Below are 223,141 nucleotides of genomic sequence, written 5' to 3' on the forward strand. Positions count from 1 at the left end.
GCAGCAGCAAGCCGCAGCGATAACGAAGCCCAGCGCGGCGAGCGCCTGCGTCAGAGCAACGCGATTTCCGCCGAACTTGCCGACTCCCGTACCTCCGCTGCCCAGGAAGCCCGCGCTGCTGTCGCTGGCATTCAGGCGCAACTGGACCTGGCCAAGCTGAACCTGAGCTTCACCCGCGTCACCTCGCCCATCAGCGGCCGTGTCAGCCGTGCCGACATCACTGCCGGCAACCTGGTGACCGCTGATGTCACTTCGCTTACCAGCGTGGTGTCTACCGATAAGGTCTACGCCTACTTCGACGCCGATGAACGCGTGTACCTCAAGTACACCGAGCTGGCCCGCCAGGGCCGCCGTGGCGCCACCACCCCGGTATACCTGGGCCTGTCCAATGAAGACGGCAACCCGCATCTGGGCCAGATGAATTTTGTCGACAACCAGGTCAACCCGGCGACCGGCACCATTCGGGGTCGAGCAGTCTTTGATAACACCGACGGGCGCTTCACCCCAGGCCTGTACGCACGCCTGAAACTGGTAGGCAGCGGCACCTACTCTGCCGTACTGATCAACGACGAAGCAGTCGGTACCGACCTTGGCAAGAAGTTCGTGCTGGTGATGGATGCCGACAACAAGTCGTCGTACCGCGCCGTGGAATTGGGTCCGAAGATCGAAGGCTTGCGCATCGTGCGCAGCGGCCTGAACAAGGACGACACCATTATCGTCAAGGGCCTGCAGCGGGTTCGCCCGGGATCGCCGGTCGCCCCGGAAACCATCCCGATGGCCAGCAAGGAAACCCTCGCCGCATTGGCACAACAACGACAAGCGCTTGAAGCCAGCAACCTGGAGCAAGTGACGCCGGATAAATCCGCGCCCAAGCTCGCAAGCGTCGCGACTCCACGCGGTTAAGGGATAACACTCAAGATGAATTTTTCCCAGTTCTTCATTTCGCGGCCGATCTTCGCAGCGGTGCTCTCGCTGTTGATCCTGATCGCCGGGTCGATTTCATTGTTCCAATTGCCGATCAGTGAATACCCGGAAGTGGTGCCGCCGACCGTAGTGGTACGCGCCAACTTCCCGGGCGCCAACCCGAAAGTCATCGGTGAAACCGTTGCCGCGCCGCTGGAACAAGCCATTACCGGCGTCGAGAACATGCTGTACATGTCCTCGCAGTCGACGGCCGACGGCAAGATTACCCTGACCATCACCTTCGCCCTCGGCACCGACCTGGATAATGCCCAGGTCCAGGTCCAGAACCGCGTCACCCGGACCCAGCCCAAGCTGCCCGAAGAAGTGACCCGGATCGGTATCACCGTGGACAAGGCTTCCCCCGACCTGACCATGGTTGTGCACTTGACCTCGCCGGACAAGCGCTACGACATGCTCTACCTGTCCAACTACGCCTTGCTCAATATCAAGGATGAGTTGGCGCGCCTGGGCGGTGTCGGTGACGTGCAATTGTTCGGCATGGGCGACTACTCCCTGCGGGTATGGCTCGATCCGAACAAGACCGCTTCGCGTAATTTGACGGCCACCGATGTGGTCACCGCGATCCGCGAGCAGAACCGTCAAGTGGCCGCCGGTGCCCTCGGCACGCCGCCTGCGCCGAATGCCACCAGCTTCCAGTTGTCGGTCAACACTCAGGGCCGCCTGGTTACTGAGGAAGAGTTCGAGAACATCATCATTCGCGCAGGCGATAACGGTGAAATCACCCGTTTGAAAGACATCGCACGTGTGGAGCTGGGTTCCAGCCAATACGCTCTGCGTTCGTTGCTCAATAACCAACCGGCGGTGGCGATCCCGATCTTCCAGCGACCGGGCTCCAACGCTATCGAGATCTCCAACGAAGTGCGCGACAAGATGGCGCAGCTTAAACAAAGCTTCCCCGAAGGCATGGACTTCAGCATCGTTTATGACCCAACCATCTTCGTGCGTGGCTCCATCGAGGCTGTGGTACACACCCTGTTCGAAGCGCTGATCCTTGTGGTGCTGGTGGTGATCCTGTTTCTGCAGACCTGGCGCGCCTCGATCATCCCGCTGGTCGCGGTGCCGGTATCCTTGATCGGTACCTTTGCGGTCATGCACCTGTTTGGCTTCTCCCTCAACGCGCTGTCGCTGTTCGGGTTGGTATTGGCCATCGGTATCGTGGTGGACGACGCCATCGTGGTGGTGGAGAACGTCGAGCGAAACATCGGCCTGGGGCTTAGCCCAGTGGAGGCCACCAAGCGCGCCATGCGTGAAGTGACCGGCCCGATTATCGCCACGGCACTGGTGCTGTGTGCGGTGTTTATCCCGGCGGCCTTTATCAGCGGTTTGACCGGGCAGTTCTATAAGCAGTTCGCCTTGACCATTGCCATCTCGACAGTGATCTCGGCCTTCAACTCGCTGACCTTGTCCCCTGCCCTGGCCGCCGTGTTGCTGCGCAGCCATGACGCACCGAAAGATCGCTTCTCGAAAATCCTCGACGGGATCTTCGGTAGCTGGCTATTCCGTCCTTTCAACCGCTTCTTCGACCGCGCAAGCGGTGGCTACGTCCGCACCGTGGGCCGGGTTATCCGTGGCAGCGGTATTGCGTTGTTCCTGTATGCCGGTCTCATGGTGCTGACCTGGTTCGGTTTTGCCCACACCCCGACTGGCTTCGTCCCGGCTCAGGACAAGCAATACTTGGTGGCCTTCGCTCAGTTGCCGGACGCCTCCAGCCTGGACCGCACCGAAGACGTGATCAAGCGCATGTCTGACATCGCCCTGAAACAGCCTGGCGTGGAAAGCGCCGTGGCGTTCCCTGGCCTGTCGATCAATGGCTTCACCAACAGCTCCAACAGCGGCATCGTCTTCGTGACCTTGAAGCCGTTCGATGAGCGCAAGGATGCGAGCATGTCAGCCGGTGCAATTGCTGGCGCGTTGAACGGCAAGTACAGCGACATCCAGGAAGCCTACATGGCGATCTTCCCACCGCCGCCGGTACAGGGCCTGGGCACCATCGGTGGGTTCCGCCTGCAAGTCGAAGACCGTGGCAACCTGGGCTATGAAGAACTGTACAAAGAAGTGCAGAACATCATCACCAAGAGCCAGACCACACCGGAACTGGCCGGGCTGTTCACCAGCTACACCGTCAACGTGCCGCAAGTCGATGCCGCTATCGACCGGGAGAAGGCCAAGACCCACGGCGTGGCAATCAGCGACATCTTCGACACCCTGCAGATCTACTTGGGTTCGCTGTATGCCAACGACTTCAACCGCTTTGGCCGGACCTATCAGGTCAACGTACAGGCTGAGCAGCAGTTCCGCCTCAACGAAGAGCAGATCGGCCAACTGAAAGTGCGCAATAACAACGGCGAGATGATTCCCCTGGCGACCTTTATCAAGGTCAGCGACACCTCGGGCCCGGACCGCGTGATGCACTACAACGGCTTCATCACGGCTGAAATCAACGGCAACGCCGCACCCGGCTACAGCTCTGGCCAGGCCCAGATCGCGATTGAGAAACTGTTGAACGAGGAACTGCCCAACGGCATGACCTACGAGTGGACGGACCTGACGTATCAGCAAATTCTCTCGGGCAATACCGCGCTGTTCGTGTTCCCGCTCTGCGTACTGCTGGCGTTCCTGGTACTGGCCGCTCAATACGAAAGCTGGAGCCTGCCACTGGCGGTGATTCTGATCGTACCGATGACCCTGCTGTCGGCCATCACCGGGGTGATTCTCTCTGGCGGCGACAACAACATCTTTACCCAGATCGGCTTGATCGTACTGGTGGGGCTTGCCTGTAAAAACGCGATTCTGATCGTCGAATTTGCCAAGGATAAACAGGAGGAAGGCCTCGATCCGCTCGCTGCGGTGCTGGAAGCTTGCCGCCTGCGTCTGCGGCCGATCCTGATGACCTCGTTCGCCTTCATCATGGGCGTGGTGCCCCTGGTGTTCTCCAGCGGTGCCGGTGCCGAGATGCGTCATGCCATGGGTGTGGCGGTGTTCTCCGGGATGATCGGCGTGACCTTCTTCGGCCTGTTGCTGACGCCCGTGTTCTACGTATTGATCCGGCGCTTTGTCGAGCGCGGCGAAGCCCGCAAAGCGGCCAAGGCCTTGAAGCTGGAGACACAGCAATGAGCGTGAAAGTCTTCCTGCCGAGCTTGCTGGTACTGGCGCTGAGCGCCTGTGCCGTGGGCCCGGACTATAAAACCCAGAGCCTGGAGGCGGCCAATATCACGGCCGCCACCGACGCTAAACAATACGACCACGCACGTTTCGAAGGGATCTGGTGGCAGCAGTTCGAGGACCCGACCCTCAACCTACTGGTGACCCAGTCCCTGAGCGGCAACCGTGATCTGCGCGTAGCGTTTGCCCGTCTGCGGGCAGCCCGTGCGATTCGTGATGACGCCAGCAACGACGCCATGCCGACGATCACCAGCCGCGTCAGCAGCGATTTGGCCAAGGGGCAGATTCCTGGCCAAACCACCCAGCGCGTCAACAGTGAACGCTACGACCTGGGCCTGGACATGGCCTGGGAACTGGACCTGTTCGGCCGCATCCAGCGCAACCTGCAAGCCAGCGATGCCGACCAGCAGGCCGCCGAAGCCGACCTCTATCAACTGCAAGTCACCATGATTGTCGAACTAGTGGACGCCTACGGTCAACTGCGGGGCGCGCAACTGCGCGAGAAAATCGCCCTGGCCAACCTGAAGAACCAGCAGGATTCGCGCACCATCACCGAAAGCCTGCGGGACGCCGGTGTCGGCGATCAGCTCGACGTGGTGCGTGCCGATGCGCGCTTGGCCGCCGTTGAAGCCAGCGTGCCGCAACTGCAGGCCGAACAAGTGCGCGAGCGGAACCGCATCGCCACCCTCCTCGGCCAGCGTCCAGACAAACTGAGCGTAGACCTGAGTCCGGCCAGCCTGCCGGCGATTGCCAAGGCCTTGCCGATTGGCGATCCGGGGCAACTGCTGCAGCGGCGCCCGGACATTCTCAGCGCTGAACGTAAACTGGCCGCCGCCACCGCGCGGATCGGCGTGGCCAAGGCCGACTTATTCCCTCGGGTCAGCCTCAGCGGCTTCCTGGGCTTTACCGCCGGCCGTGGATCGCAGATCGGCTCGTCAGCGGCCAATGCCTGGGCGCTGGGCCCGAGCATTACCTGGGCGGCCTTTGACCTGGGCAGCGTGCGCGCCCGTTTGCGCGGGGCGGGTGCTGAAGCCGATGGCGCCCTGGCGACCTACGAGCAGCAAGTGCTGCTGGCCCTGGAAGAGTCGGAAAACGCCTTCAGCGATTACGGCAAGCGCCAGCAGCGCCTGGTTTCGTTGATTCGTCAGAGTGAGTCCAGCCGCGCCGCCGCGGATCTTGCCGAAATTCGCTACCGCGAAGGCACCGTGGACTTCCTGGTGCTGCTGGACGCCCAGCGTGAACGCCTGGCCGCCGAAGACTCCCAGGCCCAAGCCGAAGTCGACCTGTATCGCGGCATCGTCGCGATCTACAAAGCGCTGGGCGGTGGTTGGCAGCCGGACACCACGGTCGCCAGCATTCGCTGAGTAAAGAGCTCCTTTGGTTGGTCGCATCCAGCCAATTTTTAGCCCCGTGCCCCATTCGGTCACGGGGCTTTTTTTGCGCCCAAAGTAAGCACCTGCACCGGCGTTTCATCGGCGAGGATCAGCGTGCACGAAAGCCGTGGCAGCAAGGCATCGACGTTTTGGGTCCTTCTAACGTCATCTTCATACATCCCCCTCTGATCTTCGAGAAAGTCCGGGCACCGTACCGATTACTCATTAACAAGACCTTGCACGGCATCGGCCGCATTGAAGATAGCGCCCGTTGCATTCACGGTTGTCCGATAAGTGTCCGCCAGGTCCAGTGGCAAATAGCGACGTTCCATGCAGGCCAGCTTTTCTTCAGCGGCCCAGGCCTTTTGCAGTGAAGCATTGGGAGCATGCCCCGGCTTATGCCCGAAGCTGGCACTGATCACCTGCACAAGAAAACCCTTGAGTTTCTGTGGGGTGCCCCGCGTATCCTCATATGAAGATGAAGTGTTGTCTTGTAAAGGATCCAGTGGCATTGCGGCACTCTTCAATATGGAAAAAGTGCAGCCAGCTTAAGGATGGCGCCGTTGGCCCCTATAGAGGGAAAATCTCAAGCAAGCCCCCGCTTGACGATCAGCGTATGTACGAAAACTCTTCAACTGACCTCGTTGAGGATCAGGCTGCGGTAATGCCCAGGATTGGAGCCCGACCACTTGCGAAAGGCCTTGTAGAACGAACTGGTATCGGCAAAGCCCAGGCGGCTGGCAATCTCGGCGAAGCTGATATGAGGCTCGGCCAACCAGATAACGGCCAGCTCCTTGCGCACACTGTCCTTGAGCCCTTGGTAGGTCAGGCCTTCTTCCGCCAGGCGACGGCGCAGTGTCGAGGCCGACATGCACAAGGTGTTGGCCAGGCTCTCGGTCTCCGGCCAGTCCTGGGGCGGCATCTGGCGCAGGTCATTCTTGATCCGGGTAGCGAGGCTGTCGGGGTCTCGGTACTTGACCAGGATGTTGGCTGGCGCCTGCGCCAGGAACCGCTTGAGTTCTTCCAGGCTGCGTTTGATCGGCAGGTCGAGGCAATCGGCGGAAAAAATCATCCGGGTGCGTGGCCGGTCAAAGCGCAGGTTGTCGGAAAACATCACCTGATAGTCGCCACAAAAGGCCGGTTGCGAGCAGCGCAGCTCAATGGCAAGAATCGGAATACGCCGACCGGCAAGCCAGCAGGCGACGCCGTGGACGATCATCCAGTAGGCGAAATAGGTAAACGCCCGCTTGGGCTCAGGTTCGGGCTCCAGCAGGACTATTTCTGCCAGGCTTTGCTGGCGCACCAATTGCGCAGGCATGTGCTCAAGCATCAATGAGAGAAAGCCCAGGCCGGTTTCCAGGCCGGCGGCCAGGGTCGGTTGTGCCATGGAGGCACGACAGAAAAACGCCAGGCTGCCGGACCTGAGCTTGCGCGGGTCCATACCGAAAAACTCGTCATCCCGTCGCCGCGCCAGCAAACGCCACAGCCGCGCATAAGCCGTCGCCGGAACGCGGGCACCCGGTTGTGCCAGCAGCGCCGGGGCAATCCCGACCTTGTTCAGCACTTCATGGGTAGCGGCACCCGGCGCGCAGCTCTGCAACAACGCTTCGCGGACCAGATGGATGGAGATGGTGTCTTTTTCCGACATGGGAAGTGTGATGACCGGTTGTGCAGAAGATGTCGCGCATCATAGTGGGGGTTGCGCTTCGTCACCACCGTTCAGCTGCCGTTCAGCAAATGGCAATTTTTCCTGTTTAGCAATGAGTATCATTATGTTACAACTTAGCATCCTATCTAATTACGCTTCGGTGCTAAATGCTCGTTCCATTTCTAATCATGCTGCGCGAAGGGATTGAAGCGGCATTGATCGTTGGCATCATCGCCAGTTACCTGAAACAGACCGGCCGCGGCCAATGGATGCCTGCGGTGTGGATCGGTGTATTTCTCGCCGCAGCCTTGGCGCTGCTGGTAGGCGGTGGCCTGGAACTGGTCAGCGCGGAATTCCCGCAAAAACAGCAAGAGCTGTTCGAAGGCATTGTCGGCCTGGTGGCCGTTGGCATTCTCAGTTCCATGGTGTTCTGGATGCGCAAGGTAGCGCGCTCCATCAAGCACTCCCTGCACCAATCCCTGGATCACGCCCTGGCCGGTTCCAAACACCAGGTCACGGCGCTGATCGCCATGGTGTTTTTCGCCGTGGCCCGTGAAGGCCTGGAAACTGTGTTCTTCCTGCTGGCGGTGTTCCAACAAAGCGAAGGCCCGGCGGCGCCCATGGGTGCCCTGCTCGGCCTGATCCTGGCGATCATCGTCGGATTCCTGATCTATTCGGGCAGCATGCGCCTGAATCTCGGCGCGTTCTTTCGCTGGACCGGCCTATTCATCCTGGTGGTGGCCGCCGGCATCCTGGCCAACTCGGTACAAGCCCTGCACGAAGCTGGCGCCTGGAACCGCCTGCAAACCGTGCTGTTCGATTTCAGCGCCACGCTGCCGATGGATGGCCCGCTGGGTTCGGTACTGGCGGGGATGTTTGGCTATCAGGATGCCCCCACCATCAGCACCTTCGGCGCCTACCTGATTTACCTGGTGGTGGCCTTGGTGATGTTCTTCCTGCCGGCGGCTCCCAGCAAACCGATCGCCCGCAATACCTCTTCCGTTTCCAGCCAATAAGGACCGCCTCTTGTCCAGCCAATCCCCTCAACCGGCTTCGCCTCCCCGTGTCCTGCGCTGGGCGGTGGCCGGCTCGGTGATCGTGATGATCGCCGCCGGCGGCCTGTTCTACTACGCCTCGAAAATGGCCGCCGCCAAGCGCCAGACCAACCACGATGAAATCGCCGTGACCATTCACGCCCACAGTTGCGAGCCCAATGCCCTGACCGTACCGGCGGGCCACGCCAGTTTTCGCATCATCAACCGCTCGGACCGGGCGGTGGAATGGGAAATTCTCGACGGCGTGCTGGTGGTCGAAGAACGCGAAAATATCGCTCCCGGCCTGAGCCAGGTGATCAACGCTAACCTGGCGCCCGGCGACTACGTCATCACCTGCGGTCTGCTGAGCAACCCACGCGGCACCCTGCATGTGACGCCGACCGCCGAGTCGGACGCACAAGCCAAGGCCAAGCCATCAATGGTGGCGTTTATTGGCCCACTGTCGGAATTTCGCGTGTACCTGAGCAGCCAGGGCGGCGCGCTGATCAAGGCGGTCACCGCACTTGAGCAGGCCATCGCAGCCGGCGACCTGAGCCAGGCCCGGGCGCTTTACGTGCCGGCACGTGAGGCTTATCAGCGTCTCGCCCCGGCCTCGCAACGCCTGGCGGAGCTGGATAACGTCATCAACGCCCGCGCCGATTACTTTGAAAAACGTGAGCAGGACCCGGCCTTTAGCGGCTTCCACCGCCTTGAGTACGGCCTGTTCCAGCAGCGCAACCTCGACGGCCTGACACCGATTGCCCAGCGCCTGCTGACCGATGTCACCCGCCTCAAGCAACAGTTGCTCGCCCAATCGCTGCCACCGGAACAACTGGTGAGCATCCTGGTGCGCAACCTCAATAGTCTGGCGGATGTGCGTGCAGCCAGCGGTGAGGAAGAGCGCTACAGCCATATCGACCTCAATGGTTTTGCCGCCAACCTGGAGGTCACGCGCAAGGTAGTGGACCTGATGCGTCCACTGCTGACCAAGTCGGCTGCCAACCTGCTGCCGGGCATCGACAGCGCCATCAACGCCCTCGACGCCCAGCTCAGTAGTTTGAAAGTCGGTAATAGCTACAGCACATACGACAGCGTCACCGTCGATCAGCGCAAGCAGATCGCCGATAAGGCCAAGGCTCTGGCCGTTGCACTCGATGGAATCGACCCCGCCCTTGGCCTTTCTGGCCTGCAGTGAGATGACTGAAAGCATGAGTGATTCAGAACAATTTTCAGCCCAGCGTCGTCGTGTCTTGCTAGGCATGGCTGCCACAGGCGCGGCAATTGCCGGCAGCAGCCTCAGTTGCACGGCGATGGCCGCCAGCGCGGCACAAGTCACCACCGCGCCGAGCAGTGAAAAGACCCAGGACCGTCACGATTTTCATGGCCAGCATCAAACAGGCATCGTCACCCCGCGCCCGGCCTGCGGCATGCTGGTGTCCTTTGATGTACTGGCCAGCGATCGTGAAGATCTGGAACGGCTGCTGCGCACGCTGAACGAGCGCATCAGCTTCCTGATGACCGGCGGCACCGTGCCGCAAGTCGACCCGAAACTGCCGCCCACCGATTCCGGAATTCTCGGCCCCGTGGTAACGCCGGACAACCTGACCATCACCGTGTCCGTCGGCGAGTCGCTGTTTGATGAGCGCTTCGCACTGGCCAGCGCCAAGCCCAAGCGCCTGAGCCGCATGGTCGGGTTCCCCAACGACGCCCTGGAACCCGCCCAGTGCCACGGTGACCTGAGCCTACAGTTCAGCTCCAACACCCCCGACACCAATATTCACGCCCTGCGTGACATCGTGAAAAACCTGCCGGACCTGCTGCTAGTGCGCTGGAAGCAGGAAGGCAGCGTGCCGCCCCAGGCCCCTGCCCACCCAGGCGAGCCGGCGCAAAGTGCGCGCAACTTCCTCGGCTTTCGTGATGGTTCGGCCAACCCCGACTCCAACGACAACACGACCATGGACCAGATTGTCTGGGTCCAACCGGGCAGTGACGAACCAGCCTGGGCCGCCAATGGCAGCTACCAGGCGGTGCGGATCATTCGCAACTTCGTCGAGCGCTGGGACCGCACGCCCCTGCAGGAGCAAGAAAGCATCATCGGCCGGATCAAGCCCAGCGGCGCGCCCATGGACGGCCACACCGAAACCCAGGTGCCCAATTACACCAAGGACCCCGAAGGCAAGTTGACCAAGCTCGATGCCCATATCCGCCTGGCCAACCCGCGCACCCACAAGACTCAGGCCAACCTGATCCTGCGTCGGCCGTTCAACTACTCCAACGGCGTCAACAAAAATGGTCAGTTGGACATGGGTCTGTTGTTTATCTGCTACCAGGCTGACCTGGAGAAAGGCTTTATCAGCGTGCAAACAAGGCTTAACGGCGAGCCTCTGGAGGAATACCTGAAACCGGTAGGTGGCGGTTATTTCTTCACCTTGCCGGGGGCCACCGGGCCGCAGGATTTCATCGGTCGCACGCTGCTGGCTGCCACGCATCCTCAAACCACTGCCAACACTTGAAACCAACCCCACAGCGGAAAATCTTCCCATGAAAAAGTCGTCCCTGGCATTGTCGTTGTTGTTGACCCTCTCTGTGCCGGCGGCCTTTGCCGCTACGGCACCGCTGGACCTGGTGGGCCCGGTCTCGGACTACAAAATCTACGTCACTGACAAGATCGATGAGCTGGTCACCCAGACCCAGGCGTTCACCGACGCCGTCAAGAAAGGCGACCTGGCCACGGCCAAGAAGCTCTATGCACCAACCCGTGTTCACTATGAGTCCATCGAGCCGATCGCAGAACTGTTCAGCGACCTCGACGCTGCCATCGATTCGCGGGTCGACGACCACGAAAAAGGCGTAAAGGCCGATGACTTCACCGGTTTCCATCGCATCGAATACACACTGTTCTCCGAGAACACCACCCAAGGCCTGGATGCGCTGACTGACGGCTTGAACAAGGACGTCAAAGACCTGCAGACCCGCGTCGCCGGCCTGACCTTCCCTCCGGAAAAAGTCGTCGGCGGCGCCGCCGCACTGCTCGAAGAAGTCGCCGCCACCAAGATCTCCGGTGAAGAGGACCGCTACAGCCACACCGACCTGTATGACTTCCAGGGCAACATCGACGGCGCGAAAAAAATCGTTGACCTATTCCGTGGGCAGATCGAGAAACAGGACAAGGCCTTCATGGCCAAGGTCGACAAGAACTTCGCCACCGTCGACAAGATCCTGGCCAAATACAAAACCGCCGATGGCGGCTTTGAGACCTACGACAAGGTCAAGGAAAACGACCGCAAGGCGCTGGTGGGACCGGTCAATACCCTGGCGGAAGACCTGTCGACCTTGCGGGGCAAGCTGGGCTTGAACTGACTTCAACTCACTGCTTGCTGGCCGGCTGCACGGCAATCGGCCTGAGCCCTACAGTATCCGATACAACAATCGCTCAATCCGTATCCGGCTGACCCGACGCAGAAACTTGCTGACAGCCTCCGGGTACTCCACCAGGGTTTGCAGTTGCTGGTAGCGCTCGATTCGCGAGGTGTGCCGGAAAATTTCCGTCAACTCAGTACGACGTGGCACCAGCCATTCGCCCAGTGGATCATCGATCAGCAAGGCATTTTCCAGATCCAGACGGAATGCCCGCGGATTGAGGTTATTGCCAGTGAGCAAGGTGTAGCGCTGGTCGATCCACATGCCCTTGAGGTGATAGGTGTTATCACCGTCATGCCACAGGTGCAGATTCAGCTGGCCAGTATCGATCATCCGCTGATGGCGCTTGGCAAAACGCCGCAGGCTGATTTCATAGAGGTACGGCAGCGCGGCAATCACCTTAAACGGCTCGCTCGGCGGGATGTAGAAGTCGTTGGCGGTTTTGTCGCCAACGATGATGTCGATTTTTACCCCACGGGCCAGGGCGCGGTTGATTTCCCGAGTTACCGCCAGGGGCAGGTTGAAATACGGGGTGCAAATGGTCAGTTGATGCTGGGCACTGGCAATCAGCTCGCAGATCACCCGGCTCAGGGGGTTGTTCTTGCCAACGCCAAGCAGAGGGCTGACTGACAGGTTGCCGTTTGGCACTGCGCCGGTAGTGGTGTCATAGGTCGCGTGTTTCAAGCGGCTGCGCAAGTCGCCAATGTCATTGCGCAAGCTGCGGGTGCTGGGCAAGTCCGGCAGGTCCAGGCGGTGCACAGCTTTTGACGCAATCAGCCCGTGCTCTACCAGGTGCTGCATCGAATCGGCCAGGGCCTTGTTGTGAATCAGGTGATAGCGATCGAAGCGGTACTTGTCGAACTTGTGCAGGTACACATTGTTGAGGCTAGCACCGCTGTACAGCACGCTGTCATCGATCACAAAACCCTTGAGGTGCAACACGCCAAACAGTTCACGGGTTTGCACCGGTACGCCGTATACCGGCACCTGACTTTCGTGGGACTGGGTCACGGCCTGGTACCAGGCGCTGTTGCCCGGCTGCTTGCCAGCACCGATCAGGCCGCGCTGCGCCCGTAACCAGTCGACCACCAACACGATATCCAGCTCGGGCCGGGCAGCCTTGGCGGCATGCAGGGCGTCGAATACTTCCTGGCCGGCCTCATCCTGTTGCAGGTACAACGCGACGATGTAGATGCGCTGGGTGGCCTGGGCGATTTTTCCCAGCAGGCACCGACGAAACTCGGCGGCACCGGACAGCACCTCGATGGCGTCGGTAGTGAGGGGGAAACCGCGCAGCTTGGGCAACAGGGAGCGTTTGAAGAACGACGGCATAGGGCTCGCAATGGGTCGAATCCGAATAGCCCACGAGCTTACACCATGGGGGGGCTCAGGTCTGCCCATCCACGGGCATGGAACTTCTGGTGAAAACCGCCGGCGTATCCAGGAAAAGTATCTATCGCTACTTTGCCAACAAGGATGAGTGGGCCAGCGCCGCGATGAACGCTGGATTGCGGAGCGACAAGCTTGCAGCTTGCGGCTCAATCCTGGTTCAGTCCAACCCGATACAGCACACCGTCATCCTCATCCGTAAGGACATACAAAAAACCATCCGGCCCCTGCCGCACGTCCCGTATGCGCGCTTTCAAATCCCCCAGCAAGCGTTCTTCATGCACCACCTTGTCGCCATCGAACTGCAAGCGAATCAACTCCTGGCTGGCCAATGTGCCGATAAACAGATTGTGCTGCCAAGCCTTGAAGCGGTCGGCGTCATAGAACGCCATGCCGCTGATGGCCGGTGATTTCTCCCACACATGATGAGGCGCGACGGTGCCCTCGGCTGTCTTGCCCTTGGCTTCGGGAATGGGCAGCAAGGAATAGTTGATGCCATGGGTCGCCAACGGCCAACCGTAGTTCTTGCCCCGCTCGATAATGTTGATTTCATCACCACCGCGAGGGCCGTGCTCGTTTTCCCACAGCGTGCCGCTCCACGGATTAAGGGCGGCACCTTGAGGATTACGCTGCCCATAGGACCAGATTTCGGGCCTGGCACCTTCCTGGCCAACAAACGGGTTATCGTCCGGCACACGCCCGTCGGGGAAGATTCGTACGACCTTGCCCTGCAACTTGTCCAGGTCCTGGGCCGTAGGACGGTCGTTGTTTTCCCCAAGGGTTACGAACAGATAGCCATCGCGATCAAACACTAGCCGCGAACCGAAGTGATTGCCGGTGGACAGCTTGGGTTCCTGGCGAAGGATGACCTGGAAGTCCTTCAACCCACTCAGGTCGTCGGCCAGACGCCCGCGCCCTACAGCAGTGCCAGCGGTGCCACCCTTGCCGCCGCCTTCGGCATAGGACAGGTAGACCATCCGATCCTGCTTGAAGTCCGGCGACAGCACCACATCCAGCAAGCCGCCCTGCCCTTTGGCCCATACTTGCGGTACACCACTCAAGGGCGCCGACAACTTGCCGTCTGGGCTGATAAAACGCAGGTGACCGGGCCGTTCGGTGACCAGGAAGCCCTGCTTATCTGGCAGGAACGCCACCGCCCACGGATGGTCCAGGCCTTTGACAATAGGGGTGGCCGTGACACTGCCCTGCTCGCTGGGAAACTGCTGGGTATCGGCAGCGAAAACAGGAAACATCAGAGGCAGCAAGGCACTGGCGCAGAACGTCGCTAAAAGGGTTTTGCGTAGAAACATACCGTGGGTTTCCTTGTTCGGTTCACACACTCAAGGCTGGCGATTGCCATTGGCGTCACGGGTCGGCGCCTGCGGTTGGGTTGCAGGACGAGTGGGCGCGGCATCGCGCTGCGGGTAACGGTTACCGATCCCGCCATTTTCCAGGGTCGGGGGCCGAGGCACCGGAGTGACGTTGGTTCCACGAATGGCGGGGGAATTGGGCTGGGTGCCCTGCATGCTGTTGGGATTGGCCCGATGAATGGGGCTGTTGTAGGGATTGTTGTTGCCAGGCAGATTTTGCGCCTGTACCAGCGAGGTCAGCGCGAGGCCCAACGCCAGTACTGCAAGGTTGCGCACATGGGTGTTCATGACAAAGCCTCTCTGTGGCAAGGAATACCTGCTTTCGATAACACGCTACGCCCAGGGTTCGGCTTTGGTAACTAAATAGTTTCTCTTCAGGTGTAACACGACTTTTCCGACACTCGATCTCAGACCAGAAGAAAAATCGCTGCCAGACCGACAAAGATCGCCCACTTTTCCAGGTAATAGCGAGTGCGATTACGCTTTTTCAGCTCTTTGCCCCGCAAGCGGATCTTGTACAGTCGAGTAAAGGCACGGTTCAAACCACCGGTCTTGTCACCGGCTTCATTGGGCGAACCGGCCGCCGCCATGACATTGCTACTGAACCAACGGTTGAACGCCGCGGCCCAGCGGTATTTCATCGGCCGTTCGATATCGCAGAACAAAATGATGCGGTTCTGTTGCGTGGTGTTTTGCGCATAGTGGATGTAGGTCTCGTCGAACATCACCGGCTCACCGTCACGCCAGTAGTAGCTTTCACCGTCAACGTCGATGTAGCAGCCCGGGTCGTTGGGCGTATCGAGGCCTAAATGGTAGCGATAGGAACCCGCATACGGGTCTCGATGGCGCACCAGCTTGGAGCCCGGTGGTAACTCGGCAAACATCGCGGCCTTGATCGAACTGATGCCTTGCACCAACTCGGTAGTGCGCGGGCACAACTTCATGGCCGACGGATGACTGTCGCCGTACCACTTCAGGTAGAAACGTTTCCAGCCCGACTTGAAGAACGAGTTGAAACCCACGTCGTCGTATTGGTCCGAGCGCTTGATCTCCCCTGCCCGCATCAGGTTCTGGCCTTCCTGGCGAATTTCTTCCCAATGCTCCTGAAGCGGGCTCAGGTCAGGAAAATCACTGGGCGACAGATAGGGTCGGCTGGGCAATTTGGAGAACAGGTAGAGAAAGCAATTAATCGGAGCCAGGAAGGTCGAGTGATCGCTTAATTGGCGGCCCAGCGTATGTCGCACCCGGCCACGCAGGTGTACATACGCAATGGAGACAACGTAGAGAGCAACAATGATGAGTTTCAAGGGAATTCGTCACAAGTCAGAAGAGAACCGGCTGCTCCTGCGTGCCCACGACGGCCGAGGATTAAATAAGCAGCTCCTGAAATCACAATTCGGTAAACAGGCAATACGGCAGGCTCGGTGACAATCCTGACCATGGCCATTGGCTGTTATTTTAGCCATAGACTGTAACCAAAGGTTAACTAAGAATTGTGAAAAGGTGCCCAGCAACTGTGATCGAAGGTAGCTCGAAGGTGAGCTAGCCGGTATCGCGCCGGGCTGCGAGGCAGCCCGGGATCTTCACGCCGACTCAGTGGGCGGCGAGAGTTGATCAGCTCAGAGGCTCATCATCCTTGCGCTCACGGCGGGAAAAACGATGATCATCCAACGGCGAGTACGGTACCGCTTCCCGGCGCATCAGGATGAAATGACGAATCAGTGCAACCATGATCCCCAGCACCAAACCGGCCATCAGGCTCAGGGCCACCACCAGGATTTTCTTCGGTTTGATCGGGCTTAGCGGCTCTTGGGCGCGACGGTCGATCGTCACCAGTTTCAAGCTGCTCATATCGATGTTCAGGCTTCGCAAGCGCGCCACTTCGGCACGCAAGGGCTCAACATCCTGCAGGAAGATATCTTCATTCCCACGTTTCTTCAGCACCTCAACCTGGCGGTTGACCTCCAGCAATTGCAACTCCTTGCCAATTTCGGCAACGCGGCTGTTGGTGAAGTCGTCGCTGGTGCGTTGTTGCAACGCGGTGCGTTCGGCCTCAAGGGCATCGGTACCCATGAAGTACAGCAGAATCCGCTGATTGTTGACCTCGGTACGCATGACCTGACTTGAGCCACTGCGCCCCGCATCAGCCATGGACGACGGCGTCGTTGGGCTTTTGATGCTCATGGACTTGGCAATCGAGATCGCCTCGGCCAGCTCCGCCAGGCGATTGGAGCGTTCCATTTTCATCTGCAGACGCAATGCGCCGAGTTCGTCTTCCAACTGCGCCCGCTTGAGCTTGTCGCCCTCCAGCAGCTTGGCGATTTTCGACGCCTTGTCGGTTTCGTAATTGGAGCGAGCGGCGTCAATCTTGCCTTTGAGTTCAGTGAGGCGATTGTTGACGATCACTTTAAGATCGGCGCCAACTTGCTCACGCTGAGCGGCAACTGCGTAGTCGACAAACCCGTTGAGAATCGCTACCCCGTCAATATCAGTGGGGTACTGCAACTCCAGGCGGATATAGCTGCTCAGGGAGTCGGATTTTTTCGGATCGGGCAAAATCAGCTTGATAGAGTCGCGATTAAACGCCTCGAAACTCTGCTCAAGGCTCTGCCCCGGCCGCTGAAATTCCTTGAACAAGGCTTGGTTAGCCTTGAAAAAGCTCAAGCGAGCCTCGTAGGAATCCAGTTGCGTACCTACTTTGGCCAGCGCATCCGCAGGCGGCAACTTATAGACTTCAGAACGGTTTAGCGCGTCCAGTTCGTTGATCGCCGCCGGGCGCAGAACGCTGCTGACCTGATATTCCCGTGGCGCCAAGAATGCGTAGCCAACTCCCACAAACCCCGCGAAAAGCGTACAGCCAATAACCAGTTTCTTTTGCCGCCAGATAGAGTGAAACAATTCAAACAAATCAATTTCGTCCGATGCAGCATGAGTTTGGAGCTGGGGAGTTTTATTCAAAATCATTACACCCTAAAAAGTGGACACGCAACGCCCAAAACACGCTAGATCTTTATAACCGACTGAAAACACAGGGACAACGCCCTGAACACCGGACATACGCAGTCGCGCCGACGGGTCATCCGACCCTCCCTTCATAGAAAAAATTCCAGGCCCGTGAAGGTTTTTTCCTTTTAGACATACAAATGTCATACCCGAGATTCATGAGCGTAGACGACAAGCAACGGAGCATTTTGCTTAACGTATGTCAAAATCGTGTCAAATGTCCGCCAATAAAGGAAAAAATCCCATCCAACACTCATTTTTGAGCGCTTTCTCAAAAAGCTGCTTCATCGCTGTTGAATTCCCCCGCAACTAACGGCTCATAAAAAAGGAATTTTGCATGTCATCCCCCTCAAACCAGCCTTCCCACGGCGCCAGCCACCATGACCAATTGGCTCTCCAGGGAGAATGGGAACAGACCGCACTGGAAGACAGCGGCGTGATCAACCCGGTAGATGAACACAGCGCTCCCGGCGCCCTGACTACCATCAGTGGCGATCAATTTCGGGTCGTTACCCTTGGCGGCGAGGTGTTACTGGCAGGCAGCTTTACCCTCGACGCCAGTACGACGCCCAAGACCATCATCTGGGTGGACTCAATGGGCGCCGATGCGGGCAAGCAATTGCTGGCGAGTTATCGATTGGAGGGGGATCACTTTGTGTTTATTGCCGCCGATGAGGGCATGCCAAGGCCGACGTATTTCAGCACCGAGCGGGGGCAAACCATGCGCACCTTCGTACGTAAATAGTGAGGGGATCGGGCATCCGTTCTTGCGACATCGTTTTCACAAACTCTTCACCTTTGCCGCTATAGGGTGAAACCTACTCCTCAAGTGAATCCCTTGGCCCGCCCCCCAGCGGGCTTTTTTTGTGTTTCGATTGCACCTCAAACCGGGCGTTTGATGGCCGTCAGGGTGAAGCACATTGGCAACTGCGCAGGCTGATGCTCATATTGGTCGTAGAGTTCTTCGCGATTGGAGTGCGGGTACTCCCTCATATCGCTGATCTGCAAGCCCGCCTTGATAGCGCCGCTGGCGATGTCACCCATCGAATGCACAAACCAGTAGGAAGTCGCTTGGGCACTTTCGGCGTTCCCTTCATAGACGATGGCTTCCTGGGACACAAAAGGCTCACGGCGAAAGTACGAGCTGACCGGCAGCATCGGGTTATCAGCCTTGGGGTCAAACATTTCCAGAAAGGGGTGAGTCTCGTAAATCACCAGGGTGCCGCCCGTCTTCAGTGTGCTGGCGACATGGGACATGAACAGTGCAACGTTCGGCATCCAGCCCAGCACACCAATGGTGATCAGGGCGACATCAAAGCGCTCCTGCAACTGTTCTGGCAGATGATGGATATCGGACTCGATAAATTCAGGGGCATGAGGCGATGCACTCGCCAGCTCCCGAGCCTGCTGAAGAAAGGCCTCGGATTGATCCACACCTGTCACGGCACGAGCCCCAAGGCCAAACAGTGACAGGCTTTCACGCCCGTTATTGCAGCCCAATTGCACCACGTCCTTACCCTTGACGCCGACCTGAAGCATTAGTGCAGTAAGCGTTGGGTCCAGGCACGAAAAATCGGGTTTACCAACAGAAGCGCGCAGAGCCTGCCAGTTGTCGGTGCCCCTGTGGTGTTTGGCGGATTCGTTCCAGGCGTCCTTGTTGCTGGAGATTGCCTGTTGAGCTGAAAGCATTTCCATTGCACCTGCACCTGACGCTTATAGGGTGTTTTCTGTCATTGCGACATGAAGAGGTTCGCCCTACACCGAAAGCCTCGCCATCCCTGAACCGGTAAAGAGCCATCACTGTAGGGCGAACAAGCGCAAAATAAGCGAGGCCCTTGAGATGTTCAACTGTCATCAATACGAAACTGAAAAAAATCTGACCATCCGACATCTCTTGATGCAGTTACGCTGATTTTGTAGGAGTCTTCGTCGAACTTGGTGAGATATCTATCCGCAAGCTCCGCTGTTTTGCCTTCAAGGACCAGACCACACAGGATTGACCTTCGCTGCATTCGCCTGACAGGGCAAAACGCCTAGTAAGAGAACTGCCCTCAACATCCACTCCACCCCGCCATACAACTCGCGCCCCACATATGCGACAATGCGCGCCAAATTCCAACATGCACCCATATATTCTGCTCAGCGACTGGGCTTCACGCCTTGATGTCGCTGTCGACGTATGCCCGCTGGCCCAAGCTCATGCTCAGACTGGTCCAGTCCCGGAATGCCCCAGGAATGGTCCAGGCGCCATCAGCGCTGTCGCAACCCATTGATAGGTAAAGTAATTGATCTCCACAGCTAACATCACCATGCAGTTCGGCGCCAAGCCGCTCTTCGAGAACGTTTCGGTCAAGTTCGCCGCTGGCAACCGTTATGGTCTGATCGGGGCCAACGGTTGCGGCAAGTCGACCTTCATGAAAATTCTCGGTGACGATCTGGAGCCGTCGGGTGGCCAGGTCATGCTGGAGCCGAACGTGCGCCTGGGTAAACTGCGCCAGGACCAGTTCGCCTATGAAGAATTCACCGTGCTCGACACCGTGATCATGGGGCACGAGGAGCTGTGGAAGGTCAAGGCTGAGCGCGACCGAATCTATTCGCTGCCGGAAATGACCGAGGCAGACGGCATGGCCGTCGCCGAGCTGGAAACCGAGTTCGCCGAGATGGACGGCTACACCGCCGAATCCCGCGCTGGTGAACTGCTGCTGGGCCTGGGTATCGGCATCGAGCAGCACAACGGCCCGATGAGCGAAGTCTCTCCAGGCTGGAAATTGCGCGTTCTGTTGGCCCAGGCACTGTTTTCCGATCCGGAAGTACTGCTGCTCGACGAGCCCACCAACCACCTGGACATCAACACCATCCGCTGGCTGGAAAATATCCTGACCCAACGTTCGAGCCTGATGATCATCATCTCTCACGACCGTCACTTCCTGAACAGTGTCTGCACCCACATGGCCGACCTGGACTACGGTGAGCTGCGCCTGTTCCCGGGCAACTACGACGAGTACATGACCGTGGCGACCCAGTCCCGCGAGCAACTGCTGTCGGACAACGCCAAGAAGAAAGCTCAGATCAACGAGCTGCAATCATTTGTTAGCCGCTTCTCGGCCAACGCCTCGAAATCCAAGCAAGCCAGCTCCCGTGCCAAGCAGATCGACAAGATCCACCTGGCCGAAGTCAAGCCGTCGAGCCGGGTCAGTCCATTCATCCGCTTCGAGCAGACCAAAAAGCTCCATCGCCAGGCGGTCATCGTCGAACGCATGGCCAAGGGCTTTGATGGCAAGCCACTGTTCAAAGACTTCAGCTTCAACGTTGAAGCCGGCGAGCGCGTGGCGATCATTGGCCCGAACGGTATCGGCAAGACCACTCTGCTGCGTACCCTGGTCAATGAGCTGAGCCCGGATGCCGGTAGCGTGAAGTGGACCGATGCGGCAGAAATCGGCTACTACGCCCAGGACCACGCTTCGGACTTCGAAGATGAATCCAACCTGTTCGACTGGATGGGCCGCTGGACCAAGGAAGGCGAACAAGTAGTTCGCGGCACCCTGGGCCGCATGCTGTTCTCCAACGACGATATCCTCAAGTCGGTCAAGGTCATCTCCGGTGGTGAACAAGGTCGCATGCTGTTCGGCAAGCTGATCCTGCAAAAGCCTAACGTGCTGATCATGGACGAACCGACCAACCACTTGGACATGGAATCCATTGAAGCGCTGAACCTGGCGCTGGAAAACTATCCGGGCACGCTGATCTTCGTCAGCCACGACCGTGAGTTCGTTTCGTCCCTGGCCACCCGCATCATCGAGCTGAGCCCAAGTGGCGTGATCGACTTCAGCGGCACCTATGACGATTACCTGCGCAGCCAGGGTGTAGTGTTTTAAGGGCAGCCATTAGCTCTTAGCTGCAAGCTGCAAGCAAAAAGCCCTGTCCATTGTGACGGGGCTTTTGCATTTCTGTCCGGGCTGCGTCGAGGCCCTCAGGTACAGCACAAATTAGTTAGCCAGCTTCCTTTTCTCCTACACCCACGCCATGATGCGCTCACCGCCTGCACGCGAACGAGCTCCCATGCCCGCCTCCCCCAGTTCACTGTCGATCACCCTGCAGATCGTCTCCATTGTGTTCTACACCTTCATCGCCTTCATCTGCATCGGCCTGCCTATTGCAGTGATCCCCGGTTATGTTCACGAGCAACTGGGCTTCAGCGCCGTGATCGCCGGAGTGACCATCGGTTCGCAATACTTGGCGACGCTGCTCAGTCGGCCCATGGCCGGGCGCATGTCAGACACTGTCGGAACCAAACGGGCGATTGTGCTGGGCTTGAGCGGCATTCTGATCAGCGGTGTGCTGACGTGGATCGCCACGCTACTGGACGGCACACCCCTGTTGAGCCTGAGCATCCTGATCGTCGGTCGACTGTTGTTGGGTGTGGCCCAAGGCTTGATCGGTGTTGGTACCATCAGTTGGTGCATGGGCCAGGTCGGCGCCGAACACACTGCACGCTCGATTTCTTGGAACGGGATCGCTTCCTACGGCGCCATTGCCATTGGCGCACCGCTGGGGGTGGTGATGGTTGCCCAATACGGCTACACCAGCCTGGGACCGGCCCTGTTCGTATTGGCGGCATTGGGCCTGCTGCTGATCCGCAGCAAACCGTCGGTACCGGTGGTCCGCGGGGAGCGCTTGCCGTTCTGGGCAGTGTTTGGGCGCATTGCCCCTTTCGGCGCCAGCCTATGCCTGGCATCGATTGGCTACGGCACCCTGACCACGTTTATCACCCTGTACTACCTGAACCGTGGCTGGACCGGCGCCGCGTGGTGCCTGACGGTATTTGGCATTTGCTTCATCGTTTCCCGGCTGCTGTTCATCTCCAGCATCAACCGCTTCGGCGGGTTTACCGCAGCGATTGCGTGCATGACCCTCGAAACCGTGGGCCTGGTGTTGCTCTGGCTGGCACCGTCCACCGGCGTCGCGCTGATTGGCGCGGGGCTGACCGGTTTTGGCCTGTCACTGGTGTATCCGGCGCTGGGTGTCGAGGCGATCAAGCAGGTGCCCAGCAGCAGTCGCGGCGCAGGCTTGAGTGCCTATGCAGTGTTCTTCGATCTGGCGCTGGCTATTGCCGGGCCGCTGATGGGCGCGGTGGCGTTGAACCTGGGGTATTCGTGGATTTTCTTCTTTGCCGCCCTGCTTTCGGTCACCGGCCTGGGCCTGACCTTGCTGCTCAAGCGCCGAGCCTACTGATCCGCCGTCTGCATGCCGGCACGGCTGGATTGCCCGAGAGCGTGGCTGAAAAAGCGTCCGGCCTCGGAGATCAGGTTGCGGTGAATGCCTTCACGGTCGACACCATCGGCATCGGTGCACACGGTTGGCATGGCCGCCAGTTGATCGTCATCACAGGGCGCCATGAAGATGAAGTGCCCTGCCCCGGCCAGCAACTTGAAGTCCGGCGGTGCCGGCAGCTTGCGCGCCAGGGCGGCTGCATTCTTGTCCACCGCCACCAGCTTATCGCCGTCGCCGCTGTAGAGCAGCACCGGGACATGTACATCGGCCAGGGTATGACGGCCGAACATCAAGCTCAGCGGCGCCATCAGCATCAAAGCGTGGATCCGTGAGTCGGCCTGGGGCTGCAAGTCATCGCGATCAACAATCAGCTCGCCCTTGGTGGTGCAGGCGTCACGGTCTTCGGGACGTTGCTGGCAATAGCGCCGCAGCCGGTCTAAATCAGGTTTGGCACCCGCCAGGATCAGCGCTGTCTCACCACCTGCCGAATAGCCGATTACTCCCACTTGGTCGACGTTGACGAAGGGCGACAGCATCGAATCGCCCAGGGTTGCGGTGATCGCTTCGGAAATCTGGATCGGCCGTCCATACAGATTGCTCAAGGTGCCCAGGCGGCTGTGATCCTTGTAGTTGTCACCGGGGTGCAACACCGCCACCACCACAAAGCCCTGGCGCGCCAGGGACGTGGCCAAATCATGCAGGGCCAGCGGTGTGCCGGTGTTGCCATGGGAAAGCATCAGCATCGGGAAACGGCCAATGGCAATCCTGGAGTCTTGCGTGGCGGCGATGCGATAGGCGCCCACTTGGCTGGTCTGTTCCTGGCCGGTGGACGGGTAAAAGGCTATAGCGCTCATCGGCTGTAAATCCAGCGGATCGAGAAAGCTCATGCGGTGATAGCCCACACTCCAGTGGGGGTGCGGCGCTGGAGCGGCCTGCACTGAAACGAGGCTGGCGAACAAAGAAAGAAGCAAGACTGCACAAAGACGCATCATGGGGATGTCCACCTTTGTTGCGTGACGCCTGCGTGTCGATTGAAAAAAACCATGATCATGGCACTCAGGCTCGGGTGATATGACCTTGGATTGCATAACCTGAGCCAAATCCGCCCGAATAAAACAAAAAACTCCGTACTCCGGCCGCTTTCAGGCCACCAGAATACAGAGTTTAGACGGCTCGATTCAGATTGATATCGAGCCTCGGTGAAATTTACACAAGTCTTACGCAGCGACGAACAATTGCTCGCTGATCAGCATATTGGCATCGTTCAGCGCCTTGCCACGCACTTCGTCACCGTAAGCCAGGCCGTGGGCACGGACGAACTCGACGTCGGTGATACCGAGGAAGCCCAGCAGCACTTTCAGGTAGTCTTCGTGAGCCACGCCAGTAGGCTGGCCGGCGTGCAGGCCGCCTGCGGTGGAAACGATGATCACCTTCTTGTTACCGCACAGGCCTTCAGGGCCGGCTTCGGTGTAGCGGAAGGTCTGGCCGGCAACGGCGATACGGTCGATCCAGGCTTTCAACTGAGTCGGGATGGTGAAGTTGTACATCGGTGCAGCCAATACCACGGCGTCGGCGGCGAGAAATTCAGCCAAGGTCGATGCGCTCAGGTCGGCTTCGTGTTTTTGCACGGCATCACGCAATTCAGCGGCGGTGCCCAGTGCGCCTAGGGTGACGCCGGAGAAATGGCTGATGGCATCGCTGGCCAGGTCACGGTAGGTCACTTCAATAGCTGGCTCGGCGGCTTGCCAGGCCTTGACCACGCCAGCGCTCAACTGACGGGACACCGAGTTGTCGCCCAGGATGCTGGAATCGATATGCAAGAGTTTCATGTGGGATCTCCAAGTGAGGATCGCACGGGGCGATCAAGTGCTGACAATCCTACAGATGAATCCAATAGCCGATTAGCGGGTTAAAATGCGATAGTTCGTCCTACTGACAGGACAATAGGTGCGCCATGCAAGATCTCAATGACCTCTACTATTTCGCCAAGGTGGTGGAAGCCGGTGGCTTCGCGGCCGCAGGGCGCTTGCTGGGCATCCCGAAATCACGGCTGTCCCGGCGCATTGCCGAGCTGGAAGAACGCCTTGGCGCACGCTTATTGCAACGCACCACCCGCCAGTTGACCCTGACCGCCGTCGGCGAACGCTACCTGGTGCACTGCCAGGCGATGCTGCAGGAAGCGGAAATGGCCGACGAAGCCGTCGCCAGCATGTCCATTGAGCCTCGGGGCCGCCTGCGGGTGAGTTGCCCGGTAGGCCTGGCCCACGAAATCCTGCCCACGGTCGTGGCCGAATTCCTCGCGACGTATCCGCTGGTGCAGCTGGAAATGATGCTGATCAATCGCCGCGTCGACCTGGTGGCCGAAGGTATCGACGTCGCCCTGCGAGTACGGGAGTTGGGGGATGAAGACCCGTTGCTGGTAACCCGCCGTCTGCGCCAGGCACAGACCGCGATGGTCGCCAGCCCCGACTTTGTGCGCAACCGCCAAATCAATACCCTGGAAGACCTCAAGCAACTGCCGGTGCTCGGCGCACTGGAAGCCGACCGCATGGTCCACCTGCGCATGCTCGATCCCGACGGCAACAGTTGCGATTTGGTGATGGAAGCGCGGCTAGGCATCGATGACTTTGTCGTACGCAAGGCCAGCACCCTCGCCGGCCTGGGTTTTACCGTGCTACCCATGATGTATTGCGAGCAGGAACTGGAAAGCGGCCAGCTTGTGCAACTGTTGCCGCAATGGTCACTTCCCGGCGGCTGGCTGCAAGCTGTTTACCCGCATCGGCGCGGTGTGTCACCGGCGGTACGCGCCTGGATCGACTACTTGGATCATGCCTTCAAAGGTTGTGGAGAGCGACAGCTATGAGCGCGAAGAAAATGACTGAAGAAGATGTCGCACGCTTTTGCCTGGGTTTGCCCGGTGCGCGAGAGGATTACAAGTGGGGCGGCGTGCGGGTGTTTTCGATTGCCGGAAACAAGATGTTTGCGTTGCAGAACCTGCGGGGCGAGTCCCTCGCGTTCAAGGTCGACAAGGAGCTATTTCTCGGCCATGTGGACCGCCCAGGGATTCACCCGGCGCCTTACCTGGCTCGGGCGCAATGGATCATCATGGAAGCGCCCTACCCGTTGGGCGGCGAGGAGCTGCGTGGCTTGTTGCAACGCTCCCACCAACTGGTGGTCAGCAAGCTGCCCAAGCGCACGCAGGTCGGGCTTTTACTAGAACACTGACCGCAGCATGCCACCCAGGAACAGTTGATCGATCCAGAACACTTGGTGCAGCAAGACGATCAGCCAGAACACCACCTGATAAGACACCTTGCGCGTCTTGTGGCGAAACACCTGCTGGGCAATCAGCGCACCCGGCCAACCGCCAGCCAGTTCCAGGGTATGGAGGATTTTTTCCGGGGTACGCCAGCTGTCGCTGCGGGCCTGGCGTTTGTCGCTCCAGTACAGGAAAAACGTGACCACGCTGACCGCGCCATAGGCCACCAGCGGGATCAGCGAAACACCGCGATACCCAAGCGATGCCGAGCCAAACAGCGGCACGGCACACAACAGCACAAACACCAGGGCCTTGAAGCGTGGATGCTGGATGTTCATGCTATTCACGCCTTGGCTGCAGCCCAATCAATCCAGCCGAACTGCCAGGTCGCCAGGATCAACAGGCCGAAGGCAATGCGATACCAGGCAAACGCCGCGTAGCTGTGGCTGGCGATGAACTTGAGCAAACCCTTGACCGCGATCATCGCGAAGATGAACGAGGTGACAAAACCAATAGCGAACACCGGCAGGTCATCCGGCTGGAACAGGTCACGGTACTTGTAGCCCGAGTACACCGCCGCGCCAACCATGGTCGGCATTGCCAGGAAGAACGAGAACTCGGTGGCGGTCTTGCGTGACAGGCCAAACAGCAGGCCGCCAATGATGGTCGAGCCGGAACGTGAAGTTCCCGGAATCATCGCCAGGCACTGGGCAAGACCGACTTTCAAAGCATCTTTCCAGGTGATGTCGTCGACACTTTCGGCGTGGATTTCATGCTGCCGGCGTTCAGCCCATAACATGATGATGCCGCCCACCACCAGCGCGGTGGCCACGGTGATCGGATTGAACAGATACTCGTGGATCATATCGGCAAAAATCACCCCCAATACCACTGCCGGCATAAAGGCGATCAACAGGTTGATGGTAAAACGCTGGGCATTGCGCTGGGTCGGCAAACCGATGACCACATCGAGGATCTTGCGTCGGAACTCCCAGACCACCGCGAGTATGGCGCCGAGCTGGATGATGATGTTGAACGCCATGGCCCGTTCGCCACCGAAGTTGAGCAAGTCGGCGACGATGATCTGGTGACCAGTACTGGAGATAGGCAAAAACTCCGTCAGCCCTTCGACAACTCCAAGTATCAATGCCTGTACGGCAGTCCAAAGATCCATTATTCCCCCATAAGGTCATGCGACCGCATGCCTCGTTGATATTTTCTAGACGTTCACTAACGATGAGCACGCTAAAATCGCAGCGCGCAGGATCAAGGCCGAACTGCAAAAATTCTGTGAAAAATCAGCAGGACTCAGGTTTTTTGATTCCGGGCCGAAAGCCTATCAGACAAGCCCGAATTTCGCTTCGCGTTATCGCTTGGGCAGTCGATTACTGCGCCAACAATTATAAGAGCACGGAGTGAGATGACTATGAACAGCTTGCGCAATATGTCGATCAGCCGGCGCCTCTGGCTGATCCTGATAGTCGCCGTGTTAATGCTGCTGACCCTGGGCTTGCTGATGCTCAAGCAGATCCATGACGATCTGTATCAGGCCAAGAGCCAACAGACCCAGCATGTGGTGGAAACCGCCAACGGGATACTGACGTATTACCACACCCTCGAAACCGCCGGCGTCTTGACCCGAGACGCGGCGCAAAAACAAGCCTTGAGCGTGGTACGTGGCCTGCGTTACGACCATGACGACTATTTCTGGATCAACGACCTGTCGCCAATGATGGTGATGCACCCAGCCAACCCGAAGCTGGATGGCCAGAACCTATCGGCTATTCGTGATCCGGACGGCTTTGCCGTGTTCAACGAGTTTGTCAGCCTGGCCAAGGCCAAGGGCGCCGGCATGGTCAACTACCGCTGGCCAAAACCCGGCGCGGCTGACCCAGTGGCAAAAACCTCCTATATCCAGTTGTTCCAGCCGTGGGGCTGGATCATCGGTTCAGGCGTCTACGTGGATGACGTGCAAGCCCAGTTTCAGGGCCAGGTGTGGAAGACCTCGATCATCGGCCTGGGCATTGCCATGATCATGGCCCTGCTGGTGTCGCTGATCGCCCGCAGCATCGTAAGGCCGCTCCAGGAAGCAGTGAACGCCATGGCCAATATCGCCAGCGGCGAAAGCGACCTGACCCGCAGCCTGGACACCCACGGCCAGGACGAAGTCACCCAACTGTCCCGGCACTTCAATAGCTTCACCACCAAGCTACGCCAGGTGGTCAGCCAATTGCAGACCTGCGCCAACGCCCTGGGCCAGTCGTCCTCAGAGCTGGGCAGCAATGCCAGCGCCGCCCATGACCGCAGCCAGCAACAGTCCCAGCAAATGGAACTGGTGGCCACTGCCATCAATGAAGTGACCTATGGCGTGCAGGACGTGGCCAAGAATGCCGAGCATGCCGCCAGCGAAATGCGCGACGCCCAGGTCCAGGCCGAGCAAGGCCAAGTCAATATCGACGGCAGCCTGCAGCAGATTGATGCACTGTCCAACACCATCAGCCAGGCGGTCGAGGTGATCCGTACCCTGTCCTCGGAAAGCACCCAGATTGGCGGCGTACTGGAGGTGATCCGCTCCATCGCCGACCAGACCAACCTGCTGGCCCTCAACGCCGCCATCGAAGCGGCCCGCGCGGGTGAACAAGGCCGTGGTTTTGCCGTGGTCGCCGACGAAGTGCGCCTGCTGGCCCAGCGCACACAAAAATCCACAGCAGAAATCCAGAGCATGATCGAGCGCCTGCAAGGCCATTCCGAAGCGGCGGTCCAGGTGATCAGCGACAGCCACCAGGCATCACAACTGACCATCGAACAAGCCGGCCAGGCCGGCGCCAGCCTGACTGCCATCGGCCAGGCCCTGCGCAACCTCAATGGCCTGAACGCCTCGATTGCCAGCGCCACCCTGCAACAGGCCCATGTGGTGGAAGACATCAACCAGAACGTCACCCAGGCCGCTGGGCTTTCTCACAGTACGGCACTGGCGGCGCAGCAATCGAGTGTTGCCAGTACGCACTTGAAGGGCTTGAGCGAGGAGTTAAACGGGTTGCTGCGCCAGTTCAAGGTCTAGCGCCAGCCCCCTGTGGCGAGCGGGGTTGCCCGCTCGCCACAACAAGCACGCTTTGCCGCAACGAGCACCTCTCTACATACCTTTGCGCCAAGCCCTCCTGTGGTTACAATCGCCCCCCTCTTCGAATATCCCAAGGAATCTTCATGTCCGGGCTTGAACTGTTTGCCGCCGCCCTGGGGGTGATCGCCGTCTGGTTGACAGTCAAGCAGAACCCCTGGTGCTGGCCCATCGGCCTGGTGATGGTATTGCTCTACACCTGGGTTTTTTTCGAGGTAAAGCTGTATTCGGACATGTTGCTGCAGGTGATCTACGCCGGGCTGCAACTCTACGGCTGGTGGCAATGGACACGAGCCGGCGAGGTTAAACAGGGTCGTCAGGTGACCAGCCTTGGTGCCCAACCGATCCTCCTGCACCTGACGATTGGCGCGGTAGGCAGCCTGTTGCTGGGCGCCGCCATGGTGCATTGGACCGATGCCGCACAACCCTGGCTGGACGCAGCCTTGACCGGTTTCAGCCTGGTGGCGCAAATGTGGATGGCGCAGAAGCGCGTGCAATGCTGGCCGTTGTGGATTGCCGTCGATGTGATTTTTGTCGGGTTGTTTCTCTATAAGGGCCTGTACCTCACGGCGGCCCTTTACGCCTTGTTCACCGTGATCGCCGTGCAGGGTTGGCGGGAATGGCGGGCTGATCCGGCGTTGCGCGCATGAAAGTGGTGGTCATGGCAGGTCCCGAATCCAGCGGTAAAAGCTGGCTGGCCGAGCAGTTGCAGACGCATTTCGGCGGAGTATTGGTGGGAGAATTTGTTCGGTATTTCATCGATCACTTTCAGCGCGATACCACCTTGGCGGATATCCCTGAAATCGCCCGCGGCCAGTTGGCCTGGGAAGATACGGCCCGCGCTGAACAGCCAGCGTTATTGATCCTCGACACCCACCTGTTGACCAACAAACTGTGGAGCCAGACGCTGTTCGGCGACTACCCTGAATGGCTCGACCGCGAGCTGCTGGCTCGCCACTATGACTTGCATTTGCTGCTGTCCCCGGAAGATGTCGGCTGGGCCGATGACGGGCAGCGCTGCCAACCGAAACTGGCAGATCGCCAGGCTTTCTTCCAGGCCAGCCAGCGGTGGCTGGAACTGCATCAACAGCCATTTGCGGTGATTCGCGGCGATTGGGATGAACGTCGCAACAAGGCTTTCGCGGCAGTGGCGCAACTGCTTCAAGAGTGAATACCCCTTGTATGATCACTCCGCGGTACGCTCTATCTATCGCCCGGCCCCATCCTTCTCGCTGATCACCCGCACCTGATACTGCGGGTCCGCTGCAATCTGCTGCTCGGTAAAGGGCAACGGGCTGAGTTTCTTCTCGGAAAACGCCTGGGTCTGGTCCTTCGAATACGTTGAGGCCGGGTCGCTGGACAACGAGAACGCCAGCACGCCCTGGGCCTGCGGCCCCTTGTCGTCGAAGGTGACGACCTGCAAGTAACTGCTGCCGCTGACCACCTCACGCTTGCCGTCGTCCCTGGGTACGCTCTGCATCGCGTTATATACCCCCAATTCTTGCGGCCCACCGTGGATCGGCGTGGTGCCAGACACCTGGATATCGCCCCAGCGACTGCTCTCGCTCAGCCCCTGCCTGGCAACTTCAGCGACCGATGCCAGCATCGCTTCACGCAACGCCTTGGCCACCGGCGCCCGCTCAATGGCCAGGCCGCGCGGCGTAGCTTGCGGTTGCTGCGGGTCAAAATCGACGCGCCACCGTTCAGGCACTTGCTGCATCTGGTCCATCACATTGATGAAATGTACCAGCCCCAGCCCACTTTCAAGATTGGCGCGCTGGTCCCAGTTTTTCAGGCTTGCGCAGACCGGTTTCAGGGCTGGCGCATCTACGCCCAGGCTTTCGCCACAGAATTTCAGCAGGTCGGGCATCACTTGGCTGGCTAGGTAGACCTGATTGTCCATCACCATGTTTTCCAGGGAAGCTGCGCTAATCGGGTGTGTGTCCAACGCCTGCAAACGCTGCAAGGCAAAGCGCGAGCGCGGCCCCAGGGCAATCTGCTCCTGGCTGATCACCGGCGAAAAACCGGTCAGCGGGGCCTTGGGGTTGGCCATCCACGCCGAATCATTGGAGTGCTGCACATAGTCTCTACGCTCCAGCTGCGGCAACTGATCCGCCGGAAAAATACCGGCCTGGGCGGCACGCGGATCGATGTCCCAGGCACAAGCACTGTGGGCGCCATCAAGCACGATCAACTGCAAACCGGCGCGGGGATCGCTGCATTGCGCCAGCTTTTGCGCACTCACGTTGGGCACCACCGACAGGTTCATGTACAGGCTCTGTCCCTGATCATCCGCCGCCAGGGTGTTGACCCACGGGATGCCTTGCAAGGTGTGCACTGAGGCTTGCAGTTCCTTGAGGCTACCGGCGCGGTTCATCGCGTACCACTGCGCCAGCACGCGGTCGTTGCCCAGGTTGGCATCCCTCAGGCTGAAGGCGTATTGCCCGTCCCAGTCCAGTTTCCCCGGCCATTGCACCACCGGACCGAATTGCGAGCTGTAGACCGTGTGGGATTGCGCCTTGGTGCTGCCATCCGCTTCCTTGACCTGCACCGTCACCCTGGTTTTCTCCATCGGCACCGACTTGCCGTCCAGCAGGTAGCGGGTCGAATCCTTCGGGTCCAGGGTCAAGCGGTAGAGGGTGAAATGCTTGGATGTGTCGACGGTGTGAGTCCAGGCCACATGCTGGTTGAAGCCGATATTGATCACCGGTAACCCCGGCAAGGCGGCGCCCATCACGTCCAACTGACCGGGAATGGTCAGGTGCATTTGATAGAAGCGCATACCACCGATCCACGGGAAATGCGGATTGGCCAGCAACATGCCGCGACCATTGAATGAACGCTCCCCGCCGACCGCCACGGCGTTGCTGCCGCGATCCAGCGTAAAGCGCTGCTGGTTCGCCGCAGCGATCTCAAACGCACGAGTGTCGTTCTGCACACCGGCGTGGCTCTGGGGCGGTGCGGCACCCACCAGGGCTTCGGCGAATTGCCCAACGCCGCCTTCTACCAACAGGCGACGGGTCAGCTTGACCAGATCCTGCGGGGTAATCGACCGTACCCAAGCGCCCTGGCACTGCGCCGGCAAACCCTCGGTGCGACGTTCTTGCAGGTAACGGTTGTATCCCGCCACATAGCCTTCGATGCGCTGCTGCATCTGCGGGGGCTGCACTTTCCAGAATGCTGCGACCGCCTGGGGTGTATTGAGCCAGGTGAAAAACACGTCGCTGGTAAGGTTGTTGCGCTCTTCCAGGGTGGACTTTTCGGCGCCGAAATATTTGGCGCGTTCACCGTTCACCGTTACCACTTCGTTGGCCAACAGGCACAGGTTGTCCTGGGCGTACGCGTAACCAATACCGTATCCCAACCCGCGCTCATCGCTGGCGCGGATATGGGGGATACCAGAACTGGTACGGCGGATATCGGCCGTTGCCTCGCCTGCCTGCACCTCGCCCACCTGCCGGGCTGATACCGAAAGGCTCAAGCCAAGAAACACACCCGCCACGCACACCTTGGACAACCCGTTGGAAATAATCACGCAGACTCCATATTCAACCCAAATTAACCGTCCCGGGCAGGACAATCTCGCCAATACCGGCCCACCCATAAAGACGTAATAGCGGGGAATAATTTAACGAGCGCAGGCGTTAATTCGTTGGCGTGGAAATGTGACAGAACTGATACCGACGAAATTTACACATCGCCCGCTTCATGATTTGCGCATCTCATACGTCTTATTACTAAGAGCGCCATCATTTTCCTGATCAGGCTCTGATAAGGAGTTTTTGCATGTACAACTCGCAACTGCCCACGGACGGACATTCAATGGCACACGACGCGGCTTTCGGCTCGGATACCCAAGTATTCGGCAAGTCACCCGAACATCAAGGCAACCAACGCATCCGACATTTGCTCAAGTGTTTTGGCCTGCGCACGAGTCTGATTCGCCTGAAGGTCATCGACGCCCTGCTCACGGCCGCCGATAACGGCCGCTCGCTGGGTGTACGAGGTGTCCACAGCCACTTGCTGGAACTGGGCATCCCGTTGTCCTTTCTCAGTGTGCGCGAAGTGCTCAAGCGTCTATGCAGCGAGGGCGTGATCGCCCTCAACGCCGACAAGAGCTACAGCCTGCATGAACAGGCTGCCAAAGTGCTGGCTGCCAATAACGCCTGAATCAGGCGTTGGGCTTGACCTTGCGGCGCATCACTCCATTGACCACCACCACGATCACTGCCACGGCAATGGCGATGTACTGGAACGTTTTTTCGCTGATGGTCCCGTTGTTCTGCAAATAGGACAGGCCAAACATCGTCCCGAGGACGACCAGGGAAATCAGAATCGAGTATTTCAAGCGTTGCTTTTGGGTCATGACGGGTTCCTAAACCTGAAAATATGTATCCACTTTGTATCGCCAGCCATGCCAAGTACATACCCGGTTGCGAGGATGGACCCAGGCTGGCGGGGTCTCATGTTACAGGCGATGAAAAACTTTGGCTTGCCTTGCGCCTGATTGAACCTGTGAGAGCCAGGCTCATTCCCGGGTCTTGGCCTGACTCCTTTTTACCCTCATGCACCACGACTCAAGGGTAACGCTGTAACCCGCTGCCCGGACGGGCGCAAAGCTCTACCAGCCAGTCGACAAACACCCGCACCCGCGGGGATAACTGGCGATGTGGTGGATAGAGCGCCGTCAGCGGGAGCCTGGGTGGCAACACATCGGCCAGTACCTCTACGAGCGTGCCCTGCTCCAACTGCCGGGCGACGTGATAGTACGGCGCCTGAACCAGGCCATAACCGGCCTCGCAGGCGGCCAGGTAGCCATCGGCGCTGTTGACCGCCAGTTTCTTGGGCAAGTCCACCAGGCGAATATCGTCCCCGCACTGGAACTCCAGACCATAACGTTTACCGGTGGTGCTGGAGAAATATTCAATCATTTGGTGGTTGGCCAAATCATTGAGGTCTTGCGGTACTCCCATCCTCTGCAGGTAGCCAGCGCTGGCGCAGGTCAACTGGTCCATCATCGTCAGCGGCCTTGCCACCAGTGAATCGTCCAAAGACCGGCCACCGCGCAGCACGCAATCCACACCTTCGCGAATCAAGTCCACGGGGCGATCGTTCAAACCGATCTCCAGGTCGATCAGCGGGTAGCGTGCGGTGAACTCCGGCAAGGCCGGAATCACGATAGAGCGTCCCACCGCTGCGGGCATGTCGATACGCAGCGTGCCTCGCGGATTTTTCCGGCGGGTGGAAAACACCGCCTCAGCCTCTTCAAGATCCGCCAACAAACGCACGCAACGCTGGTAATAGGCCGCGCCATCCAGGGTCGGATGAACCTGACGCGTGGTGCGTTGCAGCAATTGCACGCCCAAATGGGCTTCCAACTGCTTGATCAAGATCGTCACCGAAGCGCGAGACAGGTGCAGGCTGTCGGCCGCCTTGGCGAACCCACCTAATTCAACGATCCGCGTGAACACCCGCATGGCATTAAAACGGTCCAAATCCTGACTCCCTTCACGGATTATTTAGAATTTACCAATAGTGATAATGCTTTTAGCCGGTTTATCTTGTTTTTGTCGAGGACAACAATAGGCGTCTTAGCCATTAAAGGAGCCTTACCCATGCTTACGCGTCAACTCGGCAAAAACGGCCCACACGTCAGCGCTATTGGCCTCGGCTGCATGGGCATGACGGATTTCTACACCACCGGTATCGATAGCCGGGAGGCCACCGCCACACTGCATCGCGCCCTGGAACTGGGCATCAACCTGCTGGACACCGCCGATATGTATGGCCCACATACCAATGAAGCGCTGATTGGCAAGGCCATCGCCGGCAAGCGCGACCAGGTCTTTTTGGCCAGCAAATTCGGCATCGTCCGCGACCCGGCGAACCCGACGTTGCGTGGGGTCAATGGCCGACCGCAGTACATTCGCGACTCGATCGAAGGCACCTTGAAACGCCTGGGCGTCGAGACGTTGGATTTGTATTACCAACATCGCATCGACCCCGATGTCGCTATCGAAGAAACCGTCGGCGCCATGGCTGAACTGGTGCATCAGGGCAAGGTGCGTTACCTGGGCTTGAGTGAAGCGTCTGCCGCCACGCTGGAGCGGGCCCACAAGGTCCATCCCATCAGCGCCCTGCAAAGCGAATATTCGCTGTGGAGCCGGGATCAGGAACACAACGGGTGCCTGGCGGCTTGCCAGCGATTGGGAGTTGCATTTGTACCCTATAGCCCACTGGGGCGTGGCTTTCTCACCGGAGCACTGAAGAGCGCGAATGATTTTGCGACGGATGATTACCGTCGGTTCAGCCCACGATTCCAGGGTGAGAACTTTGCGAAAAACCTGCTGTTGGTGGAACAGGTACAGGCACTGGCGCAGGACAAAGGCGTCACTGCCGGACAGCTGGCGTTGGCTTGGGTGTTGGCGCAGGGGGATTATCTGATTCCGATTCCAGGGACCAAGCAGCGTAAATACCTGGAAGAAAATGTCGCCGCGCTGGAAGTCAAACTCAGCCCCGCCGAGTTGGCGGCGCTGGAAGCGATATTTCCAGCCAATGCCATGGCTGGGTTGCGCTATCCGCAAGAGGTGATGCAGATGCTGAATAAGTAGGCACTTGCTCGCGATGTTTTTTTGATTGTTCCCACACCCGTGGGAACAATCAATAAGCGACCGTTACTTATCCTTGAACTCAGGCGCGCGCTTGGCCACAAACGCCGCCATCCCTTCCTTCTGATCCTGAGTGGCAAACGCGGCATGGAATACCCGCCGCTCAAAACGCACGCCTTCCGACAAACTGACCTCAAACGCGCGGTTGACGCTTTCCTTGACCATCATGCTGATGGGCAGCGATTTACTGGCGATCAGCGCGGCGACTTTGAGCGCCTCCTCCAGCAACTCATCCGCCGGTACGATCCGCGCAACGATGCCGCAACGCTCCGCTTCCACCGCATCGATGAAACGCCCGGTCAGGCACATTTCCATGGCCTTGGCCTTGCCCACCGCACGGGTCAGGCGCTGGGTGCCGCCCATACCCGGCAGCACGCCGAGGTTGACTTCCGGCTGGCCGAACCTGGCGTTGTCACCGGCCAGGATGAAGTCGCACATCAGCGCCAGTTCGCAGCCGCCACCCAAGGCAAAACCGTTGACTGCGGCAATGATCGGCTTGCGACGATTGGCCACTCGGTCGCTGTCGCTGAACAGGTCGTCCAGGTAGATCTGCGGGTAGGTCAGCTCAGCCATTTCCTTGATATCGGCGCCGGCGGCAAAGGCTTTTTTCGAGCCGGTCAGCACGATGCAACCGATCTCGGGGTTGGCTTCCAGACTGTCCAGCGCCTGGTTCACCTCACTGACCAGTTGTGCGTTCAAGGCGTTCAGCGCTTGCGGGCGATTAAGGGTAATCAGCCCAACGCGGCCCTGAACCTCCAGCAAAATGGTTTCGTAGCTCATCCGTCAGTTCCTCTTCAAAGGTTGCGTGAAATGACCATGCGTTGAATATCGCTGGTGCCTTCATAAATCTGGCAGACCCGCACATCGCGGTAGATCCGCTCCAGGGGGAAGTCGCTCAGATAACCGTAACCGCCCAGGGTTTGCAAGGCCGCCGAACAGACCTTCTCAGCCATTTCCGAAGCAAACAGCTTGGCCATGGATGCCTCCACCAGTGCAGGCCGGCCGCTGTCGCGCAGGGCCGCGGCGTAATGCACCATCTGCCGTGCGACGGCGATCTGGGTGGCCATGTCCGCCAGGCGGAAGGCCACCGCCTGATGCTCGATCAAGGTTTTGCCAAAACTCTCGCGTTCACGAGCGTAGTCACGGGCTGCCTCAAACGCAGCACGGGCCATGCCCACCGATTGCGAGGCAATACCGACACGGCCACCTTCCAGGTTGGCCAGGGCAATCTTGTAGCCTTCGCCCTCCTCACCCAGACGGTTGGCCACCGGCACTTTGACGTCCTCAAAGAGGATCTGGCAGGTGTCGGATGCATGCTGGCCAAGCTTGTCTTCGACCCGCGCCACTTTATAGCCGGGCGAATCGGTGGGCACGATAAAGGCGCTGATGCCGCGCTTGCCGGCCGTGGGATCGGTGACCGCAAATACAATCACGATCCCGGCGTTTTGCCCCGACGTGATGAACTGTTTGCAACCGTTGAGTACGTAGTGATCACCCTCAAGGCGGGCACGGGTTTTCAGGCTGCTGGCGTCGGAGCCGGCCTGGGGCTCGGTCAGGGCAAAGGCGCCGAGCATGGCGCCGCTGGCCAGGGGCGTGAGGAATTGCTCTTTCTGCTGATCGTTGCCGAACTTGAGGATCGGCACGCAGCCCACAGAGTTATGCACGCTCATGATGGTCGAGCAGGCACCATCGCCGGCGGCGACTTCTTCCAGGGCCATGGCGTAGGCCAGGTAGCCGGTGTCGCAACCGCCCCACTGTTCCGGGACCAGCATGCCGAAAAAGCCCAGTTCGGCCATTTCAGCGATAGCCTCCCTGGGAAAGCGATGCTCGCGGTCCCACTCGGCGGCGAACGGTTTCAGCCGTTCCTGGGCAAATTGCCGGGCGGCTTCGCTGATTTGCAGTTGTTCGTCATTGGGGAGCATAAACAGCCTCTAAAATAAAAAGCTTAATACAGGCATTCAACGGCCATGGCCGTGGCTTCACCACCGCCGATGCAGATCGCGGCAACGCCGCGCTTGAGGCCCTTCTGGCGCAACGCCGAGAGCAACGTCACCAGAATCCTCGCGCCGGACGCACCAATCGGATGCCCCAGTGCGCAGGCGCCGCCGTGGATATTGACCTTGTCGTGGGGGATTTCCAGTTTGCTCATGGTCACCAGGCTGACCACGGCAAAGGCTTCGTTGATTTCAAACAAATCCACGTCACCCAGGTTCCAGCCGGTCTTGCTCATCAGTTTGCGAATCGCGCCCACTGGCGCCACCGGAAACAGACCGGGCTCATCGGCGAACGCCGCGTGACCGTGGATCACGGCCAAGGGCTTAAGCCCGCGCTTTTGCGCTTCGGATTGACGCATCAGCAGCAGTGCAGCGGCACCGTCGGAAATCGAACTGGAGTTGGCTGCCGTCACCGTACCGCCTTCGCGGAACGCCGGCTTCAGGGTGGCGATCTTGTCCGGCCTGGCCTTGGGCGGCTGTTCGTCGTCAGTGATAGTTTTCTGTTCCTTGCCGACGGTGACCTGCACCGGGACGATTTCGGCGGCAAAGCTACCGGTGCTGATCGCCTGCTGGGCACGGGTCAGGGAGGCAATGGCAAAGGCGTCCTGGGCTTCACGGGTAAAGCCGTGGTGCTCGGCGCAGTCTTCGGCAAAGGTGCCCATCAGGCGGCCCTTGTCGTAGGCGTCTTCCAGGCCGTCGAGGAACATGTGGTCGAGCACACGGCCGTGGCCCATGCGGTAACCGCTACGGGCGCGGTCCAGCAGGTACGGGGCGTTGGACATGCTTTCCATGCCGCCGGCGATAATCACATCGACGCTGCCTGCCAGCAGCGAATCATGGGCGAGGATGGTCGCTTCCATGCCCGAGCCGCACATCTTGTTGAGGGTGGTGCAGCGGGTCGATTTATCCAGGCCCGCGCCCAGGGCCGCCTGGCGTGCCGGGGCCTGGCCCAAACCCGCAGGGAGCACGCAACCGAACAGCACTTCATCTACGCCATCGCTGGCGATACCGGCGCGCTCGACAGCGGCGCGAATCGCGGCAGCGCCCAGTTGTGGCGCGGTCAAGCCCTTGAGGTCACCCTGGAAGCCGCCCATTGGGGTGCGCACGGCACTGACTATAACGATTGGATCGTGATTCTGAGTCATGACAAATCCTCCTTACTTGGCCGCCATGCGCAAGGCCCCGTCAAGACGGATCACCTCGCCGTTGAGCATGCTGTTTTCAATAATATGCCGCACCAACGCGGCGTACTCGCAGGGCTTGCCCAGGCGTGGCGGGAACGGTACGCCGGCCGCCAACGAGTCGCGCACTTCAGGCGTCATGCCAGCCATCATCGGGGTTTCGAAGATGCCCGGTGCAATCGTCATTACCCGAATGCCAAAGCGCGCCAACTCCCGTGCGGCAGGTAGGGTCAGGCTGGCAATCGCCCCCTTGGACGCAGCATAGGCCGCTTGGCCGACCTGGCCGTCAAAGGCCGCCACCGAAGCGGTGTTGATGATCACCCCGCGTTCGCCGTCAGCATTGGCCTCGGTTTCAGCAATGGCCGCTGCCGCGAGGCGCAACAGGTTGAAGCTGCCGATCAGGTTAACGTTGATCACCTGGGCAAAACTGGCCAAGGCATGCGGCCCGTTCTTGCCAAGGATTTTCTCACCGCGCACCACGCCCGCGCAGTTGACCAGCCCGTGCAAGCCGCCAAATGCCGCAACAGTGGCCTGCACCGCCGCGTCGGCAGCCGCTTCCTGGCTGATATCGGCCACCACGCTGCGGGCCTGATCGCCCAGTTTGCTGGCCTGAGCCGCCACGGCCTCTGCGTTCAAATCTACCAGCATCACCTTGGCACCCGCCGCCACCAACATTTCAGCGGTGGCCGCGCCGAGGCCCGAAGCCCCGCCGCTGACCAGAAAAACCTTGTTCTCAATCTGCATCATTGTTTCCTTGAAAATGGGATTACGCCGTGGTCACGGTCGCTTGTGACGCCTGGACCTTGGCGATTTCCTGGTTACGCAAAATAAAGCGCTGCAGCTTGCCGCTTGGCGTCTTCGGCAGTTCGCTGACAAATTCGATTTCCCGTGGGTACGAGTGCGCCGCCAGGCGCTTGCGCACATGTTGGCGCAGCTCTTCGGCCAACTCGGGGTCGGGGCGGTACTGGGCACTGATCACCACGAAGGCCTTGACCAGTTCGGTGCGTTGCGCATCCGGCTTGCCGACCACTGCGGCTTCGATCACTGCCGGGTGTTCGATCAGCGCGCTTTCCACGTCAAACGGGCCGACCCGGTAGCCGGAGGTGGTGATCACGTCATCGCTGCGCCCGACAAAGCTGATGCTGCCATCGGGGTTCAATTCCACGGTGTCGCCGCTGAGGTAGTACTGGCCAACAAACGCCTTGGTCTTGCCCCCTTCATAGCCGGCAAACCAGCACATCGGCGACTGATCGCGGTCGATGGCCAGAATCCCCGGCTGGCCGGCCGCCAGCTCCTGATGGTTGTCATCGAGCACCACGATACGGTGGCCCGGCGAGGCAAAACCGGCGGAGCCGACGTGCACCGGGTGATCCAGTCCGTGGTGGTTGCACAGCACCATGCCCAACTCGGTCTGGCCGTAGTGGTCATGAATGGTGACGCCCAGATTGTCGGCAAACCAGCGGATCACTTCCGGGTTTAGCGGCTCGCCGGCACTGCTGACAATACGCAGCTTGCCCTTGATCGAACGGGCGAACTGCTCGCCGCCAGCAATCAGCAGACGATAGGCCGTGGGCGACCCGGTGAGGTTGGTAATGCCATATTTGTTGATGACCCGGCAGGTGCTTTCCAGGGTGAACGGGCCGTCGTAGAAAGTGATCGGATGGCCCATGGACAACGGCCCGGTAACGCCAAAATAGATGCCGTAGGCCCAGCCCGGATCGGCGACGTTCCAGAACGCATCTTCGGGGCGCAAGTCCACCGCGTCGCGGGTGTAGCTCTGGAACGCGACAATCGCCTTGAGCGGCACTGCCAACGCTTTCGACGGGCCGGTGGTGCCAGAGGTGAACATCAGCAGAAACGGATCATCGGCGCCCAACAGTACCGGCTCGCAGACATTGGAGTAGTTGGGCAGCTCTGCCCAGAAGCTGAAATCACCACGAACAATGCCCTCACCCTTGGCACCCGTCACAGTGACGATGATCGGGCAATTCTCTACCTCGTTGAGTTTGGGACGGTTGACTGCGTCGGTGACTACCAGCGCCGCGCCGGAACTGCTTAGGCGGTGCTCGATGGCCTTGGGGCCGAAAGCGGTGAACAGCGGCTGATAGACCGCGCCAATGCGCCAGGTGGCGAGCACCGTCACCAGCAATTCAGCGGTGCGTGGCAAGAGCCCGGCGACCTTGTCACCGCGCTTGACGCCCTGGGCCAGCAGGAAGTTGGCGAAACGTGCCGCCTGGTCCTGCAGTTCGGTAAAGGTCGACGTGGCGCTGCGGCCGTCCTTGCCCTCCCAAAACAACGCAATACGGCCCGGCAGCGCGTGCCGATCGCAACATTCGATACAGGCATTAAGCCCTTGCAGGTGACCGGCCAGCGCGGCCTCGACGGTTTGCTGGTAGTTGAACTCGGTGGTAGCAGCCAAATAATCGCGCATCGTGGCAAATCCCTGTGTCTTTTGTTTTTTTGAGGGGGCGTGCTTTTGAGGGGTTAGACCGGGGAAATAGTCGCTCCAGAGCACTCAATGGACAATGGTCAAAGCTTTCAACATGGCTGACTGGTTTGGCCAATGGCGTCGTTCATAGAGCGCGCTGATCACCCGGTCGGCATAAGCGATTGGACGCCCTGCCCATCAGCTTTTAGTCTGAGGGCCTGCGCCACCCAGAGCCCCTCGATGATCGTTCGCCTCAAACCCAACCTGCTCGGCATTCTGTTTTCCCTCAAGGGCTCGGTTGCCAAGCGCATCGCCTTGCGCAGCCTGCTGGTGACGCTGCTGGCGTCAGTGATCGTACTGGTGGAGACGCTGCACCCGGCGTATTTCTCCAAGGTCAACGCCACGCCATTCACCCTGCTGGGGCTGTCCCTGTCGATTTTCATGAGTTTTCGCAATAACGCCTGTTACGACCGCTGGTGGGAAGGCCGCAAGCAATTGGGGCAAATGATCATCGAGGTGCGTTCGCTGATCCGGGAAACCCAGGTCTTCAATAACTGCGCCGAACACGAAGGGATACTTCGCGGTCTGTGCGGCTTTGCCCACGGACTGGTTGCCCGCTTGCGCCTGGAAGACGAGGCATGCGCTATCAAACCGTGGATCGCCATTGACTCAAACCACCCCAATCTGCCCGACAGCGTTCTGCAAGCCCTCGGTGCCCGCTGCTCAAGCTTGGCTGAACAGGGCTGTATCAGCGATTGGCGCTACACCCAGTTGGAAACCCGCCTAGTGGGCCTCAGCCAAGTCCAGGCCGCGTGCGAGCGGATCAAAAGTACACCGCTGCCGTTTCCCTACACCCTATTGCTGCATCGCACCATCTACCTGTTCTGCATTCTGCTGCCGTTTGCCATGGCCGAACCCCTGGGCTGGCTGACGCCGATTTTCACCGCCATCGTCAGCTACACCTTCTTTGGCCTGGACGAAATCGGCGACGATCTGGAAGACCCGTTCGGCTTCGACGAAAACGACCTGCCCTGCAATGCGATCGTACGCACCCTGGAACGGGAGATCCTCGCAGCCCTTGGCGAAACGTCACTGCCCCCAGCCATGGAGCCGGTGGACTACGTGCTGACGTGACGCCGGTTTGACACCCGTCGGTGTCTGGCCGAAGCTGATAGCTTTGTAATAGCTGCCCAGCTCTTGGACGCCTGCATGTCAAAGTCACGCCGTTACTCGATCATCGGTCTGTGCGCCCTGTTGTTTATTGTGCTGATCACCTGGTATTTCTCCCGCAGCACCACCGTAGCCGTCCCCGCGGCCATCGCCCATGGTTATTCCAAGGCCCTCAAGCAAGCCCATAACGGCGAGCCGGGGGCTGCGCGGGTGTTGTATCAACAGTTGGGCCGGGCGGACTTGACCGATGTGCGCCGCGCCGCCCTGCATGCCGAACTCGCCAACTACCCCAGCCCCCAGGCCCTGAAACTGGCGGACAAAGACCTGGCCAACGAGTCGCCACTGGTGCGCCAAGCGGCGATCAGCAGCATTGTCGGCCTGGTGCCCAGCGGCCAACGCACGCTGCTGCTCGGCCCGCTGCTTGATGATCAGGAGCAGAGCGTGCGCTTTGCCGCCGCCAACGCCTTGCTGGGCCTTTCACCGGACGCCTTGGGCCTTTACTTCGGACCCTTGCAGCAGGTGCTGGATGAATATGTAAAAGCACTAAAGAGCCAACCCGAAACGCCTGAAGGCTGGATTCAGCTGGCGCTCCTGTACATTCACAGCGCCCTGCTGCCCGACGCGCAAAATGCGCTGGAACAGGCCCTGCGCCTGGAACCGGACAACCTGCCGGCAGTGGTCGCACAAATCGAGCTGTTGGATAAGCAGGGCAAGGTCGACGACTCCCGCCAACTGTTGGCCAAACAACTGCAGGCCCACCCCGAATCGCCCTATCTGCAACACGCCTTGGGCATGTGGTTATTGCGCCACGGCGAGCGCGAGTACGCCCTGCTCGGCCTGTCCAAAGCGGTGGAGCTGGAACCAGACCATCAGGATTATCGCTATGACCTGGCCACCACCCTGCATGCCCAGCAGGAACTGGAAGCCGCCCAGCGCCAATTGGAAGAGATCGTCCAACGCCATCCCGCCAACCGCAAGGCGCGGGTGCTGCTGGTCAAATACTGGAAGGAAAGTGGCCAGTTGCAGAACGTCCAGGTGTTGCTGGCACAGCTTGAACAACAGAATCCGGACGACCCTGCATTGGCGCAAGGCCTGTAGGCCTCACGCCAACAAGTTGCAATTGGCACAAAACGTTGAACTGCCACACGGCGCCACGGTCAAGTGATTATGGCGCACCCAAACGGGCGTGTACTCCACTTGTACGTGGCCCGAGGGCACGCCTTGTCTACATCCAAAGAGCTGTTCACAGTAAAAGCGGCAACTGGCATTGAAGGCCTTGATGACATCCTTGCCGGCGGGCTATCGCGCAGCCACCTGTTCCTGCTCGAAGGTGAGCCGGGCACCGGCAACCCCTTGCTCAAGAATGAGCGCTCGTGAGTTATCTGCCAGCCATCTCCGAGCGCGCGATCATCCTCGCGGCGTTGGGACGCGATAGCTCGCTGGCGCTGAAGATGCTCAACGAAGCGGGGTTCAGCGGCGTCATCGTCGCCCATTTACAGGTGCTTTGCGACGAACTGGAGCAGGGTGCCGGATTGTTGGTCATCGCCGCCGAAGCCTTGCGAGGCGTTGACCTGGAGCCATTGCTCAACTACTTGCACCAACAGCCAGCCTGGTCCGACCTGCCCATTGTGTTGTTGACCCGTCACCGGGGCACCGAGCAAAACGCTTCGTCACACCTGAGTACCCGGCTGGGCAACATCACCCTGCTGGAGCGGCCCTTTCATACGGTCACGTTGATCAGCCTGGTGACCACCGCCCTGCGCAGTCGGCGCCGCCAGTATGAAGCCCGCGACCGCCTGATCGACCTGGGCCAGAGTGAGCTACGCCTGCAGCGCACCCTGGAGACCCTCGAACAACAGGTCGAGGACCGCACGGCGCAGTTGCGCAACAACGAAGAAGCCCTTCGCCAATCACAAAAAATGGAAGCCGTCGGCCAATTGACCGGCGGCATCGCCCACGACTTCAACAACCTGCTCACCGGGATCATCGGCAGCCTGGAGCTACTGCGAAGGCGGCTGGCTCGGGGCCGCACTGAAGATCTCAACAGCCTGATCGACCTGGGTGTTACCTCCGCCAACCGTGCCGCAGGCCTGACCCACCGCCTGCTGGCGTTTTCCCGTCGCCAGTCGCTGGATTCCAAACCGGTGGCGATCAACCACCTGGTGACGTCCATGGGCGAGTTGCTGCAACGTAGTCTCAACGAAAGCATCGCCCTCGACATGCGCTTGAGCGAGCAGCCATGGATCGCCGAAGCCGACCCCAATCAATTGGAAAGCGCCCTGCTCAACCTGGTCATCAACGCCCGGGATGCCATGCCCGACGGTGGACAGTTGGTAGTGGAAACCAGCAATCGGCACCTCGACAACGTCTTTACTGCCGCTTATGGCACGCTCACGCCTGGTGATTATGTGGAGCTGAGCGTCAGCGACACCGGCTGCGGCATGCCCGAAAGCGTGATCAGCCGGGCGTTTGATCCTTTCTTCACCACCAAGCCCATCGGCCAGGGCACCGGGTTGGGGCTATCGATGATCTATGGCTTTGCGCGGCAGTCCCACGGCCATGTGATGATCCACAGCACCGTGGGCGAAGGCACCACGGTCAGCCTGTTCCTGCCGCGTTTTGTCGGCGAAACGACCGTTGAAAAACCGATTAATCCCGCCTTGCTGCCTTTCGCCAACGCCGGCGAGACGGTGCTGATCGTCGAAGACGACCCGGCCGTGCGGGTGCTGGTCAGCGCCGTGCTGAGTGAACTGGGCTATGCCTTTGTAGAAGCTGGCGATGCCGACAGTGCCATGCCGATTATCGAATCCAGCCAACGGATTGACCTACTGATCAGCGACGTTGGCCTGCCGGGCATGAACGGCCGGCAACTGGCGGAAATCGGGCGGCAGATCAGACCGGACTTGAAGGTGTTATTTATCACGGGATATGCCGAACATGCGGCGGTGCGTGGTGGGTTCCTGGGCCCGGGGATGCAGTTGATCACCAAGCCGTTTACGTTTGATTTGTTGACAGCAAAGGTGCGGGAGATGATTCGGGCATGATTTTGATCGGGGCTTCGCTGCCCATGGGTGACAAAACCCTCCTCGCCTCCAGGCAGGATTAGCCAACTTTAAGCCAGTAACCGCTGGATATGTTCCTGCAACGTATCCAGATCAAACGGTTTGGCCAGGATCGGCGCATTGCGGGTGATCGGACTGTTGCAATCCAGGATTTCCTGCGGATAACCACTGATAAAGATGACTTTCAATTCCGGCCGCAACTTCATGGCAGGTTCAGCGATTTGCACCCCGGAAATGCCGCCAGGAAGGCGATAGTCGGTGACCATCAAGTCCAGGTGCGGCTTGCTGGCGAGGATTTCGAAGGCCTGCTCGCCATCGACCGCCTTTAAAACCCGATACCCCTGCCCCGACAGGTACTCGCCCAATACGAACATTATTGACTCGTCATCTTCGACGATCAGTACAACGTCTTGTGCATCTTCACTCATGGGAAGCCTTTGTCCGGTCAATTGCTGCTGATACGACCATAGGGTCACGCGGAGGTTGCGTTGGATATGCGATTGATTTCACGTACTGGCCTCAAGGGGCAGGCACACGCGAAACAATGCACCCTCACCTATCCGGCTCTCGACTTCAATCGTCCCACCATGAGCCGCGACGATCTGCTCGGAAATAAACAGCCCCAGACCCAGTCCTGCCGCCGCATGATTAACGGAGACCCGCTCGAACTGCTGAAAAATTCGCTTCTGATTGTCTTCGCTGATGCCTATCCCGCGATCACGAACTTCGACCCGGGCTTCGCCATGCGCGGTGTACACCCTTACGTCCACCGGACTCTTGGCGCCGTAACGCAGCGCGTTGGTCAACAGGTTAGACACTACCTGCTCGATGCGAAACTCATCCCAGTTGCCTTCCACCGGCAGCGGCGCATCCAATTGCACCGAGGACTCGGCTGCCGTCACTTGCGGGGCAAAGTTCTCCAGCAGGTTGCGCACCAGTTGCGCGAGGTCAAAGCGCCCGGGGCGAATCGACAGCTTGCCGGTACGAATACGCGACACATCAAGCATGTCTTCGATCAAGCGGATAAGGCTCTGAATCTGTCGCTCATCGCGATCGACCATGGCGTGCATCTTGTCCAGCGTAAAGGCCGCAGCGTTGTCCCGGGCCAGGTGCATCTTGCGCAACTGGGTTTCCAGAATCAGCCCATTGAGGGGCGTGCGTACTTCGTGGGCGACGATCGACATAAAGTCATCGCGCATGCGCACCGCCTGCTCAAGCTGCGCCTGGGTGGCCTGCAAGCGCATAAGCAAGGCTTCCTGCTCGCGGCGGCTCTGCTCCAGGGCTTCGACCTGCTGCTTCATGGCCTTACTCTGGCGATACAGGTCGACGAAGACATTGACCTTGCTCTTGACCGCATGGATATCCAGCGGCTTGTGCAGGAAGTCCACCGCACCGCTCTCATAGCCCTTGAAGGCATAGTTCAACTCGCGACCTGCGGCACTGACAAATACGATAGGGATGTTCTTGGTCTTTTCCGTGCCGCGCATCAGTTCGGCCAGTTCGAAGCCGTTCATGCCGGGCATCTGCACGTCGAGAATGGCCATGGCGAACTCGTGTTCGAGCAACAGCGACAAGGCCTCGTCGGCGCTCAGCGCCTTGTAGACCTGACGATCCTCACGCTTGATCAGCGCTTCAAGGGCCAGCAGGTTTTCCGGCAGATCATCGACGATCAGCAGTTTGGCCTGGATAGTACTTAGCATGGGGATGATTCCAGGGAAGCCAACAAGGCGCCGATACGGCTCAAGGTAAGAACATGGTCGGGAATATGCAACGCCAGGGCCGCTCGGGGCATGACCGTCGCCTGCGCCTCCGCCGGGTCCTGGACCACAGTGGTGCCGCCGTATTGCTTGACGTGGGCCAGGCCTTGGGCGCCGTCCTGGTTGGCGCCGGTGAGCAGTATCGCCAACAGGCCTGTGCCATAGGTATCGGCGGCCGACTCAAACAAGTAATCAATGGCTGGGCGCGAGTAGTGCACACGGTCCTCCTGGCTCAATGACAGACTGCGGTCATGTTCCACCGACAAATGATAACCGGGACCGGCAAAATACAAAGTGCCGGCCTCGATCAGCTCCTTGTCGCGCGCTTCCCTGACCGGTATCGGCAGGCGGCGGGCAAAGACTTCAGCCAGTAGGCTGCAACGCTCATCGGGCAAATGCAGGACGGTAATGATTGGCAGGCCGAAGCCCTTGGGCAAGGCGCCGAAAATGTTCAGCAACGCCTCGACACCACCTGCGGATGCCCCTATGACAATGGCTTCGATACCAGGCGCGTACAACTGGCCTGTAGCGGCTTCATTCATGATTTTCGGTAGATCCGCTCTTGCTTGACCAGGGGTTCGAACTGTTTGCTGTAGCTGGAAAAATCCAGGGTTTCCTTGCTGCCCAGCACCAGGAAGCCACGATGGCACAGCGACTCATGAAACAATCCAAACGCCCTATCCTGCAACTTTTTATTGAAATAAATCAGCACGTTACGACATGAAATTAACTGCGTTTCAGAAAATACGCTATCGGTCGCCAGGCTGTGATCGGCGAAGGTAACGTTCTCTCGCAGGCTTTTGTCGAAGATCGCGTAATCGTAAGCCGCCGTGTAATAGTCGGCAAACGAACGCTTTCCACCGGCCTGCTGATAGTTATGGGTGTAGGCACGGATATTTTCCAGGGAGAAAATTCCTTGCTTGGCTTTTTCCAGGGAGCTGGGGTTGATATCGGTGGCGTAGATAATCGTGCGTTCCAGCAAACCCTCTTCCCGCAGAAGAATGGCCATGGAGTACACCTCTTCGCCGGTGCTGCAACCGGCGATCCAGATCTTGATCGACGGGTAGGTCTTGAGCAGCGGCACCACTTCCTGGCGTATCGCCAGAAAGTGCGAGGGGTCGCGAAACATCTCGCTGACGGGAATGGTCAGAAATTGCAGCAACTGCATGAACGCCGTAGGGTCGTGCAACACCCGTTCCTGCAGGGCCGAAATGGTCTTGCAGTCGAACTGGCGCAAGGCATGGGCGACGCGGCGCTTGACCGACGCGCCGGAGTAGTCGCGAAAGTCATAGCTGTACTTGAGGTAAATCGCCTCAATCAACAGACGCAGTTCGATGTCAGTGTTTCGTTCCAATTAAATACGTTCCATCTTTGGTAGCCACACACGGATCAACGAAAACAGTCGATCAAGGTCGATGGGCTTGGCCAGGTAATCGTTGGAGCCTGCCGCCAGGCAGCGCTCCTGATCATCCTTCATGGCCTTGGCCGTCACCGCGATGATCGGCAGCTTGCGCCAGCGCGGGTCCTGGCGGATCAGCGCGGTGGCTTCGTAGCCGTCCATCTCCGGCATCATCACGTCCATCAGAACCAGGTCAATGTCATCGATTTCATTGAGTTTTTCGATCGCCTCACGGCCGTTACGGCCAATGACCACAATCGCGCCCTTATGTTCCAGGGCGCTGGTGAGGGCGAAGATATTGCGTACATCGTCGTCCACCAACAGCACCTTGCGTCCCTCGAAAACCTTGTCGCGGCTGCGGGCGGTCTTGAGCATCTTCTGGCGTTCATGGGACAACTGGGATTCGACTTTGTGCAGAAAAAGTGTCACCTCGTCCAGCAAACGTTCAGGTGAGCGAGCGCCTTTGATGATGATCGAGCGTGAATACTTGCGCAGTTCCGCCTCTTCATCACGGGTCAGGTTGCGCCCGGTGTAAACAATCACCGGCGGGAACGAACAGATATCCTCGGTAGACATGCGTTTGAGCAGCTCGTTGCCGAGCATATCCGGTAGCTTCAAATCGATGATCATGCAGTCGTAGATGTTAGTGCGCAGCAGGTCCAGGGCTTCCTGGGCGAAGCCTACGGCAGTGATCTCGATGTCATCGTCGCCGATCAGGCGGGCAATACTGTCGCGCTGCAGGTCGTCGTCTTCCACCAGCAGGATACGTTTGACCTTCTGGGTCAGCTTGGCTTCCAGGCGGGCGAACACATCCTTGAGTTCTTCGCGGGTGGTCGGTTTGACCGCATAACCGATGGCGCCCATGTGCATCGCGGCTTCCACCCGGTCTTCCACGGAAATCACGTGCACCGGAATGTGCCGGGTCCCTGCGTGCTCCTTGAGACGTTGCAGCACAGTTAGCCCGGAATGGTCCGGCAGGCGCATGTCCAGCAGGATCGCGTCGGGAATGAATTGTTCGGCCAGGTTGTAACCTTCGTCCGCGCCGTGGGCTACCAGGCACTGGTAACCCAACTCATGGGCCAGGTCGAAGAGGATGCCCGCAAAGTTCGGCTCATCTTCCACCACCAGGATGCAGCGGGTAGCAAAGGGGGCCTTGTCGCGGTCATCGGCAAAGCGTGGAATCAACACCTCTTGGGCTATCGGCAGCGGCGAGACCTTGATGCTTGCCGGCGCGGGGGCGGCAACAGCCCGAGGCTGCTCGACGACCGGAGAGTCTTCGTCGCGCTCAACATACTGTTCCGGCAGCACCAGAGTAAAGATACTGCCCTGGCCCAGCTCGCTGGTGACGCTGATATACCCGCCCAGCAAGGTCGCCAGGTCCCGGGAAATCGACAGCCCCAGCCCAGTGCCGCCGTAGCGGCGATTGGTGGTGCCGTCGGCCTGGCGGAAGGCTTCGAAGATGCTTTCCTGCTGATCCGGGGCGATGCCGATCCCCGAGTCGCGCACGGTGAAGGCTATGCCCTCCCCTGGCGCACGCGACGCCGTCAAGCTGACCTGACCGTGCTCGGTGAACTTGACCGCATTGGACAGCAGGTTCTTGAGAATTTGCTCCAGTCGCTGGCAATCGGTGAACAGCATCAGCGGTGCGCCTTCCTGCACCTCCACCTGGAAGGCCAGCTTGCGGTCGGCCGCCAGCGGTTCGAACATCCCGCGCAAGCCGTCCACCAGGCGCGCCACACTGGTGTTTTCCGGGCGCATTTCCAGCTTGCCGGCCTCCACCTTGGAGATATCGAGGATGTCGTTGATCAGGTTGAGCAAGTCATTACCGGCCGAATAAATCGACTCGGCAAACTTGACCTGCTCGGCGCTGAGGTTTTCCTGGGGGTTCTCGGCCAGCAATTTGGCCAGGATCAACGAACTGTTGAGCGGTGTGCGCAACTCGTGGGACATGTTGGCGAGGAATTCGGACTTGTACTTGCTGGAGCGCTGCAACTCGTCGGCGCGATCTTGCAATTCAGTCTGGGCCAGTTTGAGTTCACCGTTTTTGCGGTCCATGGCATCGCGCTGGTCGGCCAGGGTCTCGGTCTGCTCGGCCAGTTGTTCATTGGTCTGTTCAAGCTCGGCCTGCTGGGTTTCCAGGTGAGTCTGGGACTCCTTGAGGATGCGCGACTGCTCTTCCAGCTCTTCGTTCGCCGTCTTGAGTTCTTCCTGTTGCACTTGCAGCTCTTCGTTGAGCTGCTGGGTCTCGGCCAGCACTTCCTGCAAGCGCTGGCGATAACGCGCGGCTTCGATGGAGGTGCCGATGTTGCCGGCAATCAGCTCCAGCAACTCGACATCGCGCTCGTCGAGGGGACGCAGAAAGCCCAGCTCGATCACACCGTTAACACGATCATCGTCGCTGGTAGGCACCACCAGCACACTACGCGTCACGCCCTCCCCCAGGCCCGAACTGACCTTGAAGTAGTCCACCGGCACGTCATCCAGACGAATCAACCGGCCCTGTTGGGCAGATTGGCCGACGATGCCCTCATTACTGTAGATCGACTGTTCCTGCTGTTCCTGTTCACGGGAGAAGCCATAGGTGGCCACTCGCTTCAGACCGCCGTGCTCTTCACGTACATACAGTGCAGCGACCACCGTGCCCATGTATTGGGCAAAGAACTGCAGGATGTTGCGGCCCAGCAGGTCCAGGGTCAGTTGCCCCAGCACCTGTTCTGCCAGTTCGGTCTGGCCGCTGCGTAGCCAGGCTTGCTGTTCCAGGCGTTTGGCTATCTTCTGTTGTGACGCGAGACTTGTGCTGTAACTCTCTGAAAGTGCTAAGAGATTTTTTCTACCAATGTACGCCAGGAAACCACTGAGCCCGATCACGAGCAGCAGATAAAGGGTGACGCTCATCACCGTGGTGCGGGTGACATCTTCATTACGGTTGATCCGCAGCTGTTGCTCCATGGCCACCGCTTGGTCGTATTCCTTGCGCATTTCGTCAGTCAGGCGCTTGCCCCGGCCGGCCTGGACCGCCGCCCGGTAATCACCGCTCTCGCGACGCAGGCTGATCATTGCCTGGGCGTAGCCGTTCCATTCCATCTGCAAGGACTCCAGGCGCTTGAGACGGTCAACCTGTTGCGGATTGTCGGCCACCAATTCCTGCAACCCGCGCAGGTCAGAAATGATCCGCGGCTTGGCGACCTCATAAGGGTCGAGGAAATGCTCGTCGCCGGTGATCAGGAAGCCGCGCATTCCGGTTTCCAGGTCGATGGTCTGCTTCGACGTCTCATTGAGATTGTTGATCACCCGGTCCGTGTGCCCGACCCATTGAATCACCGACAACAAGTAAGAGATCAAGCAAACGAAAAATACCGCACTAAGCACGCCAACGCTCAGTGGCAGGGCCACGTTACGGCTCAGAAGCTTGCGGAAACTTTTCTCATCGACTGACGACGCAGGAATCATGGGCATGCCTTGGCCAAAGTACGGAAAAACAAGGAGTTTGCCCCAAAGTCGCGCTTGAACGCTATTTTTCTGCCAACCATGGCCACCGTGATTACGTAACTCATTGAGAAATCAACGAGAGATGGCGACGCTCACATCCAGTCACTGTCCCGGCTCAACAATATTCCCAGTCGATAACGCCTTCCCCCTCCGCAGATCAAATACCCGTCCAATTGAACAATCCGCCACTGGTCATTGCGCCAGGCTCATCGCAACAGCCGGACAATCCTTCAGCCGTATGGCGCAAACCGTGCCAATCCGGAATACAAATTTGCGGAGTCCAACGAATTGGAGCTGATGAACACCACTGGGAAACTCGATAGCCTCACTAGTTTTTTTGCCAACGCTATATAAATACAGCGGGCCTGGCAGGCATCCTCTGGATGGCTGCCAGGTATTCTGCGGCCACCCCGTTGGGCGACACGCCCGAGCGAGAAAATCCTTTGCAATGCCCTCACAATGCCGTCACTGTTTCGGGAGCTTACCGGTCCTGGCATGATTCATTGGAAGATGGTCTTTCAACCCATCAAGACCTGTACCTCCACTTCTTGGGAACCTTCACTATGTCCGCCGCTGCCTCCACCATCCTTGTAGTCGAAGACGACGCCATCGTGCGCATGTTGATCGTCGATGTCCTCGAAGAGCTGGGGTACCTGGTGCTTGAAGCCGCAGATGCCGCAGCTGCCCTGATGATCATCAAAAAGTCCGAACAGGTGATCGACCTGATGATGACCGACGTCGGCTTGCCGGATATGAATGGCCAGGAACTGGCCGGCAAGGCCCGTGAATTGCGTCCCACCCTGCCCATATTGTTTGCCAGCGGCTATGCCGAAAGCATTGATGTGCCAGCAGGCATGCAGGTGATTGGCAAGCCATTTTCCATCGACCAGTTGCGGGACAAGGTAAAGTCCATCCTGGCTTGAACCCCTTTCCCCTCACCGGCGGCAATATTTTCAACGCTTTCGTCAAACCCCAGTGGACCGTTGCCCGCAAAGGCGATGGCTTGCCACAGTTCACCCTGTTTGCCGGGATCAACGTGACCTTCGGAAAATAAGGACGTGATATGCATGCCTTGATTCGCAATGCCGGATTCAGCCTGTTGGCCCTGTCGGCCAGTTGTGGTGTGGGTGTACAGGCCCAGGGGCTCGACACCCGCATCGCAAAAGACTTCCAGAACAACTGGGTGCAAACTCTGCCGGGCAAGCCCTGGTTCAGCTATTTACGACTGTCTGCGCCCACCCAGGTCTACCTCGATAACAGCTGGAAACCCGACGACATCACCCCGGCTCTCTAATAAAGAGCCTAGTAAGGACGCAACAACATGATTGGAAAACCGACCCGCCTGCTGCTGGCGAGCCTCTCGATACTCATGAGCACCAGCGCCTGGGCCGATTTCACGGCCACACCCAGCGAAGCCCGGGCCATCGCCAAGGAAGCGTATCTGTACGGCTTCCCGGTGGTAGAAATGTACAAAACCCTCTACACCCAAGCGGTGGACAAGAGTGGTGCCAACTTCAAGGCGTCGTTCAACCACATCGGCAACACTGCCCAGGTTTTCACGCCCAAGGACACCGCGTTCGTCACCCCCAATTCGGACACGCCCTACTCCTTCGTCTGGCTGGATTTGCGCCGTGAGCCCGTGGTGCTGACCCTGCCGAAAATCGATGAAAGCCGCTATTACTCGGTGCAGTTGATCGACCTCTACACGCAAAACTTCGCCTACCTGGGCACCCGCAGTACCGGCAACAACGGCGGGCACTACATGATTGCCGGCCCGAGCTGGAAAGGTCAGCAGCCGGTGAACATCGACCGGGTGGTGTATAGCGAAAGCAACATCGCCTACGCGCTGTACCGCACTCAGCTGTTCGACGACAAGGACCTGGGCAAGGTCAAGCAGATCCAGGCCGGTTACAAGGTCCAGTCCCTGAGCAGCTACGTGAAACAACCGGCCCCGGCCAATACGGCGAAAATCCAATGGCCCAAACCCACCCCCAACATGAGCGACAGCCCGCAGCTGTTTCGCTACCTCAACTTCATGCTGGCCTTCGCCGCGCCCCAGGACAGTGAAAAAGACACCCTGGTGCGCTTCGCCAAAATCGGCATCGCCCCTGGGGCACCGTTCAAGGTCGCCCAACTGAGCGCCGAACAGCGCAAGGCCCTGGAAGACGGGATCGCCGACGGCAAGGCTGAGTTCGCCACCTTCAAGAAAGACAAGGTCGACAGCCACCAAGTGTCCAGCGGTGATCTGTTCGGCAGCCGCGACCACCTGAAAAACAATTACCTGTACCGCTACGCCGGTGCCGACATGGGGATTTTCGGTAACTCCACCGATGAAGCGGCATACATGGGCTACTTCGTCGACAGCGAAGGCAAACCCGCCAACGGTGCCAAGCGCAGCTACACCCTGCACTTTGCCAAGGACCAATTGCCGCCGACCGATGCCTTCTGGTCGCTGACGATGTACGACGGCAAGAGCAAACTGCTGGTGCCCAACCACAAGAAGCGCTACCTGATCAATTCGCGGATGTTGCCCGGCCTCAAGCTTGATGCCGACGGCGGCCTGACGCTGATGGTGCAACATCACGAGCCGCCGAAAGCCGAACAAAGCAACTGGTTGCCCGCACCACCCGGTCCATTTTACACCGTGCTGCGCATTTACCTGCCCAAGCCTGAGGTGGGTAGCGGCCAGTGGAAGCTGCCACTGCTGACCCCGATGAAGTAACACCCGCACATCCCTGACGTCAGGCCGAAGCAAGGAGTAGAGCCATGGTTTTACCGGCGATTGACCAACTTCTGCCTGGCCTACTGTGGCGAGCGGGCTTGCCCCCCTCTGGGGCTGCAGGCATAGGCTGGGCTGGGTACATATCCGCTATTTTGGTCAGGGCTGCATAGGGTTACACCCTTACCGCAACAACGGATATGTACTCAGAACCGAACCTGCCCCCTCAGCTATCAGCAACCTCAAGAGATGTGTAGCTAGCGATCACTTGCCCTTGAGTTTGAGATACGACTGGTGCATATCCGACGCCCAGCCATCAATCACATTCTTCACATCTTCGGGCTTCATCACTTGGGCATCATTTTCCAATTCCTTACCGGTGCCTTTGCGCACCACTTGCGCCACCACCTGGTTGGTATCGCCATCAAGGAACACCGCTTCGGTGCCCAGGGTGGTTTCCTCGTCGCGCCCGCCTGATGCCGTGTTCACCGCCGCTGCCACCAACGCGATAGGGATCAGTTCGTAGGGCTTGAGGCCTTCGGCCTTGCTGCTGACGGCGGTGATCGCCGCGCGCACTACAATGATTGCAGGGCCGGGGCCGTTGGCCAGCGGCAATGATTTACTCAGTTCACGCCTGAGGGCCTCGTTATAGTAAGCATTGATGCCGTTCAGGGTTGCCTGGGGAATCTTGGTGGTAGCCTGGGGTTGCGGGTAAAACTGGGTGGGTTCGATATACACGGCGGTGTAGCGGCGCAGATTCAACTTGGGATCGACCCAGCGCATCACCTCCACACCCGACGGTGACTTGGCTTCTTGCAGCTTGCCGTAGTCCTTGAGAAATCCGGAGTACTCGTCCGGTTGCGTGACCTTGCTGGCACAACCCACCACCCCGATCGAGGCGATGCATAGTGTACTGATCATTAGCCCTAGCTTCATGGCACAACTCCTTGACAGTCATCGTCTGAACACTGAGCTGTAGGTATAGCCAACTCTGGCGAAATAACCCGTTTTCCATTCACGACTACGGGATACTCCACAGCGCTGATTTGACAGACCGATGGCCTGCGTCAGGGCTGCATACCGCCCAGGTCAAGGACTGACAAGGTTCGCGCCATCAATTGGCGATGCAGGAGGCCACGTCCAAGACGGTGCTGGCCGACTTCAAGGTGGCCTGCACCTTCGGCATAGCACCGTTGCATCAATAAACCGCAATGCCCGGTTGTCGTTGATCCAGTACTACCTGGAAAACGGTCAGGAGCCCAAGGCCCAGCTGGCGACCGGCAAGCAGGTCAAGGCGGTGGTACCGCAAGAAGCGAAACCAGGCTGGGGCAATGTCGAGCTTTAGATTTTTGTAGGAGCGAGGTGACGCCTGGTGCTTGCTCGCTCCTGCACGATCAACCGCGCTCGCGGGGGATCAGGCTCTGCAACTGCAAGGCCAGGAAGTTGGCATCGAAGGCGAAGGTGTCCGGGTCTTTCAGGCCGTTGGTTTTCTTCCACAGCCAGTCGTTTTTACCCGGCAGCAGCACCAGGGAAATGCTGCCGTATCGAGCGGCGGTCAAGCCCATCACTGATAGGGAAATCAGGCCGCCAGCGCCCATCACATCCGGCACGAACTCCACCGGTTTGCCGGCGATGTGGATGGTCAGCTTCTCGGTCTTGAAGGTCGAGACTTCGGCGAGAACGGCCGGGCTGAACGCCACATACGCTTCACGCTGCACTTCCAGCAAACCGACGGTTTTCACTGGCTCCAGCCACTGCTGGATCTGGTCGAACAATTCGCCGATCTTTTGCGTCCAATGGGCCGATTGCACCTCAAATTGCTGCTGCTTGTGCGCTTCGCTATCGGCGTAATGACGGAGCATTTCGCCCAGTTGCTGTACATCGTCCATTGCGGTGTTCCTTGGGTGACCCATGTTGCGAGCCTGAATCATGGCAGATGCCGGCAGAGGGCGTATGACTAAAGCGTAGCCATTGGGTAAGGTGGGTAACTCGCCCACCTGTTTCAGGAGCTTTGCATGCGTACCATTGGCCTAATCGGCGGCATGAGCTGGGAGTCCAGCGCCGAGTATTACCGGATCATCAACCAGCGCGTGCGTGATCAACTCGGCCCGCTGCGCTCGGCGCAACTGTTGATGTACAGCGTCGATTTCGGCCCCGTGGAGCAGGCCCAGCACGCCGGGCGCTGGGATGACGCCGCACTGATCCTGGAAGATGCGGCCCGCCGTCTACAGGCCGGTGGCGCCGAGTGCATCGTGCTGTGTACCAACACCATGCATAGGGTGGCGCCGCGAATTGAGGCGGCGGTATCGATACCGTTTCTGCATATTGCCGACGCCGCCGGTGCCGCGGCGGTGCAAGCAAACACCCTGACCGTCGGCCTGCTGGGCACCGCGTTTACCATGGAGCAAGACTTTCTCAAGGCACGCCTGACTGCCCAAGGCTTGACCGTGCTAGTGCCAGACGCGCAAGACCGACAGGCAGTGCACCGGATCATCTATGAGGAGTTGTGTGTCGGGGTGATCAGCGAGGCGTCACGCCAGGTCTATCAACAGGTGATCAAATCCCTGGCGGCTCGCGGCGCCCAGGCCATCATTCTCGGTTGCACGGAAATCGGCCTGCTGATCAAGCCCGAGCATTGCGGCCTGCCGCTACTGGACACCACCGAGCTGCATGCGCAGGCTGCGGTGGCGTTTGCCTTGGAGGACTAGGCTGACTTGCGCAGCCGCGCCATGGTCAGGGCATCGACAAAAACGCCGTCACGCAGGGCGTAATCGCGCAACCGGCCTTCGGTCTCGAAGCCGAACTTGTGATACAGGCGCTGGGCGGCTTCGTTGTCGGCGTACACCGTCAGTTCCACCCGGTGCAGGTTCATCCAGTTGTCGGCCACCTCCAGCGCTGCGCCCAGTAGCTTGGAGCCTACGCCCTTGCCTTGCCAGGCCAGCGCAACGCCCATGCCGAGTGAGCCAACATGGCTTTGGCGAACGCGCAAGTACTGTTCCATCCCAAGTTGGCCGATCACCTCACCGGCATGCAGCGCCACCAACTGTAGTCGCCGCTCGTTATCCATCACCAGGCGTTTGCGCCAGGCCTCGACGGACTGGTAAGGCATTTGCAGCACCTGACGGCATACGGCCGGGTCGTTGTAGAGCGCGGCGACGCCTTCAAGATGGGCTTCGGTAAAGCGCTGAATGACGATCTGGGGTTCAGGTGCGTGCATTGTGTTTCATCCTTTGAAAAACAAGTGGTGGGCCAGTGTAGAGGGCATGCACACAGGAAGGCGAGCCCAACGCTGCCGTCAGTTGGAACGCTGGGCCGCCAGGCGCCACACCCGCGCAATATCCGCCGCGCGCTCACGCAACAGTCGCGGCGCGTCGCTGCAGGCTTGTTCCAGGGTCATCGGCGCGGACGGCAAGGCAAACGCCGCATCCACACCGTGGGCGTACATCTGCTCGTAACCATCGCCCAGGGTGCCTGCGATGACGATCACAGGGACGTTGTGCTGCTGGGCGATGCGGGCCACACCAAACGGCGTTTTACCGCGCAGGGTCTGTGCGTCGAAACGACCTTCGCCGGTGATCACCAGGTCGGCGCCGCGCACGGCAGCTTCCAGGCCTACCAGTTCGGCGACCACTTCAACGCCTGCACGAAACTGCGCGCCGAGGAAGGCCTTGGCAGCGAAACCCAGGCCGCCTGCTGCGCCGCTGCCGGGTTCGTCGCGTACATCCTTGGGCAGGACCTGGGCGCAGTGATCGGCAAAGTGGCCGAGGGCTTTGTCCAACTGTTCGACTTGCTGGGGATTGGCGCCTTTTTGCGGGCCGAAAATTGCCGAAGCGCCGTGAGGACCGCACAGGGGATTGTTGACGTCGGCGGCGATTTCGAAGCGTACCTGGGCCAGGCGCGGGTCCAGTTGCTCCAGGTCGATATGCGCCAACTTCGCCAGCGCCAGGCCGCCACGGGCCAGAAGCTCGCCGCTGGCATCACGCAGTTGCACACCGAGCGCCTGCATCGCCCCGGCGCCACCATCATTGGTGGCGCTGCCGCCAATCGCCAGAATGATGCGTTGGGCTCCGGCATCCAGGGCGGCACGGATCAATTCGCCGGTGCCAAAGGTGCTGCTGGAACAGGCATCGCGCTTGCCCGGGGCTACCAGTTGCAAGCCGCTGGCCTCGGCCATTTCGATAATTGCGGTGTGGCTTGCGGCCAACCAGCCCCAACGTGCCTCTACCGTGCCACCCAACGGACCTTGCACCCGATTGCTACGCAACTCACCCTCGCAGGCCGCAAGCACCGACTCCACTGTGCCTTCACCGCCATCCGCCATCGGGCATTTGATCAACTGCGCGTCAGGCCAGACCTGTGCCAGACCTTGGGCAATGGCCTCGGCAACGCCTTCGGCACTCAAGCTGTCCTTGAATGAGTCGGGGGCGATGATGATCTTCATGGGCTTTCTCCGGTGTGTATGACGCCCATGCTGCCAGTTGACACCGGCAATAACGCCGGTCCTTTGCACAAGTTCCGGTGAGGTTTGTTGTTCATTTCTACAAAACCGCGCCTACACAGGCTGGGGGAGCAGCTGTACGCCCAGGTACAACGCCAGCATTCCATCCAGAGTCAACGGATCGACGCCACTCAGCTCGGCGATGCGCTCCATGCGGTAGCGCAGGCTGTTGCGGTGAATGCCCAGGGCATCGGCGCAGGCCTGGCTCTGGCCATCGTGTTCGCACCAACTGCGCAGCGTCGCCAGTAATTGGCCGTTGTTGTCCTTGGCCAGCACCTTGCGCAGGGGGTTGAGCAGTTCGTCGAGGGCATCATCGTTGCGATGGCGCCAGAGCATTACTGGCAATCGGTAGCGCGTGAGGGTCAGCAGCCTCGACTGAGGCAGCACATCACGCCCGTAGGCGAGTAGATCGCCCACCCGTCTATAACAGCGGCGCAATCCAGACAGCCCATCAGCCTGTCCGCCCACAGCAACCCGCAGGATGTTCCAGCCCAGACCTTCAAGTTTTTCCAGCAGGCGCGGGTTGTCCACCAGCACTGACGCCGGCCGGCACCACAGCAAAGAGAACTGCGCTGAGCTGACGCACCAGCTGTCCGGGTAGCGCGACGCCAGCCAGGCGCTCAAGGCATCGGCCGTCTGCCCAGGGCCCAGCTCAAACAAATACGGCGTGCGGGCCAGTTGCGGCTTGAGACCCAGTTGCTGCGCTTCGTCCACCAGGCGCGGCGAGTCGCCGCGCTCGGCCAGCAACAGGGCGAGCAAATCATCACAACGCTGGCGCCGCCATTGCTGCTCGGCCTGCTGGTGGCGCTGGCTGACCAGCATTTCAGCGGTCATGCGCACCAGTTCGGCGTAGGTGCGCAACAGCTCCGGTTCGCCGGTGATGCCCAGCACGCCGATCAAGCGCTGATCGTGCAGCAGCGGCAGGTTGATCCCCGGCTGCACGCCCTTGAGGTGCTTGGCGGTCTGCCCGTCGATCTCCACCACCCGACCGTTGGCCAGCACCAGTTGTGCGCCTTCATGGCGGGTATTGATGCGCTCCGGTTCGCCGCTGCCGAGGATCAGGCCCTGGTTGTCCATGACGTTGACGTTATAGGGCAAAATGGCCATCGTCCGATCGACAATATCTTGCGCCAGGTCATGATCCAGTTCGAACATGGGGCTAAATTCCTTGGAAAGCGGTTTCTTTGAGCGGTTGTTCAAAGGCACAGCGCAAACGATTAATTGCTGTGCGCGGGCACAAAGACACCCACGGTGGGGTGGCCGACACTCTGGGGGCGATCAACGTTACCCCCGCATTGCAAAAAATCATAATAAAGAGAGAACGCCATGTCACAGAGCGCCACCGTTACCCTGGCCAACGATGACGACAAAAACGCCGTCTACAAGCGCATCACCCTGCGCCTGATCCCCTTCATTTTCATCTGCTACCTGTTCAATTACCTGGACCGAGTCAACGTCGGCTTTGCCAAGCTGCAGATGCTCGACGCCTTGAAGTTCAGCGAGACGGTATACGGCCTCGGCGCCGGGATCTTCTTTATCGGCTACGTGCTGTGCGGCGTGCCGAGCAACCTGGCGTTGACCAAGTTTGGTCCACGGCGCTGGATTGCGCTGATGATGATCGTCTGGGGTACCCTGTCGACGTGCCTGCTGTTCGTCACGACACCCACTCACTTCTACACCCTGCGCCTGTTTACTGGTGCCGCCGAAGCCGGGTTCTTCCCAGGCGTGGTGCTGTACCTCTCGCAGTGGTTCCCGACCTTCCGCCGTGGGCGGATCATGGCGCTGTTCATGTCGGCGATCCCCGTCTCCGGCCTGCTGGGCGGCCCGTTTTCCGGCTGGATCCTCAACCACTTCGCCGTCGGCCAAGGCGGGCTTGCCGGCTGGCAGTGGATGTTCCTGCTGCAAGGTATTCCAACGATCATCCTCGGCGCCCTGGCCTATTTCCTACTCAGCGACAGCTTTGCCAACGCCAAGTGGCTCACCCCACATGAGCGCTCGGTGCTGGAAGCCGACCACGCTACGGACTTGGCCAACAAACCGAAAACCACCAGCGACTCCCTACTGGAAGTATTCAAGAACCCAGCGATCTGGGCGTTTGGCCTGATTTACTTCTGCATCCAGAGCGGCGTATACGCCATCAACTTCTGGCTGCCGTCGATCATCAAGAACATGGGGTTCTCGGATAACCTGGTGATTGGCTGGCTCAGTGCGATCCCTTACCTGCTGGCCGCCGTCTTCATGTTGCTGGTAGGCCGTTCCGCCGACCTGCGCAAAGAGCGGCGCTGGCATCTTGTAGTACCGATGCTGATGGGTGCCATCGGCCTGATAATCGCGGTGAACTTCGCCACCACGCCGGCCATCGCCATCCTCGGCCTGACCATCGCCACCATGGGCGCCCTCACCGGCTTGCCGATGTTCTGGCCGGTACCGACGGCCATGCTCAGTGCTGGCGCCGCAGCCGGTGGTTTGGCGTTGATCAACTCCATGGGGCAGATGGCGGGCTTCCTCAGCCCGTATTTGGTCGGGTTTGTGAAGGACGCCACCGGGTCTACCGATATGGCGCTGTATCTGCTGGCGGCGGTGATCGTGGCAGGTAGTGTGTTGGCGTTGCGGATGACGCGCACGCTGAAGGTGTAACGCGCTCGGTGCGGACTTGCTCGCAAATGAAGGTTTACGTGGACACAGGCGCTGGGCTTGTTCCAGAGCCTCGCTCTCTGGTATTGCATAGCCCACGTCATCCCTTATGAGGAGTTCACCATGATTTACCGCACACTGGGCCAGTCCGGGCTCAAGGTCAGCGCGCTGACCCTGGGCAGTATGATGTTTGGCGAGCAGACCAGCGCCGAGGACTCCTTGCGCATCATCGACAAGGCCTGGGATCAGGGTATCAATTTCATCGACACCGCCGACGTCTATACCGGTGGGCGTTCCGAAGAAATCGTCGGTGAAGCCATTGCCCGTCATCGCCAGGATTGGGTGGTGGCGTCCAAGGTTGGCTTCGGCCCGGCTGACGGCCCGCCCAACCGCAGCGGCTTGAGCCGCAAGCGAATGTTCAATGCCCTGGAGGCCAGCCTCAACCGCCTCGACACTGATTACCTGGACATCTACTACCTGCACCGCGAAGACCACAACACCCCACTGGAGGTAACGGTGTCAGCCATTGGCGACTTGATCCGCGAGGGCAAGATCCGCTATTGGGGCCTGTCCAACTATCGGGGCTGGCGTATCGCCGAGGTGATCCGCGTGGCCGAGCGCCTGGGGGTGGACAAGCCTGTCATCAGCCAGCCGCTGTACAACATCGTCAATCGCCAGGCCGAGGTGGAACAGATTACTGCTGCGCAAGCCTACGGCCTTGGCGTTGTTCCCTACAGCCCATTGGCTCGTGGCGTGCTGAGCGGCAAGTACGCGCCGGATGTCACACCCGACGTCGGCAGCCGTGCCGGGCGCCAGGACAAGCGCATCCTGGAAACCGAATGGCGGGTCGAGTCCCTGCGCATTGCTCAGCAGATCCAGCAGTACACCCAGGGGCGGGGTGTCGGGATTGTCGAGTTTGCGATTGCCTGGGTACTGAACAACACGGCGGTCAGCTCGGCCATTGTTGGGCCGCGCACCGAGGCGCAGTGGGATGCCTATACCCAGGCGCTGGCGGTGAAGATCAGTGCCGAGGATGAGGCGTTCATTGATTCGCTGGTGACGCCAGGGCATGCCTCGACGCCAGGGTTCAATGATGTGGGGCATTTTGTGTCGGGGCGGATTGCTCATCCTTGATGAGCCCCCTAAACCCCGTGGGAGCTGTCGAGCCTTGGCGAGGCTGCGATAGCTCCCACATTTTGATTTGTATTGTCAGTTAATCGAGCGGCACGTCCAGGCTCACCTTCACCCGGTCCATCACCACGATGCTGCGAAACCATTTGATGTTGCGGTTCTCATAGAACAACTGTCGCGCCAGGGTTTCGTAGGCCTTCATGGTCTCCACCACAACCACCAGCATGAAGTCGGCGTCGCCAGTGACGTAATAGCACTGCTGCACTTGAGGGATCGACATCTGCGCCTTGAGCACGTCGAGGTCTTCGATGTGGGTTCGTTCGGCATGCACCTCCACCAGAATGGTGATGGGCTTGCCCGCCGCCTCCTGATTCACCACTGCCGTATTGGCAGTGATCGCCCCGCTCTGCTCCATGCGTTTGATCCGCCGTTGCACCGCAGCGGTAGACAGGCTGACCTGCTCGCCAATCACCCGCAGCGCCGTGGTGTTGTCATGTTGCAGGTGCTTGAGGATCGCCAGGTCGAAGGCATCGAGGGGCGGTTGTGGGTTGACGGGCATCAGGGCAGACCTTGAGGTGAGAAAATTTCTCATAAGATGCCGCAAAACAGAGCAAACGTCTCACAGCAAAAGCAATATATTCCCACCTTGATTTCCCACTCTCTTGTATGAGTCGTCTTCGCGAGGACAGCGTGTCTAAAGGTGTTGCTCTATCGGTATTGGCCTCGGTGTTGTTTGCCGTGATGTATTACTTCACATCCTTGCTCACACCCTTGAGTGGCCTGGAGATTTTTGGTTGGCGGATGCTGCTGACGGTGCCGTGCATGACCGTGTTCATGGCGGTCAGCGGCGAGTGGCGACGGGTGCTGGAGTTGGTCCGACTGCTGGCGGGCAAACCTCGGCTGATCGGAGGGATTTTGTTGTCTTCGGTGTTGCTTGGGGTGCAGCTGTGGCTGTTCATGTGGGCGCCGCTCAACGGCCGCAGCCTGGATGTGTCCCTCGGTTACTTCCTGCTGCCGTTGACCATGGTCCTGACCGGTCGCCTGGTGTATGGCGAACGGCTGTCACGCCTGCAACAGATTGCGGTATTTTTTGCCGCCGCAGGCGTACTCAACGAACTGTACCAGGTGGGTGGTTTTTCCTGGGCGACACTGTTGGTGATCATTGGTTACCCAACCTACTTTGTTCTACGTAAACGGCTGGCTACCGACCATTTGGGCGGGCTGTGGCTCGATATGGCGCTGATGCTGCCGGTGGCGCTGTGGTTTGTGCAAAGCGGCGAACAGGGCTTTGCGGTGCTGGATACCCACAAGGGGCTATACGCGTTGATTCCCATGCTGGGGCTGATCAGTGCAGCAGCGCTGGTGAGCTATATCATTGCCAGCCGCTTGTTGGCGTTCAGCCTGTTCGGATTGCTCAGTTATGTGGAACCGGTGCTGTTGCTGGGGGTGGCCCTGTTACTGGGGGAAAGCATCGGGCCGGAGGAATGGTTGACGTATATCCCGATCTGGCTGGCGGTGGTGGTGCTGGTGTTTGAAGGGTTCAAGCATTTGGTGCGACAACGCAAAGCCTGATAACAGGCAAAACAAAGCCCGGCCGAGGAAGTCCTCGACCGGGCTTTTTTACAGCCTTGTCATCGATCAGTCAGCGGTCAATACACCACGACGCACCTGATCACGCTCGATGGATTCGAACAGTGCCTTGAAGTTGCCTTCACCGAACCCGTCATCCCCCTTGCGCTGGATAAATTCGAAGAACACCGGCCCCATCAGGGTTTCCGAGAAGATTTGCAGCAGCAGGCGCCTGTCGCCTGCAACCGACGAACCGTCCAGCAGGATGCCCCGCGCTTGCAGTTGATCCACGGGTTCGCCGTGGTTCGGCAGGCGACCTTCGAGCATTTCGTAGTAGGTCTGCGGCGGCGCGGTCATGAAGCGCATACCGATCTTCTTCAACTGATCCCAGGTCTTAACCAGGTCGTCAGTGAGGAAGGCCACGTGCTGGATGCCTTCGCCGTTGAACTGCATCAGGAACTCTTCGATCTGCCCGGCACCCTTGGACGATTCTTCGTTGAGCGGGATGCGGATCATGCCATCCGGAGCGCTCATGGCCTTGGAGGTCAGGCCGGTGTACTCACCCTTGATATCGAAGTAGCGAGCTTCACGGAAGTTGAACAGCTTCTCGTAGAAGTTGGCCCAGTAGGCCATGCGCCCGCGATAGACGTTGTGGGTCAGGTGATCGATGACTTTCAGGCCGGCGCCCGGTGGGTTGCGATCAACGCCTTCCAGGTAGACGAAGTCGATGTCATAGATCGAACTGCCCTCGCCGAAACGGTCGATCAGGTACAGCGGTGCACCACCAATACCTTTGATGGCCGGCAGGTTCAATTCCATCGGGCCGGTTTCTATATGGATCGGCTGGGCGCCAAGTTCCAGGGCACGGGCGTAGGCCTGTTGGGCGTTCTTGACCCGGAACGCCATGCCGCACACCGACGGGCCATGCTCGGTGGCAAAGTAGGAGGCGACGCTGTTGGGTTCGTTGTTGAGGATCAAATTGATCTCGCCCTGACGGTACAGGTGCACGTTTTTCGAACGGTGGGTCGCGACTTTGGAAAAGCCCATGATCTCGAAGATCGGCTCAAGGGTGCCAGGGGTCGGCGATGCGAATTCGATGAATTCAAAGCCCATCAGGCCCATTGGGTTTTCGTATAAATCTGCCATGGTTTGGCGCCTCATCATCTTCTTAGAATTAACGGATATCGTTAGTTGCCAGCAAGGATGAGGGCGGCAGGTGGTGCACAGGAGATGCCCCGCACGCTGCGGGCGAGGAAGTCACCATAGATGAGTGGGGACCCGAGTAGCTTCATGGTTGGATCATTCTCTTACGGGCGTCTCTGACGGACGAGGCTTGCGTGAATGCAAGCGCTTATTCTTGTATGCGTAAACCGATTCTACACAGCGTAACCAAGTTTGTCCGTATTCCCTATCAAAACCCTATGCCCTGGCAGGTGCAAGGGGTTTATTGCACAGATAAATCCCCACCAGGATCACTGCGCCTCCTAGATACATTGGCGCAGTCAGTTGTTCCCCCAGCAACAGCGCACCACAAATCACTGCCGTCAGCGGATTAAGGGCAATAAACACCCCAGAGCGGGTGGCGCCGATGCGCCGGATGCCATCGTAGTAACCAATGTAGGCCAGGGCCGATCCCAACACGCCGAGGTACAGCAGGCTCAGCAGTTGTGGCAGATGAATGGCGCCCAGCGCTTCAACCGTCAGCCTGCCCGTCACAAGGGTGGTGGTTGCAAGCATCAGCGTTCCCAACAGGATCGACCAGGTCACGGTCTGCAACGGGCCCAGGCTCTGGTTAAGCCCGCGGGAAAACAGCGAGTAAACGCCCCAGCCCAGCACACAGCCGAAAATCAGCAAGTCACCGATCCAGGCATTGGCCGTGCCCTGCAACAATTGCGGGTTGCGACTGACGATCACCACACCCGCCCCGCCCAGGCACAACGCGATGCCCAGCCACTTGAGCCGGCCCAGGCGCTCCTTGAACAGCAGCCAGGAAGCCAGGCCGATCACCGCCGGGTTCAGGGCGACGATCAGTGAGGCGCGGGAGGCGTTGATAAATTGCAACCCATAGAAGAAACACAGGTTGTAAAAGAAGATCCCGAAAAAACCCAGGGCTGTCAGTTGCACCATTTGCCGGGGAGTCGGACACGCCAGCGCGATTCGGGCAAAAGCCATGAACAGCAGCAAGGCCAGGCTCGCCAGCACAAAGCGCAGACTGGCCGCCAACAAAGGGTCCAGGTCGGCGGCGAGAAAGCGCCCGGCGACAAACGTGCCGCCCCAGATCATGGTGACGACGGCCAGTTTCAGGTAAGTGCCACGGTCGGACGTCAAGGCAAGGGTTTGGCTGGTCATAAGGTTCCTGAGGATTAAACGGGGTGTTTGACGTATTCTTTGCCTAATGTCTGATCATCGTAAAATGAGTAAACACTCATGACCCTCACCCAGTTGGAAATCTTCTCCCTGGTGGCCGAGCTGCAAGGTTTCACCAGCGCTGCCAATCGCCTGGGCATCAGCCAATCGGCGGTGTCCCATGCCATCAAGTCACTGGAGCAGGAGCTGGGGGTGGAGTTAATCCGCCGACATCAGTCCCAGGTCGAACTCAGCGACATTGGCCAACAACTGCTGTTGCGTGCCCGCGCCATGCTCGGACTGGCCAACACCCTGCAACAGGAGGCCGCCGATGCCCGCGGCATGAAAAGCGGGACGTTGCGCATTGGTTCCTTCGGACCCACTTCGTCCATTCGCTTACTGCCGAAGATCCTGGGCGAATATCGACGGTTGCATCCGGGAATCGAAGTGCATGTCGACGAAGGACCGGATCGACACGTCATGCAGTGGCTTGAGGAGCGGCGGATTGATGTGGGGTTTGTGGTATTACCTGAAGAGCGCTTCGACACGTTCCCGCTGATCGAGGATCAACTGGTGGCGCTGCTGCCTGTCGACCATCCGCTTGGAGGGCACTCCAGCATCAGCCTTCGGGCCTTGTGCGACGACCCGTTTATCCTGACCGAAGCTGGTTCTTCGCAACTGGTATCTCGCTTGTTCGTCGGCGCCGGACTCAAGCCGGATATCCGCTACCGCTGCTCGCAGTTGCTCAGCACCCTGGACACCGTGCGCCGGGGCGACGGCGTGACCCTGGTCGCCGAGCTGTCGCTGCCAGACACCCCGAAGCCGGGCTACCTGAAAAAGCCCCTCAAACCGGCAGTCAAGCGACAGATCGGGCTGGCGGTGCTGGATCAACGGCAGTCGTCACCGGCGACGCTGGCGTTTATCCGACTGGCCACACGTATCAATGCTGACTGAGCAGACGCAGATGCCCAGCGCCATCTATCATGGCCATTACCCACACTCTTTTTTGCACGGTTACTGTTGTCCCGCCCGCCTTTGAGAGCCCTATCGCCGCTACCCGCTACAGGTCCGCGCCAATGCCACTGACCGTCAAAGGCTCACGAAAAAGCACCACCCGCCACCTGATCAGCCTGCTCAGTGGTGTGTTGCCAATTGTGTTCGGCGTAGTGATCCTGTATTTGCAGGCCGAGCGCACGCTGGAACAAAGCACCGCCGAAACAGCAGGGGAAGCGGTGCGCCAGTTTGACCTGATGCTCGACAACACCGCCCTCGCCGCCCAGGAACTACTGCCGCTGGCCGGCCATGAATGTGACAACCAGACGCAGTTGGCCCTGCGCGAACAGGTCACCCGCCGCCCCTTCGTGCGCGCTACCACCTTGTCGTGGCAAAAGAGCATTTATTGCAGCTCATTGTTCGGCGGCAATTACGTGTCACCGGTCAATCCGGACGACTACGTCAACGGCCGCCTGTGGCTGATGAATGGCAATCCGGTGACACCCGACACGGCGTTGCTGGTATACCGGCTCACGCAAGGCGATCAGGGCGCCTTTGCCTCCATCGACGGCTACCACCTGACGAACGCTTTGCGCCTGATCAGCCGCTACACGGAACTGGTGCTGCAGGTCGGGCCCAACTGGCTGGCGTCCGACGGAAAAGTCCATGACACGGCGCCCCCGGTGTTTGCCGTGGCCCATCATCAACTTGACTCCAAACGGTACGCCTACAGCATCGAAGCCGGCATGCCCGAAGGTGAGGTGTGGCGCTACATGGAGGCCCGATATCCGGCGCTGTTCAGCCTGGTGGTGTTCTTCGGCGTACTGGCGGGCATCCTCGCGCACTGGTTGCAAAAGCGTTCATCCCCCCCTACCCGCGAGCTGCAACGAGCGTTGGGAGCCAACGAGTTTGTGCCTTACTTCCAGCCGGTCGTTCGCGGCGATACACGCCAATGGGCAGGCTGTGAAGTACTGATGCGCTGGAAGCACCCCAAGGAAGGCCTGGTGCGTCCTGACCTGTTTATCCCCTTGGCCGAACATTCGGGGCTAATCGTCCCGATGACCCGTGCATTGATGCGCCAGACCGCCGCGCAGTTGGCGCCCCACGCCGATTCATTGATTGCTGGCTTCCATGTGGGCATCAACATCACCGCCAGCCATTGCCACGACCTGGAGTTGGTAGAGGACTGCCGGGGATTTCTCGCTGCCTTCCCTCCGGGCCAGGTCACGCTAGTACTGGAGTTGACCGAGCGGGAGCTGATCGAGCCCACCGACATCACTCACCAACTGTTTGAAGCCCTGCACAACCTGGGGGTCATGATCGCCATTGACGACTTCGGTACCGGCCATTCCAGCCTGGGCTATTTGCGCAATTTCAACGTCGACTACTTGAAGATTGACCAAAGCTTTGTGGCGATGATCGGGGTCGATGCACTATCGCGGCATATACTCGACAGCATCATTGAACTGTCCGCCAAGCTTGAGCTGGGCATCGTCGCCGAAGGGGTCGAAACAGACGAACAATGCCAGTATCTTGCAGCGCAGGGTGTGGATTTTTTGCAGGGTTATCTGTTTGGGCGACCCATGCCGTGTGCTGAGTTTATTCAAAGCCTGCACAGCCATTGATAGCCATCTACCCTCTGAATGAAATATCGTTATTTATACAAACGTCATGATTTACTCTTAACGAATTAACTACTACAATTTTTCCTGCCTGTGCAAAACTGGCAGGAAGGTCACTTTCGTTGAGTCGCCTTAAGGCTCTTGGCTTATAGCCTTGTATGCAGTTGGTATCAGCCAAATACACTATTGGAGTATAGATTTTGTCCAGACTCGCCGAATTTCGCGCAGCAGAAAAAGCCCTTCAAGAGCAGCTCGCCCAGCTGGAATCCCTGAAGAACGACGCCGGCCTGAAGAAAGAAATCGAATTCGAAGAAAAGCTTCAAGGCCTGATGAAAACCTACGGCAAGAGCCTGCGTGACATCATCGCCATCCTTGATCCAAACCCGGGCAAGTCTGGTATTAAAGTGGCGACCGCACCAAAACAGCGCCGCGCACGCGTGGTCAAGGTCTATCACAATCCGCACACCGGCGAGTTGATTGAGACCAAAGGCGGCAACCACCGCGGCCTGAAGGCCTGGAAAGAACAGTACGGCGCAGCCACTGTAGATGCCTGGCTTCGCGGCTAATACAAAGGTACTAACGAAAGCCCTGCACCTGCAGGGCCTTTTTTGTTTTGGGGTACCCGCTTTCGAAGAAGTACCGTTGCCTGGCGCTTTCGATAATCAACTTTAAAAAACATTTCATTTTGTAAAAATACCAATAACACCACTCACCCGCAACGCCACGATATAGCCACTAAGTTGCACCCACAGGCCATCATCGGAAAAATCTGACGCTCTAGTCTGAGGGATCAAAGTTTCAGGCTGTCACGCACAGAATTGACTTCATCCTTGCTCGCGGCATAAGCCTCGGCCTGCCCTGCGTATGAAAGAACATAAGCCTTATCGGTATCAACAGCCCCCACCAATGTTTGCGACAACACATGCCGGCCGTTTTCGGTGATGACGCAGGTAGTTTCCAGAGCCTCAAAACGGCTTAATGTTGTCGGATGAATCTTGCTGCAGACGCTTTGATAACCCGTGCGAGCGAAATCCTTCTGGATGGTCTTGCGCATCTCCAGCAGCACACCCTGTAAATTGACTTTATGCCCGGCCGCAATGGGGGTGCCCGTCAATTCCATGACCATTAGCGTCGTACCGTTTTCATCGTTTTTTATCGCACGCTGACGGGAAACCGTCGAGGGCTGGGTAGGTGCTTCATCATCGGGTACGACCTCTTCCACCTGCCAGCCAGCGGGCCAGTGAATTTGCGGGTCGGCAGCCGACACGGCAGTGCTGCCGAGCAACAGGCACAGGATACTCAACAGCGATTTGCGGAATCGGGTCATTGTGAAAAACACTCGCGGGCCAAGAGACAAAGTTTGAGCCCCTGCGCACGCTAGCCGCAAGGCCCGCGCGACCTTTTTCATTTGGCGCGGCAGACGGGGCCTGCGTATCATGGACCCGCTACACGGACGCCTGGCAACCGCACGCTAAGGGACCGCTCATGTCTTGAGTCGCGTTTGCCCCATTTTTTCTGGAGGGCCCATGAGCCTGCACGAACTGAACACCTTCCCGGGCGTAACCGCCCAACCGGACACCGCCACCTCGAACTTCGTGTTCAACCACACCATGCTACGGGTCAAGGACATCACCAAGTCGCTGGACTTCTACACCCGCGTCCTCGGCTTCTCCCTGGTGGAAAAACGCGATTTCCCGGAGGCTGAATTCAGCCTGTACTTCCTGGCCCTGGTGGAAAAATCCCAGATCCCCGCCGACGCCGCCGAACGCACCCAGTGGATGAAGTCGATTCCGGGCATTCTCGAACTGACCCACAACCACGGCACTGAAAACGATGCCGACTTCGCCTATCACAACGGCAACACCGACCCGCGCGGCTTTGGCCATATCTGCATCTCGGTGCCGGACATCGCAGCTGCATGCGAGCGCTTCGAAGCGCTGGGCTGCGACTTCCAGAAGCGCCTGACTGACGGCCGTATGAAAAGCCTGGCGTTCATCAAGGACCCTGATGCGTACTGGGTCGAAATCATCCAGCCCGCGCCGATGTAAATACTGCCGGCCATAAAAAACCCCATGATTGCTCATGGGGTTTTTTATTTTCAGGCCAGCCGTTATTCCGGAGCAGAGCTGCGAATCAGGTAATCGAAAGCGCTCAGGGACGCTTTGGCGCCCTCGCCTACCGCAATCACAATCTGCTTGTACGGCACGGTGGTGACGTCGCCGGCAGCAAATATGCCAGGCAGTGAAGTCTCGCCACGGGCATCGACAATGATCTCGCCACGGGGCGATAGTTCGACGGTTCCCTTGAGCCAGTCGGTATTGGGCAGCAAGCCGATCTGTACAAAGATACCTTCCAGGTCGACGGTCTTGAAGTCGCCGGAGTTGCGGTCCTTGTACACCAGGCCGGTGACTTTCTGGCCATCACCTTTGACTTCACTGGTCAGCGCGCTGGTGATCACGTCAACGTTGGGCAGGCTGTACAGCTTGCGCTGCAATACTGCATCAGCGCGCAGCTTGCTGTCGAATTCCAGCAGGGTGACGTGGCTGACGATACCCGCCAGGTCAATCGCCGCCTCAACGCCGGAGTTACCGCCGCCAATCACGGCAACACGTTTGCCTTTGAACAGCGGGCCATCACAGTGCGGGCAAAAGCACACACCTTTGGCCTTGTATTGTTGCTCGCCCGGCACGCCCATTTCACGCCACCTTGCGCCGGTCGCCAGGATCACGGTCTTGGATTTGAGGCTGGCACCGTTCTCGAAACGAATTTCGTGCAACTCACCGGCATTCTTCGCCGGAATCAGCGCGCTGGCACGTTGCAGGTTCATTATGTCGACGTCGTACTGCTTGACGTGTTCTTCCAGGGCACTGGCCAGCTTCGGCCCTTCGGTTTCCTGGACCGAGATGAAGTTCTCGATGGCCATGGTGTCCAGCACCTGACCGCCGAAACGCTCGGCGGCAACACCGGTACGAATACCCTTACGAGCGGCGTAGATCGCCGCCGCCGCACCGGCTGGACCACCGCCGACCACCAGTACGTCAAAGGCGGCCTTGGCGCTGATTTTTTCGGCCTGTTTTTCGATGCCACTGGTGTCGAGCTTGGCGAGGATTTCTTCCAGGCCCATGCGGCCCTGGCCGAAGTTCACACCATTCAAGTAGACGCTCGGCACAGCCATGACCTGACGATCATCGACTTCGGCCTGGAACAGCGCGCCGTCGATAGCAACGTGACGGATGTTCGGGTTAAGCACGGCCATCAGGTTCAGTGCCTGGACCACGTCCGGGCAGTTCTGACACGACAGCGAGAAGTAAGTCTCGAAGCTGAACTCGCCTTTCAGGGCGCGGATCTGTTCAATCACTTCGACACTGGCTTTCGAAGGGTGGCCGCCGACTTGCAGCAGTGCCAACACCAACGAAGTGAATTCATGGCCCATGGGGATGCCGGCAAAACGCAGGCTGATATTGGCTCCCGGGCGGTTGATGGAGAACGATGGCTTACGCGCGTCGGTACCATCGCTGTGCAGGGTAATCAGCGTCGAGAGGCTGCTGACATCCTGCAACAAGGCAAGCATTTCCTGGGATTTCGCACCGTCGTCGAGGGAGGCGATGATCTCGATCGGCTGGGTGACCCGTTCCAGGTATGACTTCAACTGAGCTTTAAGATTGGCGTCCAACATACGGGCGATTTCCTGTTAATTCATTTAATACGGTCGAAAAAAAACGCCCGAGCGAATCTCGCCCGGGCGTTTTTGAGGGCGGTGCAGCTTACTTAGGTGCGGTAAACCCCGCCCTGTAGCGTGTCACAGGCTTAGATCTTGCCAACCAGGTCCAGGGACGGAGCCAAAGTGGCCTCGCCTTCTTTCCACTTGGCTGGGCAGACTTCGCCTGGGTGAGCAGCAACGTACTGAGCGGCCTTGATTTTGCGCAGCAGCTCGGAAGCGTCACGGCCAACGCCGCCGTCGTTCAGTTCAACGATTTTGATCTGACCTTCCGGGTTGATCACAAAAGTGCCGCGATCCGCCAGGCCAGCTTCTTCAATCAGTACGTCGAAGTTGCGGGAGATGATCTGGGTTGGGTCACCGATCATGGTGTACTGGATTTTGCCGATGGCTGGCGAAGTGTTGTGCCAGGCAGCGTGGGCAAAATGGGTGTCGGTGGACACGCTGTAGATTTCGACGCCCAGTTTCTGGAATTCGGCGTAGTTGTCAGCCAGATCTTCCAGTTCGGTTGGGCAAACGAAGGTGAAGTCGGCTGGGTAGAAAAATACGACAGACCACTTGCCTTTCAGGTCAGCGTCCGACACGTCTACGAAGTTGCCGTTTTTGTAAGCAGTGGCTTTAAACGGTTTTACTTGGCTGTTGATGATAGGCATCGTTGACTCTCCGTCAGGGGTTAAAAGTTGATGAGGTGAATCCTACCCAGTCTCGCGGCCGATGGCTCATTGGCAAACCTGATGTTGACGATTGGTTTTCGCTATCAACGGACTGTATTAATAGAAGAAATCTCAAATCAGCTTGTCATTGGTCACGGTCATACCGAGAAAAGGCGTTGCTTCAACATAGCGCATGGCAGATTTCATGTCCTTCCAGCCGACGTAACTCATCAACGACTTCAAATCCCAGCCACTGCGATGGGCCCATGTGGCAAAGCCGCGTCGCAGCGAGTGGCTGGTGTACTGCTCGGCGGCAATCCCTGCGCGCTCCAGAGCCTGGCGCAACAACGGGATCACGCTGTTGGGGTGCAAGCCCTCCTCGCTCAAGTTGCCCCAGCGATCGATGCCGCGAAACACCGGGCCACGTACCAGGGCCGACGCGCTGAGCCATTCGCTGTAGGCCTGGACTGGGCACAAGCGCAGCAAGGCTGGGGTCTGGTAGGTCCTGCCGAGGTTTTCCCGGTCGCTTTTGCTGCGGGGCAAATACAGGCTGATCCCCGAGCCGGGCACCGCCTGCACGTGCTCGATAGTGACTCGGCACAGTTCATCACTACGAAAGCCACGCCAGAAACCCAGCAGGATCAGGGCCGCATCGCGCTTGGCGCGCAGCCATCCAGGCTGATCATCAACGCTTCTTGCCTCATTGCCTTCGCGTTCAAGCCACCCAATGACCTGTTCCAGATGCTGGAGCTGCAGGGGTTGCGCCTGTTTTTCCTGGGCTGGGTGCAAGGCGCGAATGCCCTTCAACACCTTGCGCACTACCGGGGCCTTGGTCGGATCGGGAAACCCCTGGCTGGCGTGCCATTGCGCCAAGGCAGAAAGACGCAGCTTCAGGGTATTGACCGACAACACGCCAGCGTACGCCACCAGATAACGCGCCACGCTGTCGCTGGTGGCCGGCAGGAAGCCACCCCAGCTCACTTCAAAGTGTTCGATGGCCGCGCGGTAGCTGCGACGGGTGTTGTCGCGGGTGGCCGCGTTTAGATAGCGATCCAGTTCGCTCACGGCGAAGACCTTATGTGTACGGCCATTGGGCGAGAACCCTTCAAAAATGCTTATGACACGGGATAATACGCCAATATCCCAGCTGTTAAATCACCAATTTAAATGAATATTTTATCGTGATATAGTATGTATATACATACCATGTAACACAGTACGAAATCGACGGAGACTCCATGGCTCGTGGCGGTATTAACAAAGCAGTCGTTCAAACGGCCCGCCTGGCGATCATCGCCCGCGGCGAAAACCCCAGCATCGACGCGGTACGCATCGAAATGGGCAATACCGGTTCGAAAACCACGATTCACCGCTATTTGAAAGAACTGGACGAAAGCGACTCACGGCAAACCATTACCCAGGCGCCTATCGATGATGAGCTGGCAGAGCTGGTGGCGAAGCTGGCCCAGCGCCTCAAGGACAAAGCCCAGGAACCCATTGATAACGCCCTGGCGCAATTTGAGCAGCAGAAGAGCGCCCTGCTCGCCCAGCTTGAAGAACTGGGACTGACTCACGAGCAACTCAAGCAGCAGTTCGATATACAAGCCGCAGCACTGGCCGATGAAAGCGCCAAACTGCAGAGCACCTGCTCCAGCCTGCAGACCGAACAAACCCGTAATGCCGGCCTGAGCCAGGCCTGCAGTGATTACGAACTACGGATCAACGACAAGGACGAGCAGGTTCGCTCACTGGAAGAAAAGCACCTGCATGCGCGGGATGCCCTGGAGCATTACCGCAACGCGATCAAGGATCAGCGCGAGCAGGAGCAGCGGCGCCATGAGGGTCAGTTGCAGCAGGTGCAGGCAGAACTGCGCCAGGCGCAGCAGAGCGCAATGGTGCGCCAGGACGAGATTACCCAATTGCACCGCGATAACGAGCGACTGCTGATTGAGCATCGAGTTACCGTCAAGGAGCTGGTCGCACTGCAAGAGCAGTCCCGCAAAGACCGCGAGCAACAGCGCCAACTGAGCGAACAGGTCAGTCTGATCGACAGCGCACGCACGCTTCTGCAGGAACGCCTGCGGGTCGCCCTGCTGGAAACTCAGTCACGCCAGGAGGCGCTGGCCGAACACCAGCAGATCAACAAGACCCTGGAACTGAATCTGGCCAAAGCCCAGGCCAGTATCGAAACGTTGCGCCTGGCGGCCGTCGTTGCAACGGCGCCAGAGGCAACTGCCAAGGACTGATTAACCAGCCACAGGCGTGCGCATGGTGACAAACTCTTCCGCTGCCGTCGGGTGCACGCCGATGGTTTCATCGAAATGCTGCTTGGTCGCACCCGCCTTGAGGGCGATCGCCAAACCCTGGACAATCTCGCCGGCATCCGGCCCGACCATGTGGCAACCCAGGACCTTGTCGGTCTCGGCGTCCACCACCAGCTTCATCAACGTACGTTCCTGGCAGTCGGTCAGGGTCAACTTCATCGGCCGGAAACGGCTTTCGAAGATCTGCACCTTGTGACCGTCAGCCTTTGCCTGCTCTTCGCTCAAGCCGACAGTACCGATATTCGGCAAGCTGAACACCGCCGTCGGAATCATCGCGTAATCCACCGGGCGATACTGCTCAGGCTTGAACAGGCGGCGAGCCACAGCCATGCCTTCAGCCAATGCTACAGGCGTCAGCTGCACACGCCCGATGACATCGCCAATGGCCAGGATCGACGATTCGGCAGTCTGGTACAGATCATCGACTTCAACGAAACCGCGCTTGTCCAGCGTGACCTTGGTGTTTTCCAACCCCAGGTTGTCGAGCATCGGCCGCCGGCCGGTGGCGTAGAACACGCAATCAGCCTCCAGCACGCGACCATCTTTCAAGGTGGCCTTGAGACTGCCATCTGCCTGCTTGTCGATGCGCTCGATATCAGCATTAAATTGCAGGTCCAGACCGCGCTTGGTCAGCTCTTCCTGCAAATGCTTGCGTACCGCGCCATCAAAACCGCGCAGAAACAGGTCGCCGCGATACAGCAAGGTAGTCTGGGCACCCAGGCCATGGAAAATCCCGGCGAACTCCACCGCGATGTAACCACCGCCCACCACCAGCACGCGCTTGGGCAGCTCTTTAAGGAAGAACGCCTCATTGGAGCCAATGGCGTGCTCGCTCCCCGGGATTTCCGGGATCTGCGGCCAGCCACCGGTGGCAATCAGAATATGTTTGGCGGTGAAGCGTTCACCGTTAATTTCCACCTGATGCGGGTCCACCAGCCGCGCATGCCCCTCATGCAAGATCACGCCACTGTTGACCAGCAGGTTGCGATAAATGCCATTGAGGCGATTGATCTCGCGATCCTTATTGGCAATCAAGGTCGTCCAATCAAAATTCGCCTCCCCAAGGGACCAGCCGAAGCCACTGGCTTGCTCGAAGTCTTCGGCGAAGTGCGCGCCATACACCAGCAGCTTTTTTGGCACGCAACCAACGTTGACACAGGTGCCGCCCAAGTAGCGGCTTTCCGCCACGGCCACCTTGGCTCCAAACCCTGCAGCAAACCGCGCAGCCCGCACACCGCCGGAACCGGCGCCAATTACATAAAGATCAAAATCGTAGGCCATTTCACTCTCCTCGGCAGGTCATCAGCATACCTGCTGCCATTCACTAGGCAATACATGGCCCGAAATACGGACTCGGAAAACAAGAAAGCCACCCGAAGGTGGCTTTCTTGAGATCAAGCAGGCAACCGTGAATCAGTAAGCCTTGCCAGTTTTGTAGAAGTGTTCGAAGCAGAAGTTGGTCGCTTCGATGTAGCCTTCGGCGCCGCCGCAGTCAAAACGTCGACCTTTGAACTTGTAGGCAATCACGCAGCCGTCTCTGGCTTGCTTCATCAGCGCGTCGGTGATCTGGATTTCGCCGCCCTTGCCTGGCTCGGTCTCTTCAATCAGCTTGAAGATGTCCGGGGTCAGGATGTAGCGACCGATGATCGCCAGGTTCGATGGCGCATCTTCCGGAGCCGGCTTCTCGACCATGTCACGCACGCGGATCAGGCCATCACCGATGTCATCGCCAGCGATCACACCGTACTTGTTGGTTTCCTGAGGATCGACTTCTTGAACGGCAATAATGGTGCAACGGTATTTCTTGTACAGGTTGACCATCTGAGTCAACACACCGTCGCCGTCCAGGTTAACGCACAAGTCATCCGCCAGCACCACGGCGAAAGGTTCATCACCGATCAGCGGGCGACCGGTCAGAATCGCGTGGCCGAGGCCCTTCATTTGGGTCTGGCGAGTGTAGGAGAACGAGCACTCGTCGAGCAGTTTACGGATGCCGACCAGGTACTTTTCCTTATCGGTGCCCTTGATCTGGTTTTCCAGCTCGTAACTGATGTCGAAGTGGTCTTCCAGGGCACGCTTGCCACGACCGGTCACGATGGAGATTTCGTTCAGACCGGCATCCAATGCCTCTTCGACGCCGTACTGGATCAGTGGCTTGTTTACCACCGGCAGCATCTCTTTGGGCATGGCTTTAGTCGCTGGCAGGAAGCGAGTACCGTAACCGGCTGCTGGGAACAAGCATTTCTTGATCATATGAGTCCTTAAAAGGGCTGTGCGTACGAAATTCGGCGCAGTCTAATCAGGCCGCAGTCACCTTACAATGGGTGCTGCTGGCGTTGCGATGTCAACATAGAGAAAAAATGTCGGCGTTAGTTCCGCCCATCTTCCAACAAGCCTCACCAATGGCATCATCAAAATCGGCTGCACCTCGTTATTTCAAAGGTCTGCAACCTTTTTAGCATGCTTTGGGGGATATCGGCACTGACCTGCAACAACTTGCGCGACCCCATCGCGTTTGGCGCTATCATTGCACCCTTGAACCAGACAACGAGATTGATAGATGTCAGAACCAAAAGGCGTGAACGGCTACCTGATCACACAGCGAGCGGATGGCTGGCACTTGATCAACTTCCACGGTGACAGCGTCGCCGGAACATTCGCGACCGAACGCGAAGCCATTGCGGTAGCCGAAGTGTTTGTGGATGAAGCTGGCCACGCTTCGAGCAAAAGACCGAAGGGCAAGTAAGCCTGCCGCCCTGCGCATCAAGCCCCGGTGAACGGGGCTTTTTTGTGTTTGCCTGTACCTTGATGGCCGTTCGCTATAATCTCCCTCGAAACGCCCCACGACAGTGTCAGCGCCCCCCTCAACACCTTTTGACGACGACCCTCACATGAACAAGATTCTGGCACTGATTGCGGTACTGGCGCTCACCGGCTGCACCACCGCCTCCGACACTTACCTGAACAACGGCGAACGAGGGCTCACCATCGACTGCTCCGGCGAAGCCAATTCCTGGGCCAGTTGCTACGAAAAAGCCGAAGCTTCTTGCGCGGGCACCGGCTACCGTATCGTCGGCACCGAGGGCACGCCGTCCCTGAAGGAAAGCGACAAGACCTTGGGCGCGGATGTCGGCAACTTCAAAGGCCGCAGCGTGGTGGTGGTCTGCAAGTAAGCGTGCCGATTACATGTGAATTTCGGCGAACTTGATGCCCAGGCCCCGAATGGTGTCGATCAGGTCGTCCAGACCCGCAAAAGATTCGACCTCGTCCTGATCATCCACCAGGAAAAAGCTACGCCCGGCGCTTTTCTTGAAAAATACAATCCATTCCCCTGGATCGGCCGGATTTTGAATCACATGGGTCGCCGATATGTGATTCTCTGCATGCTGCTCTCTGACTTGCTCGCGTTTCATATCTGATTTCCGAAAAAACAATGCCGCTAAAGCCTCAGGCCTCAGCGGCATTTTTTGTGGGTTACCGACAGTTTAACGGATGCCTTGGCCAATCAACACGCCATCGACCGTTTGCCCATACAGGTTGACGCCATCATTGGCGTGAAACTTGACCCGGGCCTTCTCCACGGAACCCTCCACCAGGCGCGGGTCCTGGGGCCGTTCATGGCGGTTGACGTACGCTGCCACATCCCACGCCTGCTGATCGGTCAAGCTGCCACCCTTGCCCAGGGGCATATTGTGTTTGATGAAGGAAGCCGCGGTGTTGATCCGGTGCATACCGGCGCCCCAGTTGTAGGAGTCTTTACCCCACAACGGCGGCATCACATAACTGTCACCGACTTTCTGACCCTGCCCCTCAGTACCATGACACACCGCACACTGGCCCTTGTATACCTCGGCACCCCCGGCCAGGTCATAGCCCTTGGCCGGTTGCGGCACATCAGGATAACCTCGCCCCGGCAACTCGACGCCCAATGGCGCCTTACTCGCCAACCAATAGGAATAGACCGACAGCGCAGTAATCTCCGGGCTGTCCGCAGCAGGCGGCTTGCCGCCGTTCATGCTGAACTGGAAGCAACCCTGCAGGCGCTCGGCAAAGGTATTCACCTTGTCGTTCTTTTTTCGATAGGCCGGGTACAGCGGGTAAGCGCCCCATAACGGCGCCGAATTGGCCAGACGGCCCTGGTCCAGGTGGCAGTTGCTGCAATTGAGGCCATTACCGACAAACTGCGGCGCCAGACGCTTGGTGTCGACAAACAGCGCATACCCCTGCATCACCAGCTTGCCGTAGGCATTGTCTGGCAACTCGCTTTCCTGGGGCGGCTGGAACTGGCTGATGGCCGGATGCGACGCCGCCGGCACCTGCAGTTGCGATTGATCTTCCATGACGACGGTGGCAGCCAGCACGGGCAAGCTGACCAAAGAACCCAGCAGGGATACAAACGAAAAGATCTTCATGGCTTGACCTCCTGACCGCTCAGCGAAGCGAAGTAAGTGGCCACGCCTTGCACTTCTTCAGCTGTAAGGGATTTGGCGATGTGCCCCATCAGGTCATTGGGGTCGTTGTGCCGCGCCCCGCTCTGCCAGGCATTCAACTGTCCCGCCAGGTAAGCCGCAGACTGGCCTGCCAACGGTGGAAAAGCCTCCCCGACACCAACACCTGACGGCCCATGGCAGCTGACACAGGCGGGAATTTGCCGATCCCAGGCGCCTTGCAGCGCGAGTTTTTCTGCGGGGCTGCCAGGTGTAGCACTTCGATGGGCAGTGGCAACGGCGGGCGCCGGCATCGCCGCCAGCGTTTGGGTCACCGCAGCAATTTCTTCTTCAGTAAGTGCCTTGGCCAGCGACTGCATCACCGGGCTGCTACGCGCGCCACTTCTGAAATCATCCAGTTGCTTGCGCAAATACGCCGCCGGCAAACCCGCCAAGCGTGGGAAGCCCGCCGCCGCCAAGCCCAACCCATCGGCACCATGACAGGCCATGCAAGCCGCCGCGCCAGGCTGCGCGCCGCCCTCGGCAAAGACCTTCTTACCTTCCAGCGCGTGGGCGCTGCCCAGCATCAACAGCAACGCGCTACCCATCAGAACTCTATCCAGAGATATCATCACGACTCCATTTTTATAGTTATATGCTTAGTCCCATAAGGCATAAGCCTACAAATGGTAGGTCAATGAGCTAACCGCCACAACACCTCAAGCGGCAGGAAAAGTAATCGTAAATCGATAATCAGTAGAAACGACCTACAAACAACAGACAAAAAAAACCTGACACTGCATCAGCAGGTCAGGCTCTTCAAATCGGATTCGATAGCGTATAGGCGGCCTTGCAGGCTCAACCGGAAATGCATTCTTCCGCAGCTTTCTTCACATCACCCGGACGAATCGGGACATTCGACATACTCTCGTAGAGCTTGATACTGCTGCCGCTGGAGCGGTCTTCGATTTCAAAAATGGCAGACGGATCAGCAGAAAACTTCTGCGGCACGATCACCCGAACACCTTCCTTGTGGGGTTCGATCTGTGACGGTCTGCGGGTCGATGACAGTTTCTGTACAACACACGCCGCATATTCCTGCGGTTTCTTGCCGGAGATGACCGCCAAGGTTGGCGGTGTTTGCTTGATGTCTGAAACCGAAGCACACCCACCTATCGCCAAGGCCAGAACCAATACACTCCACTTCATACAAAACCTCCGATAAAGACCCTACGACAGCGGGGATGGTATTTTTCTCCCGCCCACGGAGGATTTATCCCTGATAACTCGGTAAATAACTGTTTTAAATTGTCGAAGACGCCGACGACGACCCGATATTAAACGTGCTGGGGCTGATAAACTCCATCTTAACCTACGTATCATTCTGATTTTTCAGAAAAAGCCCTTCTGGAGACACCTCATGAAATTCATCCACCAGCGCGAGCACCTTAACGAAGGGGACATTGTCGTCATCGAATGCTCGCAGATTTGTAATATCCGTCTGATGAGCGATGCGAATTTTCGCAGTTTCAAGAACGGTGGCCGCCATACTTACCATGGCGGCGCATTCGACAAGTTTCCGGCCAAGATCACCGCACCAAGCACCGGTTTCTGGAACATCACCCTGGACACCGTCAACCGCAGGGCCATCAGCGTCACCCGCGTGCCAACCTTGTCCCACAAAATTCGCATTGTTCGCCGCACCAACTCCAAACTGAGCTGATTGCGCAACTCTTGCCGACAGGAAAGACCGTGAATCAAACCATCAAATACGTCATCAAGTACAAGCTCGACGGCCAACCGCGCTTTGAATTCGCCCAATTGGCATCCGGCAGTGTCGAAGAGGCCAAGCAAGCCTTGGCCAAGATTCACGCTGCCGACGATGTAATCAGCGATATAAAAGTCAGCAAGGCCCTGTAATTCGAGCGCAAGCATCGGAGTGCCACACACTTGGCGACTTCCTAGACTGGCAGCACTCAACCGCTGCCACAGGAATTCGCCGATGCCGTCCTCATCCACCCGCCCCCATTGCAAGACCGCTTGGCCAAGCTTGACTGGCACGCAATCGAACGCCGTCTAGATCTACAGGGCAATGCCCTGACTCCAGGACGGCTGGATGCAAGCGAATGCAACGAGCTCAGCGGCCATTACCCGCTGCCGCACAGTGGCAAGCGTCATACCTTGGGAGTGATTTTTCACGATGCGCAGTAAGCCGATTCCCGGCCCTACCGCAGACCTGTTTGCCGACGAAGCGTTGCAACAACCCGCAGGCCGCGAACAAATCGGTGAACAATCCTACGTCCTCAGGGGTTATGCCCTGCCCTGGGTCGAGCGCCTGCTGCCCGAACTCCGGGCCGTGTTGGCCCAGTCACCGTTTCGGCAAATGGTCACTCCAGGCGGCTTTACCATGTCGGCCGCTCTCAGCAGTTGTGGCGACCTGGGCTGGACCACTGACCCTACAGGCTACCGCTACACAACCATCGACCCTACTCGCCAGCAACCCTGGCCGCAGTTGCCAGCAACGCTACGCGAACTGGCGGTGATGGCAGCGGCAGACGCAGGATTCGACGGCTTTATGCCGGACGCCTGCCTGATCAACCGCTATGTGCCGGGGGCCAAGATGTCCCTGCACCAGGACAAGAACGAACGCTGCTACACGGCACCCGTGGTCTCAGTTTCTCTGGGGTTGCCTGCAGTGTTTCTGTTTGGCGGCCATGAGCGCAGTGACAAGACGCAAAAGGTTTCGCTGTTCCATGGCGACGTGGTGGTCTGGGGCGGCGTGGATCGCCTGCGCTTTCACGGGGTAATGCCAATCAACGAAGGCCTGCATGCAGTCATGGGCCCCCAACGCATCAACCTGACGTTTCGCACAGCGGGTTGAGGGCTTCGAATTTGACCGCAAGCATCGGAGTGCCACGGTTGATCACAACGACTATCCTGCCCTCTGTTTCCTGCCGAGCCGTCGCCCATGACCATTGAACAAGACCCGCGCTGGGCCGCGATTGTCGCCCGCGACCCCAAGGCTGACCTGGCGTTTGTCTACGGCGTAAAAACCACCGGTGTATATTGCCGCCCCAGCAGTGCCTCGCGCCTGCCGCGCCCGGAAAACGTCGAGTTCTTCGACACGCCACAACAAGCCGAAGCCGCCGGTTATCGCCCAAGCAAACGCGCCTCAGGGGATCAAACCCAAATTGCCCAGCGCCACGCCCAACTGGTGGCAACCGCCTGCCGACATATCGAGCAGGCCGAGAACCTCCCAAGCCTGGAAACCCTGGCCAGCCTCGCCGGCTTGAGCCCCTTCCACTTTCACCGCGTGTTCAAGACCGTCACCGGCCTGACCCCCAAGGGATACGCCAGCGCCCATCGCTCACGCAAAGTGCGAGAAGGCCTCAAGGATCGTCAGTCGGTGACCGATGCGTTGTACGACGCGGGCTTCAACTCCAACAGTCGCTTCTACGAATCAGCCGACCGGTTGCTCGGCATGAAACCCAGCGACTACAAGGCCGGCGGCACTAACAGCGATATCCGCTTCGCCGTTGGCCAATGCTCGCTGGGGGCAATTGTGGTGGCGCAGAGCAATCGAGGGGTTTGCGCAATTCTGCTCGGGGATGATCCGGACAAGCTGTTGCGCGACCTGCAGGATCAATTTCCCCGCGCGTATCTCATTGGCGCGGACCGTGACTTCGAACAACTGATTGCCCAAGTGGTGGGCTTTATCGAAGCGCCGGCGCTGGGCCTGGACTTGCCCCTGGATTTACGCGGCACTGCCTTCCAGGAACGGGTCTGGCAAGCCTTGCGAGAGATCCCTGTGGGCAGCACCGCCAGTTACGCAGAGATTGCCAAGCGTATCGGCGCACCGACCTCCTTTCGCGCCGTGGCCCAGGCCTGTGGCGCCAACAGCCTGGCGGTGGCAATTCCCTGCCATCGCGTGGTGCGCAGCGATGGCAACCTGTCAGGGTATCGTTGGGGGGTTGAGCGCAAGCGGCAGTTGCTGGAGCGGGAAAGCACGGCAGAAAGCTGATCACTCGCCCTTGAGGCACTTGGGCAGGTCAACGACTGATCCCACCCCATACAACCCCGCACGAAAGGCCGGGCTCGTCCAGTAAGTAATACAGACTGGCCTTACGCTATCTACCCCTGCTAAAAGCAACCCGTAGCCATTCCTAAGTGTTTCAACGCTGGAGAAGTAACCCATGAGCACCTGGCCAGACACCCGAATTCTCGACCTGCTTGGCATCGAACTGCCGATCATCCAGGCGCCCATGGCTGGCGCCACTGGCCCGGCCATGGTCATTGCAGCCAACAAGGCCGGCGCGCTGGGCTCGATGCCAGCCGCAGCGCTGAGCATCGAACAACTGCGTGAAGCGCTGACCGCCATTCGGCAACACAGCTCAACGCCGCTGAACGTCAACTTCTTTTGCCACAAGCCGCCCGCACCCGATGCCGAGCGCGACGCTGAGTGGAAAAACCTGCTGGAACCTTACTACCGCGAGCTGGGCGCTGACTTTGAGGCGCCGACACCCGTGTCCAACCGCGCGCCCTTCGACGATGCCGCCTGCCAAGTGGTGGAAGAATTCCGTCCAGAAGTCGTCAGTTTTCACTTTGGCCTGCCGGAAAAAGCCCTGATGGATCGAGTCAAGGCCACCGGCGCGAAAGTGCTGTCATCAGCCACCACGGTGGAAGAAGCCATCTGGCTTGAGCAGCACGGCTGCGATGCGATCATCGCCATGGGCTTTGAAGCAGGCGGTCATCGCGGGATGTTCCTTAGCGCAGACCTCAGCAGCCAGATCGGCACCATGGCCCTGGTGCCGCAGATCGTCGATGCCGTCAGCGTGCCGGTGATTGCCGCCGGCGGGATCGGTGATGCCCGGGGCATTGTTGCCGCTTTCGCCCTTGGTGCGTCGGCGGTGCAGATGGGTACAGCGTACCTGTTCACACCCGAGGCCAATGTCACGCCATCGCACCACCATGTCTTGCGTACCGCCCAGGCCAGCGAAACGGCGCTGACCAACCTGTTCACCGGGCGCCCGGCGCGCGGCATCATCAACCGAGTGATGCGCGAACTGGGGGCGATCAACCCGACGGCGCCGGCCTTCCCACTGTCCGGCGGCGCACTGATGCCGCTACGGGCCAGGGATGAAGCGGGCTTCAGTAACCTGTGGGCGGGCCAGGCGTTGCGCCTGGGTAAAGACATCTCCACCTACAACCTAACCCTGGAACTGGCCCACCAAACCTTGGAGAAGCTCGGCAGAACCTGAAATCACCCTCGCAGGGAGGTCATCAACACACTGTCCTGGGGCAACGTGGCACTGTACCGCCGATGGCTAACCGCTATATATTCCGCTACATAGCGATTAGCCCTCTGCCTATAACAAGCCGCCACAGGAGCTGCTTCATGATGATTCGCGCTTCACGCCTGGCCCCGTCCACCCTCGCAACGTTTATCGCCCTCTTTGCCTTCGGCTCGGCCCAGGCCGATGAAGTCCAGGTGGCCGTGGCCGCCAACTTCACCGCGCCAATCCAGGCAATTGCCGCCGACTTCGAAAAAGACACTGGCCACAAACTGGTCGCCGCCTACGGTGCCACCGGCCAGTTCTATGCCCAAATCAAGAACGGCGCGCCGTTTGAGGTGCTCCTCAGCGCCGACGACACCACCCCGCAAAAACTCGAAAGCGAAGGCGATACCGTTAAGGGTTCGCGCTTCACTTACGCCGTCGGTACCTTGGCGCTGTGGTCGGCCAAGGAAGGTTATGTCGATGCCAAGGGTGACGTACTGAAGAAAAATGACTACAAGCACCTGTCCATCGCCAACCCCAAAGCCGCGCCTTACGGTCTCGCCGCTACCCGGGTGCTGGCCAAGCTGGGCCTGACCGACAAGGTCAAGGACAAGCTCGTCGAAGGTCAGAACATCACCCAGGCCTATCAGTTTGTGTCCACCGGCAATGCCGAAGTGGGCTTTGTTGCCTTGTCGCAGATCTATAAAGACGGCAAAGTCAGCAGTGGCTCGGCCTGGATCGTTCCAGAAAGCATGCACGACCCGATCAAACAAGACGCGGTGATCCTCAACAAAGGCAAGGACAACCCGGCTGCCAAGGCACTGGTTGACTACCTCAAAGGGCCGAAAGCCGCTGCCGTTATTAAATCCTACGGTTACCACCTGTAAATGCCCCTATCGAGTGCCGACTTTTCCGCAATCTGGCTGACCCTGAAACTGGCGTCGCTGACCACTGCCATTCTGTTGATCATCGGCACGCCGATTGCCTTGTGGCTGTCGCGCACCCGCTCCTGGTGGCGCGGCCCCATTGGTGCAGTGGTCGCCCTGCCGCTGGTATTGCCGCCGACGGTGATTGGCTTCTACCTGCTGCTGACCATGGGCCCCAATGGCTATGTCGGCCAGTTCACCCAATGGCTGGGCCTGGGCACCTTGACCTTCAGCTTTGCTGGCCTGGTGATTGGCTCGGTAATCTACTCGATGCCTTTCGTGGTGCAGCCGTTGCAGAACGCCTTCTGCGCCATCGGCACCCGTCCGCTGGAAGTGGCCGCGACCTTGCGGGCCAATCCCTGGGACACTTTTTTCAGCGTAATCCTGCCCCTGGCCCGTCCGGGCTTTATCACCGCCTCGATTCTCGGTTTTGCCCATACCGTCGGCGAGTTCGGCGTGGTGCTGATGATCGGCGGCAATATCCCCGACAAGACCCGGGTGGTCTCAGTACAGATCTACGATCATGTCGAAGCCATGGAGTACATGCAGGCCCATTGGCTCGCCGGGGCGATGGTGGTGTTTTCTTTCCTGGTGTTGCTGGCGCTCTACTCCAGCCGTAAAACCAAAGCAGGCTGGAGTTGATGTCGATGATTGAAGTACGCCTGCAACTGAGCTATTCCGATTTTTCCCTGGATCTTGATCTGCAGTTGCCTGGCCGTGGGGTGACCGCGCTTTACGGGCATTCCGGCTCCGGTAAAACTACCTGTTTGCGTTGTATTGCCGGGCTGGAACGGGCCGAAGATGGATTTATCCAGATCAACGATGAGGTGTGGCAGGACAGCCGCAAAGGGTTATTTGTCCCGCCCCATAAACGCGCCCTCGGCTATGTATTCCAGGAAGCCAGCCTGTTCCCGCATTTGTCGGTGCTGGCCAACCTGGAGTTCGGCCTCAAACGCATCCCCCGGTCACAACGACGAGTGGACATGGCCCAGGCCACAGAACTGTTGGGCATCGGCCACCTGCTCGACCGTCATCCCCAACATTTGTCTGGCGGCGAACGCCAACGGGTCGGCATCGCCCGCGCCCTGCTCACCAGCCCGCGCCTGCTGTTGATGGACGAGCCCTTGGCGGCCCTGGACAGCAAACGCAAGAGCGAGATCCTGCCCTACCTGGAACGCTTGCATGACCAGTTGGAGATTCCGGTGTTGTACGTCAGCCACGCCCAGGATGAAGTGGCGAGGCTGGCCGATCACATTGTCCTGCTCAGCGACGGCAAGGCCCTGGCCAGCGGCCCCATCGGCGAAACCTTGGCCCGCCTCGACCTGCCGCTGGCCCTTGGCGACGATGCTGGGGTGGTGATCAACGGCACAGTCAGCGCCTATGACGGCCACTACCAGTTGCTCACCCTGCAACTGCCCGACAGCCAGTTGCAGGTACGCGTCGCCCATACGCCGCTGGACCTGGGCAAGCACCTGCGCTTTAAAGTCCAGGCCCGGGATGTCAGCCTCAGCCTGCAGCCTGAGGAACACAGCAGTATCCTCAATCGACTGCCGGTGACCGTGACCCAAGAAATCCCTGCCGATAACAGTGCCCATGTATTGGTGCGGCTCGACGCGGCAGGTACGCCGTTGCTGGCGCGCATCACCCGCTTCTCGCGGGACCAGTTGCAACTGCATCCAGGCCAGGCGTTGTGGGCGCAAATCAAGGCGGTGGCGGTGCTGGCGTAAAACGGACAACTCATAACCTGTGGCGAGCGGGGTTTTCGGATCGCCGCGTTGGAGTGCGGAGCACTCCCTGGCCGGTCTCTATGATCTATCAGAAAGACCGCAGTGATCTTACTGGGGCTGCTACGCAGCCCAGAGCGGGCAAGCCCGCTCGCCACAGGGAATCCGCTAACCATCAAACGTTGTGTAGATACCTATGCACTTGTAGGAAAAAACCCAAGTGCGTTACCCTGTTGGTCCTTTCTGATCGCAGGACGACCGCCGACGTGAACAACTAAGCCTTCCAAAATGTAATCGCAACGAGCCGCCTGGCGCGCTTGTTGGCTTGCCCCACATTTTTTGGAGGTGCTGATGACTGACGTCAACCGGCTGCCTGTACTTGTTTCTTTGCATCGCGTGGGTTTCCAGTTCGCCAATGGCGAAACCTTGCTGCAAGACCTGACCTTAACTTTCGATCACACACCCACCGGGATTGTCGGCCGTAATGGCATGGGCAAAAGCGTCCTCGCGCGATTGATTGCGGGTTTGCTCATGCCCTCTTCCGGCCTGCTTAAGTCTTCGGCCAGGCTGGCCTATGTCCCACAAACGGTTTCCCTCTTTCCCGGCCAAACCGTTGCCCAACTGACTCGCTGCGCCGACGTCCTCACGGCCCTTCAGCGCCTGGCCAAGGGTGAAGCGACGGCCGAGGACCTGGACTTGGTCGACGACCGCTGGGACCTGGCCGAGCGCCTGCGCAAGGCATTGGATGGGGCGGATTTATCCGAGGTCGACGTTGAAGACCCGGCCGAGCAACTCAGCGGCGGCCAACTGGCCAGGGTCGCGGTGATCGGCGCGCTCTTGTCCCAACCGCAGTTGCTGATTCTCGACGAACCCACCAACCATCTGGACAGCGCTGGCCGCGACTGGCTACTCAAGACCTTGAGCGACTGGCGCGCAGGCCTGATCGTGGTCAGCCATGATCGGCAGTTGCTCAATACTCTGGAGCGGATCATCGAACTGTCACCCCTGGGCACGCAGGTCTACAGCGGCAACTACGATGATTTTTGCGCGCAGCGCGAGACCGAACGGCACGCCGCCCAGGCCGCCCTCGAACATGCTCGCCTGGACCGCAGCCGCGAACGCAAACGCCTGAAAAAAGACCATGACAGCGTCCAGCGCCACGCCGCCAGCGCCCGCAAGCACGCAGAAACCGCCAATGTCGACCCGCTCACCCGGTCACGCTGGAAAGGTGCCGCCAATGAAATCGTCAGCACTGCGCGTAGTGCCCAAGTACAGCACAAGAATGAGCTCAATGAGCGCGTGCGCCAGGCTCACGCGCGGGTGGTAGACGAGACACCAACGTTACTATCCCTGCCGGGGACCACGCTGCCAAACGGGCGCCAAGTGTTATCCCTGGACCAGGCACGGTTGCCCTGGCTCGATGCCCACGCACCGACCACTTACCTGAGTTTCAACCTGATCGGCCCGATGCGCGTGGCGGTGAGCGGCCCCAATGGCTGCGGCAAATCCACCTTGCTCAAGCTGCTGGCAGGTCAATTGCAACCGCTGAGCGGCGAATACAGGGTTCATGTGCCCAGTGCCTATATCGATCAGCGGCTGGCGCTACTGGACGATACGCTCTCGATTGTCGAGCATCTGCAACGGCTCGATACGCCGCTGACAGAAGGCGAGTTGCGCACGCGCCTGGCACTGCTGCAACTGGACGCCTTGCGGGTGACGCAACCGGTGGGCAACCTCAGCGGTGGGGAGCGACTCAAGGCCGCGATGGCGGTCGCCTTGTGGCGAGAGAAGCCGGCGCAACTGCTGCTATTGGACGAGCCCACTAACCACCTGGACCTGGAATCAGTGATCGCTTTCGAACAAGCATTGCAGGATTTTACCGGGGCGATGGTTGCGGTCTCCCACGACGAAGTGTTTCTCGCTGCACTCAACCCGACCCATCGTTTGAGTTGGCACGCTGATGGCTGGCACTTTGAAGTGAGCTAGGTCATTGCAGTCTGGATCAAAGCGTCCTACGGTAGTGGCCGGATAATCTCATCAAGGAACCTAAGCCTGTGCTGCCCTCCGCCCTCAAACCTTACGCCAATGCGGCCCTTCTGCAGCGGCACAAATGGCGCGGCCGTGTCGGGATGATGCTGGTGGCCAGCCTGTCGGTGCTGGCGGGCATGACCGACGCCATCGGATTCATGGCCAGCGGCGACTTTGTCTCGTTCATGAGCGGCAACACCACGCGCCTGGCGGTGGCAATCAGTGAAGGCGACCTTGGCCTGACCGCACGCCTGACGCTGCTGGTGGCGACGTTTGTCGCGGGCAATGCCTTGGGTGTGATCCTCAGCCGGGTCAGCAAGCGTCACGCCTTGCCGCTGTTGCTGTGCATCGCCACGCTGCTGTGTGGGGCGGCGGCGTGGCCGTTTGCCGATCAACTGCCGGCCTTGCTGGCGGCGATCATCGCCATGGGCATGCTCAATGCCGCTGTGGAAGAGGTCAACGGCTTGCCGGTGGGTCTGACTTATGTGACCGGCGCGTTGTCGCGTTTCGGCCGGGGGCTGGGGCGCTGGATGCTGGGTGAGCGCAGGAACGGCTGGCGAGTGCAACTGGTTCCCTGGGCAGGCATGTTTGTGGGTGCGGTAATCGGTGCCTTGCTGCAGCAGCAGATGGGCATTCGTGCGCTGTTGGTCAGCGGTTTGCTGTCAGCTCTGCTGGGACTGGTGTCGCTGAAGATTCCCCGACGCTGGCACCTGGGATACATGCCGCGCTAAGTGCGGCTTTAAGAAACAGATGCCCACCCGACGTTGGCCTCGACTTCCTTGTACTGGTAAAGAGCCAGGGCGCCGGGCGAGCGCGGGCATATTAAGGCAATGCCCGAGGTGTGTCCGCCGGGCATTTCTGAAGAATTCTAAGGCAATGTCTTACAGACAAGTCGCCAGGGCCGCAAGGCGACGCTTGGCGGCCCAGTTGTCCTCGGCTGCGTAATAGTTGACGGTAGTGGCGTTGCCCGCGCCGCGCACGTCGACAAAGTAATCGCCACCGGTGGTGTAGACCGTGTGGCCGCCGCCTTCGGCAGGTTCCATGAACCCACCGGCATCGACGCCAAATACGGACTCATCCTGCCAGCCAAACTGGATGCATTGGGCAACCACCAGGGCGGCCTTGTCCGAAGCCAGGGTTTTGTAAGGCGCGGCAGAGCGCGCGTCTTTCATCTTTGAGCCCGCGCAACCGGCCAGTGATGCCAGTACCAAAGCGCCTATTACCACCATCCGCATGCCATTACTTCCTTGGAAAAAACGCGACTCTACCATTGGTGCGGACATAGCAGGCGACACCGAGTGATTATTGCGTCACCCTGTCGCCTACTTGTGAACCCGCTTTTATCCGGAAAACCAATGACACCCAACGCCGAACTCTACAACCCATCCACCGACTATGCCGACAAGCTGATCAGCCGCATCGGCCAAACACCTTCGTGGATTGCCAAGCGCATCGGCGTCACCGACAAGCGCATCCGCTACATCCTCGACGGCGAGCGCACGGTCAAGGGCGAAACCACCCCGATCCAGATGAGCTACACCGAGCAGTTCGCTTTGGAATGCCTGGCGGCCGAGGCCCAGGCCAACAAGAAGTAACCGGGGTTATTTCAGCTTCACTGCCGTCCCGGTAACAAACACCACCAGCATCGCCCCGCGTCCGCCGCCGGGCATGCTGATCTCAAAATCCAGACCTACCACCGCATCCGCTTGCAGGCTATGCGCCCGCTGCTTGATTTCGTCGGTGGCCTGGATGCGCGCTTCCTTCAACGCCCGCTCAAGCGTTTGCGAGCGCCCCCCGAAAAAATCCCGCATTCCGGCAAACAGATCTCGTACCACATTAATGCCTTGTACCGATTCGGCGCTGACAATGTCGAGGTACTCGACGATCTCACGCCCGGCGATGGTGTGGGTGGTGGTAACAATCATGGGGTTCTCCTGTTGAACAATGGGTGCATCACCTGCGGTCAAGGTGGCATGCACGTAAGGTATGGCATTATGATGCCGACGCTGGACCTCACTGATGAGGCCAGCGGGACACTACCTAGAAAGGAAGCCTCATGAAAGATTTCGTCATCGGCGTTAACAATACCGTTCTCTACATCGCACTGGCGTTCCTGTGGATCACAGGCCTGGTGGTGATGTTCAGCCAGAGCTTTCTGGCAGGTTTGGGCGCCTTGATAGGCGGCACCCTGATTTGGTGCATCATCTCCGGCTTCTGGTTCGTCCAGTCGGCGACTTACGACGAACTGCGCAAACTCAACGCGAAAAACTGATACAACTCTGCCGCTCGCTCGGGCGGCATTCCTGACTCTGACTCATCGACGACCATCAGCTTTTCGCCTGCATGGGCGAATGAAAGCTATCGTCAACCTGTCTTGCAGATGAAGTTTGTTTCACTGTAATGGGAGACTTCGCCCTCTATATTGGGCAGGCTCATTTTTAGAAGCCTCCCTTCTGCCCGCCCTCCCGCGGGCTTTTTTTGCCTGCGATGGGCGCTCAGAGCAACCAGCGAAACAGGTAAAACAGCGCCATGCTCAGCAACACCGTGATCAACACGCTGCGGGTCCAGAACATCAGCGCCACCGCGCACACTCCGGCCAGCAGGTAGGGATTGCCCAGGCTCAGATTAAGCTTGTGGTCGGCCAGGAAAATGATCGGGCCGCAAATGGCGGTCAGCATGCCTGGCACCGCAAAGCCGAGAAACTCCCGCGCGCCACGGTTCAGGCGCACCGGCAGACGCGGCTCGAGGAACAGGTAGCGGTTGAGGAACACGATCAGGCCCATGCCAAAAATCATCACAAAGATCATTGTTGCCCTACTCCCAGGCGTTTACAGGCATAACCCACGCTCATCCCCAACAGACCAGCCACCACCACTGCTGACTCCCACTGCCAGTAGCTCAGCAGCACCGAACACAGCAATGACACCGCCAAGCAAACCACCGTCGGCACATCACGCACCACGGGAGTGATCAAGGCAATAAAGGTGGCAGCGATGGAAAACTCCAGGCCCAGTTGATCAAGGCCAGGAATGCTTTTGCCCAGCACAATGCCGGCGAAGGTAAACAGGTTCCAGATCAGGTAGAACGTCAGCCCTACGCCCAGGGCGTACCAGCGATTGAAGGTCTGGCGGTCATATTGGCTGACCAGGGCGAAAAACTCGTCGGTCAAGAGAAAGCCCAGGCTCATGCGCCACCGGGCCTTGAGCGGCGACAAGGTTGGACGCAGGTGCATGCCGTAGAGCAGATGCTGGGAGGTCAGCAGCAAGGTGGTCAGCAAAATGGAAATCAGGCTGGCACCGCTCTTGACCATACCGATGGCCACCAACTGCGCGGCACCGGCAAACACAATGGTGGACAGGCCCTGGGCTTCCCATGGGGTGAACTGGGCATCAATCGCCGTGGAACCGGCCAGCAGCCCCCAAGGGGCACAGGCCAGGGATAAGGGCATGATCGCGATCGCGCCACGGGCAAAGGCGTAGTGAGGCAAGGCAGTAGGCATGGACAACAGGCTCATCGACAGACAGTCGACAAGCATGGCAGCGGCGGGACGGGTTGTCTTGAATGATCTTGCTCAACAGCCGGTCTGATGCGTGGGCTTCAGGCAAGCTTGACCGACACCCGCTCCACCGCATCACGCGCTTCGCGCAGTTCGTGAGCATCCTGATTGAGGCGGTGGATGGTGTTCAGCAGGCGCTGGCGCAACACTTCATCACCGAGTTTTTCCACCGCGCGCATCAGGTCAAAGGCCGCGGTTTCATTGTTGTCCGCAACAGAATCAAGAGTTTTGCGCAGGTTTCGAGTGGCACGGGTCACACTGTTTCTTCCTTAATAACCGATGGGCAGGCACTTTAGGACATTTGTGTTTCATTTTAATTTCAAGCACTTGTCATCGACTCCAGCACCGTTGACGTGGGTCAATAGAAACATCTTTTGACTTGCACATATGGATATCCGTATATTCGAATTATCGAATATGAAAAGGCCCTGTCCATGTCAGATCTCTTTTCCCCACCCAGTGTCTTCAAATGCCTGGCCGATGCCACCCGCGCACGTGTTGCGCTTCTGATCCTGCGCGAAGGCGAACTTTGCGTCTGTGAGCTGATCCATGCTCTGGACGACAGCCAGCCCAAAATCTCCCGCCATCTGGCGCAACTGCGCAGTTGCGGGCTGTTGCTGGACCGCCGCCAGGGCCAATGGATCTATTACCGCCTCAATCCAGCGTTACCCCAATGGGTGACAACGGTGCTGGAAGCCACGCTACAAGCCAATGAAGCCTGGCTGCACATGGATGCACAGCGTCTCGGCGCAATGGGCGACAGACCACAACGGGCCAGCGCCTGCTGCTGACTTCTCGGAGAGCGTTTCATGCTTGTCGCAATTGCCATTTTTATCTTCACTATCGTCCTGGTCATCTGGCAGCCCAAAGGCCTGGGCGTCGGCTGGAGCGCCACAATGGGCGCGATCCTGGCCCTCGCCTGTGGCGCTATCAGCCTGACGGATATCCCGGTGGTGTGGCACATAATCTGGAACGCCACCGGCACGTTCGTCGCGCTGATCATCATCAGCCTATTGCTGGATGAAGCCGGCTTTTTTGCCTGGGCGGCGCTGCATGTGGCCCGCTGGGGCCGTGGTCGTGGTCGTCGGCTGTTTGCCTATATGGTGCTGCTGGGCGCCCTGGTATCGGCGCTGTTCGCCAATGATGGCGCGGCGCTGATCCTCACGCCCATCGTCATGTCGATGCTCCTGGCGCTGCGCTTCTCGCCAGCGGCAACCCTGGCGTTCGTCATGGGCGCGGGCTTTATCGCCGACACCGCCAGCCTGCCGTTGGTGGTGTCGAACCTGGTGAACATCGTCTCGGCGGACTACTTCAAGATCGGCTTCAACCAATATGCCGCGGTGATGGTGCCGGTAAACCTTGTCAGCGTCGCCGCGACCCTGGCGGTGCTGTTGTGGTTCTTCCGCCGAGACATCCCCCAGGCTTACGACCCCGCCGACCTTGCCGACCCGGCAACCGCGATCCATGACCGCGCCACCTTCCTCGCCGGCTGGTGGGTGTTGGGCATTCTGTTGGTGGGCTGCTTCGCCCTGGAGCCCCTGGGCATTCCCATCAGCGCGATCTCCGCCGTCTGCGCCGTACTGCTGCTGGTGATCGCCGCCAAGGGCCACAAGATCTCCACCCGCAAGGTGTTGAAAGAAGCCCCGTGGCAAATCGTGATCTTCTCCCTGGGCATGTATCTGGTGGTCTACGGCTTGCGCAACGCCGGGCTGACCGACTACCTGGCGACCTGGCTCAACACCTTCGCCCACTACGGCATCTGGGGCGCAGCACTGGGCACCGGGCTGCTGACGGCACTGCTGTCATCGGCAATGAACAACCTGCCGACGGTGCTGATCGGTGCGCTGTCCATCGAGGCCAGTCACGCCGTCGGCGTGGTCAAGGAGGCGATGATTTACGCCAATGTGATCGGCAGCGACCTGGGCCCGAAAATCACCCCTATCGGCAGCCTCGCCACCCTGCTCTGGCTGCATATCCTTGCACGCAAAGGCATCAATATCACGTGGGGTTATTACTTCAAGGTCGGCATCGTCCTGACCCTGCCGGTGCTGTTGATCACCCTCGCCGCCCTGGCTCTACGCCTCAGTATCTAACGGAGAACCGTCATGAAAGTGCTGTTCATGTGCACCGCCAATAGCTGCCGCAGCATCCTGTCTGAAGCGCTGTTCAACCACCTGGCTCCGGAAGGTTTTCACGCCATCAGTTCCGGCAGTTTCCCCAAGGGGCAGGTGCTGCCCCGCAGCCTCAGTACCTTAGAGGCCGCAGGGATCAGCACCGAAGGCCTGTACAGCAAGGGCAACGAAGCCTTCGAAGGCAGCCCGCCGGATATCGTGATCACTGTCTGTGACAAGGCCGCTGGTGAAACCTGCCCGGTGTATTTCGGCCCGGCGATCAAGGCCCATTGGGGCCTGGAAGATCCTTCAGACCTCAACAGCGATGAAGCGCACATCAATGCGGCCTTCCACGCCACCCTGGAAACCATCGAAACCCGCTGCCGGGCCTTTTTCGCGTTGCCTTTCTCCAGCCTCAGCCCCCCTGAGCTTAAGGCCGAACTCGACCATATCGCCGTGTTGTAACTGGAGTCCATCATGAACACCCTGCCCAATCTCAACACCACGTTGTCTGGCCACCTGAACAGCGATCTCGACAACCGCCCGCGCATCCTGTTGCTGTACGGCTCCACCCGTCCACGCTCCTTCAGCCGACTGCTGGTGGAAGAAGCCGCCAGGTTGCTGCAACACCTGGGCGCCGACACACGCATCTTCAACCCTTCGGGCCTGCCCCTGCCGGACGATGCCCCCAGCGACCACCCTAAGGTCCAGGAGCTGCTGGAACTGATGCAATGGTCCGAAGGCCAGGTCTGGTGCTCGCCAGAGCGCCACGGCTCAATGTCGGCGGTGTTCAAGGCACAAATCGACTGGGTGCCCCTGGCCCTCGGCGCGGTACGCCCGACCCAGGGCAAGACACTGGCGGTGATGCAGGTGTCAGGAGGCTCACAATCTTTCAATACGGTCAACCAACTGCGGGTGCTCGGACGCTGGATGCGCATGTTCACCATCCCCAACCAGTCGTCGGTGCCCAAGGCGTTTATGGAGTTCGACGACCAGGACCGCATGAAGCCCTCGGCGCTGTATGACCGGGTGGTGGACGTGATGGAGGAGTTGGTAAAGTTCACTTTGCTACTGCGTGATCGACCAGACTTGGTGGACCGCTATTCGGAACGCAAGGAAAGCGCCGACGAACTGTCGCAACGGGTCAATCAACGGTCGATCTGACACTAGTGGTGTTATGCGGCATATGAGTGGCTTATATGTACTGCAACTTCTGCGCGGCTCTTATCTGAATGAATCCTGAACCAGCAACAAATTAATTCTTTTAATGTTGACAAGCGGTAACTGCCTAAGTAGATTGCCCGTGCCTGCAATCCGGGCCATTTTTTAAACCTCACAAAAGAAGCCAATGGACACAAACTCTAGTCACTGTCCGATCACCGTGAATTCGGCGAATCGGGCGCCAAACCCAGTTAATGACGGGACTCGCCTTTCAGGTCGGGTAAGCTGCGCTAGAGCTTGACGCTCCAACGTAACTGCCTCATCCGGCGCCAGTCCGGTCCCGAGGCATGTTATGAACTTCCAACTCCTTGTTTTGCCTGATCTACGCACGCTGGCTTCGGCCCTGCGTGCCAAGCTGTGCCGTGAGCCGGTAGGCTTTTCCCCTACCTGCAAGGCCTATGTCACCCCTTCCTCTCGTGTAAGCCCGGCCCATCCCCAGGCCCACTGGCGTATCTGCCCAACGACTGGCCAACGGGTCCAGCAATGGGATCACGCCGACCCTCAAGACCCTCAGAGTCGATATTTTTCCAGCCTGCTCGTCCAAGCGAGCCTGATGCTGAGCCTCTACGTGGGCGCTCGCGCGGCGTAAGCCGGCTGGAAACGTCAACAGTCGCGATACAGGCTGCTTTCTGATTATTCGCTAATTGATTCGCTGGAGTTCTATATGGACGAAGCCAGTAGTAGCCCGCTGCGCGTTAGTTAACTAACGACCTTATAGCGGGCCTCTAGAAAGTCACCCAACACTTTATTTAAACCGATCGCGAAGTCAGCGACTCGGCATGCTTTCGCTCGCCTGTCACCAGGTAAGTACCGGGTATGTTTTGTCGAAAAATTGGCGACAGGAGTACATCCAATGAGCGCAGTAAAAACCACACAATTGCCGAACAAAAACAACACAGGCACCGAAGCTAAACTGTCGATGCGTGCTGCCCGTGAAGCCCAAAACGGCCTCTCGACCACCCTCGCCAACGTCAAGGCGAGCAAGGACGGCCTGACCGAATTGGACGCCAGCGCTCGCCTGCAACGGGAAGGCTACAACGAGGTCGCCCATGACAAGCCACCTCACGCCTTCGTGCAGTTTCTCCAGGCACTGAACAACCCGTTCATCTATGTCCTGTTGATCTTGGCCGGCATCAGCTTCGTCACCGATTACTGGCTACCGCTGCAGGCGGGTGAAGAAGTCGACCTGACCAAGGTCATCATTATCATGACGATGGTCATGCTCAGCAGCCTGCTGCGCTTCTGGCAGGAACACCGCTCGGCAAAATCCGCCGAGGCCTTGAAGGCCATGGTCCGCACCACTGCCACCGTGCTGCGGCGTGAGCAAATCGGCGCCCAACCGACCCTGCGAGAGGTGCCGATGCGCGACCTGGTGGCCGGCGATATCGTGCAACTGTCGGCCGGCGACATGATCCCGGCGGACATCCGCCTGATTGAATCCCGTGACCTGTTTATCAGCCAGGCAGTGCTGACCGGCGAAGCCTTGCCGGTGGAAAAATACGACACCCTGGGAGATGTCACGCAAAAATCCGCCACCTCCAAGGTGGCAGACCAGAGCAACCTGCTGGACTTGCCGAACATCTGCTTCATGGGCACCAACGTGGTCAGCGGCCGAGCGCGTGCGGTGGTGGTAGCGACCGGGCCACGCACCTATTTCGGCTCGTTGGCCAAGGCGATTGTCGGCTCCAGGGCGCAGACCGCGTTTGACCGGGGAGTGAACAGCGTCAGCTGGCTGTTGATTCGCTTCATGCTGGTGATGGTGCCCATCGTGTTCTTCCTCAACGGCTTCTCCAAGGGCGACTGGGGCGATGCCTTCATGTTTGCCCTGGCCGTTGCGGTGGGCCTGACCCCGGAAATGCTGCCGATGATCGTCAGCGCCAACCTGGCCAAGGGCGCCAATGCCATGGCCAAGCGTAAAGTGGTGGTCAAGCGCCTGAATGCGATCCAGAACTTCGGTTCGATGGACGTGCTGTGCACCGACAAGACCGGCACCCTGACCCAGGACAAAATCATCCTCGAGCACCACGTCAACGCCAGCGGCCAGCGTGATGATTCGGTGCTGTCCCTGGCCTGGCTCAACAGCCATCACCAAAGCGGCATGAAGAATCTGATGGACCAGGCGGTGCTGCAATTCTCGGAGCACAATCCCAAATTCCAGGTACCGCTTGCCTACAGCAAGGTCGACGAACTGCCCTTCGACTTCGTCCGCCGACGCCTGTCCATCGTGGTCAAGGACAGCCACGACGATCACCTGTTGGTGTGCAAGGGCGCTGTCGAGGAGATGCTGAGCATTTCTACCCATGTGATGGAAGGTGACGTTGCTGTCGTCCTGGATGACCGCCGCCGCAAAGAGTTGCTGGCCATCGCCAACGACTACAACGAGGATGGTTTCCGGGTACTTGTAGTCGCGACCCGCAACATCCCCAAGGCCCTGGCGCGCAACCAATACACCACCACCGATGAACGCAACCTGGTGATGCGTGGCTTCCTGACGTTCCTCGATCCACCGAAAGAAACCGCCGGCCCGGCCATCGCCGCGCTACGGGAAATCGGCGTGGCGGTGAAAGTGCTTACCGGCGACAACCCCGTAGTCACTCGCACCATCTGCCGCCAGGTCGGGCTGGAACCGGGCGAACCGCTGCTGGGCGTGGAAATCGAGGCCATGGATGACGCCACTCTCAAGCTGCGGGTCGAGGAGCATACGATTTTCGCCAAACTGACCCCGCTGCAGAAATCCCGGGTGCTCAAGGCCTTGCAGTCCAACGGCCACACTGTGGGCTTTCTCGGCGACGGCATCAACGATGCACCAGCGCTGCGCGATGCCGACGTCGGTATCTCGGTGGACAGCGGCACCGACATTGCCAAGGAATCAGCCGACATCATCCTTCTGGAAAAGAGTCTGATGGTGCTGGAAGAAGGCGTGCTCACGGGCCGTGAGACCTTCGGCAATATCATGAAGTACCTGAACATGACGGCCAGCTCCAACTTCGGCAACGTGTTCTCGGTGCTGGTGGCCAGTGCGTTCATTCCGTTCATGCCGATGCTGGCGATCCACTTGCTGCTGCAAAACCTGATGTACGACATCTCCCAGTTGGCCCTGCCCTGGGACAAGATGGACAAGGAATACCTGGCCAAACCACGCAAGTGGGATGCGAAAAACATCGGGCGCTTCATGATCTGGATCGGGCCGACCTCGTCGATCTTCGACATCACCACCTTTGCCCTGATGTGGTACGTGTTCTCGGCCAACAGCGTGGAAATGCAGACGCTGTTCCAGTCCGGCTGGTTTATCGAAGGGCTGCTGTCGCAAACCCTCGTGGTGCACATGTTGCGCACCCGCAAAATCCCGTTCTTCCAAAGCACCGCCGCCTGGCCGGTGATCATGATGACCTGCATCGTCATCGCGCTAGGGATCTATGTGCCGTTCTCACCCCTGGGCACCCTGGTGGGCTTGGAGCCGTTGCCGCTGTCGTACTTCCCATGGCTGGTGGGCACCTTGCTCAGCTACTGCTGCGTGGCGCAACTGATGAAGACGATCTACATCCGCCGCTTCAAGCAGTGGTACTGATCAAAACCTGCCCTGGACGCGGTGGTTATCCCTGGATGACCACCGCCTGCGCAGGCTCTACACAAGGAACATCACCATGCGCGTCTTGATCTGTGCAGGTCGTCATTACGCCGATACAAAAATGTCCCGACAAGTGCTGGACGCCTATCACCGCCTGCACCCTGTGCACGTGTTGATCCACGGAGGCAGCCAGTATCTGGGCAGCGAAGTGGAAGACTGGGCTCGGGAAACGAGCGTCGATGTGGTGCGTTATCCGCCTAACTGGCAACGGCACGGCAAGCAGGCAGAACGCCATCGCAACCAGTTCATGCTGGCGGACAGCCGGCCCGATGTCGTCATCGCCCTGCCCGGTGGCGAAGACACGTCTGAGCTGGTCAGTCGAGCCAAGGACTGCGGCATTCATGTGCTGACCGTTGAAAACTGAGTTACCTATCTGGAGCATGAACCCATGCACAAAAATACGCCGCTGCGCCCTGATGGCTTTGCCAAATACCGAACCCGGCAACGCCAACAAGCCAACGCCACCTTCCAGCACCTGCCGCCCTCCCGACAACGGGCCTTGCGGCGCAACCTGATTTTTGTCGGCACGACCCTGGGCAGCCTTCTGGTGCTGAGCCTGTTCGCCAAGGCCTTCGCCGCCAGCGGTGCCTATAAGGTCGACGATGGCGCGATCAATGCCCCCGGCGAATGCAACGTTGACGGCTGGTTTACCCGCCAGCGCCATGATTCATCGACTCACAACGCAACCCTGTCCGCTGCCTGCACGTCCGGTGCGGTGCCGTGGCTGCAATGGGGCGCGGCCGTCGACGATAGCAATACGCAAACCCAGGTCAGCCCGCAGCTCAAGGCGCAGCTGTGGTCACGGCAAGAGCTGGGCATTGAGGTCGCGTTGTCCGCTGCGGCGCATTTTGCCGTGGACCGCCGACATTCCTTCGACGGTGCTGACTTGAGCCTCCCGCTTACCTGGCAACCGCTGGACGCCTTGCGACTGAACGTCAATGCCGGCTGGGCCCACGCCTATGATGACGGTGAGCAGAATCATCGCCTGACCTGGGGCACAGGGTTTGAATACAGCCTGGCAGACTCGCTGACCCTGATCGGCGAACGTTATGGCCAGCAGCGCGGCGAACAGGCCTGGCAAGCCGGGCCCCGAGTGCATATCGGGAGGGATGTCGATGTGGACCTGGTGGTTGGGCGCAGCCTGACTGGGGATCGGGACCAGTGGCTGACGACGGGGGCTACGGTGCGGTTTTGAAACCGTACGCCCTCGCCGCCCCACACATCGTTAAACCTGTCCCTTGGCCTGCTGCTCCAGGTGCACCTGCAAAGCGGGGTCAATCTGCAGTTGGCTCGCCAGTTCGTCCAGGTAGCTGCGCTCCTCGTCCTGCTGATCGTCCACCAGCAAGACACTGGCCAGGTAAACCTCGGCAGCCACGGCAGGGTTCTGGGCAAACTCGGCAAAATCTGCCGCATCCAATGGCCGGGCGACCTCAGCATCCAGCCATTGCTGCAATTGCGGGTCATCGGTATGGCGACCGACTTCGGCTAAAATCCTCTGTTTCTCCTGATCATCGATCCGGCCGTCGGCCTTGGCCGCCGCGATCAGGGCCCGCAGGACCGCGTGACTGTGCTCCTCGACCTGGGACTCTGACAGTTGATCAACGGTCTGCAACGCCTGCTGCGGCGCAGACGCCTGCTGCCGTTGCCAGGCCTGATACGCCTGAAAAGCCATCATCCCCAGCGAGGCCAGGGCCGTATAGTTGGTGCCGCCGGAGCGCCCCTGAGTCGCACCGCCAGCCCGTGCGCCACCGAGCATTCCACCCAGGCCGCCAAGCAAATCCCCCAGGCCGCCGCCCGACGCGGCACCGCCAGAACCGGAACCGCTTCCACGCAGCAAACCGCCGAGCAAACCACCCAACCCGCCGAGGCCGCCAACACCGCCCTGGGGTGCCGCCGAACTGCCCTGCTGGGCCATCGAGGCTTGGCCTGCTCGCAACAGCTGTTCCAGTAGATTGCCGGTGTTCATGGTGATGCCCTCCTTCGGGCTATATTCCAGACAAGCAACAATAGCCCGCCTTGGACATAATGCCATGACCGCCCGGCAGGCCCTGTTCTGTATCGCCCATCACCTCGGCCGCCTTATCATGGCCTCGCCACATTCAGCGCACGCCACCCAGGAAAACCTGCATGAATCGCACCCAACATGTTGCCCTGATGGCGACCTATAACCAGTGGATGAACCGCAAGGTCTACGAGGCGGCCAGCCGCCTGAGCGACGACGATATTCTGGCTGACCGAGGTGCCTTCTTCGGCTCCATCTTCGGCACGCTGAACCACTTGGCGCTGGGGGATACCGTCTGGCTCAAGCGCTTTGCCCTGCACCCGGCCGACTACACCGCCCTGGCGCCGCTGAACACACTGGATGTCCCGCAACGACTGGATCAGGTGACCTTTGCCAATATCCGCGAACTGTCGGCCCATCGCGCCTGGCTCGACGGGATCATTATCGATTGGGCGAACGCCATCAGCGAACCAGATCTGGACCAGCACCTGCACTACCGCAACATGGCGGGCATTACGGCCGAAAAGAATTTCTACAGCCTGATCAGCCACTTCTTCAACCACCAAACCCATCACCGAGGCCAGGTAAGCACCCTGCTCTCACAAGCCGGCCAGGACATCGGCGATACCGACCTGGTAGGCCTCGTCGATTAGGATCAGGCTGCACAATGCTCTGCGTAGGCCTGTAGCAGGCGAGGAAACTCATCAGGCTCGGGAAGCTGCGCAAAGCTTCGGACCGCAGGGGTGGACGCCCACGGCAACTTCTCGCTGGTCCAGGTTTCCATGAAAGGCACATAGCCGCTGGCGTCATCCAGCATGGTCGCTCGCAGGTTGATCAAGTCATCTATCCCCTGGGGACGGGTGAATAACCAGCTCATGCAGTGCGGGCAGAAATAGTGGCGGGCTTCGCCATGGAGTCCACCGATCACGGGCTCGCCCTGGGTGAGCACAAAACCGTCAGCAGGAACGAGGGCGCTCAGGGAGAACGCGCTGGAGGACATTTTCTGGCAGCCGGTGCAATGGCAAGCCATGGTAATAATCGGCTTCAAGCTGACGGTAAAGCGTACCTGCCCGCAGCGACAGCCGCCTTCCCAAGAGATCGTATCGACGCTCATCACGCATTCCTTTTTATGATTCGGGTTGCGCGCAGGATAGCGTCTACGTCGGGGCCTTGAACAGGTCGCCGGAAGTCCGCGCCAGGCACATTTTGGGTCAGCAGCGAACGTCACGCCGCGCCAGCGGTCGAAAAAACAAGAGTGCAGTGTTTATCAATGCCGCGCCCTGACCGCGTGCATCAACAGATTGCAGATGCCGCGTACCCTCAAAGAAGGAGACGCTTTCATGGTCACTCACTTCAAGGTCGCCGGGCATTTGGCTTGCGGCCATCACGGTAACAACCTCACGTCCAGCATCGAGCTGAACCGGGTTAAATGCCGCACCTGCCGCAACACCGAAGCCTACAAGGAAGCCCGCCGCATCCAACGCAACGCCGCTCGCCGTGTCGCGCGCAAATCCAGGGCCAACCCGGCCGCAAATGACTGGCGCAGCGCATGGACACAACGCTTGACGGATCTGCCAGGGCTACAACGCCTGCCGCGGGGTTTCCGCGGGCAGCCATTCGTGTAGATCATGGCGCAGGGGCACGACGATAGGCTGCCAGCAACACGCCCATCGTCATCAACAAGCCACCGGCGCCCCGATTGAAACGCTGCAAGTGCGCGGGCCGCAAGCGACTCAACAGGCGCGCCCCGCACACGGCATAAAATGTCATGGTGCTAACGTTCAGCACACACAGCACCAGCAATAGGCAGGCGTACTGCGGCAATTGGGGCTGAGCGCTGTCGACAAACTGCGGCAGGAAGGCCGACATGAACAACAGGGCCTTGGGATTGGAAATCGCCACCAGGAAACTGCGGGTGAAAATGATTGCCGAGCGAGCGCCCGGCTCATCGCCCTCGCCCACCACCGGCAACGCCGATTGCGGGGCGCGCAGCATCTGCCAGCCCAGCCAGATCAGATACGCCGACCCCATCCATTTCAGCGCTTGAAACAACCCTTCGCTGGCCGCCAGCAGCAGCCCCAGCCCACACGCCACCGCCGTGACCAGCAGCGCATCTGCAAGCACCGCGCCCGCCATGCCCCAGATTGCCGCCCTCAAACCATGGCGCGACCCGTTCTGCAGCGCCAACAACACCGTCGGGCCAGGAATCGCGATAATTGCCGCGCTCATCATGACGAAGACAAACAACGTAGCCAGGGACATCGGGTTTTCCTATCAAAAAGGAGCTAACAGTGCGCGAATGATCCGCCAAAAATCTTCTCGTCGCCTAGTCCCGGATCAACTCGCACAAAAAAGCCCCGGGAGTGCCGAGGCTGATGATGGGTTTTACGGTGGTTCAATCGTTGCCTGACGCAGGCCTTGGACGCGCCTTGTACCCCGGCAGCGCCGCCGCATAAGCCAGCGCCTGCTCACGGGAGCCAAAGGACGCCAAACGGTCATCCCTGGTACACACCCGCCAGGGGCCACTATTGACCCGGACGATTTCATAGCCGTTAAGATGCATCTTGTTCAACATTGGAGCGCTCATAGTCACCTCCCTCAATCCAGAGATAATCCAGGCGTTGCCTGAACGACCATACACCTGGGGGAGGTGTATGCAGCCTACCGAACGTCGCACCGGTTAACTTTTCTTAACGTCGCGCAGCTCACTCATGGAGATAGCAAGATGATCAGGATTAAAGAAGCGACTATCAACGATATTCCCCTACTGCGTGATATCGGCATCCAGACCTATACAGAGCACTTCTCGACGATTTGGAGTCCGGCGGGCATGCAGACGTTTCTGGACAAAGACTTCGCCATTCAGGGCCTGCGACAAACCCTTGGGTCACCTGACCGGCATGGCTGGTTTCTGGCCTTCGACGAACACGACAGCGTCGTAGGTTTTGCCAAAGTGAACTGGGCCAAGGCGATGCCTGGCAGCGACGAGACCGGCGCCGAACTGCAAAAAATCTATTTTGTTCAATCCCAAGCCGGCAAGGGCTACGGCAAGCACCTTCTGCAGTTCATTTGGCAGCTTGCGCAAAACCGTCAGGAGCGACTGCTGTGGCTTGAAGTGCTCAAGACCAATATCAGCGCCCAGCGTTTCTATGAGCGCCGGGGCTTTGAGGTCCGGGCAGAGATACCTTTCAGTACCGACATCGCCGCGATCCCGATGGTGCTCATGGCTTGCTGCCTCGCCCCGGCCTGAGCTGCCATCACTGGCGAATACAATCACGCCATCATCGGCGCGCGCAGAGCGTTGTGATCACAGCGCCTGAACCAGGAGATTTCACCCTATGAGCAAAACACCTTACGTGCCCCCCAAGGTCTGGCAGCACGACGTGCCGTCGGGAGGCCAGTTTGCCAACATCAATCGGCCAACGGCGGGAGCAACCCACGAAAAAGCACTGCCCATCGGCAAGCACCCGTTGCAGCTCTATTCCTTGGGCACCCCCAATGGCGCGAAGGTAACGATATTGCTTGAGGAGTTGCTGTTACTGGGGCATGTCGACGCCGAGTACGACGCGTGGCTCATACGCATCAACGAAGGGGACCAGTTCTCCAGTGGCTTCGTCGAGATCAACCCCAACTCGAAAATCCCGGCGCTGCTGGACCGTAGCGTGGAACCTGCGATTCGGGTATTTGAATCCGGCTCAATCCTGCTTTACCTGGCGGAAAAATTCGGCCAATTCCTGCCCGCTGATCCAGTCGGGCGCACGCAAACGCTGAACTGGCTTTTCTGGCAAATGGGCGCAGCGCCCTACCTGGGCGGCGGGTTCGGGCATTTCTATGCCTACGCACCGGAGAAGCTCGAATATCCGATCAATCGGTTCACCATGGAGACGAAACGCCAGTTGGATGTTCTCGACCGGCGTCTCAGCGAGAGTCCATACATTGCCGGCGACAGCTACACCATCGCCGACATAGCAATCTGGCCTTGGTACGGCCTGCTGGTACGGGGTGGTCTGTATGGGGCCGGCGAATTTCTTTGCGTGGATCAATACACCCATGTGCAACGTTGGGCCGAGGAGATCGCCAATCGACCGGCCGTCATCCGTGGACAGCGAGTCAACCGGACCTGGGGCGAGGAAGCGAGCCAGGTAGCGGAACGACATCAAGCCAGCGATCTGGATTGAACGACGGTTAATCACTGCTGCCGCAGAGCTTGAACACCCTGCATCACTGCGGGTGAAGCACTGCGGCTGGCATATTCATAGGAGCGATCTGTGTGGTTCTTCATACAGAAATATCACCTATGGCATTTTTAAAAGTAAATGCCATTGGCACTTGTAGCTGTATTACCTATGGGAATACGATTCGACGCCGCCAGCCGACTATGTCGAGGTGATCAGAGGCATAACGGTCCACCTTGATTGGCTGAAAATGCAGGGGCTGTCGTACTTAAAAATTGAGAACCTCGCGATCATTGTAGGTGATGGCGACAGCATGAGCGCATGACCGGCGGCTCATTGCGAATGATCTCAGACAACCCCGTATATCCAGCGACCTTGATCGAAGGCGACTTGCTTGAGCGGGTGCATATCCACGCTCGAGTATTGCTGGTCTGGAACACTCGAAAACTGTAGGAGTCCCCTATGCCCCTCACCAAAAAAAACCAAGACCTGCGCCGCGAACTCAAAGAGATAGGGTTTAGCCTTGAGCGATCTGCAAGCGAAGTGCTCAACCTCACCAAGGGTTGCCAGGGGGATGAGGTGATAGCCGCCCTGAAGCTGATTGCGAAACTCTACGAGGATGCAGATCGGCTTGCGACGTTTGCGGATGAGGTCAAGGTCGGACGTATAACAAGGACCAAGGTTGAATTGCCTGACTGAGTGGTGAGGCATGGAGCGCGTCGCCTGGCACTCGTGGGCCGTTCTGCCGCGCCTGTAGTTTGCGCAGAAGCTGAAGGCGAGATCAGAGCAGGCATTAACCCGCCCTGAAGGGCAAACCAGAAGGGTCAGTTGTCTCTATCGTCACGGTCCCTACCGCGATTGCGATTGCGATCATCCCGCTGATCATTGTCACGACGATCGTATCCACGGTCATTCCCGCGATCATCATTCCCGCGGTCGTATCCACGATCCTGATTATGGCCTCGATCGTACCTTTCTCCGTCGTCATGGTGATGCCCGCAGCCGCCAAGCAGAATAAAGCTTGATACCGCCAAGAAAATCATTACTGCACGCTTCATTTGTCATCCTTAAAGCAAGGGTCACAGCCAATACAATGGTTGTCACTGCCCGAGAATTTGATTCGGAGAGCGCTCACCCTAAGTAAGACCATGAATCGGCTCAATGATTCGTATGTGAAATACAGCAAGCCACAAGGCTAAAAAGCCAAATCCAAAGCCAGAATGAAGACCGTCCCCTTCCCCCGCATCTAGAGGCCCTTCGCCCGGCCTCGGATGCACTGGCGGCCCAGGTCGCCAAGTACCTGGCCCGTGGCGGCCATATCGAAGAAGCGGCGCCCATCGGCTATAAGCCCAAACCGATCACCTAAAGCAGTATCGCGCTTCGGTGGGTCGAGGTTAGAAGCTCATCTATTCCGAAGACATCGATTTCCTAGAGCGACTCGGCAAGCTATCAGATTGCTCTTGAGTGGCGCGATTCAACAAAGAAACGCTGTAATCGTAGGTCGATATCAACGGCGATGGCCCCTCCCTCCGAGCCATCTCAAGCCATTGCCTTGTTTGTTCAACGTCAAAGAATTCGCTCTTGAACTTCATCTTCGCAACAAGGTTCGCTGAGACCCTAAAGTGTCCACACCCGGTCGAGCATTTGACCTCTGACCAGCATCCTGCCATGTGAACAACTTTAGAGGCCGCCTGGCAAATTAAGCAGTGCATGTTCGATCTCCATTTCGATGACCTACCTACTGTAGCCGAACATCGGCCAAGGCTCCCCCCCATGCCCACAGAAAACAAAATCGCCGCACCGCTACTGGTTGAGCGCTCGACGGTAACGAAGCTGGTTATCACCGGCCCGCCACCGCTCGACCCGATCACAGTGCTCCTCGAGGACTTCGGTCGCTGCGACTGCCCGACCGAATCCAACCCGAACTACCAGACCGCCCAGGGCAAGATCACCATTAACTGCTGGGACAACAGCTGGAATGCTTACTGGGGCGCATAGCGTTGCGGAGTTCGTCGCCGACTGCGACTGGCACTACATCCTGAATTGCTTGGATCGCGGGATCAGTTCCACCATGTTCAGTGGTGACTGGCCAGGAAAGCTGGTCATAAAATCCGATCAAGCAAACTCATCGTAATGGACAACGGGCAACCTATGACCAGCAGTATGTTACGGGGGGGGTTGATGCTGCGAGGGAGGCTGCCGGCGTAAAAAAGGCAGACTTTCAGATGCGGGACCTGCGCGCAAAGGCTGGTACCGATAAGGCGGAATCAAGCGCAGATATTCTGCAAGCCAAAGATCAGCTCGGGCACACAACCGTGGTGATGACTGAGAACTACATCCGCAAGCGCATTGGCAAAAAAGTCACTCCGACGAAGTGAATTGCGGAAAGGAGAAGAGTATTGCGGAAAAACAAAGAGTTTGCCGAGCAGTAAAACCCCGCAAGCCCTTGAATATGATGGTGCCCGAAGCCGGAATCGAACCGGCACGCCCTTACGAGCGGGGGATTTTAAGTCCCGGGCCAAAATCAAGCGGGCTACGGCCTGCGAGCTGATTCCCGGTCCGCAATCACTTCAATTTACACCTAATTTAGCTCAATGCTTTCAGTTAGTTATGAAACGTTGCGGACCGGATAATTGAAAGACAGCGCACCTAACCTCTGCACAATAGCTCGCTATAGCGAATGCAATTCCTAACCGCTTTATGCCGATAACGCATACCTCCCCCGGCGTCCTGCCGACCGAACACAAACCCCACCAAACAACCCAACTGCTACGCTGTTCACTCCACCGAGGAACGCCGATGCCCAACTCAGATCTACTCCCCTCCCTGCTGTCCAAGCTCTACGAAAACCAACTCGCACTCGAAGCCGCCATCATGGAGCTGACCAATTGGGTCGAGCAGCACGGCGGCGCCGAGGTGGCCGAGAACGTGCGTGGCGCCCTAGACACCATCGACCAGAACGAAGAGTTCATCAAGCTGACGCTGGCCGTACTGATGTCGCCCGAGTGAGAACTGACAATCAGCACAGCCAAAAGCACGCGGTGGACGGAGCGATCAGCAAATGAGCTGCTACGCTCGTATGATCGCCGGAACTGATCGAGCTTTCCGTTGATGGCGCACAACATGCTTTAGTGGTCACCAGGCCGTTCGATGTCCGAGCTAGTCAGGAGTAGATGAGGAAGCAAAGAATTTTATCCACCGGGCTCGTGAGGGTGCTATCACCCCACTTGGGGCCTATTCTGAGTTAAGCGTCCTTGCCGCCGAGCGAGGAAAGTAGCTTTACTTTCGCCAAGCACCATTACGAAAGGAACAACAAGATGAGCAGAACACCGAATGATGACCGCAGTGACAGCATGAACCCAAACAATGATGCTTATGACTCAAGCATGGATAATCACTCCAACCAACTCAATCCAAACAATGACGCTTATCAAGGAAATAATGATGATGACGAGATGGATCAAGGTGATTGCTTTGAACATGGGGAGTAACTAAATTTAATTCTTCGGTCCGCGAGTAATCTCACGCACATATGCCTGGCATGCCCGCAGTGCGATCAGTCCTCGATCGCCGTCATCGGTGATGGCGATAATTCTTTGAGCATGCGCTGGGTCAAGCTGGGCTCGACGGGCTGCATGAACCACGCCGACGGCGCCGGGGGTGGCAGGCACGTTGCAGCTACCGGCTGAATCCGTGGCGTCGAGAAGGACTGACAGCCGCACGTCAGCAGTAGCAAGGCGGTCACGCAGCAGAGCCTGGTTACGTTGGGCATCGGATAGCTCTCGGGAGTGTTGTTGATCGGAGGCGGCCAGGGTCTTCTCGGTGGCAAGGCGCTTTTCCTGCTCGGTCTTGGCCTGGGCCGACGCGGCATCACTGATCCTCTGTCGCTCCTCCTGGTGCAGTCCGGCCTGCTCGGCGAGCTTCTTGCCCATGCGCCATTCCTGTACCTGCCAGGTGAAGCCGGCGGCACTGGCCATCAGCACCAGGATCAGCACCACCAGCCCAGCCAGCTTCTGCACCGGCGTCATCACGGCACATCCTTGAAGAAGACGTGGTGACCGAGTTTCAGCGTCTGCTTGGCACCTTTCGCCCAGGTCGGCGGCTTGGGCATCGTGGTCGCGTAGTAGTGCGTGGCCCCGCCAGTTGGATCAGACACTACACCCGACATCACCTGATCAGCTGCGCGCTGGGCCTGGGCAAACTGCGCGGCAGGTATCGGCTTGGCCCCGCTCAGGTAGGCGAAGTTCGGGTCGTTCTGGTTCCAGCAGCTAAACTGCCAGGGCTTCAGGCAAACACCGGCATAGCCTTCGCCCCACCACGACTTGGTTTTGCCATCAAACACACGGTTGCGGATGGTCCAGGCGACGGCGATCTGGCCGGCCAGACCCTCTCCGCGAGCCTCGCCGTAAAGCGTGCGCGCCAGGATGTCCCGGTCTTTTTCGGATGCAGTCATACTTTTCTCCAGGCAAAAATAAACCCGCTCAAGGCGGGTGGCGGTGTTCGGGAAGAACTCAAGATGCAGGCGGCGGGGCCAGCTGGTTGATAGTTACCCGTGCGGCGGTGCGCGCTACCTTGACGTCCGGAGGGATGGGCGTCTCGTCTTCCAGTAGAGCAAAGGCGTACCAGTCGGTTTCCTTTAGGTATGTGCGGGCCTGGTCCAGGCTGTTTTGATCGGTCAGATCCTGGGGCGTTTGGATCTTTTCAAGCTTGCTCCAGTCCACCATCTTCGGGCACCTCCGGCTCTTGAACACTTGGCATAATTACTTCCGGCTTTGCTGGTGGTGACGTATCTGGAAACTTCACCGGCCCGCTACGCGCATCAATAATGATCGGCTCGGGCGGATTGCGGTATTCCTCCGGACTATCCCAATCAACTGGCAGGCGTAGAGTGAGGTGCAGAACTCCGCCTTTACGTTCCACGTACTCGGTCTCGACAAAGAACGGATTGCCCACTGCACTTCCGGGTAGCCTGTGACCGTCAGGGATTACTGAGAGGTCAATTTCTTCGCCGTTGAGGGTGAGGATGTCGCCAGCTATGGAAGCTTCAAGAGGCCAGTCAGTAAGGAACGGGAATAGTTTAATTTTCATCATTTCCAATTACCCCAAACTTTAACGCGAATATTGAAAGCTTGCACGGTTTGTCCATTTCTAATAGCGCACCTAACAGAGCTGACGCTGACAATGTCTTCCATAACAGCGCCGTATGAGTCGAGCGCTGCTACAGGAGAACAAGAAAACTTAACCATCATGGAGCTAGTACTAATAAAAGATACGGGTAACGTAATTGCTTGTATGGCAATATCGGTAGCCGCTATTGAAGGCGTTAGTATGACCCCGCTAGTTACAGTCATCCTGCCGTTAGCATACTTTTCAACTGTAAATCCGCTTACCACAGTAGACGACATCAGCCCACCGCTGGAGGGGTCTAGCAGTGCGCTAACCCCATTATATATAGGAGTCCACGGTTTGTTATCTGCCGAACCTGCTACAAAAAAACGCTCCCACATTCTATCACTGTTAAGCTCGTAGCCAAGTTGGCGAGTGTATCCACCCATACCATAGGAAAATTGGTCTATGAACATGTAGGATGCAGGAAGGTTTATGCCCCCGTTACCAAATATGAAGCGGGCGCTTATGGCGGGTAGTGTATCCGCGTTATCGGTGTTTGGCATGGATATGGGAGAAGACCCCAACCCCATCCACCCCGGTGTCACAAGCCGACCAGGAGTGCTGTCAGTGAGTGAGGCAACTTTAACCAGCGCCTCTGTCGCGGCATAAAGCTCAGCCGTCATAGCGTTAATCTTCATGCTTGCCGTACGCGGCGGATCACCGCCAAGGCCCTGCGGTGGAGCACCCAGAATAATTTCTTGTCTTGCCATGCTTTTCTCCCGGCGAAAAAAAACCGCTCAAGGCGGTGTTCGGAGTGTTGCAGGGTTCCCCCTGGTAAAGTCCTGGTGTTATCGCTTAGCCAAATGGTGCCGGGGGATACTCGCTGACGTCGACGGCCAAACATGTACTTGCCCCCTTGTTTAATTGCAGGAACACAGACATCCCGGTGCCGGGCCCGGTGGCAAATCCTACGCCAGCGAAGAACGCCGTTCGCCCGGCAACACGGCTCCCAACAGCCCGCACTACGCCCACAACGGTGGTAGTCTGGATTGTGTAGCGTGCGTGTGTGATGGCGATTGCAGCGTTGCTAATCTCCAGCGCTTGCGACTGCCAATTGCCCGACGTATCTGAGCCAATGTCGAACTTCTGGCGAATTTTCATCACTGGCCAGGTCGCGTCATACACGAGTTTTCCGGCCTCGGTGTAGGTCTGTATTCCGACCTTCCCTGGTGGGGCGTCCCACTGCGCAAAAATCAAAAGTTCCACGTTGCCGGAAGGCCTGCTCATCTCTGAAAAGAGCATGATGCTCATGGTGTTTGCACCAGGGTTGATAATATGGCAAACCACGCTGTCGCTCTTGACGAACACAAGCGGGAACCCGCCAAGCGGAAAACGTAGCGTTGTCTCGAATATCCCGCCCCCACCCGAATTCGGCTGGGGGATGAATGACCCGCCAGCGATTACCCGTCGATACTTCAGAACAAGGTTTTGATATGAGCTATCAACGCTCACTTGGCCTTCAGGCCCATTCATGATTTGTGCGCCGCTAATCCAGGCCATCACATAACCCCGTAATAAAGCGTGCCATTACTCGGCTCATAGTCCATGTACCCGTTGGCGCTATCGGTTTCCGCAGTTCTGACAAATCGCCAGTGCATCTGCGTCCCGCTAAACGTCACATCGGGAGGGAATGGACACGCGAAGTACCCGCGAGCCAAGTAGTAGTAAAACGGCGTACCACCACCGGCAAGTGCCGCGATGCTAACCGCGCCAGCCTGGAAGCGGTTAACGTAGCCGCCAGGCAATACAATCTCTGCTGAGCCCAAGAACCTCCCATAACGGGCGAGGATGTCAACCGACAGCCGCCCGCTCTCGTCGAAGGTTTGGGCGCCCGCTACGAACGCCATACTGTTATTGCTCCCACATACCCGAGCGGAACCGAAGCGTCGCGCCTTGGTACGTTCTCATGCCCATGTTATCCAAGGTGTTCGAAATATTGCCGCTCTGACCGCGAACCACGAATGTCCCCGCCTTCACGTTGATCTCCAGCAACGGCCGGCCTTCGGAGTCGACAGTCTCAGACCGCAGCGTCATCCCCAGAATTATTTCCTGAATCAGCGCCTTGTTGATGATTGCTTGATTGATGAACACCTGGTTGTTCTGGACCACGAACATGGGTACGACAGCACCACTTACTTCGTCGACCACAGCAAAACGCTGCGCAAAGATAAGGAACTCTGCCTGCTCACCATCCGATCCGAATGAAAAGCCCGAGGCTACTTTCTGGCCTCCGACAATTGTCTCGGCCTTGAAAGTAACCATGGCCGAAACCTTGCCGTCAGTTGTGGACAGAGCCTGGCTAGTCTGCTTGATCGCTGCCGTGTTTTCGCCCGAGACCGCCTGAACAGTTTCAACCTTTTCAGCCAAAGCTTTATCCGCATTGGCCAGCGCAGTCGTTTCAGACTTGAAGGCCGCTTCATTGCTGGCAACCTTGGCCCCCATCGTCGTAACCTTTTCAGCCAAGGCCGAGGTGGCTGTTGCAGAGGCCGTGGACACGTCGAGAATGCTCGCGGCGTTCTGCCCTACCTTGGCTTCCAGAATGTCGGACCTGACGGACTGTGCAAAGTCGCGCTCGGCAATAGCAGACATCAAAGACCAGGCACCGGCAGATGAAGTGCTGTCGCCTGCGCTGCCCTCCTCCGAACCCGCAGAGTCAGACTTCACCAACGCATAAACCCCGTCCAGCTTCTCAGCGGTAGCCGTGATCTTGCCATCCACTTCCTCGATAGAGGCCTTGTTCTTACTGATCTCCAGAGCCATGGCCGCGTTGGTTTCGGCGATGGTGCCCAAGTTGAACCAGTAGTTGGCGTTCGGCGGCGAGGTGTCGACCGGTACCAGCACCTGATCACGGGTTTGTGCGGTGTGTCTGGAACTGGACGTTTGCATGGGGACTGCCCTCTTTTAATCTGGCTTCAATGGATCGGTGGACAGAAATGTCAGGCTGCGGACTGAACGCCTTTTTGGCGCATGCACAGCTCGCGAGCCGTTACCTTCCCGCCAGTTAGCTCTTCTGCTTTAAATGCTTTCTCGGCGCCCATCGGGTGAATCCCGGCAACCCAGTACGAAACTGCGGCCTGGGAGACGTCGAGCGCCAAAGCTGTTTTGGTTTGCCCGCCGAAGAAGTCGACGAGCCTTTCGATAGGGGTCATACGAGAGCCCTCCTAATAAGCCTGCTTATATCCTAAATAGAAGGACACTTGTTTGCAAGCTGATAAGGGAACTTATAAATTCCAGCGAATGAGCACACTCGCCGAACGAATCAAATCCGCACGGAATCACGCCAAGCTGACGCAGAAGGCTCTCGCCTTAAAAGTGGGGGTTGAGCAGCCGGTGATCTCCCAGCTGGAAACTGGAAAGAACCTTCAAAGCGCGCACTTGCCGAAGATCGCGCATGTGTGTGGCGTGAATGCTATTTGGCTTTCCGAGAACACCGGGCCTATGACTGGCGTGAGCGCTGCCAACTCAAACGTATCCATGGCCTCCCAGCCCACCAAATCGTTCCGCTACCCGGTAATTAGCTGGGTCGCCGCTGGCGCCTGGGCCGAAGCCGTGGAGCCCTACCCGGCTGGATTCTCGGACAGCTACGAGTTCTCGGAGTACGACTCCAAGGGCACGGCGTTTTGGCTGAAGGTGAAAGGCGACTCAATGACTGCGCCTGCCGGACAGAGCATCACCGAGGGTACGCTGATCCTGGTCGATACCGAAGCCGAGGTAACGCCTGGCAAGCTGGTGGTGGCCAAGCTGCCGGACAGCAACGAAGCCACATTCAAGAAGCTGGTCAGCGATGGCGGCCGGTTGTTCCTCAAGCCACTGAACCCGAGCTACCCGATCGAGGCGGTCGACGAGAACTGCCGGATCGTGGGCGTGGTTGTGCAGGCGCTGCAGAAGTTTTACTGATGCCATCCGCCCTTGGAAAGCCATCAACCTCATGGAGAGAACAGAGCTTCTGGAGCAAGGCGTGGACCTATGCCCTGCTCGCACTCATTGCAGTGTTTACCAGCTACGCTGGCACTTGGCCGGACGGAGGCTCATCCGGCCGCAAGCGGGTCTTCAGCCCTGGTTTCGTTGTGCTCTGCGTTTTCGTGGCTGTGATTGAGCTGATAGCGCTGAACCACTTCTATGGCGCGCGGATGAGGTGAAGGCGGGGATCATCACAAGGACTTAACCAGAGCAGTCAGTCTTTCACCGCATTCTGCGCGAAGACTTGGTTAAAAAAGCTATTAATTTGCATCTAGCTCAGGGATTTTGAGGCTATGTCGGACCTAGTAACGGCGGTGGAAATTGTTCGTCAAAGTCATCAAGGGATATCAATAAAGCCTTTCATTGTTCGCGCAGACGATGGCGAGACTTATTTCGTCAAAGGGCTTTCTAAGTCCGGCGGCCCAGCCCTGATATCGGAGCTACTAAGCGCAGAATTGGGCAAATTGCTCGGCCTGCCAATTCCGCCTTGGAAAAAAATGGCAGTTCCCCAAGATTTGATCGACTTCAGTCTGATTCCAAACGTCTCAGATCTAGGGGGAGGCCTCGCGTTCGCATCTCAAGCGGTCGAAAACGCTGTCGATTTCAACATTGCCAATATGAAATCCACCCCTCGGGATCTGATGCGAAAGGTTCTTCTTTTTGATTGGTGGGTTCAGAACGGCGATAGGATCCTCGGCGCAATGGGGGGAAATGTGAACTTGATACTAGATGACCGCGGGGATCTGGCGGTCATTGATCACAACCTGGCCTTTGATAAGTCCTTCAATCCAGAGGAGTTTCTTGAAGAGCACGTCTTCTGTGAGTGCCGCAAAGATTTTCGGGACTACCTCGTTCGTCAGGAATACACTGATATCCTAAGCAAAGCTTTGTTGAATTGGGATAGGATCACTGCCCTTTTGACCGAAGATTGGCTCTATAGAGATTCAGACCTCATCGACCTGACGGAGCCAACGCTAGCAAGTAGGCTAGAAATTCTACAGATGTTCAAGGAAGAGCGATTCTGGGGGGCCCTATGAGAATCATATGTAATTACTCGATTTTGAGGTTTCTCCCTTACCCAGAGACGGGTGAGTTTGTAAATATTGGCATCGTGCTTTTTGCAAGTAACGGCGACTTTCGCTACGTCGTAGAGGCGAAGCGTCAGCGAGTAACAACCTTTTTCCCAAGCCTTGATGCGAAGATATTTATCAGGGCTCGCAAAGAGATGAATGCAGAGCTTGCTAGGCTCAGCGGCTTTTTCACAAGCCAAAGAGACGAGCGCCAAATACTGTCGGCGACCTTTAGCCACTTGATTCACCCGCGCGAAACGATGATGCGGTTTAGCGAACCAGGGTCAATAGTCGCGGCCGGCTCGGACCAAGCCCTGAAAGTGCTGTTTGATCATTATGTGAAGCACAGCTTTGCCACCAAGGAATACCAGGAAGCAGCTCTGGAAAAACAATTAGGCAGACTTTTAGCTGACGTGAATCTGAAGCAGCATTACGTGGATCGAAAACTGGGGACAGCTGATTATCCGGTAAAATTTCCATTCGTACTCATCCAGGGCGGCAAGGCTGCGCAGGCAATAAAGCCATTGCACCTTGGTCACGACGAGCCCGGAAAAATTTATGAGCATGGGGATGCTTGGATTTCGCGCGTTCGGCGCCTAAGTGGCGCGGGCCAGCTTCCGCCGGACACTTTGTTTGTCGCAGGCCCACCTATTGCCGGTAAGCAAAAGCTCTTCAAGGCCTATAAGGAGGTTTCGATGGAGCTGAGTACCTTTCCAGAGGTTCGCGTAATCAGCGCAGATGAAGATCGCGCCAGTATGGTGAGCCTAATTAGGGAAGGAATTCCAGACTCCGCTGAGATAGCCTAAAATGAGCCCGGCCCAGCGCCGGGCTTCTTGTTTCTGCCCTTTCACATGCCTTTCATAGTTAAGCGCCTATGGTTATCCCAGCTCCTAGCGATCATCCCTTTAAGCCCGCTACTCCCCATCGCGGGCTTTTCTTTGTCTGAGATTCGAGACTCCCTAGATCCACGGCTTCGCTTGGCCCCTCCTAGAGATTTGTCGTTCTGGCGTGCTTTAATTTTTAACGCCGGTCGAAGTTTTGTAAAAGAGCGACCAGGCCAGGCCGCTGAATCCCAAGATTCCCCCAACCAAGCTCCCACTGTCCTTCAGTGCGAGGAAGAGCCCCCTAAATTTCCAAGGAGTATCTAATCCAACGCCCCCATCCGGACCAATGTGGAGCCCTGCGATGATAACGACCAACAGCGCCGAGGCTGCCAGAAGCGCAGTAATAGCCCCCCAGGCCAGCACACCAAGTTGATTCAAAGTCATTTTTGAGCACCTCGCAGAGTCGTTGAGCTTTCAGCTATAGCAGTGCTTTGGCTTTCCTGCTCGCGTCACATGGCACCATAGCTCACTAGCAACGGGCTTTTTGCTACGAGCCCTCTTCGTTGCTACGCTTTACATGCCCTCACATGGAATCAAAGCCATGCCCTCCCCCGAATATTCCCTCTCTGATACGCTTGAACGAATCTATGAAAACCAGATCGCCCTGGAAGCAGCCATCATGGAGCTGTCGTTGTGGGCTAAACGCAATGGAGGGGTTCATATTGACGCCAACGTTCGCGGCACCCTGTACACCATTGGCGAGAACGCTGGGCACATCAAGCAGGGTCTGGCCAGGTTGAGGGGGCAAGGGCCGGATTGATGCTCTCTTCAATCTGAATCCGTAGCCCGCCGAACCTGATCGGGCCCTTCTTCCTTCGGCGCGATTCGCCATGAGTAAAAACGCCGAATTAGGGCGCCTCATGTAAAATAGCTTGTTACAACTAGTCATCCGACATCAGTTGCCACCACAGAACTTTAATAATCACGTTTGATCTAAATTACTGGGCGTGGTTTCACCCGTGAATGCCCCGTTAACGACCTGTTGAGGTTCATGAAATGAGAATGACACTGCCCGCCCTTGCCTTGGGTATCTTGATTACGCAGGGAGCAATGGCTGCTGGAGATGGCACCGCCGCTCTCGGAGGTGGTGTTGGTGGCGCGCTGGGTAACATTGTTGGTCAACAGTTAGGCGGGTCCACTGGTGCTGCCGTGGGGGCTGGCGTAGGCGGTGCTGCTGGTAGCGCGGTTGGAGCGCCAAGAGGCAACAAAACTGAAGCAGCTATCGGTGGTGGGATCGGGTCAGCAGGCGGCTCACTCATCGGTAATCGTCTCGGAGGCACTACGGGATCTACTATAGGCGCCGGTCTTGGCGGTGCGGCTGGCGGTGCAGTAGGCAATAACCTTGCCGACGACGACAGCAAGCACCGGTCTAGTGGCAAGAACTACAATGGCAAAAACAAGCACAAACACAAGAACAAGCACCGCTGATGAACTGAGCACCATTGAAAGAGAGAGCCCGGCCCAGCGCCGGGCTTCTTGTATCTTCCCTACCCCGCTCCGCCCATGCACTCCGCAGTGCTGGCAAGTAATGCTCCCGCCTGCTGCACAAGCTTTCTCCACTCATCGCTGGTGATGAGGTCGGCATGCTCCATGGCGTCAGCCCGCCTCAACAATCCAAAGTATTTAACCTCTGCGTCCATTTGACTTCCAGCCAGTGCAAACAGGTCGCGCCAGGCTGCCATGGCCAGTCTTCGCTGCGCCTCTCTCATTGAGAGCCCCTAATGGTGATGTGCGAGAGTATGGGCCAGGTTACAGGGGTCGCTCAGCATGATGGCACTATGATCGACCAGTGGTGGCTGTACGCCTCTATCTGCAAAATGGCACGATGGAGTCCCCGCATCAAAAGTGATGGAGAGTCGCAGATGTTCAGTCACATCACCGTTGGAACAAACGATCTTGATCAGGCCGCTGCCTTTTATGACGCCATACTTATCCCTTTAGGGCTGCGCCGTCGTGTTGTTACCCCTGATGGTGGACCGCCTTCGGCGTGCTGGGTTAAGCCAGATAGCGTTCTCCCTCGCTTTTATGCGTACAGCCCTTATGACCGCAACGACGCCGGAGCTGGGAATGGCAGCATGGTGGCTTTTACTGCACCATCTCCAAATGCTGTAGATACCGCCTATGCAGCTGGGCTTCTTGCGGGCGGATCTGATGAGGGTGAGCCTGGCCAACGCCCGCAGTATGGTGACGGTTACTACGGTGCATACCTGCGTGATCCAGATGGCAACAAGGTACATATCGCTCATCGTGGAGATTTGTACTTGCCGGGGTAAGCGCAGCTCGCCGTACTCGATTGAAGCCCGCCTTTGCGCGGGCTTTTTGTTGCCTGCGATTTATTGTGGGGTACTGGATACCGGCGCCAAAGAGGCTTGAGGCAGAGTAACTACCGAAAGATTGCCGGTAGCGTCTTCTGGCAGCGTGTACATGGCTCCAGTAAGAGGATCGACAATAAGCATGCCGATCAAGCCACCAAACAGCAGGTTGCCCCAGTACCAGCCGCTCACCGTGGATTTCAAAGGGATTGTCGTCTGCGTGTAGCCGTCCTTCTGGAAGGTGACTGTATAGCTTTCGCTTTTGAAGTATCCGCGACCGGTCTCCAGAAGAGCAGCGCCAGGCGTGACGCCCTTGCTCACAACGCCTCCCATGCTGTCCTTTATCACGTAGTTGGCCTTTGTTGGCAGACTGTACACGTCCACCTTTGGCTTGCTATCGCTGACGATGCTCGCGCAACCAGATAATGCAAACCCCAAAACTATCGCCATCCCGGCACATGCCTTACGAAAAACCATCACATCGCTCCATATCGCCATCATTGGCCAGGCCGCAAATCGACCGGGGCGGATTGTATCTAAATGATGGCATTTAGACATCCTGCCAAGCGTGGCTTTTTCATGCGCGCGAGAAGACATCTGTGCGAATGATTTACTCATCCGAAAGGAGGGATCTAATTCCCTCTTGCCAATATATGGCAGCAGTAATACTGTTCATTCATACAGTATTAGCAAGGAGCAATGCATGATCCAGGCACCCTACCCCACACCGAAACCAAGAAACTCCTACGAGCTTGTAGGCAGACGCCTTCAGGGCATCATCGCAGCCCCTGGCGTACAGAAGATCCAGGCTGTCATCGTCTCCAGGCGTGACGACGAGAGCCGGGAGGCCTGGCAGCAGGTGATCCAGGACATCGGCGATACCGTCGGCATTCGCATTGAACAGTTGGATGGCGGCGCCGTCAGGATCGGCTGGCGAGAGTACTTCGACGCATGAGCGAGCCCGCCATCGAGCGGGCTTTTTAACGCCCCCAGAAAAATATATAAGCACGCTTATTGACGATTAAAATAAGTAAGCTTATATTTGACTCATCGCAGCGACACCGCGATGGGCTCCTAAAGAGCCCAGGGTTTTCCCGGAACCGCTCTTTAACAGTCTGACGTGACCACCGCGACGTACCCAGGCCATTACCTGGGTCGGAAAGAGCTAAATCGCCGCCCATGCAGCCTCTGGATAGCTGCCGTGCCTTCCTCATGAAGTCACGCGAAACCACGCAAGCCAGCCGTACCAGCACCGAACACGAAATGTGCGACGACGGCCAGAGATATGAATCGGGCGATGCGCGTGGTGGAGAACGGAATTTTTCACTGATGCACCTGGCGACGGGTGCATTGGGAAAATCACCGGAGCAACAGCCATGAACCAACCAGCAACAGCCGTCCCAACGAAGTGCACCCGTTGCGGAAAGCCCGCCGATCCGGTGGTTTACAAAACCATCATCGACCGCGCCTACGACCCGGTGCGCGGGAAGCAATACGTTCGCCAGCAGAACTTGCCGTTTTGCAGCGAGGAACACGCAAGTCATCACCAGATGAGCTGCGAAGGCTACATCGCCAACCTGCACAAGGAGCTGGTTCAGTTCAACCTGGAACTCAATCGCATGGTTGATGAGGTAGCGGACAAAGCTCGGGCACAGACCCACCGTTTAGGAGCTTGAGCATGATCAGCAACCTAAAATCAGACATCGAGTTTCGGTGCGCGAAAGCGCTGTAGCTTTCCGCCCAGGTCCGCCAGCACCTGGCGGCTGGCGGTGAATACACCATCGGCCAAAGCCCCGCGATCAATCCAGATCCGGCCAAGCGTTCGGAAACGATCGACCCGACGACCATCCTCAAGCGCCGCAAGCCTCCGATTTCAAGGGCTGAGCGTAATGCGCTGCGCAAACTCGTGGAGGCCTTATGAGCAAGCGAAAGCCCCACAATCTCAAAGCCCGCATTGACCGGTCCTGCCGGTCGCTGCTGGCCGCCAACCACGTCGCAGTGGTGAACATCGACCCCAGCGGCCGCCAGGGCATGATCAATTACAAGTCGCTCAAAAATATCGCGCCGGGGAAGATTGGCCAGGCTGTCTGCGGCATCCCTCACCGGTGGACAATCTACCTCAGCGCGCTTTGCATCGACGCCCGGGGCGACCGGTACAGCAAGTCTGTGGAGGTGGCGCCCGATGGCGTCTACCTCTCCGACCATCTGGAAGACGTGATCGAGCATTGCTACAAGGATCTGCGCGACTCAGCCAACCAGAGTCAAATGGTTGCCTCGGGCTGGATCGCCATTCCAGAAGCGATGTCTCTGGACGAGGCGCACGCCGCGCGGATCTTTGAAGCTGTCGGCGCCTGGAATCAGCAGAAGGTCGATGCATGCGCCGCATAGCCCGCATCCAGCAACGAAAACGTCAAACCTGGCTCGCACTGCCGGCCAGCGGAATAGAAGAGGTAGGCCATGGCTGTGACCCAGGAAGAACGAACAGCCAAACTTGCCGAGAAACGGCAGGAACTGGGCGAGCAGGAATTGCGGCACACTGTCCCGTACGGCACCCGGCAGATGCTCGGCGAGTTGATGCTCTGGCATGAGGTCGAAGAGGTCGGCGAGGCGGTGCAACTGCTGGTGCTGAATGGCAGGGCCGAGGATCTGCCGCCTGCGCCGCCGAAGGTCAAAGGGCCGTCCGACATCATCCGCCACTACTTCCGCCAGGGAATGCGTGACCGGTTAGCAGCGCTCACCGCCGACCTGGGCGAGACGAAGGACCGCACGACAATCTGGCGACTGATCGCACATGCCCACTCGCTTGGCGCTGAGAAGTCCGCAGCACTCTTCGAAATTAAGCGCCACGGTTTTGAGATAACTGAAAACGTGGCGCGCAAATTACGGCAAGCAGGCTTTGCCGAATCGCTCCAAATGAACGACGAAGACGAAGAAGGAGACTGACAACCAAGTCATCGAAAGCTATTCGACTTTGATCTTTATGGTTGGCTCGGATTCCATCGTAGGGCGGCGCAATTCCGGATCGTTCGCGTCAAGACAGCGGAACTGCAACTCCGCGTTTGCGTATCGCCCATATCCAGAATCTCTGGACGCCTCTTTAACCGGCATCAATTGCTTTCCCCTCTTGCCACAGAAGGCATCGGCTTCTTGATATAGCTCGGCTTTTACAGCCGCACCGCCGAAGGTTGAGAAGCTGCCGTCCTTCGCAACCATGTAAGTGTCTCGGCCCATTGGGACAACGCCTGGGCCAGAACAGCCGCCAATTGCCAGAGCTATCGCTGAAACCAGTAATAGACGCATCTAAAGCGCTCCTTGCATGAGTGGTGGCGAATCATAGATCCATCAGACTGACGCTTCATTCTTTTTCACCCTACTCGCTGCATCCGGTATCCGGAGGGCGGCGCCTACCTGAGGTAAACGCAATGCCCGTACTCCACAGCGTAATCCACAAGATCGATAAGAAGCCCGACGGTAGTCCGGCCGTTCTTCATCTCGGCGGCGCCGAGCAGGTCGAGAGCCAGGCGCGCGATGATCTGATGAGTCACTTCAACGAGAGCTACAACGCCACCGCCGGCAAGGGCTGGGGCTTCTTTCATTCGGAATCAGGCGCACATCCACTCAGCGGCTGGCTCAACAAATACCTGACTGACAGCAGCGACTTCTTGGCGTTCAGCACCATCGCCGTCGAACACCTCACCAAGCTGATGGAAGAGTCGAACCTGACCACCGGTGGGCATGCCCTCTTCTGCCACTACCAACAAGGTCTGACCGAATACCTGGTCATCGCCCTGGTGCAGGAAACCGAAGCGGTGACCATGACCGAAGAGCTGCACCTGATGACGGTGAAGCGCCTAGACCTGGATCACATCCGCCTGGCTGCGCGCATCAACATCAGTGAATGGAAGAACAACCCGCAGTCGAAGCAGTACATCTCGTACCTCAAGGGCAAGCAGGGTCGCAGGATCAGCGAGTACTTCCGCGACTTCATTGGCTGCCAGGAAGGGATCGACGGCCCAGGCGAAACCCGCACCCTGCTAAAGGCGTTCAGTGACTTCGTAGAAAGCGAGGACCTGGGCGAAGAGTCGGCGCGAGAGAAGACACACGCCCTGGTCAGTTACTCCATGGCCCAGGCCAAGTTGGGCGAACCAATCACCCTCGACGAACTGTCGGAGCTGCTCGACGAAGACCAGCCGAAGAACTTCTACGACTTCATCAAGGCCAAGGACTACGGGCTTTCCGAGGCCCTGCCGCCGGACAAGAAGACCCTCAACAAATTCCGGCGATTCACCGGCCGGGCCGAGGGTATGTCGATCAGCTTCGAAGCGCACCTGCTGGGCGACAAGATCGAGTTTGACCCTGCGGGAGGCACGCTGACGCTACGCGGCCTGCCAACGCAGCTCACCGAACAGCTCAAGCGCGCAGCGGCCTGAGGTCCAAAGTAGCGCCGCTCTCTGGGAGGAAAGCGGCGCCTGCTTATGCCTTAGCTCGTACGGAAGCTACAGCCGCCTCAACCTCATTCCATGCATTACTGATGTGTGGATGCTCTGCTTGACGATACTTCGAATTGTCGATGATTAAGGATTTAGCTTTCTGGCTGATCTTTACCAGGTCCAAATCCAGATCCTGAGTCGCACCCAACACTGCTACCAGTGCCTGCTCTAAAGCAATTTCACGATCTGTAGCCATTTTCATCTCTCCTTGATCCGGCTCCATGCCGGTCATCCGTAATACCCCAACCCAAACCAAATTGCCACCACCGTTCACGGAGGGCGGCGCCTGACTGGAGATAATCCATGAAAGAGCATGAAAGCGCCGCGCTCACCGCCCGCGTGGCAGAAGACCTGGCCCAGCACCAATACACCCAGCTTGCGAATGAGAACGGCGTCGAGGTGTGGCGCTGCGCACGACCCGGCTCAAGCTTCTATGGCTTCGATATCTGCGTCACCCGTTTCGGCATGAGCATCATGGGCGACATCGGCCCGCTCGTGTTCAATGTCGGCTCCGGCTACGGCATCAATTTTCTGCGCCACCAGAGCGACGGCTATCTGCACGGGAAGCTGGACAGCGACATCAAGCGGGGGGTGATCGACTTCGACGCGATCCGTGACACGGTGTGCGAGTGCGTCGCCGGCCGGATTGACGACGAATTGCCGAGTAATGAGGTGCCGGAGTGGATATCCGACATGCAGGACAAGGGCGCCACCCTGGAGCAGGCTGAGCAGCTGGTCGAGTGGATGCGAGAGCGCGAGGAAGCGGAAGACGAGCGCCTTCCTTTCGCGGACCTGGCCGACGTAGTTGAGGAGGTCGAGACCTTCGCCGATGGCCGGGACAGCGAGACGGTCCTGGCCTACGAATTTCTCCAGAATAACGAAGAACTGATCGGTGGCAGCGACCTTTGGGAATCGACGATCAGCAAGCCATGCCCAAGCCTGATGGCTCGCCTGTACTACGTGCGCCACGCTGCCAACGCCATCAAGGCGATCAAGGCGATCAAAGAAGCGACCAGCGCCGCCGCCTGATCCGGCTCCATGCCGGCCCCCGTTAATACCCAAACTCAAACCAAATTGCCAACACCGGCCAACGGAGGGCGGAGCCTATGCATCAGTGATGGGGTGACTGAATTTCCCTAAAAACAGGGATATTACATTTGACGCATAAAGATGCGACTTTGACATTGTATCGATCAAGCCAACAGATCTGCCGTTTATATCCAAATTTAACTCTACCTTAAGCACGAAGTTAGCAGACATGCTAACCACAGGAGTCTTAAAGCGGCCCGACATTAAAACAGCCCCTATTTTAGCAGGCCCAGCAAACATACAATAGTCCGGAGGCACATTCATACTAGCAAGCTCATCAGAACCAAAATAAGTTTGCGCCACATGACTTGCCGCAGGAATATTTACGACAGCGTTAATCGGCATGCGGTGCTTATCTGAGTTGTTTATTTCACTAATTGCATACAGCAAATCGTTTTCGGCGCTTCCACCTGGCTCGTTAGATCGCTGAAAGGGCTGCAATGCTTCAATGATCGAGAGCGCATCACCTTCGATGAGCTCGCTCAAAACTGGCTTTACCCTACCTTCAAAATCTGAACGGTTGGTATAGACGGGAAAGCTCAATCGTTTTGGTTTACTAGGTGGATCCTCTTGAAGCCTTGCAAGCGCAAAAACCAAATTATCAAGTGAACTACGTATATTGTGCGCACATTCTCCAACCAACATAGACAAAGCAGAGAAGTCCTGACGATCGCCGCACTCGGATACTTTAACTTCATAACTCAACCGATCTGGCGATATGTAGTTTTCCGCTTTCAAATTGAGCGTAGATAAAATTCGCTCACTCTCTAAGGCAATAGCCTGCAATTGCTTTTCAGCCCTTTTCAACCTATCAATAAAGGGATTCGCAAACTCATGAACTACGAGCATATTTTTGTCCTTCTCTGCATAGGTAATAGCATCTGCGAAACGGCCAAGGGTCAGAGGTTCAAACCGCACCAGCCGCCTGACCCACCCTAACCTATTGAGCCGAACAGTCAGCCGTTACCTCGCTCATACCATTCTGTTGCCCGCTGAAGTGCCAACTGGTCGGCATGTTCGATGCTTTCAAATGGACCGTCAATCTTGCCGATAACTCTGTCGCCATCATCGTTTACGGTGACATGTATTGAGACCGGTATCGGGTCGCTGTTTTCGCCCCAAGTCGGCTGAGCCATGACCTGCTTACCTTTGCCCTTGCCACTATCAATAGTGAGGACATTGGTCCACGGGCGGTCGACTGGCAATTTCATAGTTTCTCCTCGATCCGGCCCTATGCCGGACCGAACACAAATACCCCACTTCAACGAATCACGCCAGCCGGCGAGGACCCCCTATGTCCGCACAACAGAAGAACCCCCAATTCATCCATGGCCAGCCGAGCATGGGCCTGCCGTTTCAGAAAGAGCTGGTGGTTGACCTGTTCGCCGGCGGCGGTGGCGCAAGCACCGGCATTGCCCGTGCGTACCGGGAGCCGGACGTGGCCGTAAACCACAACCCAATTGCCCTGGCCGTGCACCGCGCCAACCACCCGCAGACGACACATTATGTGGCGGACGTGTTTGAGGTTGATCCAGTCATGGCCACCGGCGGGCAACCCGTTGGCATCCTTTGGGCTTCGCCTGACTGCCGCCACCACAGCAAGGCCAAGGGCGGCGCACCGCGCGACCGCGGCGTGCGGGGGCTGGCCTGGGTCGTTGTTCGCTGGGCACACGCCACCCGGCCACGCCTGATGTTCCTGGAGAATGTTGAAGAATTTTGCGACTGGGGGCCCATAGACGAGGAAGGCCAGCCGATCAAGGCCGAGCGCGGACGCACCTTCAAGTCGTTCGTTGCAGCGCTCAGCACGGGCCTGGCTGCGGATCATCCCGACATGCCAGAGATCCTGCAGTCCATTGGCGAGTTCGTGCCGGCGGAGAATCTGGTGCGGGGCCTGGGCTACAACGTCGAATGGCGGGAGCGCATTGCAGCCAACGCCGGCGCCCCAACCATCCGCAAGCGCTTGTACCTAGTGGCCCGCAGTGACGGGCTGCCGATTGTCTGGCCCGAGCCAGTTCGACACAAGAAGCCAACGCCCAAACAGAAGCCCTGGCGCACCGCTGCCGAGTGCATCGACTGGAGTAACCTAGGCCGGACGATCTTCCGCGACAAGCCGATGGCCACGAACACCATGCGCCGCGTGGCCAAGGGCTGCTGGCGGCATGTGCTGACCAGCGTGAAGCCATTCATTGTGCCGATGCGCGGCACGTCGGATTCCCACACCAGCACCCACGGTGTCGACGAAGCTCTGTCGACCATCAGCGCCGGCGGCACGCACCACGCTTTGGTCCAGCCAGTCACGGCACCCTTCCTCACCGAATGCGCCAACGGCTCATCACAGCGTAACTTCGACGTACAGGAACCCCTGCGAACTCAGGTCGCCCAGGTCAAGGGTGGACACTTCGCTATGGTTGCCGCGCACCTGACCCACCTCACCCATCACGGAGAGCGCAGCGGGTAGCGCCGGCCTGCGTGACGCAATGGACCTCGCCTACCTGACCGGTCAACGAGTCACAGACACGCGACTGATGGACGAGCGGGACATTAGGGATGGGCAGATCTGGGTGCTTCAGGGAAAAACAAAGGCCAAGCGTCGAATCGAAGTAACTGGCGAGCTGAAGGTTTTGATTGATCGAATAATGTCCCGGAAGTCAGGGCATAAGGTCCGCTCGACGCGGCTGATCGTTACAGAGGACGGCACACCCATGACGGTGGCAATGTTGCGCAGGAGGTTTGATATGGCCAGAGAGGCCGCTGGAGTGGCAAAGCCTGAGTTCCAAATGCGGGATCTTCGCGCCAAAGCCGGTACGGATAAAGCCGAATCAAGCGGCGACATCATGCAGGCCAAGGATCAACTTGGGCATACCACCGTCGTGATGACTGAGCAGTACATCCGCAACCGAAAGGGCAAGAAAGTCTCACCAACAAAGTGAATTGCGGACCAGTTGATTAATTGCGGACCGGAAACATACAAGGATTTACATCAGCTTTCGCCCGCAAACCCTTGATTTTAGATGGTGCCCGAAGCCGGAATCGAACCGGCACGCCCTTACGAGCGGGGGATTTTAAGTCCCATGCGTCTACCAGTTTCGCCATTCGGGCGGTAGCGCGGTGAAGCAGCTCAAGAAGCTCTGAACTATCAAAAAGTGGCACTTGAGCCCTGCAGCAGGCTAGGGAATATATAGATCCAGCCCCTTCGGCGCAAGTTCTGGCGCTGTCTTTTTCAGACCACTCGAATGGGCTATCGCAGAAAAAAAGCTCAACAGATCAGTGATCTACCTATTCTCCGTGATCCGGTGGAGCAGATCGCACGGTACCTTTGTGTCTAGGCCGAGGGCCATGCCGGCTGCCGAAAATGACAGCCCTGGGCATTCATCTCGACACCGCCATCTGATACGCTTTTTTCTTCATCATCTGCATCTGTACCGAAACACGCCCTACGCCCACAATGGGTCGCTCCCGACACGCCCGTGGAGCCCGGCAGGAATCGTCCTGCCGCCCCTTCTTTTCGGAGGCCTCATGGCTAAGATGGCATTTTTTCTATTGGGTTTTTTAGCGTTGACCGTCGGCATTGGCCTACTCGCCACCATTTCACCGATCTGAATCCACAGCCTTCAATCGTCAGTGGAAACGCTGACAGACTCCATGCGTCGATGTACGTGGTCCTCTGCGTCTACTTGTCCATGACCTGTTTGACCGCATCTCTGCCCAACAACAAATAGTTCGAAATTTTATATTCCGGCCTCTACCTTTTTAACCCGCAAAAAACATCGGGTACAAAGAAAGCACCAACAATCCAGCCATCGAAAAGTTGAACACCCTTAACCAGCGCGGGTTGCGTAACACGTTGCGCAACCCACTGCCGCACCCGGCCCAAACGCATACACTGGGCAGGTTGACCACGGCAAATACAAGAGCGATGACCAAGACGTTAGTGACGTAGCCTTCAGCGGGTGTATAGGTGGTGATTGCACCCAACGCCATGACCCAGGCCTTGGGATTGACCCACTGGAACACCGCTGCACCGAGAAACGTCATGGGTTTACGGCCGTTATCGGTGTCATCGGACAGCGGGCTGGAAGTCGCAATTTTCCAGGCCAGGTACAGCAAGTACGCAGCCCCTACATAGCGCAACAGCGTGTAAGCCCAGGGCAGCGCCTTGAACACCTCGCCAAGCCCCAACCCGACCGATATCACCAACACCATAAATCCGATGCTGATCCCCAGCGCATGGGGGATCGAGCGGCGGAAGCCAAAGTTCACCCCGGATGCCAGCAGCATGGTGTTATTGGGCCCCGGCGTAATCGAAGACACAAAGGCGAACAGCGCGAATGCCGAGAGCAGGCTTGAGGACATGAGCATGAGGAAGTGACCCGAACAAATTATTGTAGCCACGACAGTAGTGTGTTCCACGGATGTGCGCCCCATACAGCTGGTGCGAGATAGAGAGATACACTTGCGCGTTTTGTACGCCGCTTGCCTTCACTGCACGGTATGCTTGCCAACCGACAAGCCAAAACGCACGGAGCGACAAATGGAAGTCTCCAGAACTTCTTTACTGGTACGGCGTATCGGCGCTTACGTTATCGACTATGGTGCAATCGTCCTGATAGGACTGTGGCTTTACACCCAGGACAATCTGCCCTTCGCCGGCTTCGAGCTAATCTTTGTCTATGTATTCCTCTACCCGTTATGTGAATGGGCCTTTCAAGGCCGGACACCGGGAAAATACGTCTTTGGACTGATAGTCATCAACGGTGCAGGCGGGCCGCCTACTTTTGTTCAAGCACTCATCAGAGGCCTCGCTCGGCACATTGAGGCCCCTCTGGGAATCATCACACTCTTCATTTACGCCCAGTCTGCACGATGCCAGCGGGTTGGAGACATGCTGGCGAAGACTTATGTGATCCCGACCAAAGACTTGGCAGAACTGCGCACGAGAATGCAAAGCTAACCATCGAGAAGGCCGGCACGGCCTTGAACCGCCGGCCAGCTAAATTACAGACAATAAAAAACCCCGTAGATCATTGATCTACGGGGTTTCTAAGAGTGGAGGCCGAGGTCGGAATAGAACCGGCGTAGGTTGATTTGCAATCCACCAAAAAAACAAGCTATTTCAATAGGTTATCACCACTACCGTTCCGCAACTAGCTAACTTTAATGAGCCTACAGCCCAAGCGGGCCGTGGGGGTGGCTCTTGATTGCGGAACTGTTTTTACCCCTCCTGCCGACCGAACACAACCCACCCCAATGCACAGCACCCTCTACATCGATCAAGCCTAATCGCACATCGTCTTTCGGGACTCAGTTACTTAACGCTGACTTGGCCCCGCGCGTACATTGAGGTCGAGCCATGGTCGGGGATCGTGCAGGTAATGACGCCGGGTGGGCCGGGCTTCTTGTGTTTGTCCAGGGTGATCACGTTGGCCAGGTGGAAATACTGCTTGTCGTCCAGATTTTTGGCCGACGCAGCATAGTAGAGCAGTCGGCCCAGGACTTCGGTGAAGGCCGCGTAGCAGTGCTCCTCCTCACTCAGTTCGGCGGGGTAGGTTTTGCTTTCCATCTGAATCACCACTGGTTCCTCGGGCGTTGACTGAGGATCGACTTCTACGCTGTCCATCGCATAGCTGATTTTCGGCTTGCGATCGTTGTAGCTGTAGCGCAGGAACTTCCTATCCTTCATCGCGTAGGCCAGGCCCTTTTCCGGGTCCAGATAGAGTGTGACGTCATAGGTGTTCACGACGCGCTTGCCAATCAGCTCCGATGCCGCTTGGGCGGTTTGCAGGCCGGCGCTCAGAGTGATTGCGACCAGGGTGCTAGTAAGGGTGGCGGTTTTCATTCCTGGATTTCCGTTCCTTGGCGGTGGGTAGTGGCTCAATAGTGGCGGATATTTTCATGAGTCTACTGGGTGGTCAACTGCGTAAAGCCAGAGAGGACATACTCGGTCTGGTGCAGATGTACGGCGAAGCTTGCGCGCAACGTGACGAAACGATGAAAAGTCTACGTGAGAGATCCGGCGAGCTGTCAGTGATGTATATAGCGGGGCGCGATCTTCAAGTGATATCCGCGCAAAGGACAGGATCATTGAGGACCTGCGCCGCCCAGGCCGGAGCCTTGGGCATCGTGGTCGACTCATCTGGGTGTGAGTGCACAATCCCGATCACCTCGCCCAGATCTTCCGCCGCTGCGTAGTCCTCAGGATCAAGCCGAAACTCTTCGTTCGGCTCCGTGGCGATGTCCCTGCACGGGAAGTACTTTTGCTTGCGCCCGATGGCCAGCAGCAGCCCCCGCGATGAACTGGCTTGTAGCCGTTGCACTTGTAGAGGTCCAGCTCACCCAGAGGCGGCTCAGGAGGACGAAATGGTCACAGCGAGCGAGTATGTGGCCGGTTTCAAAAAGCGCCACGCCGCGCCGAAGAGGCCACCGTTCAACTGGAGGAAGAAGTACGAGGCTGAACGAGCACTGGTGATCAACGAAGCAATCGTTGCGCTCAGGTGCGAAATGCGTAAGCGGCTGGCTATCCCACCTTGCGTAATCATACGATGTAACCGCCCGCAGTCCGCTCGGTATGTCGAAGGGCGTAGCATATGTTCTGGATTGGATTGTATGGTCCATGAGTGGTTTAGGAGTTGCTCCCTTTGAAATTCGATTTAACTGAACAAGACACAAAATATGCAGGCGCGGCAGACCCTGCCCTTGGCCATATTCCAAACGATCTGATAGCGGCTATCCAGGATGTGTACACGCCGGCGGGAATGCAAGTGACGGATCTGGCTCTACGCGAGGCTGAGAGTGCCGAGTATGGTGCCTCCCGCTTTGGCCTCGACGGACACACCATTGTCTTTCGTGTGGCTAAAACAACGCCGACGAAGATTGGACAGTTCGTCACAATATGGAAGCGCCCGACGTCAGGCAGCATCATTGCACCTCTCGATATCGATGATGGCATAGCCTTTGTTGTGGTGAGTGTGTTCGATGCAACGCATCGCGGACAGTTTGTTTTCGACCAGAAGATACTGGCATCAAAGGGCATCATGGCGATTAACGGTAAAGGCGGTAAGCGCGCTATCCGCGTTTATCCACCTTGGGCCAAACCAGTCGCCAAAGAGGCCGTTAGGACACAGCAATGGCAACTACGTTACTTTCTTCCTCTTGAACAAAGCGGAAGCGCCGATTCCGTGCAGGTGCGTCGGCTCTTTGAAGTTTAAGATCCTTATTCGTCATTCTTGAGCGTTCTGGGTAAGCCCGGCGTCCACCTATGCGGCAGCAACTGATCAATTTCACTCGCCCGTTGCGTCGGCAGTCGCGTGAGAGCGTCCTTCAGATAGGCATACGGATCATGGCCATTCAGCCGCGCAGACAGGATCAAGCTCATGATCGCTGCCGCCCGCTTGCCGCTACGTAACGACCCTGCGAAGAGCCAATTCTTGCGTCCAAGAGCCCATGGTCGGATCTGGTTCTCGGCCCAATTGTTGTCTATGGGTACGGCCCCGTCATCGAGGTAGCGCGACAGCGCTGCCCAGCGTTTCAGGCTATAATCCAGGGCTCGGCTGATAGCTGAACCTTCGGGCACGAGATCGCGCTGGGCGATCATCCAGGCATGCAGCGCTTCCACCACAGGCACAGCCTTTTCTTGCCGTATTCGACGGCGTAAATCCGGTTCCAGATCGCGGACTTCACTTTCCTCAAGGCATCGACCAACGACCTGATCAATGGATTTTTGACGGTGCGCCAAGGCAAGACAGAGAAGCGTCTGCGCAATCGCTGGGATGAGGCCAGGGAGAAAGCGGCGGCGAAGGCTGCGAATGACGGCGACACGACTCTCTCGGCAACCATCAGGCAATTCCAGTTCCGCGATATACGACCGAAGGCTGCCAGCGAAATTGACGATATCGCCGACGCCAGTCGCCTGCTGGGCCACTCGACTCAGGAGATGACGAAGAAGGTTTATCGCCGTGTCGGCGAGATCGTAAAACCGACAAAGTGACGGTTAGTTGCGGAACGCCTCCCAAATCGCAGGCAATAAAAAACCCCGTAGATCATTGATCTACGGGGTTTCTAAGAGTGGAGGCCGAGGTCGGAATCGAACCGGCGTAGGTGGATTTGCAATCCACTGCATAACCATTTTGCTACTCGGCCTCAAACGATCAATGCCAAAACCGCTGGCACTCACCGCATACAAACTTGAGTGGGCTATGTGAAGCTTGCCTCTACTCTATCTCACTGAAAACATTGACGTTTTTTATTCGTCGGTGCGTTCGATGGGCGCAATTATGTACTCATTTGCTGGGGCTTGCAACCCCTTGATTTCAAAAAATATTCTTGTTCCGGGCAAAGTGTAGCCGCTGTGGAGCGAGCTTACCCGCTCCACAAGAAGGCCTTAATAACCCAGGGACAGCCCGGTGTTACGTCGTGGATCATTAGCCCCGTAGAAGCGGTTTTTGCCCACCGGCTTGCCACCCAGGGACGGTGCGCCCACCAGGATCGCCGCCAAATGGTTGGCATCCTGAGGGCCGGCAAACTTGTGGCCCCAGCTTTCGAGGATCTTCTGGGTGTCGGGGCTCAAGGCGAACGTCTCGATGTTGGTTTCCTCGGGCAACCACTGCTGGTGGAAGCGCGGTGCATCGACGGCTTCCTGGATGTTCATCTTGTAGTCGATGACGTTGAGGATGGTCAGTAACGTTGCAGTGATGATGCGACTGCCACCGGGGGTGCCGACCACCATGACGGCCTTGCCATCCTTGGTGACGATGGTCGGGCTCATGGACGACAACGGCGTCTTGCCCGGCGCGATGGCATTGGCTTCGCCCTGGACCAGGCCGTACATGTTTGGCACACCGATCTTGGAGGTGAAGTCGTCCATTTCGTCATTGAGGATCACCCCGGTCTTGCTGGCCATGACACCGGCGCCGAACCAGTCGTTGAGGGTGTAGGTCACCGACACCGCGTTACCCCACTGGTCGACGATGGAGTAGTGCGTGGTGTTGTTGCCCTCATGGGGAGAAACCCCCGGCTTGATGTCTTGGGAGATACCGGCCTTTTGCGGGTCGATGGCGGCGCGCAGTTTGGCAGCGTAGTTTTTGTCCAGCAGATGGGCGACGGGGTTTTCGACGAAGTCCGGGTCGCCCAGGTAGCTGTTGCGGTCGACGTAGGCGTGACGCATCGCTTCGATCTGGTAATGCAGCCCCTGGGCCGAGTGGTAGCCCAGCTCAGCCATCGGGTAGCCTTCAAGGATGTTCATGATCTCGCAGATCACCACGCCACCGGAGCTCGGAGGCGGTGCCGAGACCACGTGATAACCACGGTAGTCGCACTCGATGGGCGCCAGTTCGCGGGTCTTGTACTTGTCCAGATCGGCCTGGGTGATGATGCCTTTGCCGGTTTGACTGGAATCGACAAGCGCCTTGGCCACCCAGCCTTTATAGAAGCCGTCGGCGCCGTTGGCGGAGATTTCCCGCAGGGTTTTCGCCAGATCTTTTTGCACCAGTTTCTGGCCGACCTGCATTGGCTCGCCGCCGTGCAGGAAGATCCCGCGCATGTCCTGGTCTTTCTTGAACTCATCGGTGGCCGTGTGCAGCAGGTCGATATCACCCTGCTCCAGGGCAAAGCCGTTTTCCGCCAGGGTGATAGCCGGAGCAATGACCTGGGCGCGCTTCATCGTGCCGTACTTGCTCAGTGCCAACTCCATGCCTGACACGGTGCCAGGCACGCCGACCGCCAGGTGGCCCTTGGAACTCAGGTTGGGGACAACGTTACCGTCTTTATCCAGATACATATCCGCCGTGGCCGCCAGCGGCGCTTTTTCGCGGAAGTCGAGGAAGGTCTTGCGCCCGTCCGCCAGTTGCACGGTCATGAAGCCGCCACCGCCCAAGTTACCGGCCGCCGGGTAGACCACCGCCAGCGCGTAACCCACGGCGACCGCTGCATCCACTGCGTTGCCACCGTCCTTGAGTACGTCGACGCCGACGTGGGTGGCCAGGTGCTGGGCCGTGACCACCATGCCATTTTCGCCGCCCACTGGGGCCAGGGACGCCGCCTGTACACCGCTGAACGTCAGGAACAGGGAAGTCGCTATCAATGCTCGGGTAAAGGGTTGGTATTTCATCCATGGATACTCTATTTATTGGAAGCCATAAAAGTAGCCTCTTTCGAATCCAACCCCCAGCGCCATGGCGTTTTTATGACAGAGCCTGTCGGTGACGGAATAATGCCCAGACTATATTCCGGGCCTTCACGCCGAGCAGGAGACGCCGTTGATGGAGAGCAAGAAGACCGGCATCCACCCAACCCGTGCTCTAATTCCAGAACGTGGCAGGCCTTCTGGGCTCGCTTCGCGACCCAACGGGAGTAAGCTCCCTCGCCACAAATGACTGCCAAATACCTGCAGCGTCTCAATCTTCTGACACTGCCTTTGGACGTCGCTCTATAGCACTGCAAAGTGCTGAAAAAAGCGCTTCTATAAAAACCATAAGTCACTGCCAGGAAACACCCAATGGCCGACCCGATCCACGCGCTTTACCACAAGATCACCTGGAAGCTGATTCCCTTCCTGTGCTTTTGCTATCTGGCCGCCTACCTGGACCGGATCAATATCGGCTTCGCCAAACTGCAAATGCTCGACCAGTTGCAGTTCAGCGAAACCGCCTTCGGCCTGGGCGCCGGCCTGTTCTTTGTCGGCTATATCATCTTTGAAGTGCCCAGCAACCTGGTGCTGGAAAAGGTCGGCGCGAAGATCTGGATCGCACGGATCATGACCACTTGGGGCCTGCTCTCGGCCTGCACCATGCTGGTCACCTCCACCACCCAGTTCTATATCCTGCGTTTTTTGCTCGGCGCCGCCGAAGCCGGGTTCCTGCCGGGGGTTCTGTACTACCTGACCACCTGGTTTCCCACCTATCGCCGCGGGCGGGTCATTGCCCTGTTCATGATCGGCCTGCCGCTGTCCAGCGTGATTGGCGGGCCGTTGTCCGGCTGGATCATGGGCCACTTCGACCACGTGGGCGGCCTGCGCGGCTGGCAGTGGCTGTTCCTGATCGAAGCGGTGCCCAGCGTATTGCTCGGTGTGCTGACTTTCTGGGCTCTGCCTAACACCTATCAGCAAGCCAAATGGCTGTCACCGGAAGAAAAATCCCTGCTGGAAAGCGAGTTGCGCAAAGACGATGCCGACAGTGCCAGCAGCAAGCACAGCTTGCGCGACGGCTTCTTCAACCTCAAAGTGTGGATGCTCGGCGGTATCGACTTCTCGATCCTGCTCAGCGCCTATGCCATGGGTTTCTGGATGCCAACCTTTATCCGCAACGCCGGGGTTACCGACACCTTCCACATTGGCATCCTCACGGCCCTGCCAAGCGTCGCCGCGCTGTTGGGCATGCTGCTGATCGGCGCCAGCTCCGATAAACACCGCGAACGCCGCTGGCACATCATCGTGCCGTTTTTGGTGGGCGCCGTGGCCATGGCCAGCAGCACCTTTTTCACCCATAACGTGGTCGCCACCGTGGCCCTGTTTGCCATTGCCTCGGCGGCGATCATCGGCGCCGTACCGGTGTTCTTCAGCCTGCCGGCGACCTTTCTTAAAGGCACCGCAGCGGCCACCGGTTTTGCCCTGGCCTGCTCGCTGGCAAACATAGCAGGGCTGGTGAGCAACTCGTTGATGGGGGTTGCTATCGACGTCACAGGCAGCAGCGCCGGGCCCTTGTGGTTTTTCGCAGGCTGCCTGATTCTCAGCAGCTTCCTGGTGATCGCCTTGCCGGCAAAAATAGTGAATCGCTAAACACGCCTCACGTACTCTGGCGATGACGCGCTTCAAATCAAATGAGGGCAAACGGGCAATCAGCTCTGGCGTGTAGGTTTTATGGCGTTAGAATCAGCGCCATTGCACGCCAGCCCCACAGACACGAGCCCCCCATGAGCTTCGATTTCGATACGATCCACCCCCGCCTCGGTACCGGCAGCACCAAGTGGAGTCGCTACCCGCAAGACGTTCTGCCGATGTGGATTGCCGATATGGACATCGCCGCGCCAGCGGCCATTCTGGAGGCGCTGCACCAGCGTCTGGACCAACAGATGCTCGGCTATAGCGTCGCCCGCCCGCAAGTTCGCGAGGCTATCGTCGCCGACTTGTGGAACAAGTATGCGTGGCGCGTGCAGCCCGATGAACTGCTGTTCCTGCCCGGTGTAGAGCCAGGGTTCAACATGGCGCTGCATGCTTTCGTCCAACCGGGGCAACCGGTGGTGTTGCAGACCCCCAACTATTGCCCGCTGCGCAACGCACCGGGCAACTGGAACCTGCCAAAGATAGAAGTACCGTTTGAACTGAGCGAAGCAGGCGAATACCTCACCCCGCTGCCCGCCTTGCGCCAAGCGCTGACCGGCGCCGGCGCCCTGCTGCTGAGCAACCCGCACAACCCGCTGGGTAAAGTGTTCCCCCGCGAAGAATTGATGGCGGTGGCCACTGCCTGCCTGGAGCAAGGCGCGCTGATTATTTCCGATGAAATCCATGCAGACCTGTGCTTCGACGGGCGTCGGCACATCCCCACGGCGAGCCTGAGCCCGGAGATTGCCCAGCGCACCATCACGCTGATGTCGGCCAGCAAGGCCTACAACATCGCTGGCTTGAAAACCTGCTTTGCCGTGGTTCAGGACCCGGTGATACGCGAGCGCTTCAACCGCGCGCGCTGCGGCATGGTCGACAGCGTCAGCCCCTTGGGCCTGGAAGCGACATGGGCAGCTTACAGCCAGTGCGGCGAGTGGCTGGAGGCGCTGGTCAACTACCTGCAAGGCAATCGCGATTACCTGGTAGATGCTGTGCGTACCCGTTTGCCGGGCGTGCTGATGCATGCACCACAAGGTACTTATCTGGCGTGGCTCGATTGCAGCGCATTGGGCCTGGAAGATCCGCAGCGATTTTTCCTGGAACAGGCGAAAGTCGGCCTCAGCGCCGGTCTGGAGTTCGGCGATGATAGCCAACAATTTGTGCGCTTGAACTTCGGCTGCCCAAGGGCGTTGCTCGAAGAAGGTCTCCAGCGCATGGAGCGCAGTTTGCGCCTGCGCTGAGGCCATCGGTTGATACGTGCTGATCGTTCCCAGGCGCGGGAACGATCAGCAGCTTCACAGCTTGGCGATGGAGACTTCTGTCGATTTGACGAAAGCAATCACCTCGCTACCCACCTTCAATTCCAGGTCACGTACCGAACGGGTGGTGATCACTGACGTCACGACGCCGGATGCGGTTTGCACGTCAATCTCGGACACCACTTCGCCGATCAGGATTTCCTTGATCACGCCTTTGAACTGGTTGCGCACGTTGATCGCTTTGATGGTCATGTCGGCTTTCCTTTAGCTGTTGGGTCAATCCGCACGAATGCGCAGGCCCTCAAAATGCGCTATCCGAAACAACAACAAAAAGAATATATAACTATTTATTTATTCCATAAATGAATAAGAAGAGAAGACTTGCCCCTCGCCACAGATTGCGCGCTCGCCGTGATAGAGATCAGAATCCTACCGTTGCCGACACCAGCCAGGTACGCGGCGTTGACAGGGTCAAGCCAGGGGCGCTGTCGGATGAGGTGGCGGCCGAGGCCCAATAGGTGGTGTTCAATACGTTCTCTACAGTGGCGCGCACGGTGATCGGTTTGTCGTCGACTTTGAAGGTGTAGCGCGCGCCAAGGTCATAGCGTTCCCAGTTGTCGATTTTTTGCTGGTTGGCCGCGTCCAGGTATTGCGAACCGGTGTGGATGGCGCGGGCAGTCAGGGTCAGGCCTTGCAGGTGTTGGATGTCCCATTCGGCGCCGAGGTTGACGTTGGCCACCGGGGAGCCAGTGCCGCGCTTGCCGTCGGTCAGGCCCTTGGCGGTTTTGGTTTGCTCGCTGTCCAGCAGCATCACACCACCCAGCAATCGGACATGTTCAATGGGCTCGCCAAACACCGTCAACTCCACGCCTTGGTTGCGCAACTCGCCGTTAGGCTTGAAGTTGTTTTGCTCGTCGATGCCGTACGCCGGTTGATTGATGCGGAACACGCTGGCGGTCATCCCGAAGCTGCCCATATCGTACTTGGCGCCGACTTCCACCTGCTTGCTTTTAGTGGGTGGGAAGATCGCGTTTTCGTTGTTCACCCCGCTTGACGGTGCCGTTTCGCCCTGGCTCAAACCTTCCATGTAATTGCTGTAAAGCGAGAACTGGTCAGTGACTTTCACCACCAGCCCGAGGGCTGGCGACAGCGCTTGCTCGTCATATTCCGGTTGGTCCTTCACCCCGTTGCTCCAGGACGTCACCTCGACCTTTTGCAAGCGTGCACCCAGCGTCAGCAGTACGCGGTCATCGAGAAAGCTGAGGGTATCGGCCAGGGCCAGGCTGGTGAAACGGTCTTCGGTGTGGGTGCTGGTGTCCCAGCGCACGGCCTTGCCGGGCTTGGGCAATACAACCGGGTTGTAGAGGTTGCTCTTGCCGGGGGTGTAGCGCTCGCCGGCATTGTCGAAGTCCATGTTGAAGCGGTTCAGGCTGACGTTGATGGTGTGTCCCACAGGGCCCGTATTGAACCAGCTGCGGGCGCCGACGGTGACGGTCTTGACGTCTTCATCGCGGCGAAAACTGCGCGGCACAACGGTAAAATCGCCGTTGCTCTGGGTACTCTGCACCCCATGGCGCAGGAAGTCGTAGTTACCTTTGCGCGCCCCCGCCGAGGCGTAGACCATCAGCGAATCATTCACGTCAAACTCACCACGTACCGCGCCGAAGGTGTCCTTGGTGTGGGACCAGGTCCAGGACTGGGCGAAGTTACGGCGGATGTCCTCGGCCTTGGGCATCACACTGCCCTTGGCGATTTCGACCCGTTCCTGCGGTGCGTCGGCGGTACGTTCCTGGCGACCCAGGTCGAGGGACAAGCGCACCCGTTCCTTGCGAAAATCCAGGCCGATCACGGCCATTTCCCGATCCACGCTCTGGTGATCCCACTCGGTATCACCGGATTGCTTCACGCCGTTGAAACGCACGCCAAACTGCTGCTCTTCACCGAAGCGCCGGCCGATATCCACTGCGCCGCCGAACTGCCCGGCCGAGGCATAGCTGCCGGTAAATTCGGTGATCGGTGCGTCGGTCGCGCGCTTGGGTTCAATATTGATATTGCCGCCAACGCTGCCCCGCGGGGCGATGCCGCCGAGCAAGGCGCCGGGGCCTTTGAGGATGTCGACGCGCTCGACCATTTCCATGTCGATGGCGTAGGTCGGCAGCACGCCGTACAGGCCACCGTAGGACACATCACTGTTAAACAGGCTGAAACCGCGTACCGAGAACTGCTCAAAACGCCCGCCCGCCGGGTTGGTGATGCGCACCGACGGGTCGCTGGCAACCATCTCGCCAAGGGTACGCGCCTGCAGGTTTTTCACCGCTTTGGCGGTGTAGGAAGTGAGGTTGAAAGGCGTGTCCAAAAAGTCAGCCTCCCCCAACATACCTTGGGCACCTTTGCGGGTGACTTGGTCACCGGCATAGGTTTCAGCCACTGGCGTGGCACCGATACCAAGAATTGAAGTAGCGGGCAGTTGGTAGCTGCCGCTTTGCGGCGCAGGGATCAAGGTGTAGGCGCGATCACCCACCGCCTGCAATTGCAGGCCGGAACCCTGGAGCAAGCGGGCGAAGCCTTCCTCAACGGCAAATTCACCGGAGATCCCGGCGCTGTTGCGACCGCTCACCAGGGCCGGGTCTACCGAAAGGTTGACCCCAGCCAGCCCGGCGAAGCGGGTCAGCGCCGTGCCCAGGCTGCCGGCCGGCACCTCATAACTGCGCCGGGCCGCGTCCTCGGCCCAGCTCACAGGAACAAACAACGGGCTGGCACTCAGGCTCAGCACAAGACTCAGGCGCAACAGCGATGGCGGGACGACGGGCATTTAAAAGGCTCTCTGTTTTCGTTCACTTGCCTTGGATGACAAGCGACGCGAAAAAAGGGGACACGGTCTTTTCAATTAATTAATCCGAACACCATTGCGGCAAGCCCGCTCGCCACAACAAATGCCTCAGGCCAGTTTTTTGCGGGGCGTCAATGTGACCCAATAACGCGTGCGCGAATGCACCTCCAGCGCCAGGGTCGAGGCCAGCAGGCCAAGAATGCGGTCGGTGTCTTCCAGGCGAAAGCTGCCGGTGACTCGCAGGGTTTCCAGGCTCGGGGCCCAGCGCAGCACGCCGGGTCGATAACGTTCGAGTTCGCGCAGGAAGTCGCCCAACGGCTGGTTCTGCGCAGTCAGCACACCGTCGCGCCAGCCCAGTTGCAAGGCATCGAACGGACTCATCGGACCAAGGCCGGTGCTTTGCAGTCGCGCTTGTTGGCCGCCTTGCAAGGTTGCGACTTGCCCGCGACCATCGCGCACCTGAACCGCGCCCTTGAGCACCGACACCTGGCATCCATCAGGCAACTGCCGCACACAGACCTCGGCCTGACTGACGATGACCTGGCCGTAGCGAGTCTGCACGGTCAACGGTGCTTTGCCCGGTACCGTCAGCGCCAACTCGCCATCCACCAGTGTCAGGCGGCGCTGGGCCAGGTCCACGTCCACTGCGCTGGCGGTATTGAGTTGCAGACTGCTGCCGTCGGCCAGCGGAACTTGTTTGCGCTCGCCCGTGGCGGTGTGCAGGTCGGCGCGCCAGACGTCGATGGGCAATTGCCGGCTGAGCAACCACGCCGCCGGCACCAATGCCGCCACGCCCAAGGCGCGCTTGAGCACCGCGCGCCGGCCCGGTTGCGGCCGATCCAGGCTGGCCATGGCCAACGCCTGGGGTAATTGGGCAAAGCGTTGGCGCAGCAACTGCGCCTTTTGCCAGGCCTGTTCATGGCGGGTGTGGCTGTCGCGCCATTGTTGCAGCCCGGCATGATCGCGCTCGGTGGCGCTGCCCGACTCCAGCAACGCCAGCCACTGCGCGGCAGCCCGGGCGACCTGGCGCGCTTCGGGCGACGGCCCGCTGCGACTCACAGCTCCACCAACAGGCAATGCTCATACGCCTGGGCCATATAGCGCTTGACCGTGCGTTCCGAGACCTTGAGCCGCTCAGCAATCTCGCGATAACCCAAGCCTTCCAGTTGGCTCCAGAGAAACGCCCGACGCACAGCTGGTGGCAAGCCGTCGAGCAACTCATCCAGCGCTTGCAGGGTTTCCAGCAGCAGCCAGCGCTGTTCGGGCGACGGCACACAGTCTTCCGGCAAGCGCGCCAGGGCATTCAAATAGGCCTGCTCCAGGCTGCGGCGCTGATGGAAGTTGACCAGCAGACGCTTGCCCACCGTGACCAGATAGGCCCGGGGCTCCTGAAGTTGCGCAATCGGCTGGGCGCTGGCCAGCACCCGCAGGAACGTGTCCTGACTGAGGTCGGCCGCATCCCAGGCATTGCCCAGCCGGCGCCGCAACCAGCTTTCCAGCCAACTGCGGTGGTCGCGGTACAAACTGTGAAGGCTGGGCTCTGCGACGGGCATTGGCATTACTGCATCATTCATGGCAAACAAACCTGCGCGGCGCGAGTTAATCTCAAATGAGATTAATTCTAATTAATATCCCAGCGACGCACCATGTTCTTTTTGCCAACCCCCTCGCGCCTACAAAAAGCGGGTATCGAGCAGCGCCGCCTTTTGCCTGAGCAAATCAATAAACAGCCCCAACTCCCGACTCACCGGCTCCCCCTTGCGCAGCCGCAGCCCAAATGGCTCAAGCTGCACCTCCAGTTCCACCGGCAGCGCCACCACCAGGCCCTGTTATGCGGCGCCTTTTCCACCAGCGCCGTGAGCGCCGGCTTTCTCGATGCCAACTCACCCGCCATGCTCGGCGACTGGAACGGCCTGAGCCCCTGATCCTCGGCCTGACCGCGACCATGGAAGTGTTCGGCGGCGGCAACGCCAAGCGTGGCGTCAAAGCTTACGGTCAGCAACGACTACACCCGCAACACGCAAATGCTCAACGCCCGCAACGGTGAGAGCTCCATGGACGACCCGTTGTACGTTCCCGAGCAACGCCGGGAGTACAGCTACGAGATCAACTACGGCGTACAGGCGACCAAATGGCTGATGGTGCGACCCAACCTGCAATACGTGAAATACCCGGGTGGGTTGAAGGAAACCAATGGTGCGGTGGTCGGGGGGTGCAGTTTATTGCTGATTTCTAGTCGGTCCGCTGTTCGCCATTAGACCCTTGCCCACGTCGGATCAAGCTAGCCCCGCACGCAGTCGGATATACGCTGCGGGGCTGCCACCCTTATGATGGAAGGCCTACCAATAAGGAAATTGCGCAATGCTGCCGATTCGTACCCCCTTGATTCTGCACCCAGGCCTCTCCACACCCAGCCGGCGGATCTGGCTCAAGCTGGAAAACCTGCAACCCTGCGGCTCGTTCAAGTTGCGGGGGATGAACACCCTCTGTGCCTACGCCGCCAGCCAGGGCAAGACGACAGTGGTCTGCCCGTCCGGCGGCAATGCCGGGTTGGCGACGGCGGTGGCGGCACGGGGGTTGGGTTTACACGCGCGAATCGTGGTGCCAACGACGACACCGCAGGCGACCCGCGCACGTATCCAGCGGGCCGGCGCTGAAGTGGTGGTGCACGGTGATCTTTGGGATGAGTCCAATCAGTTGGCGCTGCAACTGGCCGAAGCGCCGGATGCGCTGTATGTGCCGGCTTTCGATCACCCGCTGCTGTGGGAAGGCCATAGCAGCATGGTCGACGAGATTCTTGAGGATTGCCCCCAGGTTGATGCCATTGTCACTTCCGTGGGCGGCGGCGGGTTGCTGGCAGGTGTGTTGGTGGGGCTAGAACGCCACGAGCGTTATGACTGCAAGGTCATCGCTTGCGAGACCCAGGGCGCCGCGTCGTTTGCCGCCGCCGTGGACGCCGGGCATCCCGTGCGACTGGCGAAAATCGACACCATCGCCAAGTCCCTCGCCGCCACGCAGGTTGCGGGGTGGCCGGTTGAACATATCCAGGGTTTCCCCCATCAATGCGTGGTGCTGAGCGATGCCGAGGCGATGATGGGTGTTGCTCGCTACGCCGATGACCTGCGCCAGTTGGTGGAGCCCGCGTGCGGGGTGTCGCTGGCGGTGGCTTATCTGGATCACCCGGCGATTGCCGAGGCGCAGGACGTGGTGATCATCGTCTGCGGCGGTGTAAGCATCAGTGCCGAGACGGTTGGCCAGTGGCAACAAGCGGGCTAAAACGACCGTTCCATCTTGATGATCTCGATCGACACCGGGCTTTATAGCCAACAAAGGGTTTGCCAGCCGCTCAAGACCGTACTTTCTGCGCGTTGACCACCACAGACAAACACCATATAGTGTGCCAACACCAACTAATCACCACTACATAGTGTGCGGAGCCGTCAAAGACAGACCACACTGCGTGCAGTATTTCAATGCCTTGAAGCCTGCAAGCAGAGCATTTTTGAACGCGGTGAACAGCAGTCACCCACGCCGTCAGAACGGACCAGGAAGGAGTATTTTCAATGCTGAGTTGGGATGAAGTCGATAAAGAAGACACCCGCGACGTAGTCATCAAAGGCGCCAACGCCGGCCACGCCACCGAAGCCAACATGGACCGCCTCGACGGTGCCGGCGCTGCCGCCGCCATCGAAGCCCGCGCCGTCACCGCCAATGACTCCGCCGCGATCGTGCGCGCCAAGGCCGCCCTGGACAAACTCGATGTCGCCGAAGGCCTCGCCGAGTTGGAAGGTGCTGCCGCCCGCGTCGCCGTCGACGAAAAGCGCATGATCAACTGCCGCGCCGACCTCAACCAACTCGTGCCCTTCAAGTACGACTGGGCCTGGCAGAAATACCTCGACGGCTGCGCCAACCACTGGATGCCGCAAGAGGTCAACATGACCGCCGACATCGCCCTGTGGAAAGACCCCGAAGGCCTGACCGACGACGAACGCCGCATCGTCATGCGCAACCTGGGCTTCTTCTCCACTGCTGATTCGTTGGTCGCCAATAACCTAGTCCTGGCCGTGTACCGCCTGATCACCAACCCGGAGTGCCGCCAGTACATCCTGCGCCAGGCCTTCGAAGAAGCGATCCACACCCACGCCTACCAATACTGCATCGAATCGCTGGCCATGGATGAAGGCGAGATCTTCAACATGTACCACGAGATCCCATCGGTCGCCAAAAAGGCAGCCTGGGGCCTGAAATACACCCGTGCCATCTCCGATCCAAAGTTCGAAACCGGCACCGTCGACACCGACAAAGAGCTGCTGCGCAACCTGGTCGCCTACTACTGCGTCCTGGAAGGCATCTTCTTCTACTGCGGCTTCACCCAGATCCTATCCATGGGCCGCCGCAACAAAATGACCGGCGTCGCCGAGCAGTTCCAATACATCCTGCGCGATGAATCGATGCACCTGAACTTCGGTATCGACGTGATCAACCAGATCAAAATCGAAAACCCACACTTGTGGGATGCCGAAATGAAGGAAGAAGCGACCCAGATGATCCTGCAAGGGACGCAACTGGAGATTGAATACGCTCGCGACACCATGCCGCGCGGGGTGTTGGGGATGAATGCGGCGATGATGGAGGACTACCTCAAGTTCATCGCTAACCGTCGCCTGTCGCAGATTGGCTTGAAGGAAGAGTATCCAGGGACCACGAACCCGTTCCCATGGATGAGCGAGATCATGGACTTGAAGAAAGAGAAGAATTTCTTTGAGACCCGCGTGATCGAATATCAGACTGGCGGTGCGCTTAGCTGGGATTGATCGAGACCTAGTGTGGGAGCTTGCTGATACACCGAGTCGCCTGCATCGCAGGCACTCCAGCTCCCACATTGATCCTGTTTTCGAACCCGATTCCGGTGCCCTCAAAAATCCCGCAAAACAGCTATTTATGCCCAATCAAACCATCAAGACACCCTGCGTCGGCCTGTGCTCCACCGTTTACGGGGACCTGGTATGCCGGGGCTGTAAGCGTTATCACCATGAGGTCATTCAATGGAATGGCTACAGCGGTGAAGAGAAGCAAGCCGTGTGGCTGCGCCTCGAACAATTGCTGGTGCAGGTCATGACCAGCAAGCTTGAGGTATTCGATGCACCACGCCTGCGTCAGCAACTGGAAGACCGCAAGATCCGTTTTATGCCGCAGCAGTCACCGTATTGCTGGGCGTATCAGTTGATTGCCCGGGGCGCACGGGTGATTTCGAAGTTGGATGCTTATGGGCTGGCGTTGCTGCCGGAGTTCCGTGAGCGCAATCTGACTGATCTGCGGGATGCCATTGATCGAGAGTTTTTCCTGCTTTCCGAAGCGCACTATCAGCGCTACATCGCGCCTGGGTTTCTCAGGGAGGCGTTTGGTGCGCCTTTGATAGCCAGTATCTAAAACGCCGCAAAACAAGTGTGGCTTGCCTGCGATAGCGCAGTGTCAGTCAGCCGTTTTATCGACGGGTACACCGTTATCGCAGGCCAGCCAGCTCCCACCTTTAATCTTCATTGTTTAGAAGATTTCAGCAGGTCCAGGACGCGCCTCGCTCCGTCTGCAACCCATAACGTTCAATCGCCTGTTGGCATACCTCGCGATCCAGGCTCCCCTGCTCCGCCAATGCCGTGAGCGCTGCCAACACGATGTGATAGCGGTCCACCTCAAAGAAATCCCGCAACGCCGCACGTGTATCGCTGCGACCAAAGCCATCGGTGCCTAGTACCGTGAAAGCCGAATCCAGGTACGAAGCAATCATTTGCGGCACCGCCCGCACGTAGTCAGACACTGCAATCACCGGTGCGCCTTTGGGCAAACAGTCGGCCAAATGGCTGTGGTGTGGTGCTTGCCCAGGATGCAGACGGTTCCAGCGTTCCACCTCCCGCGCTTCCCGCGCCAGTTCGCTGAAACTGGTGACGCTGTACACCTCGCTTTGCACCTGCCAATCGTCCGCCAGCAATTGCGCGGCAGCCTGGGCTTCGCGCACCAGCGTGCCGGAGCCGAGCAGGCGTACCTTGCCGCTGGCCTGTTCGCTGAGACGGTACATGCCCTTGATGATTGCCGCCTCGACACCTTCCGGCAGCGTGGGCTGCGGGTAGTTTTCGTTCATCAGGGTCGAGCCGATGTCTTCCGGCTCGTAACGCTGGCCGACGCTGGAGTAAATGCCGATCTGCTTGAACAGGTTGGCCATGCCGAAGGTCCGCGCTTCGTCCGCCACGATCGGCACGATGCGCGGCCCAAGGGCCTTGTCCTTGAGCAGGTTGCTGAGCATCCGCACAAAGGCCATGGTAGTGGACATTTCCTTGCCTCCCGCCTGGGTTGCGAAGCTGGCATAGCCTGCCATCGGTGGCACGCCTACAGGCTCCGCTTGCTGGACGCGGCCAGGTACATAACCGCCCAAGGCAGCACGGCGCTGGTGCAGATAGCGCATTTCGGCGCTGTCATCAGCCGGTTTATAGAAGCTCAGGGACTCGGCCTGTTCGTCCGACAGCGGCAACTGGAAGCGATTGCGAAAGGCGATCAAGGCATCACGGTCGAGTTTTTTCTGTTGGTGAGTGGTCATCTTGCCCTGACCCGCCTCGCCCATACCGAAGCCCTTTTTGGTCTGTGCCAGGATCACCGTCGGGCGGCCTTTTACCAGGCGCGCGGCGTGGTAAGCGGCATGGATTTTCACCATATCGTGGCCCCCGCGCTTGAGACGGTCGATCTGCTCGTCACTCAAGCCTTCTACCAATTTGGCCAGGGCTTCGCTTTGGCCGAAGAAATGCTCGCGGTTGTAGGCGCCGTCCTTGGCGGCAAAGGTCTGAAATTGTCCGTCCACGGTCTGGGACAAGGTGCGCACCAGCGAGCCATCTGCATCGCGCGCCAGCAAGCCATCCCAGTCCGAGCCCCACACCAGCTTGATCACGTTCCAGCCGGCGCCGGCAAACAACGCTTCCAGCTCGTCAATGATTCGGCCATTGCCGCGCACTGGGCCGTCGAGGCGTTGCAGGTTGCAATTGACCACCCAGGTCAGGTTATCCAGGCCTTCCCGGGCGGCCAGGGTCAGCGCTGACATGCTTTCCGGCTCGTCCATTTCGCCGTCGCCGAAGACACCCCAGACGTGGCGGCCGGTGGTGTCCTGCAAGCCGCGATGCTGCAGATAACGCATAAACCGCGCCTGGAAGATCGAGCTGATGGGCCCAATGCCCATGGAGCCGGTGGGAAATTGCCAGAAGTCCGGCATCAGCCACGGATGGGGGTAGCTGGACAACCCTCGGGCACCGACCTTGAGCGCACCGATTTCCTGGCGATAGTGCTCAAGATCGGCTTCGTTCAAGCGGCCTTCAAGGAAGGCCCTGGCGTAAATACCGGGAGCAGAATGGGGCTGATAGAACACCAGGTCGCCGCCGAAACCGTCATTACGGGCGCGGAAGAAATGGTTGAAGCCCACCTCGAACAAATCCGCGGCACTGGCATAGCTGGCGATATGGCCGCCCAACTCGCCATAGGCCTGGTTGGCCCGTACTACCATGGCCAGGGCATTCCAGCGCACCACCGAGGCTAGCCGTTCTTCGGTGGCCAGGTCGCCGGGGAAACGCGCTTGCTGGTCCACGGCGATGCTGTTGATGTAGGGCGTGCCGTGACGCGGCTTCCAGGCGATGGCGGGTGCGCCGCCAGCATGTCGAGGATCTCCCTGGCTCGCGCGGGCCCGGCATTGGCTACCAGCGATGCCAGGGCGTCACGCCATTCGGCCAGCTCTTGCTGGTCTGTCGCCGTCTGACTCATTGCACTCGCGAAACCGTTCATGGGCTACCTCCAGGCTTTTTTCCAGTTTATGCCGGCGCCAGAGGAATTTTTGACTGTTATAGGCCGATCAAGCCTATTTTTTGAGCATGAATAACTGCCAAAACCAGCATTACGAGCACGTTGTGCTTCAACCCCCTTAAACCCCGCAATTGTGTTTAAAATGCCGCCCGCTCAATGACCGACGCTGCCCGATGAACCCAGACGCACTCGCCACCCTCAACGCTCATTTGCTCACCGCCCTGCAAACCGCCCCCACGGAGACTCGGCGCCTGTTCCACGGCCGTGGTCGTTGCTGGCCTGGCCTGGAACAGTTGACCGTAGACTGGCTGCAAGGCGTGGTGCTGGTGTCACTGTTCAAGGAACCCGAGGCGACAGAGCTGGCAGCCTTGAAACAGCTGTTGACGCACATCACCGCATCCAGCCAATGGCAGCAGTCCGGTGCCCATACCCTGGCTCTGCAACACCGCTACCTGCCGCAAAGCACCACCGAGTGGCTGCTGGGGGAGATCGTCGACGAGTTGACCCTCACCGAGGGCGGCCTGCGCTATCTCATCGACCTGGGTAAAAAACAGAACAGCGGTCTGTTTCTCGACATGCGCTACGGCCGCAACTGGGTCCGCGAGCATGCCCAGGGCCTGCGGGTGTTGAACCTGTTCGCCTACACCTGCGGTTTTTCCGTGGCGGCCATCGAAGGTGGGGCCACCCATGTGGTCAACCTGGACATGGCCCGTGGCGCCCTAAGCCGAGGTCGCGACAATCATCGGCTCAATGGCCATGACTTGGGGAAAGTGAGCTTTCTGGGACATGACCTGTTCAAGTCCTGGGCCAAGGTCACCAGCAGCGGCCCTTATGATCTGGTGATCATCGACCCGCCGTCCTTTCAAAAGGGCAGCTTTTTGCTGACCAAGGACTACCAGCGCGTCTTGCGCCGCCTGCCAGACTTGCTCACGCCAAAAGGCACGGTGCTGGCGTGCATGAATGACCCGGCGTTTGGCGAAGATTTCCTGATCGACGGCGTGACCCGCGAAGCACCCAGCCTGCGTTTTGAGCAACGGCTGGAAAACCCGCCGGAATTCCCTGATATCGATCCACAAAGCGGCCTGAAGGCGCTGGTCTTTCGTCAAGGCTGATGTCATAGCGCCCAGCGCTTGCTACGCTAACCCTTACCCCGGGTGGTGAACCTTATTCCCTCCTTCCCGGTCGATACTTGCACCCTTTGGCCAGATTCGACGGTGTCACACCCGTCGGCTGCCCCGTTTCACCTTCTGGAGAACGCCCCTGTGATATCGACCCTACATGTAGCCAGACTCAAAGCCTGGGGCGCCCACGGCTTTACCGCCACTGGCGTGGTGTTGGCGTTTCTGGCGACCCTGGCGTTGCTGGAGAATCAGCCCAAGGCCTGCCTGCTGTGGCTGGGCCTGGCGCTGGTAGTAGATGGCGTCGACGGCTCGTTGGCGCGCCGGGTCAATGTACAGACGGTGCTGCCCAGCTTTGATGGCTCGGTGCTGGACTTGGTGATCGACTACCTGACCTACGTGTTTATCCCGGCACTGTTTATCTACCGCTATATCGACTTGCCGGACTTCACGCACCTGTTCACGGTGTCGGTGATCCTGGTCTCTTCGCTGTTCTGCTTTTGCAACGTCAACATGAAGAGCAAGGACAATTATTTCCAGGGCTTCCCCGCCGCCTGGAATGTGGTTGCACTGTGTGTCTACATCATCGACCCGTCCGCCTGGGTAACGCTTTTGACCGTGATCGGCCTGGCGCTGCTGACCATAACCCCGATGAAGTTCCTGCACCCGTTCCGGGTCAAGCGTTTTATGCCACTCAACATTGCGGTGACCACGGTGTGGTTGCTGTGCAGCCTATTGCTGGTGATCGACCAGCCGTACACCAATGGCCTGACCATGGGCTTGTGGCTGTTGATGTCGGCGTACTTCCTGGGGATTTGTATCTGGCGTACGGCGGTGGAGTGGCTGGATAAGTCGCGCTCGTAATCGGCAAAATGCTGAAGAGAAGCTTGTTGTGGCGGCTGTTTCAAAACGCAAGCTTGTACCCGATCAACCCCAGCATCACCGCCAGGCAAGGGCGCAGGAGCTCGTCCGGCACCCTTCCGGACATATGGCTGCCCACGTAGATCCCCGGCAGCGAGCCCATCAGCAGAAACCCCAGCAGATGCCAATCCATGTTGCCCATGCTCGCGTGCCCAAGGCCTGCGACCAGGGTCAGCGGCACCGCATGGGCGATTTCGGTGCCCACCAGGCGTTTGGTGGCCAGGAACGGGTACAGGATAAACAGCGCCACGGTGCCCAGGGCGCCGGCGCCGATGGAGGTCAGCGCAACCATGGTGCCGAGGATCACGCCAGTGACCACTGTCAGCCCGTTCAGGTTGCGCGGGCTCATGTGGTAGTGATCGCCGGCATGACGTTGCGCGAAGGCCAACAGCTTTTTCTTGAACAGAATTGCCATGGCCGTCAACAGCAGTACCACGCCCAACGCCTGCTTGATCACCTCGTTCATGGCGGTGGGGTCGGTGTGCAGGCTCTTGAGAAACCACAGCGTCAGCAACACTGCCGGCACGCTGCCCAGGGTCAGCCAGCCGGTGATGGTCCAGTCGATGTTCTTGTTTTTGCCGTGAACCAGCACCCCACCAGCCTTGGTGATGGCGGCGTACAGCAGGTCGGTGCCCACGGCGGTGGCTGGGTTGATACCAAACCACAACAGGATCGGGGTCATCAACGAGCCCCCGCCCACACCGGTCATACCGACGATAAATCCAACAAGCAGGCCTGCGACAACGAAACCAAAATTACCCACATCCATTACAACTACCTACGGCCTTATAAAATCCTGGCCGCAGCATAGCGATTTTTCTTATAACTACTTATATCAATACGATCTGACTTTATGCCTTTTTGTCAGCTCGATTGATTCAGTCCACACGCAGACATCTATAAGCCTGGGTCTGATACGGGAAAGCCACCGTGTCGCGGCCGCGCAAGGCTGGGTGAGTGTGGATCAAGGTGTGCAGTTGTTCGGTCACCGTCGCTTTCTTGTCGGCCGGCAACGCGGCGATAAAGCTCACTGACAGGAAGCGGTCCATGATCACCTCTTGTGGGCTGCCAACATGGGTGTAGGGGAAACAGGACATTTGCGGTGCCAAGAAATACTCTCCGGTGAACGCCTCGCGCCACTGCCCGGTATGAAAGCGCGGCGTGTCGCCCTCGTAGGGCGTGATGATCGCAGTAATGGCCGCGACCCAATCCACCGACTCATCCCGCACATTCCAGATTAGCCCCAGGCAGCCACCGGGCTTGAGCACTCGGTGGATTTCCCGCAATGCCGCTTGCGTGGAAAACCAGTGGAAGGACTGGGCGCAGACCAGGGCGTCGGCACTGGCGTCCTCAAGGGGAATAGCTTCGGCGGTACCTGTCAAGAGATGCACATCCGGCATTCCCTTCGTCAACTGCGCGGCCATGGCTGCTACAGGTTCGACGGCAATCACTGTCGGCGCAACAGTGCTCAGCAGGCGGGTGAACTTGCCGGTCCCGGCTCCCAGGTCGACCACCGTGGACTGCGCATTGATCTGCAGTGCCTCGGTCAGCCAGCCGGTCAGTTGCCGTGGGTAGTCCGGTCGGCCCTGGGCGTAAGTGGCAGCCTGGGTAGAGAACCCCTGTTGAGCAGACGTGTGAACACCGGTCATTGCCAATCACTCCTCGGGTATTACGGGGTCACAGTGTGCGACTGCTGTTCGTCGAAGCCAAGGGCTTCACGTCGGCATGGGACTAATGTCTGCCACCGATTTATTTTTCAATCAGTGCATCCGTTTGATCTCGCGGTGAGTAGTACAGGAAGCAGCCACACCGCTGCCCAGTTGTTCACCCTTACGGAGAGAGACCGATGAACGTTCAATCACTGCTCTGCCTGACCTGCCTGCTCGCTGCCGCTCCGGCAGCCTTTGCCCAGACCGGGTTGCCCGACAGCATCAAGGTGCCGGACGGACACAAGGTGGCCATGGAAACCACCGGTGTTGGCGAAATCACCTACGAATGCCGCGACAAGGCCAATGCCGTCGGGCAGACCGAATGGTTCTTCGTCGGCCCCAAGGCTGTGCTCAATGACCGCAGCGGCAAGCAGGTCGGCACTTACTTTGGCCCGCCAGCCACCTGGCAAGCCAAGGACGGCTCGAAAGTCACCGGCACCCAATTGGCCGTCGCACCGTCCAGCGCTGGCAACCTGCCCTACCAATTAGTCAAGGCCAACCCGGCTGAGGGCAAGGGCGCCATGAGTGGCGTCAGCTATATCCAGCGCGTCGCGCTCAAGGGCGGCGTGGCGCCGAGCTCCGAATGCACGGCGGCCAATAAAGGCAAGCAGGAAGTGGTGAAGTATCAGGCGGACTACATTTTCTGGGCAGCCAATTAATTTGCCTCGAGAGCAAAGTCATCTACGCTGCTCCGATAACACCCCGGTCTTATTTGGCCGGGGCTTGACCTTGTCCTGGTGGCCCGAACCTTGCCCGAACCCTCTTTTGACTATGAAGCCTGCCTGTTGACATGTGCCCGAGGCGAGCAGCAGGCCTTGCGTCAACTGTATGAACAGGAAAGCGCCCATCTTCTGGGCGTGGCCCAGCGTATCGTGCGGGATAAGGCCCTGGCGGAAGACATCGTGCATGACGCCTTTATCAACATATGGAACGGCGCCGCCGGTTTCGATCCCGACAGAGGCTCGGCCCGTGGCTGGATCTTCAGCGTGACCCGGCACATGGCGCTCAACTTCGTACGCAACAATGGCCGTGAAGTGCCGCTCAGTGCAGAGCACGAACAGACACTGACCGCCGAAGCGCCCGTCGACACCTTCGAATACCGTGCCCGCACAGGGCAGATTTACCAATGCCTGGAACATTTGGAGCCGGTCCGACGCAGCTGCGTGTTGCATGCCTATGTCGATGGTTATTCCCACAGCGAAATCGCACAGAAACTGGGCACCCCCCTGGGGACCGTCAAAGCCTGGATCAAACGTAGCCTCGCGGCACTGCGTGAGTGCATGGCATGACGATAAAGAGCACACCTCGCGAGCTGGATGAGCTGGCGAACGAATATGTACTGGGCACCTTGTCGGCCGAGCAACGCATGCACGTGCAACAGCGCCTGGAACAGGACGCCGACCTGCGAACGGCAGTCGATGCCTGGGAGCAACGGTTGTTGCCGCTGACGGCGTTGGCCGAGCCTGTCACGCCCTCGGTGTACCTGTGGCGACGGATCGAACGCAGCCTGGGTCATTCGGTACGGCCCGCCGTCGGGGGCTCGGCGGTGTCGTGGTGGAACCTCCTGGCCCTGTGGCGTGGTTTGGCGGGTGCCGGCATGGTAGCGAGCCTGGTGCTGGCAACATTACTGCTGACCCGCACGGCAGCGGTCAACCCGACGGCCTACGTGGTGGTGCTGATGGCGCCGCAAAGCCAGACGCCGGGCTGGGTCATCCAGGCGAGCAACGATCAGCAGATTCAGCTGATACCGCTGGGCGTCATGGAAATCCCGGCGGACAAGGCGCTGGAGTTCTGGACCAAAGGCGATGGCTGGCAAGGGCCGGTGTCCCTGGGGCTGGTCAAGCCGGGGCAGACGCTGTCGGTGCCGCTGGATAAACTGCCGCCGCTGGCGCCGAACCAATTGTTCGAGATGACCCTGGAGAACCCAAGCGGTTCGCCGACGGGTAAGCCGACGGGGCCGATTCAGGCGATTGGGCGGGCGGTGAAGGTGATTTGAGTGGTCGCGCAACATTAAGGCGCTGGATTAAAACGCCCACAAGCGCCATCCTCCGCGCTTTAAGCCGCCCCATCAGCGGCGCTCGACGAACAAAGGATATTTCCATGCACGACCAACCCCTCGCCCCTGCCGATTTCGAGTCCATCGAAGACATTCTGTTGAAGTACGGCGACGACCACTCGGTGCTGAACCTGGCCGAACTCGACGGTTACTTCACCGCCCTGGTATCCAGCCCGGCTCAGGTGGACGTCGCCGAGTGGTTCCCGGCCATCTGGGGTGGCCAGAACCCGGACTGGGAAAGCACTGACGAAGCCAAGCAATTTATCGACCTGTGCGTGCGCCATATGAACGCCATTGCCACCCAGTTGGCAGTGAACGCCCAAGGCTTCAAGGCCCGCTTTGAAGAAACTGAGCACCAGGATCAGCCGCTGACCCTGGCCGAGGAATGGTGCTTCGGTTATATCCGTGGCGCAGCCGTGGGCAACTGGCCGCAACTGCCCGCCGAACAAGCCGAGCAGTTGGAAAAGATTTCCTGGTGCGCGGAGCAGGACAACTTCGAATTGCCTGCCGATCTTGACGTAGGTTTGCATCAGCAGCGGGTCAGCGCCATCGAGCCGGCAGCGCGGGCGTTGCACGATTACTGGTTGGCCAAGCGCTAACCCCTCAGCTATTGAGGATCATCTCAAAGCCGCCATAGATCATCCGTTGCCCGTCAAAGGGCATCGGATTGACGTCGGCCTTCATGCGCGGGTCTTCCATCACCTTGCTCATCCCCGCGTCGCGCACCTGCCGCGACGGCCAGACGATCCAGGAAAACACCACCGTTTCATCGTCCTTGAGCTTGACCGCCATGGGCAGCGAGGTCACCTGGCCCTGGGGCACGTCGTCCCCCCAGCACTCGACGATATTCAGCGCACCGTACTCCTTGAACACCGCCGCCGCGGCCTTGGCATGCTGGATAAACCGCTCACGATTGGCGGTGGGCACTGCGATAACACAACCATCGATGTAAGACATGATCACTCTCCTGATTGGAAGGTATGAACGACCAGGATTGAAACGAGCCGTTCTCTCTTGTAGTCGATCCATCAGGCGCTCAATCGACAGGCTTCTCGACAACGCCGACCAGTGGCATCCCTGCTTGCGGGCACTCACAACGATCCCTGCTCGACAAGGGCATCGTCTTTGGCCGATTATTCGTCTCCGCCAGCCGGCCACTCCACGCCACCACCGCCTTGAATCAGGAGCCTTGTACCTTGAGTTCGCAGAAAACCGTGACCGTTACACCGCCCAACTTTCCACTGAACGGCAAGGTAGCGCCCCCCGGCTCCAAATCCATTACCAACCGCGCTCTGTTGCTGGCGGCCCTGGCCAAGGGCACCAGCCGCCTGAGCGGCGCGTTGAAAAGCGACGACACCCGCCATATGTCGGTGGCCTTGCGGCAGATGGGCGTGGTCATTGATGAGCCGGATGACGTGACCTTCGTCGTCACAGGCCAGGGCAAGCTGCAATTGCCCCCACAGCCGCTGTTTCTCGGCAATGCCGGGACTGCGATGCGCTTCCTGACGGCGGCGGTGGCCACGGTGCAAGGCACGGTGATACTGGACGGCGACGAGTACATGCAAAAGCGCCCCATCGGCCCCTTGCTGGCGACCCTGAACCAGAACGGTATCGAGGCCGACAGCCCGACAGGTTGCCCTCCGGTGACCGTCCACGGTAGTGGTCAGGTCAAGGCCAAGCGCTTCGAGATCGACGGTGGCCTGTCGAGCCAGTACGTCTCGGCGCTGTTGATGCTGGCGGCATGCGGCGAAGCGCCCATTGAAGTAGCCCTGACCGGCAAGGACATTGGCGCTCGTGGCTACGTTGACCTGACGCTCGATTGCATGCGCGCCTTCGGTGCCCAGATCGAAGTCGTCGACGAAAGTACCTGGCGCGTGGCGCCCACCGGCTATACCGCCAATAACTACCTGATCGAACCCGACGCTTCCGCCGCCACCTACTTGTGGGCCGCCGAAGTCCTCACCGGCGGCGCCATCGACCTGGGCGTTGCCCCACAAGACTTCACCCAGCCCGACGCCATGGCCCAGGCCGTGATCGCGCAGTTCCCACACATGCCGGCCACGGTCATCGGTTCGCAAATGCAGGACGCCATCCCGACCCTCGCCGTGCTGGCCGCGTTCAACAACACGCCGGTGCGCTTCACCGAATTGGCTAACCTGCGGGTCAAGGAATGTGACCGGGTCCAGGCGCTGCACGACGGTCTCAACGAAATTCGTCCCGGCTTGGCGACCATCGAAGGTGATGACTTGCTGGTGGCCAGCGATCCGGCGTTAGCCGGCACCTCGTGCAACGCGTTGATCGACACCCACGCCGACCACCGCATCGCCATGTGCTTTGCCTTGGCGGGACTGAAAGTCGCGGGGATCAAAATTCAGGACCCCGACTGCGTGGGCAAGACCTATCCTGAGTACTGGAAGGCCCTGGGCAGCCTTGGCGTCCAGTTGAGCTACTAAGCCATCAACACGGGTGTGGGGAGGGAGTTTTCATGACGGTTCGCCAACCCTGCCCACCCGGCGCCTGCGATTGCGAGCGTGAGCAATTGCTTGATGCCCCCGACGCAGACCAGCGCATCCTGCACCTGACCCGCCAGGAAGAAAAACGCCTGCTCGAACGCCTTGAGAATCTGCAAAGCCTGCCGGACCTGGAACGCATGCAACAGCTGATGTACCAGCAACTGGGCATCTGCGTGCACGTTGCTCCCGGCCACACTGAAGTGAAAACCATGCGCGGGATTGAGATTGTCATCGACGAGTTGCCGGGGCTGTGCCGCAAGACCCGCAAGTTGATCCCGACGGCAATTCGCAAAGGGCTGGAGAAACAGCCGGAGATTGCGTATCGGTTGCTGGATGCCCATGACTTGTTTCGGGAGGATTAAAACAGGTCCCGTATCTGCGCTAAAGTTCGACAGCTCCCACATTATTTGATCCAGACCGACGAACACCCGCCCCTCCGGTCGGCTATAAGGCTACCAAAAAAAGGGGCAATCACTGATCGCCCCAAACTGGTTACAACGAGAGGTCCATCAAAACCCTACAAACTAATCTGCCCCCGCTCCTCATCCGTCAACCGCGCCCGCGCCTGTTCACTCAAAGGCCCCGCGCCCAACACCTGCACCGGACTGTCCGGGTTATACACCGGCGCCCTGCGCGCATCCTCCTGCCCTCGCGGTACTGGCTCTGTACCAAACCCGAGTACCTCAACCGTCACAATCGAAGCCCTGCCCCCGCGCGCCGCCGCCTGCTGATTACGCGCCGCATCTTCCGCCGCCTGGGACGCCGCCGCACCCGCCGCGCTGGCCGAGCTCATCGCCCCGGCATTCACCGACGCCGACACCGGCACCCCGGACGACTTGCCCTGGGTCTGGATATTCGCCGCGTTCACCACCCGCAACGCCGCAATGTTGATATTGCCCGACACCCGAATCCCCGCCTCCCCCGCATCAACCGTGCCCAACGGCGCAATCAAGTCGATGTCCCCCGCGGGCACTTCCGGGATCGGGTTAAGCGTGGCAATCCCTGCCCCCGTGCTCGGCACCGACGGCGACAAGGTCACATTGCCCCAACCGTCATAGACCCGCTTGGGCGGCGTATACACCACGGTGGTCTTGGACCCCCGGCCGGCGTTGATATCCCCCGCTGCCGACCAGCCCATGATCGAACCGCCAAAAGTGGTCATGATCCGGCTCTGGCCCAGCAGAATGCTGCCCATGGAATACAGCTGGATATCCCCCGCGCCCTGGGTAATAACCCCCGCCGAAGCCGGTGGTGCAGCGCCTTCTATGCCGAAGGTCTGACCGCCGCCAGGGGTGAGCATCTGGATCGAACCACCAAAATTGGTGTGCACGCCGGAGCCGCCAAACAAGGTGATATCGCCCTTGTAGGTGATCGCATTGCCGGCCACGTCCTTGTCCGGGAACAGCGCAGCAATCGCCGCCCGCCCCCGTACATAACTACCCTCGCGCACACCGCCGTCCTGGTTGTATTCACGGCCGGCAGCCTTGAGCTCGGTGAAATACACCTCACGGGCAAACACCCGCTGTTGCTCCGCCGGCAGCGCCGTGTAATAAGCCCGGGCCTGCTCGCTGTCACCTTCAAAACCGAAGCGCTCGGCCAGCCAGGTGACCAGTTCGTTTTCGTAGGTCTTGGCGACCTTGCTGCCCTGGATCGACAGCGCCTCACCCGGCTGCGCCAGGTTGCCCGGGTTGAGGTAGGCCTCCACAAAGCGCCGATAATCCGGGCCGTTGGGGCCGGCGCCGGCTTGCATGACAATGCTCGCGCCAGGGCGGTTATCGCCTGGGGCGACAGGGCCGAGGCTGGTGACACTTACCTCGCCGCCCTTCAGGACGTCGCCGCCAGACATGAGGATATTGCGGCCAGCAGTCAGCTCCAGGGTGCCGGGGCCGGCGACCTGGAAGTTGCTGTAGAGGATGTCGCGCCCGGCAGAGACGATGGATATATCGTTGGGGCTGTTATGGATGAACAGGTTGCCCGTCGACAGGGCGTTTTCGGGGCTGGGAATGGTATTAAACCGACTGCCACTGCTGACAATATCCCGTCCGGCCATCATCCACACCGGCGCACCACCCTCGTACCAGGTCTGCCCCGTATGAAGATACGTTGGGCCAGAGTCAAAGGAGATGATCCGTCCACTGGTGACCCCCACCAGATCCCCGGTAACCGCATAGAAACGTGCAGGGTCGGTTGAGCGGTTCGAGGTTGTCGACGCGCTGGCGGAACCAAAGACGAACAATGGCAATGGATTGCCATTCGCAGGACTACCGTTCGCCGACAGGTTGCTGCCGTCAACGGCGACCTCACCGTTAACCCTGCCGACAAACGCCGGACGCCAAGGGGTCGCCATGACGCTCGGATCGGCCGACGATGGCGTCACGAACATGCCGCCGGCGTAAATCGAGTCGTTAGCCAGGAACTGCAACTGGCCGTGGGCGCCTGGGGCGAGCAACAGAGCAGAACTGTAATCCAGGTCAAACTGCGGTGAGGCAGCGGCTTTGCCGTAGTAAAAACTGCCGCTGGCCGCCGTTGCCCGGACAATCGAGGGATAGACAATCGCCAGGTCTGACGCTATGCCTCCAGTGTTTGGGGTCAAATTGCCTCCCGCTGAAAACAGGTCAATGGCAGTACGTTCGGTCCACAGCGAGAACCAACTGGTGCCAATACCGTGTTCCAAGTTCCCTTGTTCCTTGGAGCCACGTGTGAGTGGCGAACTGTTGAGCAGTTCCACTCGCCCTGGGTCCACCACATCCTGCAAAACAACATCACCCAGTGTCGCCAGGCTAAATGTGGCATCGCCCGGCACCAGCGTCATGCCGCCCACTGCCCGGCCACGGGTGGCCTGCAATGCATCGAACGCCCGGGTTTCGCCAGCACCGTGATCTTCCTTGACGCTGCCATAGTGCAGGTCAATCTGGCCCAGGGCACCGCCAAGCAACTGCGCATTACCACGTAAATTCACCAGCATGCCGTTCTGCCCGCCGACCAAAAGGTCACTGGCCGGGTTCATGGCACCACCGATACGCACGCGCAAATCGCCACCGCCCGTCAACTGCAGACTGCCATCGCTCGCCACTCGGCCAGTACTGCCAACGGCCAGCACCAGGCCTTGACTGCGCGGGTTGGCGAAGGAAAGCATGGCATTACCGGCCATGCGCTGAAGTACCCCTGCGTCACCCGCGACCTGTATGTCCAGATCACCACCACCCAACGTGCCGAAACCGGTAAAGCCGACCAACTGATCCGCACTGGCAGCCTTACTCGCCAGGTCATTGTCGGCCGTGTAGCTACCGAAGTTGATCCACCAGGCTGTCGGTTGGGGTTGGCCGCCGACATTCACATCCGCACTGCCCTGGCGCCACAGCCAATTACCCACACTCGCCGAATCTGTGCCGGCATCCAAAGGGTTAGGCCGAAAAAAGCCGCTATTGAGTGGAGCAACGATGTTCCCCGTCAGGTTGCCACCTACGTTCATCGTCAGGTTGCCGCCTGCCTCCGGGTACCAGGCACGGTACAGGCTGCCAGTGTCACCGTTGACGAACTGTTCGAAGTAGCTGCCAGGGTCATTGAGTACGGTCTTGCCACGCCCCAGAGCCTTGGGCTGGTTATAAGGGTCGCCCTTGTAAGTGGACGTGGAGGACGTGCCCGCCGTATAGACCCCGTACAGCGAATCCATGCTCAGGTTGCCGGCACTGAGCAGCTCAAGGTCACCGGTGCCGGTGCGGATCACACTGAAACGCGTACTTGATGGCACTGCTGCATACTTCGTGACGCTCAGGGAAAGACAGTAACTGGGCAACTGGGCACACAAATCCTCGACCGAATGCATCGTTGGATTATTGAACTCCTTGACCATCGCGTCAGTGATCACCGTCCCCTCTTCGACGCCCAAGTCGTCCACCGCGACTTGGGTCCATACATATTGAGCCTTGATAGCGCAGTACTCCGGAGAACTGAGACAGAAGTCGGCAACCGTGCCTAGGCTTAAGTCGTCAAACATCTTCTGGTCAATCGGCTCACCCTCTTTGATATCGAGCCCCTCCCCATCCGGCCCGAGGTCCAGGATCGCCTGCGCAGTCCACGTTTGAACACCTTCTGGAGGCAGTTGCTTGGCAAACATGCCGTAGTGACTGTCCGCCAGATGCAAGTCACCGCTGCGCGGATGCGCTTGCAGGATGCGGCTGTCCGCCGCCTCGGTGTCAGCCCCTGCCACAAGGCGCAGCGACCATGATTGCGAACCTTCAGCCAGCATCGGCGAAATGGCCCAGAGCCGATTCGGCTTCCCGGCCACTTGCGCACGCAACTGCACCGAGTCCGCACCGGCCAGCAACTTGACATTGGTCCCCGAAGGAATGAGTGCGCCCCGTGGCAGCGGTATATTGCCGTTGAGTGTGACGATATTGTCAGTGGCCCTTGTGGCGGCATCTACGGAGGGCAGCGGCACACCTTTGGGCCAGGTCATGGCCCCAAATTTAGTCCCTTGAGTCAGCAGGCTGCCAGCTTCCAACTGTGAACCGGCCACCAGTGTGTGCGCCTGGCTCAACAACGTACCTGCCGCCAACAACACATTGCCGGAAGCATCCAGCACCGACGCAGCCAATACAGTGCCAGACGGCAGCACCAGGTCTTGGGTCAGGGTCGCGCGCACCGGCAAGCGGGTACCGGCAGCCATGGTCATGCCCTTGATCGGCAGGTCGTAATTGAGCACCGTACCCGCCGGGAACGCAGTGCCGTCCGCCAGGGTTACACCATGACCCGGCACCACAATATCGCCGCCGGTAAAGTCGATACCCGGCAACAGCACCCAGCCTTTGTCATCAACGGTCTCGGGCGGTGGCGCGAAGCCATCGTTGATACTGCCGTAGATATTCAGGTCGCCACCGGCGCGCAAGGTCAAGCTGCCCGACTCACCAGAACCGTAAACATCGTCTGTCTTCTTGATGTGTGGGTTGAGGCTGGCATACCGGAAGCCAGAGAGATCGAGATCGCCCTGCACCACCAGATCACCGTCCGGCGTTTTGCTAACGATTTCCACCCCTGGCCGCAAGTGGAAGGCATCGGCGTAGGTCGCGTTATTCAGGCCAGCGAGTTTGTTTTGCCGCAGATTATTGTTGAGCAGTGCAGCGTCGATAAACTTGACGCTCAAATCATGCTTTTTCTCCAGGTAGTTCTGATCGATTACCTGATATGGCCGACCGCTGGCGGTAGGATCGGTTTTCACCTCGGCATCGTCGTAGCTGATCATGCCGTTGAGGGTGATCGAGCGGGCGCCCTGGATATTTAGTTGGCCATGTGCGTCGATGGCGATGTCATTGCTGGTGCCATCGGGGTTGATCAGCCGTGGCGCGTTCAGCTCCAGGGTGCCGCGATTGCGACCGTCGTTACCCTTCACCACGTCGGTGCCGTGGCGCAGGTCGATGCGTACACCGTCGGCCAAGGTCAACAGGCCGGTGCCGGAGCCGAGGATTACCATCGCCCGGTTGGGTGAGTCGATGATTTTGCCGTAGCTGTCCACCCGCAACTTGCTGCCATGGGCGTCCAGTACCGCACTGCCATCCAGGGTCAGGCCATGTTTGCCCGCCAGGTTGATGCTGCCAACGCGCTCACCACTCGCGTCCACCCTGCCTGTAACCAACAGGCTGCCGTTGTCCACGGACACGTTGATGGTGCCGGCCTTGAGGCCGTTGCCGATGGTCAAGTCGCCCTGTTTGAGCTGGAAGCTGCGCGAGCCAAACACCTGGCCTTCGTTCAGGCGCTGGTTAAGGTCGGCGAACTGTTGGTCCAGGTTGTCGCCGCTGCCCAGGCGTTGGGCCTGGATTTCCACAGTACCGGCCTGATAAGGCATCAAGGTGCCACCGGCATCGTAATAGCCGCTGCTGCCGCCAAGGATCTTGCCTTGCAGGTCGACAATCCCCCCCGCCGCATCTACCGCCATAGCCCGCAGCTTGCCGGCCCGATTGTGTGTGGCCGACAGGTCGATGGTTGACCCCACCGCCTGGAGGATATTGTTGGTGCGACTGTCCAGCAGCACATCGCCGCCCCAGCTGTATTGGGTGACGTCGTTGAACGCGATGGCGCGACCGGCGACGTCGATCAAGGCGTCGCCGGTAAGGATCACGTCGCCACGGGCGCCCAGGCTGACCTTGCCGCTAGGCAGCACCACCGCAGTGGCCAGGCGAATGCTGTCACCTTGCAAGGACAGTTCGGCGCCCAGGCCGTTAACCGTGCCACGCACACCAGCCGAGGCTGCCACGTCAATCGCACCGCCCGCCGTGATGCGGTTCGCCGAGCCGGCTTCACCGGTCATCAGCGGGGTGAGAATATTGAGGTTGCCACCGATGTACTGGAAGCCCTTGACCGGGTCATACCCAGCCTGGCGCTGATACACCGAGAGGCTGCCCTTGTGGTTCGCAGTGATGCGTTCACTGGCGTTGAGGTTGATGTTGGCAAAGCCCAGGGCCAGGCGGTCGAAGGTCTTGGTGGTGCTCTTCTGAGCGAAGGCACCATAGCCAAACTCAATACGCTCGGCGTTGATATCCAGACGCCCTCTACCGATACCGGCACCGCCGGCGATGACCGCTCCGGGTGCTGCCTCGGAGCCCTGCCAGATCAAATGGGCGGTGTGGATAGTGGCCACATCGTTGGCATCACCGGAACCGTAAATCGCCGGGGTGGACAACAGAAAATTGTCCAGGCGCGACTTGCCAGTCTGAGGGTCGTAAGTGTCGAGAGTCGTGGTGCCGTAGAAGTTGAAGGCCTTGCTGGCCGACAGTTGCAGGGTTTCCAGGGTCGGTGCACCGAACTGGGTATCACCACGCAACAAGCGATCGAGCACCTGCTGGTTGAGGGTCAGGCCGGCCGGCAACACGTTGCGTGCTGCGGCATCTGCCAGGCCCGTGGTGCTGCCGACGTTGATATTGCTCAAGGCCAGCGCCAGGTGACGAGTGCCATAGCGCACCTGGTCGCCCAGCTCCAAGGCTGTGTCGGTTGCCGCGACGATGCTGCCCTGCGAATAGAGCGAGGTTTGTCCCGAGCAACTGCCAGTGGCACAGACACCAATCTGAATACCGCCGGTCTTGATATTCCCCGCATTAACGTAGGGCAGCACATTGAGCAGGCCGTTGGACACCGCCAGCATGTTGGGCACGCCTTTGTAGACAAAACCATCACGGGCATCATAGGACGCCGCCCCCTGGCCGATGGTATTGATTGACGCGCCCTGCTCGATCACGAGATCGCCGCTACCGGCTACCAAAATCACCTCCGGCGCCGCCAGGGTCACACCTGCTCGCAGCAGGATCGAACCACCCGGGGCGTTTTCCCCCCGTGCAAATTCGATGGTGTTGCCACCCTGGCCATAAAGCACCATCGATAGGCCACCCACCAGCAGGCGCTTGGCCCCCAGGGCGTTGAGGCTTTGGGCATCCACGGTCAAGCCGGTGAACCCTGGATCAAGCGGTTTACTGGCATCGACGATCTGCATATCGCCAAGTGACCGGTTGATCAGCGCCACCGTACCGCCAAAGCCTCCTAGCGCTGCATCAAAGCGGCCAATGCCCTTGAACGAAAACGTATCGCTGCCGCCCCCGACATTCATCGCCAGCTTGAGGGTCTTGGCATCCATCGGCAGCAAAGGTCGTGGCACACCGAGCTTGGCGGCATCGGCGATGGCGAATTGGGTGTAACCGGTTTCGTTGTACTGGGAATAACGTCGCAAGGTGTCGGCCGACGTCAGGATCACTTGGCTGACCAGGCCGTTCTGGATACCGGTGTTAATAATCGACAAACGCCCTACCGTGGACCATGAGCCGTTACGCATTGGCGTGGCACCAGCGTCACTGCCCAGCCCGGCCAAGCCATTGATCTCAACCCGGAACGCCCCCGGCATCAGCGCATAAGTGGATGGCATCAAGGTATAAGTACCGGCCGGCAGCCCCGAAACCCCGGCACCGATGGTGATCTGCTGACCGACCAGTGGCGCCACCGCACCGCCCTCGGCGGCCACCGGCGCATACCCCGGCTGAGCGCCAGGCACGATGGCGTACACCGGGTTGGTGTTCAGCCCCGGCAGCGCAAACCCGCCATTGGCCCCGAACTGTACCAGCGGGTTGTAGCGCGCATCGGTGGAACCGCCGCGCCCGGAAATAAACCCGGCCCCTAACAGTTCACCACCGCCGGAAAGGTCCAGGACAGCCTCGGGCAATACCGCCACGGACTTGCCGCCCAGGATCACCCCGACCGTCAGGTCGCCGCTGCCAATCACCACCCCACCCTGCCCCACGAAATTCACAGTCTTGCCGTTGTAGCGATAGGTCTGGCCATCCACCGTACCGCCATACGGCAATACCAGGCCTCTGCCACTGACCGAGGTCAGACTGCCGGGTAACAGCTCGACCCTGGTACTGCCCAGGTTGCCGAGTTCGATCACCCCCAAGGGCGCACGCAGCACGCCGCCTTGTTTGATAGTAGCGGCGCCCAGTTGCAGGCGCCCGAACACCGAGTACGGCGCGACACCTGTATCGCTGCCAACTTTCTCAATAGTCAGGGTGCGCGTTGGGTCGAACTCCTTTTTCTGGTTATTGCCGCCCAGAGAGCCTACCAATACCTGAGCGCTGATCCCGCTGCCAGGGTAGATTCGGGCCGCGCGCAAGGTCAGGTCGCCCGCCGATTCCAGTATCGTGCTGAAGCCTTCTGTCACCGCGCCATCGCGACCAGCGAGGAACCGCAGATCACCACGGCTGTTGAGGTGTACCTGATCAAAACCCGAATTGAGTGCGAAAAACACCTCACCGCGAATATCCAGCAAGTCGCTGTCGAGCGTGAACAGGCCTTGGCCTGGTATCGCGGGCTTCTGCGCTGATGACGGCGAAATCAGAAAGTTTTCGTTTCTGAGCGGCGAGAGTATTCCGCTGAGCACTACATGGGGCGCATTAAGGCTAACCTGCGAGGTGTTCGAAGCTCCTAGGGCCAAGTCCATACCACCGGAATACAGTTCCAGGCTTTGTCCCATGTTCAGTGATACATCACCGGCGAATGACAGTGTTCGGCTCAACAAGGCGAGACTGTCGAAACCACCGGCTATCACTTGATCTGCCCCGAGCCGCCCATGACCATAAATCAGCGAGTCGGCAGCTGACTCGGCAGTATCGGGTAAGATATTGGCCCGGTGGACCTGGCTGAGAATCATCTCGCGGGGGGCCAGAACCCGATCGTTGGCATAGGCTCTTTGGTAATACACAGACTCCAGCGCCAGCGCCAGGCGCCCACCCGCGGCTCCCTTGCCACCGGCCTTGGCCACAATGCTGCCGTCCAGGTACAGGCCATTGTTGGAAGCAAAGGCAATACTGCCGCCATTGCTCGCCACCAGCGTGCGTCCCTGCCCCGGAATATCCAACAGCGCCTGAGTGCCGGAAGCATCCAGCCGCGCGCCTTCGCGTACCACTACAAACAAGTCGCTGGCCTTGGCGATGCCGGTGGCCGGGTTGATATCACCGCCGATGGTGATCTGGCCGCCGTTGCGCACTTGACCGTAAAGCCCACCGCGATTGTTCACCGCGGTTACGGAGCGGGCTGCCACATCAATCAATGCCTGCTCGCCGATCCAAATCGAGCGACCGTGGCCGATGGCATCGACCTTTTCGGAGTCAGTCGTACTTATGCCCGCAAGGCTGACGCTACCACCCCAGGCGTTGAGCGTGCCGTTGACGGTCAGTTGGCCGATGCTGCGCAGGTTGATCGCCTGGCCAGGATCGACACTAATCACTGCGCCCTGACCCACTGTCAGGGCGGTGGTCGCCATCTGCGCGGCCGTGGAGTCCTGATACCCGGCGGCCAGGTTCAGGCTGGCACCACGGCGTTGGGTCAGCACACCCTTGGTCGCATCTTCCTGATACAGCTGCGGGGTCCAGCGTTCCAGAGTCGTGGCAGGGTCGCTACCGCTCGGCGTAGTCGCCGCCTGTTCGCCTAAACGGTAGACCGGCATGCTGACGTCGACCTTCGCGCCATCGGCGACGATCAAACCTTCATTGCCCGTGATGTCATAGGCCGAGAAACCCTTGTTGAAGAAGTCACCGGCCAGTTGCAAGGTACCGGCCTGCGGCACGCTGGCGTTATTACCAACCAGCACCTTCTGGGCTTGCAGGGCCAGAGTGCCGCCGCCACTGACGCCATAGCCGCGAATATCACCGCCCAACTCCAGTGCACCGAAGGCGCCCAGGGTCACGCTGCCGCCCTTGCCGCCGCTGACCGTACCGTCCAGGCCGATGGTTGCGCCGGAGGACACACTCACCAGGCTACCGGCCGCCAGTTTCACGTCACCGGTACTGCGCAGCGACACGTTGCCGCCGTTTATATAGGCCACACCGTCGGTGATCGAAGGGTCCAGCGCCAGGTTGTTCCAGCGCCCGGAGGCATCCAGCTTGACCCCATCGGCGACACTGACTCCCGCCAAGCCCGGCAGGATCACATCGGTGACAACGTTGTTGCCATTGAGATAAATCTGACTGAGCACGTTCCCGGCATTGATACTGCCACCGTGGGCAGTCAGGTTGGCGTTGACCTTGACCCCGGGTGCATACAGGGTGATATCGCCACCGTCCGCCACCTTGAGCGCACCGTTGACCTCAATCTGCTGCTTGGCCCCCACCTTGATGGCGCCCAACTGGTAGCCGTTGAGTTGGTCACTGTCGAGCACCAGCTTGCCCTGACGCTCGGCTGGTAACGCAGTACTCAGATCCAGGCCATCGGCAATCTTTTGCGAGTTGCCCTCGATCAGCACCTGGTTCGTGGTCGGGGTCAAGGCGTAACGCAAGGTGCCGGTACTTTTATTGAAGATCGGCGTGTACTGGCCGATGATCAGCTGCGCGCGCTGGGCCATTGCCTTCTGCGACTGCTGATAACCATCGAGGTTGATATTAGGCGCCAGGGTCTGGCGATCACCCTGGAACACGTCGCTGATCAACTGCCCTTCCAGCACCGCATTGGTCGTGCCCACCACCAGTTTGCCGGCATCGCGGCCCACGGTATAACCGGCCTCATAGCGGCGTTGCGAGGCGATCAGCGGATTGTAATAAAGATCGGTGCGGCCCCAACGTGTACTGCTGTCTTCAAAGCCCTTGTAGAACCCGGTGTACAGAATGTCCCCCGGTGCTTTCGACAGTTCATAGAGCCGACCATCAGGGCCCTTGAGCCAGGTTTGCTGGATATAACCGGCCTGCACATCGACGGTACCGCCCGACAGATTGATCTGGGCGCCCTGCTGGGTCACCACGTCCTTGCCGGTAAAGGTCACGGTGCCGCCCTGGGCCATCCACTCGCCCACCGAGTGGCCTTGAGTGCCGAGGTAACCGCCCACTTCCAACAGACCGCCTGCGGTGTACCAACGATCCGTGGCATAGCCGTTGGTGCCCGCGGGGACGAACACCAGCTCCCGCAAGTCGACCCACACATCATTGTTGATCAACTTGCCACTTTCCCGGTTGACCGGCGCGTCGCGCTGCTCGTTGCCCTGGACGTTGATCTTGATGTTGTTGGATTCCATCGACACCTTGACGCCGATAGCACCAGACACATCAATCATCGCGCCATCGCGCACCAGGCTGCGCTGGCTGGCGCTGACTACCACCTGACCGCCGGTGGCCAGGGTAATCGAGCCTTTCTGGAAGTCCACGGTGCTGCCGCTGACGATCTCGATCCGCGACTGGTCGGTGCGATCGGCGACGCTGCTCAGATTATTGAACTGCCCGGTGATCAGGTTGGCCGCATGGCCGTCGAGCTTGATCAGGCCGTTGTCCTTCTGGCTGTTGAGGGCGGTGCTGCCACTGCTGTCCAGCAGAATCGCGCTGGTGCTGCCCTGGCCCAGGGTCACGCTACCGGTGCTGTCGCTGGCCGAGTTGAGCAGATGGATGGTGCCGCGAGTGTCCACCGAGGTACTGGCCAGGACCACGCCGTTCTGCTCTACCTGGTGCCCGGTGAGGGTGATATCGCCGGTGGAGGCCATGATCAAGCCGCTGTTGCTGACCTTGCCCGAAGTACTGCCGGCCTTGAGGCTGGTGGCCACTTCATTGCCACGGGTGGTGGAACGGTCATTGCCCGCCGTGCCGACACCGCGCCGGATATAAAAACTGTCGCCCGCCGCCAGGGTGGCCTGACCCTTGGCCGTAATGATGGTGCCGGCGTTTTCCACTTCCGAGCCCAGCAGCAAGGCGTAGCCGCCGGAGTCGGTGGACGTGGCCGGGGCATGAGTTTGGATCAACGCCCCGCGCTGCACCTCGACCTTGCCCGCCGCATCGGTAAAGGTTGGCTGGGTGCCATTGGCATCGACATAAATTCCGCGCAAGGTGAACTGGTCATCGGTGATGGTGGCCGCAGCCGCCACCAGGTTGCGCACGTTGACCTGGCTGCTGCCGCTGAAGACCACACCGTTACGGTTCATGATCATCACCGTGCCGGCACCCTTGATCTGGCCCTGGATCTCACTGGGGCGAGCGTTAGGGTCATTGACGCGATTGAGCAGTGCCCAGTTGGACTGCTGCTGGAAGTCGACGGTGGTGTTGCGCCCGACGTTGAAGGTCTCCCAGTTGAGGATCGCCTTGTCAGCGGTCTGCTCGATGGCCACCGTGGTCTTGCCGCCGGCCTGGCTCTGGGTCGGGCCCTTGGCATTGATCCAGCCCTGAGTCAGGCTGTTATCGACCTGCAACCCGCCCTTGCCAAGACCATCGGGGATGGTCGAGATTTGCCCCATCGCTGCCTGCCGCCCCGCTGCCTGGGCTGCCTGTTGCGCGGCAATCGCCGCGACGCTGGTGTTGAGGGTGCTCAGGGAGCGCTGCAACTGCTGGTTGACGCGGGCCTGCTGGGACAACGGCGGCGGCATCCCCGGCACCTGCGCCCCGGGACGCGCCGCCGTCGCCGCCTGGGACGCGCCCTTGTCGGCGAACCAGCCGGAACTGAAGGCCGTGGCACCGTGGGCACTGCCCGCCACCAGCAGCAAGGCAATGGCATGGGCCAGGGGCTTGAGGCGCAGGATCGTCTGGCCGTTGCCAGGGCCTTGGGCATTCACGTTAACCGGTGGTTTGCAGCGGACCATCTGGAATCATCCTTCTTTGTTATTGCTCATGGGCGACTGGCGACGCGCGTCACGTATGGGAGTTAGGCGGTTGGCGAGGGGCGGGACTGAACATCTGTCATCGAAAATTCATATAAGGCTGATACTTGACGCAGGGTTTCACGGAGGTCCGTCAATCGACTGTGGGAGTCCTAGATCTTTGAAGGCAAACCCTGGCTACGGAAAATAAAGAGCCTCCCGCAAAAAAATCAGCAACGGCGCAGGCCGTTGCTGATTGGGTGTTGCGGGTCGGAGAAAGCGTGGGTTACAGCGGACGACCGATGGCGTTGCAGGTGTTGGACTTGCCAATGCTCAGGTCGCTGGCAGCAGTGATGAAAGTTTCACGAACTGCATCTTTCCAAACCTTCGGCAGTGGCACGAAGCGGTTGTTGTTGATGGCGGTGTCGTTGTTGACCGCGTTGCCGTAGTGACGTGTGAAGAACGCGCGCACTTGCGAGGTCTGAGTGGCGTCGGCGTAGCACTGGCTGAACACCAGGTTGGTGAAGCCGAGGATCGGATAGCCGCTGTCTGGATAGGCCACTACGCTTGGATCAGTAGTGCTGGTGGTAGCAGCGAACACCGGTACCCAGGCGTTCGGGTTGGCGCGGTTGATTACGGCAGGTACTGCTACTACAGAGATAGCGGTAGAAACGTTACCTGGAGCAGGCGAAACACCGGCAACGGTAGCGACTTTGGTAGCGTCATCAAGGCCAGCCAAGGTAGGCGCAGCGTAATCCGGGCTCATGTAAGTGATTCGGCCTTCGGCGAAGTTCAGCGTGCTCATCACACCTTCGCTGGTGTCTTTATAGGTTTCTGGCGGAGTGGTAGTGCTGCCCGGAATCGGCTGTTGCAGGGGGTTGAGGGCAGTCGTCGGCAGACCGCCGGAGAAGCTGCTGCCGAACGCCTGAGTCACAGCGAAGGTGCCGCCTTCCAGGGATGGTTTGCACTTGGCGTTGAGGAAGCGAGTGAACAGTTCAGTGGTACCGCTGTTCTCTTTGCGATAAACCAGGGTGATTGGTCCGGTACGACCGGCACCGCTGATCTGGCTCCAGTCGGTCCGACGCCCCGAGAACACACCGCACAAATCGTCAACGCTGAGGTTGACCGCATTGGCGCCAGACTTGTTGAAGGCAATGGCAACCGAAGTAGCCACCGAGGGCACCTGAATCAGCGGGCCCCAGGTAGGTTGCTTATTAGTGCCATAGGCGGTCAGTTCAGCAGTTGTCAGCTTGGAATCGCTACCCGCCCAGTGCACGTTTTTGTTGGTAACACCGGCTACGAACTTGCGGTAGTCGTTGGTCAGGAACGCTGCCTTGCCGTTGCCGCTGCCCACACCGATGTAGGGGGCGAAACCGGCAGTCAGTACGCCAGAAGTCTGGTACAGCGGTTGTGGCAAGGTAGCGCCGCCGCCGTTGATGTCAGCCAGTGCAGCCTGGGCCGAGCAGAGGGCCGCGAGGGTCATGGATACCGCGAGAACGTTGCGTTTAAACATGAAGAAGCTCCTTTCATCGTGTTTGTACGTTGGGTAGTGGGTTCTTGCATGACGCCATGGCGCTCGGGTTTCAAGCCTTGATTCAGAGGGCTCTAGGGGTGAGGCCATAGCGAAGAAGTTCGCAGTTTCCGATGACAGATGTAGGAAAAAACCTCGGGAGGAAAGGCTTGATTTTTAAAAAGATTCTCGGGTGTTTTGGCAACAAAACCGGGCTGTTTCAACCCAGGTGACAGCGAGGTTTCAAGAGGGTTTTTCGGCCCTGGGCTGGAGGCAGCGCGGGCCGTGTCGAGGGGTAGGCAGATGACAGAATGAGGAACCCGAGTTTGGGGACTCGGTATCGAGGGCTTGAGGGTGGTAGTGCGGCCGACGCAGCCTCGCTGGGGCTCGACAACGGCTATGTGACCAATTGGTTGATTTCGATGATGGGCAACAGCACCGCCATGACGATCACCAGCACCACCGCGCCCATCACCACGATCATCAGCGGTTCAAGCAAGGCCGTCATGCCCATGGCCCGCCGTTCAATATCCCGCGACAGGGTTTGCGCGGCACGCTCCAGCATCGGCGGCAAGGACCCGGTCTTCTCACCGCTGGCAATCAAGTGGATCAGCACCGGCGGGAACACCTTCTCCACCGCCAGCGCAGTGGCCAGGTTGACGCCTTCGCGAACCTTGGCGGTGGCGTCTGTGACGCACAGACTCAAGCGGTCGTTGGACAGGGTCTGGCGCGCCGCTTCCAACGCCCGCAACAGCGGCACACCGGCGCCACCGAGGATCGCCAGTGTCGAGGCAAACCGTGCGGTGTTGAGCCCCAGCACAAAGCGCCCGATCAGCGGCAGGCGCAGGACGCGACTGTGCCAGTTCAAGCGCGCCACGGGGTTACGCAGGTACAGGCGCCAGCTCCAGAAACCGCCCACCAGACCGACAAAACACAGCCAGCCCCAGGCGCGAATAAAGTCACTGGCATTGAGCATCGCCAGGGTCAGCCCCGGCAGGTCCTGGCGCGCCTGGGAAAACGCGCTGACCACCTGCGGCACCACGTAGCTAAGCAGGAAAATCACGATGCCGATGGACACCAGCCCCACCACGCCCGGATAGATAAATGCAGTGAGAATCTTGCCCCGCAGGTTGTTGCGCTCTTCGATGTAGTCGGCCAGGCGCTCCATGACCTGGGCCAGGTCGCCAGACTCCTCCCCTGCCGCGATCAGCGCACGGTAGATCGACGGAAAGTCCCGGGGCCGCGCCGCCAGCGCATCGGCCAGACGCATACCACTGCGCACATCGGCGCGCACTGCGCTGAGGGTCTGGGCGATGTGCTTGCGCTCGGCCTGCTCCACCGTCGCACTGAGGGCCGCTTCCAACGGCAGGCTCGCACCGAGCAAGCTGGCCAACTGCCGAGTGGCCCAGGCCAGGTCGTTATCCGAGAGCTTGGCGGTGAACAGACTGCTGCCGGCGGCGGCACTCTGGTTGCCCTCGATCTGCACCAGCAAGGCGGTCAGGCCACGGCTGCGCAGGTTGGCAAAGGCCGCGCTCTGACTGTCGGCTTCCAGGTGCCCAGACTCCAGCTTGCCGGTGGCGTCGGCGGCTTCGTATCGGTATCGGTTCATCAGGCGTCCCGGGTTACACGCAGGATTTCTTCGGCCGCAGTGGCGCCGCTGCGCACCCAGCGCTCGCCGTCTTCGCGCATGCTCAACATCCCGGCGCGGCGTGCGGCGGCGCGCAGCTCCTGCTCGCCAGCACCTTGGTGGATCAGGCCGCGCAGGTCATCGTCGATGCAGAATAATTCATGGATGCCAGTACGGCCGCTGTAGCCAATCTGGTTGCAGTGAGCACAACCCACCGGGCGCCATGTGCCGGGTGCCGACGGGTCTTCTTGCTTGCAGTGCTGACACAGCCGCCGCACCAACCGCTGGGCCAGTACGCCGAGCAAGGATGAAGCCAGCAGGAACGGTTCAACGCCCATATCGATCAAGCGATTCACCGCTGACACCGCATCGTTGGTGTGCAGGGTCGCGAGCACCAGGTGCCCGGTCAGCGAGGCCTGCACAGCGATTTGTGCAGTCTCCAGGTCGCGGATCTCACCGATCATGATGATGTCCGGGTCCTGGCGCAGAATCGCCCGCAGGGCCAGGGCGAAGGTCATGTCGATCTTGGCATTGACCTGGATCTGGCTGATGCCTGGCAGGTCGTATTCCACCGGGTCTTCGACGGTGAGGATATTGCTGGTGCTGGCGTCCAGCCGCGCCAGGGCCGCATAGAGGCTGGTGGTCTTACCGCTGCCAGTCGGCCCGGTGACCAGTACGATACCGTGGGGCTGGAGGATCAGCGTGTCGAGGCGAGCCAGCAATTGCGGGGCCATGCCGAGGGTTTCCAGCTGCAGGCGCCCGGCCTGTTTGTCCAGCAAGCGCATCACCACCCGCTCGCCGTGGCCGGTGGGTACGGTGGACACGCGAATATCAATGGGCCGCCCGGCAACGCGCAGGGCGATGCGACCGTCCTGGGGCAAGCGTTTTTCAGCGATGTCGAGTTGGGCCATGATCTTGATACGCGACACCAGCGCGCCGTGCAGCGCCTTGCGTGGCGACACCACATCACGCAGGGTGCCGTCGACGCGGTAACGCACCACGGAATGGCTTTCGTAGGGTTCGATGTGGATGTCGCTGGCTTCGTCGCGAGCGGCCTGGGTCAGCAAGGCGTTGATCATGCGGATCACGGGGGCGCCGTCCTGGGTGTCGAGCAGGTCGGTGATTTCAGGGATGTCTTGCATGAGGCGGTCGAGGTCGACTTCGTTTTCGGCGGCGCCGACCACGGCGGCGGCGCTGCCGGTGTCGGCGTAGGCGCTGGCCAGGAGGCCGTCGAGTTGGTCGTCGCGGACCTGCTCCAGGCGGGTTTGGCCAAACTGGCGGTGGACTTCGCCGATGGACCAGCCGGGGGTTGAGGGGCAGATGGTCAGGGTGGGGCCTTCTTCCCCTGGGTGGAGGAGGATGCGTTGGGATTTGGCCCAGACGTAGGGGAGCAGGCTCATGGCCGCGCGCCCCCCTGAACCGGCACCGCCCGAATCACCGCCCGGGGCCCCTGCCCCTCCTCAGGAATCGCCTTGTGCACCGAAGGCAACTGCGGCGCCTGCACATCCGGCATCGCCCAACTACGCTCCGGCTGCAACCCACCCTGAGCCCTGCGCATAAACTCATAGCGATTGAGCGTAATACTGCGCCCCGCCCCACTGTCGCGAATAATGTAAGGCCGCAAAAACACCATCAAATTGGTCTTCGTCACACTGCGTTTCTCATTACGAAACAACACCCCCAACCCCGGAATATCCGACAACCAAGGCACCGCATCATTACTCTGGCTATAGCCATCCTGCAGCAACCCACCCAGCACCATGATCTGCCCGTCATCGAGCAAAATACTGGTATCAATCGCCCGCTTGTTGGTCACCGTCCCTGCCGCCACCGAAGCCCGCGCATCCACGCTGCTGACCTCCTGGTAAATATCCAGTTTCACCGTGCCGCCCTCGGAAATCTGCGGCCGCACATTGAGCTTGAGCCCCACCTCTTCGCGCTGCACCGTCTGGAACGGATTGTTACTGGTGCCACCACCTCCCGTCACATAACTGCCCGTGACAAACGGAATCGTCTGTCCGACAAAAATGCTCGCCGCCTCGTTATCCAGGGTCAACAGATTGGGCGTCGACAACACGTTGGTGCCGCCCTTGCTCTTCAGCGCCCTGGCCAACACCTTGAGATCCAGCACCTTGCCGATCCCCGGAATATCCACCGTGCCGTCCACCAGCCCGATGTTCAAACCCTTGGGCAATACGTCGATGCTGGTCTTGCTGTCGGGCGTACCGTTAAGCCCACTACCGCCGAGGTTGACCCCGCCAAAACCACCCTTGCCCCCCAGATTCCCGGCCTGCCACTGCACGCCGAACTCACTGGCGTCGTCCTCACCGACTTCGACGATCAGGCTTTCAATCACCACCTGGGCGCGGCGCTGATCAAGCATATCGATGACTTCCCGCAGGTTGCGGTACAGCGGTTCAGGCGCCGAGATCAGCAAGGTGTTGGTGGTGGCGTCCGCCTGGATCGTCACGCCGCCAGCGCTGAAGGCAGTGCTCTGATCGCTGGGCGAATGGCTGGCGCTGCTGGTGGAACCGGCATCCTGGCCGTAACCGGCATTGGCGGATTGAACGCCACTGCCGGTGGGGGTGCCGCTGCTGTTCTGGGTGCTGCCTTGGCCGTTCTGGCCCGAGCCGCCCATGGTGCTCAACTTGGAACGGGCGTTATCGCTGGTGCCGCTCTCACTCTCACCAGTGAGCAAACCGCGCAGGGACTGCGCCAACTTCCCCGCCTGGGCGTTGCGCAGGTACACCACGTGCATATTGCTGGGGTTGCTCTGGGCGTTGTCCAGTTTGTAGATCAGGTTGCGCGCCAGCTCGGTACGCTCGGGGCTACCGGCGCGGATGATGATTGAGTTGGAGCGCGGGTCGCCGATCACGTTGATCTTCTGGGTCTGGTCGCTGCCCTGGGTTTCCAAAAGCTGCGAGACCATCGCCGCAATGTCCACGGCAATGCCGTTTTGCACCGCCACCACGTCAGTGTCGATGGCGCTCGGGGTGTCGATGCCATCGATGATCTGCGCCACCCGCGCCAGGTTTTCTGCGTAGTCGGTGATGACGATGCTGTTGTTGCCGGGGTAGGCGTTGATCGGGTTGTTGGGTGAAACGATCGGCCGCAGCACCGGGATCAGGTTCACCGCGTTTTCGTATTGCAGGCGAAAGGTGCGCGTCTGCATGCCGTTGCCGCCGGGGTTGCTGGCGTTGTAGATCGGCCCGCCCAACAGCTTGGCATCGGCTTCGGGCACCACCTGGGCGACGCCGCCGACGTCCACCACGCTGAAGCCCTGCATGCGCAATGCCGCCAGGAGCATGTCGTAGGCCTGGTGCGCCGGCACCAGGCCTTCGCTGACCAGGGTCAGGTTACCCTTGACCCGAGGGTCCACCAGAAACTGCTGGCCAGTGGCACGGGACAAGGCACGCACCACCGCCTGGATATCGGCGTCGACAAAGTTCAGTTGCACCGGCTGATCGCCCAAGGGGTTGCGGCCTTTGGCAGGCGCGGCCGCATGGCCACGGGCACTGTTGGTCACCGGGTGTTGCACGCGGGGCCGCTGTGCCGGCTCGCGCTGGCGGTCCAGCAGTGCGTCGCCGCTGCGCCGGGTGTCAGCCAGCGGCTGGCCGAGTTCGCTGTCCACCAGTAACGGTGGCGGAGTAGGCGATTGGGTGTTGCTGCACGCACTCAGCGCCAGCAACAACAAGGGCGCGACCTTGCGATAAGGCGCCGAATTGGGGACTGACCACTTCATGAAGCTTCCTTAGCGCCAAGCGCCTGATCCATGCGAACGGTCCCGGACAACGTGCCGGACGGGTTTTCGGTGGCGTCGCCTGCACGTTGCAAGCGCGCCTCGGACACTTCCAGGGAAAATGACCGGATACTGCCCAGCAACCAACCCACCACGGTATCCGCCGGGGCGTCTTGAAAGGTCAGGCGCCAACTGCCGGGGGCAGTGTTTTCCAATTGATAACGGCCCTGGAGCCCAGCGTTGTCGAGGGCCTGGCGCAAGGCCAAATCCAGATCCTGCCCGGCGCCAGGCGCTGGGGCGAGGCCCTGCAACAGCACTTGCAAGGTCTCGGCTTGAGCTCGCAGCCTGGGGGTTTCGGCTTGCCAGTAATCAATCTTCTTCAGCGGCGGCTGAATCAACATCAGCCAGATCAACAGCCCCGAGAGCACCAGAGCGGCCCCGCCGAGCAGGCGTTTTTCCCGCAGGGCCAGGCCGTTCCAGAACACTTCGCTCTGGCTGCGCAGGTGCTGCCAGCGGGCAATCAGGGGATTACTCATCGTCGTCTCCCGTGCCGGTTTCGGGAGTAGTCGGCTCAGCGAGCGGACCCAGGGTCCAGCCATGGTCATCGCGACTGGCAGTGAAACCGGCCTTGGCCAGCACCGCTTGCCAGTCACCTTCGGCGCCAGGGTTGCGGCTGTCGGCGAGCAGGTTCAGGTGCAGACGGCCTTGCTCGAAGACCAGGGAATCGACGCTGGCAACCATGAACGGCATGCTGCTGCCGGCCAGTTGCAACAGGCTGTTAAAACGCTGGCCTGGCTCGCTGCCGCTCTGGCGGGCAGCCAATTGCTGGCGGGCCTGTTGCAACGGGTTGAGGATCACCGGTAGTTCGGGAAAAGCCTGGCGCACCTGCTGACTCATCCGCGCCTTGAGCTGTTGACCCGCGTCCACTTGACGCGCCGCGTACAGGTTCAAGCCCAGGGTCCAGATCGCCACGGCCACCGCCGTAAAACCCAGCGCCCTGCCCCAGCCGGCCGTTCCGTTGGCCCGTTTGAGCCGACCGTGCAAACCCCAGCTCGGGGTTGCGCCGCTCCAGCGTTGCGGCGCGTCTTCACTGATACGGCTCAGGTCGACACCGCTGCCCAGCAGATCATCCAGCGCCTGCTGCCCGAGGGGATGCACCGCGCCCTGCTGCAGGCTGTGGCGCAACAGCAACTGGCCGTCGGCAAACGCCGCTGTCAGTTGTCCCGCAGCCGGTACCGGCAAGGCATAGGGCGCTGGGTACAGGCCGCGGACTTTCAGTTGTACTTGGTTCATTACCTGGCTCAACTGCTCCAGGTGGGCCTTGGGCAACCAGCCCACCTGCACCAGGCCATTGCTCTCCCGTGGGCCGTGGGCGACGTGTATCTGTTCCACCGGGCCGAGTATCAGCGCCTGGGCTGCGCAGGCCACCGCCGCCGCCACCTTGGTGGCTGGCAATTGCGGCAGCTCCAGGCTGGTCAGCAGGCTGTCCCGAGGATGCAGGAAGCACTGGGCCGCCGCCGTTTTATGAGCCTGCCCCAACTGCGCCAGGCTACTCTGGCCCTGGCGACTGACCTGCCCGGCGCGGTCGAGCCAGGCGAACTGCACCGGGCTCTCGGCGCTCAGTTGATCCAGCGGCGGCAAGGCAATACGCAGGCGGCTCATGCGCCCACCCGCGACCAGATTACCTGGGGCTGGCGGTCTTCAGGCCGGAACAGCAGCGCCTCCATCGTCACCCGACGCTGTTCGCGGCGGGCCTGGCCGTGCAGGCGAAACCACTCACTGGTAATCCCCACCTGCACCGTGCCCACCGCCACCTGTGGCATGCGCAGGCGATTGACGAAATCACCACGATTGATAAACCAGCGGCCACCGTCACGCTCGGCCACCAGCGCCTGTGCCCGTGGCAAGCCCAGCCCCGGCACAACCGCGCTGAGCACTTCGGCACTGGCGGTATTGCCGTTGACCCAAGTGTTGCCGGGCAGCACGCTGACATACACCGCCATACGCCGAAGCAGGCGCGGCTCAAGGCCCTCGATGCCCGCCAGATCGTCCAGGCTGCGCAACATCGCACGCTTGGCCGGCCGCAGGTCGCTCACTGCGCCAGGCGAGATGTCACGGCCGCTGTTAAAACCCGTGCTCGATGACGATGCCGCCAACCGTTGATCATAGGAAGCGATCACCCGCTGGCTGATGCGCCGGCTCACCGCGGGGTCGACGCCGATCAACTGGCACAGCCGCTCGAAGCTCTGCAGTTGCGCGGCATCCGGCTGCTGATGGGCCACCAGGTTGCGCAGGTTGAACTTGCCCTGTTCGTCTTCCAGTTGCCCCTCAAAGGCTCCCCCCAACGGCCGCGCCCAGGGCTGGTCGAGTCGAGTCAGCACATCTTTCTGACGCGCCTCCCATAGCAACTGGCGACTGACTTCCAGCCCGCCCTGTAACGCCCACTGACCCTGGATGCGCAGTTGCTCGGCTTCCAGGCTGCGGGTGAAGACAGTTTGTCGGGTCAACATAGCGCCGGCGATCACCGCCACCACGGCGGCGATCAATAAGGCGCTGATAATCGCCATGCCGCACTGCTTCGCCGCTGTGGGCGAATGCCTGTTCATGACGGGACTTATAGCTGCCAGGAGCCGATATCGGCATTGACGCCGTCGCCGTCCGGTTGCCCATCGGCGCCCAGGGAGAAAATATCGACTTCACCGTTGGCACCCGGATTGAGGTAGTTGTAAGGGTGGCCCCACGGGTCGTTGGGCAAGCGCTCAAGATAGGCGCGCCAGTTGCTGTTTTTCGCATCCGCCGGGCGCTCCACCAACACCTTCAGGCCCTGGGTCATGTTCGGATAGGTGCCGTGGTCCAGGCGATAGAGTTTGAGTGCCTGCATCAGCCCACCGATGTCCTGTTTGGCGGCCGTGGCTCGCGCCTGATCCGGGCGATCGAGCACCTTGGGCACTACCATCGCCGCCAGAATCCCGAGGATCACCACCACCACCATGATCTCGATCAGGGTGAAGCCACGCTGGCCGCTAGGGCCTGGCGATGCGGATTTTAAGTGCGCGATATCCATCTCGACATTCCTTGGCTTGAGTGTATTTCGGCCCGCAGTGTTGCAAGAACACATGTCAGTCGTATTGAAAATCCTCGGGAGCTTTGGTCGCCAATCGGTCAACTCCACGGGCTAGTCTGCGGGCCTGTTTCCAGGCTTTGAGTACGCCATGCGCGGCCCTCGCAACGAGCAAGGTTTTACCCTGATTGAAGTGCTGGTGGCGCTGGCGATCATCGCCGTGGCCATGGCGGCCGCCGTGCGCGTGGCCGGGCTGATGACCCAGAGCAATGGCCTGCTGCGGGACAAATCCATGGCCTTGCTGGCCGCCCAGAGTCGCCTGACCGAGTTGCGTCTGGAGGGTCGCTTGAGTCCGGGGCGCAAAACCTTTGAATGCGACCAGGGCCGACTGAAACTGCGTTGCGAGCAAGTCATCAGCACAGGCCCCCATGGGCCGTTGTTCAAGGTCAGCGTGCAGGTGTTGGACGCCGCCCGTGAAGCGCCGCCCCTGGCCCGACTGGAGACTTTATTGGGGCGAGCGCAACGACTCAAGACGCCGGTTACTGTCGAGTGAGGGTCGGCAAGGCCGGCGCGACGGGCAATTTGTCGAGGGCCACGCGGACCTTTTCACCGCCGCGCTCGATCACCACCCCATCGCCTTCGATGGCTGCAAGACGCACACCGGGGCTGAGGCGTTCACCGAGCAGAAAGCTGCGGGGCGGGCCGTCGTTGAGGCTGAGGATCGCCACCGCGCCACGAGCCCCGGCCAGTACCCCAGAGACCTTGACCTGCAACTCAGCCGGGACGTTGGAAAACCATTGCAGGGCCGGGTTGTCACTGTGGGCGGCGAGCACCTGGGGCGGGGCTTGCGGGGTCTGCGACTCGGCGGACGTCAGCAGCAACGGCGTCCAGGTGGCGACCCCGGCCAGCGCCGCCAGCAAGGCCAGTGCCTGGATACCTTGGGCGGGTGAAATGCGATCGACGAATGCCATGGGCGGGACCTCCTGTTTGTCCGTCTCGACAGGCTACAGGGCAATTCTCACGGTTTTATTTCACAGGATCGATTCGACACCAGAGAGCACACCCATGAAACAGCAGGGTTTCACCTTGATAGAACTGATGGTGGTACTGGTGATCATCGGCATCGCCAGCGCGGCCATCAGCCTGAGCATCAAACCGGACCCGCTGCACCTGTTGCGCAAGGACGCCGAACGCTTGAGCCAGGTGTTGCAAGTGGCCCAGGCCGAAGCCCGCGCCGACGGCCGGGCGATCACCTGGCGGGCCGATGCCAAGGGCTTTCACTTCAGCCGCCGCAGCGACGACGGCCTGAGCCTGGAATTATTCGAGCGCGACCCGCAACTGCGCCCGCGCCCCTGGGACAGTTCGCCGATGCAGGTGCGCATCGAACCGAGGCAAACCCTGATGCTCGACGCCGAATGGATCAACCCGCCGTTGCAGGTTGTACTGTCCGATGGGCAACACAGCCTCAGCCTGCAACGTGATGCGGCCGGCTTGCTGCGCGTGGTGAACCAGCCATGAGCAATGACCAGAAAGGTTTTACCCTGATCGAGGTGATGGTGGCGATCATGCTGATGGCAGTGGTCAGCCTGATTGCCTGGCGCGGCCTGGACAGCGTCACCCGTGCCGACGCCCACTTGCAGGCCAGTACCGAACAGACCGAAGTCCTGCTTCGTGCGTTGAACCAGTTGCAACTGGACGTCAGCCTGCGCGCCGGTGTGGAGCTGGCGCCACCGGCGACCGAAGATCAGCCTACGCCACCGGGCACGCTGGCCGCACTGAGCGTGCGCAGCTCCGACAGCAAGGGCTTTCGCCTGGAGGTAATTCGCCGCTCAGCGGTCCCCGGCGACGGGTTGCAACGGGTGCACTGGTGGCTCAAGGGCGACACCTTGTACCGCGCCGCAGCGCCCGCGCGCGATCGGTATCCGTTACCCGCGCCAAAGGACCCGGTGGCGGTGCTTACCCAGGTCAGCGACCTGCAATTACGGGTGTGGGATGCGGACAAGGGGTGGCGGCAATTGAGCGGTAATCGCCAGGAGAATCCGCTAGGGGTCGAGATCAGCCTGGAGCGCCAGACGCCCCAAGGCATTGAGCGCTATCGCCAGGTCTTGGGGCCTTTGAACTGAACGTCAAACACCCCCGCTAACTCAACAACACCACCCCACCCGGCAACTCCGTGCAGGTGGCCCCATAGGCATCGCGAATCAGCAACGCCACGCCCGCCAACTGGTGCAAGCTGAACCGTGCCTGCACCCGGCGCTTGCCCAGCTCGCGGTTGAGCAGCACCAGCATTCCCGGACGATAACGGTTGATCTCGTCGATCACGGTATTGAGGGTGGCGTTGTTGAATACCAAGACCTGTTCGCGCCAGGCGATTACCGCCTGGGTGTCCACCGCCAACGGCTCGCCCAGTCCTGCGGCGTCGTAGGTCAGCTGGCGGCCGCTGTCCAGGCGGACACTGCGCCCGCCCACGGCTACCGTTAGCGACCCCTCGATGCAGGTCACGCAGACGCTGTGGTCGGTATTGCGCACATTAAAACGCGCCTGGGCCGCACTCAGCCAGCCTTTACCTGCCTGGATCTTGAGCGGTTGCGCCGCGTTCGCCAGGACTTCGACCTCCCCCTCCAGCAACTCGATGCCCCCTTCGCGGCGGCTGATGCGGGTCTGGGTGTTGAGTTCCAGGCGGATGCCGTCCCGCAGTTCGATCCGGTGCTGTTCGCCGACCTCGGTGCGGTAGTCCGCCGTCAGTCCGGAAAAACCTCCGGGTATCGTGGCCCGCACCATAAACAACGCGGCCGACGCGGCAATCGCCCCGCCCAGGAACGCCCGGCGCCCGAAGTGCCGGGGTTGCTGCAGTTGCTCGACGGCAGGTACCAGTTGGTGCCACAGCGTCTTGGCCTGCTCGAAAGCCTGGGCATGCTCCGGGCTCTGGGCGCACCACAGGCGCAAGGCATTGGCATCGGCGACGGTGGCCTGGCCCGAGGTCAACAGCACCAGCCAGTCGCGGGCTTCGCTGCGCAGTCGGCTGTCTGGCGTATCCCGGGCAGTGGAGAGGCTAAAAATGTTCAAGCGCGCAGGTACTCACAGATTTATCAGGGACTCAATCATTAAGACGGTTTTCCGGCGCCGGGACCGAACCGCTGGATCACTTTTCTTTCAAGGCGCAAGGCGCAGTGGCCGAGGGCGGCCTTGATTTCCTTTTCGACCATGCGCGTGGAAATACCGAAACGCTGGGAGATTTCCAGGTGCGGCGCCTCCTCCAGGCGCGCGGCGATAAGGATCTTGCGCCGCCGCGCCGGCAGTTCGTAGAGGGCCTTGAGCAAGGACTGGATTTCTTTCTGGCCGCCGACGACACGGGATGGGTCCTGGGCTTCGTCGACGGTTTGCAACAGCTCTTCAACTTCGCTGCCGGTCAACAGCCGGGCATCGGCCTCGCGCCGGTCGGCGGCGATGTTCAGCGCGATGCGGTACAGGTAGGCATTGGGTTGCAGCAGGTTCGGCGGCACTTCCATGCGGTCGACCCGCAGGTAGGTTTCATGCAGGACATCGTTGGCCAGGTCCTCCGAGCCCAGCCGTTTGCGCAAGCGCACCTTGAAGTCCTCGTAGGACGCCAGGAACAAACTGACCATCGGACTGTGTCCGGTATTTTTCATGCCCCCCGAGCTCCTTCCCGTGCTGTGCATTCCATGCGTTTTCCTGTGGTGTCGGGCATTAACAGTAAGGTCACCGGCAAGCGCAACGAACTGGGCGCCGGACGTTCCACCCGGGTGCTGGCCAGGCTTTGTACCAGCGCTTCATCGCGCTGTTCATCGCCGGTGGAACTGACCAGGCGGCTGTGCTCGATCAGCCCCTCCCGATTGACCCAGAGCTGCACCAGTGCGCGAAAACTGCCGGGGCGGGTCAGCGGTGAACGGCACAGGCTGGCTTCAATCGCCTGCTGCAAGGCTGTCGCGTAACTGCTGTTGATCCGCGCCACGCCCCGCTCCTTGGCCCCGCGAGCCGTGGGCAGTTGGCTGACTTCGGGCACTTGCAGGGTGAATGCATCGCTGCGTGCGTAACGCGCCATCAAGCCACTCCCTGTCAGCAGTAGGCTCAGGGCCTGCTGCGCGCTGTAACGACCGCGTACTCCAATCGAACGCCGCCCGCGGGTCAGTTCACGGTCCACCAGCACCGCCATTCCAGTTGAGCGACTGAAAGCTTCCAGTGCCTGGGCCAGGTTCTGTGCCGGCAGATCCAAAACCAGCAACGGCGACGAATCAGCCCGCACCGGGTTCGACAACATCAAGCCCAACAGCAAAGCCAGGCAACAGTACGCGTGCCTCCAGGCCCACCGTTCGCCATCTGCTCTGCATCGCTGCACGGCTGACGTATCCTGCGAAAACCGTCATCCTGAGGCCAGTTTATGAACCTGATGTTACGGTGATGGCAAAAAAAACATCACGGCTTCGCAGCAAGCGCTGGGCTAGACTTTGCAACCACAGTGGCCCGCTTTTTCGGGCCAGGCAGGAGGCACTGATGAAACTGTTCCTGATGCTGCTGTTGTTCGCGGGTTTGCCATCGACGGTGCTGGGTGGGGAAGCTGCAAGTGGTTGCGTCGACGTGAATATTGACGGCTATAAAGCGCCTGACTATGGGTGTCTGAGCCAGCAGATGGGCAACAACCCGGACGCGGCCAAGGCGGCGCAGAAGAACCTTGAGGCGCAGAAAAAGTCCATAGACAAGCGGGCTCCGAACCAGATCGGGTTGTCTACGCCGGCGGCTACCCGTGTGCGGATGGGGAATACGTTTGGGAGTTCGGTGAAGCCGCAGCGGCCTTGATGGGGGAGCGTGAGTGGTGAAAAGCAAGAGCGGATCTACTGCCCACTGACTGTAGGAGCGAGCTTGCTCGCGATGGTCGTTAACGATGACGCTGGCTTCCTGAATCACCGCGGTGCCCTCAGGTTTTTCGCGAGCAAGCACTAGGCGTCCCCCTCGCTCCCACAGAAAAGCGGATTGGCGCTGGCTTTTGATCTGGTTTTTGATTTGCCTGCCCCATCAACCGGAGCAAGGGCCGATCCGTGGAGTAAGCGTTTGTTGGTTACTTTCTTAGGCGTTCCAGCCGAAAAATATCGTGCCCTGGGCCCGATTGAATGTGGCGCACCTGAATGACCCGGTATTCTGCAAAATCATCCGAGAGATGAGGTGATAAGACGCAGCGGGTAGGAATGTTCCCTGGCTTTTGTCAGAATGCACAATATAGAACCATTCGCATTCGCAGGAAGTTCCCATGCTGCTCCCCCACTCGCCTCCCGCTCACGGCCGAATCCTGGCCGTTGAGGATGACCCGGTGCTCGCCGCTCACCTTGGCAATCACCTTAGCCAGCGGGGTTTCGAGGTCACGTTGCGCCATGACGGTGGCGAGATCGTCGACCTGGTGCGCAACCAGGATTTCGACCTGATTCTGATGGACATCATGCTGCCCGGCAGCAGCGGCCTTGAGGTGTTGGCCCAACTGCGTCGCCATCAACGGGTGCCGGTGATCCTGATGTCGGCCCTGGGCGCCGAACAGGATCGCATCACCGGCTTCAGCCAGGGTGCGGATGACTACCTGCCCAAGCCATTCAGCATGCTGGAGATGGATGTGCGCATCGACGCCATCCTGCGCCGGGTGGCCTATGAGCATGAGGTGCCAGGCGGGGTGCGCCACGACCCGCAGTTGCTGTTTGACGAACAGCGCGCCGATGTCAGCCAGGACGGCCAATGGGCCGACTTGACCACCACCGAATACCGGGTGCTGGAGACCCTGGTGGCTCACGTCGACGAAGTGCTGAGCAAGGCCTTCCTCTATCAGCAGGTGATGCACCGCGCTTACTCCCAACATGATCGCAGCCTGGACATGCATGTCAGCCGCATTCGGCGCAAGTTGCAGGCCATCGGCTATACCGCCGGGCGTGTGGAAACGGTCAGGAGTACGGGCTATATGCTGACGCGGCTGGCGGCATGAAGCTGCCCAACCGGCACTCATTGCTGTGGAAGTTGACCGGGGTGCTGGCGGTGCTGTGCCTGTTGGTGGTCACCTTGCAGGTCGATCTGAGCAAGCGCCTCTACGAGGCCACCGCACACTTGCCGGGGCCCACCCAGCAGATCCTCAATGACTATGCACGCCAGGCCGAAACTGCCTGGCGTGAGCGCGGCGCGGCGGGTGTCGATGATTTTTTGCAAGATCTACGCGAGCGCGAGCAGGTCTGGGCGGTGGTGGTTGATGGGAGTCAGAACTCGCTGTCTTCGCGGCCATTGAGGGGCCGCGAGCGGCGCAAGCTGGATTTCGTGCGCGACGTCGGCTGGTCGGTGGGACGCCCCGGTGGCCGGCCGACGTTCGTCATGCCGTTCAGCGACGACCAATCCCGGCTGGTGATGGAGCTGCCACTGCGCCTTGATCCGCGCAAGAACCATGACCTGTGGAATGTCGTGCTGCAGCACGGGCTGCCGGCCTCCCTGGCGCTGTTGTTCGGCGCGCTACTGTACCGGGTGCTGATTGCGCCCATGGTGATTCTGCGGCGTCAGGCTAACGCCTTGAGCGCTGGCGATCTGGCCGCGCGGGTCGGCCCTCCAGTGACGCATCGACGCGATGAGCTGGGTGAACTGGGCCGGGCCTTCGACCATATGGCCGAACGCCTGGAAAGTACGGTAGTACTACAGCGACGCTTGCTGCAGGACTTGTCCCACGAGCTGCGCACACCCTTGAGCCGGCTACGGGTGGCCGGTGAGCGCGAGCCGGATTCGGTCGCCATGCGCCAGCGCCTGGACCGCGAAGTGCAAGGCATGGAGCGGCTGATCGGCAACACCCTGGAGCTGGTCTGGCTGGACACCGAGCGCCCGCTGATGCCCCTGGAAGCAGTGGAGATGGAACAGCTCTGGGAAGTGCTGCGCGAGGACGCCTGCTTCGAAAGCGGCTGGCCCAGCGAACGCCTGCCCTGCCAACTGCCGCAAGATTGCTGTGTGCTGGGCAACCTCAACGGCCTGGCCCAGGCCCTGGAAAATATCTTGCGCAACGCGATCCGTCATTCACCCGAAGACGGTGCAGTACGCTTGCGCGGTGCCCTGGATGGTGATTATTGGCACCTGCAGATTGAAGACCAAGGTTCCGGCGTCGATCCGCAGAAGCTCGAACAGATCTTCCAGCCCTTCACTCGTCTTAACGCCGCGCGACCGGGAGGCGATGGTTTTGGCCTGGGCCTGTCGATTGCCCGCAGCATCGTGCAGTTGCAAGGCGGTGAACTGTGGGCAGAAAACGCCGCGCCCGGCCTGCGCCTGCATCTGCGGCTGAAAGTGTATAAATTGTAAATTACATTTACTCTTATTTGAGAATCACTAGCATTCGCGCCAATCCATGGAGGTCATGGGTGAGCCGATACGCACCGCAGGTCCGACGACGCTCACGCTCTCCTCTGTTTCACACTGCAACAGGAGTGTTGTCAATGCACCCGCGATTCAAGCTCAGTCACCTTGTCCTGGCCCTGATGGCCTGTTCGCCAGCCACGCTTTTGGCCGAAACGGCCGAGGGCAATCGGGAGGCGGGAAAAGACGCGCTGCAACTGGGTGAAACCCATGTCGTGGCCACGGCTGAAGAAGAGTTGAAACAGGCCTCCGGCGTGTCGCTGATCACTGCCGAAGACATCAAGAAGCGGCCTCCGGTCAATGACCTCTCCGAGATCGTGCGCAAGATGCCCGGCGTCAACCTGACCGGCAACAGCGCCAGCGGCACCCGTGGTAACAATCGCCAGATCGACCTGCGCGGCATGGGCCCGGAGAACACCCTGATCCTGATCGACGGCAAACCCGTGACCTCTCGCAACGCCGTGCGCTACACCCGCTCCGGTGAGCGTGACACCCGTGGCGACAGCAACTGGGTGCCGGCCAATGAAGTCGAGCGCATCGAAGTGCTGCGCGGCCCGGCGGCGGCCCGCTACGGCTCTGGCTCAATGGGCGGCGTGGTCAACATCATCACCAAGCGCCCTACCGACAAGTTGAGCGGTTCGCTGTCGGCCTTCACCAGCCTGCCCGAAGACGACGCCGAAGGCATGACCAAGCGCACCACCTTCAGCCTCTCCGGCCCGCTGACCGATGCCCTGACCTTTCGCGTCTACGGCAACCTGAACAAGACCGATGCCGACGACGCTGACATCAACGCAGGCAACACCGACACCGCCAACGGCGCCTCCCTGGCCGCGGGCCGCGAAGGTGTGCGCAACAAGGATCTCAATGGCCTGTTGAGCTGGGCACTGGATGATCGGCAGACCGTCGACCTGGAAGCCGGCTTCAGCCGCCAGGGCAACATCTACACCGGCGACGTCGGCACCGGCGGCACCGATTCCCTGGTACCGGGCAGCACCATCAACGGCTGGCTGGGTCGCGAAACCAACACCATGTACCGCCAGACCTTCTCCGCCACCCACCGCGGCGACTGGTCGTTCGGTAGCTCCAAGCTCTTGGCCCAGTACGAGAAAACCCGCAACAACCGTTTGCTGGAAGGCAATGCCGGCTCGGCAGACGGCGATATCAGCGCCAATGCCAGCAAGACCACCAGCACCTATGACAGCTACCTGGTCCAGGGCCAGCTGGACATCCCGCTGCAAGTGCTACTGCCGCAGATGCTGACGGTGGGCGCCGAATGGAACCGCCAGACCCTCGACGACCCGAGCACCATGAACCGCGCCATTGGCACCACCCTGCCCAACTCGGCAGCTGGCGCCCGCCCCACCGACATGGACACGACCATCATGGCGCTGTTTGCCGAGGACAACATCGAGTTGACCCCGGACTGGTTTCTCACGCCCGGCCTGCGCCTGGACCATCAGGATCAGTTCGGCGCCAACTGGAGCCCAAGCCTTAATACCTCCTACAAGCTGACCGAAGACATCACCCTCAAGGGCGGTATCGCCAGGGCGTTCAAGGCGCCGAACCTGTACCAGTCCAACCCAAATTACCTGTACTACAGCAGGGGCAACGGCTGCGCGCCGAGCCTCAATGCCAATGGCTGCTACGTGCTGGGTAACGAGAACCTCGACCCCGAGATCAGCATCAACAAGGAACTGGGCATCGCCTTTGCCCGTGATGGCTGGACTGCAGGCGCGACGTATTTTCGCAATGATTATGAAAGCAAGATTGTCTCCTCCAATGACTTGATCAGCAAAACCGTGAACAACGAAGCCGTATTGCAGTGGGATAACGCCAAGGACGCGGTGGTCAAGGGCTGGGAAGGCAACCTCGGTATCCCGCTGCTGGGCACCCACGGCGAGACGCTGAGCTGGAACACCAACTTCACTTACATGCAGGAAAACAAGGACGGCGACGGCAACCCGCTGTCAGTGGTGCCCAAGTACACGGTCAACAGCATGCTCGACTGGCAGGTCAACGAGGCCCTGGCCGTGAGCCTGACCGGCACCTGGTACGGCAAACAGGAGCCACGGGTACTGAACCCGACTCGCGACGCGCCGATCACTGCAGCCAATGAGCAAAAGACCCTCGACCCGTACCATATCTGGGGCGTGGGCGGCACTTATGCGGTGAACAAGAACCTGTCGCTGGGAGCCGGTATCAACAACCTGTTCGACAAGCGCGTGTACCGCGAAGGCGCCGGCACCAGCGCCGGGGCAAGCACTTACAACGAGCCGGGACGGTCGTTCTACGCGTCGATCACCACCTCGTTCTGATTGAGCCAAGGCCCTGAGGCCTGTTGTGGCAAGGGGGCTTGCCACAACAGGCCTCAGCCGACCGGCATTGCCTTCAGGCCACTGATGAGTCCCCCATGAAAACAAGATCCCTTGCCTGGCCGATAATCTCCCGTATCGCCGCCGCACTGCTTGGCGGCTACCTGTTCACCTACGCCTTCACCGCTGCCCTGGCGCGTTTGCTGCCAATGGACAAGGTCGATGCAATGGTGACTGCCAGCCTGCTCTCCTTCCTCATCTATACCCTGGCGATTACCTGGGTCTTCGCGTGCCGCAACACTCGACGCGCGTGGGCGGGCATGGCATTGGCGCTGCCCCTGGCGGCCATCGGCTTTTGGCCACAATGGCTGGAGGCCCTGGGATGAAACACAAGACCCTGACCCAGGCGATGGCCTGGCTGCACACCTGGAGCGGCCTGGTCTTTGGCTGGCTGCTGTTTGCGATTTTCCTCACCGGCACCTTGGCGATGTTCGACAAGGAAATCGATGGCTGGATGCGCCCGGAGATACCGGCCGCCACCCTCGATCAAAGCGCCACCGCACAACGTGCCCTCGACTATTTGCAGGCCCATCACCCGCAAGCCCGCACCTGGAACATCGGCTTGCCCGGCGAGCGCTCAGACAATCTTACGGTGTCCGCCGGGGAGCAACGCCGTGGCGGTGGTACTCCACTCGACCCGAACACGGGCGAGGCGCTGCAGGTACGCGAAACCGCAGGCGGCGGCTTCTTCTTTCGCTTCCACTTCACCCTCAACCTGCCGCGCAACCTCGGCATCTGGGTCGTCGGCCTGGCGGCCATGGTGATGCTGGTGGCGCTGCTCAGCGGTATCGTCATTCACAAGAAATTCTTCAAGGAGTTCTTCACCTTCCGTCCCGCCAAGGGCCAGCGCTCCTGGCTCGACGCCCACAACGCGACGGCCGTGCTGGTGCTGCCGTTTCACCTGATGATCACCTACACCGGGCTGGTGATTTTCTACCTGATTTATATGCCGGCAGCGGTGGACGCATTGTTCCACGGTGACCGCGAAAGCGTCGGCCGGGCGATCCGTGGCACGCCTGCCGAGCAACCGGTTCGGGGCGAGCGGCCACATCGCGGCGAGCCGAGCCAACCGGCTGCACTGACGGCATTGGGGCCGCTGCTGGCCGAGGCTGAACGGGTGATGGGGCCCGTCGCCGGGCTGTCGATCCAAAACCCTGGCCGCAGTGACGCGCGCATCGAAGCCCGCCCGGTGCTGGGCAATCGCATCGAACTGACCAAGGGCCAGAGCATGCTGTTCGATGGCGTCAGCGGCAAAGTCCTGCGTCACCCCCCTGTGAGTCGACCGAGCCTGCTGACGCAGAAGGTCATGGCCGGCCTGCACTTCGCCCAGTTCGGCGGCTACCCGATGCGCTGGTTGTACTTCGTTTGCGGCCTGGCCAGTTGCGCGATGCTTGCCACTGGCGTGGTGCTGTTCACCGTCAAGCGCCGCCGTCGCCACGACAGCGAAGGTGCCATCGGCGCCCTGCTGTACCACAGCGCCGAACGCCTCAACATCGCCGTGGTAGCTGGGCTGATGGTGGCCTGCGCCGCCCTTCTTTGGGCCAACCGCTTGCTGCCAGCGGAACTGGCCCAGCGTGGCGGCTGGGAGGTGCGGGTGTTCTTCCTGGTCTGGTTGCTGAGCCTGGGCCACGCCATCGTGCGCCCGTGGCGAGCTGCCTGGCGTGAACAACTGGGGCTGGCCGCGCTGCTGTGCATCGGCCTGCCGGCGCTGAACCTGCTGGGTGTCAGCCGCGGTGATTATTTCTACCTGCACCTCACAACGGTAGGCCTCGGCGTACTGCTGGCATGGCCCTGCTGGAAACTCTCGCGACCGCCCAAGCAAGCTGCACCCCGCCGCGCCGCCAAACTTGCCGCTTTGGAGGTCAACTGAAATGGCGCTGATTGCTGCGTTACTGCTGGCCTACAGTGGAATGCTCGGCCTGTGCCTGGGGCTCGAGCGGCATTACAAGCAGGTCTGGCACCGACCGCCCTCACGCGCTGGCCGGCACACGCTGCGAGTCATGGGCTGGCTGATGCTGGTGGCCAGTTTCGCCGTCAGCGTGCAGGTCTGGGGCTGGGCCATGGGACCGGTGGGCTGGTTCGGGCTGATCTCCATGGCGGCACTGACGCTGGCCCTGCTGTTGCCCTATGTTCAACGTTCGCAGAAAAAGCCATTGTAATGCCATGAACGCCGATGTTATGTTTCTAACACAATGGATAAGCATGAAACACAAATAACATCGGCGCCCGCCTTGAGAACGTCATGGATAAAAATAGCTTCCAACTGACGCTGGAACAACAGTTCCCCACGCTGACGCCCACCGGCAAGCGTATCGCCACCTATTTGCTGGGCAACCTGCAACAGCTGCCGTTCGAGACCGCCGACAGCATCGCCCAACAAGCCGGCACCACCGGCATTTCGGTGGGCCGCTTCTTGCGTACCCTTGGCTATCGCAACCTCGATGACGTCAAGCAAGGGCTGCGGGGCGATGACCAACCCTCCTGGCTGATCACCGACCGGCTCAGCGCCTTTCGCAATGAAAATGACCAGGAAGACGCCCTCGACCGCTCTCTGAACCGCGAAACCGAAGCCATCCAGCACGTCTATGGCCTGGCCCGCAGCAAGACCTTCGCCGATATCGTGCGGCACATCGTCGAAGCCGATGCCGTGTTCATCCTCGGCATCCAGTCCACTCGCGGCATCCTCAACGCCTTCCACAGCCACCTGGAATATATCCGGCCCAAGGTCTATTACGTCGACGGCCTATCGGGGATCTACGCCGAGACCCTGAACTCGGGTTTCGAAAAGCCCTACGCGATTATTTCCGACTTTCGCGCCTACTCCAGCGTCACCCCGACCTTTTGCGAAGCCGCGAACGCCCACGATCTGCCGCTGGCGCTGATCACCGACCTGCAATGCCCTTGGGCCCGAGACTACGACCTGGACCTGCTGCAACTGAAAACCGATGTCGGCCAGTTCTGGGATTCCCTGGCCCCCCTGGCCTGCCTGTTCAACCTCATAGTGTCCGCCGTCGCCGAGCAGTACGGCGATCGCCTGGACGCCCGCCTAGCGAAAAACCGTGCCCTGCAACAGGCGTTCGGCCAGTTCGAATTTTGAGAGGATGTGCTTGAGTGAACAACCACCCATTGATAGAGATCGACCCTCAGGCGTACGGGGTGCAAATCGACATGATCTACGCCAGTGCCGACAACCTGACAGGCACCGTGATCTATCGCAATAACCGCTGCCTGCTGCACAGCGAAGCCGCCGCCTGCCTGCACAAGGCCAGCCGCGCCGCACGCCAGGCAGGGCTGACCTTGCGCCTCTACGACGCCTATCGCCCCGTGTATGCCCAGCAATTGCTGTGGCAGGCGCTGCCCAACCCGGACTATGTGCGCGACCCGCACCTGGGCTCCCACCACACCCGTGGCGTGGCCGTCGACCTGACGCTGATCGATGAGCACGGCGAGCCGCTGGACATGGGCACGGCCTTCGACGCCATGGAAGCCAAGTCCCACCCGTTCTACGCCGACCTGCCGCCGCAGGTGCAACGCAATCGCCTGCTGTTGTTGGGCATCATGCTCAGCGCCGGCTTCCAGAGCATCGACACCGAATGGTGGCACTACGAACTGCCCGGTGCCGAGCAGTACCCATTGATCGAGGAGCCCCGCTGATCCTTCACCACCACACCCATAACAATAAGCTGCACGTTTTAGATCCAACTGCCCGGTTATAGATTTAATAAAAAACTGACGACCTTCCCTTCATATAATGATCAAGGAAACCGGCATGACCCTTAAAACCGTGAACACCCTCGCGCTGTCCCTGCTCTGCGCCGCCCTTAGCCTCGGCGCCTGGCAATCGGCAAGTGCCGCCGCGCCCAAGGACACCCTGATGATCGGCAAGGCTGCCGACCCGCAGACCCTCGACCCCGCCGTAACCATCGACAATAACGATTGGGCGGTGACCTACCCGGCCTATCAGAAACTGGTGGCCTACAAGGTCGAGAACGGCAAGGGCAGCACCGACGTCCAGGGCGACCTGGCCGACAGCTGGAGTATTTCGGCCGACAGCCTGGTCTGGGACTTCAAGCTCAAACCCGGCAACAAGTTCGACGACGGCGCCACCGTGGACGCCAATGCGGTGAAGTTCTCCTTCGACCGTATGATGAAGCTCAAGCAAGGCCCGTCCGGCGCCTTCCCGGATGACATGACGGTGAGCGTGGTCGACCCGCTGACCGTGCGTTTCACCCTGACCAAACCCTACGCGCCGTTCCTGTTCACCCTCGCCCACAACGGCGCCGGGATCATCAACCCGGACGTGGTGAACAAGGGCGAAGACGTCAACGCCTACCTCTCCACCCACACGGCAGGCTCCGGCGCGTTTCGCCTGAGCAACTGGCAGAAAGGCCAGTCCCTGACCCTGGAGCCCAACACCTACTACGCAGGCCCCAAGCCGAGCCTGAACAAGGTGGTGATCAAGATCATCAGCGAAGCTTCCGTACGCCGTCTGCAACTGGAACGCGGCGACCTGGACATCATCGAAGACATGCCCGAAGACCAGCTCACCACCCTGGCCAGCAAGTCCGGAATCGTGGTCGAGAAGTTCCCGTCGCTGCGGGTGACGTACCTGTACCTGAACAACAAAAAGGCCCCGCTGGATAACCAGAACGCCCGCCAGGCCATCATCGACGCTATCGACTATCAAGGCATTGTCGACGGCATCCTCAAGGGCCAGGCCAAGTTGATGAATGGGCCGATTCCCGATGGCATGTGGGCGCATGACTCCAGCCTGACGATGATGAAACAGGACCTGGACGCCGCTGGCGCCAACCTCAAGAAAGTCCCGCAAAAAATCAGCAACCTGAACTTTGTCTACTCGGACAAGGACGCCAACTGGGAATCCATCGGCCTGACCCTGCAAGCTGGCCTGGCGCCGCTGGGTATCAACCTGAAGATGGAAAAACTGGCCAACGCCACGATGCGCGAACGCCTGGGCAAGGGTGATTTCGACGTGGCCATCGGTTCCTGGAGCCCGGACTTCGCCGACCCCTACATGTTCATGAACTTCTGGTTCGACTCCAACCTGCAAGGCCTGGCAGGCAACCGCTCGTTCTACAGCAACCCGCAAGTGGACACGCTGATCCGCGATGCCGCCGCCAACAACGACACCGCCAAGCGCATCGAACTGTACCAGCAGGCGCAGAAGATCGTGCTCAAGGACAGCGTCTACGCCTACCTGTACCAGAAGAACTACAGCCTGCCGATGCGTGATTCGGTGAAGGGCTACGTGTTCCATCCGATGCTGGAACAGGTGTTCAACGTGGCGGAGATCAGCAAGTAGTCGCCACCTGATCGCAACCCCATGTAGGAGTGAGCTTGCTCGCGATGGTCGCTAACGATAATGCTGGCATCCTGAATGAACGCGGCGCCTTCAAGTCCATCGCGAGCAAGCTCGCTCCTACAGTTGAACGTCGTTCGTCCTGTGTTACCGAGGAGCCCTCATGGCCTTCCTGAATATGTTGCGCAAACGCCTGTTCGGCCTGTTATTGGTCGTGGTCGGGGTTTCGCTGATTACCTTTTGCATCTCCCATCTGATCCCGGGTGACCCGGCACGGCTGATTGCCGGTGACCGGGCCAGCGACGCCATCGTCGAGAACATCCGTCACCAACTGGGCCTCGACCTGCCGTTGTACCAGCAGTACGGCCGTTATATGAGCGACCTGCTCCACGGCGATCTCGGCACCTCGATCCGCACCAGTCGCCCGGTGCTGGAAGATCTGCAAGCGTTCTTCCCCGCCACCCTGGAACTGGCCATCGCCGCGCTGCTGCTGTCGGTGCTGGTGGGGGTGCCACTGGGGGTATTGTCGGCGGTCTATCACAACCGGGCCATCGACCAGATCGCCCGCACCCTGGCGGTCACCGGCATTTCCACCCCGGCGTTCTGGCTTGGCCTGGGCTTGATCGTGTTGTTCTACGGGCAACTCGGCTGGCTGCCCGGCAGCGGTCGGCTGGACGAAGGCCTGGAGCCACCGCGCACCATTACCGGGTTCTATCTGGTGGACTCGTTGCTGGCCGGTGACATCCCGCTGTTCCTCAATGCCCTGCAACACCTGATCCTGCCGGCGATCACTTTGGGCTTCGTCAACCTGGGCGTGGTGGCCCGGCAGATTCGTTCGGCGATGCTCGACCAATTGGGCGAGGACTACATCCGCACCGCCCGTGCCTATGGCCTGTCGCGCTGGGCGGTAATCCTGCGCCACGCCCTGCCCAACGCGCTGATCCCTTCGGTCACTGTGCTCGGCCTGACCCTCGGCGACTTGCTCTACGGCGCGGTGCTCACCGAAACCGTGTTCGCCTGGCCGGGCATGGGGGCTTATGTGGTCAAGTCGATCCAGTCCCTGGATTTCCCGGCGGTGATGGGTTTCGCGATCCTGGTGTCGTTTATTTATGTGTTGCTCAACATGGCGATAGACCTGCTGTACCGGGTCATCGATCCACGTATCGGCGAGGTGAACTGAGATGACTGCTCCGCTGACAATGCCTTTGCCAGTGCCCTTGGCCCAGCGCCCGACCTTGCGCGCGCGCCTGGCCTACCTGGGTTATCAGGTGCGACGCAGCCCGCTGACCATCGCCGGCCTGACCATCACCTTGGTGGTGCTGATTTGCATGGCCTTCGCCCCGTGGCTGGCCAGCCATGACCCCAATGCGCTGAACCTGGCCCAACGCCTGGCACCACCGTCGGCCGCTCATTGGTTCGGCACTGATGAAGTGGGCCGTGATCTGTTCAGCCGGGTGCTGTACGGCAGTCGCCAATCGGTGGGCGTCGGCCTGTTCGTGGCGTTTGCTTCGTGCCTGGCTGGCGGCGTGCTGGGCTGCCTGTCGGGGATCATCGGCGGGCGTTTTGACGGTTTGATCATGCGGTTGATGGACATCATGCTCTCGGTGCCATCGCTGGTGCTGATCATGGCCCTGGCCGCCGCGCTGGGCCCCAGCCTGTTCAACGCGATGCTGGCGATTACCGTGGTGCGTATTCCGTTCTATGTGCGCCTGGCCCGCGGGCAAGCCCTGACCATCCGCCAAATGGGCTACGTCAAGGCGTCCCAGACCTTTGGCGCCGGGCGCTGGCATATCGTCTCCTGGCACGTGGGCCGCAATGCCATGCCCCCCCTGCTGGTGCAACTGAGCCTGGACATCGGCAGCGCGATCCTCATGGCCTCGGCCCTGGGTTTTATCGGCCTGGGGGCGCAACAGCCCACTGCCGAATGGGGCGCGATGGTCGCCACCGGGCGCAATTTCATTCTCGACAACTGGTGGTACTCGACCTTTCCGGGGCTGGCGATCCTGATCACCGCCACCGGTTTCAACCTGCTGGGTGACGGTGTCCGTGACCTGCTCGACCCACGGCAACAGGGGAAATGACCATGTCCAGCCCAGCGGTGCTCGCCATCGACAACCTGAGCCTGGAATTCCCGGCTTATCGCAACAATGTCCAGGCTCTCAACGGCGTTTCACTGCACGTCAATCCAGGCGAAATCGTTGGTGTAGTGGGCGAATCCGGCTCCGGAAAATCCGTCACCGCCATGCTCAGCCTGCGCTTGCTGCCCGAGCGCAGTTACCGGATCACCAACGGCAGCTTGCACATGCTCGGCCGCGACATGCTCGGTGCCAGCGAGAAAGAGCTGCTGAAGATTCGCGGCCGTGACGCGGCGATGATTTTCCAGGAGCCCATGACCGCCCTCAACCCCACGCGGCGCATCGGCCGGCAAATGCTCGATGTAATCATCCACCACCAACACTTGAGCAAGGCCGAGGCAAAGGCCAAGGCCATCGCGCTGTTGCGGGATATGCACATTGCCGACCCAGAGCAGATCCTCGACAGCTACCCTTTCGAACTGTCCGGCGGCATGCGCCAGCGGGTGATGATCGCCCTGGCGTTTTCCTGCGATCCGCAACTGCTGATCGCCGACGAGCCGACTACAGCCCTCGACGTCACCGTGCAGCGCCAGGTGCTGTTGCTGCTGCGAGAAAAAGCCCGCCAGCGCGGCACCGCGATTTTGTTGATCACCCACGACATGGCGGTGGTCTCGCAGTTCTGCGACCGGGTCTACGTGATGTACACCGGCGCAGTGGTGGAGGAAGGGCCAACGGCCCAGGTGATGAGCGATCCGCGCCACCCTTACACCCAAGGCTTGCTCAGCGGTTTGCCGGAACAGGTGGAGCCCGGCGAGGACTTGCTGACCATTGCAGGGCAAGTACCGAACCTGTCCGCCCTGCCCGCCGGCTGCACCTTTCGCGAGCGCTGCCCCCAGGCCATGAGCCAATGTGCCGAGCGGCCGCGCCTTAACCTGATCGACTCGACCAGCCAACGTAAAAGCGCCTGCTGGCTGTCCGTTGCGGAGCCTGTGTAATGACTGTTTCCCAAGATCCATTGCTGACCCTGCGAGACGTGCGTGTGAAGTTCCCGGTGCGCAACGACTGGCTGGGCCACCCCCAGGGCTTTGCTCACGCGCTCAACGGCATCGACTTGCAGGTCCGCCCCGGAGAAACCCTGGGTATCGTCGGCGAATCCGGCTGCGGCAAAAGCACCCTCGCCCAACTGCTGGTGGGCCTGGTGGCGCCCAGCGCCGGTGATGTGCGCTGGGTCTACAGCAGCGCAAGGGAGCGCCATGCCAATGTGCAGATTGTGTTCCAGGACCCGCAATCGTCCCTCGATCCACGCTTGCCTATCTGGAAGATCATCACCGAGCCGCTGTTCGCCCTCGGCGGCACACCCCGCAACCAGATGCGCAGCATCGCCGCCAAGGTCGCCGAGCAAGTGGGCATTCGCGCCGAATACCTGGACCGTTTTCCCCACCAATTCTCCGGCGGCCAACGGCAACGCATCGCCATCGCCCGCGCCCTGGCGTCCAACCCGAGCATTCTGGTGCTGGATGAGCCAACCTCGGCCCTGGACATCTCGGTCCAGGCGCAGATCCTCAACCTGCTGGCCGAACTACAACGGCGCCTGGGACTGACCTATATCTTGATCTCCCACAACGTCTCGGTGGTGCGGCACATGGCCGACCGGGTCGCGGTGATGTACCTGGGGCAGATCGTCGAGTTGGGTTGTGCCAAGCAGGTGTTGGAGCAGCCACGCCATCCGTACACGCGCCTGTTGCTGGACGCAGTGCCACGGCTGGGGGTGCCGCTGGACGATGAATACATCAGCGCGCCCACGGAGCTACCGGGTAATCGGGTACTGCCCAGCGGCTGTTTTTTTCTCGAACGCTGCCCGCTCCGTACCGAAGGCTGCGAGCAGCCGCAACGGTTGGCGGGCAGTGTGCATCAGCAAGTGCGGTGTCACCTGGAGCATCCGTGAGAGTTGCGAGGGCTGCGTCCTCGGACGCAGCCTCGTTCCACTCGACAGCTACACCGCAGTAACGAGATCAGGCCGCGTGGCTTTCCTGCTTGAGGCTGTCCATGTCAATGACGAAGCGATACTTCACATCGCCCTTGAGCATGCGCTCGTAGGATTCATTGATGTTCTGGATATCAATCATCTCGATATCCGAGACAATCCCGTGTTTGGCGCAGAAATCCAGCATGTCCTGGGTTTCCTGGATACCGCCGATCAATGAGCCAGCCAGGCTGCGGCGTTTGAAGATCAGGTTGAACACCGAAGGCGACGGATGCGGGCTGTCCGGCGCACCGACCAACGTCATGGTGCCATCGCGCTTGAGCAGGTTGAGGAAAGCGTCCAGGTTATGGGGCGCAGCCACGGTGTTGAGGATGAAGTTCAGGCTATTGGCAAACTTGGCCATTTCATCCGGGTTCTTTGATACCACCACTTCATCAGCGCCCAGGCGCAAGCCATCTTCACGTTTACTGGGCGAGGTGGTGAACAGCACCACATACGCGCCCATGGCATGGGCAATCTTGACCGCCATATGGCCCAGGCCACCCAGGCCGACTACCCCGACTTTCTGACCGGGGCCAACCTTCCAGTGATGCAGCGGCGAATAAGTGGTGATGCCGGCACACAGCAAAGGAGCGACAGCCGCCAGTTGGGCTTCGTCGTGAGAGATGCGCAGGACGAACTTCTCCTTAACCACTATGCTGTCGGAGTAACCGCCGAAGGTGTTCTCGCCGCCAAACACCGGGCCGTTGTAGGTGCCAGTGAAACCGTTCTCGCAGTACTGCTCTTCACCCTCGGCGCAGGACGCACACTTCTGGCAGCTGTCGACCATGCAGCCGACACCGGCCAGGTCGCCAACTTTGAATTTACTGACATTGGCCCCCACCGCCGTGACCCGGCCGACGATTTCATGACCAGGGACCGAAGGATAAAGGGTGTTGTTCCACTCGTTGCGCACGGTGTGCAGGTCCGAGTGGCAAACGCCGCAATAGAGGATGTCGATCTGCACGTCGTCCGCCCCCGGTGCACGACGTTCGAAGGTGAAGGGCTTGAGCGAGTCCTTGGAGTCACGGGCGGCGTAACTGTAAGTCTTGACCATTTCGTTCACCTCATTTAAGACATTGAAGATCAGTTGACCAGCATAGCGGCTGAACCGTTCAATCGAGCACATCCGTACAAGCCCATCGCCTGGTTTCCAGCAATAGTGAGCCTTGCCACTCTTGACCCACAACCCAAGGAGTTTCCATGAGCACGTTCGCCACCCAAGACGGCACTCAAATCTATTTCAAGGACTGGGGTACCGGTAAACCGGTGCTGTTCAGCCACGGTTGGCCGCTGGATGCCGACATGTGGGAATACCAGATGGAGTACCTGAGCAGCCGCGGCTACCGCACCATTGCCTTCGACCGGCGTGGCTTCGGGCGGTCCGACCAGCCGTGGACCGGCAACAACTACGACACCTTCGCCGATGACATCGCAGGTTTGATCAACCACTTGGACTTGCAGGAAGTCACCCTGGTGGGCTTCTCCATGGGCGGTGGCGATGTAAGCCGCTATATCGCCCGCCACGGCAGCAAGCGTGTCGCAGGCCTGGTGCTGCTGGGCGCGGTGACACCGCTGCTCGGTAAAAAGCCCGATTACCCGCAAGGTGTCGACAGTGCCGTGTTCGATGGCATCAAGGCGAGTTTGCTGAAGGATCGAGCGCAATTTATCGCTGACTTCAGCACCCCTTTCTATGGTCTCAATCAAGGCCAAAAGGTGTCGGACGGTGTGCTGGCCCAGACGCTGAACATCGCCCTGCTGGCGTCCCTCAAGGCTACCGTGGACTGCGTCACCGCCTTCTCGGAAACTGACTTGCGCCCAGACATGGCCAAGATCGATGTGCCGACCCTGGTGATCCATGGCGATGCCGACCAGGTCGTGCCGTTTGAAACCACCGGCAAGGTTGCCGCCTCGCTGATCAAGGGCGCCGAGCTGAAGGTCTATCCGGGCGCGCCCCACGGTTTTGCCGCTACCCATGCCCAGACCTTGAATGAAGACTTGCTCGCGTTTCTCAGTCGCTGAGTCTTTACCCCTCCTTGCATCACAAGGCGCGGCTCGCTCGCCGCACCTTTATCACCGACCCGTCCGGGTGCCTACTTGGACGGGTATCACGCCTTGCCGCTCATCATCGCCGCCCTAGCCCTGGAAGGCCGCCTGGTGATGCTCGGTTTTCTTGGCGGCCGTCGACCTGCTGGCGCCCCTCAGTGCTGGATCTGCACCCGCATAATTCGCAACAAATGCTCGACGATCTGGCCTGCCGACACGTCCGACGCAGCTCTCGACTTGTCCGAGTTCTTCGGTCGAGTGTCACGGTAGAAGGTGTCTTGCAAGCCGAGCAACTGCTGCTGTTGGCGGTGATTTCGGGCGGGCATGCACGGTGCTGTCCAGGCAAGTAACAGGCAGAGAATCACTGTTTCACGCAAGGTACCGCGTGGCCGACTGTCGCCGGACCTGGCCAGCGTCTCGAACAGTTTGTGCAGGTAGCATGACAAGTGCAGCAACTCGCCCTCGCCCAGGCCGGGGGTTTTACTGACGGCAACTTCTACGCGGCAATTGAAACGGGTTTGCTGATCGATGGCGTCCAGCGCCTGCCAAGGGCGCACACGCGCGCTGGCCGCATCGAGCATATCGGCCTGAACGTCTTTAACCTCAAAACTGAAGCGTTCCTGATCGTAGGGATCATCCGCAAGCGGTTGACCACGATGCAGCGTTACCGGCGCAGGAACAGGCGTTTTATCCGAGGCATCCTGCAACTTCACGTTGATAAAAAAGCCCAGGTGATCCAATGACGACAATGCGTCCAGGATGATCTCCAGGAGAAGCTGGCGGTAATCCCTGTTGGAGTGTCCCTGGTACTCGTGGATTGGCCCTTCAATGTCCTTGATGTCCCACAAGATGACTTGCAAACGTTCAGTCGCATCGCCGTACCAATAGCGCAAGCGCCCCGAAGCCTCACTCTCCAGCGCAGCAGCCTCCTGATGCGTCAGCACGCGCAACTGATCCTGCAACTGCTGGATGTGTTGCTGGTGGCCCTTGATTGGCGCAGTCAGTAGCTTGTCGCGCACCTTGAGGGACTTGGCCAGGTCAAGACCGAGCGCCAGCGTGCTGATGCGGGTTTGCCCGGTCACTGCGTCATCGAAACGTGCCACCGGCACACGCCGGCCCAGGCCCAGCATCTCATCGCACCAGCCCGCGAAAGTCATGGCCTGCGCGGCGCCTATCGCTACCTTGCCCTTGAGGATGCGGTCCAGCACGGCTTCTTCCTCACCGGAAAAATCGGCGAGTACGTCATACCTGCTCAGCACACTGAGTTGTGCTGCCTTGGCCTTTTTTCCTAAACCCACGTTGCTCTCCATGACCACGTCTGCCAGAGCAGCGTCCACTGCCCAAATGGGCGAGAGCATGCCAGCACGCAAGGCAAAGTGCCAGCAACCAAAAACCTCCCCTCAATGCACTGCTCGCGTCACCAGGAAACTCAATAATTGCGGCTCGTCATCCAGCTCGATGGCCTGCACCGGCCGTGGCAGGTTATCCAGCACCGTGCGCCAGAACGCTTGCGAGGCTTCATCCTGGTCATAAAAACGCACCAGCCAGTCGGCCTCGCCGCTGGTCAGTACCTGGGTGGCCAGGGCGCGGCCGATACCCTGGCGCCGATAGCGTTTCAAGATAAACAGGTCTGCCAGTTCCAGGGCATTGAGCCCCGGCAATTCGCTCTGCTCAATCAACAGGAAACCGGCGATAAAACCGTCGACCAACAGCAGGTTGGCGCTCCATTGCGGGTCTTGCCAGTAGCGGGCCAGATGCTCTTCATGGATATAGAAACGGCCATCGACTTCAACGTCTTCCTGCTCCCAGTCCGAGGATTCATAGGCATAGAACTGGTAGAGGTTGCGGATCAGTTGAGCCTGCTCCGGGCCGGTTTGTATCAGCTCGACCGTAGTATCGCTCATGGCTGAACCTCGGTCTGAAGTGGGCGAGGCAAAAAGGTATTGGGGATCAGAACAGACATGGGCATCTCGGTAGAAAACAAATAGCGACGGCGCCCCTGGAGACAGGCGCGTTGGGATCTGCCGCTATTGTTTACAAAACCGCTCGTCAACGCTATCAGGCTGGCGAAATAGCCCTCAGTAGGTCGGTAGTCGTTGCCGCTTGTCGGCGTAACGGGCATCAGGCGGTGGATGCACAATCGTGCAATACGCGTGAGCACGGCGCGATTAACGTCAGGCTTCGACTTCTTGAACACCCGAGAGACCGCCATGCCTGACTCATCCGCTATCCCCTCATACACCGCGATCAACTTTTCACAAAAGTACGCCCTGTTCAGCGAACAGTGGACGCCCAAGGTCATCGCTCAGATGAACGACTACCAATTCAAGGCTGTGAAAATCGAAGGCGATTTCATCTGGCACAGCCATGCCGATACGGATGAAACCTTTATCGTCCTGGAGGGCAGGTTACGCATCGATTTTCGCGATGGCGCGGTGCTGATCAATCAAGGCGAAATGTATGTAGTGCCCAAAGGGGTTGAGCACAAGCCTTATGCTGAGGGAGAGGTCAAGCTGCTGTTGATAGAGCCCTGTGGAGTGCTGAACACCGGCGATCAAGGGGGAGAACGGACGATGATGAATGACGTCTGGATCTAGCACACAGCTGATCCCCTGGGGCTTTTCGTTTCTGCGCCGTTTTTACATTACTGTGCGACAGATCCTACTTCTGGGGCTCCCCTACCGCTCCCTCATGGTGTTAGCTTGGAAATGTTTCGTCTCACCTGTCAGATATTTCTCACTTTCAACCTGCAAAGGAATGTCCCCAGCAATGGATTTCTCACTCAAGCACCTGGCTGCGACCACCCTGATCCTGGCCAGCCTTTCGTCGTTCACCACAGTTGCTCAGGCCAACATCACCCCGCAACAGAGCGCGACCATCCTCAAGACCTTCAGTGACACATCAGTCACGGATTTCAGGCAGTTTCTGGACCGCCTGGCCCAGAGCGACCTGGCCAAAACTGCCGATATCGGCCCGGCAATCAGTGCCTTCCTCGGTAACAAGACCCTTTCCCCTGAACAGCAGAACGAGATCCATCGCCTGCTTGGTCTCTATGCACGGGTGAAATACGGCAGCGCTGCCACCGAGACCCTTCGTGAGCTGGTGGCCATCCCAACCTTTCGCGTAGACGGCGTTGACCAGCACAACAATCCCGAATTCATCAAGATCGCCGACAAGATCAAAGGCCTTGCCCAGGCCTTCAACCTGAACTTTCGCAACGTCGATAATCGCGTCTATGAAATCTCCCTGGAAGGCAGTGGCGATGAAGTCGTGGGCATTCACGCTCATGCCGATGTAGTGCCCGTAACGCCAGAGAACTGGGTCCTGGAAGACGGCACCCACCTCGATCCGTTCAAGGTCACCCTGGTGGGCGACCGCATGTATGGCCGGGGCACCGAGGATGACAAGAACGGCATCGTGGTGACGCTCTACGCCATGAAGATCATCAAGGAAGAGAAGCTGCCACTGGCGAAAAATTTCAAGCTACTGGTGGACACTACTGAGGAAACCACCGGCGACGCCATCCCCTATTACTTCGAACGCAACCCGACACCTAACTACAACCTGGCGCTGGATGGCGGCTACCCGGTAGTGATCGCCGAGAAAGGCTACGGCACCGTCATGGCGAACTTTGCCCGGCGTAAGGCAGAAGGCAAAGGCGCCGAAATCACCTCGATGACGGGCGGCCTGGCAACCAACCAGATTCCATCGACTTCGGTCGCCACGCTTGTGAGTGACAAGCCCGCTGAATTGGCCGCCAGCCTGCAAAAGGCCGGCACCGACTATGCCAAGCGCAATGGCGGTAACTTCGCCGTGACCGCCAAGGTCGTCGGCAAGGACGTCAAGCTGACGGTCACCGGCGTTTCCGCCCACTCCTCCGAGCCCGAGTCAGGCGTCAACCCGGTGGCAAGGATGCTGGACTTCATCAACAGCCTCGACGGCAAGGTCGCGCTCAAGCACAACCACATCACCGACGCCGCCCGCTACGCCGCCGACAACTGGGGCCTGGACTACCTGGGTGGCAAATTGGGGGTTGGCTTTTCCGACAAGTTCATGGGACCGCTGACCGCTTCCCTGACCTATGTCGGGATGGATGACAAAGCCTTCAAGCTCGCGGTCAACCTGCGGGTGCCGGTCGGCAAGTCCCCGGAAACGCTCAAAAAAGAAATCGCCGATAAGCTTGGCGCCTGGAGCAAGAAGAGCCACATTGCGGTGGCCTTCGACTACTCGATCGCCGAGCCGATGTACCGCAACCCTGAGGGTGAGTGGGTCAAGGCCTTGCTGGCCGTGGCCAGCGAAAACCTGGGCCTGGAACACAAGTACGGCACCTCCGCCGGCGCCACCTCAGTACATGAACTGCCTAATGGCGTGCAATTCGGCCTGGCGATGCCGGACGTCAAGTACACCGGCCACACCGACAACGAGTTCAAGACCGTCGACCAGTTCCTGCTGGACCTGCAGGTCGTGACCGAAATGATGGGCCGTATTGGGCAGTTGCCGAAGCTCTGACTCCCCGTTCAGACCCGCCATTCTGGCGGGTCTGCCCTCCCCAGCATCAGTGCACCGAGTGCTTGCCGAGAAAACTGGCATACACCATTTTGGCATCTACAATTCACTCACGCGCGCCTTGGACAATGTAACGAAGCCATTTGCTCACCAGAACAAGCTGTTCGATTCGTAGCATCCTCAGCGCATATCAGCCAAGCCGGCAACGTCTTGGCAAGCCTAGGAACCGCATACAAAAGGAACATTCGAATGCCAAGACTTATTCTGGGACACACTACGGGCACTTCCGCCAAGATCTGGGTCAGAGCGTCAGCCCGCTGGCCAGTTGCCTTCGTTCAGTTAATCAACCCAGCCAGCAACAAGAAATTGGATGAATTCCCTATCCTAACCCAGGAATCCGAGTTCTTTACCGCTGTTCATGAGTTCACCGGATTGACTGCCAACACTGATTACAAGGTGAAGGTAGCCTTTGGGAAAAGACTCGAAGACCCAACTGATGCACGCATAAGGGATGCCTACGCCGAAGGCCGATTCAAGACTTTCCCGAAAACCAGCAAGCAACCATTCACCTTTTTGCTCGGCTCCTGCAACCTGCACTCACTTGGCATCCTGGAACGGCCAGACCAGTCTTGGGTAACTATCTCCAGAGTCGCAGCAAAAACCCAGGCGCGCTTCATGATCCATGCAGGCGACCAGATATATGCCGATATTCCGCTCAAGCCTGAGGCCAGCCTGGAACATTATCGGGACAAGTATCTGGACGCCTGGGATGACTGCATCCCGGCCAAGAAAGTACTGACCGAATTGCCGCATTACATGATCCTGGATGACCACGAGATCATTAATAATTACGAAAATGGTCGCGGTGGACTCGGGAGTACCTTGCCGCGCATAGCACTCAAAGCCTACTGGGAATTCCAACACTCTCACAACCCCATCACACTGGGCGCCCCCGACCAGTACTACTACACCTTCAGCTATGGCGACGTTCAATTCTTCGTGCTTGATACGCGCACTTCACGCATATCCGGGCTTGGGCAAATGATCGACGACAAGCAACTCCAAAACTTGCTCGCCTGGATGGGTCAGTACAAGAACAACACCAAGTTCATCGTTACCAGCGTTCCCTTCGTGGGAGCAGTGAAGAACCCGGAGCAGGATAAATGGTGTGATCCAGCCTTCAAGGTTCAACGAGAAAAAATCCTGGAATACATCCTGAAGAATGGCATCAGTAATATTGTATTCCTGACCGGCGACATGCACACCTCGTACTGCGCCGACATGGAAATATCTGATAGCGCAGGAAACAAGACCGTTATCCACGAACTCATGTCTAGTCCGATCAACCAATTCACACCCAGTCTGCCTCTGGAGTTCCATTACGAGTCGCCCAAGACAGAGACGAGGGATGGACTTCAATACAAGTCCACGATCAGGAAAAACACTTTCTATGGCGCCCACTCGAACGTCATGAGCATCACTGTCGCCAGCGGTCAGCCCATCGAGTTCAGCATCTTCAGAACTACGGCGGATTCGATCAAGCCTGCGCTCAAGGGGAAGGTCTGAGTCAGGTTCTAGGATGGCTTAATGTTCCGCAGCGTCCAGGTATTTCCCGCGAGAGGAAACACCTCATCTCCCCATCCAAGGGCTGACACCATGACGATATTCAGGCTCAATCCAAAACTGATGGCGATCGGCGACTCGCTACCCCAAGGTTGCAGGAGCCTGACAGTAAAGGCAGAGTACTGTGCGCAGTCCTGGCCAGCCAGAATGGCTGCCGAACAGGGCTGGAGCTTCGTATCCCCCGATCATCCACGGCCGGTGTTATTCGACCTTGAAGAAGAACTCAGGCGCCTGGATCCCGTACTGCTCTCCCCCAAGACGCTCGCCTTGGCAGCCGGCCTGCCAGCGCGACTGACAAACAACCTCAAACAGTGGCGCACGCAAGCGCCGGACTCAAGGAGCCAGTCCTTCGATAACCTTGCCATCGCCGGAAGCGAGGTTCACGACCTGTATAGTTGCTCGGCCAGGCGTTATGAAAGCGACATAAGCGATCGCACCCAAGGCAATATACTGGAGCACCTCGACAGCATTCCCGATCTGCACGTCGCAATCAACGGCAAGTACGTACTGAACCCGCAAAACCATCCCGACTTCAATGACTTTTCCCCGCTGGACTGGGTTGAGGCTCGGCAGCCGGAAACCCTACTGATCCAATCAGGACACAACCACGGGCTGTTCGAGTTCGGCTTCCAAGGGAAACCTGGACTTGGCATTACCCAAGGGGAAGACCCAGAAGGCCGCGGTTACTTCGAACAATGGGAAGTGGTGGCGCAGCGCATCGCAAAGTTACCCGTAGGCGTACACCAGGTAGTGATCGTGCTACTGCCGAAGGTTAGCGCAGTAGCTGCCCTGCTGCCGACGTCCAACGACCGCCAGGACGGCTATGCCGAAGCTTATCTTGCCCGGCTGCAGCCTAGCGCCGCCAGGCTTCCCGGCACCTTGGTAGCCAGCGTCGACCGGAATGTGGCGGAGGTTAACCAGCGCATCCGGCAGACCTTCATTCAGGCCGCGGCCGCGACCCACAGCGAGAACCGACTGCACTTTATAGACAGCTACAAACAGCTGGACGAGATCGACTACAAGAATCATCTGGACCCGCACCTGCGCCTACGGGCAACCCCCGAGCAACTCGTCGACAACCGTTACCTGGACGGCAAGCTGGACTTTTCCTCACCACAGCTGACTCGCCTGAAGGCCGGCGGTTACCTGAGCGTGGACGGCATGCACCCAAGCGGTTTTGGATATGCCGATATCGCTTCCAAGGTTATGACCGAGCTCAACTTACCCCATGACCGTGAGCGACTCTTGGCCAGAGCGTTCAGGGAAGACAAACTGCTCAGTAACTACCCCCTGGAACTGGATGCAGTGACCCGCTATATCGACATGCTCAGGTCTTTCAGTCTGGCCAACTGGTTTGTCCCCGAGATTACTCCCACACTGCGTGACGACACCCATTTGATCCAGACCCTTGACCTGTTCTCCAGGCCCTTCTTCAGATAACGCCGCGCCCCCCGACACAAGCCACTTGCGTTTGGTTGTTTACGGTACTCATAGGGGTTGATGCCTTGGGCAGCCAAGGCACACGCCTCATCACGTCGCGCCTGGGCTTCTCTGAGGCTGACTTGCGGATAACTCTACCCAGGGGCCAGATGCTCATCTCGCTACCCAAGCTGCCCCAGCAACCGTCCGACCCATTGAAATTTAAGGGGTTTATTTTCTTGCCGAAGCAGGAAAAGACTCAATTCTGGACTTGTTTGCACTCAATCGAACAGATTGAAGCCCACAAAGAAGTCATGTGGTTGTGACATATTCGATCGAAGGGCTATGCAATAGGCAGGTTTTGCCGGTTTTGTTCTCAAAGCTTGTTAGGATAAAGGCGCTTACATCTCGTTTTACCATAGGAACAGCGGGGATAATGACAACTGCACGTTAAGACGTGCCAACAATAAGGAGATTCTCATGGTTGAAAAGCCTACGGATGATCGGCCTAACACCCCTCACGTCGCCAGTGAGGATGGTATTCCTGCTCCTAGTGGAGCTGCCAATCTGATCGACACTGACTATGTCATTGGTCAAGACAATATCAAGGGAGAGTTTTCGTTCTCGCTCGATATCCACGGCAAAGTCTTCATCATTTCAGCGGCCACCATTTTACTGTTCGTGATTTTGACACTGGCCTTGCAGAATGAAGTAGAACCGCTCTTCAGCGCCATTCGAAACTGGTTAACCAGCCATCTCGCCTGGCTCTTCATGAGCATTGCGAATGTTTTTGTCGTGCTGTGCATTGCGCTGATTTTCTCCCCGCTGGGAAAGGTGCGTTTGGGCGGCAGAGATGCCAAACCAGACCACTCCTACGTCGGATGGTTTTCAATGCTGTTTGCCGCGGGCATGGGCATTGGGTTGATGTTTTATGGCGTAGCCGAACCCATGTCGCATTACGCGGCGTCCATGGGAGGCGTGACAGTCGATGCGAGCGGAGTGCGTACGGACTGGGCGCCCCTGGGAGGTGCCGCGGGTGATATGAAGGCGTCCGCCGACTTAGCGATGGCCGCTACGATCTTTCACTGGGGGCTTCATCCCTGGGCGATATATGCGATTGTTGCGTTGTCCCTGGCGTTGTTTTCTTACAACAAGGGCTTACCGCTTTCGATACGCTCAATTTTCTATCCGTTACTGGGTGAGCGCGTTTGGGGATGGCCAGGGCATATCATCGATATTCTGGCGGTATTTGCCACACTATTCGGGTTGGCGACTTCTCTGGGCATTGGGGCAGAACAGGCTGCTGCGGGGATTGAATATCTCTTCGGAATACAATCGACGAATCTGAGCAAGGTCGTGCTGATCGTTGGCATCACCTTAATCGCTCTGTGGTCAGTCCTTTCGGGCCTGGATAAGGGCGTCAAGATGCTTTCCCAGATCAATATGGGACTCGCATTGCTCTTGCTGGTGTTTATCATCGTCGTAGGGCCGACCTTGGCGATCTTCACGGGTTTCTTCAAGAACCTGGTGACGTATGTTGAATACCTGCCGGCGCTGTCAAATCCATTCGGCCGCACTGACACTCAATTCACCCAAGGCTGGACGGCCTTCTACTGGGCGTGGTGGATCAGTTGGTCGCCGTTTGTAGGCATGTTTATCGCGCGCGTCAGTCGTGGTCGAACGGTCAGAGAGTTTCTGATCTCGGTCCTGCTTGTGCCGTCAGTGGTTTCTGTGCTGTGGATGACAACGTTCGGCGGAACGGCCATTGATCAAGCGACCTTACAGGGCCTGATGGGTGTCAAGGACGCGGTGCTGGAACTGAAGTTGTTCGCCATGCTGGGAGCGCTGCCGCTTAAAGAGATCACCTCATTCCTGGGCATCGTTCTGGTCATTGTGTTTTTTATTACCTCCTCGGACTCAGGCTCCCTGGTAATCGACACGATCACCGCCGGGGGCAAGGTGGATGCGCCGGTGCCTCAACGTGTGTTCTGGGCGATCATTGAGGGCGTGATTGCGATTGCCCTTCTATTGGGTGGAGGTCTGGTGGCACTGCAGGCGATGGCCGTCTCAACAGGGTTGCCGTTCGCTATCGTTCTCATGCTTGGGTGTATATCCCTCGTGAAAGGACTGATGTCTGAGCCTCGTTAGTGAACAGGGGCTAAGGCATACGTAACTTTCGCTTCTAGCTTCAAGGTGCAACACGCCAATACGATTGCACCTTGAAGTTTGTTGGCGCCCCCCACCAGCCTTTACTGGGCCAGCTTTGGGTCAGCGGCAACACATTGCCCACCTGTAGCAAATCGCTGCCACACCGAGGCCATCGAATGGTGCTAGCCTCGCGTATTAAACCCTGAACCTCAGCAACTGACTCAGTTCCACAACTTGCCAACCGACGTGGATGTCGAATAGTGAGTCGCTATCTGCGCCTGCAACAATTCAGCTGTCGCGAGGGCATCGGTTAATGCGTGGTGGGCGTGATACGCCGGGAGCCCTAGCCGCGTGCGACTATCCGCCAACCGTATGGACTGCTGTGAGCGCCCCATGAGTCGGGCGAACCAACCCAGTTTCTGCCGATGCAATCGAGCCTCTAGCTGCATCGTATCGATGACCGGAAATTCCAGCCCCTCCCCTAGATGCCTACGCACTGCCTGATCCAAAAAGGCCCGCTCAATATTCCGATAATGGACGACCATCACCTTGCCTGCCATGGCCTCCAGCAACGGGGCTAGCACCTGCTCAAAGGTGGGAGCATCTGAAATTTCAGCATGGGTTATGTGATGAAACGTCACTGACTTTTCATTCAGCTCGGACGATGGTTTTATCACCCAGTAAAGTGAGCTCCCACAATAAATGCGCTGCAGCGTGAACGGCATTACCCCGATGCTCACAATGCTGTCAGCCTGTGCATCAAGGCCGGTGGTTTCCACGTCCATGGCCAGCAGTTGCACGCTGTCAATGGATGCCTGTGCCGAGACCGCGCCGGCTTGATAGAACTGTCGCAAGCGGCTGTTAACGGCATTTTCTGCCAGGGTCTCGAACCTGGCAGACCACTCCAGCATTTTATGATTGGGCTGCGCTTTCATGTGCTTCATCACGAGAGGCGACCCTTGGGCGGATAACGAAAGCGCAAGAAATTCTGGCCATTACTCAAGACCTGAAACGCCTCTTTTAGGTTATGTCGCTCACTGCTGGAAAAGCGTTCCGGTTCGATGTAGTTATTGAGCGCAGCCCCCTGCTCCAGTGCGTCCACCTGGTGTCGAATTCGCACCATCGACAGGAACTCCAGCGCATATCGAAGTTGCTTTAATGCTTCAGGCGGAATGACGTTGCTGCTCGCTATGGCATCCATGCGGTCAAATGAATTCTGCGCGGTACTGCCACAGGCGAGCGCATGGATGCGGATCAGGTCGGTCAGCGGTGCAGTGCCTCGCCCCTTGAGGTTGATAATCCGTTTGTGCTGCCCATCTGTCTCAACGACAAAAGTACGGAAGAAGCCCAGTGGCGGCGTCCGGTTAAGGGCAATCCGCGCCATGGCGCTCAGAAAAACAGGGTGTGCGCTGGATTTTCGAGCACACAGAACCTTAAGTTCCTGTACAAGCTCGAGCTCGCCAAACACACCATCCAGATCGAAAAAAATACAACTGTTCAGCAGCGTCGTCGGGTTAGGCTTTTCGATCCACTGATCAAAATAACTTCGCCATACCCTCAATGGCTGACGCCACTGATCGTTCGTGGCCATGATCCCTCCCTTGCAATAGCTGTAGCCGCACGCGGCCAGGCCATCACTGACAAACGTCGCCAACGCGCGGAAGTAAGCATCGTGCTGGATCGGATCGAAGCGGTCGTCGAGTACCAGGGCATTATCCTGGTCCGTCACCAATAACTGCTCATCACGCGCCATGGAACCCAGCACCATGAAGCAGTAAGGCACCGGAGGCGGCCCCAGTTTTTTCTCTGCCAGTTCCAGTAAACGCTGGGTAAAGGCCCGGCCAATACCGGAAATCGCGCTGCCAATCATGTGCGCCGTCGCGCCGTCACGCACCATGCGGATGTAGGTTCCGCGCAGGTCACGTAAAAGCGATTTCAAACCGTCGACCGAAGTCTGGTTAGAGATTCTGTTTACCAGGTGCAAACTGCTGTGTGACTCGTAGCGGATGATATCCGACAGGTTGATCAGTCCGATCGGATGGCCATGATGGACCACCGGCAGGTGGTGAATATTACGGCGCAACATCACCAGCATCGCTTCAAACACTGAGTCGTCTGCGCCTATCGCTACCGGCTCGGCCGTCATTATGTCTCGGGCAGACGTTTCGTCAGCGTTTCGGCCTGCCGCGACAACGCGTGTGCGAAGGTCCCTATCGGTCACAATCCCTTCTATTTCAGCCGCCTGCAAGCCCGCTGATGACATCACCAGAACGCAAGAAACGCTTTGCTCTGTCATGATTTTTGCCGCGGCGCCGACGCAGGTATCCGACGTAACCCACACCAAGGGCCGGGAGATAAGGGCTCGGCATTTGAGCTGGATAAGCTCACTCGCACGCCCCTGCACCTCAACGGCAGTCTTGAGCCTGGAGTGCCCCTCAGCTTCGACGAAGTCGGCGAAAGCATCATGCTGCGCGCACAGGTCAGCGAAGACGTCGGCGGGTATGTAATAGATCAGGCTATCTTCCAAGGCTCTGGCGGGAAAACGCACCTTGTTACTGCGCAACAAACCGGCCTGACCGAAGAGGTCGCCTTCGACAAGTCGGTTGTAGAGCTCGCCATTGCGCCGGTAAATCTCCACCGCACCGCTACGTACATAGTGCAAGTCATGAATGATCGCGCCCGCTTCAAGGATGTCACTGCCGGCCTTGAAATAACTCACTTCTACCCGCCGAGCGATGGCGTCTACCGATTCCTTTGGCAGCGTATCAAATGGAGCGAAACGATAGAGGTGGTCGCTAATCTCCTGTAACTCGATTTGCATGAAACCTCGAAATGCTGAAAAGAATTAAAGTTGCGAGCGCCCTACATGGCGAAGGGAAGTCGTCTTTCTATGTAGCCCACCACATCACATCCCGATACGAGGATCAAGCGCCACGTCTGATCTACGCTATGAGTTGCAACAACTGCTGCGCAACGGCTGGCCGTAATATGTGCAATTTCGGCAAGAGCGGCATTCACTGAATGCTCAATCGGCGCTACGTAGGCCTGCCATCCGCCATCGGTGTGATGGGCATTACCTTGGGCCTGTCACTGTTGAATATGGCATCCGATGCGCTGGGTTTTCATGCCTTGTATACCCTTGAGCAATCGTTGGTGGAGTCCATCGACTTTTCCGAACTGCTGATGCGAGGCATGCCATTTCCCCTGGGCCCAGATGTAGGTGATGTCGCCGCACCAGACCTGGCTGGGTGCCGGAACATCTAACTCCCGACTCAAGATGTTCGGGATATCCAACCGTTCAACCGTCGCTCGTTTATAGGCATTGGTGACTGGCGCTTTTATGGAGCCCTCGGCCATTATCCTGATCCTGGCGCCGATCCTTTTTCCGATTGCCATGAAGCTGGGTATCGACCCGATTCACCTTGGGATCATCATGGTGGTCAATCTGGAGATCGGCTTGATCACACCTCCGGTCGGTCTGAACTTGTTCGTGACGTCCGCGGTGACAGGCATGTCAGTGCCTGCCACCATCAGGTGCTCTTGCTACTGTTCCTGGTGCTGATTACCGATGTACCCTGGATTACCTTGGCACTGCCCAATTGGCTGGGCATGAATTAATGCCCGCCCTCCCCAATCAGTCATCCTCCTCAGAGCCCCCTAAAAGGAAATCGCTATGATCGATATGAGCCACTTCACCCCGCTGAGTGCATGGGTCGGTGGCCTATTAATCGGCACGGGCGCCGTGCTGTTGATACTGTTCAACGGACGCATCGCCGGCATCAGCGGCATCGTCGGCGGTCTGCTACGCCCGGTGACCGGGGATGTCGCCTGGCGAGCGACATTTGTGCTGGGACTGTTGATGGCACCAGTGGTTTACCAACTTGTCGCGCCATTGCCTGCGGTGCAGATCGACGCCGGTTATCCACTCTTGATCCTTGCCGGCCTGCTGGTCGGTATTGGCACACGCTATGGGGCTGGCTGTACCAGCGGTCATGGTGTGTGTGGCCTGTCGCGTTTATCCCTGCGCTCCGCGGTCGCCACACTCGTGTTCATGAGCGCGGGTTTCATGACCGTTTTTGTCGTTGGACATCTCCTGGGAGGCCTTTGAGCATGCCGCTTTTTTATGCGTGGGTTGCCGGTTTGGTGTTCGGTATCGGCTTACTGGTTTCCGGAATGACAAACCCGGCCAAAGTCATAGGTTTCCTCGACGTGAGCGGACGCTGGGATCCCTCACTGGCCTTTGTCATGGGCGGCGCCATTGCGGTGGCGGCAGCAGGTTTCAAGTTCGCAAGAACGCGAACCCAATCGCTACTGGGGCTGCCGATGAACCTGCCCACCGCTCGAAATATCGATCGGCGCCTGGTCATGGGTAGCCTTCTGTTCGGCGTCGGTTGGGGCGTGGCGGGTATTTGTCCGGGGCCCGCTGTGGTGCTGCTAGGCTCGGGCATTCCTGAAGGTGTTGTTTTTGTCATCGCCATGTTAGCCGGCATGGGACTCTTTGAATGGCTCGAGCGACGCAAACGTCGTGGAGCGTCGATCAGCGCCTGCGTGGATAAACCCACCTGAATCAGGTTCGCCAGCGAACAGACGTTGAGCAACAGCAGGGTGCACCGTGTCCTTGGGCAAGTCGAATAATCGGCCTGCAGCGTTTCCTTGTGCCGAGAACATCAATCGGTGCTCACCAAAGGACAGTCCTCTGTTACCAAGCATGCAAAACCTGGAGGATTACACCATTGCGGCGACCGATGGCGATATCGGCGAAGTGAAAGACTTCTATTTCGATAATGAGGCGTGGGTGATCCGCTACTTCATCGTCGAGGCAGGAGCCTGGGTGTCCAGCAGGATTCAATTTCGCGAGCCACTGCGGCGCCGGCACTGCCCATCAACCCGAAAGACGACACGCCGGCCGCGACCGACAGCCGGTCAGCCTCCGCCATCTGTCGCACTGTTAACAAGTGCGGTCTGGCTACTCAGCTCAGATTCGCAATTCAACCTGCTCATGCTTTTTCACTCTCTTAAACAGCACCAAAATCAATGACCACGCGCGATGGAACATCGCCGTGCTCAAGGCGCTCGAAAATCTGGTTGATCGCCGACCAAGCATTGGCAGGACGTCTTTTTTGAAGACTCTCAGGATTTGCGAGAGCGTGCTCTGGCGACCTTCCTCCAGGCTCAGCCTGCGGAACGCAACCCATTGATCAAACACCGCGTCAAAGGTGTGCTCTGCCGCATTACGAACAGAGCGACGCTGCTGTTTACGATGCTCATAAGGATTGATGCCTTGAGCAACCAAGGCGCGCGCCTCATCACGGCGTCCACGCGCAACTGCCCAGAGACATGCGCTTCTGCTGGCCGAACGGTGGTATCCGAGAGTGCTATAGCGAGCTCCTGATCAGAGTCAGGGCCAAATGCTCATCTCGCTATCCAAGCTGCTCCAGCAACAAACCGATTCAGTGCGCGTCCGAATTCAAGACCCTCATTCAAGACTCAACTCAGGACTTAAATGCACTGGATGGTGCTGGATTTCAGTGGTTCCCGCCGGAACGAAAAAAGGACCCGAAGGTCCTTTTTTCAATCGCTGCAGAGCTCAGTAGAACTCTGCAGCGCAATGTTTGGAGCGGGAAACGAGACTCGAACTCGCGACCCCGACCTTGGCAAGGTCGTGCTCTACCAACTGAGCTATTCCCGCAAATGGCGTCCCCTAGGGGACTCGAACCCCTGTTACCGCCGTGAAAGGGCGGTGTCCTAGGCCACTAGACGAAGGGGACACGCTAACTGAAACACATGGTGTGTATTCCAGCGTCCAGACCCTAGCTCGAAAGCTTGGCCCTGGTTTCACTCAGTGCCACCCGAAGGCAACACTGTTTAAAAATGGAGCGGGAAACGAGACTCGAACTCGCGACCCCGACCTTGGCAAGGTCGTGCTCTACCAACTGAGCTATTCCCGCGTCTTGGTGGTGCGCATTCTATAGAATCCACATCACCCGTCAACCCCTTGATTCAAAAAAGTTTTATTTCTTTTCAACGGTGGTCCGCAGATGAGGCCAGGCGGCGCGCAGGTATTGGATCATGGACCACAGGGTCAGGCCTGCGGCAATCAGCAGCAAAGCATAGCCCAGCAGCACCCAGAAGGTGAAGTTCGACGGATTAGCCAGCAGGATCACCAGGGCGAGCATTTGCGCCGCGGTTTTCCATTTGCCCATATTGGAGACCGCCACATGGGCGCGTGCGCCGATTTCGGCCATCCATTCGCGCAAGGCAGAGACGACGATCTCACGACCGATGATCACGGCGGCTGGCAGGGTCAGCCAGAGATTGCCGTGTTCCTGCACCAGCAGCACCAAGGCAACCGCCACCATCAGCTTGTCGGCCACGGGATCGAGAAACGCGCCAAACGGCGTGCTCTGCTCCAGGCGACGGGCCAGGTAGCCGTCCAGCCAGTCGGTCGCCGCCGCAAAGGCGAAGACCGAACTGGAGGCCATGTAACTCCATTCGTACGGCAGGTAAAACAGCAAAATGAAAATCGGAATGAGCAGGACGCGTAGTACGGTGATCAGATTAGGGATATTCATCGGCACAACTGGCTACGAGGTGAGTTAGGCATTCTACTCGCTGTGCAGGTTTGCATAAATCAACTCAGCGAGCTTTTTACTGATACCAGGGGCTTTGGCTATTTCGTCGATGCTGGCACGCGATAGTTCCTGCAAGCCACCAAAATGTTTTAACAGTTCCCGCCGACGCTTGGGCCCCACGCCTGCGATCCCTTCCAGGGTTGAGGTACGCCGGGTTTTGCCACGTCGGGCACGGTGGCCGGTAATGGCAAAACGGTGAGCTTCATCGCGGATCTGCTGAATCAAGTGCAGCGCCGGCGAGTCTCCCCGCAAAGTGAACTCATGAGCCGCATCATTCAAGTACAACGTTTCAAAACCGGCCTTGCGGGTAGCACCCTTGGCCACGCCGAGCAGGATCAGATCAGGCACCGCCAGCTCATTGAGCACATCGCGGGCCATGGACAGCTGGCCCTTGCCGCCGTCCACCAGCAGGATATCCGGCAGCTTACCCTCGCCATCCTTCAATTTGCTGAAGCGCCGGGTCAAGGCCTGATGCATGGCCGCGTAGTCATCGCCAGCGGTGATACCTTCGATGTTGTAGCGTCGATAATCGGACTTGATCGGTCCTTCCGGCCCAAATACCACGCAGGACGCCACCGTCGCCTCGCCGCTGGAGTGGCTGATGTCGTAGCACTCCAGGCGCTGGGGCGGCTCATCGAGCTTGAGGACCTCGGCCAAGGCTTCAAAACGCGCGGCGACGTGCTGTCGATTCGCCAGGCGCGCGCTCAAGGCCTGTTCGGCGTTGGTCACGGCAAGCTGCTGCCAGCGGGCACGGGTACCACGTACCCGGTGACTGATGTCCAGTTCGCGGCCGCGCAGTTTGTAAATCGCCTCGATCAGCACAGGGAAGTCTTCATGGACCACGTTGACGATCAGTTCGCCAGGCAAGTCGCGCTCGGGGCTGCTGACGTAGTATTGGCCCAGGAACGCCGCCATGACCTCGGCGACCTCTTCTTGTATACCGGTTTGCGGGAAGAAATTCTTGCTGCCCAATACCCGCCCGCCACGCACGCTGATCAAGTGCACACAGGCACCGCCCGGGTTGACGAAGGCGGCGATGACATCGACGTCGCCGGTGCCACCTTCCATGCTTTGCTGGTCCTGGACCCGACGCAGAAACGACACCTGGTCACGCAGTTCGGCGGCGCGCTCGAAATCCAGGGTGCTGGCCGCCTGCTCCATGGCGCCGGACAGCTCGTCGGCCAGGGCATTGCTGCGCCCTTCGAGGAACATCACCGAGTGACGCACGTCCTCGGCATATTCCTGGGGCTCGACCAGGCCTACGCATGGCGCCTTGCAGCGCTTGATCTGGTATTGCAGGCACGGGCGGGTACGGTTCTTGTAGAAGCTGTCTTCGCACTGGCGCACGAAGAAAGCCTTTTGCAGCAGGCTCAAGCTTTCGCGGATCGCGCCGGCGCTGGGGTAAGGTCCAAAGTACTTGCCCTTCTGCTTCTTCGCGCCACGATGGATGCTCAGGCGCGGAAAGTCACCGTCCGATAAAAATACATACGGGTAGGATTTATCGTCACGCAGCAGGATGTTGTAGGGCGGCCGCCATTCCTTGATCAGCGTCTGCTCAAGCAGCAGCGCCTCGGTTTCGTTGGCAGTGATGGTGGTTTCCACCTGGGCAATACGCCCCACCAGCGCAGCGGTTTTCGGCGCCAGGCCGGACTTGCGAAAGTAACTCGCCAAGCGGCTCTTCAGGTTTTTGGCTTTACCGACGTAAAGCAGGCGCGCATCACTGTCGAACATGCGATACACGCCGGGACGGCCACTGCAGGTTGCGAGAAAGGCACTCGAATTAAACGGGACACTTATTTCAGAGCTTGGTATTTCAGCGCTTGGCATTTCAGATACCGACATTTCAGGCGCTGGCGTCCACCATGCCGTGGCGAACCGCCAGCAGGGTCAATTCAACATCGCTGCTAATAGACAGCTTTTCGAAAATTCGATAACGGTAGGTGTTCACGGTTTTCGGCGACAGGCACAACTTGTCGGAAATCGACTGAACTTTCTGGCAGCCGACAATCATCAAGGCGATCTGGATCTCCCGCTCCGACAGCGCATCGAACGGCGAGTCACTGGTGGGCTGGAACGATTTGATAGCCAACTGTTGGGCAATCTGCGGGCTGATGTAACGCTGGCCGGCAAACACCAGGCGAATGGCCTGGACCATTTCTGCCAGACCCGCGCCTTTTGTCAGGTAGCCGGCGGCACCCGCTTGTAGAAGCCGCGTAGGAAATGGATCTTCCTCACACACAGTGACTACGACGACCTTGATGTCCGGATGGCTGCGCAACAGCTTGCAAGTGGCGCCAAGACCGCCGATACCAGGCATTTTGACGTCCATCAAAACCACATCAGGCTTCAACTCCCGGGCCTTGATCAGGGACTCCTCCCCTGACTCGGCCTGGCCGACTACTTGTAGGCCATCGATGTCAGCCAGCATTCGTGTAATGCCTGTACGAACGAGATCATGGTCATCGACTACTAGCACCCTAATCAAGCAGACACCTCGCGATATGGTCTTATAGGTTGCTGAACACCTTAGCAAAAAACCAAGGCACAGACCTAGCTGCAAGCGTCATATATATAGAGTTTCAATACACTACGAGCGTCTACCGAGCGGCAGACGGGGTTCTTTCCCAAGCAAAGGCTCAGGAATCCTGGGCCGCCGGCTTGGCTTTTCCATTAAACGCGAATGAATGCTCCGCCAGGGTAGTGGTCAATCGGCGGATTGCGTCCTGGTCTTCCTTGAACATTGCCCGATAGTTGCCCAGCACTTTCTCTTCGATCCGGCTCAAGTTATCCAACTGGATGGGCGTAGGGCTACCTGTCAACACGTACAGGATATCCACACCTCTTTCAGCCACACGGGACAAGTAGTCGGCTTTCGGCGCCCGATCACCGTTTTCATATTTACCTTGCGCGTTCGCTTCTACGCCTCCTATTTCGCCAAAGTTTTTTTGCGACAAGCCAAGTCGCTCTCTTTCCAGCCTTAACCGCGAACCGATTCCACTCATTTGGATGTAATATCCTGTTCTGCACACCCCTAGAGGTGACACACTCATCTCGATTTACACAAACCTGAACGGTTTTGAACTATGCCCGGTACTCGCACTGCTGCACACGAGCCACGGCCTGGCTGGAGCATCAAGGCAAGTCTATTCAAGCGTTCGCCGGGCGCAAAAAGGGATGGCGTGGGGGAGCCCATAAGGTTGCAGTCCTGCTGGGCATGAAAGACGGCATCATCGCGTCAGTGGATGAAACCCCGAAGTACGATCAGGAAGTCGTCTCGTAGAGTCAGTATGCGCTTATTAGAATCGAGTGCCTGTTTTGCTGAAATGAGTGGATTACCCACCTGCTCACCGCACGTTGACGGGCAAACAATCAAGCTCCATGCGCCAGAAACAGTCTTCCTCGCCCACGATAGCCAAGCCCATGCGCTGATAGAGTCTTTTCGCCGGATTGGTCTTGAATACCGTCAGCCGTAGCAGGCCAAGTCCTTCCGTGTGCGCCTTGAGCGTCATTTGCTCCAGGGCCCAGGCACCCGCCCCTTGCCGGCGAAAGGAGTCGAGGATGTGCAATTCGCGAATATAGAGTGCCTCGGCATCCCGACTCAGGCTGATAAAGCCCAATACGGTGTCGTCTCGGCAGATCAGCCAGTTTTCCCGGCCGACCCAGGCGGTATCGAAGCCCTTGTCGGACCACGACAAATCATAGTGACGGTAGTAATTGCCCATCGCCTGATGCGTCAGGGTTCGGGCGAACGCCAGGTACTGATCCGTCGCGACCCGCAGTTGAAACGCCATATGAGTGCGCTCCTTTAATCAAATCACCACCTGCTGCCCGCTCCACCGCCCAGCATTTCTGCGGGCGATCACCAAAACATCACCCACCCCAGGCGCCGCCGCGATCAAACTGCCATCTGCCGCCCAGATGGCGCTGCGCCCGGCACAAGTCCAGCCACCGGTAGGCCCGCCGTGATTGGCCATCAGCACCACCATCGAGTGCTCGGCCGCGTAGCCCTGGAGCAAAGCCGTGTCTGGCGCGTAACCGCCTTCGCTGATCAACACACCGGCCGCATAGACGTTGGCCCCAAGCGCGGCCGCCTGACGCGGATGGCT

General features: G+C 59.2%; 219 protein-coding genes, 6 tRNA genes and 16 pseudogenes (2 of these 241 running past the window's edge). 126 read left to right on the forward strand and 115 right to left on the reverse strand.

Annotated features, from left to right (window positions below; genetic code table 11):
* The 3 genes in view from mexE to ACZRKZ_RS06585 are tightly spaced (at most 15 nt apart) and all read left to right on the forward strand, a layout consistent with a single transcriptional unit that may run on beyond the window.
* Positions 1–903: the 3' portion of a multidrug efflux RND transporter periplasmic adaptor subunit MexE gene (mexE, locus tag ACZRKZ_RS06575; protein WP_463968539.1), read on the forward strand. It extends 342 nt beyond the left edge of the window; 903 of the gene's 1,245 nt are visible here — the last part of the coding sequence; its start codon lies beyond the left edge, outside the window; its stop codon occupies positions 901–903.
* 15 nt (positions 904–918) lie between these two features.
* Entirely contained in the window at positions 919–4,098 is a 3,180-nt protein-coding gene (locus ACZRKZ_RS06580; protein WP_463981116.1) for an efflux RND transporter permease subunit, read from the forward strand.
* Complete coding sequence (locus ACZRKZ_RS06585; protein WP_463981117.1) at positions 4,095–5,510, forward strand: efflux transporter outer membrane subunit; 1,416 nt, start codon at positions 4,095–4,097, stop codon at positions 5,508–5,510. Before ACZRKZ_RS06580 ends, ACZRKZ_RS06585 begins: the two co-directional genes overlap by 4 nt.
* A 227-nt stretch (positions 5,511–5,737) precedes the next feature.
* Here ACZRKZ_RS06585 and ACZRKZ_RS06590 read toward each other — a convergent pair whose 3' ends face one another.
* Together ACZRKZ_RS06590 and ACZRKZ_RS06595 are read right to left on the reverse strand one after the other, a co-directional pair.
* A complete protein-coding gene (locus tag ACZRKZ_RS06590; RefSeq protein ID WP_463981118.1) occupies positions 5,738–6,031 on the reverse strand; it encodes a hypothetical protein in 294 nt (97 codons plus the stop codon).
* 119 nt (positions 6,032–6,150) lie between these two features.
* On the reverse strand, positions 6,151–7,167 hold the full coding sequence (locus ACZRKZ_RS06595) for an AraC family transcriptional regulator (protein ID WP_463981119.1): 1,017 nt from the start codon (positions 7,165–7,167) through the stop codon (positions 6,151–6,153).
* Between the two features lie 167 nt (positions 7,168–7,334).
* Between ACZRKZ_RS06595 and efeU the strand changes: the two genes are divergently transcribed.
* The 4 genes from efeU to efeO (ACZRKZ_RS06615) are packed head-to-tail and all read left to right on the forward strand — an operon-like array spanning position 7,335 to position 11,561.
* On the forward strand, positions 7,335–8,183 hold the full coding sequence (efeU, locus tag ACZRKZ_RS06600) for an iron uptake transporter permease EfeU (protein ID WP_463981120.1): 849 nt from the start codon (positions 7,335–7,337) through the stop codon (positions 8,181–8,183).
* Positions 8,184–8,193: 10 nt separating this feature from the next.
* Positions 8,194–9,396, forward strand: coding sequence for an iron uptake system protein EfeO (gene efeO, locus ACZRKZ_RS06605; RefSeq protein ID WP_463981121.1), 1,203 nt, complete (start codon positions 8,194–8,196; stop codon positions 9,394–9,396).
* Positions 9,397–9,409: 13 nt separating this feature from the next.
* Positions 9,410–10,714: an iron uptake transporter deferrochelatase/peroxidase subunit gene (efeB, locus tag ACZRKZ_RS06610; RefSeq protein WP_463981122.1), complete on the forward strand. Its 1,305-nt coding sequence runs from the start codon at positions 9,410–9,412 to the stop codon at positions 10,712–10,714.
* 28 nt (positions 10,715–10,742) lie between these two features.
* Complete coding sequence (gene efeO, locus ACZRKZ_RS06615; protein WP_463981123.1) at positions 10,743–11,561, forward strand: iron uptake system protein EfeO; 819 nt, start codon at positions 10,743–10,745, stop codon at positions 11,559–11,561.
* Positions 11,562–11,609: 48 nt separating this feature from the next.
* Here efeO (ACZRKZ_RS06615) and pssA read toward each other — a convergent pair whose 3' ends face one another.
* Positions 11,610–12,953, reverse strand: coding sequence for a CDP-diacylglycerol--serine O-phosphatidyltransferase (gene pssA, locus ACZRKZ_RS06620; protein ID WP_463981124.1), 1,344 nt, complete (start codon positions 12,951–12,953; stop codon positions 11,610–11,612).
* 68 nt (positions 12,954–13,021) lie between these two features.
* Here pssA and ACZRKZ_RS06625 point away from each other — a divergent pair.
* Positions 13,022–13,120, forward strand: a pseudogene (locus tag ACZRKZ_RS06625) (TetR family transcriptional regulator); the annotation flags it as partial.
* Positions 13,121–13,159: 39 nt separating this feature from the next.
* On the opposite strand, the gene ACZRKZ_RS06630 reads toward ACZRKZ_RS06625, so the two are convergent.
* From ACZRKZ_RS06630 to ACZRKZ_RS06645, 4 genes are all read right to left on the reverse strand, one after another.
* Positions 13,160–14,320: a PQQ-dependent sugar dehydrogenase gene (locus tag ACZRKZ_RS06630; protein ID WP_463981125.1), complete on the reverse strand. Its 1,161-nt coding sequence runs from the start codon at positions 14,318–14,320 to the stop codon at positions 13,160–13,162.
* 30 nt (positions 14,321–14,350) lie between these two features.
* The gene (locus ACZRKZ_RS06635) at positions 14,351–14,668 is read right to left on the reverse strand and encodes a hypothetical protein (protein ID WP_463981126.1); all 318 of its coding nucleotides are present in this window, start codon (positions 14,666–14,668) and stop codon (positions 14,351–14,353) included.
* Between the two features lie 119 nt (positions 14,669–14,787).
* Complete coding sequence (gene lpxO / locus ACZRKZ_RS06640; RefSeq protein ID WP_463981127.1) at positions 14,788–15,687, reverse strand: lipid A hydroxylase LpxO; 900 nt, start codon at positions 15,685–15,687, stop codon at positions 14,788–14,790.
* Positions 15,688–15,994: 307 nt separating this feature from the next.
* Complete coding sequence (locus ACZRKZ_RS06645) at positions 15,995–17,338, reverse strand: Wzz/FepE/Etk N-terminal domain-containing protein (RefSeq protein ID WP_463981128.1); 1,344 nt, start codon at positions 17,336–17,338, stop codon at positions 15,995–15,997.
* A 382-nt stretch (positions 17,339–17,720) separates the two neighbouring features.
* Here ACZRKZ_RS06645 and ACZRKZ_RS06650 point away from each other — a divergent pair, with 382 nt between their 5' ends.
* Positions 17,721–18,128 carry a TIGR03067 domain-containing protein gene (locus tag ACZRKZ_RS06650; protein WP_463981129.1) on the forward strand — a complete coding sequence of 136 codons (408 nt, stop codon included), beginning with the start codon at positions 17,721–17,723 and terminating at the stop codon, positions 18,126–18,128.
* A 137-nt stretch (positions 18,129–18,265) separates the two neighbouring features.
* Here the strand turns inward: ACZRKZ_RS06650 and ACZRKZ_RS06655 are convergent, their stop codons facing one another.
* A complete protein-coding gene (locus ACZRKZ_RS06655) occupies positions 18,266–19,078 on the reverse strand; it encodes a class I SAM-dependent methyltransferase (protein WP_463981130.1) in 813 nt (270 codons plus the stop codon).
* A gap of 590 nt (positions 19,079–19,668) precedes the next feature.
* Here ACZRKZ_RS06655 and ACZRKZ_RS06660 point away from each other — a divergent pair.
* Together ACZRKZ_RS06660 and ACZRKZ_RS06665 are read left to right on the forward strand one after the other, a co-directional pair.
* Entirely contained in the window at positions 19,669–21,258 is a 1,590-nt protein-coding gene (locus tag ACZRKZ_RS06660; protein ID WP_149414063.1) for an ABC-F family ATPase, read from the forward strand.
* Positions 21,259–21,442: 184 nt separating this feature from the next.
* Positions 21,443–22,615 carry an MFS transporter gene (locus ACZRKZ_RS06665; protein ID WP_463968556.1) on the forward strand — a complete coding sequence of 391 codons (1,173 nt, stop codon included), beginning with the start codon at positions 21,443–21,445 and terminating at the stop codon, positions 22,613–22,615.
* Here ACZRKZ_RS06665 and ACZRKZ_RS06670 read toward each other — a convergent pair.
* Positions 22,609–23,646 (reverse strand): alpha/beta hydrolase family protein, encoded by a 1,038-nt coding sequence (locus tag ACZRKZ_RS06670; protein ID WP_463981131.1) that lies wholly within the window; start codon positions 23,644–23,646, stop codon positions 22,609–22,611. The two genes, ACZRKZ_RS06665 and ACZRKZ_RS06670, sit on opposite strands and share 7 nt — an antisense overlap.
* 225 nt (positions 23,647–23,871) lie before the next feature.
* Positions 23,872–24,483 (reverse strand): FMN-dependent NADH-azoreductase, encoded by a 612-nt coding sequence (locus tag ACZRKZ_RS06675; RefSeq protein ID WP_463981132.1) that lies wholly within the window; start codon positions 24,481–24,483, stop codon positions 23,872–23,874.
* A 125-nt stretch (positions 24,484–24,608) separates the two neighbouring features.
* Between ACZRKZ_RS06675 and ACZRKZ_RS06680 the strand changes: the two genes are divergently transcribed.
* Both ACZRKZ_RS06680 and ACZRKZ_RS06685 read left to right on the forward strand, forming a co-directional pair.
* Complete coding sequence (locus tag ACZRKZ_RS06680; protein WP_463981133.1) at positions 24,609–25,517, forward strand: LysR substrate-binding domain-containing protein; 909 nt, start codon at positions 24,609–24,611, stop codon at positions 25,515–25,517.
* 11 nt (positions 25,518–25,528) lie between these two features.
* Positions 25,529–25,879 carry an MmcQ/YjbR family DNA-binding protein gene (locus ACZRKZ_RS06685; RefSeq protein ID WP_463968870.1) on the forward strand — a complete coding sequence of 117 codons (351 nt, stop codon included), beginning with the start codon at positions 25,529–25,531 and terminating at the stop codon, positions 25,877–25,879.
* Here ACZRKZ_RS06685 and ACZRKZ_RS06690 read toward each other — a convergent pair.
* Both ACZRKZ_RS06690 and ACZRKZ_RS06695 read right to left on the reverse strand, forming a co-directional pair.
* The gene (locus ACZRKZ_RS06690) at positions 25,868–26,251 is read right to left on the reverse strand and encodes a DUF1294 domain-containing protein (protein WP_463981134.1); all 384 of its coding nucleotides are present in this window, start codon (positions 26,249–26,251) and stop codon (positions 25,868–25,870) included. The two genes, ACZRKZ_RS06685 and ACZRKZ_RS06690, sit on opposite strands and share 12 nt — an antisense overlap.
* Before the next feature lie 5 nt (positions 26,252–26,256).
* The gene (locus ACZRKZ_RS06695) at positions 26,257–27,087 is read right to left on the reverse strand and encodes an undecaprenyl-diphosphate phosphatase (protein WP_463968560.1); all 831 of its coding nucleotides are present in this window, start codon (positions 27,085–27,087) and stop codon (positions 26,257–26,259) included.
* Positions 27,088–27,339: 252 nt separating this feature from the next.
* On the opposite strand from ACZRKZ_RS06695, the gene ACZRKZ_RS06700 reads away from it, so the two are divergent.
* The 3 genes from ACZRKZ_RS06700 (at position 27,340) to ACZRKZ_RS06710 (ending at position 30,202) form a co-directional block, all read left to right on the forward strand.
* Complete coding sequence (locus ACZRKZ_RS06700) at positions 27,340–28,974, forward strand: methyl-accepting chemotaxis protein (protein WP_463981459.1); 1,635 nt, start codon at positions 27,340–27,342, stop codon at positions 28,972–28,974.
* 143 nt (positions 28,975–29,117) lie between these two features.
* Positions 29,118–29,681: a nicotinamide riboside transporter PnuC gene (pnuC, locus tag ACZRKZ_RS06705; RefSeq protein WP_463981135.1), complete on the forward strand. Its 564-nt coding sequence runs from the start codon at positions 29,118–29,120 to the stop codon at positions 29,679–29,681.
* The gene (locus tag ACZRKZ_RS06710) at positions 29,678–30,202 is read left to right on the forward strand and encodes an AAA family ATPase (RefSeq protein WP_463981136.1); all 525 of its coding nucleotides are present in this window, start codon (positions 29,678–29,680) and stop codon (positions 30,200–30,202) included. Before pnuC ends, ACZRKZ_RS06710 begins: the two co-directional genes overlap by 4 nt.
* Before the next feature lie 36 nt (positions 30,203–30,238).
* Here ACZRKZ_RS06710 and pvdQ read toward each other — a convergent pair whose 3' ends face one another.
* The gene (pvdQ, locus tag ACZRKZ_RS06715; RefSeq protein ID WP_463981137.1) at positions 30,239–32,566 is read right to left on the reverse strand and encodes a bifunctional acylase PvdQ; all 2,328 of its coding nucleotides are present in this window, start codon (positions 32,564–32,566) and stop codon (positions 30,239–30,241) included.
* 251 nt (positions 32,567–32,817) lie between these two features.
* Between pvdQ and ACZRKZ_RS06720 the strand changes: the two genes are divergently transcribed.
* Positions 32,818–33,201 carry a fe2+ zn2+ uptake regulation protein gene (locus tag ACZRKZ_RS06720; RefSeq protein ID WP_463981138.1) on the forward strand — a complete coding sequence of 128 codons (384 nt, stop codon included), beginning with the start codon at positions 32,818–32,820 and terminating at the stop codon, positions 33,199–33,201.
* Position 33,202: 1 nt separating this feature from the next.
* Here the strand turns inward: ACZRKZ_RS06720 and ACZRKZ_RS06725 are convergent, their stop codons facing one another.
* Both ACZRKZ_RS06725 and ACZRKZ_RS06730 read right to left on the reverse strand, forming a co-directional pair.
* A complete protein-coding gene (locus ACZRKZ_RS06725; RefSeq protein WP_149414052.1) occupies positions 33,203–33,397 on the reverse strand; it encodes a hypothetical protein in 195 nt (64 codons plus the stop codon).
* 211 nt (positions 33,398–33,608) lie between these two features.
* A complete protein-coding gene (locus ACZRKZ_RS06730) occupies positions 33,609–34,526 on the reverse strand; it encodes a LysR family transcriptional regulator (RefSeq protein WP_463981139.1) in 918 nt (305 codons plus the stop codon).
* Between the two features lie 120 nt (positions 34,527–34,646).
* Here ACZRKZ_RS06730 and ACZRKZ_RS06735 point away from each other — a divergent pair, with 120 nt between their 5' ends.
* Positions 34,647–35,642: an aldo/keto reductase gene (locus tag ACZRKZ_RS06735; RefSeq protein WP_463981140.1), complete on the forward strand. Its 996-nt coding sequence runs from the start codon at positions 34,647–34,649 to the stop codon at positions 35,640–35,642.
* Between the two features lie 63 nt (positions 35,643–35,705).
* Here the strand turns inward: ACZRKZ_RS06735 and ACZRKZ_RS06740 are convergent, their stop codons facing one another.
* The 5 genes from ACZRKZ_RS06740 to ACZRKZ_RS06760 are packed head-to-tail and all read right to left on the reverse strand — an operon-like array spanning position 35,706 to position 41,305.
* Positions 35,706–36,479, reverse strand: coding sequence for an enoyl-CoA hydratase (locus ACZRKZ_RS06740; RefSeq protein WP_149414049.1), 774 nt, complete (start codon positions 36,477–36,479; stop codon positions 35,706–35,708).
* A gap of 14 nt (positions 36,480–36,493) precedes the next feature.
* Entirely contained in the window at positions 36,494–37,621 is a 1,128-nt protein-coding gene (locus tag ACZRKZ_RS06745) for an acyl-CoA dehydrogenase (RefSeq protein ID WP_463968567.1), read from the reverse strand.
* Between the two features lie 23 nt (positions 37,622–37,644).
* Positions 37,645–38,838, reverse strand: a complete 1,194-nt coding sequence (locus ACZRKZ_RS06750) for an acetyl-CoA C-acyltransferase (protein ID WP_463968568.1) — start codon at positions 38,836–38,838, stop codon at positions 37,645–37,647.
* A 12-nt stretch (positions 38,839–38,850) separates the two neighbouring features.
* The gene (locus tag ACZRKZ_RS06755) at positions 38,851–39,618 is read right to left on the reverse strand and encodes an SDR family NAD(P)-dependent oxidoreductase (RefSeq protein ID WP_463981141.1); all 768 of its coding nucleotides are present in this window, start codon (positions 39,616–39,618) and stop codon (positions 38,851–38,853) included.
* Positions 39,619–39,640: 22 nt separating this feature from the next.
* Positions 39,641–41,305: an AMP-binding protein gene (locus ACZRKZ_RS06760; protein WP_463968570.1), complete on the reverse strand. Its 1,665-nt coding sequence runs from the start codon at positions 41,303–41,305 to the stop codon at positions 39,641–39,643.
* Positions 41,306–41,542: 237 nt separating this feature from the next.
* Here ACZRKZ_RS06760 and ACZRKZ_RS06765 point away from each other — a divergent pair, with 237 nt between their 5' ends.
* The 4 genes and pseudogenes from ACZRKZ_RS06765 to ACZRKZ_RS06780 all read left to right on the forward strand — a co-directional run bounded on the left by ACZRKZ_RS06765 (position 41,543) and on the right by ACZRKZ_RS06780 (position 45,516).
* On the forward strand, positions 41,543–42,436 hold the full coding sequence (locus ACZRKZ_RS06765) for a bestrophin family protein (protein ID WP_463981142.1): 894 nt from the start codon (positions 41,543–41,545) through the stop codon (positions 42,434–42,436).
* Between the two features lie 75 nt (positions 42,437–42,511).
* Entirely contained in the window at positions 42,512–43,570 is a 1,059-nt protein-coding gene (locus ACZRKZ_RS06770) for a tetratricopeptide repeat protein (RefSeq protein WP_463981143.1), read from the forward strand.
* Between the two features lie 123 nt (positions 43,571–43,693).
* A pseudogene (locus ACZRKZ_RS06775) lies at positions 43,694–43,819 on the forward strand (ATPase domain-containing protein); the annotation flags it as partial.
* 26 nt (positions 43,820–43,845) lie between these two features.
* Positions 43,846–45,516, forward strand: a complete 1,671-nt coding sequence (locus ACZRKZ_RS06780) for an ATP-binding protein (protein WP_463981144.1) — start codon at positions 43,846–43,848, stop codon at positions 45,514–45,516.
* A 68-nt stretch (positions 45,517–45,584) separates the two neighbouring features.
* Here the strand turns inward: ACZRKZ_RS06780 and ACZRKZ_RS06785 are convergent, their stop codons facing one another.
* The 5 genes from ACZRKZ_RS06785 to ACZRKZ_RS06805 all read right to left on the reverse strand — a co-directional run bounded on the left by ACZRKZ_RS06785 (position 45,585) and on the right by ACZRKZ_RS06805 (position 52,140).
* A complete protein-coding gene (locus ACZRKZ_RS06785) occupies positions 45,585–45,962 on the reverse strand; it encodes a response regulator (RefSeq protein ID WP_463968573.1) in 378 nt (125 codons plus the stop codon).
* Between the two features lie 78 nt (positions 45,963–46,040).
* Positions 46,041–47,234, reverse strand: a complete 1,194-nt coding sequence (locus ACZRKZ_RS06790) for a hybrid sensor histidine kinase/response regulator (RefSeq protein ID WP_463981145.1) — start codon at positions 47,232–47,234, stop codon at positions 46,041–46,043.
* A complete protein-coding gene (locus ACZRKZ_RS06795) occupies positions 47,228–47,833 on the reverse strand; it encodes a chemotaxis protein CheB (protein WP_463981146.1) in 606 nt (201 codons plus the stop codon). The genes ACZRKZ_RS06790 and ACZRKZ_RS06795 overlap by 7 nt, the downstream gene beginning before the upstream one ends.
* On the reverse strand, positions 47,830–48,645 hold the full coding sequence (locus tag ACZRKZ_RS06800) for a CheR family methyltransferase (protein ID WP_463968576.1): 816 nt from the start codon (positions 48,643–48,645) through the stop codon (positions 47,830–47,832). Before ACZRKZ_RS06800 ends, ACZRKZ_RS06795 begins: the two co-directional genes overlap by 4 nt.
* Positions 48,646–52,140 carry a response regulator gene (locus ACZRKZ_RS06805; RefSeq protein ID WP_463981147.1) on the reverse strand — a complete coding sequence of 1,165 codons (3,495 nt, stop codon included), beginning with the start codon at positions 52,138–52,140 and terminating at the stop codon, positions 48,646–48,648.
* 602 nt (positions 52,141–52,742) lie between these two features.
* Here ACZRKZ_RS06805 and ACZRKZ_RS06810 point away from each other — a divergent pair.
* The 4 genes from ACZRKZ_RS06810 to ACZRKZ_RS06825 are packed head-to-tail and all read left to right on the forward strand — an operon-like array spanning position 52,743 to position 54,901.
* Positions 52,743–53,102 (forward strand): response regulator, encoded by a 360-nt coding sequence (locus ACZRKZ_RS06810; protein WP_463981148.1) that lies wholly within the window; start codon positions 52,743–52,745, stop codon positions 53,100–53,102.
* Positions 53,099–53,233, forward strand: a complete 135-nt coding sequence (locus ACZRKZ_RS06815; protein WP_463981469.1) for a hypothetical protein — start codon at positions 53,099–53,101, stop codon at positions 53,231–53,233. The genes ACZRKZ_RS06810 and ACZRKZ_RS06815 overlap by 4 nt, the downstream gene beginning before the upstream one ends.
* Positions 53,234–53,242: 9 nt before the next feature.
* Positions 53,243–53,473 (forward strand): hypothetical protein, encoded by a 231-nt coding sequence (locus tag ACZRKZ_RS06820; protein ID WP_463981149.1) that lies wholly within the window; start codon positions 53,243–53,245, stop codon positions 53,471–53,473.
* 27 nt (positions 53,474–53,500) lie between these two features.
* Positions 53,501–54,901: a DUF1254 domain-containing protein gene (locus ACZRKZ_RS06825; protein WP_463981150.1), complete on the forward strand. Its 1,401-nt coding sequence runs from the start codon at positions 53,501–53,503 to the stop codon at positions 54,899–54,901.
* Between the two features lie 261 nt (positions 54,902–55,162).
* On the opposite strand, the gene ACZRKZ_RS06830 is transcribed toward ACZRKZ_RS06825, so the two are convergent.
* Entirely contained in the window at positions 55,163–55,834 is a 672-nt protein-coding gene (locus ACZRKZ_RS06830) for a DUF3313 domain-containing protein (RefSeq protein WP_463981151.1), read from the reverse strand.
* A gap of 283 nt (positions 55,835–56,117) precedes the next feature.
* Here ACZRKZ_RS06830 and ACZRKZ_RS06835 point away from each other — a divergent pair, with 283 nt between their 5' ends.
* Positions 56,118–56,243, forward strand: coding sequence for a hypothetical protein (locus tag ACZRKZ_RS06835; protein WP_463968892.1), 126 nt, complete (start codon positions 56,118–56,120; stop codon positions 56,241–56,243).
* A gap of 49 nt (positions 56,244–56,292) precedes the next feature.
* On the opposite strand, the gene ACZRKZ_RS06840 is transcribed toward ACZRKZ_RS06835, so the two are convergent.
* Positions 56,293–56,787, reverse strand: coding sequence for a hypothetical protein (locus ACZRKZ_RS06840; RefSeq protein ID WP_149414639.1), 495 nt, complete (start codon positions 56,785–56,787; stop codon positions 56,293–56,295).
* A gap of 126 nt (positions 56,788–56,913) precedes the next feature.
* Between ACZRKZ_RS06840 and ACZRKZ_RS06845 the strand changes: the two genes are divergently transcribed.
* Positions 56,914–57,606 carry an aspartate/glutamate racemase family protein gene (locus tag ACZRKZ_RS06845; RefSeq protein WP_463968582.1) on the forward strand — a complete coding sequence of 231 codons (693 nt, stop codon included), beginning with the start codon at positions 56,914–56,916 and terminating at the stop codon, positions 57,604–57,606.
* On the opposite strand, the gene ACZRKZ_RS06850 is transcribed toward ACZRKZ_RS06845, so the two are convergent.
* The 3 genes from ACZRKZ_RS06850 to ACZRKZ_RS06860 all read right to left on the reverse strand — a co-directional run bounded on the left by ACZRKZ_RS06850 (position 57,603) and on the right by ACZRKZ_RS06860 (position 60,551).
* Entirely contained in the window at positions 57,603–58,115 is a 513-nt protein-coding gene (locus ACZRKZ_RS06850) for a GNAT family N-acetyltransferase (protein WP_463981152.1), read from the reverse strand. The genes ACZRKZ_RS06845 and ACZRKZ_RS06850 overlap by 4 nt on opposite strands.
* 78 nt (positions 58,116–58,193) lie before the next feature.
* Positions 58,194–59,339, reverse strand: a complete 1,146-nt coding sequence (locus ACZRKZ_RS06855; RefSeq protein ID WP_133102658.1) for a glycerate kinase — start codon at positions 59,337–59,339, stop codon at positions 58,194–58,196.
* Positions 59,340–59,450: 111 nt separating this feature from the next.
* On the reverse strand, positions 59,451–60,551 hold the full coding sequence (locus tag ACZRKZ_RS06860) for a sugar diacid recognition domain-containing protein (protein WP_463981153.1): 1,101 nt from the start codon (positions 60,549–60,551) through the stop codon (positions 59,451–59,453).
* Positions 60,552–60,722: 171 nt separating this feature from the next.
* Between ACZRKZ_RS06860 and ACZRKZ_RS06865 the strand changes: the two genes are divergently transcribed.
* Both ACZRKZ_RS06865 and ACZRKZ_RS06870 read left to right on the forward strand, forming a co-directional pair.
* Positions 60,723–62,033, forward strand: a complete 1,311-nt coding sequence (locus ACZRKZ_RS06865) for an MFS transporter (protein WP_463981154.1) — start codon at positions 60,723–60,725, stop codon at positions 62,031–62,033.
* 120 nt (positions 62,034–62,153) lie between these two features.
* On the forward strand, positions 62,154–63,164 hold the full coding sequence (locus tag ACZRKZ_RS06870; RefSeq protein ID WP_463981155.1) for an aldo/keto reductase: 1,011 nt from the start codon (positions 62,154–62,156) through the stop codon (positions 63,162–63,164).
* Between the two features lie 79 nt (positions 63,165–63,243).
* Here ACZRKZ_RS06870 and ACZRKZ_RS06875 read toward each other — a convergent pair whose 3' ends face one another.
* Positions 63,244–63,720, reverse strand: coding sequence for an Lrp/AsnC family transcriptional regulator (locus ACZRKZ_RS06875; protein WP_463968587.1), 477 nt, complete (start codon positions 63,718–63,720; stop codon positions 63,244–63,246).
* Positions 63,721–63,851: 131 nt separating this feature from the next.
* Here ACZRKZ_RS06875 and rarD point away from each other — a divergent pair, with 131 nt between their 5' ends.
* On the forward strand, positions 63,852–64,733 hold the full coding sequence (rarD, locus tag ACZRKZ_RS06880; RefSeq protein WP_463981156.1) for an EamA family transporter RarD: 882 nt from the start codon (positions 63,852–63,854) through the stop codon (positions 64,731–64,733).
* 66 nt (positions 64,734–64,799) lie between these two features.
* Here the strand turns inward: rarD and hppD are convergent, their stop codons facing one another.
* Positions 64,800–65,876, reverse strand: coding sequence for a 4-hydroxyphenylpyruvate dioxygenase (gene hppD / locus ACZRKZ_RS06885; protein WP_149414648.1), 1,077 nt, complete (start codon positions 65,874–65,876; stop codon positions 64,800–64,802).
* Between the two features lie 273 nt (positions 65,877–66,149).
* Positions 66,150–67,079 carry a DMT family transporter gene (locus ACZRKZ_RS06890; RefSeq protein WP_463981157.1) on the reverse strand — a complete coding sequence of 310 codons (930 nt, stop codon included), beginning with the start codon at positions 67,077–67,079 and terminating at the stop codon, positions 66,150–66,152.
* A gap of 78 nt (positions 67,080–67,157) precedes the next feature.
* Between ACZRKZ_RS06890 and ACZRKZ_RS06895 the strand changes: the two genes are divergently transcribed.
* From ACZRKZ_RS06895 to ACZRKZ_RS06905, 3 genes are all read left to right on the forward strand, one after another.
* Entirely contained in the window at positions 67,158–68,030 is an 873-nt protein-coding gene (locus ACZRKZ_RS06895; protein ID WP_463981158.1) for a LysR family transcriptional regulator, read from the forward strand.
* 122 nt (positions 68,031–68,152) lie between these two features.
* Positions 68,153–69,694 carry an EAL domain-containing protein gene (locus ACZRKZ_RS06900; protein ID WP_463981159.1) on the forward strand — a complete coding sequence of 514 codons (1,542 nt, stop codon included), beginning with the start codon at positions 68,153–68,155 and terminating at the stop codon, positions 69,692–69,694.
* Positions 69,695–69,891: 197 nt separating this feature from the next.
* A complete protein-coding gene (locus ACZRKZ_RS06905) occupies positions 69,892–70,257 on the forward strand; it encodes a histone-like nucleoid-structuring protein, MvaT/MvaU family (protein ID WP_463981160.1) in 366 nt (121 codons plus the stop codon).
* A 224-nt stretch (positions 70,258–70,481) separates the two neighbouring features.
* Here ACZRKZ_RS06905 and ACZRKZ_RS06910 read toward each other — a convergent pair whose 3' ends face one another.
* Positions 70,482–71,018 (reverse strand): DUF4946 domain-containing protein, encoded by a 537-nt coding sequence (locus tag ACZRKZ_RS06910; RefSeq protein WP_463968872.1) that lies wholly within the window; start codon positions 71,016–71,018, stop codon positions 70,482–70,484.
* A gap of 199 nt (positions 71,019–71,217) precedes the next feature.
* Here ACZRKZ_RS06910 and gloA point away from each other — a divergent pair, with 199 nt between their 5' ends.
* Positions 71,218–71,739: a lactoylglutathione lyase gene (gloA, locus tag ACZRKZ_RS06915; RefSeq protein ID WP_463981161.1), complete on the forward strand. Its 522-nt coding sequence runs from the start codon at positions 71,218–71,220 to the stop codon at positions 71,737–71,739.
* Between the two features lie 62 nt (positions 71,740–71,801).
* Here gloA and ahpF read toward each other — a convergent pair whose 3' ends face one another.
* From ahpF to ACZRKZ_RS06930, 3 genes are all read right to left on the reverse strand, one after another.
* Positions 71,802–73,367: an alkyl hydroperoxide reductase subunit F gene (ahpF, locus tag ACZRKZ_RS06920; RefSeq protein WP_463968594.1), complete on the reverse strand. Its 1,566-nt coding sequence runs from the start codon at positions 73,365–73,367 to the stop codon at positions 71,802–71,804.
* A gap of 131 nt (positions 73,368–73,498) precedes the next feature.
* Entirely contained in the window at positions 73,499–74,062 is a 564-nt protein-coding gene (gene ahpC, locus ACZRKZ_RS06925; RefSeq protein ID WP_463968595.1) for an alkyl hydroperoxide reductase subunit C, read from the reverse strand.
* A 132-nt stretch (positions 74,063–74,194) separates the two neighbouring features.
* Positions 74,195–75,127, reverse strand: coding sequence for a site-specific integrase (locus ACZRKZ_RS06930; RefSeq protein ID WP_463968596.1), 933 nt, complete (start codon positions 75,125–75,127; stop codon positions 74,195–74,197).
* Between the two features lie 173 nt (positions 75,128–75,300).
* Between ACZRKZ_RS06930 and ACZRKZ_RS06935 the strand changes: the two genes are divergently transcribed.
* Positions 75,301–76,308 carry a DNA-binding protein gene (locus ACZRKZ_RS06935; RefSeq protein WP_463981162.1) on the forward strand — a complete coding sequence of 336 codons (1,008 nt, stop codon included), beginning with the start codon at positions 75,301–75,303 and terminating at the stop codon, positions 76,306–76,308.
* Here the strand turns inward: ACZRKZ_RS06935 and gorA are convergent, their stop codons facing one another.
* Both gorA and galU read right to left on the reverse strand, forming a co-directional pair.
* Positions 76,309–77,667: a glutathione-disulfide reductase gene (gene gorA, locus ACZRKZ_RS06940; RefSeq protein WP_463981163.1), complete on the reverse strand. Its 1,359-nt coding sequence runs from the start codon at positions 77,665–77,667 to the stop codon at positions 76,309–76,311.
* A gap of 132 nt (positions 77,668–77,799) precedes the next feature.
* Positions 77,800–78,639 carry a UTP--glucose-1-phosphate uridylyltransferase GalU gene (galU, locus tag ACZRKZ_RS06945; protein WP_463968599.1) on the reverse strand — a complete coding sequence of 280 codons (840 nt, stop codon included), beginning with the start codon at positions 78,637–78,639 and terminating at the stop codon, positions 77,800–77,802.
* A gap of 307 nt (positions 78,640–78,946) precedes the next feature.
* Between galU and ACZRKZ_RS06950 the strand changes: the two genes are divergently transcribed.
* Positions 78,947–79,132, forward strand: a complete 186-nt coding sequence (locus tag ACZRKZ_RS06950) for a hypothetical protein (RefSeq protein WP_016969599.1) — start codon at positions 78,947–78,949, stop codon at positions 79,130–79,132.
* Positions 79,133–79,277: 145 nt separating this feature from the next.
* Positions 79,278–79,559 (forward strand): hypothetical protein, encoded by a 282-nt coding sequence (locus tag ACZRKZ_RS06955; RefSeq protein ID WP_463981164.1) that lies wholly within the window; start codon positions 79,278–79,280, stop codon positions 79,557–79,559.
* A gap of 9 nt (positions 79,560–79,568) precedes the next feature.
* Here the strand turns inward: ACZRKZ_RS06955 and ACZRKZ_RS06960 are convergent, their stop codons facing one another.
* From ACZRKZ_RS06960 to ACZRKZ_RS06975, 4 genes are all read right to left on the reverse strand, one after another.
* The gene (locus ACZRKZ_RS06960) at positions 79,569–79,799 is read right to left on the reverse strand and encodes a hypothetical protein (protein WP_133102679.1); all 231 of its coding nucleotides are present in this window, start codon (positions 79,797–79,799) and stop codon (positions 79,569–79,571) included.
* A gap of 72 nt (positions 79,800–79,871) precedes the next feature.
* Positions 79,872–80,798, reverse strand: a complete 927-nt coding sequence (locus tag ACZRKZ_RS06965; RefSeq protein WP_463981165.1) for a c-type cytochrome — start codon at positions 80,796–80,798, stop codon at positions 79,872–79,874.
* Positions 80,795–81,421, reverse strand: coding sequence for a c-type cytochrome (locus tag ACZRKZ_RS06970; protein ID WP_463981166.1), 627 nt, complete (start codon positions 81,419–81,421; stop codon positions 80,795–80,797). Before ACZRKZ_RS06970 ends, ACZRKZ_RS06965 begins: the two co-directional genes overlap by 4 nt.
* 250 nt (positions 81,422–81,671) lie before the next feature.
* Positions 81,672–82,022, reverse strand: a complete 351-nt coding sequence (locus ACZRKZ_RS06975) for a hypothetical protein (protein ID WP_149414659.1) — start codon at positions 82,020–82,022, stop codon at positions 81,672–81,674.
* A gap of 211 nt (positions 82,023–82,233) precedes the next feature.
* Between ACZRKZ_RS06975 and ACZRKZ_RS06980 the strand changes: the two genes are divergently transcribed.
* The 10 genes from ACZRKZ_RS06980 to ACZRKZ_RS07025 all read left to right on the forward strand — a co-directional run bounded on the left by ACZRKZ_RS06980 (position 82,234) and on the right by ACZRKZ_RS07025 (position 91,498).
* Complete coding sequence (locus ACZRKZ_RS06980) at positions 82,234–82,536, forward strand: DUF1883 domain-containing protein (protein ID WP_133102683.1); 303 nt, start codon at positions 82,234–82,236, stop codon at positions 82,534–82,536.
* Positions 82,537–82,565: 29 nt separating this feature from the next.
* Entirely contained in the window at positions 82,566–82,733 is a 168-nt protein-coding gene (locus ACZRKZ_RS06985; protein WP_463981167.1) for a hypothetical protein, read from the forward strand.
* A gap of 295 nt (positions 82,734–83,028) precedes the next feature.
* Complete coding sequence (gene alkB, locus ACZRKZ_RS06990) at positions 83,029–83,694, forward strand: DNA oxidative demethylase AlkB (protein WP_463981460.1); 666 nt, start codon at positions 83,029–83,031, stop codon at positions 83,692–83,694.
* A gap of 87 nt (positions 83,695–83,781) precedes the next feature.
* Entirely contained in the window at positions 83,782–84,834 is a 1,053-nt protein-coding gene (gene ada, locus ACZRKZ_RS06995; protein ID WP_463981168.1) for a bifunctional DNA-binding transcriptional regulator/O6-methylguanine-DNA methyltransferase Ada, read from the forward strand.
* 172 nt (positions 84,835–85,006) lie between these two features.
* The gene (locus tag ACZRKZ_RS07000) at positions 85,007–86,071 is read left to right on the forward strand and encodes an NAD(P)H-dependent flavin oxidoreductase (protein ID WP_463981169.1); all 1,065 of its coding nucleotides are present in this window, start codon (positions 85,007–85,009) and stop codon (positions 86,069–86,071) included.
* Between the two features lie 137 nt (positions 86,072–86,208).
* Positions 86,209–86,976, forward strand: a complete 768-nt coding sequence (modA, locus tag ACZRKZ_RS07005) for a molybdate ABC transporter substrate-binding protein (protein WP_463981170.1) — start codon at positions 86,209–86,211, stop codon at positions 86,974–86,976.
* Positions 86,977–87,657: a molybdate ABC transporter permease subunit gene (gene modB / locus ACZRKZ_RS07010; protein ID WP_463968609.1), complete on the forward strand. Its 681-nt coding sequence runs from the start codon at positions 86,977–86,979 to the stop codon at positions 87,655–87,657.
* Positions 87,657–88,742, forward strand: a complete 1,086-nt coding sequence (gene modC, locus ACZRKZ_RS07015) for a molybdenum ABC transporter ATP-binding protein (RefSeq protein ID WP_463981171.1) — start codon at positions 87,657–87,659, stop codon at positions 88,740–88,742. The genes modB and modC overlap by 1 nt, the downstream gene beginning before the upstream one ends.
* A 348-nt stretch (positions 88,743–89,090) precedes the next feature.
* Positions 89,091–90,725 carry an ABC-F family ATP-binding cassette domain-containing protein gene (locus ACZRKZ_RS07020; RefSeq protein WP_463981172.1) on the forward strand — a complete coding sequence of 545 codons (1,635 nt, stop codon included), beginning with the start codon at positions 89,091–89,093 and terminating at the stop codon, positions 90,723–90,725.
* Positions 90,726–90,793: 68 nt separating this feature from the next.
* Positions 90,794–91,498: a YoaK family protein gene (locus tag ACZRKZ_RS07025; protein ID WP_463968613.1), complete on the forward strand. Its 705-nt coding sequence runs from the start codon at positions 90,794–90,796 to the stop codon at positions 91,496–91,498.
* A 150-nt stretch (positions 91,499–91,648) separates the two neighbouring features.
* On the opposite strand, the gene ACZRKZ_RS07030 is transcribed toward ACZRKZ_RS07025, so the two are convergent.
* The gene (locus ACZRKZ_RS07030) at positions 91,649–92,002 is read right to left on the reverse strand and encodes a hypothetical protein (RefSeq protein WP_149414467.1); all 354 of its coding nucleotides are present in this window, start codon (positions 92,000–92,002) and stop codon (positions 91,649–91,651) included.
* Between the two features lie 120 nt (positions 92,003–92,122).
* Between ACZRKZ_RS07030 and ACZRKZ_RS07035 the strand changes: the two genes are divergently transcribed.
* The gene (locus tag ACZRKZ_RS07035) at positions 92,123–92,362 is read left to right on the forward strand and encodes a hypothetical protein (protein ID WP_133102694.1); all 240 of its coding nucleotides are present in this window, start codon (positions 92,123–92,125) and stop codon (positions 92,360–92,362) included.
* A 6-nt stretch (positions 92,363–92,368) separates the two neighbouring features.
* Here the strand turns inward: ACZRKZ_RS07035 and ACZRKZ_RS07040 are convergent, their stop codons facing one another.
* Positions 92,369–92,692, reverse strand: a complete 324-nt coding sequence (locus ACZRKZ_RS07040) for a YbjQ family protein (protein ID WP_463968614.1) — start codon at positions 92,690–92,692, stop codon at positions 92,369–92,371.
* A gap of 131 nt (positions 92,693–92,823) precedes the next feature.
* On the opposite strand from ACZRKZ_RS07040, the gene ACZRKZ_RS07045 reads away from it, so the two are divergent.
* A complete protein-coding gene (locus ACZRKZ_RS07045; protein WP_133102696.1) occupies positions 92,824–93,039 on the forward strand; it encodes a hypothetical protein in 216 nt (71 codons plus the stop codon).
* 223 nt (positions 93,040–93,262) lie between these two features.
* On the opposite strand, the gene ACZRKZ_RS07050 is transcribed toward ACZRKZ_RS07045, so the two are convergent.
* From ACZRKZ_RS07050 to ACZRKZ_RS07060, 3 genes are all read right to left on the reverse strand, one after another.
* Positions 93,263–93,574, reverse strand: coding sequence for an AzlD domain-containing protein (locus ACZRKZ_RS07050; protein ID WP_133102697.1), 312 nt, complete (start codon positions 93,572–93,574; stop codon positions 93,263–93,265).
* Positions 93,571–94,266: an AzlC family ABC transporter permease gene (locus tag ACZRKZ_RS07055; RefSeq protein WP_463981461.1), complete on the reverse strand. Its 696-nt coding sequence runs from the start codon at positions 94,264–94,266 to the stop codon at positions 93,571–93,573. Before ACZRKZ_RS07055 ends, ACZRKZ_RS07050 begins: the two co-directional genes overlap by 4 nt.
* Before the next feature lie 98 nt (positions 94,267–94,364).
* Complete coding sequence (locus tag ACZRKZ_RS07060; RefSeq protein WP_463968616.1) at positions 94,365–94,580, reverse strand: hypothetical protein; 216 nt, start codon at positions 94,578–94,580, stop codon at positions 94,365–94,367.
* Positions 94,581–94,757: 177 nt separating this feature from the next.
* Between ACZRKZ_RS07060 and ACZRKZ_RS07065 the strand changes: the two genes are divergently transcribed.
* The 8 genes from ACZRKZ_RS07065 to ACZRKZ_RS07100 all read left to right on the forward strand — a co-directional run bounded on the left by ACZRKZ_RS07065 (position 94,758) and on the right by ACZRKZ_RS07100 (position 102,478).
* Entirely contained in the window at positions 94,758–95,114 is a 357-nt protein-coding gene (locus ACZRKZ_RS07065) for a metalloregulator ArsR/SmtB family transcription factor (RefSeq protein ID WP_463968617.1), read from the forward strand.
* 18 nt (positions 95,115–95,132) lie between these two features.
* Entirely contained in the window at positions 95,133–96,416 is a 1,284-nt protein-coding gene (locus tag ACZRKZ_RS07070) for an arsenic transporter (RefSeq protein WP_463981173.1), read from the forward strand.
* Between the two features lie 12 nt (positions 96,417–96,428).
* The gene (locus tag ACZRKZ_RS07075) at positions 96,429–96,899 is read left to right on the forward strand and encodes an arsenate reductase ArsC (protein WP_463981174.1); all 471 of its coding nucleotides are present in this window, start codon (positions 96,429–96,431) and stop codon (positions 96,897–96,899) included.
* A gap of 9 nt (positions 96,900–96,908) precedes the next feature.
* The gene (gene arsH / locus ACZRKZ_RS07080) at positions 96,909–97,598 is read left to right on the forward strand and encodes an arsenical resistance protein ArsH (protein ID WP_463981462.1); all 690 of its coding nucleotides are present in this window, start codon (positions 96,909–96,911) and stop codon (positions 97,596–97,598) included.
* 349 nt (positions 97,599–97,947) lie between these two features.
* Positions 97,948–98,244, forward strand: a complete 297-nt coding sequence (locus tag ACZRKZ_RS07085) for a hypothetical protein (protein WP_463968619.1) — start codon at positions 97,948–97,950, stop codon at positions 98,242–98,244.
* A gap of 264 nt (positions 98,245–98,508) precedes the next feature.
* Positions 98,509–101,223, forward strand: coding sequence for a magnesium-translocating P-type ATPase (gene mgtA, locus ACZRKZ_RS07090; protein ID WP_463981175.1), 2,715 nt, complete (start codon positions 98,509–98,511; stop codon positions 101,221–101,223).
* 76 nt (positions 101,224–101,299) lie between these two features.
* On the forward strand, positions 101,300–101,647 hold the full coding sequence (locus tag ACZRKZ_RS07095) for a DUF2493 domain-containing protein (RefSeq protein WP_149414477.1): 348 nt from the start codon (positions 101,300–101,302) through the stop codon (positions 101,645–101,647).
* A gap of 24 nt (positions 101,648–101,671) precedes the next feature.
* Positions 101,672–102,478 carry a hypothetical protein gene (locus ACZRKZ_RS07100; protein WP_463981176.1) on the forward strand — a complete coding sequence of 269 codons (807 nt, stop codon included), beginning with the start codon at positions 101,672–101,674 and terminating at the stop codon, positions 102,476–102,478.
* A 30-nt stretch (positions 102,479–102,508) separates the two neighbouring features.
* Here the strand turns inward: ACZRKZ_RS07100 and ACZRKZ_RS07105 are convergent, their stop codons facing one another.
* A complete protein-coding gene (locus ACZRKZ_RS07105) occupies positions 102,509–103,249 on the reverse strand; it encodes a tellurite resistance TerB family protein (RefSeq protein ID WP_463981177.1) in 741 nt (246 codons plus the stop codon).
* 161 nt (positions 103,250–103,410) lie between these two features.
* On the opposite strand from ACZRKZ_RS07105, the gene ACZRKZ_RS07110 reads away from it, so the two are divergent.
* Complete coding sequence (locus ACZRKZ_RS07110; protein ID WP_463981178.1) at positions 103,411–103,938, forward strand: DinB family protein; 528 nt, start codon at positions 103,411–103,413, stop codon at positions 103,936–103,938.
* Positions 103,939–103,940: 2 nt separating this feature from the next.
* Here the strand turns inward: ACZRKZ_RS07110 and ACZRKZ_RS07115 are convergent, their stop codons facing one another.
* Positions 103,941–104,399, reverse strand: coding sequence for a GFA family protein (locus tag ACZRKZ_RS07115; RefSeq protein WP_463981179.1), 459 nt, complete (start codon positions 104,397–104,399; stop codon positions 103,941–103,943).
* 226 nt (positions 104,400–104,625) lie between these two features.
* On the opposite strand from ACZRKZ_RS07115, the gene ACZRKZ_RS07120 reads away from it, so the two are divergent.
* A complete protein-coding gene (locus ACZRKZ_RS07120; protein ID WP_463968625.1) occupies positions 104,626–104,910 on the forward strand; it encodes a hypothetical protein in 285 nt (94 codons plus the stop codon).
* Between the two features lies 1 nt (position 104,911).
* Here ACZRKZ_RS07120 and ACZRKZ_RS07125 read toward each other — a convergent pair whose 3' ends face one another.
* The gene (locus tag ACZRKZ_RS07125; RefSeq protein WP_463968626.1) at positions 104,912–105,547 is read right to left on the reverse strand and encodes a LysE family translocator; all 636 of its coding nucleotides are present in this window, start codon (positions 105,545–105,547) and stop codon (positions 104,912–104,914) included.
* A gap of 133 nt (positions 105,548–105,680) precedes the next feature.
* Positions 105,681–105,872 (reverse strand): DUF2188 domain-containing protein, encoded by a 192-nt coding sequence (locus tag ACZRKZ_RS07130; RefSeq protein ID WP_149414484.1) that lies wholly within the window; start codon positions 105,870–105,872, stop codon positions 105,681–105,683.
* 138 nt (positions 105,873–106,010) lie between these two features.
* On the opposite strand from ACZRKZ_RS07130, the gene ACZRKZ_RS07135 reads away from it, so the two are divergent.
* From ACZRKZ_RS07135 to ACZRKZ_RS07160, 6 genes and pseudogenes are all read left to right on the forward strand, one after another.
* A complete protein-coding gene (locus tag ACZRKZ_RS07135; protein ID WP_463981180.1) occupies positions 106,011–106,535 on the forward strand; it encodes an N-acetyltransferase family protein in 525 nt (174 codons plus the stop codon).
* 88 nt (positions 106,536–106,623) lie between these two features.
* A complete protein-coding gene (gene yghU, locus ACZRKZ_RS07140) occupies positions 106,624–107,463 on the forward strand; it encodes a glutathione-dependent disulfide-bond oxidoreductase (RefSeq protein WP_463981181.1) in 840 nt (279 codons plus the stop codon).
* A 190-nt stretch (positions 107,464–107,653) separates the two neighbouring features.
* Positions 107,654–107,913 (forward strand): annotated as a pseudogene (locus ACZRKZ_RS07145) (S24 family peptidase); the annotation flags it as partial.
* A gap of 9 nt (positions 107,914–107,922) precedes the next feature.
* Positions 107,923–108,159: a hypothetical protein gene (locus ACZRKZ_RS07150; RefSeq protein WP_463968629.1), complete on the forward strand. Its 237-nt coding sequence runs from the start codon at positions 107,923–107,925 to the stop codon at positions 108,157–108,159.
* Between the two features lie 1,074 nt (positions 108,160–109,233).
* Positions 109,234–109,458: a hypothetical protein gene (locus ACZRKZ_RS07155; RefSeq protein WP_463981182.1), complete on the forward strand. Its 225-nt coding sequence runs from the start codon at positions 109,234–109,236 to the stop codon at positions 109,456–109,458.
* Between the two features lie 87 nt (positions 109,459–109,545).
* Positions 109,546–109,838 (forward strand): annotated as a pseudogene (locus ACZRKZ_RS07160) (tyrosine-type recombinase/integrase); the annotation flags it as partial.
* Positions 109,839–109,916: 78 nt separating this feature from the next.
* Here the strand turns inward: ACZRKZ_RS07160 and ACZRKZ_RS07165 are convergent.
* Positions 109,917–110,000: transfer RNA gene (locus ACZRKZ_RS07165), tRNA-Leu, on the reverse strand.
* 259 nt (positions 110,001–110,259) lie between these two features.
* Between ACZRKZ_RS07165 and ACZRKZ_RS07170 the strand changes: the two genes are divergently transcribed.
* Together ACZRKZ_RS07170 and ACZRKZ_RS07175 are read left to right on the forward strand one after the other, a co-directional pair.
* Positions 110,260–110,469, forward strand: a complete 210-nt coding sequence (locus ACZRKZ_RS07170) for a hypothetical protein (RefSeq protein ID WP_463981183.1) — start codon at positions 110,260–110,262, stop codon at positions 110,467–110,469.
* A gap of 308 nt (positions 110,470–110,777) precedes the next feature.
* On the forward strand, positions 110,778–110,951 hold the full coding sequence (locus ACZRKZ_RS07175) for a hypothetical protein (protein WP_177327728.1): 174 nt from the start codon (positions 110,778–110,780) through the stop codon (positions 110,949–110,951).
* A 6-nt stretch (positions 110,952–110,957) separates the two neighbouring features.
* Here ACZRKZ_RS07175 and ACZRKZ_RS07180 read toward each other — a convergent pair whose 3' ends face one another.
* From ACZRKZ_RS07180 to ACZRKZ_RS07220, 9 genes are all read right to left on the reverse strand, one after another.
* Positions 110,958–111,488, reverse strand: coding sequence for a lysis system spanin subunit (locus tag ACZRKZ_RS07180; protein WP_463981184.1), 531 nt, complete (start codon positions 111,486–111,488; stop codon positions 110,958–110,960).
* Positions 111,488–111,913 (reverse strand): cell wall hydrolase, encoded by a 426-nt coding sequence (locus ACZRKZ_RS07185; RefSeq protein ID WP_463981185.1) that lies wholly within the window; start codon positions 111,911–111,913, stop codon positions 111,488–111,490. The genes ACZRKZ_RS07180 and ACZRKZ_RS07185 overlap by 1 nt, the downstream gene beginning before the upstream one ends.
* Positions 111,914–111,971: 58 nt before the next feature.
* Positions 111,972–112,184, reverse strand: a complete 213-nt coding sequence (locus ACZRKZ_RS07190; protein WP_463981186.1) for a hypothetical protein — start codon at positions 112,182–112,184, stop codon at positions 111,972–111,974.
* A complete protein-coding gene (locus ACZRKZ_RS07195) occupies positions 112,162–112,551 on the reverse strand; it encodes a hypothetical protein (RefSeq protein WP_463981187.1) in 390 nt (129 codons plus the stop codon). The genes ACZRKZ_RS07190 and ACZRKZ_RS07195 overlap by 23 nt, the downstream gene beginning before the upstream one ends.
* Positions 112,548–113,339 carry a hypothetical protein gene (locus tag ACZRKZ_RS07200; protein WP_463981188.1) on the reverse strand — a complete coding sequence of 264 codons (792 nt, stop codon included), beginning with the start codon at positions 113,337–113,339 and terminating at the stop codon, positions 112,548–112,550. Before ACZRKZ_RS07200 ends, ACZRKZ_RS07195 begins: the two co-directional genes overlap by 4 nt.
* A gap of 85 nt (positions 113,340–113,424) precedes the next feature.
* A complete protein-coding gene (locus ACZRKZ_RS07205) occupies positions 113,425–114,129 on the reverse strand; it encodes a hypothetical protein (RefSeq protein ID WP_463981189.1) in 705 nt (234 codons plus the stop codon).
* Positions 114,129–114,476 carry a hypothetical protein gene (locus tag ACZRKZ_RS07210; RefSeq protein WP_463981190.1) on the reverse strand — a complete coding sequence of 116 codons (348 nt, stop codon included), beginning with the start codon at positions 114,474–114,476 and terminating at the stop codon, positions 114,129–114,131. Before ACZRKZ_RS07210 ends, ACZRKZ_RS07205 begins: the two co-directional genes overlap by 1 nt.
* Before the next feature lie 4 nt (positions 114,477–114,480).
* Entirely contained in the window at positions 114,481–115,515 is a 1,035-nt protein-coding gene (locus tag ACZRKZ_RS07215; protein WP_463981191.1) for a phage tail tip fiber protein, read from the reverse strand.
* 50 nt (positions 115,516–115,565) lie between these two features.
* Positions 115,566–115,778: a Cro/CI family transcriptional regulator gene (locus ACZRKZ_RS07220; protein ID WP_463981192.1), complete on the reverse strand. Its 213-nt coding sequence runs from the start codon at positions 115,776–115,778 to the stop codon at positions 115,566–115,568.
* A gap of 88 nt (positions 115,779–115,866) precedes the next feature.
* Between ACZRKZ_RS07220 and ACZRKZ_RS07225 the strand changes: the two genes are divergently transcribed.
* The 4 genes from ACZRKZ_RS07225 to ACZRKZ_RS07240 all read left to right on the forward strand — a co-directional run bounded on the left by ACZRKZ_RS07225 (position 115,867) and on the right by ACZRKZ_RS07240 (position 118,465).
* Positions 115,867–116,526 carry a LexA family protein gene (locus ACZRKZ_RS07225; protein ID WP_463981463.1) on the forward strand — a complete coding sequence of 220 codons (660 nt, stop codon included), beginning with the start codon at positions 115,867–115,869 and terminating at the stop codon, positions 116,524–116,526.
* Positions 116,526–116,768 carry a hypothetical protein gene (locus ACZRKZ_RS07230; protein ID WP_463981193.1) on the forward strand — a complete coding sequence of 81 codons (243 nt, stop codon included), beginning with the start codon at positions 116,526–116,528 and terminating at the stop codon, positions 116,766–116,768. The genes ACZRKZ_RS07225 and ACZRKZ_RS07230 overlap by 1 nt, the downstream gene beginning before the upstream one ends.
* Positions 116,769–116,882: 114 nt before the next feature.
* Positions 116,883–117,626, forward strand: coding sequence for a HipA family kinase (locus ACZRKZ_RS07235; protein ID WP_463981194.1), 744 nt, complete (start codon positions 116,883–116,885; stop codon positions 117,624–117,626).
* Complete coding sequence (locus ACZRKZ_RS07240) at positions 117,623–118,465, forward strand: DUF3037 domain-containing protein (RefSeq protein ID WP_463981195.1); 843 nt, start codon at positions 117,623–117,625, stop codon at positions 118,463–118,465. Before ACZRKZ_RS07235 ends, ACZRKZ_RS07240 begins: the two co-directional genes overlap by 4 nt.
* Positions 118,466–118,672: 207 nt before the next feature.
* On the opposite strand, the gene ACZRKZ_RS07245 is transcribed toward ACZRKZ_RS07240, so the two are convergent.
* Entirely contained in the window at positions 118,673–118,927 is a 255-nt protein-coding gene (locus ACZRKZ_RS07245) for a hypothetical protein (protein ID WP_463981196.1), read from the reverse strand.
* Between the two features lie 157 nt (positions 118,928–119,084).
* On the opposite strand from ACZRKZ_RS07245, the gene ACZRKZ_RS07250 reads away from it, so the two are divergent.
* From ACZRKZ_RS07250 to ACZRKZ_RS07260, 3 genes are all read left to right on the forward strand, one after another.
* Entirely contained in the window at positions 119,085–119,303 is a 219-nt protein-coding gene (locus ACZRKZ_RS07250) for a hypothetical protein (protein ID WP_463981197.1), read from the forward strand.
* 236 nt (positions 119,304–119,539) lie between these two features.
* Positions 119,540–119,971: a hypothetical protein gene (locus ACZRKZ_RS07255; RefSeq protein ID WP_463981198.1), complete on the forward strand. Its 432-nt coding sequence runs from the start codon at positions 119,540–119,542 to the stop codon at positions 119,969–119,971.
* Positions 119,972–120,405: 434 nt separating this feature from the next.
* Positions 120,406–120,816 carry a VOC family protein gene (locus tag ACZRKZ_RS07260; RefSeq protein ID WP_463981199.1) on the forward strand — a complete coding sequence of 137 codons (411 nt, stop codon included), beginning with the start codon at positions 120,406–120,408 and terminating at the stop codon, positions 120,814–120,816.
* A 60-nt stretch (positions 120,817–120,876) separates the two neighbouring features.
* On the opposite strand, the gene ACZRKZ_RS07265 is transcribed toward ACZRKZ_RS07260, so the two are convergent.
* A complete protein-coding gene (locus tag ACZRKZ_RS07265) occupies positions 120,877–121,473 on the reverse strand; it encodes a YgdI/YgdR family lipoprotein (protein ID WP_463981200.1) in 597 nt (198 codons plus the stop codon).
* An 85-nt stretch (positions 121,474–121,558) separates the two neighbouring features.
* Here ACZRKZ_RS07265 and ACZRKZ_RS07270 point away from each other — a divergent pair, with 85 nt between their 5' ends.
* The 4 genes from ACZRKZ_RS07270 to ACZRKZ_RS07285 all read left to right on the forward strand — a co-directional run bounded on the left by ACZRKZ_RS07270 (position 121,559) and on the right by ACZRKZ_RS07285 (position 123,798).
* On the forward strand, positions 121,559–121,810 hold the full coding sequence (locus ACZRKZ_RS07270; RefSeq protein WP_463981201.1) for a DUF1654 domain-containing protein: 252 nt from the start codon (positions 121,559–121,561) through the stop codon (positions 121,808–121,810).
* A 421-nt stretch (positions 121,811–122,231) separates the two neighbouring features.
* Positions 122,232–122,531 (forward strand): hypothetical protein, encoded by a 300-nt coding sequence (locus ACZRKZ_RS07275; protein WP_463981202.1) that lies wholly within the window; start codon positions 122,232–122,234, stop codon positions 122,529–122,531.
* A 241-nt stretch (positions 122,532–122,772) separates the two neighbouring features.
* Positions 122,773–123,243, forward strand: a complete 471-nt coding sequence (locus ACZRKZ_RS07280) for a hypothetical protein (protein WP_463981203.1) — start codon at positions 122,773–122,775, stop codon at positions 123,241–123,243.
* Positions 123,244–123,312: 69 nt separating this feature from the next.
* Positions 123,313–123,798, forward strand: a complete 486-nt coding sequence (locus ACZRKZ_RS07285; protein WP_463981204.1) for a hypothetical protein — start codon at positions 123,313–123,315, stop codon at positions 123,796–123,798.
* Positions 123,799–123,816: 18 nt separating this feature from the next.
* Here ACZRKZ_RS07285 and ACZRKZ_RS07290 read toward each other — a convergent pair whose 3' ends face one another.
* Positions 123,817–124,155, reverse strand: a complete 339-nt coding sequence (locus tag ACZRKZ_RS07290) for a hypothetical protein (RefSeq protein ID WP_463981205.1) — start codon at positions 124,153–124,155, stop codon at positions 123,817–123,819.
* Between the two features lie 122 nt (positions 124,156–124,277).
* On the opposite strand from ACZRKZ_RS07290, the gene yejK reads away from it, so the two are divergent.
* Positions 124,278–125,285, forward strand: coding sequence for a nucleoid-associated protein YejK (yejK, locus tag ACZRKZ_RS07295; RefSeq protein ID WP_463981206.1), 1,008 nt, complete (start codon positions 124,278–124,280; stop codon positions 125,283–125,285).
* 43 nt (positions 125,286–125,328) lie between these two features.
* Here yejK and ACZRKZ_RS07300 read toward each other — a convergent pair whose 3' ends face one another.
* Entirely contained in the window at positions 125,329–125,541 is a 213-nt protein-coding gene (locus ACZRKZ_RS07300) for a hypothetical protein (protein ID WP_463981207.1), read from the reverse strand.
* A gap of 107 nt (positions 125,542–125,648) precedes the next feature.
* On the opposite strand from ACZRKZ_RS07300, the gene ACZRKZ_RS07305 reads away from it, so the two are divergent.
* On the forward strand, positions 125,649–126,374 hold the full coding sequence (locus tag ACZRKZ_RS07305; protein WP_463981208.1) for a hypothetical protein: 726 nt from the start codon (positions 125,649–125,651) through the stop codon (positions 126,372–126,374).
* A 75-nt stretch (positions 126,375–126,449) separates the two neighbouring features.
* On the opposite strand, the gene ACZRKZ_RS07310 is transcribed toward ACZRKZ_RS07305, so the two are convergent.
* Together ACZRKZ_RS07310 and ACZRKZ_RS07315 are read right to left on the reverse strand one after the other, a co-directional pair.
* Positions 126,450–127,352, reverse strand: coding sequence for a hypothetical protein (locus ACZRKZ_RS07310; protein ID WP_463981209.1), 903 nt, complete (start codon positions 127,350–127,352; stop codon positions 126,450–126,452).
* A 38-nt stretch (positions 127,353–127,390) separates the two neighbouring features.
* Complete coding sequence (locus ACZRKZ_RS07315) at positions 127,391–127,645, reverse strand: hypothetical protein (protein WP_463981210.1); 255 nt, start codon at positions 127,643–127,645, stop codon at positions 127,391–127,393.
* Between the two features lie 83 nt (positions 127,646–127,728).
* Here ACZRKZ_RS07315 and ACZRKZ_RS07320 point away from each other — a divergent pair.
* Both ACZRKZ_RS07320 and ACZRKZ_RS07325 read left to right on the forward strand, forming a co-directional pair.
* A pseudogene (locus tag ACZRKZ_RS07320) lies at positions 127,729–128,889 on the forward strand (DNA cytosine methyltransferase); the annotation flags it as partial.
* Between the two features lie 10 nt (positions 128,890–128,899).
* Positions 128,900–129,364 (forward strand): annotated as a pseudogene (locus ACZRKZ_RS07325) (tyrosine-type recombinase/integrase); the annotation flags it as partial.
* 82 nt (positions 129,365–129,446) lie between these two features.
* Here ACZRKZ_RS07325 and ACZRKZ_RS07330 read toward each other — a convergent pair.
* Both ACZRKZ_RS07330 and ACZRKZ_RS07335 read right to left on the reverse strand, forming a co-directional pair.
* Positions 129,447–129,533 (reverse strand) — tRNA-Leu (locus ACZRKZ_RS07330).
* Positions 129,534–130,184: 651 nt separating this feature from the next.
* Positions 130,185–130,793 (reverse strand): LysE family translocator, encoded by a 609-nt coding sequence (locus tag ACZRKZ_RS07335; RefSeq protein ID WP_463970543.1) that lies wholly within the window; start codon positions 130,791–130,793, stop codon positions 130,185–130,187.
* Positions 130,794–130,965: 172 nt separating this feature from the next.
* Between ACZRKZ_RS07335 and ACZRKZ_RS07340 the strand changes: the two genes are divergently transcribed.
* Complete coding sequence (locus ACZRKZ_RS07340) at positions 130,966–131,385, forward strand: RDD family protein (RefSeq protein WP_463981211.1); 420 nt, start codon at positions 130,966–130,968, stop codon at positions 131,383–131,385.
* A gap of 354 nt (positions 131,386–131,739) precedes the next feature.
* On the opposite strand, the gene ACZRKZ_RS07345 is transcribed toward ACZRKZ_RS07340, so the two are convergent.
* From ACZRKZ_RS07345 to ACZRKZ_RS07355, 3 genes and pseudogenes are all read right to left on the reverse strand, one after another.
* Positions 131,740–132,270, reverse strand: a complete 531-nt coding sequence (locus ACZRKZ_RS07345; RefSeq protein WP_463981212.1) for a hypothetical protein — start codon at positions 132,268–132,270, stop codon at positions 131,740–131,742.
* 286 nt (positions 132,271–132,556) lie between these two features.
* Positions 132,557–132,718 (reverse strand): annotated as a pseudogene (locus tag ACZRKZ_RS07350) (MPN domain-containing protein); the annotation flags it as partial.
* Positions 132,715–132,780 (reverse strand): annotated as a pseudogene (locus tag ACZRKZ_RS07355) (phage tail protein); the annotation flags it as partial. The pseudogenes ACZRKZ_RS07355 and ACZRKZ_RS07350, both read right to left, overlap by 4 nt.
* Positions 132,781–133,069: 289 nt before the next feature.
* Between ACZRKZ_RS07355 and ACZRKZ_RS07360 the strand changes: the two are divergent.
* Positions 133,070–133,639, forward strand: a complete 570-nt coding sequence (locus tag ACZRKZ_RS07360) for a MepB family protein (RefSeq protein ID WP_463981213.1) — start codon at positions 133,070–133,072, stop codon at positions 133,637–133,639.
* A 5-nt stretch (positions 133,640–133,644) separates the two neighbouring features.
* Here ACZRKZ_RS07360 and ACZRKZ_RS07365 read toward each other — a convergent pair.
* From ACZRKZ_RS07365 to ggt, 3 genes and pseudogenes are all read right to left on the reverse strand, one after another.
* Positions 133,645–134,115, reverse strand: a pseudogene (locus ACZRKZ_RS07365) (IS66 family transposase); the annotation flags it as partial.
* A 381-nt stretch (positions 134,116–134,496) separates the two neighbouring features.
* Positions 134,497–134,570 (reverse strand) — tRNA-Cys (locus tag ACZRKZ_RS07370).
* A gap of 241 nt (positions 134,571–134,811) precedes the next feature.
* Positions 134,812–136,536, reverse strand: a complete 1,725-nt coding sequence (ggt, locus tag ACZRKZ_RS07375; protein ID WP_463981214.1) for a gamma-glutamyltransferase — start codon at positions 136,534–136,536, stop codon at positions 134,812–134,814.
* Between the two features lie 387 nt (positions 136,537–136,923).
* Between ggt and ACZRKZ_RS07380 the strand changes: the two genes are divergently transcribed.
* Positions 136,924–138,201, forward strand: a complete 1,278-nt coding sequence (locus tag ACZRKZ_RS07380; RefSeq protein ID WP_463981215.1) for an MFS transporter — start codon at positions 136,924–136,926, stop codon at positions 138,199–138,201.
* 134 nt (positions 138,202–138,335) lie between these two features.
* Positions 138,336–139,484, forward strand: coding sequence for a MalY/PatB family protein (locus ACZRKZ_RS07385; RefSeq protein WP_463981216.1), 1,149 nt, complete (start codon positions 138,336–138,338; stop codon positions 139,482–139,484).
* 54 nt (positions 139,485–139,538) lie between these two features.
* Here ACZRKZ_RS07385 and ACZRKZ_RS07390 read toward each other — a convergent pair whose 3' ends face one another.
* The 5 genes and pseudogenes from ACZRKZ_RS07390 to ACZRKZ_RS07410 form a co-directional block, all read right to left on the reverse strand.
* Positions 139,539–139,754, reverse strand: coding sequence for a TOBE domain-containing protein (locus tag ACZRKZ_RS07390; RefSeq protein ID WP_133102741.1), 216 nt, complete (start codon positions 139,752–139,754; stop codon positions 139,539–139,541).
* Between the two features lie 169 nt (positions 139,755–139,923).
* Positions 139,924–142,314, reverse strand: a complete 2,391-nt coding sequence (locus tag ACZRKZ_RS07395) for a TonB-dependent siderophore receptor (RefSeq protein WP_463981217.1) — start codon at positions 142,312–142,314, stop codon at positions 139,924–139,926.
* Positions 142,315–142,440: 126 nt separating this feature from the next.
* Positions 142,441–143,391 (reverse strand): FecR domain-containing protein, encoded by a 951-nt coding sequence (locus ACZRKZ_RS07400; protein WP_463981218.1) that lies wholly within the window; start codon positions 143,389–143,391, stop codon positions 142,441–142,443.
* A complete protein-coding gene (locus tag ACZRKZ_RS07405) occupies positions 143,388–143,906 on the reverse strand; it encodes a sigma-70 family RNA polymerase sigma factor (RefSeq protein ID WP_463981219.1) in 519 nt (172 codons plus the stop codon). Before ACZRKZ_RS07405 ends, ACZRKZ_RS07400 begins: the two co-directional genes overlap by 4 nt.
* 99 nt (positions 143,907–144,005) lie before the next feature.
* Positions 144,006–144,158: pseudogene (locus tag ACZRKZ_RS07410) on the reverse strand (LysR family transcriptional regulator); the annotation flags it as partial.
* Between the two features lie 150 nt (positions 144,159–144,308).
* On the opposite strand from ACZRKZ_RS07410, the gene ACZRKZ_RS07415 reads away from it, so the two are divergent.
* The 4 genes from ACZRKZ_RS07415 (at position 144,309) to ACZRKZ_RS07430 (ending at position 147,762) form a co-directional block, all read left to right on the forward strand.
* Positions 144,309–144,590 (forward strand): carbohydrate porin, encoded by a 282-nt coding sequence (locus ACZRKZ_RS07415; protein WP_463981220.1) that lies wholly within the window; start codon positions 144,309–144,311, stop codon positions 144,588–144,590.
* Positions 144,591–144,693: 103 nt separating this feature from the next.
* Positions 144,694–145,608 carry a pyridoxal-phosphate dependent enzyme gene (locus tag ACZRKZ_RS07420; RefSeq protein ID WP_463981221.1) on the forward strand — a complete coding sequence of 305 codons (915 nt, stop codon included), beginning with the start codon at positions 144,694–144,696 and terminating at the stop codon, positions 145,606–145,608.
* 287 nt (positions 145,609–145,895) lie between these two features.
* Positions 145,896–147,146 carry a ribonucleotide-diphosphate reductase subunit beta gene (locus ACZRKZ_RS07425; protein WP_463981222.1) on the forward strand — a complete coding sequence of 417 codons (1,251 nt, stop codon included), beginning with the start codon at positions 145,896–145,898 and terminating at the stop codon, positions 147,144–147,146.
* A 127-nt stretch (positions 147,147–147,273) separates the two neighbouring features.
* Positions 147,274–147,762: a DUF1289 domain-containing protein gene (locus tag ACZRKZ_RS07430; RefSeq protein WP_149414558.1), complete on the forward strand. Its 489-nt coding sequence runs from the start codon at positions 147,274–147,276 to the stop codon at positions 147,760–147,762.
* Positions 147,763–147,886: 124 nt separating this feature from the next.
* On the opposite strand, the pseudogene ACZRKZ_RS07435 reads toward ACZRKZ_RS07430, so the two are convergent.
* Positions 147,887–150,147, reverse strand: a pseudogene (locus ACZRKZ_RS07435) (transketolase-like TK C-terminal-containing protein).
* Positions 150,148–150,338: 191 nt separating this feature from the next.
* Between ACZRKZ_RS07435 and ACZRKZ_RS07440 the strand changes: the two are divergent.
* Together ACZRKZ_RS07440 and pcsA are read left to right on the forward strand one after the other, a co-directional pair.
* Positions 150,339–151,277, forward strand: a complete 939-nt coding sequence (locus ACZRKZ_RS07440) for a class I SAM-dependent methyltransferase (protein WP_133103367.1) — start codon at positions 150,339–150,341, stop codon at positions 151,275–151,277.
* 150 nt (positions 151,278–151,427) lie between these two features.
* Positions 151,428–152,147 (forward strand): phosphatidylcholine synthase, encoded by a 720-nt coding sequence (pcsA, locus tag ACZRKZ_RS07445; RefSeq protein ID WP_463981223.1) that lies wholly within the window; start codon positions 151,428–151,430, stop codon positions 152,145–152,147.
* A 40-nt stretch (positions 152,148–152,187) separates the two neighbouring features.
* On the opposite strand, the gene ACZRKZ_RS07450 is transcribed toward pcsA, so the two are convergent.
* On the reverse strand, positions 152,188–152,973 hold the full coding sequence (locus tag ACZRKZ_RS07450) for a sulfite exporter TauE/SafE family protein (protein WP_463981224.1): 786 nt from the start codon (positions 152,971–152,973) through the stop codon (positions 152,188–152,190).
* 109 nt (positions 152,974–153,082) lie between these two features.
* The gene (locus ACZRKZ_RS07455; protein ID WP_463969580.1) at positions 153,083–153,853 is read right to left on the reverse strand and encodes a class I SAM-dependent methyltransferase; all 771 of its coding nucleotides are present in this window, start codon (positions 153,851–153,853) and stop codon (positions 153,083–153,085) included.
* 197 nt (positions 153,854–154,050) lie between these two features.
* Here ACZRKZ_RS07455 and ACZRKZ_RS07460 point away from each other — a divergent pair, with 197 nt between their 5' ends.
* The 4 genes from ACZRKZ_RS07460 to ACZRKZ_RS07475 all read left to right on the forward strand — a co-directional run bounded on the left by ACZRKZ_RS07460 (position 154,051) and on the right by ACZRKZ_RS07475 (position 156,568).
* Positions 154,051–154,572: a DUF3455 domain-containing protein gene (locus ACZRKZ_RS07460; RefSeq protein WP_463981225.1), complete on the forward strand. Its 522-nt coding sequence runs from the start codon at positions 154,051–154,053 to the stop codon at positions 154,570–154,572.
* 90 nt (positions 154,573–154,662) lie between these two features.
* The gene (locus tag ACZRKZ_RS07465) at positions 154,663–155,202 is read left to right on the forward strand and encodes a sigma-70 family RNA polymerase sigma factor (protein WP_463981226.1); all 540 of its coding nucleotides are present in this window, start codon (positions 154,663–154,665) and stop codon (positions 155,200–155,202) included.
* The gene (locus ACZRKZ_RS07470) at positions 155,199–155,909 is read left to right on the forward strand and encodes an anti-sigma factor (protein WP_463981227.1); all 711 of its coding nucleotides are present in this window, start codon (positions 155,199–155,201) and stop codon (positions 155,907–155,909) included. Before ACZRKZ_RS07465 ends, ACZRKZ_RS07470 begins: the two co-directional genes overlap by 4 nt.
* Positions 155,910–156,013: 104 nt before the next feature.
* Complete coding sequence (locus ACZRKZ_RS07475) at positions 156,014–156,568, forward strand: UPF0149 family protein (protein ID WP_463969576.1); 555 nt, start codon at positions 156,014–156,016, stop codon at positions 156,566–156,568.
* Between the two features lie 4 nt (positions 156,569–156,572).
* Here the strand turns inward: ACZRKZ_RS07475 and ACZRKZ_RS07480 are convergent, their stop codons facing one another.
* Positions 156,573–156,926 carry a DUF1428 domain-containing protein gene (locus ACZRKZ_RS07480; RefSeq protein ID WP_463981228.1) on the reverse strand — a complete coding sequence of 118 codons (354 nt, stop codon included), beginning with the start codon at positions 156,924–156,926 and terminating at the stop codon, positions 156,573–156,575.
* 239 nt (positions 156,927–157,165) lie between these two features.
* Between ACZRKZ_RS07480 and aroA the strand changes: the two genes are divergently transcribed.
* Together aroA and ACZRKZ_RS07490 are read left to right on the forward strand one after the other, a co-directional pair.
* Complete coding sequence (gene aroA / locus ACZRKZ_RS07485) at positions 157,166–158,422, forward strand: 3-phosphoshikimate 1-carboxyvinyltransferase (protein ID WP_463981229.1); 1,257 nt, start codon at positions 157,166–157,168, stop codon at positions 158,420–158,422.
* A 32-nt stretch (positions 158,423–158,454) separates the two neighbouring features.
* Positions 158,455–158,844, forward strand: a complete 390-nt coding sequence (locus ACZRKZ_RS07490) for a hypothetical protein (protein WP_463981230.1) — start codon at positions 158,455–158,457, stop codon at positions 158,842–158,844.
* A gap of 155 nt (positions 158,845–158,999) precedes the next feature.
* On the opposite strand, the gene ACZRKZ_RS07495 is transcribed toward ACZRKZ_RS07490, so the two are convergent.
* From ACZRKZ_RS07495 to gspG, 9 genes are all read right to left on the reverse strand, one after another.
* A complete protein-coding gene (locus tag ACZRKZ_RS07495) occupies positions 159,000–171,563 on the reverse strand; it encodes a filamentous haemagglutinin family protein (protein WP_463981231.1) in 12,564 nt (4,187 codons plus the stop codon).
* Between the two features lie 283 nt (positions 171,564–171,846).
* On the reverse strand, positions 171,847–173,073 hold the full coding sequence (locus ACZRKZ_RS07500) for a substrate-binding domain-containing protein (RefSeq protein ID WP_463981232.1): 1,227 nt from the start codon (positions 173,071–173,073) through the stop codon (positions 171,847–171,849).
* A 394-nt stretch (positions 173,074–173,467) separates the two neighbouring features.
* Entirely contained in the window at positions 173,468–174,679 is a 1,212-nt protein-coding gene (gene gspF / locus ACZRKZ_RS07505) for a type II secretion system inner membrane protein GspF (RefSeq protein ID WP_149414572.1), read from the reverse strand.
* Positions 174,679–176,097 (reverse strand): type II secretion system ATPase GspE, encoded by a 1,419-nt coding sequence (gspE, locus tag ACZRKZ_RS07510; RefSeq protein ID WP_463981233.1) that lies wholly within the window; start codon positions 176,095–176,097, stop codon positions 174,679–174,681. The genes gspF and gspE overlap by 1 nt, the downstream gene beginning before the upstream one ends.
* The gene (gspD, locus tag ACZRKZ_RS07515) at positions 176,094–178,439 is read right to left on the reverse strand and encodes a type II secretion system secretin GspD (RefSeq protein WP_463981234.1); all 2,346 of its coding nucleotides are present in this window, start codon (positions 178,437–178,439) and stop codon (positions 176,094–176,096) included. Before gspD ends, gspE begins: the two co-directional genes overlap by 4 nt.
* A complete protein-coding gene (gene gspM, locus ACZRKZ_RS07520; protein WP_463981235.1) occupies positions 178,436–178,972 on the reverse strand; it encodes a type II secretion system protein GspM in 537 nt (178 codons plus the stop codon). Before gspM ends, gspD begins: the two co-directional genes overlap by 4 nt.
* Positions 178,965–180,098: a type II secretion system protein GspL gene (gspL, locus tag ACZRKZ_RS07525; protein ID WP_463981236.1), complete on the reverse strand. Its 1,134-nt coding sequence runs from the start codon at positions 180,096–180,098 to the stop codon at positions 178,965–178,967. The genes gspM and gspL overlap by 8 nt, the downstream gene beginning before the upstream one ends.
* Positions 180,095–181,042 carry a type II secretion system minor pseudopilin GspK gene (gene gspK / locus ACZRKZ_RS07530; protein WP_463981237.1) on the reverse strand — a complete coding sequence of 316 codons (948 nt, stop codon included), beginning with the start codon at positions 181,040–181,042 and terminating at the stop codon, positions 180,095–180,097. The genes gspL and gspK overlap by 4 nt, the downstream gene beginning before the upstream one ends.
* Before the next feature lie 8 nt (positions 181,043–181,050).
* A complete protein-coding gene (gene gspG / locus ACZRKZ_RS07535) occupies positions 181,051–181,500 on the reverse strand; it encodes a type II secretion system major pseudopilin GspG (RefSeq protein ID WP_463981238.1) in 450 nt (149 codons plus the stop codon).
* A gap of 148 nt (positions 181,501–181,648) precedes the next feature.
* Between gspG and gspI the strand changes: the two genes are divergently transcribed.
* Positions 181,649–182,050 carry a type II secretion system minor pseudopilin GspI gene (gene gspI, locus ACZRKZ_RS07540; RefSeq protein WP_463981239.1) on the forward strand — a complete coding sequence of 134 codons (402 nt, stop codon included), beginning with the start codon at positions 181,649–181,651 and terminating at the stop codon, positions 182,048–182,050.
* On the opposite strand, the gene ACZRKZ_RS07545 is transcribed toward gspI, so the two are convergent.
* On the reverse strand, positions 182,037–182,468 hold the full coding sequence (locus ACZRKZ_RS07545) for a type II secretion system protein N (protein WP_463981240.1): 432 nt from the start codon (positions 182,466–182,468) through the stop codon (positions 182,037–182,039). The genes gspI and ACZRKZ_RS07545 overlap by 14 nt on opposite strands.
* A gap of 94 nt (positions 182,469–182,562) precedes the next feature.
* On the opposite strand from ACZRKZ_RS07545, the gene gspH reads away from it, so the two are divergent.
* On the forward strand, positions 182,563–183,015 hold the full coding sequence (gene gspH, locus ACZRKZ_RS07550; RefSeq protein ID WP_463981241.1) for a type II secretion system minor pseudopilin GspH: 453 nt from the start codon (positions 182,563–182,565) through the stop codon (positions 183,013–183,015).
* Positions 183,012–183,620, forward strand: coding sequence for a type II secretion system protein GspJ (locus tag ACZRKZ_RS07555; protein WP_463981242.1), 609 nt, complete (start codon positions 183,012–183,014; stop codon positions 183,618–183,620). The genes gspH and ACZRKZ_RS07555 overlap by 4 nt, the downstream gene beginning before the upstream one ends.
* A gap of 16 nt (positions 183,621–183,636) precedes the next feature.
* Here the strand turns inward: ACZRKZ_RS07555 and ACZRKZ_RS07560 are convergent, their stop codons facing one another.
* Genes ACZRKZ_RS07560 through ACZRKZ_RS07570 form a run of 3 tightly spaced genes read right to left on the reverse strand, consistent with a single transcriptional unit; the run spans position 183,637 to position 185,776 of the window.
* Positions 183,637–184,563 carry a FecR family protein gene (locus tag ACZRKZ_RS07560; RefSeq protein ID WP_463981243.1) on the reverse strand — a complete coding sequence of 309 codons (927 nt, stop codon included), beginning with the start codon at positions 184,561–184,563 and terminating at the stop codon, positions 183,637–183,639.
* Positions 184,564–184,601: 38 nt separating this feature from the next.
* The gene (locus tag ACZRKZ_RS07565) at positions 184,602–185,147 is read right to left on the reverse strand and encodes an RNA polymerase sigma factor (RefSeq protein WP_463969558.1); all 546 of its coding nucleotides are present in this window, start codon (positions 185,145–185,147) and stop codon (positions 184,602–184,604) included.
* Positions 185,144–185,776, reverse strand: a complete 633-nt coding sequence (locus tag ACZRKZ_RS07570; RefSeq protein WP_463981244.1) for a secretin and TonB N-terminal domain-containing protein — start codon at positions 185,774–185,776, stop codon at positions 185,144–185,146. Before ACZRKZ_RS07570 ends, ACZRKZ_RS07565 begins: the two co-directional genes overlap by 4 nt.
* 248 nt (positions 185,777–186,024) lie before the next feature.
* Here ACZRKZ_RS07570 and ACZRKZ_RS07575 point away from each other — a divergent pair, with 248 nt between their 5' ends.
* The 14 genes from ACZRKZ_RS07575 (at position 186,025) to ACZRKZ_RS07640 (ending at position 200,583) form a co-directional block, all read left to right on the forward strand.
* A complete protein-coding gene (locus tag ACZRKZ_RS07575) occupies positions 186,025–186,312 on the forward strand; it encodes a hypothetical protein (RefSeq protein WP_463969600.1) in 288 nt (95 codons plus the stop codon).
* A 448-nt stretch (positions 186,313–186,760) separates the two neighbouring features.
* Positions 186,761–187,477: a response regulator transcription factor gene (locus ACZRKZ_RS07580; RefSeq protein ID WP_463969556.1), complete on the forward strand. Its 717-nt coding sequence runs from the start codon at positions 186,761–186,763 to the stop codon at positions 187,475–187,477.
* Positions 187,474–188,817 (forward strand): histidine kinase sensor domain-containing protein, encoded by a 1,344-nt coding sequence (locus ACZRKZ_RS07585; RefSeq protein ID WP_463981245.1) that lies wholly within the window; start codon positions 187,474–187,476, stop codon positions 188,815–188,817. The genes ACZRKZ_RS07580 and ACZRKZ_RS07585 overlap by 4 nt, the downstream gene beginning before the upstream one ends.
* Positions 188,818–188,951: 134 nt before the next feature.
* Positions 188,952–191,186 carry a FepA family TonB-dependent siderophore receptor gene (locus tag ACZRKZ_RS07590; protein WP_463981246.1) on the forward strand — a complete coding sequence of 745 codons (2,235 nt, stop codon included), beginning with the start codon at positions 188,952–188,954 and terminating at the stop codon, positions 191,184–191,186.
* A 95-nt stretch (positions 191,187–191,281) separates the two neighbouring features.
* Positions 191,282–191,569, forward strand: a complete 288-nt coding sequence (locus ACZRKZ_RS07595) for a DUF3649 domain-containing protein (RefSeq protein WP_463969553.1) — start codon at positions 191,282–191,284, stop codon at positions 191,567–191,569.
* Between the two features lie 23 nt (positions 191,570–191,592).
* Complete coding sequence (locus tag ACZRKZ_RS07600; protein WP_463981464.1) at positions 191,593–193,113, forward strand: PepSY-associated TM helix domain-containing protein; 1,521 nt, start codon at positions 191,593–191,595, stop codon at positions 193,111–193,113.
* A gap of 1 nt (position 193,114) precedes the next feature.
* Complete coding sequence (locus tag ACZRKZ_RS07605) at positions 193,115–193,402, forward strand: DUF3325 domain-containing protein (RefSeq protein ID WP_463981247.1); 288 nt, start codon at positions 193,115–193,117, stop codon at positions 193,400–193,402.
* Positions 193,403–193,485: 83 nt separating this feature from the next.
* The gene (locus ACZRKZ_RS07610; protein WP_463981248.1) at positions 193,486–194,340 is read left to right on the forward strand and encodes a MurR/RpiR family transcriptional regulator; all 855 of its coding nucleotides are present in this window, start codon (positions 193,486–193,488) and stop codon (positions 194,338–194,340) included.
* Between the two features lie 14 nt (positions 194,341–194,354).
* Positions 194,355–194,897 carry a D-alanyl-D-alanine dipeptidase gene (gene ddpX, locus ACZRKZ_RS07615; RefSeq protein WP_463981249.1) on the forward strand — a complete coding sequence of 181 codons (543 nt, stop codon included), beginning with the start codon at positions 194,355–194,357 and terminating at the stop codon, positions 194,895–194,897.
* Positions 194,898–194,994: 97 nt separating this feature from the next.
* Positions 194,995–196,566 (forward strand): ABC transporter substrate-binding protein, encoded by a 1,572-nt coding sequence (locus tag ACZRKZ_RS07620; protein ID WP_463981250.1) that lies wholly within the window; start codon positions 194,995–194,997, stop codon positions 196,564–196,566.
* Between the two features lie 160 nt (positions 196,567–196,726).
* Positions 196,727–197,743, forward strand: coding sequence for an ABC transporter permease subunit (locus ACZRKZ_RS07625; protein ID WP_133103154.1), 1,017 nt, complete (start codon positions 196,727–196,729; stop codon positions 197,741–197,743).
* Positions 197,744–197,762: 19 nt separating this feature from the next.
* Positions 197,763–198,644, forward strand: a complete 882-nt coding sequence (ddpC, locus tag ACZRKZ_RS07630) for a D,D-dipeptide ABC transporter permease (RefSeq protein WP_463981465.1) — start codon at positions 197,763–197,765, stop codon at positions 198,642–198,644.
* Positions 198,641–199,633: an ABC transporter ATP-binding protein gene (locus ACZRKZ_RS07635; RefSeq protein WP_463981251.1), complete on the forward strand. Its 993-nt coding sequence runs from the start codon at positions 198,641–198,643 to the stop codon at positions 199,631–199,633. The genes ddpC and ACZRKZ_RS07635 overlap by 4 nt, the downstream gene beginning before the upstream one ends.
* The gene (locus tag ACZRKZ_RS07640) at positions 199,633–200,583 is read left to right on the forward strand and encodes an oligopeptide/dipeptide ABC transporter ATP-binding protein (protein ID WP_463981252.1); all 951 of its coding nucleotides are present in this window, start codon (positions 199,633–199,635) and stop codon (positions 200,581–200,583) included. Before ACZRKZ_RS07635 ends, ACZRKZ_RS07640 begins: the two co-directional genes overlap by 1 nt.
* Positions 200,584–200,650: 67 nt before the next feature.
* Here ACZRKZ_RS07640 and ACZRKZ_RS07645 read toward each other — a convergent pair whose 3' ends face one another.
* A complete protein-coding gene (locus ACZRKZ_RS07645; protein ID WP_463969545.1) occupies positions 200,651–201,718 on the reverse strand; it encodes an NAD(P)-dependent alcohol dehydrogenase in 1,068 nt (355 codons plus the stop codon).
* A gap of 146 nt (positions 201,719–201,864) precedes the next feature.
* On the opposite strand from ACZRKZ_RS07645, the gene ACZRKZ_RS07650 reads away from it, so the two are divergent.
* Positions 201,865–202,683 carry an alpha/beta fold hydrolase gene (locus ACZRKZ_RS07650; protein ID WP_463969544.1) on the forward strand — a complete coding sequence of 273 codons (819 nt, stop codon included), beginning with the start codon at positions 201,865–201,867 and terminating at the stop codon, positions 202,681–202,683.
* 179 nt (positions 202,684–202,862) lie between these two features.
* On the opposite strand, the gene ACZRKZ_RS07655 is transcribed toward ACZRKZ_RS07650, so the two are convergent.
* Entirely contained in the window at positions 202,863–204,065 is a 1,203-nt protein-coding gene (locus tag ACZRKZ_RS07655) for a hypothetical protein (protein ID WP_463981253.1), read from the reverse strand.
* A 42-nt stretch (positions 204,066–204,107) separates the two neighbouring features.
* Complete coding sequence (locus ACZRKZ_RS07660) at positions 204,108–204,611, reverse strand: GNAT family N-acetyltransferase (protein WP_149413287.1); 504 nt, start codon at positions 204,609–204,611, stop codon at positions 204,108–204,110.
* Positions 204,612–204,917: 306 nt separating this feature from the next.
* On the opposite strand from ACZRKZ_RS07660, the gene ACZRKZ_RS07665 reads away from it, so the two are divergent.
* The 4 genes from ACZRKZ_RS07665 (at position 204,918) to ACZRKZ_RS07680 (ending at position 210,276) form a co-directional block, all read left to right on the forward strand.
* The gene (locus tag ACZRKZ_RS07665; protein ID WP_463981254.1) at positions 204,918–205,304 is read left to right on the forward strand and encodes a cupin domain-containing protein; all 387 of its coding nucleotides are present in this window, start codon (positions 204,918–204,920) and stop codon (positions 205,302–205,304) included.
* Positions 205,305–205,476: 172 nt separating this feature from the next.
* A complete protein-coding gene (locus ACZRKZ_RS07670; RefSeq protein ID WP_463981255.1) occupies positions 205,477–207,216 on the forward strand; it encodes a dipeptidase in 1,740 nt (579 codons plus the stop codon).
* 246 nt (positions 207,217–207,462) lie between these two features.
* Positions 207,463–208,779 (forward strand): alkaline phosphatase D family protein, encoded by a 1,317-nt coding sequence (locus ACZRKZ_RS07675; protein ID WP_463981256.1) that lies wholly within the window; start codon positions 207,463–207,465, stop codon positions 208,777–208,779.
* Positions 208,780–208,983: 204 nt separating this feature from the next.
* Positions 208,984–210,276, forward strand: a complete 1,293-nt coding sequence (locus ACZRKZ_RS07680) for a hypothetical protein (protein ID WP_463981257.1) — start codon at positions 208,984–208,986, stop codon at positions 210,274–210,276.
* A gap of 47 nt (positions 210,277–210,323) precedes the next feature.
* Here ACZRKZ_RS07680 and ACZRKZ_RS07685 read toward each other — a convergent pair.
* Positions 210,324–210,398: pseudogene (locus ACZRKZ_RS07685) on the reverse strand (integrase); the annotation flags it as partial.
* A gap of 337 nt (positions 210,399–210,735) precedes the next feature.
* Here ACZRKZ_RS07685 and ACZRKZ_RS07690 point away from each other — a divergent pair.
* Positions 210,736–212,403, forward strand: a complete 1,668-nt coding sequence (locus tag ACZRKZ_RS07690) for a BCCT family transporter (RefSeq protein WP_463981258.1) — start codon at positions 210,736–210,738, stop codon at positions 212,401–212,403.
* 221 nt (positions 212,404–212,624) lie between these two features.
* Here the strand turns inward: ACZRKZ_RS07690 and ACZRKZ_RS07695 are convergent, their stop codons facing one another.
* The 3 genes and pseudogenes from ACZRKZ_RS07695 to ACZRKZ_RS07705 all read right to left on the reverse strand — a co-directional run.
* Positions 212,625–213,347, reverse strand: coding sequence for a 3'-5' exonuclease (locus tag ACZRKZ_RS07695; RefSeq protein ID WP_463981259.1), 723 nt, complete (start codon positions 213,345–213,347; stop codon positions 212,625–212,627).
* Positions 213,347–215,224 (reverse strand): DUF294 nucleotidyltransferase-like domain-containing protein, encoded by a 1,878-nt coding sequence (locus ACZRKZ_RS07700; protein WP_463981260.1) that lies wholly within the window; start codon positions 215,222–215,224, stop codon positions 213,347–213,349. The genes ACZRKZ_RS07695 and ACZRKZ_RS07700 overlap by 1 nt, the downstream gene beginning before the upstream one ends.
* A gap of 371 nt (positions 215,225–215,595) precedes the next feature.
* Positions 215,596–215,724: pseudogene (locus tag ACZRKZ_RS07705) on the reverse strand (IS3 family transposase); the annotation flags it as partial.
* A 1-nt stretch (position 215,725) separates the two neighbouring features.
* On the opposite strand from ACZRKZ_RS07705, the pseudogene ACZRKZ_RS07710 reads away from it, so the two are divergent.
* The 3 genes and pseudogenes from ACZRKZ_RS07710 to ACZRKZ_RS07720 form a co-directional block, all read left to right on the forward strand.
* Positions 215,726–216,021 (forward strand): annotated as a pseudogene (locus tag ACZRKZ_RS07710) (TRAP transporter large permease subunit); the annotation flags it as partial.
* Positions 216,022–216,076: 55 nt separating this feature from the next.
* On the forward strand, positions 216,077–216,511 hold the full coding sequence (locus tag ACZRKZ_RS07715) for a YeeE/YedE family protein (protein WP_463969534.1): 435 nt from the start codon (positions 216,077–216,079) through the stop codon (positions 216,509–216,511).
* Positions 216,512–216,513: 2 nt separating this feature from the next.
* A complete protein-coding gene (locus ACZRKZ_RS07720) occupies positions 216,514–216,969 on the forward strand; it encodes a DUF6691 family protein (RefSeq protein ID WP_463981261.1) in 456 nt (151 codons plus the stop codon).
* A gap of 520 nt (positions 216,970–217,489) precedes the next feature.
* Here ACZRKZ_RS07720 and ACZRKZ_RS07725 read toward each other — a convergent pair.
* The 8 genes and pseudogenes from ACZRKZ_RS07725 to ACZRKZ_RS07760 all read right to left on the reverse strand — a co-directional run.
* Positions 217,490–217,757, reverse strand: a pseudogene (locus tag ACZRKZ_RS07725) (tyrosine-type recombinase/integrase); the annotation flags it as partial.
* Between the two features lie 259 nt (positions 217,758–218,016).
* Positions 218,017–218,092: transfer RNA gene (locus ACZRKZ_RS07730), tRNA-Gly, on the reverse strand.
* A gap of 3 nt (positions 218,093–218,095) precedes the next feature.
* Positions 218,096–218,171 (reverse strand) — tRNA-Glu (locus tag ACZRKZ_RS07735).
* A 104-nt stretch (positions 218,172–218,275) separates the two neighbouring features.
* Positions 218,276–218,351 (reverse strand) — tRNA-Gly (locus tag ACZRKZ_RS07740).
* 63 nt (positions 218,352–218,414) lie between these two features.
* Positions 218,415–218,975: a CDP-diacylglycerol--glycerol-3-phosphate 3-phosphatidyltransferase gene (gene pgsA, locus ACZRKZ_RS07745; protein WP_133100138.1), complete on the reverse strand. Its 561-nt coding sequence runs from the start codon at positions 218,973–218,975 to the stop codon at positions 218,415–218,417.
* A gap of 33 nt (positions 218,976–219,008) precedes the next feature.
* On the reverse strand, positions 219,009–220,862 hold the full coding sequence (gene uvrC, locus ACZRKZ_RS07750) for an excinuclease ABC subunit UvrC (protein ID WP_463981262.1): 1,854 nt from the start codon (positions 220,860–220,862) through the stop codon (positions 219,009–219,011).
* A gap of 16 nt (positions 220,863–220,878) precedes the next feature.
* A complete protein-coding gene (gene gacA, locus ACZRKZ_RS07755) occupies positions 220,879–221,520 on the reverse strand; it encodes a response regulator transcription factor GacA (RefSeq protein WP_133100139.1) in 642 nt (213 codons plus the stop codon).
* A 151-nt stretch (positions 221,521–221,671) separates the two neighbouring features.
* Positions 221,672–222,037: a helix-turn-helix domain-containing protein gene (locus tag ACZRKZ_RS07760; RefSeq protein WP_463981263.1), complete on the reverse strand. Its 366-nt coding sequence runs from the start codon at positions 222,035–222,037 to the stop codon at positions 221,672–221,674.
* An 81-nt stretch (positions 222,038–222,118) separates the two neighbouring features.
* On the opposite strand from ACZRKZ_RS07760, the pseudogene ACZRKZ_RS07765 reads away from it, so the two are divergent.
* Positions 222,119–222,315, forward strand: a pseudogene (locus ACZRKZ_RS07765) (helix-turn-helix domain-containing protein).
* Between the two features lie 64 nt (positions 222,316–222,379).
* Here the strand turns inward: ACZRKZ_RS07765 and ACZRKZ_RS07770 are convergent.
* Both ACZRKZ_RS07770 and ACZRKZ_RS07775 read right to left on the reverse strand, forming a co-directional pair.
* Positions 222,380–222,826: a GNAT family N-acetyltransferase gene (locus tag ACZRKZ_RS07770; RefSeq protein WP_463969529.1), complete on the reverse strand. Its 447-nt coding sequence runs from the start codon at positions 222,824–222,826 to the stop codon at positions 222,380–222,382.
* 18 nt (positions 222,827–222,844) lie between these two features.
* On the reverse strand, positions 222,845–223,141 hold the 3' portion of the coding sequence (locus tag ACZRKZ_RS07775; RefSeq protein ID WP_463981264.1) for a carbon-nitrogen hydrolase family protein. The gene runs 453 nt beyond the window's last position; 297 of the gene's 750 nt are visible here — the last part of the coding sequence; the start codon falls outside the window, past its right edge — the gene reads right to left on this strand; its stop codon occupies positions 222,845–222,847.

This window comes from Pseudomonas sp. c313 (genome assembly GCF_055407145.1).

Coding starts and splice junctions, on each gene's coding strand:
- ACZRKZ_RS06580 (WP_463981116.1), top strand. CDS start 919: ATGAATTTTTCCCAGTTCTTCATTTCGCGGCCGATCTTCGCAGCGGTG.
- ACZRKZ_RS06585 (WP_463981117.1), top strand. CDS start 4,095: ATGAGCGTGAAAGTCTTCCTGCCGAGCTTGCTGGTACTGGCGCTGAGC.
- ACZRKZ_RS06590 (WP_463981118.1), bottom strand. CDS start 6,031: ATGCCACTGGATCCTTTACAAGACAACACTTCATCTTCATATGAGGAT.
- ACZRKZ_RS06595 (WP_463981119.1), bottom strand. CDS start 7,167: ATGTCGGAAAAAGACACCATCTCCATCCATCTGGTCCGCGAAGCGTTG.
- efeU (WP_463981120.1), top strand. CDS start 7,335: ATGCTCGTTCCATTTCTAATCATGCTGCGCGAAGGGATTGAAGCGGCA.
- efeB (WP_463981122.1), top strand. CDS start 9,410: ATGAGTGATTCAGAACAATTTTCAGCCCAGCGTCGTCGTGTCTTGCTA.
- efeO (WP_463981123.1), top strand. CDS start 10,743: ATGAAAAAGTCGTCCCTGGCATTGTCGTTGTTGTTGACCCTCTCTGTG.
- pssA (WP_463981124.1), bottom strand. CDS start 12,953: ATGCCGTCGTTCTTCAAACGCTCCCTGTTGCCCAAGCTGCGCGGTTTC.
- ACZRKZ_RS06630 (WP_463981125.1), bottom strand. CDS start 14,320: ATGTTTCTACGCAAAACCCTTTTAGCGACGTTCTGCGCCAGTGCCTTG.
- ACZRKZ_RS06635 (WP_463981126.1), bottom strand. CDS start 14,668: ATGAACACCCATGTGCGCAACCTTGCAGTACTGGCGTTGGGCCTCGCG.
- ACZRKZ_RS06650 (WP_463981129.1), top strand. CDS start 17,721: ATGTCATCCCCCTCAAACCAGCCTTCCCACGGCGCCAGCCACCATGAC.
- ACZRKZ_RS06655 (WP_463981130.1), bottom strand. CDS start 19,078: ATGGAAATGCTTTCAGCTCAACAGGCAATCTCCAGCAACAAGGACGCC.
- ACZRKZ_RS06665 (WP_463968556.1), top strand. CDS start 21,443: ATGCCCGCCTCCCCCAGTTCACTGTCGATCACCCTGCAGATCGTCTCC.
- ACZRKZ_RS06670 (WP_463981131.1), bottom strand. CDS start 23,646: ATGATGCGTCTTTGTGCAGTCTTGCTTCTTTCTTTGTTCGCCAGCCTC.
- ACZRKZ_RS06675 (WP_463981132.1), bottom strand. CDS start 24,483: ATGAAACTCTTGCATATCGATTCCAGCATCCTGGGCGACAACTCGGTG.
- ACZRKZ_RS06680 (WP_463981133.1), top strand. CDS start 24,609: ATGCAAGATCTCAATGACCTCTACTATTTCGCCAAGGTGGTGGAAGCC.
- ACZRKZ_RS06685 (WP_463968870.1), top strand. CDS start 25,529: ATGACTGAAGAAGATGTCGCACGCTTTTGCCTGGGTTTGCCCGGTGCG.
- ACZRKZ_RS06690 (WP_463981134.1), bottom strand. CDS start 26,251: ATGAACATCCAGCATCCACGCTTCAAGGCCCTGGTGTTTGTGCTGTTG.
- ACZRKZ_RS06695 (WP_463968560.1), bottom strand. CDS start 27,087: ATGGATCTTTGGACTGCCGTACAGGCATTGATACTTGGAGTTGTCGAA.
- ACZRKZ_RS06700 (WP_463981459.1), top strand. CDS start 27,340: ATGAACAGCTTGCGCAATATGTCGATCAGCCGGCGCCTCTGGCTGATC.
- pnuC (WP_463981135.1), top strand. CDS start 29,118: ATGTCCGGGCTTGAACTGTTTGCCGCCGCCCTGGGGGTGATCGCCGTC.
- ACZRKZ_RS06710 (WP_463981136.1), top strand. CDS start 29,678: ATGAAAGTGGTGGTCATGGCAGGTCCCGAATCCAGCGGTAAAAGCTGG.
- ACZRKZ_RS06720 (WP_463981138.1), top strand. CDS start 32,818: ATGTACAACTCGCAACTGCCCACGGACGGACATTCAATGGCACACGAC.
- ACZRKZ_RS06725 (WP_149414052.1), bottom strand. CDS start 33,397: ATGACCCAAAAGCAACGCTTGAAATACTCGATTCTGATTTCCCTGGTC.
- ACZRKZ_RS06735 (WP_463981140.1), top strand. CDS start 34,647: ATGCTTACGCGTCAACTCGGCAAAAACGGCCCACACGTCAGCGCTATT.
- ACZRKZ_RS06740 (WP_149414049.1), bottom strand. CDS start 36,479: ATGAGCTACGAAACCATTTTGCTGGAGGTTCAGGGCCGCGTTGGGCTG.
- ACZRKZ_RS06745 (WP_463968567.1), bottom strand. CDS start 37,621: ATGCTCCCCAATGACGAACAACTGCAAATCAGCGAAGCCGCCCGGCAA.
- ACZRKZ_RS06750 (WP_463968568.1), bottom strand. CDS start 38,838: ATGACTCAGAATCACGATCCAATCGTTATAGTCAGTGCCGTGCGCACC.
- ACZRKZ_RS06755 (WP_463981141.1), bottom strand. CDS start 39,618: ATGCAGATTGAGAACAAGGTTTTTCTGGTCAGCGGCGGGGCTTCGGGC.
- ACZRKZ_RS06760 (WP_463968570.1), bottom strand. CDS start 41,305: ATGCGCGATTATTTGGCTGCTACCACCGAGTTCAACTACCAGCAAACC.
- ACZRKZ_RS06765 (WP_463981142.1), top strand. CDS start 41,543: ATGATCGTTCGCCTCAAACCCAACCTGCTCGGCATTCTGTTTTCCCTC.
- ACZRKZ_RS06770 (WP_463981143.1), top strand. CDS start 42,512: ATGTCAAAGTCACGCCGTTACTCGATCATCGGTCTGTGCGCCCTGTTG.
- ACZRKZ_RS06785 (WP_463968573.1), bottom strand. CDS start 45,962: ATGAGTGAAGATGCACAAGACGTTGTACTGATCGTCGAAGATGACGAG.
- ACZRKZ_RS06790 (WP_463981145.1), bottom strand. CDS start 47,234: ATGCTAAGTACTATCCAGGCCAAACTGCTGATCGTCGATGATCTGCCG.
- ACZRKZ_RS06795 (WP_463981146.1), bottom strand. CDS start 47,833: ATGAATGAAGCCGCTACAGGCCAGTTGTACGCGCCTGGTATCGAAGCC.
- ACZRKZ_RS06805 (WP_463981147.1), bottom strand. CDS start 52,140: ATGATTCCTGCGTCGTCAGTCGATGAGAAAAGTTTCCGCAAGCTTCTG.
- ACZRKZ_RS06810 (WP_463981148.1), top strand. CDS start 52,743: ATGTCCGCCGCTGCCTCCACCATCCTTGTAGTCGAAGACGACGCCATC.
- ACZRKZ_RS06820 (WP_463981149.1), top strand. CDS start 53,243: ATGCATGCCTTGATTCGCAATGCCGGATTCAGCCTGTTGGCCCTGTCG.
- ACZRKZ_RS06825 (WP_463981150.1), top strand. CDS start 53,501: ATGATTGGAAAACCGACCCGCCTGCTGCTGGCGAGCCTCTCGATACTC.
- ACZRKZ_RS06830 (WP_463981151.1), bottom strand. CDS start 55,834: ATGAAGCTAGGGCTAATGATCAGTACACTATGCATCGCCTCGATCGGG.
- ACZRKZ_RS06840 (WP_149414639.1), bottom strand. CDS start 56,787: ATGGACGATGTACAGCAACTGGGCGAAATGCTCCGTCATTACGCCGAT.
- ACZRKZ_RS06845 (WP_463968582.1), top strand. CDS start 56,914: ATGCGTACCATTGGCCTAATCGGCGGCATGAGCTGGGAGTCCAGCGCC.
- ACZRKZ_RS06850 (WP_463981152.1), bottom strand. CDS start 58,115: ATGCACGCACCTGAACCCCAGATCGTCATTCAGCGCTTTACCGAAGCC.
- ACZRKZ_RS06855 (WP_133102658.1), bottom strand. CDS start 59,339: ATGAAGATCATCATCGCCCCCGACTCATTCAAGGACAGCTTGAGTGCC.
- ACZRKZ_RS06860 (WP_463981153.1), bottom strand. CDS start 60,551: ATGTTCGAACTGGATCATGACCTGGCGCAAGATATTGTCGATCGGACG.
- ACZRKZ_RS06865 (WP_463981154.1), top strand. CDS start 60,723: ATGTCACAGAGCGCCACCGTTACCCTGGCCAACGATGACGACAAAAAC.
- ACZRKZ_RS06870 (WP_463981155.1), top strand. CDS start 62,154: ATGATTTACCGCACACTGGGCCAGTCCGGGCTCAAGGTCAGCGCGCTG.
- ACZRKZ_RS06875 (WP_463968587.1), bottom strand. CDS start 63,720: ATGCCCGTCAACCCACAACCGCCCCTCGATGCCTTCGACCTGGCGATC.
- hppD (WP_149414648.1), bottom strand. CDS start 65,876: ATGGCAGATTTATACGAAAACCCAATGGGCCTGATGGGCTTTGAATTC.
- ACZRKZ_RS06890 (WP_463981157.1), bottom strand. CDS start 67,079: ATGACCAGCCAAACCCTTGCCTTGACGTCCGACCGTGGCACTTACCTG.
- ACZRKZ_RS06895 (WP_463981158.1), top strand. CDS start 67,158: ATGACCCTCACCCAGTTGGAAATCTTCTCCCTGGTGGCCGAGCTGCAA.
- ACZRKZ_RS06900 (WP_463981159.1), top strand. CDS start 68,153: ATGCCACTGACCGTCAAAGGCTCACGAAAAAGCACCACCCGCCACCTG.
- ACZRKZ_RS06910 (WP_463968872.1), bottom strand. CDS start 71,018: ATGACCCGATTCCGCAAATCGCTGTTGAGTATCCTGTGCCTGTTGCTC.
- gloA (WP_463981161.1), top strand. CDS start 71,218: ATGAGCCTGCACGAACTGAACACCTTCCCGGGCGTAACCGCCCAACCG.
- ahpF (WP_463968594.1), bottom strand. CDS start 73,367: ATGTTGGACGCCAATCTTAAAGCTCAGTTGAAGTCATACCTGGAACGG.
- ahpC (WP_463968595.1), bottom strand. CDS start 74,062: ATGCCTATCATCAACAGCCAAGTAAAACCGTTTAAAGCCACTGCTTAC.
- ACZRKZ_RS06935 (WP_463981162.1), top strand. CDS start 75,301: ATGGCTCGTGGCGGTATTAACAAAGCAGTCGTTCAAACGGCCCGCCTG.
- gorA (WP_463981163.1), bottom strand. CDS start 77,667: ATGGCCTACGATTTTGATCTTTATGTAATTGGCGCCGGTTCCGGCGGT.
- galU (WP_463968599.1), bottom strand. CDS start 78,639: ATGATCAAGAAATGCTTGTTCCCAGCAGCCGGTTACGGTACTCGCTTC.
- ACZRKZ_RS06950 (WP_016969599.1), top strand. CDS start 78,947: ATGTCAGAACCAAAAGGCGTGAACGGCTACCTGATCACACAGCGAGCG.
- ACZRKZ_RS06955 (WP_463981164.1), top strand. CDS start 79,278: ATGAACAAGATTCTGGCACTGATTGCGGTACTGGCGCTCACCGGCTGC.
- ACZRKZ_RS06960 (WP_133102679.1), bottom strand. CDS start 79,799: ATGAAACGCGAGCAAGTCAGAGAGCAGCATGCAGAGAATCACATATCG.
- ACZRKZ_RS06965 (WP_463981165.1), bottom strand. CDS start 80,798: ATGAAGATCTTTTCGTTTGTATCCCTGCTGGGTTCTTTGGTCAGCTTG.
- ACZRKZ_RS06970 (WP_463981166.1), bottom strand. CDS start 81,421: ATGGGTAGCGCGTTGCTGTTGATGCTGGGCAGCGCCCACGCGCTGGAA.
- ACZRKZ_RS06975 (WP_149414659.1), bottom strand. CDS start 82,022: ATGAAGTGGAGTGTATTGGTTCTGGCCTTGGCGATAGGTGGGTGTGCT.
- ACZRKZ_RS06980 (WP_133102683.1), top strand. CDS start 82,234: ATGAAATTCATCCACCAGCGCGAGCACCTTAACGAAGGGGACATTGTC.
- ada (WP_463981168.1), top strand. CDS start 83,782: ATGACCATTGAACAAGACCCGCGCTGGGCCGCGATTGTCGCCCGCGAC.
- ACZRKZ_RS07000 (WP_463981169.1), top strand. CDS start 85,007: ATGAGCACCTGGCCAGACACCCGAATTCTCGACCTGCTTGGCATCGAA.
- modA (WP_463981170.1), top strand. CDS start 86,209: ATGATGATTCGCGCTTCACGCCTGGCCCCGTCCACCCTCGCAACGTTT.
- modB (WP_463968609.1), top strand. CDS start 86,977: ATGCCCCTATCGAGTGCCGACTTTTCCGCAATCTGGCTGACCCTGAAA.
- modC (WP_463981171.1), top strand. CDS start 87,657: ATGTCGATGATTGAAGTACGCCTGCAACTGAGCTATTCCGATTTTTCC.
- ACZRKZ_RS07020 (WP_463981172.1), top strand. CDS start 89,091: ATGACTGACGTCAACCGGCTGCCTGTACTTGTTTCTTTGCATCGCGTG.
- ACZRKZ_RS07030 (WP_149414467.1), bottom strand. CDS start 92,002: ATGCGGATGGTGGTAATAGGCGCTTTGGTACTGGCATCACTGGCCGGT.
- ACZRKZ_RS07035 (WP_133102694.1), top strand. CDS start 92,123: ATGACACCCAACGCCGAACTCTACAACCCATCCACCGACTATGCCGAC.
- ACZRKZ_RS07040 (WP_463968614.1), bottom strand. CDS start 92,692: ATGATTGTTACCACCACCCACACCATCGCCGGGCGTGAGATCGTCGAG.
- ACZRKZ_RS07045 (WP_133102696.1), top strand. CDS start 92,824: ATGAAAGATTTCGTCATCGGCGTTAACAATACCGTTCTCTACATCGCA.
- ACZRKZ_RS07050 (WP_133102697.1), bottom strand. CDS start 93,574: ATGATCTTTGTGATGATTTTTGGCATGGGCCTGATCGTGTTCCTCAAC.
- ACZRKZ_RS07055 (WP_463981461.1), bottom strand. CDS start 94,266: ATGCCTACTGCCTTGCCTCACTACGCCTTTGCCCGTGGCGCGATCGCG.
- ACZRKZ_RS07065 (WP_463968617.1), top strand. CDS start 94,758: ATGTCAGATCTCTTTTCCCCACCCAGTGTCTTCAAATGCCTGGCCGAT.
- ACZRKZ_RS07070 (WP_463981173.1), top strand. CDS start 95,133: ATGCTTGTCGCAATTGCCATTTTTATCTTCACTATCGTCCTGGTCATC.
- ACZRKZ_RS07075 (WP_463981174.1), top strand. CDS start 96,429: ATGAAAGTGCTGTTCATGTGCACCGCCAATAGCTGCCGCAGCATCCTG.
- ACZRKZ_RS07085 (WP_463968619.1), top strand. CDS start 97,948: ATGAACTTCCAACTCCTTGTTTTGCCTGATCTACGCACGCTGGCTTCG.
- mgtA (WP_463981175.1), top strand. CDS start 98,509: ATGAGCGCAGTAAAAACCACACAATTGCCGAACAAAAACAACACAGGC.
- ACZRKZ_RS07095 (WP_149414477.1), top strand. CDS start 101,300: ATGCGCGTCTTGATCTGTGCAGGTCGTCATTACGCCGATACAAAAATG.
- ACZRKZ_RS07100 (WP_463981176.1), top strand. CDS start 101,672: ATGCACAAAAATACGCCGCTGCGCCCTGATGGCTTTGCCAAATACCGA.
- ACZRKZ_RS07105 (WP_463981177.1), bottom strand. CDS start 103,249: ATGAACACCGGCAATCTACTGGAACAGCTGTTGCGAGCAGGCCAAGCC.
- ACZRKZ_RS07110 (WP_463981178.1), top strand. CDS start 103,411: ATGAATCGCACCCAACATGTTGCCCTGATGGCGACCTATAACCAGTGG.
- ACZRKZ_RS07115 (WP_463981179.1), bottom strand. CDS start 104,399: ATGAGCGTCGATACGATCTCTTGGGAAGGCGGCTGTCGCTGCGGGCAG.
- ACZRKZ_RS07120 (WP_463968625.1), top strand. CDS start 104,626: ATGGTCACTCACTTCAAGGTCGCCGGGCATTTGGCTTGCGGCCATCAC.
- ACZRKZ_RS07125 (WP_463968626.1), bottom strand. CDS start 105,547: ATGTCCCTGGCTACGTTGTTTGTCTTCGTCATGATGAGCGCGGCAATT.
- ACZRKZ_RS07130 (WP_149414484.1), bottom strand. CDS start 105,872: ATGAGCGCTCCAATGTTGAACAAGATGCATCTTAACGGCTATGAAATC.
- ACZRKZ_RS07135 (WP_463981180.1), top strand. CDS start 106,011: ATGATCAGGATTAAAGAAGCGACTATCAACGATATTCCCCTACTGCGT.
- yghU (WP_463981181.1), top strand. CDS start 106,624: ATGAGCAAAACACCTTACGTGCCCCCCAAGGTCTGGCAGCACGACGTG.
- ACZRKZ_RS07150 (WP_463968629.1), top strand. CDS start 107,923: ATGCCCCTCACCAAAAAAAACCAAGACCTGCGCCGCGAACTCAAAGAG.
- ACZRKZ_RS07155 (WP_463981182.1), top strand. CDS start 109,234: ATGCCCACAGAAAACAAAATCGCCGCACCGCTACTGGTTGAGCGCTCG.
- ACZRKZ_RS07170 (WP_463981183.1), top strand. CDS start 110,260: ATGCCCAACTCAGATCTACTCCCCTCCCTGCTGTCCAAGCTCTACGAA.
- ACZRKZ_RS07175 (WP_177327728.1), top strand. CDS start 110,778: ATGAGCAGAACACCGAATGATGACCGCAGTGACAGCATGAACCCAAAC.
- ACZRKZ_RS07180 (WP_463981184.1), bottom strand. CDS start 111,488: ATGACGCCGGTGCAGAAGCTGGCTGGGCTGGTGGTGCTGATCCTGGTG.
- ACZRKZ_RS07185 (WP_463981185.1), bottom strand. CDS start 111,913: ATGACTGCATCCGAAAAAGACCGGGACATCCTGGCGCGCACGCTTTAC.
- ACZRKZ_RS07190 (WP_463981186.1), bottom strand. CDS start 112,184: ATGGTGGACTGGAGCAAGCTTGAAAAGATCCAAACGCCCCAGGATCTG.
- ACZRKZ_RS07195 (WP_463981187.1), bottom strand. CDS start 112,551: ATGATGAAAATTAAACTATTCCCGTTCCTTACTGACTGGCCTCTTGAA.
- ACZRKZ_RS07200 (WP_463981188.1), bottom strand. CDS start 113,339: ATGGCAAGACAAGAAATTATTCTGGGTGCTCCACCGCAGGGCCTTGGC.
- ACZRKZ_RS07205 (WP_463981189.1), bottom strand. CDS start 114,129: ATGGCCTGGATTAGCGGCGCACAAATCATGAATGGGCCTGAAGGCCAA.
- ACZRKZ_RS07210 (WP_463981190.1), bottom strand. CDS start 114,476: ATGGCGTTCGTAGCGGGCGCCCAAACCTTCGACGAGAGCGGGCGGCTG.
- ACZRKZ_RS07215 (WP_463981191.1), bottom strand. CDS start 115,515: ATGCAAACGTCCAGTTCCAGACACACCGCACAAACCCGTGATCAGGTG.
- ACZRKZ_RS07220 (WP_463981192.1), bottom strand. CDS start 115,778: ATGACCCCTATCGAAAGGCTCGTCGACTTCTTCGGCGGGCAAACCAAA.
- ACZRKZ_RS07225 (WP_463981463.1), top strand. CDS start 115,867: ATGAGCACACTCGCCGAACGAATCAAATCCGCACGGAATCACGCCAAG.
- ACZRKZ_RS07230 (WP_463981193.1), top strand. CDS start 116,526: ATGCCATCCGCCCTTGGAAAGCCATCAACCTCATGGAGAGAACAGAGC.
- ACZRKZ_RS07235 (WP_463981194.1), top strand. CDS start 116,883: ATGTCGGACCTAGTAACGGCGGTGGAAATTGTTCGTCAAAGTCATCAA.
- ACZRKZ_RS07240 (WP_463981195.1), top strand. CDS start 117,623: ATGAGAATCATATGTAATTACTCGATTTTGAGGTTTCTCCCTTACCCA.
- ACZRKZ_RS07245 (WP_463981196.1), bottom strand. CDS start 118,927: ATGACTTTGAATCAACTTGGTGTGCTGGCCTGGGGGGCTATTACTGCG.
- ACZRKZ_RS07250 (WP_463981197.1), top strand. CDS start 119,085: ATGCCCTCCCCCGAATATTCCCTCTCTGATACGCTTGAACGAATCTAT.
- ACZRKZ_RS07255 (WP_463981198.1), top strand. CDS start 119,540: ATGAGAATGACACTGCCCGCCCTTGCCTTGGGTATCTTGATTACGCAG.
- ACZRKZ_RS07260 (WP_463981199.1), top strand. CDS start 120,406: ATGTTCAGTCACATCACCGTTGGAACAAACGATCTTGATCAGGCCGCT.
- ACZRKZ_RS07265 (WP_463981200.1), bottom strand. CDS start 121,473: ATGAGTAAATCATTCGCACAGATGTCTTCTCGCGCGCATGAAAAAGCC.
- ACZRKZ_RS07270 (WP_463981201.1), top strand. CDS start 121,559: ATGATCCAGGCACCCTACCCCACACCGAAACCAAGAAACTCCTACGAG.
- ACZRKZ_RS07275 (WP_463981202.1), top strand. CDS start 122,232: ATGAACCAACCAGCAACAGCCGTCCCAACGAAGTGCACCCGTTGCGGA.
- ACZRKZ_RS07280 (WP_463981203.1), top strand. CDS start 122,773: ATGAGCAAGCGAAAGCCCCACAATCTCAAAGCCCGCATTGACCGGTCC.
- ACZRKZ_RS07285 (WP_463981204.1), top strand. CDS start 123,313: ATGGCTGTGACCCAGGAAGAACGAACAGCCAAACTTGCCGAGAAACGG.
- ACZRKZ_RS07290 (WP_463981205.1), bottom strand. CDS start 124,155: ATGCGTCTATTACTGGTTTCAGCGATAGCTCTGGCAATTGGCGGCTGT.
- yejK (WP_463981206.1), top strand. CDS start 124,278: ATGCCCGTACTCCACAGCGTAATCCACAAGATCGATAAGAAGCCCGAC.
- ACZRKZ_RS07300 (WP_463981207.1), bottom strand. CDS start 125,541: ATGGCTACAGATCGTGAAATTGCTTTAGAGCAGGCACTGGTAGCAGTG.
- ACZRKZ_RS07305 (WP_463981208.1), top strand. CDS start 125,649: ATGAAAGAGCATGAAAGCGCCGCGCTCACCGCCCGCGTGGCAGAAGAC.
- ACZRKZ_RS07315 (WP_463981210.1), bottom strand. CDS start 127,645: ATGAAATTGCCAGTCGACCGCCCGTGGACCAATGTCCTCACTATTGAT.
- ACZRKZ_RS07335 (WP_463970543.1), bottom strand. CDS start 130,793: ATGCTCATGTCCTCAAGCCTGCTCTCGGCATTCGCGCTGTTCGCCTTT.
- ACZRKZ_RS07340 (WP_463981211.1), top strand. CDS start 130,966: ATGGAAGTCTCCAGAACTTCTTTACTGGTACGGCGTATCGGCGCTTAC.
- ACZRKZ_RS07345 (WP_463981212.1), bottom strand. CDS start 132,270: ATGAAAACCGCCACCCTTACTAGCACCCTGGTCGCAATCACTCTGAGC.
- ggt (WP_463981214.1), bottom strand. CDS start 136,536: ATGAAATACCAACCCTTTACCCGAGCATTGATAGCGACTTCCCTGTTC.
- ACZRKZ_RS07380 (WP_463981215.1), top strand. CDS start 136,924: ATGGCCGACCCGATCCACGCGCTTTACCACAAGATCACCTGGAAGCTG.
- ACZRKZ_RS07385 (WP_463981216.1), top strand. CDS start 138,336: ATGAGCTTCGATTTCGATACGATCCACCCCCGCCTCGGTACCGGCAGC.
- ACZRKZ_RS07390 (WP_133102741.1), bottom strand. CDS start 139,754: ATGACCATCAAAGCGATCAACGTGCGCAACCAGTTCAAAGGCGTGATC.
- ACZRKZ_RS07395 (WP_463981217.1), bottom strand. CDS start 142,314: ATGCCCGTCGTCCCGCCATCGCTGTTGCGCCTGAGTCTTGTGCTGAGC.
- ACZRKZ_RS07405 (WP_463981219.1), bottom strand. CDS start 143,906: ATGAATGATGCAGTAATGCCAATGCCCGTCGCAGAGCCCAGCCTTCAC.
- ACZRKZ_RS07420 (WP_463981221.1), top strand. CDS start 144,694: ATGCTGCCGATTCGTACCCCCTTGATTCTGCACCCAGGCCTCTCCACA.
- ACZRKZ_RS07425 (WP_463981222.1), top strand. CDS start 145,896: ATGCTGAGTTGGGATGAAGTCGATAAAGAAGACACCCGCGACGTAGTC.
- ACZRKZ_RS07430 (WP_149414558.1), top strand. CDS start 147,274: ATGCCCAATCAAACCATCAAGACACCCTGCGTCGGCCTGTGCTCCACC.
- ACZRKZ_RS07440 (WP_133103367.1), top strand. CDS start 150,339: ATGAACCCAGACGCACTCGCCACCCTCAACGCTCATTTGCTCACCGCC.
- ACZRKZ_RS07450 (WP_463981224.1), bottom strand. CDS start 152,973: ATGGATGTGGGTAATTTTGGTTTCGTTGTCGCAGGCCTGCTTGTTGGA.
- ACZRKZ_RS07455 (WP_463969580.1), bottom strand. CDS start 153,853: ATGACCGGTGTTCACACGTCTGCTCAACAGGGGTTCTCTACCCAGGCT.
- ACZRKZ_RS07460 (WP_463981225.1), top strand. CDS start 154,051: ATGAACGTTCAATCACTGCTCTGCCTGACCTGCCTGCTCGCTGCCGCT.
- ACZRKZ_RS07470 (WP_463981227.1), top strand. CDS start 155,199: ATGACGATAAAGAGCACACCTCGCGAGCTGGATGAGCTGGCGAACGAA.
- ACZRKZ_RS07475 (WP_463969576.1), top strand. CDS start 156,014: ATGCACGACCAACCCCTCGCCCCTGCCGATTTCGAGTCCATCGAAGAC.
- ACZRKZ_RS07480 (WP_463981228.1), bottom strand. CDS start 156,926: ATGTCTTACATCGATGGTTGTGTTATCGCAGTGCCCACCGCCAATCGT.
- ACZRKZ_RS07490 (WP_463981230.1), top strand. CDS start 158,455: ATGACGGTTCGCCAACCCTGCCCACCCGGCGCCTGCGATTGCGAGCGT.
- ACZRKZ_RS07495 (WP_463981231.1), bottom strand. CDS start 171,563: ATGGTCCGCTGCAAACCACCGGTTAACGTGAATGCCCAAGGCCCTGGC.
- ACZRKZ_RS07500 (WP_463981232.1), bottom strand. CDS start 173,073: ATGTTTAAACGCAACGTTCTCGCGGTATCCATGACCCTCGCGGCCCTC.
- gspF (WP_149414572.1), bottom strand. CDS start 174,679: ATGAACCGATACCGATACGAAGCCGCCGACGCCACCGGCAAGCTGGAG.
- gspE (WP_463981233.1), bottom strand. CDS start 176,097: ATGAGCCTGCTCCCCTACGTCTGGGCCAAATCCCAACGCATCCTCCTC.
- gspD (WP_463981234.1), bottom strand. CDS start 178,439: ATGAAGTGGTCAGTCCCCAATTCGGCGCCTTATCGCAAGGTCGCGCCC.
- gspM (WP_463981235.1), bottom strand. CDS start 178,972: ATGAGTAATCCCCTGATTGCCCGCTGGCAGCACCTGCGCAGCCAGAGC.
- gspL (WP_463981236.1), bottom strand. CDS start 180,098: ATGAGCCGCCTGCGTATTGCCTTGCCGCCGCTGGATCAACTGAGCGCC.
- gspK (WP_463981237.1), bottom strand. CDS start 181,042: ATGAACAGGCATTCGCCCACAGCGGCGAAGCAGTGCGGCATGGCGATT.
- gspG (WP_463981238.1), bottom strand. CDS start 181,500: ATGGATATCGCGCACTTAAAATCCGCATCGCCAGGCCCTAGCGGCCAG.
- gspI (WP_463981239.1), top strand. CDS start 181,649: ATGCGCGGCCCTCGCAACGAGCAAGGTTTTACCCTGATTGAAGTGCTG.
- ACZRKZ_RS07545 (WP_463981240.1), bottom strand. CDS start 182,468: ATGGCATTCGTCGATCGCATTTCACCCGCCCAAGGTATCCAGGCACTG.
- gspH (WP_463981241.1), top strand. CDS start 182,563: ATGAAACAGCAGGGTTTCACCTTGATAGAACTGATGGTGGTACTGGTG.
- ACZRKZ_RS07555 (WP_463981242.1), top strand. CDS start 183,012: ATGAGCAATGACCAGAAAGGTTTTACCCTGATCGAGGTGATGGTGGCG.
- ACZRKZ_RS07565 (WP_463969558.1), bottom strand. CDS start 185,147: ATGAAAAATACCGGACACAGTCCGATGGTCAGTTTGTTCCTGGCGTCC.
- ACZRKZ_RS07570 (WP_463981244.1), bottom strand. CDS start 185,776: ATGTTGTCGAACCCGGTGCGGGCTGATTCGTCGCCGTTGCTGGTTTTG.
- ACZRKZ_RS07575 (WP_463969600.1), top strand. CDS start 186,025: ATGCTGCTGTTGTTCGCGGGTTTGCCATCGACGGTGCTGGGTGGGGAA.
- ACZRKZ_RS07580 (WP_463969556.1), top strand. CDS start 186,761: ATGCTGCTCCCCCACTCGCCTCCCGCTCACGGCCGAATCCTGGCCGTT.
- ACZRKZ_RS07585 (WP_463981245.1), top strand. CDS start 187,474: ATGAAGCTGCCCAACCGGCACTCATTGCTGTGGAAGTTGACCGGGGTG.
- ACZRKZ_RS07590 (WP_463981246.1), top strand. CDS start 188,952: ATGCACCCGCGATTCAAGCTCAGTCACCTTGTCCTGGCCCTGATGGCC.
- ACZRKZ_RS07595 (WP_463969553.1), top strand. CDS start 191,282: ATGAAAACAAGATCCCTTGCCTGGCCGATAATCTCCCGTATCGCCGCC.
- ACZRKZ_RS07600 (WP_463981464.1), top strand. CDS start 191,593: ATGGCCTGGCTGCACACCTGGAGCGGCCTGGTCTTTGGCTGGCTGCTG.
- ACZRKZ_RS07605 (WP_463981247.1), top strand. CDS start 193,115: ATGGCGCTGATTGCTGCGTTACTGCTGGCCTACAGTGGAATGCTCGGC.
- ACZRKZ_RS07610 (WP_463981248.1), top strand. CDS start 193,486: ATGGATAAAAATAGCTTCCAACTGACGCTGGAACAACAGTTCCCCACG.
- ACZRKZ_RS07620 (WP_463981250.1), top strand. CDS start 194,995: ATGATCAAGGAAACCGGCATGACCCTTAAAACCGTGAACACCCTCGCG.
- ACZRKZ_RS07625 (WP_133103154.1), top strand. CDS start 196,727: ATGGCCTTCCTGAATATGTTGCGCAAACGCCTGTTCGGCCTGTTATTG.
- ddpC (WP_463981465.1), top strand. CDS start 197,763: ATGCCTTTGCCAGTGCCCTTGGCCCAGCGCCCGACCTTGCGCGCGCGC.
- ACZRKZ_RS07635 (WP_463981251.1), top strand. CDS start 198,641: ATGACCATGTCCAGCCCAGCGGTGCTCGCCATCGACAACCTGAGCCTG.
- ACZRKZ_RS07640 (WP_463981252.1), top strand. CDS start 199,633: ATGACTGTTTCCCAAGATCCATTGCTGACCCTGCGAGACGTGCGTGTG.
- ACZRKZ_RS07645 (WP_463969545.1), bottom strand. CDS start 201,718: ATGGTCAAGACTTACAGTTACGCCGCCCGTGACTCCAAGGACTCGCTC.
- ACZRKZ_RS07650 (WP_463969544.1), top strand. CDS start 201,865: ATGAGCACGTTCGCCACCCAAGACGGCACTCAAATCTATTTCAAGGAC.
- ACZRKZ_RS07655 (WP_463981253.1), bottom strand. CDS start 204,065: ATGCTCTCGCCCATTTGGGCAGTGGACGCTGCTCTGGCAGACGTGGTC.
- ACZRKZ_RS07660 (WP_149413287.1), bottom strand. CDS start 204,611: ATGAGCGATACTACGGTCGAGCTGATACAAACCGGCCCGGAGCAGGCT.
- ACZRKZ_RS07665 (WP_463981254.1), top strand. CDS start 204,918: ATGCCTGACTCATCCGCTATCCCCTCATACACCGCGATCAACTTTTCA.
- ACZRKZ_RS07670 (WP_463981255.1), top strand. CDS start 205,477: ATGGATTTCTCACTCAAGCACCTGGCTGCGACCACCCTGATCCTGGCC.
- ACZRKZ_RS07675 (WP_463981256.1), top strand. CDS start 207,463: ATGCCAAGACTTATTCTGGGACACACTACGGGCACTTCCGCCAAGATC.
- ACZRKZ_RS07680 (WP_463981257.1), top strand. CDS start 208,984: ATGGCTGCCGAACAGGGCTGGAGCTTCGTATCCCCCGATCATCCACGG.
- ACZRKZ_RS07690 (WP_463981258.1), top strand. CDS start 210,736: ATGGTTGAAAAGCCTACGGATGATCGGCCTAACACCCCTCACGTCGCC.
- ACZRKZ_RS07695 (WP_463981259.1), bottom strand. CDS start 213,347: ATGAAGCACATGAAAGCGCAGCCCAATCATAAAATGCTGGAGTGGTCT.
- ACZRKZ_RS07700 (WP_463981260.1), bottom strand. CDS start 215,224: ATGCAAATCGAGTTACAGGAGATTAGCGACCACCTCTATCGTTTCGCT.
- ACZRKZ_RS07715 (WP_463969534.1), top strand. CDS start 216,077: ATGATCGATATGAGCCACTTCACCCCGCTGAGTGCATGGGTCGGTGGC.
- ACZRKZ_RS07720 (WP_463981261.1), top strand. CDS start 216,514: ATGCCGCTTTTTTATGCGTGGGTTGCCGGTTTGGTGTTCGGTATCGGC.
- pgsA (WP_133100138.1), bottom strand. CDS start 218,975: ATGAATATCCCTAATCTGATCACCGTACTACGCGTCCTGCTCATTCCG.
- uvrC (WP_463981262.1), bottom strand. CDS start 220,862: ATGCCAAGCGCTGAAATACCAAGCTCTGAAATAAGTGTCCCGTTTAAT.
- ACZRKZ_RS07760 (WP_463981263.1), bottom strand. CDS start 222,037: ATGAGTGGAATCGGTTCGCGGTTAAGGCTGGAAAGAGAGCGACTTGGC.
- ACZRKZ_RS07770 (WP_463969529.1), bottom strand. CDS start 222,826: ATGGCGTTTCAACTGCGGGTCGCGACGGATCAGTACCTGGCGTTCGCC.